The following is a 230,686-nucleotide window of genomic DNA, read 5'->3' as shown; positions in this document are numbered from 1 at the left end:
GCTCCTGGGTCTCCCGGAGAACACCATCAAGGTCGGAGTGATGGATGAAGAGCGACGGACCACGCTGAACCTCGACGCATGTATCAAGGCCGTGTCCAAGCGGCTGGCCTTCATTAACACCGGCTTTCTGGACCGCACCGGCGACGAAATCCACACCTCCATGGAGGCCGGCCCCATGATCCGCAAGGGCGAAATGAAATCCGCTCCCTGGATGCAGGGTTATGAGGACAACAATGTCGACGCTGGCATCGCCCACGGACTACCCGGCAAGGCGCAGATCGGTAAGGGAATGTGGGCAAAGACCGAGCTCATGGCTGACATGTTGGCCGAGAAGATCAGCCAGCCGGAACAGGGTGCCACCACCGCGTGGGTTCCGTCGCCCACCGCAGCAACACTGCACGCCACGCACTATCACCAGGTGGACGTGTTCACTGTCGACGAGAAACTCCGCGCTGCTGGGCGTCGTGATAACTACCGCGACCGCCTCACCGTCCCCGTATCGCCGGACGGAAAGTGGAGCGATGAAGACATTAAGGAAGAGGTAGACAACAACTGCCAGTCCATCCTGGGCTACGTCATCCGCTGGGTGGAGCAGGGCGTTGGTTGCTCCAAGATTCCGGATATTCACGACGTTGACCTCATGGAAGACCGCGCTACGCTGCGTATTTCCTCGCAGCTGCTGGCCAATTGGCTGCGTCACGGCATCATTACGAAGGATTACGTGATCGAGGCATTGAAGCGCATGGCGAAAGTCGTCGATAAGCAAAATGAGGGAGACCCGGCGTACCGCCCGATGTCGGCTGATTATGACAAGTCGATCGGTTGGCAGGCGGCGAAGGACCTGATTTTGGACGGGACGACCTCGCCCTCCGGCTACACCGAGCCGATTCTGCACCAGCGCCGTCGCGAATTCAAGGAACGCGAAGGGATCGCATAGGATCCTGCTGCGTTGGTGCTGTAACTGCTGCGTCTGTCACAGGTGATGGGTACCCTCATACGTAGACGGTGAAGGTCGAGCAGAAAGGTAACTTGTGGTGACGCAGTCAGCAGATACACCAACGCTTCAGGATCTTCTGAAATTCAAGGTCGTGCTCTTCGACCTTGATGGGGTTCTCACCCCCACGGCGACGCTCCACCAGCAGGCGTGGGCGACGATGTTCCAGGCGTTCCTGGCAGAGCGCGGCGAACGCGCCTACACCGACCAGGACTATTTCGATTACCTGGACGGGCGTCGTCGGGATGAGGCCATTCAAGCGCTCTTAGAATCGCGCGGCATCTCTCTTCCTTATGATCGTGCCGACGCAGGCCTCGATGGCGACGACAATCCCACCGATAACACCATCACAGGGTTAGGGCTGCGCAAGAACCGCGACTTCCTCGACCTCCTCAAGCGCGGGATGGATCCGTACCCTGGTTCATTGCAGCTGCTCCACGCGATGAAGGACCACAACGAGTCCCACTCGTCGGATGCCGTGCAGATGGGCGTGGTGTCGTCGTCAAAGAACACGCCGAGGGTCCTGGAATCAGCCGGGCTCACTGATTATTTCCCCCATGTTGTCGACGGGACCATCGCGGAGGAGAAAAAGCTCAAGGGGAAGCCGGCACCCGATACCTATGTGTATGGCGCCGAATTGTTTGGCCTCACCCCTGCCGACGCCGTTGTCGTTGAGGACGCCACCAGCGGTGTGGCTGCGGGGTGTGCCGGTGAATTTGGGTACGTCCTCGGTGTCAATCGCGGTGCAGGGAAAGACGCGTTGCTGAAGGCCGGGGCCGATGCCGTCGTTGACGACCTCGGCGAGCTGGTGTAAAAAAGGCCCCCTGCCAGCCAACCCACAACCTACGGATCGGTAGCCTGGTCGATAGGCTGTGACTGCAGCAGCTCATGCCGTTAACGTCACCACAAGGACCCCTAGGAGAGTGAATGAGCCCGAAAGCATCGCAAGCGACGTCGGAAGCTTTTCTTGCTGCCCGTCGCCATGGACATAAGGACCAAAAGGGCTCGATTGATGACGGCCGCCAGGATGGATTACTGGCCCGCGCCGACGGCCACCACCACGGGGTTGACCCAGAGTCCACCATCGACCGCGAAAACAATCCCGTCGACGCGTGGCGGCTCATCGAGCGCGTCCCCAACCGCATGGACCTGGGGGTATCGGAATCCATCTTCGCCCTCTCCAACGGGTACATGGGCATGCGCGCGAACCCCTCCGAGGGGCGCGATTCCGCCTACCACGGCACCTACATCAACGGCCTCCACGAAACATGGAACATCCGCCACGCGGAAGACGCCTACGGCTTAGCCCGCAAGGGGCAGACCCTGGTCTCGGCACCCGATGCCAAGCCGATGCGCCTATATATTGACGACGAACCTCTCCGCTTGGGCAGCGCCGACCTCGAAGACTACGAACGCACCCTGGACTTCCGCGAAGGTATCCTGCGCCGCAATCTCATTTGGCGCACCCCCTCAGGTAAGCGCGTCCGCGTGACCTCCGAAAGAATGATCTCCTTCCAGGAAAAGCACCTGGCCATCATGAGTTTGGAGGTCGAGTTACTGGACTCGGACGCGGCAGTGGTTATTTCGTCGCAAATCCTGAACCGACAGGACGGTGAGGACGAATATCACGGTGGCGGCAATGGTAGTAGTGCCAACAGTGCTGCAGAAAAAGACCCCCGCCAGGGTGAGACAATTGAAGCACGCGTCCTCATTCCGACATTTCGGGCCCACCCGGCACCAGAGCGCGCCACCTTGGGATACCGCTGTGCCGAGTCCGGTATGACCGTGACCTGCAGCATGGACCACAGATTAACGGTAGACATGCCGGGTGCAGAATCATTGAAAACCCGCGAAGAGGCAGGCGTCGAAGTGGATGCCCGCGTGCGTGATGATAACGCCCGCGTGGTGCACCATCTCAACGGCAAACAGGGAATGACGATACGGCTGGAAAAGTTCGTGTCCTACCATTCCTCCAGGCATGTGGCGGCTGAAGAACTAGCCTTTCGTTGTGCACGCACAATTAATCGTGCGGTGCAGGTGGGATTTCCGGCCTTGCAACAGAATCAGCGGGAATGGCTCGATGCGTTCTGGCAACGCTCCGACGTGGAAATTACCGGTCAGCCGACCATTCAGCAGGCTGTTCGGTGGAACCTGTTCCAGCTGGTGCAGGCATCGGCGCGGGCTGACGGGCACGGCATCCCCGCGAAAGGAATGACCGGGTCCGGCTATGGCGGGCACTATTTCTGGGATACGGAGATTTATGTCATGCCGTTCCTGAGTTACACGAACCCGTCCTTTGCCAGGAACGCGATGCGGTTCCGTTTCCTCATGCTTCCCGCTGCTCAGGAGCGTGCCCGGGAGCTCTCCCATGATGGAGCATTGTTCCCGTGGCGCACCATTAACGGCCTGGAATCAAGTGCGTATTACGCGGCAGGGACCGCTCAGTACCATATCGATGCTGACATCGCGTACGCCCTCATGAAGTACGTGTATGCGTCGGGAGATACGGATTTTCTGTTGCGCGAAGGCATCCACATTTTGGTGGGCACAGCTCGGTTCTGGATGTCCTTGGGCTTCTTCGACCGTGATGGCGAATTCAATATTCACTCCGTCACGGGGCCCGACGAATACACCACCGTGGTGAACAACAACCTCTACACGAACGTCATGGCGGAATATAACTTGCGTGTGGCTGCCGATGTTGTTCGCCAAATGAAGGCCGATCGCCCCAATGACTACGCTGACCTGGCGAAACAGTATGGTCTGGATGAGGAAGAAATAGAGCTGTGGGATAAAGCAGCCGAGCACATGCACATCCTGCTGGATCCGAAGCTGGGGATCCACCCGCAGGATGACCAGTTCTTGGAGCGCGAGCGCTGGAACCTCGACGATCCCGCTGTTGGCCCGAAGCGCCCGCTGTTGCTGCACTACCACCCGCTCACCATCTACCGTTACCAGATCATTAAGCAGGCCGACGTCGTGTTGGCGCTGTTCTTGCGGGGTAACCGGTTCACCCGGGAAGAGAAGCTGGCCGACTACAACTACTACGACGAGCTAACCACGGGGGATTCGACCCTGTCCGCCGTTGTTCAGTCTATTGTTGCGGCGGAGCTGGACCTGAAAGACAAGGCGATGGATTTCTTCCTCCGTGGCCTGTTCGTGGATTTGGGCAACTTGCACGGGAACACGAAAGACGGTGTGCACATTGCGTCCACCGGTGGTGTGTGGTCCGCGCTCGTGTACGGCTTCGGTGGCTTCCGTGATTATGAGGGGCGGTACAGCATCAATCCGCGGCTGCCCGACGAGTGGGAAGAGCTCATTTATCGGATCACTCTTCATGGTTGTCGCATTCGTGTCGCTATCCGACGTCACTCTGTTGAACTTGTGGTGGAGGAGGGGCTTCACGATGTCGGCCCCATTGAGGTTGGTGGCCGCGAAGTTGTCGTGACTCACGAGCCGATGACCATTGCTTTGCCTGGTGAGCGCAACCTCGACGACGACTAGATTCGGGCTAAAACCGCCAGCCCCCAACCGGGGGCAGTGAGTTGTCAGGAAATGTCTGTGTTTCTACCTCAACAGGCCTGTTGAGGCTACGCTAACGGGCTGCTTCGTGCGAAGAAAACGGCATTAACATTGCAGGTCATGGTTAAAAAAATCCACCTATTTATCCCAATGGTCAGTGGGGGTAACGAATTACGCAAAGACGTAGTTGCGAAAAACCCGTCTTGACCACTAGTGATCTGCATCACGCGGTAGCAGTGTAAGTGGAGTGCACCTCCCTCGTCGTCGTACAGTAAGGCTGACACTGGAGGTGCCATGACTGTAAAAAACGCGAACCGTGACGCTATTGTTCACGGTAAAATTACGACGGAGCCGCTCCGCGAAAAGCCGGCATTCCCGTCGTGGGCTATGAAAATGACGATGGCGATCACGGGCTTGATTTTCGGGTTGTTCGTGCTCGTCCATATGATCGGTAACCTGAAGATCTACATGGGTGCGGATCACTATAACGACTACGCAGAATTCCTGCGTACGATGTTCGAACCCCTGTTCCCCCGAGAAGGTGTTCTGTGGATCGCACGTATTGTCCTGCTTGCCTGCCTCGTTTTACACGTGTACTGCGGTTTGGCATTACACGGGCGTGCACGGCAGTCACGGGGTAAATTCCGCCGGACAGGGCTTGTGTCAGGGATGAACACCTTCGCAGCACGGTCCATGGTTGTGACGGGCCTGGTCCTACTGCTGTTCATCATCTTCCACATTTTGGACTTGACGCTGGGCGTGCGGCCGATCGGATCGAGTGAATTTGAGGAGAACACCGCCGGTCATGCGCATGCTTATGCCAACCTCATTCACAGCTTTGATCGTCCTGGGGTTGCGATTTTCTACATCCTTGCCATGGTGATTCTGTTCATCCACCTCTCGCACGGCATTTGGACGGCCATTTCTGATCTTGGAATTACTGGACACCGGTGGCGTCAAGTCATGCTATTTGTCGCTTACATAGTTCCGGCCATCATCATGATTGGCAATATTTCGATTCCCGTTGCTGTCCTGACCGGCGCGGTATCACTGTAGGCGGAGGTTACAAATATGAGTGCAGTTATTCAGAACCCCCATAATCAGGGGCCGGACTTCGACTACGACACCGCTGTAGAGAATTTCACCGCGCCTGATTCCAGCGTTCCCGGAGTGACCCTGGGCTCCAAGTTAAAGGACAACGCTCCCCACATGGCGGGATTATCGCAGGCCGACGAGTGGGATTACGCTAAGCGGCACTTTAAGCTGGTCTCCCCCCTGAACCGTAAAAAGTTCACGGTCCTCGTCGTAGGGACCGGTTTGGCCGGCGGAGCTGCTGCGGCAGCGCTGGGCGAGCTGGGATATGACGTCAAAGTTTTCACCTATCACGACGCTCCCCGTCGTGCTCACTCGATTGCCGCGCAGGGTGGTGTGAACTCGTCTCGCTCGAAGAAGCTGGACAATGACTCCACCTACAACCACACCAAAGACACGGTGAAAGGGGGCGACTACCGCTGCCGCGAGAACGACTGTTGGCGTTTGGCAGAAGAGTCTCCTCGTGTCATTGACCACATGAATGCCGTGGGTGCACCATTCTCCCGCGAGTACGGCGGAACACTGGCCACCCGTTCATTCGGTGGTGTTCAGGTTTCTCGTACGTACTACACCCGTGGTCAGACAGGTCAGCAGCTACAGCTGGCGACAACCTCGGCGTTGCAGCGTCAGATTGGTGCCGGCTCTGTAGAGATCTTCACTCACAGCGAGATGATGGATCTCATTATCGACGATGGTCGCTGCCAGGGCATCGTCACCCGTAACCTCATTACGGGCGAACTGACTGCCCACACCGGCCACGCTGTGATCCTGGGAACCGGCGGCTACGGCAACGTTTATTACATGTCCACGTTGGCGAAGAACTCCAACGCGTCGGCCATTATGCGTGCCTACGACCAAGGCGCCTACATGGCATCGCCGTCGTTTGTGCAGTTCCACCCGACGGGTATCCCGGTGAACTCGGACTGGCAGTCCAAGACGATTTTGATGTCGGAATCGTTGCGTAACGATGCCCGCGTCTGGACGCCGAAGAAGAAGGCCGACGACCGCGACCCCAACAACATTCCCGAAGACGAGCGCGACTACTTTTTGGAGCGTCGCTATCCGGCATTCGGTAACCTCGTCCCTCGTGATATCGCTTCTCGTGCGAACTCGCAGCAGATCAACGGCGGATACGGTGTTGGTCCATTGCACAACTCCGTGTACTTGGATCTGCGTGACGCCATTCAGCGTCTGGGCAAGGACGTGATCAAGGAGCGTTACGGCAACTTGATCCAGATGTATGAAGAGACGATTGGTGAATCCGCATACGAAACACCAATGCGTATCGCTCCGACCTGCCACTACGTGATGGGTGGTCTGTGGACCGACTTCAACGACATGACGAACATCCCCGGCCTCTTCGCCGCCGGTGAGGCATCCTGGATGTACCACGGTGCGAACCGCTTGGGTGCTAACTCGCTGCTGTCGGCGTCGATTGACGGTTGGTTTACCTTGCCGTTCACGATTCCGAACTACCTGGCACCGCTGCTGGGCACGAAGGTGCTCCCGGCTGATTCGCCGGCTGCTCAGGAAGCTCTGGAACGGTCCAAGAAGCGCATCGAAAAATTGATGAATATCCAGGCGAAGGACCCGCACGGGCCGGAATACTTCCACCGCAAGCTGGGAGACATCCTGTACTTCTCCTGCGGCGTGTCCCGTAACGTTGAAAACCTGGAAAAGGGTATCAAGGACATCCGTGAACTGCGCGATGAGTTCTGGCAGAACCTGCACATCCCGGGTGACGTCGATAACCTCAACCAGGTTTTGGAATACGCCAACCGTGTTGCTGACTACATGGATCTCGCCGAGCTCATGTGCGTTGACGCCATGGACCGCGACGAATCCTGTGGCGCCCACTACCGCGACGATCACCTCTCTGAAGATGGTGAGGCAGAGCGCGATGACTCCAAGTGGTGCTTCGTCTCTGCGTGGGAACACAACGGTGATGGCAAGTTCATCCGCCACGCCGAGCCTCTGTACTTCGACCGCATCCCTCTGATGACAAGGAACTACAAGTAATGAAACTGCATCTAGAGATCTGGCGTCAGGCGGGCCCGGAATCCGAAGGACACTTCGAGTCTGTCGATGTCGATGACGCCGTCGAGCAAATGTCCATCCTCGAGCTGCTAGACCACGTCAACGAAGGCTACATCGAGCAAGGCAAAGAGCCTTTCGCTTTTGCCTCTGACTGCCGTGAAGGTATTTGCGGCACCTGCGGCTTGACCATCAACGGCCGCCCGCACGGCCCGGACAAGAACAAACCGGCCTGCCAGCAGCGCCTGTTCAACTTCAAAGATGGTGACAGCATCAAGATCGAGCCGTTGCGCTCTGCGGCATACCCCGTGATTAAGGATATGGTCGTAGACCGCTCCGCACTGGATCGCGTGTTGGAACAAGGCGGGTTTATCTCCGTCATGGCTGGTACCGCCCCCGACGCGGACTTCCTGCCCATGAACCACGCGGATGCCGAGAAAGCCCTCGACTTCGCGGCATGTATCGGCTGTGGTGCCTGCGTTGCGGCGTGCCCGAACGGTGCAGCCCATCTGTTCACCGGTGCGAAGTTGGAGCATCTGAAGCTCATGCCGCTGGGTAAGCAAGAGCGCGGCAAGCGTGCCCGCAAGATGGTTGACAACCTGGAAACCACCTTCGGCCCGTGCTCGTTGTACGGTGAATGCGCCGACGTTTGCCCAGCAGGAATCCCGTTGACCGCCGTGGCAGCCGTGACGAAGGAGCGTACTCGCTCCGCACTGCGGAACAAGGACAAATAGGTCATACCTGTCACTCCTACGTTCTGTTGGCCTGCACAGACTTTGCAGGGTGGCAGTTCAGGGGTGACCCCCGCGTCGGCTTATGGGTAGTCTTTTACCCATAAGCGGCTACACTAAAGGTCACACTCTATGACCCACCCTGATTCAGGTCGTGAAAGGTAAAGTTATGTCTTCGTCTGAGCCTCAATTTGAAGGCGAGCCACACTACATAGAGGGCTATGTCCCCGTATCCCTCGCGTCACCGCATTCATCGCTGAACAGTAGCAAGACATGGTCGGGGATGGGATTCGTCCTCTCCGCACTCGCCTTCTTCGGCATCTTCATTTTTGGTTTGTCCACCGAAATCTTTGGCGGACAAGGGTGGTCCACCTACCTACTCGTCGGCGGACTCATTGGCGGGATCCTGTGCCTCGCTCTCGGCTTCGGCCTTATCCACGCTGGCCGCGCCCCCTACCGCGAGTACAAGAAGCGCACCGGACGCCTTCACTAAAAGGCGCCACGTGTGTGCACGGCTGTGCCGTTCCTGCAGCTCAGTATGGCCCCCGAAAGTTGTGCATGCGTGAACGCATCAATATCGCGCTTAGGTGAAATCAGATCCTGAGCACCTCCAGCAACGCCACCCCGTGTTCATGGGGTGGCGTTGTTTTATGTCTGCAGCTTTTGTGTACCACGTCGTGCAAAAACTCGGGTATCCAGCATCGCCCAAGCTTGAACGCAATGTTTATGCAGCACGCGTTAGCGCGTGCGTGTCGTGTCCTAGCACCCTGGCACAATAGAACTGTGACTGATTCTGGACCCCGTCATGCCCTTCCCGCGGACAATTCTCCTGCCAACGATTCACCCACTCGTGCCTCCTCAGGAGAAAAACTGCCACGCCGAACACCCACCGACACGGCTGTAGTCAGGCACGACGCAGCCTCGGCAGCTCCTGCAGCTGTGGACGACCGTGGGGACTTCTCTAACCAGGCGCCGGCACCACGCGGCACTACGTCGGCACAGTCGCCGTCGTCGGAAACCCTTCCGCCGGTCAGTGATGAGGCAGGCCGTCGTCGAGAATTGAAAAAATACAAAGCCATCGCCACAGGGCTGTTGGTTCTCGCGACGGTGATCTACCTCGTGTGTCGGTGGTTGGAGCAAGACTCCGATGCCGCCTGGATCGGTTATGTCCGCGCTGCCTCCGAAGCAGGCATGGTCGGTGCCCTCGCGGACTGGTTCGCCGTGACAGCCCTGTTCCGGCGGCCTATGCACTTGCCCATTCCTCACACGGCGATCATTCGGCGCAAAAAAGACCAGGTTGGCGAGGCATTATCGGGGTTCGTGGGGGACAATTTTCTCAATGCCGAACTCATTACCGACAAAGTTCAGAAGGCCGATATTCCCGCCAGAGTGGGGCAGTGGGCGTCAGAGCCGGCCAATGCGGCGCGGGTTTCTGAAGAGGTTGGTAACGCGACGATCGCCATCGTTGAGGGAATCGACGATGAGGAAGCCGCCGAGATGATCCGCACGATGGTGATCGACCGTATCGCGGAGCCAGACTGGGGGCCGCCCGCAGGTGCGCTCATGGAACAATTCATTGCGGAGGGAAAAGCTGAGCCAGTTGTCGACACGATTATTTCCTGGGCATATGATCGCGCCCGCGATTCCGAAGAGCTCATCACGCGGTTGCTCAACCAGCGTGCACCCTCGTGGGCACCGGGGTTCATCAACGACCTTGTCGGGGAACGCGTGTACAGGGAGATCGTCGACTTCGCGTACAAGGTGAAGACAGAGCCGGACCATGAGGCCCGCCAGGCGCTGCGTCGGGTGGTCAATCAATGGGCCTCGGACCTGCAGTACGATCCGGAGATGATCAACAGGGTCGAGGAGTTTAAACACGATGTGTTGTCCTCCGCCCCCGTGCAGGCTGCGCCTGCAACCGTCTGGCGGAATATGAAAGAACAAATTGTTCGCATGGCGTCGGACCCGCAATCACATGTTCGACGCAGAATTGTCGACGAAGTCTCTCTATATGCCACCCGACTGTTGACGGACGCGGAGCTCCGCGCGCGATGGGGAGAGCGAGTCACGGGAACCGCGCGCTATATCGCGCAAAACTTCTCGGGCGAAGTGACCAGTATTATTTCCGAAACAGTGGAGCGCTGGGATGCCGACGAAGCCAGCGACAAGATCGAGCTCATGGTGGGCAAGGACCTGCAATACATTCGCTTTAATGGCACTATTGTGGGATCCTTGGCCGGGCTGCTGATTTACACGCTTTCGCAGCTGGTGCTGAGCCTGTAGTCTGGCAGTGAGTCCGCCACCTTTGAGAACTACGTAGTGGGAGAGTCCGCGATGCATGTCATGATGACAATTTTCATGGTCCTCGGTTGGGTCATGGTGGCCATGAAATTAGCCATCACCGTCGTGGGGGTCGTGGGCGCGATCGTTGTGGCTTCTACTCGCTCCGACGCGTTTGAGGCCGGGGATCGTCGCCCCAAATGGCAGTGGTTCGGCATCCTAGTGGTATCGACGCTCCTCGTGCTGTTCACCAGGAGCTTCATCTGGCTCTTCGGCATCGTGGCTATCGGCGTGTACTGGTTTGATGTGTACCCGCAGCTCAAGAGTATTCAAAACGGCGAATACTACTGAGTACAAATACTACTGATGGGCGCCGATCCGGCCCGCGGCTGAATCACTGGTCGAGCCATCGTTGTGCGTCCCCAGAATCTGATTGGCACTATCAGACAGCGCTTTCAGATCGACGTCGTGGCCTTCCTCCGTCACGCGCATCCCCCGGCTGGTGACCTCCACATGAGTGGCCCTTAGCTCCTTATTGCTGACATTGGCGGCATCTTCAATTTGCGACGTTAAAACGTCGGCCACAGACTGCGGAAGCGACATACCGAGCAACTTCGCGTTGGTCACCTTCATGGTGAGGTCGCCGCTGTCGATAGTGGGCTTGATCTCTAGATCGGCCAAGCCACCAGATAACTCGAGGCTGAAGGTGCCTTTGGATGGGTTGGGGTTGACTGCGGTGACTTTGATAGCGCGATCAGCAATGGATTGTGCCGCAGCGGAGTAATTAGCTTGGCTGTAGGAATGGCTTCTAGCATTGTGCGAATTGGTGTTTGAACTGCTATTTCGCGTGACACCACCTTGTGCTGCGGCTTCGATGTAATCGGTGGATAGGGTGGTATCCAGCGTGAGTGTGCCCGCAGCGTGGGACTTCATGTTGAGATTGTCGATCGTGATTGTCGACGGTGGATATCCACTGACATCGGGGGTAGATGTGGCTCCATCAGGGTAGGTTACGTCGAGTGAATTCGGAATATCGACCTTCACATGGCTGAGCTTTCGCGTGATTACTGCAGGTAGAACTGGGTGTGCGCCGAATGAGATCTGTGCGGAGGAGGACGTATCATTCGCGTGCTCTGAGAGTTCCTTTTTTATATGAGAGGACACGTAGGCCCGCGCGGCAAATTCGGCGACCACGAGTACCACGATGGCTAATACGATGACGACCACCATGATTTTTCCCAAAGAAGACTTAGAGCGATTCACGCGGACAAGTAAACCGGAGATCGTGGGGCCTCGGCAAGGGAAAATGCCGTATTTAGGAATGTTGTAGAAAACTATTCAGCAAATTCACAGAGTAACGCATCATTATGTGCCAGATCGACCGGTTTCTGTGCTTCTACAGACTAGGTTTTCAATGATGAAGGTTATCGATTATGTCCGGTGGATGGGGATTGGAGCAGTTGTACAAACTGCGACACCGGAGGTAACAAACTCGAAAGGGTTCGTGACCTCCGGTTTCTTTGTTTTTGTGAACTTTGGCGGTCGAGGATTGCAAGTGTGGGGATTTACATCCGAACTCCCGCTCTCGGCTTTCGTACTTTTGTTTTCGATGGTGTCAACAAGTCATCTTGCTTGTTGTCTTGATCTGACGGCCTTGGCCAGGAAACGCTTCGCTGCGGCCACGTTCTGCTTCGGAGAGAGGTAAAAGTCCAGGGTCTGGCCACCGGCGGTGATCGCCCGATAGAGGTAGCACCACCTGCCGCCGACCCGGATATAGGTCTCGTCCACCCGCCAGGAACTGGCCTGCCAGTCAGGTATCTGTCGGTACCACCGTGTTTGCTTGTCCAGCTCAGGGGCGTATTTCTGGACCCAGCGGTAGATCGTGGTGTGATCGACCGGCACGCCCCGCTCGGTCATCATTTCCTCCAAATCGCGGTAGCTCACCCCGTAGCGGCAATACCACCGCACTGCCCACAGAATAATGTCACGGGGGAAATGACGACCGGAAAAGATACCCATGACTGTGACTATTTCACGTCACTCTTCCTACTGCCCCAACTTTGCAACAGCACCTTTCAGGGTCATATGGGGGCAGTGGAGAGAAGTGGTGGGTCAGTGGACGGCGGTGGATGCCGGAGTAGGCGTGGTGTGTTGCTCCTTCGACTCGGTCGGAGCCAGGTGAGCCGGATCCAGATCAATGCGGCGCAACAGCTGGGCGTTCAGGGCCACCACGATGGTCGAGGCAGACATCAAGATCGCGCCCACGGCCGGGGACAGCACGAACCCGATCGAGGCGAGCACTCCGGCGGCCAACGGCACGGCGAGGATGTTGTAGCCAGAGGCCCAGATCAGGTTCTGGATCATCTTGCGGTAGCTGGCCTGGGACAGCTCAATCATCGACAGCACTGCCCGCGGGTCATCACTGGCTAGGACCACCCCGGCTGATTCCATGGCCACATCCGTGCCGGCACCGATGGCGATACCGACGTCCGCGCGGGTCAGAGCGGGGGCGTCATTGACACCGTCACCGACCATGGCCACGCTCAAACCCCGGTCCTGCAGCTGCGTGACCTTGGTGTCTTTGTCCTGGGGCAGGACCTCGGCGAAGACCTCATCAATGCCTAGGTCCTGACCAACCGCCTGGGCCACCTGCTGGGCGTCGCCGGTGATCATCGCGACCTTCACCCCGCGGTCCTGCAGGGCTTTCACGGCGGCGCGGGATTCGGGGCGGATCTTGTCCTCGACGGCTACCGCACCGATGATCTGACCGTCGCGGACAATATGGAGCACACCGGCCCCACGCCCGGTCCAGGCGCTGGTGGTGTCGGTGAGCTCGGCCGGGGTGGTGAGGTTGAACTCGCGCAGCATGTTCGGCCCGCCCACGAGGATCTCAGCGCCATCGACAGTGGCCCGGACCCCCGGCCGGAGGCGGCGCTGAAACCAGTTGCACGGATTTGCCGACGGGAGGCCTCGGGATGGGCGGCCGCGGCTGCCACGATGGCGCGGGCCACGGGGTGCTCGCTGTCGGCCTCCGCGGCGGCGGCTAGGGCCAGCAGCTCGCCCTCGGTGACGCCGACAGCTGCCGCGACACCGGTGACCGCGTGCGCACCCTCGGTCAGGGTGCCGGTTTTGTCGAAGAGCACCACGTCGATGGTGCGCATCCGCTCGAGCGCCATCCGGTCCTTGATGAGCACCCCGGATTTCGCGGCCCGCTCGCTGGAGATCGCAATGACCAGCGGAATCGCCAGGCCCAGGGCGTGCGGGCAGGCGATGACCAGCACCGTGACCGTGCGCACCACGGCATCGTCCGGGCTGCCGATGATGGTCCACACCACCGCGGTGATCAGAGCGGAGATCAGCGCGAACCAGAACAACAACGCCGCCGCCCGATCCGCCAGGGCCTGGGCCCGGGAGGAGGACTCCTGGGCGTCGGCAACCATGCGTTGGATCCCGGCCAGGGCGGTGTTCCCGCCGGTAGCCTCCACCCGGATGCGGACGGTGTTGTCGGTGGCCACGGTACCGGCGACCACCTTGTCACCGGTGTCGCGGAAGACGGGACGGGATTCGCCGGTGATCATCGCCTCATCGAATTCGGCGGCTCCGTCGAGGATGGTTCCGTCGGCCGGCACCCGGGCACCGGCCCTCACCAGCACGACGTCGTCGACGACCAGCTCGGAGATGGCCACGGTGCGGGTGGTCCCGTCGATGACTTTCTCGGCCTCATCCGGCAGCAGGGCAGCCAGCGCGTCAAGCGCGGAGGACGCGGCCCCGAGAGCGCGCATCTCCAGCCAGTGGCCCAGCAGCATGATGGTCACCAGCAGGGCCAGCTCCCACCAGAAGTCCAGGTCGAAACCGCCCAGCCCCAGAGTGGTGACCCAGGAGGCGACAAACGCCACGGTGATGGCCATGGCGATCAGGAGCATCATCCCGGGTTGGCGGGATTTCAGTTCTTTCCATCCACCCTTGAGGAAAGGCGTTCCGCCGTAGACGAAGATGATCGTGCCCAGCACCGGGGGGATCCAGGTGGATCCGGGAAATGCCGGGAGGTGGTAGCCAAGCAGGTGGGCGACCATGGGACTGAAAATAACGACGGGAATGGACAAAATCAGCGACCACCAGAAGCGGTCCCGAAACATTGCGGTGCTGTGTCCGGCGTGTTCGCCGTGACCATGAACGTGGTGGTCTTCGTCCAGGGCGGAGTGCGGGTGATCGTGGGGCATCGCCTGGCCGTGGGTGTCGGGATCTGCGTGGTGTTCGTGGCTGGCATGATCCGGGTGGTGGGTGTGGTCTGTTTCCGGAGCGGGGTGATCACCATGGTGATCACCGGAATGGTGGGGAGTGCTCATGACGTTTCTTTCGCTCAACCCGGTCGGGGTCGAGATGATGGGTAAAACTGATCAGGATAAGACGGTGTAGCCGGCCTCCTCGATGGCCCGGCGAACCATCTCCGGAGGTACGACACCGGTGACCGTGACGGTGGAAACTCCACCAGCAGCGAGATCAATCTGGACGTCGTCGACCTGGGGGAGGGCCTGAAGGGCCTGGGTCACGCTTTTCGCGCAGTGCCCGCAGGTCAGACCGGTGACCTGGTAGCTAGGGGAGGACCCTCCTGCTGACGAGTCGCTGGCGGCAGGGATGGAGGCGGTGTCGGCACGTGAGGCAGGTCCGCAACAGCTGCAGCCGTGGGAGGCCATCGGCAAGAGGCGGGGCGGGGAGGTGATCATGGGAAAGCTCCTACGAGTCGGTGGGATGCGGTGATGCCACTCTAGCGTATACCCCCCGGGGGTATATTTTCAATGGGTGGAGGGCGCGGCTCTCACGCGGGGCAGGGTGTGGTCATCGAGCAGCCTCCTCACTGTCGGGAGGGGACAGCGGGAGGCGGAGGGCAAACACCGCTCCGCGACCGGGTCCGGGGGAGGTGGCGGTGAGAGTGCCGCCGTGGGCCTCGATCAATGCCTTCGAGATGGTCAGACCGATACCGGCCCCGCCGTCGTCCCGGCTGCGGGCGGCATCCCCCCGGTAGAAGCGTTCGAAGATGTATCTGAGCTGGTCAGGTGGGATGCCATCGCCATCATCGACGACGTGGATGAGCGCGGTGGACGCCCCCTGTCGGTGGACGCTGATCCGGACCTGCCCGCCGGCCGGGGTGTGCCGTAGCGCGTTCGACAGCAGATTGCTCATCACCTGGCCGAACCGTTGCCGGTCCACGAGCACCCGGGCGGTGTCCGTAATGGTCTCGACCTGTAAATCGACGCCTTTGTCAGCATAAGCTTCCCCCGCGGCAGCAGCGGCGGTATGGAGCAGATCCCCGAGCCCTTCCTCCGCCAGGTCCAAATCGATCCGGCGTTCCTGGGCCCGGGAGACATCGTCAATGTCTTCCATCAACCGGGTCAGGCGGGTGAGTTGGTCAGCCATGATCGTGTGGGTGGCATTATTCCAGTCCACGACCCCGTCCTGGAGACCATCGAGGTAGACCGTGAGCACCGATAAGGGGGTACCCATTTCGTGGGCCAGGTCAGAGAGCATCTGGCGGCGGACCTGTTCGGTGTGTTCCAGCCGATCGGCCATGGTGTTGAAGGCATGCGCCAGGGTGGTAACCTCGGGGCCTGCTTTTCCGGCGGGCACGCGGATACGGGAGTTGCCGGCCGTCAGGCTGGTAGCGGCGTGGGTGAGATCCTGCAGGGGGTGCGCAGACGACGTGATAAGCACAGGCTGGCCAGCAGGGCGCTGATTAAGGCGGTGGGCAGGGCGACGGCCAGGGTGATCAGGTTGGCGCCCCGGTAGGCCTGCTCGGCATGGAACAGCTCCAGCGAGGGGTCCTCCCGGCCGGTCATCAACATATGATCATGGAATAGGGTCGGGCCCACCATCGTGGCCACGGCCGCGGCCACCAGCAGGCTAATCACCACGACCAACACCTGGGCGGCCAGGAAGCGGAAGGTCAGGCCGGGTCCGTGATTCATGGCTGCCCCACCCGGTAGCCCACGCCACGCACGGTGTCGATAAACCCCCGGCCCCGGGTGTCGGTGCCGAGCTTGCGACGCAAGTTGCCGATGTGGACATCGACGATGCGTTCATCACCGACCCAGGTGGTGTCCCAGACCTCGGTGACCAGGTCGTGGCGGGTCAGCACCTGGCCGGGGCGCAGGGCCAGGGCAACCAGCAGCTCGAACTCCGTGCGGGTGAGCTCCACGGTCGTCTCCCCCACCCGCACCTGATGGGCGACGGGGTCAAGGATGAGGTCACCAACGATCAAGGGGGTAGTCACCTGCGGTGGGGTGGTGCTGGTGCGCGGGCGGCGCAGCACCGCATGCACCCGGGTCACCAGTTCCCGGATGCTAAAAGGTTTGGTGATGTAGTCATCCGCCCCCAGGGTCAAACCGCAGATCTTGTCGTCCTCGCTGCCACGCGCGGTGAGCATGAGGATGTAGCAGTCCGAGAAGGTGCGAATGCGTCGGCACACCTCCAGGCCGTCAAGTTCGGGCAGCCCCAGATCCAGCACCACAACATCGGGAGAAAAGCGACGGGCCTCGTCCACGGCCTGGGTGCCGGTGTGCGCCTGGCGGGTATCGAAGCCGGCCCGGATGAGGTAGGAGGCCACCATCTGAGCCAGGGGTTGTTCATCATCGACGACCAGCACCCGCCCCGGGGGCGTGGCGGTGGTCGGTATGCGGTCAGCCATAGACCCCAGTATCGCTCCGGCCAGGGGGGAATACCACCCTGGCTCAGTGCCGGGCGGGGAAATCTTCATCAAATCTTCAAACATCACCCTTCGACCGCCGTCACCCCTGTGCCCCACCCCGGGCCGGCGGCATCGTCTCCCCTGGTCGGTTCAGCAGGCGCCACCAGGAATTTCACTGCCTGCACCGCATACCCGGGGCGGGTAGAAGGCCATCGCCCACGGCTGTGGGGTGGTGTCCCGGTGGTGACCCAGGCCACCGAATTCACCCCCTTTTCGCCCTGTTATAAGGCTGTGAGCAGGGTTTTTGATTTCTAGTCCGTCAGGCACCCGTGCTAGATAAAGGTATGGCATCGACCTTGAGGCGGTGTCTTCTCACGGTCTTACCACGATCCAAGGAGATTGACGTGAAACGAGCAGCGATCGCAGCCGCCGCCCTCGCCCTCACGGGGTGTTCGGCCGCCGACCCGGAACCCACCGCCGACGGGACGGTGTCCCAGGATACATTCCTGACTACCCATGGCCTGGCCGCCATGGACGCGGTGGAGATCATTGATCGCCTCGACCGGCAGAAGGTCACTGAGCGTCCCACGGATCTGAACGCCTCAGTACGTGCCGATAAACTGCTGCTCTCGAGCGATGACCAGGAAGTCGTGGTCGATCTTCCCGACAATCAGACGTATGTCTCGATCGCACCCTATCTCACCTCCACCCACGACTGCTTCTACCACAGCCTCACGACCTGCCTGGGGGAACTCGACAATGAGGATATCCAGGTCACGATCACCGATGAGGCGACCGGTGAGGTGCTGGTGGACGAGGCGACAACCACCTTCGACAACGGGTTTATTGGCTTCTGGCTTCCCGATGATGCCACCGGCCTGATTGAGGTCAGCTACCAGGGGCGCACCGGCACCGCGGAGTTTTCCACCGCCGACGACGGTGCCACCTGTGTCACAGACCTGCACCTGACGTGATGGCTCAGCAGGGTCCTCACCTGCGCCTGTCTCCCGTGTCACTGAAATCTAACACCAAGGAAGGTTAAATCATGATGAACGGATTTTCCCGACGACAGTTTCTGCTCGGCGGGCTCGTCCTCGCCGGAACCGGGGCCGTGGCCGCCTGCACCAGCGACCCTGGACCCGCTGCCTCGGCACCAGGTTCCTCTCTTCGCCCCACTCCCACCCCCACTGCGCTCGGTGAGCCGACGGTGCGCCGGACACTGACCGCCCGGCCCCTCTCTCTGGATATCGGCGGCATCGAAGCCAAGACGTGGGGATACGTCTCTGACACCGGGGATGCGGCCATTGAGGCCACCGCCGGCGACGTCCTCCAGGTCGATATCACCAATGAACTGCCTGAGAGCACCTCCATCCACTGGCATGGCATCGCACTCCACAACGCAGCCGACGGTGTGCCCGGCATGACCCAGGACCCCATTGAACCTGGCGAGTCCTTCTCCTATGTTTTTGAAGTCCCCCACGGTGGCACCTACTTCTACCATTCCCACTCCGGCCTGCAGCTGGATCGCGGCCTCCACGCCCCACTGATCGTCCGTGACCCGCAAGACGCTGAGGACCAGGACGTCGAGTGGACCATCGTGCTCGACGACTGGGTCGATGGCATTCAGGGCACTCCCGACGATGAGCTCGACAAGCTCACCGGAATGGGTTCAGGCGACCATAACGGGAAGAAGGGAATGGGAGGTCACGGCCAGATGATGCACGGCACCCCGGACCGGGTACTGGGCGGGGATGCCGGCGATGTGATGTATCCGCACTACCTCATCAACGGACGTATCCCCCGTGCTCACCGGACCTTCGAGGCTCGCCCGGGCGACAAGGCCCGCCTGCGGTTTATCAACTCCGGCGGTGACACCATCTTCAAGGTGGCCCTCGGTGGTCACCGCATGACCGTCACCCACACCGACGGCTTCCCCGTCCAGCCCAGGGAGACCGAATCGATCTACCTGTCGATGGGCGAGCGTGTCGACGTCGAGGTCATCCTCGGCGACGGCATCTTCCCGCTCACGGCTTTGGCGGTGGGTAAGGACGACCGCGCCTTCGCCGTCATCCGCACCGCCGGCGGCCAAGCCCCCCACCCCGATGTCGACTTCCCCGAGTTGTCGTCCACCGGACTGCTTCTGTCCTCCCTGAAGCCAGCAGACCGTGCACTCCTACCCGAGGACACACCAGACCGAGAAGTCAGCATCGACCTGGGCGGGCAGATGATGCCGTACGAATGGAGCATTCTCACCGACGGCCAATCCTCCTCCGCGACCGTGCAGGAGGGCCAGCGCCTGCGGATGGTCATGCGCAACAGGACCATGATGCCCCACCCCATGCACATCCACGGCCACACGTGGGCGCTGCCCGGCAGCGGCGGACTACGCAAGGACACCGTCCTTCTCCGCCACGGTGAAACCATGATCGCCGACCTGATCGCTGACAACCCCGGTGAGTGGGCATTTCACTGCCATAACGCCTATCACATGGAAACCGGGATGCTCAGCTCGCTTCGCTACGAGTAACCCCCACAGCAGGGTTGAGTGCCGAGGTGGGCGGGGTGTCCCCCCGAGTAGTGGACACGGCTTTGGTGTCAGGGTTGAGCAATGTGTGCCAGGAGTCGACGGGATTGAAGTATGCGTCAGCGCGCACGGCAGCAAGTTCAATGATGCGGTCGTAGCGCTTGTTAAAGCCGGTGGTTTCGGTATCAATGACCGCAAAGACCGACATGCCCGCCTAAACGCTATCGAACACTGCAAACAAGGTGGATTTCTGTGGATAGCCACACTGGCCCCGTGCGGGTTGTCCACAGGGTGAGTGTGGTTGGTCTTTCGTAGCGGGCGTGGGTGTGGTTGCCTTAGTGCTATGAGCACTTCGCAGGACTATCCGAACACCACCCCAACCCCCGCTACTACGACCACTGGGGAGGGTCAGCGGCGGGGGCCGAGCTTGCGGGATAATTCCCAGCAGGAATTAAATACTGCTACCCAGTACATGAATTGATGAGCTTATGAGTCAAGACATGAGTGAGGCGGACGCCATAGAGCATTTAGACGATCTGGATAGGAAGGCTATCCCTGATGACTTCTGGGATAGCACCAACTAAGGACTAAGCCTGTTTTATTGAGCGTTGTTAGAGTTCGGCGTCCTGGCCGTCTTCGTGCTCTGCCTCTAGCTCTGGTGCCGCGTTGGGCTCGCCTTTAGTTATAAGTCTCCGAACGGGACCAGCATAAGGCGAGCCGATTTACGTGGATGGAAGCGGCGGCGAGCATCTCTCGCTGCACAATAGCTCGATGAGAAGCTTAAAGACTTTCATGGTTGTTCTGCTGAGTGAGGGTTGGTCTTGCGGCTGCGGTGTTAGCGCAGTGGCTTTCGCAATGAGCGGAAGAAAGCTATCTCTGGTGCGAGACCGGGGGTAGTTCTAGGAGAGGGCAAAACCGAAGAATGCAATACATACGCTTCACTGTAACTTATGCAAGCCAAAATGTAAGTGTTGACCAGCACTGTTTCGAAAATGCCGGATAATTAAAATTATCCTCCATTTTCGTCGTTTGACGTGGGGGTAAGCGTTTTTGGAGCCGGTTGCAACCGGCTAGTCTGGTGCTGCCAGCGAAGAAGTTGCGATCAGATGGGAAAGGCGTGATCGTGGATAAAACTGAAGACATTTGTATTCCTGCCACGCATTTTGATCGGCGTCGTGTTCGCTGGGTGCCTGAGGATTCTCATATCCGGCTGGAGGTTCGCCTCCCAGCGCCAATGGTCAGAGAGCTAACCATTTTGGCTAATTCAAGGGGTGCTTCCATTGCCCGAGTCGTAACCGATGAGCTGGAGCATTTAGTTGGTGATAATACGCATCATGGTGCTGGGGAGGAAAACTAGCTAGCGAACTTTTCATCAAAAACGAAACAAAGCGCGATCCTGCCAGATCACGCTTTGTAAATGCACAAGCTTGTGGAGCTTAGTGCCAAAAATCCATTCAAAACCTTCGAGAGAATCAAACGGAGATGTGTTTATCTTGTCATGCCTAAAATCAATTAGCAATAGCGGCAGCACTTTTGCCACCCCGATTACCGAGCAGGTGATCGGCCATGGGTAGATTCACCGCACTAGCAGCAGCACCCGCAGTCGTCGAGAAAGCAAAGCACTGGGATACTCCAGCTGTCGCGGCGATCGGTCAAGCGTCGCCGTCGAGGGTGCGCCGACTTACTCGACGCACGTTGCCTGATACAGATCGCTATTTGAGACTGAGGGAGATCGGAATCCAGCGTCCAGCGGGACCACTGCGGAGCGACGCCATTGACCGTGCAGCCCTTGTCCAAGCACACACCCGAGCTATCGACGAGGTCGCTGATGTCAAGGCGGTTCGAGTTGTAGCGCGATACCTCTACGATGAGGCGATCGTCTTCGGCTCGGTTGACGAGGAACGAGCGCTGACACGACCTGCAGTGGATAAATGGCTGTTCCGGGATGACGTCTTTTCTCGCAGGTCACAGCGCACTTATCGGACGATCCTCTATGCTGCAGGCCGGGTTTTATATCCTCACGAATTTCCTGAGCCGCATCGTCAACGAGGACCGCGCCGCAAAGCGGTCCCGGCCGCGAAAACGTCACTGGAGAATGAGTTGTATGCAATTGCTCCGAGCCTGCGACCGGTGCTGCGTGCGCAGCTGCTGACGATTTTGGATCTCACTACTGGGGCGGGCTTGTCGTCTCAGGAGATCCGTCACCTGCGGGGAAGTGACATTTCCCCTCTTGAGCTGGCAGAACGCACGGTAGTGCAAATCGCTGTGAGAAAAAGAGGCATTGTCTCTCGCGTGGTGCCGGTGGTGTGTCCCGTTCGAGGTCATCGTCTTTTGACTCGTGCACGCGAGGTCGGCCAGGGTTACGTGTTTCCTATTGTTGGGGAAACCATGCCTCGAAATGCGATTTGTCATGTCTCGGAAGAGCTCGTTGAGCAGGGTTTTCCCGGATTTAATGCGGCGGCGCTGCGGAATCGGTGGGTGGTAAAACTGGCCTCTGACCCAGGGGTTCCGGCTGCGATGCTGATGAAAATGGCAGGCATTGCTGATCTGCGGGTTTTGCATGATCTGGAAGCAGACCTGCCGAAGTTTACACCGGAAGATGAGGCAAAAGTCCTGCTGCACTGTGAGGAGGTGGACGGCTGATGACCGTTGCGGTGCAGGAGCAGAGGATGATGATCTCTCCGGACTATGTGGAGCGCTGCGCGGCTGTGATTGAAAAATCTGGTGCGCACCGGATGATTGATTTCTATTTTTCCCAGGACCGTGGCGTGGGTGGCCGCAAATCCACCGGACCACAGTATTCGATGCTGAGCGTGCTTACCGTGGGTTTGGCCTTAATCGGGATTCGGCGTGTGTCCTCGATGGCGGAGATTTGGCGCACCTTGTGGACGCTAGAGCCTGCCCAACAGGAGCGGCTTGGCTTAGATCTTTCCTGTGGCGAGGGGACCTATCGTGCTTTTGCCATGTGGCTAACGCGGCGGCTTGAACCTCTTGATTCACTGCCAGATGCCCCTGCACGCCGCGTGAAAAATGGTGATCATCGTCGAATGATGGCCGCGCGTTCTCCGGAGCAAGAGCAAGCCTCCGAGGTTGCATCTGAGAGACTTCATCAGGTTGTAAACTCGCTGGTGGCAGGCTCAATCCATGAGCAAGCCCCCAAAGGATATCGAGGCGATATCATCGCCGACGAGACCAACATCGACCTGGCGGGCCAGTCGATGGGGCTAGGCAGCCGGGACGCGAAACGCCGAGGTGCCGCGTACTCGGGTGCATACTATATCCGCGATCGCGAAGATCACTCCCTGCATTCCGAGCTGGGTACCCGGCGTAGTACCAAAGGTGGCGTGGCCGTTGGCATTACTGCGGTCTGTCGCGTCGGACCACCAAAAGCGGTTTACTCGGTAGCCCCAGTGATTACGGGGATTTCGATTGATAAACCGAGTTCGGGCTCGGTGCAGGGTTTGGCGCGTGCTATTCGTTTTCATCAAGAAAATGGGTTTGACCAGCGCATTAAGCGTGGACGTGTGCCATTGCTGACCGTCGATATGGGCTACAACGTCAAACAGCACTTTAACGATGAATTGCTGGCCGCAGGCTATGCTCCGGTGGTGCGTTATCCCAAGTCTTGGCGTACTGTTTTTGCATCTGACACCGCAGTCGGGGACGAGCCTGCAAGTGGACCACTTCAAATCGCGGGGGAGTTTTATTGTCCTGCTGCGCGTGCGATCGCAGGCGACGGGAAGATCGTTCGACGCACGATGGAACTGCTTGGAGAGGATGACGGTTTTGAGCGCCACGATGCTCGACTCGAAGCTTTATTCCCACTGATCATGGGGACTAATTCGAGGCCTTATCGTGCGCGTCAGGGCCGTGGTCGCCCTCGTAAGCAGGAAGAAAATTCGGATGAGCGACCCGTGAAAATCGATTTAGTATGCCCCGCCGTACAGGGACGCGTGCGATGCCCACTCAAACCGGCGTCGATGACGCTCGCATCCGAGGAAGCCCCGGAGATTTCACCCAGCTGGAGCGCAGATCACTATAAATGCTGTTCAAAATCCAGTATTACGCACACGTTTACCCCTGAGCAGTGGAGATGTGCCCAGTGGGGTTTGGTTCCTGGCTCCTGGGAGCACGCAACGTATTATGAGGCAGCCCGTGCGATTACGGAGCAGCGTTTTTCTATCATGAAGTCCCCGCACGTAACGGGCATGGAATCTTTCAAGCGTGGTGTGCGGCGTGAGCCGATGCTCTACATCACGCTCGCTCTGTGGGTGGCCTCGACGAACCTGGCGATTCAAGAGTCATTCGAGCGGAAAACCGCAAGCCAAGACTCGATGACACGACGACTCCGGATGGTTCGTGAAGATACCGGCCGAGACCTCGCCAAGGTGCCGCCTCGAACGTAATTGTGTACCTGAGAGTCTTCGTATCACCGATTCTGCCTGCAGAGTTTGAGCTGAGGGTACACGGCTTCAGAGGCCCGCAAATCGAACTTGATGGAGCCAGAAGTCGTGTTTTAGGTCAAAGGCTGCGGGGTACGATAGCGATATTTGGACGTGATGAATGGTAGAGGTGGAATGGAACCGAAAGAGCTTGTACCTGTAGGTATTCGTGTCTTTGTGCGTGATATGACAAGTGGCATTGTGCTTCGTGAAATTCGAAGTATGTGGGAGTCGGAGGGGTTTTCTGAGCCTTCTTCGGTAGAGCCAATCGGCGGGGAGAGGGTGTCGTTGTATGAGGCGTATATTCGTCAAGTCGATTGGACGTCTCATGGAGAGGTCGCACGTGCTCTCAGGGTTTTTTCAAGAAACTCTGTTGGAAGTTTGGAATGGATGGTCAGAAGAATACCTGGCTAACCGTGACAGAGAGTTTGACAAGCTCACGCGAAAAATTGAAGCTGCGGGTCTTGAAGTTTCGGACAAGTGGCTGATTCAATTGCCGCAGAGTCTTGAGATTTCGCCGGAAGATTTGCAAGCTTTAGCCGATCCGAGTGCTATTTTTGTCCACTTAGAACGTCTGTCTGGGGCCTTACGTGATTCGGATCCAGAATTGGTTATTGGGCAAGCGAAGGAACTTGTTGAAACCACCGCAAAGTTAATTCTCAACGAGCGAAAGGTTGAATACGATCCGAAACTCAAAATGGGACCTTTACTGAGAAAAGCCCAGCACTCCATTGGATTGTCGGACGGGAATCAACAGCTCGGGCCGGACAAACTGCAGGCTGTAAGGCAGATACTCAAAGGTGCCGGTAATGTTGCCTTGGGCCTTGCCGAACTTCGCAACAGCTATGGGACTGGGCACGGACCTGGGAGTTTAAGGTCGGGTTTAGAGCAGCGCCATGCGGAGCTGGCAGTGAATGCCGCTCGTCTTTGGTGTCACATGATGCTTACAACTTACTCCTCTGAGACCGCTCCTTGGCGTTTTGAGGAGCCTAACAAGTGAAACTGACTTTCTAGTCGTGGAACGTCGACTTGAAAAGCTCTGGACAATTCAATAAGACAAATGTTCTAAAGCTCGTCTAGTCAAGCTGGGCGAGCTTTTCCCATGTCCACAGTATGTGCTAGACCGAGGAAAGCAATCGTTAGACGGCGAATCTACGGCCTGATTCGCGGCCAGTTGAAGAGCCCTAGTCGGGGAATTAATTCTCGGGAGATTTCATATCCGCAGCTCGGGAGACACTTTTTGAAAAGCTAGGCTGAGCTGCCATCGTGAACATCACGATTGCTGCCTGGACCGGCGGGCTGGCTATTCCCCGGCACTCGCGCGGGCTGGCACTCACACCGGGGAGTTCCGCACGGCATATTTCGATCGAGAGTGCCGGAGGATGTACCCACACACTCGAGGCGATCGAACGAGAATACACGCATATTCAGTGGCTTCTCGGAGGTTCACCCCTCGACGAAACAGCGCTGGGCTATGTCTACCCGCAGGATCTGCACATAACGGGCGGTGGCCTCACGAACGGCGATTTTGCTGTCGTTGATTTCAGTGATGCTCCCCGTGATTACAGCCCGGACGCATCGCTCGCGACGGCACACGAGATCAGTACAACCACAGCTGGTTCAGTACTATCAGAGCACATCCCGCTCTGGAATCTGGCCGAACCATTGGGGCTTCTCGCCTTGGCCGTGCGTGAGTATTTCCCTGGCTCCACTATCCGGGACCTAACCCGTGACTACGCGGACCGTTGTAGTGAGGGGAATTATGAGACCGGTAGCGCGAACCATGATGGCAGCACGATGGCCTTCGGTCGTCTTGCGTATAGCGTTGCTCATCGGACTGGTATCGAACCGGCATCTTTCTTCCCTCCCATCACTTTGCACGTCCACGCCGAGGATCCAATTTTTACTGAGCGGGTATTGGAGCGGCTCATAGACCGTGCCCAGGCCTTTGCGACCGCTTTCGGAAGTACCGTCGATTGTCGAACGGTGTTTCACGATGTCCGACGCCACTCTTCTTTTCCCTCCACGGTCCACGAACCCGACGCTGAAGAAACTCCGGTCATTCTGTACAGAATTCCGCTGGACACAGGAATTCTGCCCGACGATTGCTTCCCCTCCGTTGTGAGTGAGGCTGTCACCTCTCCGTTCAGCGTAGAGTCACAGGCCATTAGGGAGCATAAGGCTGTCGTCGTGCATCGTGATCCGGAGAGCGGTGTTATTGAGGCTCGTTCGTTTACACCAGATCGGACTCTCATTGATCGTCGTATTCAATGGGGTGATTATCTTCGCTCTGCCGAGGCCATTGACCAGTTGCAGCGCGAGTGCTTGCTGGCTGATCCTGACTGTCTTGGGACACACGCCACGCCGACCGTGATGTGGGAATCTTTGGCTACGTGGGGACTGTCGGAGGATGTCCGGGCTGGAATGACCGGCATGTCTGAGCTCAACGATATTTCTGCAGATCGAGAAACACATACGTCCAGCCCGACAACCACCGTGTGGGCAGTCCACCCCAATGTTGTGTCATTAATGCGGGACTCAGTAGATCGACCACTCCTTACCATGGAGGTTGACGCTACTGCTCCGCTGGGCAGCGTGATTCACGATGTCTGCGATGTAGTGGACGAACTCGGAGTGAATCCAGCGATGGACTTTCCCGTCGAGATAGTGAGGGCGGGGACAGCGCGCTCGGAAACGCCAGTTGCTGCCCAAACTCGTACAGCGACGGATAGTGCAAGTTCGGGCGGAACTTCTCCAGGTAATCCGCGCCGGGCATCTCACTCGGCCGCCTTACCGTGCTTATGGCCATTAGCGCTCGGGGTTCGAAGCGATGCTGTCACAGATCAGGCTATTGCACTCGCTGCGGTGCGTTTGGCGTTCCGGGAATGTGTTCCCCGCGGTGCCTCGTGGGTTGGTGTGAAGCATTCGCGGGTAGCGGAGTCCGCTGCCGGGCACTGCATTACGGTAGCTATCGCGCATAGGGATGACGATGCAGAAAATCCAGAGCACGATGCACTAATTGAAGGGGTCAACGATGCAGTGAACCGGATCTGCTCCGCCCATTTCCCTGGTTCACACATTGCATGCCATGTCGTGAACGCAGACGAATGCATCGATATCCGCCAGTGGATCACAGCTATTGGGTACCATCCCGTTTTCGGACTTCTACCAGCGTATATGCAACTCGAGCGGCTGGGCTGAGCAGGACTACAGACGGCTAGCCTGGGGGATACCTCACCCTTCCGCAACAACCTCCCATGGAATGGTAATGACGTTATCTCGGATTCGTCGCCGTGGAGGAGCAACAGGAAATCCAGATCGATGCAGGTAGGTCAGCGCTTCCCGCCACCGTACGCGGGGGCCGTACACATCGAACGGTGCTGTTCTGTTCCACGCGTCGTCGAGCGTCGTAAACAAATCGTGGACAGGATCGCCCGGAACGTTGCGGTGGATCAGAACTTTGGGCAGACGTTCGGCCAGGTCAGAGGGCTTGTTAACGTCGAAGGGGTCCCATGAGAGGGTCAGTGTGCGGGGCCCGTCAGCATCGAGGAGAATCCAGGAACACCGGCGGCCTAGTTCGTCGCAGGTGCCCTCGATAATGTGCCCGCCCGGCGCGAGCCGCGATTGCATCGTGTCCCACGCGGCGTGAACATCCGCGACATCGTATTGCCGCAGCACATTGAACGCGCGGACAAGATGCGGGCGTAGCCCGGCCAGCTCAAAACCGCCCAGCGCGAAATGAACTCCATCGCGGTCGGGGAGGACGCGCTCGGGGTCGATCTCCAGCCCAGTGACGTCGATAGTAGGACGAATGGTGTGCAAACGGGCCGCCCACTCGCATGTCGTTGTCCAGCTCGCGCCGTAGCCAACATCCACGGCCAGAGGCCTATCCGCATGGAGGAGCGCGCGGCGCAGGTCCGCGTTATGAACAACCCATCGATCGCATCGCCGCAGTCGGTTAATACCCGTCGTTCCCCGCGTCACGGTCCCGACGGGCCCACTCCCGCTCCACGACGGTGTGCGGACATTATGGGCGCGGAGGTTCCGTGTCCCCGGGGTGATGTGGTGATTACCAGAATCGGGGTGGTGGTGATTTCCATGTGGGGTTGAGGGTTTGTCCATAGCAGGAGAGTGCGGTCGGAAGCGTCGATAGCGGTGGCGTGGATGGTGTACTACCCACTCGTCGATAGTGATCGTAGACTGAGGGGCCGTACTGTCACGAGTCAACCGGGGCTGAACGGCAGCCCGCCAATCCGACACTAAGGCTGAGCAGATGAGTTCTTTACCGACGAGTCAGCAGCAGGGTTCTACCGATGACCTCCTGGAGCGCCTGGACGCGACCATTGGTGTGTCTGTTGTCCGCGGGAAGTCGTTCGCGGACTTAACGACGTTGCGCATCGGTGGTACTCCGCGCGCTGTCATTGAGGTGACGACCCCCGGTGCCGTCGCTGTAGTGGTGAAAGCCGTCGTTGATGCTCAGGTGCCGTGGATTGTCGTCGGCGGTGGATCCAACTTGGTGGTCGCGGAGAGCCCGTCGGTGGAGGAGCTGATTGCCGTTCATCTGATGGTCCGGCGGCCGATTTTGGATGATCCCGACGATGACGAATCGCAGCTAGCGCCCGTCATGATGGACGTTCATGAAGGCACGGTGAGCTGTTTCGGTGGCGTCGAGTGGGATGCCCTCGTGGCTGCGACCGTGACATCGGGCTTGGGCGGATTGGAGTGCCTGTCGGGGATTCCAGGGTCTGTTGGCGCGACGCCGGTGCAGAATGTGGGAGCGTATGGCGTTGAGGTCTCCTCAGTTCTGCAGCGCGTGTTGTTGACGTATTGTGGCGATGATGAGCATGAGGCGGGTTCACAGGAGTGGGTCACCCCTGATGCCCTTGACCTGGCCTACCGCTACTCGAACATCAAGTTCACCCGGCGCGCCGTGGTGACGGCCGTGGAGTTCCAATTGATGCCTGGGGGAGTGTCGGCTCCGCTTCGCTACGGCGAGCTGGCCCGGCGCTTAGGGGTGACCCCGGAAGAATCAGCTCAGGAAGGTGGCGCCCGACGACCAGCCGCGGCGGTGCGTAAGGCGGTCCTTCAGCTGCGCCACGGTAAGCGCATGGTTCTCGACGAGAACGATCATGACACCTGGTCAGCCGGATCGTTCTTCACTAACCCCATTATCGACGCGGACGCCCTCCCCCTTATCCGCGAGGCTGTCCGCCAGCGGTGCGGTGATGACGTCGCGGAATCGATGCCGGCGTTCCCTGTCGGCGATCGTGTGAAGCTATCGGCAGCGTGGTTGATCGATAAGTCGGGGCTGACGAAGGGGTGGAAAGTCCATGCGCATGCTCCTGCGTCATTGTCTACGAAGCACACGCTGGCGTTGACCAACCGCGGCGGAGCGAGCAGCGCGGATATCGTCGAGCTCGCCCACGCGGTGCAGGATCACGTCCGGGACGTTTTCGGCGTGAGCTTGGAACCCGAGCCGGTGTGGGTGGGGTTTTAGACCGGGCGTTCTAGCTCCGCTTCGACCGCTCAATGATGTCATCGCGAACATCGCGTCGGCGGATCTTCCCCATCTGATCTCGCGGCAAATCATCAAAGTGGTAGAACGTGCGGGGCACCTTGTACCGGGCCAGAGACTTCCGGCAGTAATCCTTCAGACCCTCCGGATCCAGGGCCGCGCCGGGCTCAAGGCTGATAGCAGCGACAACGGTTTCTGACCCATCCTCGCGCGGCAGGCCGACTACGGTGGAGTCCTCCACATCGGGATGCTGGTTCAGAACGTCCTCCACCTCTTGCGGGTACACGTTAAACCCGCCGGTGATGATGATCTCCTTGGTCCGCGCGACCAACCGAATGAACCCGTCGGGCTCCATGATTCCCACGTCGCCGGTGATGTACCAGCCGTCGTGGAAGCTCTTCGCGTTGGCCTCGGGGGCATTGATGTAGCCAGAGAAAACCTGTGGGCCTTTGACCAGCAGCTCGCCGGCTTCCCCGTCGGGCATGGTGCGGTCCAAATTATCTTTGTCCGCAATCCGAATAATGGTGTCTGGGAACGGAATGCCGACGTACCCGGGGCGTCGATGGTCGGTCATGGGATTTCCGGCGATGATCGGCGAGGTCTCCGTCAGCCCGTAGCCCTCGATCAGGTGCCCCTTGGTCAGGGCTTCCCACTTTTCGACGGTGGACACGGGCAACGACGACGCCCCCGAGAACGAATTGCGCACCCCGTGGATGTCGATACCCTTCTCCGCGGCCTCCTGGGCGATGCGCCCGTACAGGGTGGGCACCCCGGGCAGCCACGTCGGCGTCTGCTTCTTCATGATCGACATGATGAGTTTCATGTCCGGCGTCGGCAGCAAGATGAGCTTGGCGCCACCAATAAACGGGCCGAACAGCATATTCATCGTGATGCCATAGGCGTGGAACATGGGCAAAGCGACAAGGAACGTTTCTTTGCCAGGGCGCAGGTCAGGCACCCACGCCTTGCCCTGGACGACATTGGCCACCAAGTTCCGGTGGCGGAGCTCAGCACCCTTCGGCGCCCCCGTCGTCCCGGACGTGTACAGAATCAGCGCGGGGTCGTCGGGATCCGCCTCATAGGGCTCGATGGTGGATCCGTCCCCACCTAAGCCGTCGGAAACCAGTGTTTCCCAGGGCACAGTCCCGTCGACGGAGGTTGTGAGCTTATTCCGCATGGTGGCCAGAGGCGGGAGCGGGATGCGGAGGGCGATGCGGTAGTGCAGGGGCATGGCCTTTGTCATGTCCACCGAGACGATGGTGTCGAGAGCGGTGTGCGGGTCCCTGCGGAGCGTTTCGACCATTTCCACCGATTTGTCCCACACGATGGCGATGCGAGCACCGTGGTCCGCGAAGGGGCCTTTGAGCTCCGGGGCGGTGTAGAGCGGGTTGTGCTCGACGGGCACCGCGCCCAACATGATGCAGGCGAAGAAAGCATGGACATGCTGGGGGCAGTTGGGCATGAGGATCGCGACGCGGTCACCCCGACGCACTCCGAGCGCGTAAAGTCCGGCCGCGGCCCGTCGTACGTCTTGATCGACATCTTTCCACGATTGTTCGGCGCCGAAGAAGGAAACGCCTGGTCGGTTGCCAAATTTAGCAAGGTTGTCGCGGTAAATGGTGGACAGTGTCATGCCCTCATAATCCAGCTGGTGGCCGGTCCAATCGGGGTAGTACTGTAGCCAGGTTTTGTCGTCGGTTGCTCCCATGTCTGTTCTTTCTGGTGTCGATATCTCGTGTGAGGACATTCAGGTAAGTTTTCACCCTAACGCGAACCACCCCCTGATAAAAATTTTTATACCCAAAAACTATCACGGGTGGGGAGAGTTTCGCAGACCAGGCCGGAGCACCCGCGTACCAGGAGGCCGAAGTGCCACGTGACGCTTGCACGGTGTGGCAATCTCATCCACCCTTGAAAGCATGAGCACTACACCTCGCGGCCGGATCGCCGTGATTTCGATGCACACCTCCCCCATTGAACAACCGGGGGTCGGTGATGCCGGAGGAATGAACGTCTACATCCGATCCACCTCATTAGAACTCGGCGCACTGGGCTACGAGGTTGACATTTTCACCCGCGCCACACGCTCCAGCCAGGGGAAAATCGTTCAGCTCGCACCGAATGTGCGGCTCATTAACATCATTGCCGGGCCCTACGAAGGGCTCAGCAAAGAGGAACTGCCCACACAAATGGTCGCGTTTACCAGCGGCATCATCGAATTCGCGCAATGTGAAAAAGTGTCCTACTCGCTCATTCATTCACACTATTGGATGAGCGGACAGGTGGGGTGGCTTCTTCGCGATCTATGGCGAGTCCCACAGGTTCACACCGCGCACACCCTGGCGCTGGTGAAGAACAGCGCGCTGGCCACGGGCGACCGCCCCGAACCCGAATCACGCCGCATCTGTGAACAACAAATCGTGGATAACGCAGATCGCCTCGTCGTCAATACCGAAGCGGGCAAAGACAACCTGGTCTTCCACTACGACGCCGACCCCGAGCACATCAACGTCGTCCTCCCCGGTGCCGATGTCACACAATTCTCACCCGGATCCGACCGTGCAACCGAACGCAGCCGACGCGAACTCGGCGTCCCCCTGCACGCCACGGTCATCGCGTTCGTCGGGCGCATGCAGCGATTGAAAGGCCCACAAGTCCTCCTGCGGGCCGTCGCCGACATGATGAAACAGCGCCCTGACCAGGAACTACGTGTGCTCATGTGTGGCGGACCATCTGGCAACGGGCTCGCGCGGCCCACCGAATTCGAAGACCTCACCCGCGATCTCGGCATCGCCCCCATCGTCCGATTCCTCGCACCCCGCCCGCCAGAGGACCTCGCCAGCGTCTACCGCGCCGCCGACATCGTCGCCATCCCCAGTTATAACGAATCGTTCGGGCTCGTCGCCGTCGAAGCCCAAGCATCCGGTACCCCCGTCGTCGCAGCTCGTGCCGGTGGACTGCCCATCACTATCGACGACGGCACCAGCGGAATCCTCGTCGACGGCCATGATCCCGCCGACTGGGCCGCAGCCTTGCAATCCCTGTGCGACGACGACGACCGCCGAATCGCGATGGGTGAAAACGCCACCGCCCACGCCTCCAGGTTCTCCTGGGCCAGCTCAGCACGCCACCTGAGCGACATCTATGAGGATGCAATCCGGAAAGGCCCCCGCGTTCGTTGCGGAAGTGACCGCGCCGGGGAGTCATAGAGGCCACAATGGGGAGTATGACCAAGAACGACCTGATCAAACTCCTCGACGAAGCCGGCATTGAGTACGACGCCCCCGAGGGCAAGGACTTTGTGGCCGTTATTCTGCCGGGCACTAGGCGGCTGAAAACTGTTGCGCTGCTGATCCCGGGGCAGAATTACCTGCGCATCGAAGCGTTTGTGTGCCGTGCCGTCGAGGAAAAACAGGCCGACGTGTACCGGTTCCTGTTGCAGAAGAACAACAAGACATTCGGTGTTGCCTACACTCTCGACGCCAATAATGACATCTATCTGGCCGGATACCTTCCGGCGAATCTGAGCCCGCAGGACCTGGATCGAGCCTTGGGGCAGCTGCTGGACCGGGCGGATAACGATTTCAACCGGATGCTTGAGATGGGGTTCGAGGAATCCATCCGCAAAGAATGGGCGTGGCGGTTAAGTCGCGGTGAATCCACCAGAAACCTGGAAGCGTTCGAGGCTCTCCGGCCTGCTGAGGAGTAGCTGTTACGTTGCCGGGGAGTAGCCGGGGAGTAGCCGGGGAGTAGTCGCCGCCCCGTGTGCTGGGTATAATCCAGGCACACTAGGCAAGGTGTTGCCATTCGTGGCACGATAGAGGGCATGAGTAACGGAAAACTTATTCTTCTTCGTCATGGCCAGAGCCAGTGGAATTCCACCAACCAGTTCACGGGTTGGGTCGATGTTGATCTCACTGAAAAAGGCGAGGCAGAAGCCAAGCGCGGTGGCGAGCTCATCAAGGAAAAGGGCCTTCACCCCGAGGTGCTCTACACCTCCCTGTTACGACGGGCTATCCGCACCGCTGATATCGCCCTCAACGCTGCCGACCGGCTGTGGATCCCGGTCATCCGCGACTGGCGCCTGAACGAGCGTCACTACGGTGCGCTGCAGGGCCTGAACAAAGCCGATACCAAGGAAAAGTACGGTAACGAAAAGTTCATGGCATGGCGTCGTTCCTACGACACCCGCCCGCCAGAGCTCGAGGACGGCGCGGAGTACTCGCAGTCCGACGACCCGCGCTACGCCAACCTTGACTCGGTCCCGAAGACGGAGTGCCTGAAGGACGTCGTCGCCCGCTTCGTCCCGTACTTCAAGGAAGAAATCCTCCCGCGCGCTCAGAAGGGGCAGACCGTCCTGATCGCCGCTCACGGTAACTCCCTGCGTGCGCTGGTCAAGCACCTGGACAACATTTCCGACGACGACATCGCCGGCCTGAACATCCCGACCGGTATTCCGCTGGTCTACGAGATCGCCGAGGACGGTTCCGTTGTGAACCCCGGCGGAACCTACTTGGATCCGGAGGCTGCTGCCGCCGGAGCTGCCGCCGTCGCTAACCAGGGCTCGAAGTAAACGCTTGAGCTCCTGAGCGCGCAGTTATAGCGAGCGCGCAGTAATACGGGGGGGATAGCAGCGACAGGAGAATGGCCCACGGTGGCGGAAGCAACTGCCAACTTCCAAGTGCCTGAGCGAACAGTGCGAAGTGCTGTTCAAGAGGCAGGGATCACGCTACCGAGGGGCCGTATAACCCCCGAAACCCACGGTGTATTTGATCTAGAAAACGCGAATCTCGGGCCCCATCGTCCGGTGGGATGTCCCGAGATTTACTTCTTCACAACACGCATGCTGTGAAGCTCCGACTTCATTATGTCACATTATGCATTATGTGAAGTTAGGCCATGCTGTGTGACATTGTGTGAATCCAACTGATTGTGTTGGTGAAGCGTATTCGTCTAGGTTTTAGCTGATAGAAGGCGATATGTGGTGATTTCGCTGGCGCAGTCGTCTACCGAGTAGGACGACCGTCAGGGCACTCTGGAGGCGCCGATGGGCGTGCGGCTTCGGATTGCAGCGTGGTTCCTGGAGGGGGTTGCAGCTAATCCGCGTGGGGTTGTGAGGCATGGGGGAGCTCGCCCCACGTGACCGACTACGCTTAATGATGTGTCCGCGACAATCGGCATCATCATCGCAGTCAGTGTGTTCGTCGGGGGAGCCATTGGTTTCACAGTGGCCAAATTGCACCGTGTTCTCTCTGGTGTGCAATTACTCCACCCGCGGCTGAAACCTCGCCCGGGTGGGGAAGCGCCCGGCCGCGAACCGACGGCCCGTGTTCAGAAACCAGCTTCGCCATCGCGCCAGGCCAAAGCTCGGCAGCCTAAAACGAAGGCGCCGAGCAAGCTGGTGACCTACGCCGACGTGCTTAATGTGGCCGTCGATAATTCACCCATCGCGGTGGTCGTCGTCGATAATCATGAAGACATTGTGCTGGCTAACGATGCCTCCCGAGTTCTGGGCATTGTGGATAAGACGCACATCAACCGGGCGGCGTGGGGCGCTGCGCTGAAGGTTTTCGCGGATGGTGAGCCGCGTGAGATTGTGTTCCGCCCGGAGCGGTCCGCCCGCCAGACCCGTGAGCGTCCTATTTTTTCGGTGAAAGCTGCCGTTCGTTTGCTGTCCGATAGCGACAATCGTTTCATCGTTATTTATGCGATTGATGATTCAGAAAATGTGCGCATGGAAACTGCGCGGAGGGATTTCGTCGCGAATGTGTCGCATGAGTTGAAATCGCCGGTCGGGGCGGTGTCGTTAATGGTGGAAGCGCTGCTTGAGGCGAAAGATGACCCCGATTCTGTCGAATATTTCGGCGGAAAAGTGATGAAAGAAACCCAAAGACTGGGTCAATTGATCACCGAACTAATTTCTTTAACCAAGCTACAAGGCGCGGAACCATTACCTGACTTCGAAGTCCTGAGCATCGACGATGTGGTTGACGAAGCAGTGGAACGATGCCGATTTGCCGCCGAAGCACACGACATCTCACTGTCCACCGACGCTCCCTGCGGGGCCACCGTGCTAGGGGACACGAACTCGCTGGTTACCGCCGTGAGCAACCTCATCATGAACGCCATCAACTACTCGCCGGAAGCAACACCGGTCACCGTCACTAGGGAAGTGCTCTCTGATCCCGACAAAGGGCGGCAGGTCGTCGATGTTCGCGTGACAGATCGCGGCATCGGCATTGCCCCCGAAGACCAGAAACGCGTCTTCGAGCGGTTCTTCCGCGTCGACAAGGCACGGTCCCGACGAACAGGGGGTACCGGTTTGGGTCTGGCAATTGTGAAGCATGTGGCAGCAAACCACGACGGCGACATTAAGCTATGGAGTAAGCCGGAAACCGGATCAACATTCACTTTGGAGCTCCCGACGCATGACTAGTGTTCTTATTGTCGAAGATCAGGAAACGTTATCCGAGCCGCTTGCATTCCTCCTGCGCAAGGAGGGATTCGATGTCATCATCGCCCCGGACGGGCCGACGGGGCTGCGCGAGTTCAGCCAGCACGAGATCAGCATTGTTCTCCTCGACCTCATGCTCCCGGGGATGTCCGGCACCGAGGTCTGTAAAAAACTGAGACAAAGCTCCAGCGTCCCCATCATTATGGTCACTGCACGAGATACGGAGATGGACAAAATTGTTGGCCTCGAATTGGGTGCCGACGATTACGTCACGAAACCGTATTCGGCCCGCGAACTCATCGCGAGAATTCGGGCAGTCCTTCGACGTGGCCGCGGGACCTCTGGGCCTGATCAGTTTGACGACGAAATTCTTGAGGTCGGGAACGTCCGGATGGACGTTGAACGCCACTCGGTATGGGTGGACGGCAAAGAAATCAACATGCCCTTGAAGGAATTTGACCTGCTGGAATACCTGATGCGGAATGAAGGGCGCGTGTTGACCCGTGGTCAGTTGATTGACCGTGTGTGGGGGCTGGACTACGTGGGGGACACGAAAACGCTGGATGTTCACGTGAAGCGGTTGCGGTCCAAGGTGGAGCACGACCCCTCACACCCGCACCACCTGATTACGGTACGGGGGCTTGGATACAAATTCGAATAAGGACGGTCGCTGGTTTTAGTTGGGCGGGTGTGTTCCGGCGATCGTCGCCGGGTGCATCGCAACAATCGGCATTCCCAACGACACAGGGCGACGTGAATTCTGTGTGGCGGGGGTTTGTTGTGTGGCGGTGGACTTTCCCTCGGCTTCCATCACGATCCGAGCCCGTTCCTCTAACGCTTCACAATGCTCCGCGATGACCGCGTAGGCACTTTCGCCGAGCATTTCGGTCAACTCATCTTTGTGAGTACGCCACAGAGATTTCCCGTGGAGAACAGGCATGGGCGTATGGCAACCTGGAGCGCCGCTGCAGTACCAGTCAAAATCCTCTCCGCCGTCGCCCCACCCGCGGCGTTCATATTCGCCAATCGTGGTGTGCAGGATCTCGTGGCCGTCGGGGCGGGTTTCCCAGTCCTCCGTGCGGTGCAGAGGTAGCTGCCAGCACACCTCGGGCTTGGCGTATTCCAGCCGCTCGCCAGTGTCCATAGCCCACTGGTGGAGAGCGCATCCCGTGCCCGTCGGCCAGCCGGGTCGGTTCGCGAAAATGCAGGCACCATCCACAATCGGCGTTTTGAGCGCTGGTTCTGGTTCGCCGTCGTCATTGTCCAGTTCATCCCACACCAGCCAGGGCTCCAACTCCGCCGGATCGCGGGTGCTCAGCCATTCGTCCGTTCCCTCGGGGCGAAGCTGCCAATACTTCGCGGGCATGCGGGACACGCAATCCGTGAGAGCGTCGTGATCGTCTTCGTCGGCAAGAAAAGCCCCGTGAACACAGCAGCCGGCATTGGGCATCGACGAATCAATCCCCGGGCATGCGTCGGTGCCGAACCGGCAGGAATAGCCGGAGAGCAGCCAGGTGAGATCGACGGTGATGAGGTGATCCTCGTCATCCGGGTTGAGGAAGGAGAACCATTCGCGGGGGAAATCTGCGGGGACTTCGACGCCGGCGCAGATGGAACGGTCCGCGAGGGTGCCCTCGGGGTAGCCGGTACGCATGGGATGGGTGCGCGCTGTGGAATGGGTGGGTTTAGGAGTGGGCATTGCGCACTCAGCATAGATGCTGACGGGGCGATCACTTAAAACGCGGAAAATCTAGCGACGGTTGAACCCAAACGTAATACGGGGTGATACGACTGAAGATAAACTCTTCCTTGAAATGAAAAACGGCCTCGAGCTGCTGCTCGAGACCAGGATTTCATTTTACTATGCAGGTGATTCCTGCTCAGTAAGTAAGACTCTACCGTCTACCTCTATAAAAAGCACGCATAGTTGCCAAGACGCGGATGGAGAGCTCACTCCTCCTGCTCATCCAGCTGCCGTCTCAACTCTTCTAGTGAGATGGCCTCAAGCTCTCCCCGGAGGTATGCCTGATATTCCGCTTCTACCACGTAGCAAAGCGCGATGTCAGCGAAAAATAGTATGAGCATTTCTCGCAGGTGAAAACCATGTTCTTTGCTGATCACAGAGCGCAGCTCGTTTAGCTGGCGCTTCGCACAAGCAATATTACGGGGATCATCGAAACCGCTCATCCAGGAACACCTCATCCAAGCCCATTAACGCCCGTGATTATAACGGTCGGCTGTGACAGAAGCGGTCCCGTCGTGATTATTTCTTGCTGACCCGTGGGCCAAAGGTTCCAGCAGGTCCTCGATGGTAAACAGCCTCGAAACTGCCACGATCGCTTCCGGTCGCGTTGATTTTCTCTCCACAAGAAAGGGTGTCCTGCGCGCTGCCGATAATGCAGACGACGGTGTATTCCTGCCCCGTCGTCGGGCTCTTTTGTGTGAAGTCAGCGCGCAATACGGAGGTCACAGTCGGGTCAGGAGCCCACTTGGAGTACGTCTGCTGCATCGCGGAGGTGAATATTGCCCCTGCAAAACCGCAGGATGTTTTCGCCCCTGCCTTGATCTCATCGCCGTCGTAGGTCGTGCCACAATATCCGCCGATTTGATTGGGATTGGGGATGTAATTGCTCGTCCCGTGCAACGTGGATGGTGCGTCTTCTTGCCGACGATGGCCACCCTCGGTGGCGTCGCCATCGGTGCTGTCACCATCTGTACGGTGATCGGCCTCTGCCTGGGAGTCGAGTGAGGGCTGAATGTTCGCGTGGTTGTTTGATGTGCCGTTGGGACTCGAAGGTGAGGTAGCCGACGGGGAAACTGCTGATGGTGAGCCTTGGGGTGTCTCGTCACCGCCCTGACCGCATCCAGACAACCAAAGACCGACCACGGGCACAACGCTGAGCTGAGGAACGTATTTTCTACTTCTCGTCATGTCACTCATCGCCTTAAGCTCACCCTATCCCCATAGATATTTCTGACATTATGCATGATTATCTTGTGGCGGGGCCTTTTATTCCGTTCCTTTGTTTCGTGTCATTTCGCGAATCTGTCGCAGTGTTTCGACGGACGTATGATGGGTAAACGCTTACTGGTCCAATGAATTTTCGGTCCAACGAAGGGCCCAACAAAGGAGCCATCATGACTAAAAAAACACTTCAGCGTCGGCTGTCTCGAGCAAAGAAGCTGTACGCAGGGCATGCGCCTAAAAAAGAGCCAGTTTCGCAGAAGGTCACGCGGCTCGCTCTCGGTGGATTTATGACGATGGCGGGTGTGTCGCACCTCGCGTGGAACCGCAAAACATTCCAGGACCAGGTCCCGTCCTGGGCGCCGTTCTCCGAGGATTCGGTCGTCGTCGGCTCTGGTTTGGCAGAAATTGGCCTTGGCCTCGGCCTGTTAGCTTTGCCCAAGGAGCGTCGCAAAGTTGGGGTTGCATTGGCCGCTTTCTACATTGCTATTTTCCCAGGCAATGTGGGGCAGTACGCCGAAAAGAACGGCGGATTTAACCTGGATACCGACGGCAAACGCCTCCTGCGACTTTTCGGGCAACCGGGCTTGATCGCTGCTGCACTGTGGGCTGGCGGATTGCCCGAGAAGGACTAAGCAACTGAGCGGGTTACGTCACTCTGCCCGCCACCCACGTTGGTTCGTTAACCGCACTGATACAGTTATGTTCCGTGCGACTCGGTGTACTAGACGTAGGAAGCAACACCGTTCATCTCGTGGTGGTTGATGCCCGTCAGGGTGGTCAACCGTCGGCGATGAGCGACTGGAAAACCACCATGCGGCTCATGGAGCACATTAATAAGCATGGCGAGTTGAACTCGAAAGGCCGCCACAAGCTCGTCAAAGGTGTCAAAGAGGCCTCTGACCTGGCGGAAACGTTCGGTTGCGATGACATGATCCCCTTCGCTACGTCCGCGGTGCGGTCCGCCACCAACTCCGACGACGTTCTGTCGGAAGTGAAAGACCAGACCGGCGTCGAGCTAAAAATTCTGTCCGGCGAGGACGAAGCCCGCTTAACATTTCTTGCTGTCCGACGGTGGTACGGATGGTCGGCCGGGCGAATCATTGACCTCGACATCGGTGGCGGATCCCTGGAGATCAGCGCTGGCCCGGATGAAGACCCGGAAGACGCGTTCTCCGTCCAGTTGGGCGCGAACCGGTTGACCCACGATTGGCTGGACCAAGACCCGCCGTCGAAGAAGAAGATCAAAGCGCTGCGCGATTACATCGATGCGGAATTGGCCGCCCCAGCAGCGACGATTAAAAACCACGGGGTTCCCGATCTTGCCGTGGGAACGTCGAAAACCTTTAGGACATTGGCCCGACTGACGGGTGCCGCCCCCAGTTCGGCTGGCCCCAGAGTGAAACGGACGTTGACGCGCGCGGGTGTTCGGCAGCTGATTGCGTTTATTTCTCGGATGACGGCGGAGGACCGCGCCGAGCTCGAGGGCGTTAGTGCGGATCGCGCGCCGCAGATTGTGGCGGGTGCGCTGGTGGCTGAGGGGGCCATGCGCGCTCTGGACCTGGAAGAGATCAGCATTTGCCCGTGGGCGCTGCGTGAAGGCGTCATTATGCGCTACACGGATTCGCCGGACTTTGTGGCCGACTACCAGTAGGCGGGGTTGTGGCCGCGTGGCCTCTTGACGCCGGCATTCGCGGCTGTTGCAGCGTCGGTAATCGTTTGATTGTCGGCACTATTTGGCTTATACACCTAAGAGTGAAACTAGTTTGTGGCCCAAAAATGTGGCCATATGTTCATTGTTGGCCTGCGCTTGGGTAGGGTTGAGGGCGTTAATGTCCGGCCCGTGAACAATGGGCCATTCTCCATTGATGGTCGAGAGGACGGTATGGCTGGCGACCAAATAACTGTGGCAGAACTTCTTACTCGCCGCGCCGCGAGCCGGAAGAATGCCGGCGTAGCTGGGGAACCGGCTGACGATGCCGATGTTGCCCCTCGACGGCACCGGAACATTGAACAGGGGGGCGTGTCTGTCGCAGAACTGACGGGGTCAATTCCGAAGGTTACCGACGAACACCTTGAAAACGGCGGATATGAAGAGCCGACGGACGTTGATGTTGATGAGGCTGATGACGTAGAGGCTGAAACTTCAGCGTCCGTGGACGACGAGTCGGTGGATAGTGAGTCGGTGGATAACGACTCAGCCGATAGTGAGTCTGTGGATAGTGACTCGTCGTGGTCTGATGAAACTTGGGCCCGAGCTGCACAGAACGATGCACATGACGATCAGAGTGCCGACGATGTCGATCTGGTTGATCAAAGTGTCGACGATGCGCGCGTAATTGACTACGAAGCTGATCTTGACGGCGGCGTTGACAGTGACGCTGATGCAGCCGACGTCGAAGCTGAGGACGCCGCGGACACCGTATGGAATGAAGATACGTGGGCTGCGGGTGCGGATGACGCTGACGATTCAGCCGCTAGCAGCGACATTGCTGAGGATGATCAGGCGCGTGACTCCGTCTCGGCGGCGACCTCGCGTACATCAACTCCGTCGACGGAAGAGACTCGCAATCTGCAACAGATTACCGACGAGGACCTCGCAGCCGCCGACGATAACGCCGACAACCAGGGATTAGTGCGCGGAGATTACCCCTCCGATGACGGCTCTGAGATCGACGATGAGCCCGCGTACCGGCACGATGAGCAGGCAGGGATCCTGCCGGAGGAAGAGTACGAGGATTCGGATCACTTGTCGGAGTACTCCGATGTGGACGATGAGTTCTCAGACCGGGACGAGGCCGCGGCCAGGGCCACGTCGTCGGGCAAGAGTGCCTCCTCAGACAAGGGCGAGTCCTCGGACAAAATGAACATTGGCTTGATGATCGTCCAGATCATCGTTGCCTTGGCCGCTGGCGTGGCCGTGTTCAAAGGGTTCACCATTCTGTGGAACAGGTTCTCGGTGCCCCTGACGGCATTGCTGGCCATCGTCATGACTCTTGTGTTCGTCGGGGTGGTTCACGCTCTTCTGCGTGAAAAAGACAAGCTCATCATGCTTCTTGCCGCGGTTGTGGGGCTCGCGCTGACCTTCGGCCCGTACCTCGTCGTCATGTAGCGAACCCGCGTCGTCGCTGTCGGTGGACGTGCATGGTTGACTCTGGCACCCTGGGTGCATGACTAAAATCGCGGTAATTGGTGGAGGAAAGATCGGCGAGGCCCTGATCGGGGGCCTACTGTCCGGCGATTACGATCCGACGGACATTGTCGTAGCTAATCGACGCCCAGAGCGCAGCGACGAACTCAAAGAGCGCTATGGAGTTACCGCTGTCGACGACGATGCCACTGCGGTAGAAAACGCGGACATCGCTTTCCTATGTGTGAAGCCCTACGACACACTCGGCGTGGTGGAAAGCATCGCAGATGTCGTTGACCACAACGACACGGATACGATCCTGGTGTCCATGGCCGCAGGAATCACATTGTCCTCGCTGGAAGGGATCGCCTCCGCGGGGACGGCCATTGTGCGCGTGATGCCCAACACCCCGATGCTCGTGGGCAAGGGTGTCAACGTGATCGCGCGGGGCCGCTTCGTCTCTGACGAGCAACTGGCAACAGTCTCTGAGCTGCTCGGGCTGTTGGGCTACACCGCGGAAGTCAAAGAATCGCAAATGGACGCGGCGACCGCTGTGTCCGGATCAGGCCCGGCCTATTTCTTCCTCGTTCTGGAAGCCATGACGGATGCCGGCGTCAATCTGGGGCTGCCCCGCGAACTAGCTAAGGAGTTGGCTTCGCAAACTGCACTGGGCGCGTCGACGATGGCCACGCAGGAAGGGGCCGACCCTGTACAGCTCCGCGCGAATGTGTCGTCGCCAGGTGGGACGACGAGTGCAGCGACCCGCGCCCTCGACGAGAACGGCTTGCGCACCGCCTTTTACCGGGCGATGGAAGCCTGCGCGAAGAAGTCTGAGGAATTGGGGAAGCCGGCGTCGAAATCGGATAATTCGGGCGATAACTAAGACGACAACTCAACGGTGAGAGTTAGGGGCGTGAAGCAATCCAGAAGTAATCCAATTGCGTTGCTTTGTTTCACACTTGTCCCATGATGCTCATGGGTTCTCATCGGTTCCATAGGTGTTCTTAACTGCACAATTAACACGTTGTGTCCCCCTATAATCGCTATGACACATCATTCACGCTAAGCTGGTCTAAGCACGTGCGTGTCACCCTGCGGGAGGGGAAGCCTGCAGCGCGGCGTGCCGAAAGGTAGAAAACTGAGTATGAGCCATGCAGAAAACGGATCGTTTCTGACGGTCGCTGAAGTTGCAGACATTATGCGAGTCTCCAAGATGACCGTGTACCGCCTGGTCCACGCCGGTGAGCTTCCGGCTGTTCGCGTAGGGCGTTCCTTCCGGGTGCACGAGTCTGCGGTGGATGAGTACCTTAAAGAGTCGCACTACAAAGCGATCTAGTCGCACGCGATCTACTCGTTGGTTGCGCGGGGTGAGGCTAGAAAAGTCTCACCCCCACCAGCGACTTTGTCTGTGACGGACACTGCGTGGCAGATACGCCCTACGTTTCACTTTTGGTTTTAGCACGTCGTGGCCGGTAGAGTGGTGGCCATTCGTGTCTGCCTCGTGCGTAGGCGAGAAACTGTTCACTATCGATAAAGGATTCCTCATGGGTTCTGTCATTAAGAAGCGCCGCAAGCGTATGTCCAAGAAGAAGCACCGCAAGCTTCTGCGCCGCACCCGCGTTCAGCGTAGGAAGCTCGGTAAGTAAACCGGGCTCCGTGAGGAGCTCTCGCCAAAGCCGACCTGTCGGGTGAGGTGGAACCGTGGCTGCACGGATCTTCGCCTCCGGGGCCGGCTTTTGTCGTATCTGAGGATAGGTGTATATGCATCAGGTTGAGCTGATGGTGAGGCAATCATGCGGATCGTGCCGACGAGTTGCGGAGCAGATTCGCCCGATCTGCCAACGCTGGGGTGCCGAGTTCGTGGTCACGGACGTTGACTCCGACACCAGCTTGGCCATGGAATTCGGGGATCGTGTTCCCGTCGTTCTTGTCGACGACGACGAAATCGCCTGTTGGGAAATCGACGACGAGGACCTCATCGACGCCCTGGAGTCGTGAGGGGTGCTGTCGGAGGTAAAGGACGTCGGGCGTGAATAACGTCGGGCGTGACCGCCGTCGGCAATGCGTAGTGCCACCTGACCGGGATCGGTTTTATGAAACTTTTGCCTGTCCTTACCGGGGTTGCCCGAATTGTTGTGGAATACCTCCAAAATCTGGTCGTTTACCCCCTCATGTGTGGCCCACACGCCGTAAATAACCGCTTTCTTTGTCATGGAAGGGGCAAAGCGGATACGGTGTTTAATCGAATATGTGGGATCAGTTGTGTTACCCCTGTTACTACAGCTGCTAGTAGAGACTCCCGGGGTGCCCCGGTTGGCCTGTCGAACGGGCCGAGTGGGGCGCTCAGCTAGCTCAGAGAGTTCCGTAAGGATGACGACCCTTCCGGTGACTTCTGCGCTGGTGGACAGTCCGGCACCCGCACAGAGAAGAGCGGGGATCCCCTGCGAGGAGGTTCTTTCGTGAGCATTGTGCTCGTAGGTATGTCGTATCGATGTGCACCTGTTTCCTTGTTGGAGCGGGCTACGGTAAGTGCGGAGGACCGCCCTAAGGTGGCGGCGGACCTTCTGACTGAGCCGTTTATTTCTGAGGCATTGATCGTTTCCACGTGCAACCGCACAGAGTTCTACGTGGTGTGTGAGGGTTTCCACCCCACGGTGGAGCACATCGTCGATACCATTTCGCGGTATTCGGGCGCGTCGGTGTCGGAACTGTTCCCGCACTTATATGTGCGGTACGCCGAGTCCGCGGTGGAGCACATGCTCCGCGTTGCTGCCGGCTTGGACTCGATGGTTGTGGGGGAACAGCAGATCATCGGCCAGATTCGCGATGCGTACGCGAGCGCCACAGAGGATGGCACTATTGGGCACGGCCTGCATGAATTGGCACATCGTGCGCTGCGCACAGGCAAGCGCGTTCATGCCGAAACCGATATTGACGACGAAGGCCCGTCGATGGTGTCCTTCGCCGTTCGTCAGGCCCTGGACGCGATGGGGGTTGACAACCTCGACGGCCGTCACGCGCTCGTAGTGGGGGCCGGTGCGATGGCCTCGTTGGCGTCGACGCATCTTGGCCGTCTCGGCGCGTCGATGACTATTGCTAACCGCACGCTCGGTCGCGCGCAAAATGTGGCGTCCCACGCCCGCGAGGTAGGCGTGTCCGCAGATGCCACTGATCTATCCGACCTTGTGACAGAGATGTCTCGCGCGGATATCGTCGTCACCGCTACCGGAGCCTTGGATCCGTTGGTTGATACTCCGATGGTCGACCAGGCACTCGCGGCTCGCGCGGAACAGCATCACGGCGCTTCCTCTGAAACCTCCGCTGACCTCGTCATTTGCGATTTGTCTCTTCCGCGCGACGTCGTGTGCGCTCCTCGCCCCGGCGTGACCGTGTTGAATATCGACACGATGCAGAAAGAGCGCCGTGCTGCCCTCGAGGACCAGAGCGACGTCGTCAAGCACAACCAGGGACTGCCAGAAAGCGCCCAGCCCAGCGCCGTCTCTGATGATGCGGCTGCACTCGCACGGTCCATCGTCGCTGAGGAACTGCGGTCGTATGTCGAGCGCATTCGTAGCCAAGATGTTGTGCCGACGGTCAAGGCGTTGCGTCGTCGCGGTGCGGAAATTTTGCGCAGTGAGCTGGACCGGATCGATTCCCGCACCCCGGACCTGAGCGAGAAGGAACGCAAAGAAGTCCACAGCGCCATGAAGCGTGTGGTGGATAAGCTCATGCACACGCCGACAGTCCAGCTCAAGAAACTGGCTGGCCACACCGATATGACCTACTCAGATGCGATCCGGGACTTGTTCGGACTGGACGATGTGGAGTACCCGTCGGCAGCCGAAGGACGGCCCGAGCCCTCTGTGCCGCAACCAGATTCTTCATTGACCAACTACGCTGTTCCTATGGCCTTGCCTGATCCGGCCGACCCTCGCGGTATGGGCGCGATCATGGGGCTTCGACATGATGGATCGGATGTGAAGAAAGGGCATTCATGATTCGTATTGGCACCAGGGGTTCCGCGCTTGCATTAACCCAAGCTGGGCACGTCCGGGACGCGCTGATTTCCGCCGGATTAGAAGCTGAACTATTCACAGTTCATACACCGGGGGACGCGTCACAGGGTGCTGGTACTCCTGTTGCACGGATCGGTGTTGGAGTGTTCACGCAGACACTCCGCACGGCACTTGCCGCGGGTGAGTGCTCGTTGGCTGTGCATTCTTTTAAAGACTTGCCGACGGCACCTGACCCGCGTTTTCGTTTGGCCGTTCCGCCCAGGGTCGACGCCCGTGACGTGGTGTTCTCCCGCGACAGAATTCCGCTGGCGGACTTGCCGGCTGGGTCGACGATTGGGACCGGTGCCCCGCGGCGCATGGGGCAGGTCCGAGCGCTGAGGCCGGACTGCACCGTCGTACCCATCCGCGGCAACGTCGATACGCGTATCGGGCGGTTAGAGAAAGACCTGGACGCGGTGATCCTGGCGCGTGCCGGTGTGGAACGTCTTGGTCGCCTGGGAGAGGCGACGGAAACGCTGGACGTGGACACGGTGCTACCTGCTCCGGCGCAGGGTGCGCTGGCGGTGGAGGCCGTCGCTGAGGGGAACGAGAATTGTTCCGAGGAAGCTCTGTATGCGATTCGTGTGCTTGATCACGAGATGTCGCACCGTCGGGCTATCGCGGAGCGTGCGGTGCTGGCCTCGTTGAACGCGGGGTGCACCGCTCCCGTGGGTGCCTACGCGACGGAGGATTCGTTCCGCGCGGGCGTGTTCGCGGTGGACGGTTCCAAGCGTGTGACGTGGAGTTCCGAAGGCGAACCAACCGAGGACATTGGCCACCAAGCAGCGGAGTATTTGCGGGCGCATGGCGCGATGGATTTGATGTGAGTGCGCCGGTGTGGGGGCCCTCCGTCGGCCGGATACTAACCCCTGTCTGTGATGTCGGAGGGTGTCGTCGTTTTGGATTGAGCACGTAGTAGGATTTATTCTCTTTTAGTCAAAATTAGCCGCGGTTCGACCCCGCTTTAAAGGATCTCCATGACCAACTCGACTCCAGGGCGCATCCTGTTCGTCGGTGCCGGCCCCGGTAACCCTGACCTCTTAACGGTGCGCGCACGAGAAGTTCTGACATCTATTGCGGACGCATGGGTGGATGACGGCGTCGGTGAATCTATTTGCCGCCTCGTGGGGCACGATGTCCCCGTCCCGCGCGAGAAAATAGAGGAAGCCGAGCAAGAGTTCGCCCGGATGGTGGAGGAAGCGAAAGCAAAAGGGTCCCGCCGACGGCCAACGCCCCCACCACCCCCGACGGCGGCGAATATTCGCAGCCCCGAGGGTGACCCGCAGGCGACGGCCGATGCCATGTTGGCTCAGGCTGCCACGGGTACCGACGTTATTCGCCTGGTCGCGGGCAACCCATTGGGTAACACTTCCGTCTTAGCAGAAATTAGTGCTGTCGCTGCTCATGATGCCGATTTCCAGGTTGTTCCGGGAATGTCCGTTCCCTCGACGGTTCCGTCATTCGCTGGAATTGCCGTTGGTTCGAGTTTTACCGAAACGGATGTGACGGGTAGCGACGATACCGCGACGTGGGATCGGCTCGCCCAGGCACCCCAGCCGCTGGTTCTTCAGGCGGAGGCGCAGGACCTTCCTGTCATCGAGTCTCGACTGGTGGATCGCGGTCTGCCCGAAAGTACGCCGGCCACCGTGACGGTAAATGGCACTACGCGTTTGCAGAAAACCTACGACGTCACCTTGGGCACGTTGACATCGTGTGAGGGTGATCTGCCAGGTCATTTGGTGGTTACCATTGGCGTTGAGGTCGGTGCGCGTAACAAGTATTCGTGGTGGGAAAACCGGGCTCTGTACGGCTGGTCGGTGTTGGTGCCCCGCGCGAAGTCGCAGGCAGGGCCGATGAGCACCCGCTTGGCTCAACATGGCGCGATCCCGTGGGAAGTGCCGACGATCTCTGTGGAGCCCCCGCGCAGCCCGGCGCAAATGGAACGTGCCATCAAAGGCTTGGTTGACGGGCGCTACCAGTGGATCGTCTTCACCTCGGTGAACGCGGTGAAAGCGGTGTGGGAAAAACTGACCGCGATCGGCCTCGACGCCCGCGCCTTCGCTGGGGTGAGCATCGCAACCGTCGGGAAGAAAACGGCCAAAGCCGTGACGGACCTGGGAATTAATCCCGAGCTCATGCCGCCGGCCAATGCCCGTTCCGCGTCGGGTCTCGTAGATGTTTTCCCGCCCTATGATGCCGACATTGACCCCGTGAACAGGGTTTTCCTTCCCCGTGCGGATATCGCCACCGACGTTCTGGTTGACGGCCTCATCGACCTGGGCTGGGACGTGGACGATGTCGTGGCTTACCGTACCGTTCGCGCGGCTCCGCCCAGCGCTGACATCCGCCACATGATTAAGTCCGGCGGGTTTGACGCGGTGTGCTTCACGTCATCGTCGACGGTGAAGAACCTTGTTGGCATTGCTGGGAAACCCCACCAGCGCACGATTATTGCGTGCATTGGCCCGATGGCGGCAGCGACTGCGAAGGAATGTGGTTTGCGCGTTGACGTCGTGCCGGAAGAGGCCGGGGTTCCTGAACTTGTGGATGCGCTGGCTGAATATGTGGCAGGTTTGCGCGCGGCGGGGCAGTTGCCGCCTCCGAGGAAAGTGCGGAAGAAGAAAAAGTCCTCGTAAGTAGCGTGTCGGGACCACGTAGTACCCTGGGGCGCATGTCACAAACTAACGAATCCTCTCAGAGCACGAACCGCCCATCCCGCGATAGCTTAGGTCTTCAACGTCGTCCCCGCCGTTTGCGGACGTCGGCGACGATGCGGGATTTCGTTGCAGAGACTCGTTTAGATCCGGCCAACCTGATCCAGGTATTATTCGTCCGCGACGGCATTGACAAGCCGGAAGAAATCCCCTCCATGCCGGGGCAGTATCAGCACACGGTGGCTTCTCTTATCGACGCCGTTCGCGAGGCCCGCGACGCCGGCGTGCGGTGCGTTGACCTGTTCGGCATCCCCCTCGAGGAGGAGAAAGACGCCCAGGGCTCCGAGGCGTGGAACCCGGACGGCGTCCTCAACCGCGGAATCGCCGCGGTGCGTAAGGAATTCGGCGACAGCATCCTGGTCATGGCCGATACCTGTCTGGACGAATTCACCGACCACGGGCACTGCGGAGTGCTGACGGAAGACAAGCACGGGACCGTCGTCGTGAATAATGACAAGACTGTGCCGCTGTATGTGAAGATGGCGGTATCGCAGGCCAAGGCGGGGGCGCATATTGTCAGCCCCTCAGGGATGATGGATGGGCAGGTCGCGGAGATCCGACGTGGGCTCGACGACGCTGGCTACGAGGATGTGTCGATCATGGCGTACTCGGCGAAGTATGCGTCGGCCTTCTTCGGGCCGTTCCGCGATGCCGTGGGATGCTCACTGCAGGGCGATCGTAAGGCCTACCAGCAGGATCCTGCGAATCGGCGTGAATCGTTGCTCGAGGTGCAGCTGGACATCGACGAGGGTGCGGACATGGTGATGGTTAAGCCGGCCATGGCGTACTTGGATGTGGTTCGCGAGGTTGCGGACTTTTCGCCGGTCCCCGTGGCTGCGTACCAGGTCAGCGGTGAGTACTCCATGATCGAGGCCGCCGCGCAGAATGGGTGGATTGATCGGCGACGCATCGTGCTTGAATCGTTGACCTCTATCCGACGGGCCGGCGCGGACATGATCTTCACGTACTATGCCACTGAAGTAGCCCACTGGTTGAAGGACAACTAAGTTACGCGGTTTGCGTGCACACCGTCACCCCATGCTCCGTCGCGGTAGTTTGCCGCCCCATATTGGAGGTATTTATGGCTTCACCTGAGCACACACATCTGTCCCCGACGCTGCGAATGGCAACCACCCCTGGCGCATCGCCCGCGCCGGGTTCTGGGCCGCAACCTGGATCGGGGCCGACTCCAGGTTCGACGCCGGGGCAGCCGAACCCCACTCCGCCGTCGACACCAGGGCAGTCGGGATCGTCGGGCTTAGGTGAACCGGCCCCGGGAGAACCAGGTGTTAGTGGTGATCCACTCCCCGGAGGCACCCCGGCTCCTGGAGGAGCACAAAACCCAGGAGACTCCAACCGCGGGTACGGTCCCGATAACGCGGCCGGCGGATACAGCCCGGACGACGCGAACCGTGGATACGGAGTGGCACCGCAGGCCGTGACCGGACCTCCGTCGTCGAACAATAATGACGACAAGAAAAAACAGCCCGAGCCACCTCAAGATGTGAAGGATGCACGGACAGCGTGGATGTGGACCGCACTCCTGCAGGCCATTCTTGGTGTGCTGACGGGGATTGAGGTCATTGCGAACCCGTCGATACTGGATACTGCCATCAAACAGGCTAAAGATATGTATGGCATGTCCACGGAAGATGTCAGCAATTCGGCTATCGCCTCGGTCAGTGGGATGATGATCGCCGTGTTCTACATTGTGGCCAGCTTGGTCGCGGTTCTCCTGATCAGGCAATTCGTGAAGGGGAAGAAGTGGACGCGATTCCTCTTGATCCTGGGATCCGCCTACCTGATTGTGAACGGCGTGAGCGGTGCCTTCGCGGTGCCGGACGTCGGGTCCAATATGTTCGTATGGGCAACGGGATCTCTGGGCATTGTTTCGGCCGTGTTGTCGGCGGTGGGAATTTGGTTTTCTACCCGGCCGCCAGCGTCGGATTATCTCCGGGGATCGTCCCCCAAGGATGGCACTGGGGACTCCGGCGATGAGAGTGCCCGGAAGTAGCGCCCGAAAATAGTACAGATACGGCGTCGGCACGTAAGGTACAAGTATGCCGATATCCAGCACCGATAGTGAATCCTCCTCCCCATCAGGAGGTCAACCACGCCCACCTGTGGTCACAGCGGCCCGGTGGGTGTTTATTATCGCTGCGGTGCTGATGGTTCTGGCCGGCCTGATTTTAGCTAGCGCCCACTACACCGGCCATGAGGACTCTGACTTCATTCACGCGTGGGAACGGAATATGCGGATAGTCGGTATTGCCAATGTTCTTCTGGGATGCGCCATTGGTTTCGCCGTCGCCCCCATGTCGGCAGGTAACCGACGTGCCCGGGTCGTTCTGATCGCATTGACGGCCGGCGGAATTGCTCTTAATATCATGGCTTTCGTTATCCACGTCGGCGGGTTTGTCCTTGCCCTCATCGCTGTTCTTCTGGCCATCGCTGTGATGTGTATGGTCCAGCCGTCCGCACGATCGTATTTCGGAGTTCGCTCGCTATGGCAGTAAAAAAATCGGCTGTCGACGACCACACGCCAGATAGCTCACCCAAGAAGCCTGCATCGGGCGAACCCCCGACAGATTTCCCGCGACACCGTCGCCCCTATGGTTCCTACTCGGGGAAGTACTCGCCCCGTAATAATCGACGCGCCGCGGATGGTTCGCTACTTCCCGCCGACCCGGAGTCCCTGGAGAAGTCTGAAACCGCCATCAAGGCGGCCGTCGACGCCGCCCGAGACCTGGGCGTTGAGCGTCGTCACGCGGGTTTGCTGAATGACGAGGACGAAGAAAAGTCGTACCACTCGTTCACCCTGGAGTTGGACGGGCTTGAGGACGCTGTCCACGCGGGCGATATCGAAAAGATGCTGTCCGATGTTGAGGGCGTGACCGCACGCATTGTTTACGGAAAACCGTCGACGGCGTGGGTGTCGGCGCCGAGTTCGATGTCGGTGGACCACATTATTTCGGTCCTCCAGGCCAGTGGCGTGAGTGCCGTCAAGAAGCTGGGGTCGGTGTACCGTCAGGTTATTGAATCCGAGGCTGAGCAGGAAAGAAAAGAGCGGAGGCGACGCCGGCACCGTCGGCACAACGAGTCGTTTTTGTCCCGGCACCCGTTCCGGGTGAGCAAGCCGGACAACATGGAGGCATTGTTCACAGCGCGCGCGTTGATTACCAAGCTGCGGCTCATCGTGGCGGTGACGTTATCTGTGCCGGTGGTTGCCATCGCCCTGTTCCCGCGGCTGCAGTTCCCGTACTGGCAGTGGGTGTCTGCGGGTTTGGCGTTGCCTGTTGTGTCCTATTGTGCGTGGCCGTTCCACCGAGCAGCTGTCGGCGGTCTCCGTCGGAAGATGGCCGCGCTCGACTCCGCAACATCACTGGCCGTGGCCGTGGCTTATGTATGGTCCGTAGGCACCGTCGTTTTTATGCGGCCGCAGGGTGACTGGACATCGCCACCCAAATGGTTTGTCTTCCAGCATCAACCACAAGTCTTTTTCGACGTTGCCTGTGGAGCAACCACCCTGGTTCTTCTGGGGAGGCTACTATCACGACGCAACCGCCTGCACAGCATGGAGTTACTGTCCACACACAACGTGGATTCGGGAATGATGGTTACCGTTATTCGCCGGACTGCCGATGGGCCACGGAAACAATCCGTCAGCGCAGCAGAACTCCACCCTGGCGAGGACATCTTGGTCGCTCCCGGGGACATCATTCCCGTCGACGGGGTCGTCGTCGGTGGGTCATCGTTAATTAGTCCAGGGCCGGTGTCGGGGCATAGTAACCGGACCGTCGTTAAGGTGAATTCCCATATTTATGCTGGTGGGCGAAATATGGGGGATACTCTCAAGATCCGTGTCGATAGGTCTGGGCACACGACACGTCTAGCGGCCATGCACCGCTGGGTTGAAGAATGCGATCATGCCGAGCATATGGCAACGCGCACGGCGACCCGATCAGCTTCGCTCCTCGTCCCGTGGGCGATAGTGCTGGCAGTGATGTGTTTCCTGAACTGGTTCCTCATTATGAAGGACGCGGCGGGTGCTTTGGCGACAAGTTTGGCAGTGCTCACAGGTGTGGGGCCGGTGTCATTAGCTATTTCCACAACGCTGGCATCACGGTTGGGATTGGCGCGCGCCATCAGCCGTGGCATCTTATTCCGCGACGAGCAAGTGATGTGGGATCTGGGTGAATGTGACATGCTCCTTTTCAACCGCGTGGGCACGCTGACCACCGGAAATATGAAAGTGGAGAGCGTGACCGCGGCGGAAGGGGAAAACGCCGACTTGATCCTCCGCGTGGCGGGCGCCCTGGCCATGGAGAGCGAACATGGTGTGTCCCGTGCGCTGGTGAAAGCCGCCCGTGAATCGCGTGATCTGGGAGCCGGCGGGAGCAGCGTCCCCCACTGGATTGAGGTGACGGGCGAGCAGATCACTGACAACGGGTCCTTCATCGGCACCGTGGATATTCCGATCCGCGGCGAGATGAGTTCGGTGAAAGCCGCGCTGTGGCGGCCGCGCGATCTGTCTGAGCTGAAAGATGATCGCCTCGCGATGGCGGCGATCTCCGGCGGGACCCCCTTGGTGGTGTCCTGGAAGAACAAGAACCGCGGCGTTATCACCGTGATCGACGCGACGAAGGACGACGCGGCGGAAGCCATTGAGCAGCTGGAAGATATGGGCATTGAGACGGGAATGCTCTCTCGTGATACGTATCCCGTGGCCAAGAAATCGGCGGACAGTTTGGGTATGAGCCTGGTTTTGGCCGGGATCGCGCCATCGCGTAAAGGAGCGGCGGTGCGGTCCATGCACCGCGAAGGCTACAGCGTCGCCCTCGTTGGTGACCGTGACTTGATGAAGTACCTGGCGGTGGCCGACGTCGGAATCCTCGTGGGTGCTGCTGATTGCCTGGACACGGTTGATGCGTCGGTTGTTATTCTTCGCGACGAGGTGCGTGCCGTTCCCGACGCGGTGAACTTGGCGACGAAGGTGCGGCGCGTGGGTAAAGGCAACATGAACTTCTCGCGTGCGTATAACACGTTTGCCCTGGTGGGTGGCGCGTTGTCGATCATTAACCCCTTGATATCCACACTGTTGATGCTGTTGGGGTCGACCGTGATTGAGATGCGCACGTTGACGTTGCGACGGGCGTAATGCTGGGGTTGGCGCGTGGGGGCGCGGAGTGGTGTGCAACCCGCGGCGTCGCGTCGGCAGTGAATAACGGCGTGTTAGCCGTGGTTAACGGCGCTTATGGTCGCGTGTCCTAGATGCCGTTTACACTGAGCGTCATGACAATTACGGCTGCGGTTGACGGATCAGCAATTGGAAATCCAGGCCCTTCGGGGTGGGCTTGGTACATTGACGACGCCCATTGGGCTGCTGGGGGATGGTCACAGGGGACGAATAACAAGGGCGAGCTTGAGGCTGTCCGGCAATTGTTGCGTGTTACCGAACATGTGTGCGATAGTGATGGTTGTCCGGACGACTTGGAGGTTTTCTGCGACTCCCAATACGTCATTAACTCGGTCACTAAGTGGGTTCATGGGTGGAAGAAAAAGGGCTGGAAGAAGTCGAACGGGAAACCCGTCCTGAACGTAGAGCAGATCAAGGAGATCGACGAACTGCTCACGCGTCGTCGGAAGAGCGGGGCTGCGGTGACATTCCGGTGGGTCAAGGGGCACGCCGGGCATGAGCTCAACGAGGCTGCTGATAGTCGCGCGAATGCTGCGGCGATGGCGTATAAGCGTCGGCAAGAACCGAACCGGGGGCCGGGGTATTCGCGTGAGTCGGCGTCGCCCGCGGACGAGTGTGGGCAGTTAGCAGCGGAGTTCCCTACCATGAAAACTATGACTCGTAGTAGTGATTTGTTCTCACAAGCTCGTGAATTGATCCCGGGTGGTGTGAATTCCCCGGTGCGCGCGTTCGGTTCGGTGGGGGGCACGCCGCTGTTCATCGACTCCGCGAAGGGCAGCCACCTGCGCGATGTCGATGGAAACGAGTACGTGGATTTAGTGTCATCCTGGGGACCGATGCTGCACGGCAACGCCCATCCCGCGATTGTGGAGGCAGTCCAGGAAGCAGCGACGAAGGGCCTGTCGTTCGGTGCGCCCACTGCTGCGGAAAACAGCCTGGCCAAGGAGATCATTGGCCGCACCGCGGTGGACGAAGTGCGCATGGTCAACTCCGGTACCGAGGCCACCATGTCAGCGGTCCGGTTGGCGCGCGGTTTCACCGGCCGGTCAACGGTCGTGAAGTTCGCGGGGTGCTACCACGGACACGTCGATTCCCTCCTGGTCTCAGCGGGTAGTGGTGTGGCGACCTTCGGTTTGCCGGACTCACCAGGTGTGACCCAAAGCGACACGATCGTGGTGCCCTACAACGATCTCGACGCGGTTCGTGACGTTTTCGAAAAGCACCCCGACGACATCGCCTGCGTGATTGCCGAGGCCGCGGCGGGGAACATGGGGACCGTCGCACCCCACGAGGGGTTCAATGCCGGGCTCAAGGAAATCGCCCACAAGTATGGTGCTCTTCTTATTCTCGACGAGGTCATGACGGGTTTCCGCACCTCGCATAAGGGCTGGTACGGCGTTGACGGCGTGGCGGGTGACCTTGTCACCTTCGGCAAAGTTGTCTCGGGCGGGCTGCCGGCTGCCGCATTCGGTGGCCGACGCGACATCATGTCCTACCTTGCGCCGGAGGGGCCTGTGTACCAGGCGGGGACGCTGTCGGGTAACCCAGTGGCGATGGCCGCTGGTTTAGCGTCGTTACGCCTGGCAGATGAGAAGTGCTATGAGACGATCCGCGCGAATGCCGACCGGTTGGAAAACCTGCTGCACGAGGCTCTGGAACGTGAGGGCGTTGCCCATCACATCCAGCGTGCGTCCACGTTCTTGTCGGTGCGCTTTGCCGAGGGTGAGGGGCATAACTTCGCGGATATGCAAGCCGCGGACACGTTCCGTTACGCCCCGTTCTTCCACGAGCTGTTGGACAACGGTGTGTACACGGCGCCTTCGCCATTTGAGACCTGGTTTGTATCTACGGCGTTGACCGACGAAGATTTCTCTCGCATTGAATCTGCATTGCGTCCTGCCGCGAAGGCGGCCGCAGCGGCCACCAAGGAGGGCTAAGTACGTGTCCACGATTGTCCACCTCGTCCGTCATGGCGAGGTCTTCAACCCGGATCGCATTCTGTATGGCCGCCTACCCGGCTATCACTTGAGCGACCGTGGACGCGTCATGGCGTCGATGTGTGCTCGTGCTTTCACAGATCACGATGTGGCAGTGGTGAAAGCATCGCCATTGGTGCGCGCTCAGGAAACCGCCGAGCCCTTCCAGAAGGTGACCGGTGTGGACATCGCGATCGACGATGACCTCATCGAAGCCGGAAATGAGCTCGAAGGGCATCGGATTAAAGGGTGGCGCTCCCAGCTGTGGAACCCCAAACTGTGGCACCACCTGACAGAGCCCATGCAGCCCAGTTGGGGCGAGCCCTACCAGGACATTTGCGACCGTATGTGGATCGCAGTGGGCCGAGCGCGTGAAGAGGCGCGTGGTCACGAGGCTGTGCTGGTGTCTCACCAGCTTCCTATCGTGATGGTGCAGCGCGATTATGCGGGCAAAGCGTTGGCCCACAATCCGGCGGTTCGCCAGTGTTCATTGGCCAGTGTGACCAGCCTCATTTTCGACGACGATGGTGCTGGGGTTGGTGCTGGCGTGGAGGTTGACGGCCCTGCACAGGATGGCTCGGCCTCGAGTGTTCGTGCTCAGGTCAGCGATCTGGTCTATAGCGAGCCGGCACAAGGCGTTTAAGTCTGGCACGTGGCGTATAAGTGGTGACGGTACTGACGATACGGGCCGGAGTCATTGTGAGGTGGTGTGAGTGGTGAAGAAGACGACATCCGCTAGCCCAAAGGTGGCTGCGCACGGCGGCGCATCGGTGGATACATCGGCGCGTGCGCACGGTGATACTTCGGCGCGTGTCCGCAAAGTGACGCATCGCCATGGTTGGGCGCTGTCCGTGCGTCACTCGGTAGCGTCGACACTTGTGGCCTGCGTCGTCGCGGCGGTGGGTGCTACCACACTGATTGCCTGCGGTTCCGACGAGACGGCTGGCAAAGATGCGGTCGCTGTCGGCGGGAATTTCAGCTTCGTGTCCCCAGGTGGCCAGTTGGTCATTAAGTACGACCAGAAGGATCGTAAGCCGGTCAAAGACCTGTCCGGGCCGTCGCTAATGGAGTCTGATAAGACGATTAGGTTGTCGGATTTCGACAACCAGATCGTGGTGCTGAACGCTTGGGGCCAGTGGTGTGCCCCGTGCCGCACCGAGGTTGATGACCTACAAGAAATCCAGGATGACCTGCAAAAAGGTCCGGGGAACGGGGCGGACGGTTCGGATGATTCCGGCACGTCGAAAGGCGGACCAGCTGGCACGGTTCTCGGGATCAACGTCCGCGATTTCAACAAGCAGGCCGCGCAGGATTTCGTCAAGGATAACGACATCACCTACCCGAGCATCTACGACCCCTCCTTCAAATCCGCTATTTCTCTAGGCGGAATCCCCGCATCCGTCGTGCCGACGACAATTGTGCTCGATAAACAGCACCGGCCAGCGGCGGTATTCCTTCGCGAGGTCAATGCGAAGGAAATCATGGACGTTGTGAACAACCTGGAGAAGGAATAATGATCCCCGCCCAGGTTCATACTCTCCAGCTTCATGCTGATGTCGGGGCCGCCTTTGCGGACACTGCGGCGTCGGGTCCGCTACTCCTTGCGTTAGGTGCTGCGGCGCTGGCGGGCCTTGTTTCCTTCGCGAGCCCATGCGTTATCCCGCTCGTGCCCGGCTATATCTCCTACCTCGCCGGCGTCGTCGGCGCGGAAAGCGACATCACAGCTGAGGGGACAAAAGTTCGCTCACACCGTGGTCGCGTTGCCGGGGCTGCGCTGCTGTTCGTTGCGGGCTTCACCGTGGTCTTCGTCTTAGCGACGGCGTCAATCTTCGGCGCCATCTCCGCCCTCCAGATGAACAACGAGTTGCTGCAACGCGTCGGCGGCGTCGTCACCATTGTGATGGGTGTCGTGTTCCTGGGGTTCATACCGTTCCTGCAGAACGAGCGTCGCATGGCTCCGAAGCATTGGTCCACGTTGATGGGGGCTCCGCTTCTGGGCGCGGTGTTCGCCCTCGGGTGGACGCCCTGTTTGGGTCCCACCCTCGCGGGGATCATTAGCATCGCTGCCGGAACGGAGGGGACGACGGCCCTGCGCGGAGTCATCCTGATCATTTTCTACTGCTTGGGGCTGGGGCTGCCCTTCGTCGTGGTGGCGTTGGGGTCCTCCAAAGCATTAGCGAGCGTATCGTGGTTGCGCCGTCACAGTCGCGGGGTTCAAATCGCCGGCGGTGTCGCCTTGATCGTCGTCGGGATTGCCCTGGTCACAGGCCAATGGGCGGTATTCGTGTCGTGGATCCGGCAGTGGGCAGTGACCAGCACGGTGACGCCGATCTAGACCTTTTCACCCTTGATCTGCCGCATAGACCATAATCGGATAGCAAAAGAAAGGCAGACGATTTGGCGCGCAAACAATTCTCATCACTGTGGCGCATCCCCTGGCGCTGGCTAACCAGCATGCGGACCGCGCTGATTTTGCTATTCCTCCTTGCCCTCGGCGCAATCCCCGGGGCCATCCTCCCGCAGCGCTCCCTGAACCAAGAGAAAGTCGACACCTACATCGCCGACAACGGCAAGCTCGGGCAGATCTACGACAAGCTCCAGCTTTTCGACGTCTTCTCCTCCACGTGGTTCACCGCCATCTACGTCCTGCTGTTTATCTCGCTAGTCGGCTGCATCATCCCCCGCACGTGGGAGCACTACAAAGCGATGCGCTCCCAGCCCGTGCGCGCGCCCAAAAACCTCAACCGGCTGCCCCACTACCGCGCCCGCACCCTCCCGGCCAGCGATTTTTCCGACACCGACACCTACGCGCGCGACCACATCACCCCGCTGTTCAAGAGATGGCACACGCGTGAAACGTCGGCAAGCGAGGACCGCGCCGGGCAATGGTCGTTTAGCGCGGAACGTGGATACGCCCGCGAATTCTGCAACCTCGTGTTTCACATCGGTCTCACCGTCATGCTGGTCTTCATCGCGGCCGGGCGCCTGATGTACTACGAAGGCCAGGTCATCGTTATCGCCGGCAACGAGAACTCGCAGTTCTGCAACTCAGCCGTCGCTAATTTTGACTCGTTCCGACACAGTGCTCTTGTCGACGGAACGCGCCTGTCCCCGTACTGCCTGCAGATCGAGGACTTCAAAGCGGACTACTTGTCCAACGGGCAGGCGAAGATGTTCACCTCCGACATTCGGTATGCGACGAAGGACGACGTCGATAAGCCCACGTCAGAGTGGACAAAGTACACGCTGAAGGTCAACCACCCGCTGCGGATCGCGGGCGACCGCGTGTACCTGCAGGGGCATGGTTATGCGCCGTCGTTTACGGTCAAGTGGCCCGACGGTGAGACGCGCACGGGAGAGATCCAGTGGCAGCCGACTGACATGACGAACTTCCTGTCGGCCGGCGCGATGCGGTTCGACCCGCCCGCCGGGATGTACCCTGACCTGCAAGAACGACGGAAAAATCAGTTGGCGATCCAGGGCATGTACGCGCCGACGGCTGTGTTCACCGGCGAGAACAACAATGTGCTGTCTGCGTCGCGGTTCCCCACCCAGGACGATGAGGCCGTTGCGATCGACGTGTTCCGCGGCGACGCCGGGCTGGACACCGGCGTGGGCCAGAGTATTTTCACCCTGGACACGAGTCTGATCCACCAGGGGCTGTTGTCGAAAATCGACCGCGTGAATCTGCGGAAGGGCGAGAAAACCACCCTTAACGACGGGACGGAAATCACGTTTAACGGCGCGAAGCCTTTCGTGAACCTGCAGGTCAGCCACGATCCAACGCAGGGGTACCTGTTGGGGATTACGCTCATCATGCTCGCCGGGTTGGTGGGGTCTGTGTCGATTAAGCGGCGACGCATGTGGGTGCGCGTCACCCCGCAAGACGACGGCACCGCGCTTGTCGAAACCGCCGGGCTTGCGCGCACCGATAGGGCCGGGTGGGGCCGCGAGTTCAATAAGTACGCGCGGTCTATCCTGCAGGAACCGGACGACGATGAATATGACGACGACGAGGATTGATGGCGTCGGCAGTGATCTAAATGTCGGACGCAGTGTTGCTGTAGGCAGTGACGAGTGGTGCCGTGCGTGCTGGGAGTATGGGGTGTTTATTGCTCCAAAGTGTGACGTGGAATAGCCTGGGCACAGATCAAGAGGAGAACTATGCCGGTTAATAAGACTCTCGCCTCGTTTTCGGACTTTTCGTTCAAAGTGGCGTTCGCCGTGTACGTCATCGGGCTGATCGTGATGTTGGCCTATTACGTGCGCGAGCGGATGCTTCAAGAGGCATACGAGGACGCCAGTCGTCGTGAGGAAAGCCAGCCCGGAGGTCAGGGAGCCCAGGCTGCCTCGGACAAAGAGCTGGTCGGAGCTAGCGCGACGAAATCTGGCGTTGCGTCGGAGGCGTCGGAATCCGGTGTCGCGCAGGGGGCATCGGCGTCAAAAACGGGTGTTGCATCGGTAAGTGTGGGTGCAGGTACTGGCACAGATGATGCTGCCTCCACAACCTCTGCTGATTCGTCGAGCCGCGGAGGCTCGCGGGCCCGCTCATTGTGGGGGCGCGTTGCCCACGACCGCCCGGTGATGAGCCAAGCTGAGCTCGACGCTCGCCAAGACAGCGTGGACCGCTTGGGTACGTTCGGCCAGGGGGTCGTTTTCCTCGGACTGCTGTTCCACGCGGCGTGCGTCATTCTGCGTGGACTGTCGGCGCACCGTTTCCCCTGGGGCAATCTGTACGAATATGTCGCCCTGGTGTCGCTGGTCGCGATGATCGTCGCCACGGTGGTCCTGACCAAGCGCGAAAACCGCATCATGTGGCCCTGGGTGCTGACCCCCGTGGTCGCGCTGCTGTTCTACGGCGGGATGAAACTGTACGCGGCGTCGGCACCGGTGGTACCCGCGCTGCAGTCATACTGGTTCCCCATTCACGTATCGACGGTGTCCATCGGTGCTGGTTTCGGGCTGATATCCGGAATGTGTAGCTTGGCGTACATCGTGAGAATGTTTCAGCCGGTGGGGGAAGAGCACGGCATCGTCGGGAAGATCGCGGGGCCACTGCCGAGCGCTAAGCGGCTCGACCGGCTGGCATACCGCACGGCCGTCGTGGCGTTTCCGATTTTCGGGCTCGGCGTGATTTTTGGCGCGATCTGGGCCGAATCCGCGTGGGGCCGCTTCTGGAACTGGGACCCCAAGGAGACCATGTCTTTCGTCACGTGGATCCTCTACGCAGCTTACCTACACGCCCGAGCCACGACGGGGTGGAAAGACCAGCGTGCAGCATGGATCAACGTGGTTGCCTTCGGGATCATGGTGTTCAACCTGTTCTTCATCAACCTCGTGGTGTCGGGGCTGCACTCGTACGCCGGGTTGAATTAGTGCCGCATGGATTAGAACCGCGGATTTATTTAGGACGTCCCCAGCCGAATATGCCGGGCTTACATACGTCCGGGAGGACCGGTGGCTCGGTGTGAACTAAAAGTGTGGGGGTATATCGGACCCGGTGGCGAAAAGTGCGGGGGAATATGGCCATTTTTCGCCCATATACCCCCGCAGTTTGAACTGCTCCCCATATACCCTCGCAAAATTCGAGTAATCGATCGACGTAAGCGTCGCCAGGAATTAGTTATCCTCATTTTCCGCGGGCCGTGTGCGCTGAACGAACCTTGTGCGCCAAACGGGCCGGGGAACCAAACGGACTCTGGATTCCAAACGACCCGGGCCTCCGAACAGAACTGGCACCAACCAACACCTTCGATTATTTCCGGCAGGTTAAATCACGGGCGAGGCTTTGGAAAAGGGGCCGACCGCCTAATAATCTCATTGGGGATAAAAGGTCACATGAAGAGGAAGATCCCCTATGCCCAAGTCGGTCCCACCTGAGCAGCCAGCGAACGAACCCTCTATGGAGGGATCGGCGGCACATAGTTCCCGCCCAGCCAGCACAGCTCAATCATCTGCGACAACGGGCGCGTCGCACACCGAAACCAACGGAACCACGGGGACCGGCGCGGCCAAGGGGACCAACAAGACCGATAAAGCAGCGTCCAACAAACCCAGCACCTCAGAGGACACCACCCAGCCCAAAAGGTCCATCGGCCAGCGCATCCGCGGCAACCTTTTGTGGCAGATCATTATCGCGATCATCGCGGGCATTGTCTGTTCGTTGTTCTTCCCGGATTGGCTTGCGCGCGTGTTCGTCACGTACAACAGCCTGTTCAGCAACTTCCTGAGCTTCTTCATCCCGGTGCTCATCTTCGCCCTGATCACGCCGGCGATCTCCGGCCTGGGCCGCGGCGCCGGCAAGTGGTTAGCAATCACAACGGGCGTCGCGTACGGCTCGACCATCTTCTCGGGCCTGATCGCCTTTGGCACGGCGTCGATAGTGTATCCGTGGTTGCTGAAAGGCGATGACCTTTTCAAAGCAAAGACTGTCGACGACGGCGCGCTCAAGCCGTTCTTCGAAATTGAGATGAAGCCGCCGTTTGAGGTGATGACGGCCCTGCTGCTGGCGTTCACTATCGGCGTGGCCATGACGGCGGTGAAGAGCGACACGCTGTACGCGGGCGCGAAGGACCTCGAGCGCGTGATCATGCGCGTGATCAGCAAGTTCGTGATCCCGTTGCTGCCGCCGTTCATTTTCGGCATGTTCTTGTCGATGGGTATGAACGGCAATTTGACGAACACGCTGGTGTCGTTCTCGAAGGTCATCGTGCTGGCCATCCTCATGACGGGCGTCCTGCTGGTGCTGCAGTTTTCGGTGACCGGGGGGATCGCGAAGGTCAACCCGTGGCGCGCGTTCAAGAACATGATCCCGGCGTATCTCACCGCTCTGGGAACCTCCTCGTCGGCCGCGACCATTCCGGTCACGTACGAGTGCTCGAAGAAGAATGGAGTCGATCCGACGGTCGCCGGGTTCACGGTCCCGTTGTGCGCGACGATTCACCTGGCCGGGTCGATGATGAAGATTTCGCTGTTCGCGTTCGCAATTGTGCAGATGGCGGACATCGACACGACACCGGCGAAGATGATCGGCTTCGTGCTGATGCTGGGCATCACGATGATCGCCGCGCCGGGCGTGCCGGGTGGCGCGATCATGGCGGCGTCGGGGTTGCTCTCGTCGATGCTGGGCTTTTCTGATTCCGAGGTTGCGATCATGATCGCGGCGTATATCGCGATCGACTCGTTTGGCACGGCGTGCAATGTTACTGGCGACGGTGCCATCGCTCTGATTATCGCCCGCATGGTGGGGGATAAGGGCATTAGCCGTAAGGAGCTCGAGGACACGCCGACGTATGAGGACGCGATTGCGGAAGCGGAGGCCCGCGACGCTGCGATGCAGTAGCCGCGCCGGGCGCTGAGGTACGGTGTTTGCCATGCGCACTGTCTTGGTTACCGGCGGAGCTGGTTTCATCGGCTCGAATTTCGTTCATTACACCCGGGCGCACTATCCCGGCGTGAAAGTCGTCGTCCTCGACGCGTTGACTTACGCCGGTAATCCGGAGAGCTTAAAGCCCGACGGCAACTTCGCTGGTGCAGGATCCGCCACATCGCCTGACTCCGACCTTTGCGAACTGGTCGTCGGCGACGTGTGCGACCAGCCTCTCGTCGACAAGCTGGTGAAGTCGGCCGATCAAGTTGTGCATTTCGCCGCGGAGAGCCACAACGATAACTCTCTGCGGGATCCGGCGCCGTTCCTCAAAACCAATATCGAGGGCACGGTGACGGTGGCGTCGGCGTGCGTGAAGTACGACGTTCCCCTCCACCACATCTCAACGGACGAGGTGTTCGGGGATCTCCCGATCGGTTCGGATGAGCGCTTCACGGAGCGGTCGCCGTATCGCCCGTCGTCGCCGTATTCCGCGTCGAAGGCGTCGGCGGATCATATGGTCCGCGCGTGGGTGCGCAGTTTTGGACTGAAGGCCACGACCTCGAATTGTTCGAATAACTACGGGCCCCGGCAGCACCCGGAGAAACTCATCCCGCGACAGATCATCGGGCTCATCGGTGGACGGCGGCCGCGCGTGTACGGCACGGGCGAGAATGTGCGCGATTGGATCCATGTGGACGATCACAACAGCGCCGTCTGGACCATTATCGACGCTGCCCGGCGCGATCCAGCGCTGTACGGCCGCACGTTCCTCATCGGCGCTGATGGGGAGCGCTCCAACCTGGAGATCGTGGGGGATCTTCTCGAGGCATTTGGCCAGCCGCGCGACGATTTCGTGCATGTCACGGATCGGCCGGGGCATGACCGTCGGTATGCGATAGACCCGACGCGGCTCCGCACTGAGCTGGGGTGGGAGCCGACTCATTCTCTTGCCGACGGTCTGCGCGAGACTATTGAGTGGTATCGGAGCAATCGCACGTGGTGGGAGGTTGCGGCCAAGGCTGCTGAGGAAAAGTATGCGCTCACTGAGAGGGAGATCGGGTAGGCCCGGACCTGACCAGGTATTTCGTGGCACGCTGTCCTGTGCGGGGAGTACGAGGGTAATTAACAACTCTAATTAGTGTGATATTTTGTTAATACTTTGTTTCCTTCGTTTAGGTAGCTGATCGTTCATGCTAAAAGTATTAATACCATTCTTGTGAGGGGCAAGGAGTTCAACGGTCACCACAAAGCTGAGTTTTTTAACAATGAGGTGAGCATATTGCTATCTAATTTTTTTATGAGCCTTTGTGCTTTGTAAACAGCTTTGTGGAAGATCCGTGCTCAGCCTGCTAAGTAGCGTGTACTCGTACTTGTTTTAGTGAGGTAACCACTTAATGAGCTTATTTTTTGGCAGTTTGGATTCGAATAAGGACTGCTGTCCACCCCCGTATTCAATGAGAATTATGGAGCGTGATGAATAAACTATCGTTTAAATCGATTTTATCGCTCCTCTTTTTAGCCGCATTAATCTCTGGAATAGGCGACGGGCTAATTCCTATTGCTTTTGCACTTCAGGCCCACCGAGTAGATTCTTCCGGTCGAGGCTTGACAATGGTGCTCATCGCTTTATGGTCAGGCCGATTTATCAGTTCCGTGGTAGTGCGCAAACTGCCGCCACCAATTCGTCCTGTGGGTTGGATGTTAAGTAGCGACTTTGTCCGCTTGCTGGCCCAGTAGGGATTAGTTGCCTGGGTACTCGTCCAGGGTGATTCGATTGCCTCGTTCGCCGTCTCAAGTTTCGTGTACGGATGCGCCTCTTCGTTCTTCACGCCGGCTCGCTTCGGGTTGCTGGCGCTGTTGTTCACGGATTCGCAGCGCACACGCGTTAACGGGACCGTGTCGATCCTCGGTGATGTTTTATATATTGCCGGCCCACTAATCGGCACTGCAGCGGTGATCACATTAGGGTTCCGTACTGTATTACTTATCGACGGAGCTACGTTTCTGATAGCAATGCTGTTCGTATTGCCATTCTTTAAAGTGCGCAGAAATTCGGCGACCGACGATGCTCCCGGAACCCATGAAGCTGAGGAAGCTACACCCGCTTCTGATGCTGATCCCGCTAACCACGCCAACGACGCCGATTCCGCAAACACCGACGCAGCCTCTGCTCAAACCAAGGTAAACAGCGCAAAGAAGCCCACCGCGGTGTTGCCCCGCTGGGTGCAGGTGGGGCTGGGCACATGGCTGGTGGCCTCCCTTGTCAACGGTTTTCTCGGAAGCGCTGGTCCGACGTGGATCATGAACTCGTTCGACGAGAAGACGTGGGGCTTCATGGCCACCGCCCTGGCTATCGGTTCACTGCTAGGCTCAGCCGCCACGATTTTAAGGAAACTGGATCGAGTCCGTTTCACAACTTTGCAATTCCTGATGCTGCTGTTCTTGGCGGGGCAGCTATTGGCGCTGACGTTCTCTCCAGTGTTTATTGTCATTGCCCTGGTCGGCGCTGTGGCATCCTTGCTCATGACTTCCGCAGGCGTCTCTTGGGATTCGTTGGGGCAGTCCCTAGGAAAAGACGAACTCGTGCATCAGTTTGCTACTAAAGACCAGCTGGTTTTCACTGCTGGGACCCCGCTTGGTATGGTCTTGTTCGCCACATTTTCTGGCCACCCACACATGTCCGCCCTCATCCTGTCTGTCCTCTTGGTAGCAGCGGCGATTGTCAGTTGCTTGCCGATAGCACGCTCGCCGCGCGTGGCGGACGTGACGGATGACCCATCTGCACTGGGAACATAAAATCGGCGCCCAATCCACCAAGCCGCCACCCGGCACCCAATCCACCCCACCCCACGTCGGCACGCCACTAGGCTGGTGAGCATGACGTCCCGACTCGAAGTTCAGGAACCCGACCAGCACGCAACGTACGTCGCCACCCCGATCCCGGGAGTGTTTATCTTCTATCCCACTGTTCACGTTGATCAGAGGGGTAGTTTCCACGAGTGGTACAAGGCGGATGACTTCGCCGAGGCCCTGGGCTACCCGTTTTTCCCGGAGCAGGCGAACATGAGTGTGTCGGCCCGCGGCGTGGTACGGGGTATCCACCTGGCCGAGGTTCCCCCAGGTCAGGCGAAAATGGTGACCTGTCCCGCCGGGGCCCTCAGCGACATCATTGTGGACCTGCGCAAGGGCTCCAGCACCTATGGCAAGCACATCGTTGTCCCCCTTAACCAGGACAATCACGCCGTGGTGTATCTCCCCGTGGGCATCGGGCACGGGTTCGTCGCCCACGGGGACAACACGGTCGCCACCTATCTGACCAGCACCGCGTACGACCCTGAGCGCGAGTTCGGTGTGCGGATAACGGACCCCGCCCTCGGCATTGATTGCCAGGCACTGCTTAACTCCGAAGAGTCCTCAGATCAGCACTCCGCCACAGTCGACCCGATTTTCTCAGAGAAGGATCGTGTAGCTCCTCTTCTTGCCGACGTTGACGACCGGCTCCCCACCTGGGAGGACTGTAAACATTTCGAGGACGAATTACGCAACGGGTGGGCGTTAGCAAACAGCGAAGCCGGCGTCGACGCGAATTAAACGACGATTAATTGCCGACGGTAACCGCGGAAACTGCGCGACGAACCTCGCCAAGTCGAGTCCAGTTGACCTCGCGCTGGGCTGAACCGCTAATCTGGCATACGTGAATGAGGACACGACGCAGCCAACCGAGAAACCGACCCGCCCGTGGAAGGACATTCTGCTGTATGGGCTGGCCCGGCTGTTATTGTTCTTCGTCCTGACGGTGGTGATCGCGTATGGCGCGTACCTGGTGGGCGCGCCGATGCCCCTTATGATTAGCGCCCTTCTGGCTCTGATCGTGGCGCTGCCACTGTCCATGTTCTTGTTTAAGGGGCTGCGTAGGCGCGTCACCACGGAAATGGCCACGTGGAATGAGCAACGCCGCGCCCACAAGGAATACATCAAGAGTCAGCTCGAAGACCGGGAATAGGGAATAGCGCACCTACCCCAACCAGAGCGCGAGCATGGTGACAAGGGCCCACACCACCATGGCACGCCCAGTCATCCCCAGCACAGGAATGAGGTCTTTCCCCTCCGCGCGGGAAACAATCGGTCGCGCAGCCAGCCCCAAAACCGGCGCTGCCACCAGCCCAATCAGGGCCCAGGGCGTCGCAATAAAGGCCAGCAGTACCGACGCCACAACAGGCAAGGTCGCGAGTATGCACCACAACGTCCGGCTCCCGCGGTCACCCAGGCGCACCGCGAGGGTGATCTTGCCCGTGGCTGCGTCGCTAGGTATGTCGCGCAGATTATTCGCCAGGTTCACCGCCGCTGAAACCGAGCCAATCGCGACCGCAATCGCCACCCCCGCCCAATTCACGTGATCGGCCTGCGTGTATTGCGTACCCAGCACTGCGACCAACCCGAAGAACACAAAGACGGCCACTTCGCCCAAACCACGGTAGCCATAGGGGTGCTTGCCGCCCGTGTAGAACCATGCGGCCACCACGCAGGCAGCGCCCACCAGGATCAGCCACCAGTGCCCACTGATCGCGCACAAAATCAGGCCCGCCAGCGCCGCCACGCCGAACGCCACAAACGCCGCGTGCTTGACGCCGTAGGGCTGCACCAAGCCCGATGCGGTCAACCGGAACGGCCCGGAGCGGTCGTCGTCGGTACCCCGGATGCCGTCCGAGTAGTCATTGGCATAATTCACCCCGATAACCAGGAACCAGCCAACGATCGCCGCAAGGATCGCTCGTATTATCGACGCTTGCCCCGTGAGTGCTGCGGCGCCCGTACCTGCGATGACGGGGGCGAAACCGTTGGCCCAGGTGTGCGGGCGGGCGGCCTCGAGCCAATCGTGGGCGGTCACCGTGCGTGAAGGCGTGCGCGGAGGTGTGCGTCGTGATGACGTGTGTGCGTCGAACTCGGAGCTGTTGTCGGAGGACGATGAGTCCGGTGTGCTGGGCTGGTCGGGAGTGTGGGGCATGGTTCTATTGTGACGCATCGCGGGCTTGAGGAGGAGAGCCGGGTAGGCTCGTGTGTCGGGAATTTTTCGTTTCATTCCACCACGGAAGGATTATGCGTGCAGCAGGTCAGTTATTTTTTAGGCCAAGTGGTCAGTTTTTTCCTGACGCTCGCCCGGCTGATTCCGCTGCGCGTCCACAATGAGTTCGACGGCAAGCCGATTCCGCAGTCCGGCCCGGTGACTATTTCCGTGACGACGCATGGCCCGCGGGTGAACAAGGTGTGGTACACCCTGGAGTCGCTGGCCCGTGGTACAGTATCGGCCCCCATCGTGTTGTGGCTTGATAAGGAAGACTACGAGCGGCCGTTGCCGGAGCGGCTTCAAAGGCTGGTGGACCGCGGCCTACAAATCCGCTGTTCAGACGGCAGTTTTGGGCCCCACACGAAGTATTGGCCGCTGTTCCGCGAGCGTGTTGCGTCGGCACGGGAGCGTGTGGCGCACGACCCGGATAGTGTGGCGTCGGCACGCGATTCGGACGTGCCGGACTTGGCCAAAGAGGATTTGCTGACGCTGCGTGTCGCCACGGCCGATGACGACATTATTTACCCAGAATGGTGGCTGGAGCGCTTGCTGGAGTGCGCCGACGTGAGCCCCCATGATGTGATCGCTTATCGGGCGCACCGGGTCTGCGTGAAGAAGGGGGCTCTGGCGCCGTATGCGCGCTGGCCTGCGGTGAAGTCCTGCCGGGCGTCGATTGCGAATATGGCGACGGGCGTGTCCGGGGTGCTCTACCCGCTGCCTTTTATGGCGTTCGTGGTGGATCAGGGCGATTCTTTCCGACGCCTCGCGCCGAAGGCTGACGACATTTGGCTGCACGCCTGCGCGGTGCGGTCGGGTACCAAGGTGAGGCAAGTTTTCGGCCAGCAGCGGAATTTCGCGGTTGTCCCGACGACGCAGTTCAACGCGGCACTCGTTGTTCGCAATGTGTGGATGGGTGGCAATGATGTGCAGGCCAGCCGTGTGTACACCGACGACGACATCGCGGCGCTGAAGCAGGCCAGCGCGTTCTGAGGCTTTATGACGCGTTAGTGTTCCGTGGCGCTCAGCCGTGTTCCGTGGCGCTAAGTAACTCCCGCAGTGCGTGTCGGTCTGTTTTCCCTGGTCCGCGCAGTGGAATCTGCTTAACAACCGCGATCGACGTGGGTAGGGCGTATGAGGGGAGGTCGAGCTGCTCGCGAATGTGTCGCGTTTCCTCGCGGTCGAGGAAGTACGGCGTGTTCTCCCGCGGTTCTTCGATCACTAAACACACGCTTTCTCCCCACTCCGCCGAGGGAATGCCCAGCACAGCGCAGTCAGCATACCCCGCCCGCCGGGCTGCGGATTCGACGACTTCTGGCAGAACTTTCAGGCCTCCCGTGTTGATGGCCTGGTCGTACCGGCCCAGAATCTCTAGCTTTCCATTGCGGATGGTCCCGATGTCATCGGTCACAAACCACCCATCGACGAACGGATTGGAGTTCCCATTACGCTCGCCCGATGGTTCAGCGTGAGCCGAGGATCCGAAAAGGTCCTCGGCGTTGCGATACCCCGTGGCCAGTGTCGGCCCGCCGAGAAGCACCCGACCCTCGTCGCCAGTCCCGAGGGGCTGGATCTTCACCGACGTACCCGGTAGAGGTGTCCCGTCGTACACCATCCCGCCAGCGGTTTCCGAGGATCCGTAGGTGGTGATTATCGTCCACCCCACGTCTGCGCATTTTTTCCGCAGAGCGGGACTCAGGGGTGCTCCGCCGACGAGGATGCCGTCCAGACTTCCGACCGTTTCAATAAGCGTCGCCGGGGAATATCCGCCCGTGACGCCTGTGCTGCCCGTGACGCCCGTAGTGTCTTCAGGTTCGAGCGCCTGGATTAACCGTCTGACCTGCGTCGGAACCAGAGAACAGTATCGTCGTGGTCCGGTCATGCGGTGGATCGCGTCGACAAGAGCACCCGGTGTAAACGGTTGGGTGACGTCCATGAGCACCGGTTCGTAGCCCGCTGCTAGGGACCGTAGGAGGACTTGTAGTCCGGCGACGTGGTCGGGAGGTAGGGCGAGTAGCCATTGGCCGGGTCCGCCGAGGACTTTTTCGGTTGCCGATGCCGACGCGGCAAGCGCAGCCGCGCTGAGTTGGGCTCCTTTGGGAAGACCGGTCGATCCTGACGTGGACAGGATGAATGCGATGGTGGCGTCGATGGGTTTGTCGGCCCGCATGACGTCGTGCAGGAGGGCGGCCCGTTGTAGGTCTTTCACAGGGAGTGGCAGCAGGGAGGCCTCACCGCGTAAAGCTTGTTCTAGCTGGGGGTATAGGTCGGCAACTGTGGTGTTTGCTGGGATGGGCAGTGGTACCAGTGGCCGAGTGTTCACGGTGAGGCAGTGTAGTGAGGGGCAAGAGAAAACCCAGCCACCGGGGTGAGCCAGTGGCTGGGTGAAGTGTTAGTCGGCGATGAAGCCGAGGCTATCAAGCGTGACGAAGATGGTGTGAATCTCTTCGCGGGTGGCTTTGCGCTGGTGAACAGCGTAGAAAGCTTGTGCCGCGTCTGCAGCCGTTGATGGAATGTGCCCTTCGGTGACGAGGAGATTAACCACGTCGGCAGTCTTCGTCTTGGTAACGGGCTCAGCAAGTGCAACCGCTGAACGGCCGTCATGCTCCGAATGTACACGGCCAACGACGTCCACAGGGGTGAATTGTTGGTCGCTGATGCGAAGCCAGTTGATGAAACGCATGATGCTGCTTGCCATTTTCTTCCCCTCCTTTATGAGGTCGTATGCGGGTTCCCAAAAGCGTGGTACGCGAGCCTCTTTATCCGGCGTTACCGGCCCAAACGCTGCTTGGTGCGTCTGCCGAAAACGTCGCTTGAAGGTATCAAGTGAAGCCGTCAGCTAAGACTTCCGGTTGGAACCGTCGGGTGAAGGTGCCCTACGTGTGAAATTAGATAAAAAGCACTCTAGATGAAATTGTTGGGCTAGTCAAGCATTGACTACACCCTCAAATTTCGTAGGAAATCCTGTCACTCTGATAGACAAAACGACCTTCAGTCACATGCGTCCCTGGATTCGCGCCTTACGCGCCAGCGACGTCGAAACCGCCATCATGGAGTTTTGCCTTCACGCGGGCAAGATCGTCCTCCGTCGGCGTTTGAGACATCGTTGTCTCAATGTAGCGGTGAATTTCCTGCTCGGTAATAGGTTTTCCCTGGTCACGGTGGGCATCCTGCTTAGCGACGATGGTCGCAGCTATCCGGTCAATGTCTTCTTCGCGTAGATCTTGCTTGAGGACGTACATGATCGCACCGGCGTCGCCGTCGGGAACAGCTGCTGGATACCCAACCCGTAACCACTCAATGAAACGTAGCAGCCAGTGTTTATGTTCCAGCTCTCGTTGTTCGTCGATGGCTCGTTGGGTGGCCGCTGAAAAAGTCCCAGTTGGAGTGGGGTCTTTCTTGCTGGCACCGCTGTCGGTGGCGCTTCTGTCGGATGCGTCGGGGTTGGAGGTGGATCTTCGGTTCGGGGTGGATTCTGAGGTGGGGTGTGAACCAGTGCTCATCTCTAGGGGTCCTTTAGTGTCCGCCGGACGTGCCGTAAATGTTGATACCTGTGTAGTGAGCGATCGTTGCGTTGGTGATCCACAGAACACCGGCGATGATGACTGCCAGGCAGAGCGCGTAGATCACCCACGCCAAAATGTGGCTTATTCCCTTGGTGTGCTGTCCTTCCGCGGAGCCGGCAGCATCTAGGCGTACACCCAGGGAGAACAGTGTCGGAAGTCCAGCCCCTAAAACCAGCGCGACGACGAGGACAGTGAGGAGTGAATGGAGGGTAGACATTACCGGGCGACCTTTCGCTCTTCAGCGGGAATAACGGAGTTGGAGTGCTCGTCCCACTCTGCGTTGACGTTGTGGGAGGACACTTTGTTCTTGCGGGACTGGTGGTAGATGTAGCCAGCCAAGGTCACCAGGATGGCGAAGGCTGCCACGACGCCGATGAAGTCGGTGGTGGCCAGGCCGACAAGGTGGGCAACCAACCAGGTCAGGGCGCCGACGATGGCCGCGCAGGGGAGTGTGATCACCCAGGCGGTCGCCATGCGGCCCGCAACTCCCCAGCGCACTTCAGCGCCTCGACGTCCCAGGCCCGTGCCCAGGATCGATCCGGTCGCGACGTGCGTCGTCGACAAGGCCATACCGGCGTGCGAAGAAGTAAGAATAATTGCAGCTGAGGAGGCTTCTGCCGCCATCCCCTGAGGGGAATCGATTTCGACGAGTCCTTTGCCCAGGGTGCGGATCACGCGCCACCCGCCGGTGTAGGTGCCCAACGCGATGGCGGAGGCACATGCCGCGATGATCCACAGAGGCATGTGGGTGTCGGCATCGATTTCGCCGTATGCGACCAGGGCCAAGAAAATGACGCCCATCGTTTTCTGAGCGTCACCAGTGCCGTGAGCAAGCGAAACAAGCGAGGCTGTGGCGATCTGCCCGATGCGGAAGTGGTCGTTCTTGTTGTGTTCCTCGACGCTATCGGTGATGCGGTAAATCAACCAGGTGCCGCATGCGGATACCACGCCGGCGACGAAGGGTGCGGCCAATGCGGGGATGATGATCTTGCCGAGGATGTTTCCCCAGGCCACACCACCGATGCCCAAGGAGACGAATGCAGCTCCGATCAAACCGCCGAAGAGGGCGTGAGAGGAGCTGGAGGGGATGCCGAGCAGCCAGGTCAGTAGGTTCCAGACAATTCCACCAATGAGGCCGGCAAAGACGACAAGAAGAAGCTTGTGCGCGTCAGCGTCACTGTTGAGGTTGAACTGATCGAGATTAACGATCCCTTTACCGACTGTTTTTGCCACCTCGACGGACAGGAATGCGCCGATGAGGTTGAGGATCGCTGACAATGTGACTGCAACTTTTGGTGTGAGAGCGCCGGTGGCAATGGACGTCGCCATTGCATTCGCGGTGTCGTGAAAACCATTTGTGAAGTCGAACGCGAGCGCGGTAGCGATCACTATGACGAGGATGATCAGTTCGGTCACAGCGAAAGTATCCTCCCCGGACTATGTAGCAGCCAAACTGTGGTGGCGCCGTTAAGATTCCGTTAACTTTCCGGGGGTAGCAAATGGGGGAGGTTTGGTTAGTAATAGTAAGGGAACTCGTCCCAGTGCGGAGGTCGTTTCTCCAGGAAGGAGTTCCTGCCCTCCAGCGCTTCGTCGGTCATATAGGCCAGACGCGTGGCCTCGCCGGCGAACACCTGCTGCCCCATGAGGCCATCGTCGGCAAGATTGAAGGCAAATTTCAGCATCCGCTGTGCGGTCGGGGACTTGGAATTGATCGCGCGCGCCCACTCGATGGCAACATTCTCCAGCTCAGCATGGTCGACGACCTCATTCACCGCGCCCATCCGGTGCATTGTCTCGGCATCGTAGGTCCGGCCGAGGAAGAAGATCTCGCGCGCGAACTTTTGCCCGACCTGCTGGGCCAAGTACGCGGAGCCGTACCCCGCATCAAAGGACCCCACGTCGGCGTCGGTTTGCTTGAATAACCCGTGTTCGCGCGAGGCCAACGTGAGGTCGCACACCACGTGCAAGGAATGCCCGCCCCCGGCTGCCCAACCATTGACCAGCGCGATAACAACCTTCGGCATCGTGCGGATAAGCCGCTGAACCTCAAGGATGTGGAGCCGACCGCCCTCTGCTTTGGCACGTGCAGTGTCGACGCCCGACGCGTCGGCGTGCTCGACATCAGAATTGTGCTCAGTAGCGTATTGGTACCCTGAGCGGCCGCGAATACGCTGATCACCGCCCGAACAGAAAGCCCACCCGCCGTCCTTAGGCGACGGACCATTGCCTGTTAAAAGAACAGTTCCCACGTCGGGAGTGCGGCGGGCATGGTCGAGCGTCCGATAAAGCTCATCGACAGTGTGAGGGCGAAACGCATTGCGCACTTCCGGCCGATCGAAAGCGATGCGGACGATGCCGTCGGCGCGCTCGGTCCCGACGTGGCGGTGATACGTAGTGTCCGTGAGGTCCTCGAACCCGGGAACCGGTTTCCACAGCTCGGGGTTGAAGGGCTGGTCAGTATCGGAATGGGTGGCGGAGTGTTCGTCTGACATACCGATGAGGATACTGACAATCAGCGCGCGGGTGGTTATGTCCGGCCGGCCGTTAGGGTAGAAGTCATGTCTCGCATGGACCTGCCCAATAGTGAATCCCGGCCTGCACCGTCGAATGAAGTCCCTCGCCAGAGTGGGCCTGTGTGTGTACCCGCATATGGGCCCTCGACGTGGCCGGATGGTGTATCGGCCCCGTCGCTCGACGACGTCTGGGAGCGCGCCCATGTTGTCCAGTTGCCGATGAACATTCGGTTCCGCGGGATCATGCAGCGCGAAGTCATGCTTATCGACGGCCCCCACGGCTGGTCCGAGTGGGGCGCTTTCCTGGAATACGGTCCGGCGGAGTCCGCGATGTGGTTGGCGTCGGCCCTCGAGATGGGTTGGGTGGGGCCGCCCGCATTGTCGCGCGGATGGGTGCCGGTCAACGGGACGATCCCCGCGTGCGACCCCGCTCGCGTGCCCGAACTCCTTGATCGATATGCGGGCATTTCGACGGTCAAAGTGAAGGTGGCGGAAAAGGGACAGACTCTCGGCGACGACTGCGCCCGGGTTCGCGCTGTTCGCGAGGCTCGCCCTGACATCAATATCCGCGTCGACGCGAATGGTGGGTGGACCGTGGCGGAGGCCCATGAGGCCGTCCGCCGATTCCTCCACGATGGGCCCTTGGATTACGTGGAACAGCCGTGTCCCCACCTCGAGGACCTTGCTGATTTGCGGAACATGCTTGCCGACGAGGGGCTGAGTGCCCGCATCGCCGCCGACGAGTCCATACGTAAAGCATTGGATCCGTACCGCGCTATACGCATGGGGGCCATCGACGTTGCCGTGGTGAAGGCCGCGCCGCTCGGCGGTCCGCGCAATGTGATCGCGGTGGCAGAGGAGGCGCGGAAGCATGGTGTGGCCGTGACGGTGTCGTCGGCAATTGATTCGGTGGTGGGAATGTATGCGGGTCTGTGCGCGGCGTCGGCGGTGGATAGTCAGCCGGCTGGCCTTGCGACGGGTGCGCTGATGGCCGGTGATGTGGGCGATCCGCGGCCCATTGTCGACGGGATGATGGCTGTGGAGCCGCGGACTCCGGATCCGGATGTGCTCGCGAGGTATCGCGCCCCGGAGGATAGGGTGCAGTGGTGGAAAGAGCGCCTGGCGGCGGCGTGGAAACACGTGCCGGGCGTTTCGGGCGAATCTCGCGCACCGGGTGCGTCGGACATGCCGGGACATGCGGCCGATTAAGGCTGATGGTTAAGGCTGAGTAACAAGGTGGAAAGATCGTTCTCTATGAGTAGTTCCGGTGGTGCTCCTGCCTCCATCATGACAGCAGCGATTATTGTCGACGAGCTGATCCGTTGCGGCGTGCAGGACGTGGTCGTGTGCCCGGGTTCCCGTTCGGCACCGTTGGCGCTGGCCTTCTCCGAAGCCGCGGCACGTGGGGAGATCACTCTTCACATTCGTACCGACGAGCGAACCGCGGCGTTCTTGGCGTTGGGCTTAGCTCAGGCCGAGGGCGGTCCGCGGCGGAACCGCCCGGGTATCCCCGGCGGCCACCATGTCGTCCCGGTGGTGATGACATCGGGGAGTGCGGTGGCGCATTGTGTGCCCGCGATGGTGGAAGCGCAGATGTCGCACCTTCCGCTCATGGTGTTGTCGGCGAATCGTCCCTGGTCATTGTGGGGGACGGGCGCGAACCAGACGGTGGATCAGCGGTCGGCTTTCCGGGATACCGCCGTGCGGACGGAGGGGATTGATACTGCTACTCGACGCAGTGACGCTTGGCACGTGATGCATCGTGAGGTCCGCGCTGCCGTCGATAGGGCGGTGGTCGCGGCGACGGCTGCGGGCGTGCGTATGCAGGTGCGGGCTGCCACCCCCGAAGATGCTCGCCCCGCCAATGCTGTGGAGCTGCCCTTCCGTGGCCCGGTGCACATTGATGTGCCCTTCGATAACCCATTAGTGCCGACGGATGACGACCAGCTCCGTGAGGCTGCCCAGTCTGCGCACCGGTTGGGCCGTCCGGATGGAGGGAGTTGGACGCGATTCGTTGGTCGGGCGAAGGTGTCCTCGCCGCGAGTTCTTCACATTGCTGGCCATAATGCGCCGCATGTTGACGCGCTCCGCGGGGTACCGACGATCGCTGAGCCCACCGCCGCAGTGCCTGATGTGCCTATCCATCCTTTGGCGTTGTCGCTGTTGTCACCCGATCACGTGGTGGTGACGGGCCGGCCGACCCTGCACCGGGATGTCTCAAAACTCGTGGCCAGGCCTGATATCCCGATCACGGTCATCGCGGATAACCCCGGCGATTACCCGGATGTTGCTCACATGGCTGGGGAGGTCGCGACGACGATCGACCTTGCGCCACAAAGCCGGCAATGGGTGGATCACTGCCGGTCGGCGGATCAGGCCGCTGCCGACGCCGTGCGCGAGGTGATCCTCCTGGACGACCTCGCTGTGTCTTCTGAGGTTTCTGAACCTGTGGAGGATTCGTCCGCGCAGCCGTCCACTCTCCATCGGATGACCGGGCTGACGGTCGCCGCCGCCGTCGCAGACTCTGTCCACGTCGGCGATGCGCTCGTGGTGGGAGCATCGAATCCGGTGCGCGATCTGTCGTTCGTCGGCGCTCCGTTTGATGGGGTCGAGATGTACTCCAACCGTGGAGCGTCGGGAATTGATGGTTTCTTATCGACGGCTATCGGCGTCGCGCTCTCTCGACAAGCAGCCGAACCCGACAGTGTGAGTGCACCGCGAACCGTGGCGCTGGCCGGAGACCTGACCTTCCTTCACGACGCGACCGGCCTGAACGTGGCGGCGTCGGAACCGCGGCCGTCGAACCTTCTGATTGTCGTGGCGAATGACCAGGGTGGAGGCATTTTCGAGGCCTTGGAGCCGGGGAAGCCGGAACTCCGCAACCATTTCGAGCGCGTTATGGCGACTCACCACGAGGTGGATATTAAGTCGATTTGCGACGCTTTCGGGATGGCGTATCGGAGGGCTGACACTGCGGAAGAGCTGGTTACCTTGCTGGAGAGTCATGCCGAGGGGATGCAGCTCAACGATGATGGGGCCACCAGTTCGGGCAGTGGGGATCAACGCGATCAAGCACGCCAGGAATATGAACCGTACGAGGGCATTACGGTGATTGAAGCCGTATGCGACCGTGCGCATCGACGTCAGACCGTAGAATCCCTGGAAGGACGCGTTGCTGTTCTCCACAGGCGTCAAGCGCAGTAACGCGCAGCAACGATGCCAAGCACGGCGGTGGAACAGCACACGATGACCATACGAAAGCGGATAATGATCAGGGCACGACGGCGGGGAGGTGAGTATCGGAGTGAACGCGACCAGAACTCACGACATGAACGCGGGTAACGAACCCACACCTCACGGGGATCAGACTCCTCACGGCGACAAGCCGCGGAATCCCCGTCGGACATTGTCTCGCGATGATGCTGAAGTACGGATCGATACCTTCGCTCGCCGGTGCCGCCAGGTCGTCGCATTGATCGCATTACTAATGACTCTGGTGTGCGCCACGCTCGTCGCCGGGCCAGTCTATAACGACATTAAACTGCACAAAGATAAAGAAACCGCCATCGCCACGGTGAACCACGTCGGCCTGTTGCGCACAGCAATTTCATTTCGGGATAGCTCCGGAGAATTCCATTCCCCCAACACGGGAGTTTTATATCCCGGCGGATTGCACGATGGTCAGAAAGTGTGGGTGGAGTATTCCCGCAGCCACCCCGACATTGTCCGAGTCCAAGGAAGAACCTGGACATTATCCCTTCTACCAGCGGTTTCAACATTTATCGTGACGGTCGCCCTATCGATGGGAGCAATAGCGTTGATTAACCGACGCGCCGAACGGAAGAAAAATTTATACAATGGCCACCGAGATAGATGATCGGCAGCATAAAACAGCATTTCTTATCGGCAAAAATAACCGCATTATCGCGGGGAATTGAGGAAGAGAAGAAGTCGTATGCGCATTGCAATTGTTGCAGAATCATTTCTTCCAAACATCAACGGTGTCACTAACTCAATTCTCCGGGTATTGGAATACTGCGACCGTCACGGCCACGACGCACTAGTCATCGCGCCGGGTGCTCGCGAGGTTCAAGATGAATGCCCGGACTATGCGGGTTTCCCCATCGCCCGCGTTCCCACCGTTCAGGTTCCGCTGATCGACTCGCTCCCCATCGGGGTGCCGACGCCGACCGTGAAGCGGGCCTTACGTAAATACAAACCCGACGTGGTTCACGCGGCGAGCCCGTTCGTGTTGGGTGCCGCGGGTGCGTTCGGTGCAGGGCAGTTGGGGATTCCGACGGTCGCTGTTTATCAGACGGACGTGGCTGGGTTTGCGAATAATTACCACATGAAACCGCTGGCCTCGGCCGCGTGGCAGTGGACACGAACGGTACATAACGCCTGCTCACGAACGCTTGCTCCGTCGTCGGTGACCATTCAGGAACTCCGCCATCACAAAATCAGAGACGTGTACCACTGGGCGCGCGGCGTCGATATTGAGCTTTTCTCCCCGACGAAGAGATCGGACGCGCTGCGTCGGCAATGGGCCCCCAACGGGCAGAAAATCGTGGGCTACGTGGGGCGCTTAGCGGCGGAAAAGTCCGTGTACCGATTGGCTGCCCTGCAGGACCGCGACGACATCCAACTCGTGATCACCGGGGACGGGCCGGACAGCCAGGAATTGCGCGAGTTGCTGCCACGCGCGATCTTCACCGGCGCGAAATACGGGGAGGACCTGGCGGAGGTGTATGCTTCCTTGGACCTCTTTGTCCACCCAGGCGAATATGAGACGTTCTGCCAGGCTGTCCAAGAGTCGCTGGCGTCGGGGGTGCCTACCATCGGGCCGAGAGCCGGTGGACCCATTGATCTCATTGACGACGGCGTCGATGGTGAATTATTGCCTGTGGAGTCCTTTGAGCAGGACCTCCCTGCGGCGGTTGATCGTCTGCTCGAGCCGGATGGCTATCACGACCGATGCGTCGCTGCTCGAAACTCCGTGAAAAATCGAACATGGGAGCGCCTAGGTGACGAACTGATCGGGCACTATGAGGCAGCGATCGAATCCCCGACGGGGCAAGAACTCCGTCCGACGCTGCTGGAAAGGTGGCGTGCGGAGCGTGAGCATCGGTACGCGTAGCCACATTTCGTTGGGTGCGATGAGATGAACGCGGATCGGGTGCACACCGACGCCCTGTCCTAAGGTGCCTATCCCGTCGGGGGGGGAGTGCAGCTGCCGCCATATCGAGCTCACCGGGTAGTCTGGGGCCTCGTGGCTAGAGCGACGTTGGAAAAGAAACCCCGTGAAGTGGCGCGCATGTTCGATGCCGTCGGCAAGAAATATGACCTAACTAACACGGTGCTGACGGGCGGGATCGACACGCTGTGGCGAAAGGCAACGCGGAAGCGGCTAGATCCGAAGCCCGGCGAGAAAATAGTGGACCTCGCTGCTGGGACCGGTGTATCGACGGCGGAACTATCCAAGTCTGGAGCCCTCGTGGTGGGCTGTGATTTCTCTCTGGGCATGCTGAAAGCAGGACGTCATCGGGACGTGCCCTTAGTTGCAGGTGATGGCCTTAACCTTCCTTTCGCCGATAACACCTTCGATGCTGCCACCATTTCTTTCGGTCTGAGGAACTTCGGGGATACTGTCGCTGGGCTCCGAGAAATGGCCCGTGTCGTGAAGCCAGGCGGACGTTTAACGGTGTGTGAGTTTTCAACGCCAGTTATCCCCGTGTTCTCGACGATCTATACGGAATACTTGATGCGGGCGCTGCCTGCGGTGGCGAAAATCGTGTCCTCGGATCCGGAGTCATACGTGTACCTGGCGGAGTCAATCCGAGTATGGCCTGACCAGGAGACTTTAGCTCGGATCATCCAATCTGCGGGGTGGAAAGACGTCGGCTGGAGGAACTTGACTGGCGGCATCGTGGCGCTCCACAGCGCGACAAAACCGTAAGGCGCTGACGGCCCATATCTGTGGGTTTGTTTTTGTGCGATAGGCTAGGCACGTTGTTTTAGACGGTCGCGAGCCACCATCGCGCTCGTGCGTGCTGCGTCGTACCCGCTTGCGGGGTTGTATATACGACGCGTGCTCGTGACCATCTACCCATGCCCAACGAACGAGGATCGTGCGATGACCAGCGGACAGAGCAGTGCTGTGGAATCCAGCGTCGACGCCGTGAGTGGCGAGTTTACCGGCCTGGATTCCCGTAGTGTGGAGTCCAGTATTGACCTCGGCGACGACGAATTGAATTCCTTTGTGGCCGACGGGATGGAAAAATGCGAGAAATTGCTTATCCATGAACTGGATCAGGGCGCATCGTTCGTCACTGACAAGGTCAAGCATTTGGCGTTGGCTGGAGGTAAGCGCATTCGCCCCATGTTTGCCCTGCTTGCGTCCCGTTATGGTGAGAGGCCCGGGTGTGACGACGTTATTAAAGCTGCCATCGTCGTAGAGATGACCCATTTGGCTACGCTGTATCACGATGACGTGATGGATGAGGCCGAGAAACGTCGTGGCGCTGATAGTGCAAATTTTCGGTGGAATAATTCGGTAGCCATCTTGGCAGGGGATTTTATCCTGTCGACAGCTTCGCGATTAATGGCGACGCTGGGTGTATCGACGGTGAAGCATTTCTCGGAGGCCTTTGGTGATCTCGTCACCGGTCAGATGCGCGAAACAATTGGTGCGAACTCGGGCGATGAGATTGAGCATTACCTCAATGTGATCCACGAGAAGACTGCGGTACTCATCCGGTCTGCGGGCTTTTTAGGGGCAATGCACGCCGGGACACCAGCCCCTATTCAGCAGGCATTGGCGACATTCGGGGAGCACTTGGGCATGGTGTTCCAAATTGTCGACGATATGATCGACATTTTCTCTGACAGCAGTGAATCGGGGAAGACACCGGGGACGGACTTGCGCGAGGGTGTGCATACCCTGCCTATGCTCTACGCGATGGAAGGCGACAGGAAAGAGAACCAGCGCCTTCGAGAGATGCTGCGTTCCCCCTTGTCGACAGATGCCGACGTTGAAGAAGCACTCGCCTTGATTGCTGCGACGGATGCACGAGCGCGGACGGTCGCGAAAGTTGAGGAACACGCCGACGCTGCCTTGAGGGCGCTGGAGGCGCTCCCGGATAATTCGACGACGAATGCTTTGCGCGCATTGCTGGGCTTCACCATGGCGCGTGTGGGGTAATTGATCGCGGGCTTGACATGAACGCTTTGCAAAAGCCCTGCGTGAGGTGATGATTTGCTGTCTGGGGCTGTGTTCGTAGTAGAGTATGCAGCGCGTTCAACTGCTGAGCGCTTGCCAGATTGCCCGAGCGGCCAAAGGGAGCGGATTGTAAATCCGTCGGCTTTGCCTACGTTGGTTCGAATCCATCATCTGGCACCCCATGAACCCGCCGGGTTGCAAACGTGTTGCAGCCCAGCGGGTTTTGTCGTGGTCAGTGCATTTTCGTAAGTGGATTCCTCTGAGCGGAACTCCCGTTAAGGGGGCTCCATAAGCGAACTGCCTTTGACGGCGACTCGGTATCGGTCCGCCGTACGCTCTGACCTGGTGATTTGTGAGTTCCATTCTGGTCGGTTACATTGTGTGAGGCTTCGCAAGATCACGTTTGCGCTGTTATCCGTGATTCCAGCGAGTTGTTGCCCCCTTAGCTCAGTCGGCAGAGCGTTTCCATGGTAAGGAAAAGGTCGACAGTTCGATTCTGTCAGGGGGCTCCGTTACACCAATTCCCGGTGGACTGACGGTGCTCCGGTAGGTCCACCGGGATTATGTGTTGTAACTGTGGCGATGTAGCTCAGATGGTGAGAGCGCACGACTCATAATCGTGAGGTCGAGGGTTCGAGTCCCTCCATCGCTACTGGGAGATAGATGCGGGGTCGCCCTGACGGGTGGCCCTTTTTCTCCCACTACGCACCGCCGTCGAAAGTGGAGCCCACTATCGCTTGGTTTAGGCGTGAGGCTTCTCTGCTATGGTTGGTGTGTTGCCTGACCGGTGCAGGTACAGAGATGAGTTCACATCAGTGATGGTGTGGATCCGTTGCTGTACGGTAGCGGTAGGAAACCATAGGGGCGTGGCTCAATTGGCAGAGCAGCGGTCTCCAAAACCGCAGGTTGCAGGTTCAAGTCCTGTCGCCCCTGCAAAAGCGTATTAAGCCAGTTTCCCGCGGAACTGGCGTGTGTACATTTTCATCTCAGTCGAGGAGAGTGCGCGTGAGCGAGGAACGAAGCTCTACGGGAGCATTGCGTCCGTCCGGTAAACGCCAGATCACAGGATCCTCCACTGTGTCAAAATCCCGCGCTCGTAGTGCCCAATCGGGCCCAGAGACAGTGGGTGGCCGTGGAAATATCTTCACTCAGATCGTCGATTATTTCCGCGGGGTTATTGCCGAAATGCGGAAAGTCATTTGGCCGACGTGGCGTCAGATGGGTGTCTACACCGGCGTTGTCTTGCTCTTCCTGATCGTTGTGATCGGCATTGTTTCGGGCGTCGATTTCCTCGCCGGTAAAGGCGTCGAGTGGACTCTTACTCACTAAATACGCATTAACAACTCACGTCGGCCGAGGTTCCGAGCAGCGCAAAGTGTAGTTGGGAATAGCCCGGTCAGCTGTGTATAATCGCTCCCATATTGTCCCGCCAACCCGAGAGGGGAGGCGGGATTTTCCTTTGGAAACACCGCAGAGAAGGACTGACATTATTCATGAGTGCTACAACGAATTCATCCACCGAGTCCGACAAGCCGCAGAGTGCCGCGGATTTAGCAGCACAGGCAGCCGCTGATGTCCAAGAGGCTGCTCGTAAGGCACAGCAGCCCCAGTTCTCCGCGGGCGCAGCACAGAGCTCGTCCGACGCAGGTAATAAGGCCGACGCTGCTGGCTCACAGGACAATGAGGCCGATCAAGCTCGCGATATGGACGCCGAGGGTACCGTCGCCACGGAAACGGCGTCGGAAAGCGATAACACTGCGGCGTCGCCCTCTGCGACCACAGGAAGCGACGCGGACGGGTCAGCGTCGGCACGTGGAGCGTCGGCAAGTGAAGGAGCCGCCGATCAGCCCTCTGCTGCGGACGAGGCGGAGCAGGACCCCGAGGCGGCCGCGATGCAGGCCTACAAGGTGCGTCTGCGCAAGTTCATGCGTGAGCTGAAGAAACTTCCGGGTGAGTGGTACATCGTCCAGTGCTACTCAGGTTACGAAAACAAAGTGAAGACCGACCTGGAGGTTCGCTCGCAGACCCTGGGTGTCGACGAGCAGATCCACGAAGTCGTCGTCCCTATTGAGGAAGAAGTCGAGGTCAAGGACGGGAAGCGGAAGGTTGTCAAGCACAAGCTGCTTCCGGGGTACGTGTTGATGCGTATTGAGCTTGACGACGCATCCTGGTCGGTCATTCGTGACACGCCCGGGATCACGAGCTTCGTCGGGAATGAGGGACACCCCACGCCGGTGAAGATTCGTGAGGTCGCGAAGTTCCTGTTGCCGCCGGAGACCGCAACGCAGAAGGCCGAGCAGGAAGGCGAGGAACCCGCTGCTGTGGACGTGTCCAGCACTGGTGTGGCTGCACCTCCGCGTCCTGCTGCGGACAAGGTCAAGGTGGACTACGAAGTCGGCGAGGCCGTGACGGTTCTGTCTGGTCCGTTTGCGTCGGTGTCCGCGACGATTTCCGAGATCGATGCCGAGAACAGCAAGTTGAAGGCTCTGGTGTCTATCTTCGGGCGTGAGACCCCTGTGGAATTGGACTTTGACCAGGTGGAGAAGATCAACTAAGCGCCACCTAGGTGGATTTGGGCTAAGGCGCCGAGCTCCGGTATCTTGATTCTTCGTGTGTGGCTGAGCCTTGGTGGTGGACATCGTGACGGTGAAATACCGCAACGGTGGATGCCGCTGAGTGGACGCACGAATGTCACTGTCATCTTTCCGGTGGCCTGGGAATTCAGGCATCCGGTCGAATGATGTGGTTCTCGCTCCCGGGTGGAAGTTCACCGTGGAGGCCAGGGTCGCGTTGTTTGGTAACAGAAAGAGGTTGTAACAATGGCTCCGAAGAAGAAGGTTTCGGGCTTCATTAAGCTGCAGATTCAGGCTGGTCAGGCTAACCCGGCTCCGCCGGTTGGTCCTGCGTTGGGTGCTCATGGTGTCAACATCATGGAGTTCTGCAAGGCCTACAACGCTGCGACGGAAGACCAGCGCGGAAACGTCGTTCCGGTTGAGATCACCGTGTACGAGGACCGCTCGTTCACGTTCAAGCTGAAGACCCCGCCGGCTGCGAAGCTGCTGCTGAAGGCTGCGAACCTGCAGAAGGGTTCGGGTGAGCCGAACACCAACAAGGTCGGGTCCGTCACGTGGGATCAGTGCAAGGAGATTGCACAGACCAAGATGGAAGACCTGAACGCGAATGACCTGGACATGGGGGCACGCATCATCGCTGGTACCGCACGTTCTATGGGTATCGAGGTCAAGGGCGCGACCGCGTAACTCCACTTAGTGCGGGTTTCGTGCCCGCGTTTCGCGTAATTCACTTTTCAGTGGGAGGGCCTCTTGCTGGCCCGCGACCACTACTCCAAACGCTTAAGGATTGGATTTTTATGAGCAAGAACTCGAAGGCTTACAAGGCTGCGTTGGAGAAGATCGACGCTGGCCGTATCTACGCTCCTATCGACGCGATGAAGACCGTCAAGGAGACCGCATACTCCTCATACGACCCGACGGTGGACGTTGCTATCCGCCTGGGGGTTGACCCGCGCAAGGCTGACCAGCTGGTTCGTGGCACTGTGTCCTTGCCGAACGGCACGGGTAAAGAGGTCCGCGTTGTGGTCTTCGCTGAAGGTCCGAACGCTACCGCCGCTGAGGAAGCTGGCGCCGACGTCGTCGGTACCGCAGAACTGGTTGAGCGGATCCAGGGTGGCTGGACCGACTTCGACGCTGCTATCGCGACGCCGGACCAGATGGCCAAGGTTGGTCGCGTTGCACGTGTCCTGGGTCCTCGTGGCCTGATGCCTAACCCGAAGACCGGCACGGTGACCACCGACGTCACCAAGGCTGTGAAGGAAATTAAGGGCGGTAAGATTTCGTTCCGCGTGGACAAGGCCGCCAACCTGCACGCTGTGCTGGGCAAGGCTTCCTTCTCTGCCGAGCAGCTTGCCGAGAACTACGGCGCGCTGATCGACGAACTGCTTCGCGTGAAGCCGTCTGCTGCGAAGGGCCGTTACCTGAAGAAGGTTACTGTGTCCTGCACCAACGGTCCGGCTGTGCCCGTCGACAACACCGTGGTGAAGAACTACACCGGCGAGGCTGAGTAGTTTTCTGTAGCCGCATTACAGCGGTTAGCTCGGCTAGCCCGGTTGGTTGCATCTAGCCCGGTTGGGTTAGCCAAAAGATAGGCAGATTCGCATCCTGTGGATCTGCCTTTTTGTGTATGGGATGGCACATTCCCGGGATAAGTAGCGAGGTAAGTAGCAAAAAGTGTCCGCACCGACTCTTCGCTGCTTACCCCTGCTGTTGTGTTGGTTTTTGGGGAGGTTCGGGTCGCGCGTGGCTCCTGTGCAGCCCGTGCGCGGGGGCTTCTGATCGTCTTGCGTGAGATTTGTCCGGGGTTCGGGGGTTGTGCCCGGGTGGCGGAAAACTGCGGGGGAATATGGCCAATTTTTGGCGATTTTTCGCCCATACACCCCCGCACTTTTATCCGGCTTCCATATCCAACCGCAGTTCTCGAGCCAAGATGTAGAAAAACCGCGACGTCCCCCGCTAACTTTTCTCTTTCACCGTCTCCGGTGAACTTGGCCCCAAACCCCTAAACACCCGCCCTTTATCCCCTATCTTTCTTTGGATAATGATTAGTTATTTGAATTAATGGACAAGATGGTTGCGAATATCAGTTTCTTTTGGGATAGTCCTTTACCTAAGAGGAGGTTAATTTTACCCATTGCTCTCCGAGAGGATATTTTTATGAACTGGAAGAAGAAATTGGCAATTTTGTTATCTTCCTCGATTTCCCCTAGTTTCGGTCCCAGCCGTCTCGGCTAGCGCTGCTCCTACTTCACAAGAACAGGGTTGTGTAGCAGCTCACCAGGGGGTTTCTGCCTCGAACGCTGATCGACAAACCGTTTCGAAAGATGATCTTGCTCAACTTAATAAAAAATATTGAGTTGGCAGGTGGGTATCCGTTGCCTGAAGGAACGGTTGAGTACGGTTTTACTGATAATGGTGATGCTATAGCCACTGATGCCAGCGGCCAAGAAACAACTTTGCTTTCGGCGACGGAAATGAATTCTGAGCTAGATAAAGGAATAATCCAATATAGCGCTGAGAGCGAAGAGGATGAGGATGATGACAAGGGAGTCGTTTCTGGGATTGCCCGCTCCCTTGCTGGTTGCGTCGGCGGTGCAGTCGGATATGACCAAATAATGGATATTCTTGAAAAGAGGGTTTCCTATTGGACCTTGGTCAAGTTTCTCGGTAAAAAAGTTGGTCCACGTCTTGCAATCAGCTGTATTGCAGGTGCGGGGGGGGCGCTCTCGCTGACTATATGGGGTGGTAGACCATGCGCTTACTAGTAACGATCTTGGGTTTTGTGGTGGCCTTACTTGTGTTCCGCTTTTTCATTGAAGAGGCTTGGCCCTCTGTCATATACCTTGGGGTTATGTGTGGGCTTATTGCCGGAGCCGTCTTGACTCCTTCTGGTTGGCGATCGCTCCGACGGATCGCTCGTAACCTTAAAAAAGGTTGGTCTTAGCTGGTGACAGGATAATACCTACCTGAGGGCTTCTAAACAGCTCTCTAAGCTGTTTAGAAGCCATCTCGAAGTTGTCGTCCATTCTCGATGAGCTATTGGATCTGATTCCTAACCTCGGTCCGACGGGTTGATTGAGACGCTTCTGCTGTTCAGCGGACGTTTCTCGATCAACTCTTTGGCGCAGCTGCCTCCGGGCCAGCTCTGCCAGTGAGAACAGGCGCGCGTTACCTCAAATGACTTGGCCTTCAATCAGGCCGGGGAAGACCGGGGTGTGGGTCATGTAGCCGGTGTAGCCGATAACCGCGCCGATGGACCTGACCAGGCCTTTTCCACCCGAGCGGTGTATCACGGTGGTTTTGTCTCGTGGCGTCTGTGTGGTACCGACGCTTTCAAGGCCCAGGAGACGGGATTGCCGTGATTAGTTCCAACGATGGTGCTCGGGTCCGGACATGCCTGCCACCGCGCACGCCCGCCACGTCGGATAGCACCATGAACATCGGACAGCACCAACGCAACCACGAAACCACCAAACCAAGCCTAAAAGGCATGTGGCAGACCTCACTCAGGGGGTCAACAACACACTGTTTTCGCCGCGAGTGTTGTCGCCGGGGGTAGGAGCCACCCCTGACTGCACTTGTCGGACATCTGACAGGTCGGTAGGGTGGGGTTCGACCCGCACGGCGGTGAGTCACAGTGAGCGGGTTGTTGACAACACGTTAGGAGCGATCCTCCATGCATCAGCAATTTGGCACACTGAACTGGCTAGCCATTGCGGTCTATATCGTCGCCATGTTGGCAGTGGGCATCTATTTCTCGAAACGCGCCGGTGCCAGCAGCGATGATTACTTCAAAGCTGGTGGGCGCATTCCCGCATGGGCCGCGGGCTTCTCCATCTACGCCACCACGCTGTCCGCCATCACCTTCATGTCCATCCCGGAAAAGGCGTACTTGACGGACTGGGCATACTCCGCGGGGAACATCGCGATCTTCGCCATCGTCCCCATCCTCGTCTATTATTACGTCCCCTTCTTCCGCAAGCTGGACGTGACGACGGCTTATGAATACCTGGAAGAACGCTTTGACGTGGTTCTTCGCGTATTCGGTTCCTTATTCTTCGTCCTGTTCCACATCGGACGTATTGCCATCGTCATTTACTTGCCGACGCTGGCTCTCACCGCCGTCAGTGATATCAACCCTTATCTGATCGCTGGTCTGGTGGGAATTGCGTGTGTGATTTACACATTCCTCGGCGGTATGGAGGGCGTGATCTGGTCCGATGTTATTCAGGGCATCATCCTCCTGTCGGGCGCGTTAGTGGTGATTATCGTCGCCATGGTGAATAGTCCGGGTTCGATTTCCCATACTTTGTCCGAAGCCGCGTCGGAAGGGAAGTTCTATTCTGCTGACAACTTCACCTTCAGCGATTTGTCACTGTCGATTCCGATTATTTTCTTAGGCAGTGTGCTCAATAATTTGCAGTCCTACACGGCCAGCCAGGATGTGGTTCAGCGCTACCAGACCACGCCATCTGTCCAGGCGACGAAGGGCTCCCTGTATGTGAATGGGTGCCTCGCGCTGATCACCATCCCGATTTTCTACGGCATGGGAACCGCCCTGTACACCTACTACCAGGGCAATGGCGGTTTCCCGGATGACGTGAACACGTCGGCGATCGTGCCTTACTACATCCTGACCGAGCTCCCGGGTGGCGTCGCCGGTTTGATCATCGGTGGCATTTTGGCCGCTGCGCAATCGACCATTTCTTCCTCGTTAAACTCCATCTCTGCGTGCATTACGGTTGATATCCGTAACCGTCTCATGCCGAACCGTGGCGAGGCATCAGTCCTGTTCAGCCGCATGGTTATTGTTATTACCGGCCTATTTTCGACGAGCGTCGCATTGTGGCTCATCGCCTCGGAGAAAGGCGAGCTGTGGGATCTGTTCCTCACGCTCACCGGCCTGTTTGGTATCCCGATTGCCGCGGTCTTTGCGTTGGGGATTTTCACCGTGCGCGCGAACCGGTTTGGTGTGCTGGCTGGGCTTCTTCTGGGAGCGGTATCCGGCTACTTCATGAACCAAACTGATTTGGGACCGTTTATGATTTCCATCGTTGCGTTCGCCGTAACCCTGGTGGCTGGTTATGTGCTGTCCCTCCCGCTCGCAGGTGTCGCGAAGGCCACTCGGGCCGAGACTCTGCCGCTGACAATCCACGGTAAAGACTTGAGCTACGAACGGAAGTCCGCTCGGCGCGAGGCGCTGAAGAACGAAGCAGCCGCTGTTATTCCCGATACTGATGATCCCACTGAACCCAAGTCTGTGGCTCAGGTTTAACGACGCTGGACGAGGGGTGCCCTGAGTACGTGGGGCACTGCCTCAAGCTACGTGGGAAACCTACGAATGAAAATTGAGAATGTGAAGGGCCCGAGGGCCCTTCATTTTTGTGGGTTATACGACAAAGGTGTGTCTCCACGGCGTGTTACCCCGAGGTTAGACCTGGCCCTTTTGGGCGCCGATTGAGTGTGTGTGTACTCGGTTAGGATAGCGTTGTCGTAGAGAGCTGGTCGTCCTATTTGGTGGTCGGCTTGGTTCTCGTTACAGGTCAGGCCGGATACTTTGGCGAGTTGATCTTGGCCGAAATTGCACTGCCTGGCGATCTCGAGTGGATCGTCAGGCAGGTGCGTTTTCAGTTACAACAACCAGTCGAGCATGCGGCGTGGTGGACTGAGATTGGGCTGGGTGGGCGCTACGAGCCTCTCAATAGCAGTCGGGGAATTCAGTCTGAGCCGACGGTTGGTTCTCGAATAGCGGATAAGAACCTCTGGTCCGGTGCGGTCTCAATGGAGAGGGGAGCGGGCGAACGATCTTCCCTGCACAGGGGATAAAAGAGGGCACCGACGTGGGTAATACCATCGACGTTGAACTGGCGACTGCTGAGTGACATTGGCCGGTGGCTGCGCCCATTTCCCTCTTTCCAGGGATTTAATAAGCCGCCACTTCCCCCACGTGACGTCACCTCCACGCCGGGCTTATGCGATTCAGACAAACTCCCCGCCCCCAATGAAACCCCCAGATGATCCCCCGACGGGGCCTCCCCAGGAGGCCCCAGCCCAAGCGATTAGCTATTCAGCGCTCCATGTTCTCTGAGCACTGCGTCTTCGTGAGGCACTGCTTATCCCCCGGGCGCCGCGTCGTAAATGTTCTTGAGCATCGCAACGCGTTCGTTGAGAGACGATTCGCTCGGTACACACACTTTGGCGCCCAGATAAACGCCGGGCGTGTGAAGCGCTGCGTGGGCGCACTCGCGGATCCGGTCGGGCGTCATCCATGACGTCGGCTCGTCGGGATAAGCAGGCAGGTGGCCATCGACCCACGGGTAGCCGTACTGAGTATCTTTATCGCCCGCACCGCTAAACATGACGCCAGCCAGCACGCCTTTGTCGCGGGCCGTCGTGATGTGCTGTAGAGGAGTGGTCGCGTCGCGATCTTCCAGGCAGCTCCGGCCCCAATTGATATGCACTTTCACGTCATGTTCCGCGGCGATGGTACATTCGTCGGCCAATTCAAAGAAACCTTTTTCGGGTTCATGATCCTCGCGAGGTGCGTCGCAATGCTCGATGACGATGCGCGCGCCGGACCAATCCCACGTGGCGATCTCGTCGAGACTACGTGCGAAGGCATCCGAGTGGGCCCCCCGCGTCGGGGCGGAATGGAGCTGGACGTATTTAATGACGCTGCGGCTGGTTCGACTAGCCAGTTCCTGGACGGCTGTGCAGATTCGATTGGTGAATTCGAGGGCGGCAGCTCGGCCATCCTCATCGGCACTAGCCAGGCCGAATTTAGGATTCTTGCCGACGTTGACCATCGTGCCCGGAATAGCGGTGATGGTGCTGGAATTCCAGTGGTCCGCGATCTGGCGGCTGAGCCACGGGAGGCTTTCGGTGAGGTCGCCGGGGAAGGGGATCTCTAGCCCGTTGATCCAGTTCTGCTCGGCGAGGAGCGAGTAGTACGTTTCCTGGTCGCGCCGGTCGAAAGGGAGGCTGGCGTAGGCGCCGACGATGAAGTCAGGTGAAGTCGTTTTCGGGGTGTTCATGTTTACATTCCTTGCGTTTTCGGTGCGGGTGAGGAGATGTTGGTGGTGTCGTTGGCGTCGGATATGGAGTCGCTGGACGTGGAGTCGCTGGGATGCTCCTCGCCAGCTGCGATGGCCGCGATGGTTTCGTCGTCACCATCTTCGGGTCGAACAGCGTCGGGATTAACCGCCTTTTGCAGCACCTTCGGCAGGTTCAGCCCAATCGAGACGACAACGATGAGTGCGAAGCCCACGGACATGATCGCCAGCGCCACGCCCAACGACGTTTTCGCCGCGATCGAGGCGCCCAACACAGGCCCGACGGCACCGCCCAGCGCGCCGACGTTGTAGCAAAAGCCCAGGCCAGCGGCACGTTTCTCGACGGGGAAGTAGGACGACACCCACTTGGGCAGCAAGCCGGAGACACCCTGACCGAACATCTGCTGGAAGAACAACAGCGCGGCAACCAGCACAACGATTCCGCTCGTCTGTACAAACAACGGGATCACGATGATCTGCGAGAGAATGATGCTGATCGCGTACCACCGACGCATCCCCATCGCGTCACCAGCAAATCCGGCGAGGATATAACCGCACGCGTTCCCCACCGCCGCGAACGAAACGACGTTGGCCACCACGCCGGGGTCCATGCCAATCCCGTGGAGGTACGTCGGCAATAAACCTTGAATCGGCCAGGTGTACATGAATGACGCGAAGATCGTGATCATGATGAGGATCCCGATCACCCAGCGGCTCGGATCGAACTGGACGATGAAGGTGATGAACACGGCAGCTGCTGCAACACCGCAGAGTATGAGGATCGCGGCGTTCGATGTTGCCTCGGTGAAGATCACCATCAGGGCGACGAAGGCGACCACGACGGCGAGGATGTTCGGAATGCGACGCTGGCTGCCGAAGAGAATGTCGAGCATGTCGTCGTCGCGCTGATCGTCTTTTTGAGTTTCTTTCCAGTCGCTGGCTTCGGGGAGGCGGCGTCGCATGTAGACGGCGACGAAGACGGGGACGATGCCGGTGAGGAACAGCGCGCGCCAACCCCACCCCGGGTGCCAGGATTCCACCCAGCTGACCAGGTATTTATCGACCTGCGCGGCGAGGAGGACGCCGAAAGCGTAGCCGGAGAGGAGGAAGCCGGATGCTTTGTTCCGCATGTGGACCGGCCACGATTCGATGACGTAGGCCGCGGAGGCCGAGTATTCGCCGGCCATGGCGAACCCGATGATGAGGCGGAAGAGGAAGAGGAACCAGTACCCCGGTGCGAATGCGCAGGCGATGGATCCGAACGCGAACATGAGGATCGAGAGGACCATTGCGGGTTTGCGTCCCCATTTGTCGCCGGCCGCGCCGAGGAGCAACCCGCCGAGCCACCGCGAGACGAAGGCCGCGGAAATGAGGGCGGCAGATTCAACCAAGGTGAGGTCGAAAGATTTGGTTATCAGGGGTAGGGCGAAGGCAATGAGGACGAAATCGTAGCCGTCGAGGAGGACGCCGATCCACGCCGCAAAGAAGGCTTTCCAATCTTCTTTGGTGAGGTATGTCCACCACCGTTGTGCGGGAGGGTGACTGGTGGGTGACGTGCTAGTGACCATAGTGGCCTCCTCGTGTGCCTGAGGTGTGGGTGAGAGTGTGGGAGTTGGGACCGTGTTTGTGTCTCCAGCGTATCAGACATCAGACATCCGACATGTGGTATGATCGGGGCCGTTACGAAAAGTTGCCCACAGTCCGGCCCGTGATGAGCCCGGGCTGACGGTTATCTCATGTGCATCGTGCGAGCTTCCGGACGAATGGTAATTCGCATGGCAAACAGGAGCGCATATGTCTACGCTACGGACCACCCCATATCATGCAGGTTCGATACTCGCCCGCGTTCGGACCACCATTGACGGCCCGCTCATCGAGGCCCACACCTCCACGGGGGAGCTGTCGATCAGGATTGAAGATGATTATCCTCACATCACAACGCATACCCCCGATCGGGTGCAGGATCTCGACGTTGAAGACGCCACCACCATCACCGACGGCCAATGGCACAGCATTGCCCTGACCGTCGGCCCCGAAGGTACCAAGTTTTATCTCGATGGGTACCAGGCCTTTTGCGGCACGGCGACAGCATTTCTTGCCGACGTTCAGGCGGACGAATTTACCATCGCCGACGCGCCCGTCGACGTTGCCGACGTTGTCTGCACCGGGACCGTCTTGTCCGATAATGACGTCCTTGCGCACGCGGCGCCACCCCAACCCATGGTGCAGTTCGCGGCCAATCACCTGGCTGACTATGACACGCGCCGGGTCGCGCGGCTCGGAGCGGGAACGACCTTGACACGATTCCGCGTGCGTGGCGTCGGCCAGGGCGGGACGATCTTGTCGGCGGGGTACGTTGAGGCAGCGGGCGGGGAGGACGTCGAAAGATTGCGCCTGTCGGTCTCGGATACGGGTCTCACCTACGAGGTCCTGACCAGCGAAGACGAGTGGCGCACCTTCGCGATTGGTGGGCACTGGGCGGACGGTACATGGCATGATGTCGTCATCCGCGCGGGGGAAGGCGCCGTCGATCTCTACGTCGACGGATTCCGCGAAGCCCGGATCCCCGGGCAGGCATTCTTCGCCGACGCCAGCCCGGTAAACACTATTACGATTGGGCAGGATATTCACGGCCGACGGTTATTTGGCGAAGTTGCACGCGCTGCAATTTACCCCACCCCGCTCACCGACGGGGCGATTAAGCGGCTATCGCATGTCGACCCCGTTCACACACAGGCATTATTCGACCGTGGAATGCACGGGGCAGTGAGCTACCGAATCCCGTCGCTCTTGACGCTGCCGAGCGGGACGGTGATTGCCGGCGCGGATCAGCGGACGACCATCGCGAACGATGCGCCCAATGACATTAACTTTGTCATTCGTAGGTCCCGTGACGGCGGCGACCACTGGGAAGATATGCAAACCATCCTGACGTATCCAGGGGCGGGCGCCACCGGGGCAAGCGTGATCGACTCGTGCACCGTGTACGACGAGGACACCGGCACAGTCCACCTGCTGATAGACCACTTCCCGGGTGGGATCGGCCAGCCCAACAACGTTCACGGCGTGGGGCAGGATCCCGAAGGCCGGCTGATTCTGACCGACACTAGCGCTGGTGGTGCGTCGGACGCGGAGCCCTCGCCCGGGGCATCCTCACCCCCGGAGTCTTCGCCCACGACGTACGTGCTCAATCCCGATGGTTCCGTCGTTACTGAAGATGGAAAGGCCACCGAGTTCAGCGTCGACAAGGAAGGTTGGGTAACCCGCGCCGGGCAACCAGCGGGGAATATTTACTTGGCCGATGGCGAGGATTCGAATCAGACGCTGCTGACCCTCCGGACCTCGTACATTGTGCACGTGACCAGCGACGATGAGGGTGAGACGTGGTCCGCGCCCGAGTTGATCAACCACCAGGTCAAAGAGGAGTGGATGGCGTTCCTCGGGACGTCGCCCGGCACCGGTGTGCAGCTCCACCACGGCGAGCACGCGGGCCGGCTCGTGATCCCGGTGTACTACTCCGGCGACAACCCGAAGCACTTTTCCTGCGCGGTGATCTACTCCGATGACCATGGCGAGACGTGGCACCGGGGTGCTTCGCCGAATGATGGTCGGCGTTTCAAAGGGGCGACGATCGATTCGCGCACACTTGCCGACGACGAAGCGTCCACGCATGAGTCTACATTGGTGGAGCTCAAGGACGGAAGGCTCATGGTTCTCATGCGGAACCAGCACCCGTCCGGGCGCGTGGCCACGGCGATATCCGAGGATGGTGGGGAAACCTGGGGAGAGGTTACCTACCACCCGGATATCCCGGAGATTTTCTCGCAGCCTAATGCGATCGCGATCCATGATCAGCCTGGGGCTGGAGCGTCACCCGAGGTTGACGCCTCGTCCGAAGCCAATGCGCCACTGTATGTGTTTGCCAATGCGTCCCAATTGATGCCTTACCGTGGCAACGGGGTGCTCCGCGTCTCGACGGACGAGGGCAGGACATGGACGATAGCGCGCACATTCAATCCAGGCCATTACGTGTATCAATCCATGACGTACCTTCCCAGTGGGAAGATCGGGTTGCTGTGGGAAAACGAGTGGCAGGGGTTGTATCTGACACAGATTCCGCTCAGCTGGTTTGGGCCCGAGCTACAGAAGTGCGGTGGTCGTGCACATGTCGAGTAGCTAGGTGAGTGGGCGCTATGGCCCTGCTCGTAGCTCGCCTGGAGTAGTTCGCGCGCCGTCCCCCACGCCACAGTCACTGAATATTCATCGAATCTAAAAATACGTGTAAGGAGTTTCCACATGAGTTCGACATTTCGCGGAGTTATCCCACCGGTCGTTACACCCCTGACCGAGGACCGCACATTCGATCGCCCCAGCTTCAACCGCAACATCGAGCGCCTCATCGACGCCGGCGTCAACGGCCTATTTTTCCTCGGTTCCTCCGGCGAGGTTGCCTTCTCCACCGACGAGCGTCGGGACGAGATTGTCAAAGCCGCGATCGAGCAGGTCGCCGGCCGTGTCCCTGTCCTTGTTGGCTGCATCGATACGGAGACCGAGCGCGTCATCGAGCACGCCCGTCGTGCCCAAAAACTCGGCGCGGATGCCATCGTCGCTACTGCCCCGTTTTACGCGCTGGGTGGGATGGCCGAAGTTGAGCAGCACTTCCGACTCATCCACGAGGCCGTTGACCTGCCGCTATTTGCTTACGACATCCCGGTGTGCGTCCACACCAAACTCCCCGTCGATATGCTGGTCCGACTGGGCAAGGCTGGTGTGCTGGCCGGGGTGAAGGATTCGTCGGGTGACGACGTCAGCTTCCGGTTCCTCATCCAAGACAACGAAGATGCGGGACATCCCCTCCAGCTACTCACTGGACACGAAGTGGTTGTCGACGGCGCCTATCTTGCGGGTGCCGACGGCTCAGTCCCCGGACTGGCCAACGTTAATCCCGAGGTCTACGTGCGGCAATGGAAAGCGTTCCAGAACGACGACTGGAAGGGCGTTCGCGAGGCACAGGAAGAAGCTGCACGGTTGATGCGCATTGTCATGGTGACCAACGGTGTGAGCGGATTCGGGGCTGGGGTCGGTGCCTTCAAGACGGCGATGAAGCTGCTCGGCGTGTTTGAGAGCAACCAGATGCCGAACCCTGTCGCGGCGCTTGAGGGCGACAATGTGAAAGCCATCGAAAAAGTGCTGAAAGACGTGGGGATGCTGTAAGGAGTGGTGTTTTGTGGGGGGCACTGCTTTTGTCGTGGACCGGCTTTCCCCAGTGATCTGGCGTGGACCGGCTTTCCCCAGTGATCTGGCGTGGACCGGCTTTCCCCAGTGATCTGGCGTGCTCCCGTGACCTGGGGTTTTGTCACGGTAGGACACGCTCGGGGGCTATCTCGACGGCGCGACCGTGCTACCTAAGAAAAGTGTGGGGGTATATCGCGGCCCTTTGGTAAAAGTGTGGGGGGATATGGTCAATTTTTGGCCATTTCTCGCCCATATACCCCCACAGTTTTCTACGGGACCCATATACCCCCACAGTTTTCCGGAGCAGGACTCACACATGGCCATTTATTATCGGTCGTGCTGCCCCGTGTGCGACCCGCCTACTTTTGGTCGGCGCCCGAATTTATCCGGGTCCCCCCCGAATCTGTCCTAATCCGCCCGATCCCTTCAGGGCACCTAACTTCCACACATGGAAGGAACCATCCACACTCGCCCCACCTATCTACGCTCGCTTCAGGTGAGGGCCTATTCCCCGGGTCGGAGGATCAACCCCCAGCCCTAGTAACGCTGCCACTCAGGCTTATTCTTCTCCGCGAAGATGTAGTACTCCTTGTGCTCGAGGCAGGTAGCGGCCGCTTCGTCGATAATGACGGTCGCGTGCGGGTGAAGCTGCAGAACACTCGCGGGGCACGATGCGCTCACCGGCCCCTCCGCCAGCGCTTGAACTGCCGCGGCTTTGTTTTTGCCCGTGGCCAGAAGCAGCAGGTGGCGGGCGTGTTGGATCGTCCCGAGCCCCTGGGTGAGCACGTGCCGCGGCACGTCGTCCTCGCTGTCGAAGAATCGCGCGTTGTCGCTCACGGTTTGCGGGTGCAGCGTTTTCAACCTCGTTGGGGAGTTAAGCGAACTGCCGGGTTCGTTGAATCCGATGTGCCCGTCGGTCCCGATCCCGAGAATTTGAATGTCGACACCGCCCGCGTTGCGAATGCGCTCGTCGTACGCGCGCCCGGCTTCGTCGATGTTGTCGGCCAGACCGTCGGGCGAGGACACGGCTTCATCTTTGATGTCGATATGCTCGGTGAATTCGCGACGAATTGTCCGGTAGTACGACTGTTCGTGGTCGCGGGGGAGGCCCACGTATTCGTCGAGAAGGAAAGCTTGGTTGTTAGCAAAAGATAGCCCGGATTCGTTATGCCGACGAATCAATTCTTGGTACGTGCCTAGTGGCGTCGATCCCGTTGCCAGCCCGAGTGTGGCACCTTCCGAGACGTAGGGTTCGAGGATATCGGCGGCTTGAAGGCTTACTCGCTCGGGTGTTTTGCGAATGACAATTTCCATGACTCTTTGCTGTCCCTTTCTCGTTGGTTGTTTTCTTAACGATGTGAATGGTTTTCCCGTTTTATTTTCTTACCGACGTTTGACGCCGGGTTTTCTTGCCGACGTCTGACGCCCACCGCCTGACCGAGGAAGCCGCCCGCACGGAAACACTCTCGCGCGGAGGGGTGGGTTAGCGAACTAGCGCGCCGACCCGGTTTCACCCTCTCGCACATGTAGCGCTTGCCCAGCGGCGTAGACCTCTTGAAGCTCGAAGTTCGGATCCACGACGACAAAATCGGCGGGAGCCCCAACCGATAAGTGGCCAGCTCTGGTGCCGGCGGCCGAGGAGGAGACAGCGCTGCCCGGATCACCAGAAGCATCACGCCCAAACCCGAGCACGCGCCCAGCTGTCGCGCTCGTGGACCTCACCGCATCCACCGGGTCGAACCCGCGCCGAACAGCCCGAACGAACTGGTCGAACAGCGTCGAAGTTCCGCCGGCGATCGACCCCACCGACCCGTCAGTCGTCGTTAATCGAGCCACACCATCGGCCACGGTGACAGCCAACGCCCCCAGCACGTATGACCCGTCGGCCTTCCCGGCGGCTTCCATTGCGTCGGTAATGAAGAACGCCGAGTCGGGGAGCGACTCTGTGACCATGTCGACGGTCCCGTTGTGGAGGTGGACGCCGTCGGCAATGAGCTCGACAAACACCCGCCCGGGGAAATTTTTCGCCGCGGTGATCATGGCGGCTGCCGCGCCGGGTGTCCGATGGTGCAGGGGCGGCATCGCGTTGAACAGGTGCGTGGCGGTTACCATGATGCCCCGGTCTACAGCTTTGCTGACGAAGTTCATAGTGGTGTCGTAGTCCGCATCGGTGTGCCCGAGCGACAAGATGATCCCCTCGCGCGCGCACACGTCCAGGCAAGCCTCGGCACCCGGGCTTTCGGGGGCCAGTGTGATCTGCCGGATCAGGCCGGGGTAGCGGGAGGCGGCGCGCGCGAACATGTCGGCGTCGGCGGGTACGATCCGGTCGGGGTTCTGCGCGCCGCACTTGTGCGCGTTCACAAACGGCCCCTCCAGGTGTACCCCCGCGATCAGCCCCTCGTCGGCCAGCGGCTTCAGAATGTCCAGCTGCCGAACAATCTCCTGCTCATTCGCGCTAACAAGGCTGGCCAGCAGGGTCGTCGTTCCGTGCCGACGATGGAACTCCGCGGCTCGGCGGCAGCTCTCCTCATCGCCGGTCGGGAACGCCCCGCCATCGCCACCGTGATTATGGAGATCGACAAACCCCGGAATGATTGTCGGCATATCGGATGCACTCCACATTGCCGACGAGCCACTAGCCGACGGAGCCTGGCCCGAGACCTCATCCGACGCCTCGTTCGACGCATGTGTAGTTTCGCTATCCAATGGAATGACCGACGAAATGCGCGACCCCGTGACCTCGATGCGCGCATGCTCCGTGATGCCCGCAGCGTCAATGACTCGCCCCTCCACCGTGAAATCCGGATGGCTCATAGCCTTACGTGCTCCTAACTATGGTCGTGTGACTGTGCTGCCATGAAGAATACGATCGCCCGCAACTGCTGGCTCGCCGCGACGCAACTGCGCGCTCGCCACAACTATTGTGACTGCTAGTATAGGTTGTAAGACGTCTGACGTCCACGGCTCATGACAATTACCGGCGACAGCGCAGAAGGGTAGAACCACTGTGGCACTCACACTCGCACTAGACATTGGCGGCACCAAGATCGCCTGGGGGCTTATCGACGACGACGCCCCCCGCACAGTAATCGCCCACGGGCGCGTACCCAGCCAACCCGCTGGCGGGAACACCGCCGACCAGCTGGAAGTCGCCGTCACCGAAGCGCTAGCAGCGCCAGCACTATCATCGCCGGAGTTAGCAGCCGGCAGCGCAGCATCAGCCCGGACATCGTCGTCGACAAGTGAAAATACGATCGCGCGAGTCGGGGTGGCAGCCGCCGGGGTCATCGACCCCAACACCGCGACGGTCACCCGTGCCGGGGCCACGATGCCGGGCTGGGAGGGCACCGACATTGCTGCCCGCATCGCCCGCCACATCGACGCCCCCGTGTTCGCGCACAACGACGTCCGCGTGTGGGCCTTCGGCGAGCACACGCTGTGTTGGCGCGACGAGTACCCGCACTCCCGCCTGCTCTACGTCAGCCTGGGTACGGGGGTTGGGGCAGCGTTCGTTATTAACGACGATCTCGCCGCTGGTAATCGCGGCACGGCCGGTGAGATTTCCGAACTTTATTGCCCTCATTACGGCAGCGGCGTTGCTCGGTGCGAAGACGTGGCGTCCGGTCCGGGGCTCGTTGCGACGTATCACGAAGCGATTTCGGAGCGCGACGGTCAGTCCGGTTCACGCCGCGACGCTGCCCTTGCGTCCCCGTCGACAGTGACTGACCTAATGGAAATGGAACAACAAGGGGACTCCTTATCGACAGACGTCCTCGACCGGAATCTGCACGGTTTTGGCCAGATGCTGGGAACGCTCGCGATGGGGCTCGACCTCGATGCGATCATCCTCGGTGGGGGAGTGTCGGGGTTGGGTGAGGCCATCACGCGGCGAATTCGCGATGGCGTGCGCAGCCATCTGGCTTACAGTGTTCGGCCGTGCGATATTCGCGATAGTGCCCTGCGCGAAGGCCCTCTTGTCGCTGCCGCCGTTTACGCTCGAGCGCGGCATAAGCGCTCGTAACCACCCTCCCCACGCACCAACCGAACAAAGGAGATCTCATGCCCTTCTCATTTTCCGCCTCCACCCCCGCTGAAAAGCGCCAGGAGCTGCGTTCGATCGTCGCGGGCGACATCATCGTGTCCGCCCAAGCTCCCGACGGCCACCCGCTCCGCGACACTCACGCGTTAACGCTGAGCGCGAAGGCCTGCGTCGATGCAGGCACGCCCGCGATTCGCTGCGGTGGCTATGGGGGAATCGCCGACATCACGTCCATCGGCGACGCCGTCGATGTCCCCATCTTCGGATTAACCAAGGAAGGTGACTCCGGCGTGTACATCACGCCGACGGTCGCGTCGGTCAAGGCGGTTGCCGACGCAGGTGCCGCGGTGGTCTGCGCCGACGCCACCGGCCGACCACGTCCCGACGGATCCTCCACCGAAGACCTGGTGAAAGCGGCTCACGAGTCCGGCGCGCTGTTCATGGCGGATTGTGACACCGCGGCTAACGGGATAGCTGCGTACGAGGCTGGGGCGGACATCGTGTCCTCAACATTGTCGGGATACACCCCGGCGACGGAACACCTTGATGGCCCTGACCTGGACTTCATCTCCACTGTTCGGGACGAGGCGGGGGAGGAGCCGCTGCTCATCGCGGAAGGGCATTATCATTCCCCCGACGCGGTGAAGGACGCGCTCCAGCGTGGAGCCAACGCTGTCATCATTGGATCCGCCATCACCGATCCGAGGTGGCTCACGGGGTTCTATCGCACCGAAATCGGGAAGTAGTTCGTCGGCAAGCGCCCGCCTAATAACAAGGGGCGCGGGCCTCTCAGCACCGCGCCTCAGCACCGCCCCCCAGCAGCTCTACCTACTTAACCCCAAGCGCTTCGCGAAGCGGTTCGTAATGGTCGACGACGGCTTGCCGGTAAGCGTCCTCATCTCCCGCGACAATGGCGTCGACAATCTTTTGGTGAGCATCCACGGTCTGCTCCAGGTTATCTTTCGTGGTCAGATGCAGCTTCGGCACCGCCACCATATGCACCCGCCACAGCGCCTTGGACAGCTCCTGGATGAGCCCGTTGCTGGTCACCGACAGAATGTGATCGTGGAACATGGAATCAGATTCCATGAACGGCTCGTTCCGCATGACCGCGGATTTCATCTGGTTAATAAGGCGCCCCAGGAACACCCCGTCAATGTCGTCGCGATGCTCAATCACGTCGCGCGAGATCTGCAAATCTAACGCCTGCCGCGTATCGACCACATCGATCAGCCGCGACCGTGCGTGGTCGTCGTCGAGAGTAATGCGCAGGGTAAGGCCATTGACCAGGGGCTCAAGAGACATATCGGCGACGAATGTGCCGAAGCCGCGTCGGACCTCGAGGATGTCCAGGCTCACGAGGGTTCGGATCGCTTCCCTCACCGACGACCGCGACAGTTTCAGCGATTCCACAATCGTGAGCTCGCTAGGCAGCGGGTCGCCGACTTTGAGGTGGTTGTCCCGGATGTAGGCAACAATCGACTGCATGGCCACATCAGTTGCCGAGCGGGCCTCAGAACCGAAGAGCCCCGTATTGCTGCTCCGATAGGTGTTCCCATAGCTGCGGCCGGTGGCAGTGGAATGCGATTTGGTGTTGTCTTGGCCACTCACAGTGAAGCTGACCGCTCCTTCATTGCCGGATTCGTGTCGTGTACAAGGGTTCGTACGAGGACTATTTTTACAGGAATTATTGTCCTGTACGAAGACGGAATATGTATGGGAATTGCGTATTCGGGGGTATCGGGGGTTTAGTGCCGACGTGTGTTTCGTGGGGCCGTAAAACATTCGGTCAACGAAGCTCCCGATCCGCGCCGACGGCCTACGGAATGACGGCCCGCGCCGACGCACCCGAAAGTGCGCCCCGCGAAATCACGCAACCATGAAACGACGGGACCACCGTCGGAAATTAACAGTGATCCCGAATTCGTTCGCATCAGCCATAAAGCGGAACTACATCTAGTTCCGCACGGGCTCCTTATCCAGCGCTGGACGAGCCCCTATGGCCGAGGTTTACAGCCCCTGGCTGACCTGATCAATCAGGTTCTGGGTGAAATCCTTGGGCTGCGGCTTCACGAAGAAGGTGCCGTCGGTGGCCTTAGCGACCGTGTCGCCCGCACTCACTGTTTCCCCGTCGGGAAGCTGGAACTGTACGTTGTCGCGAGTCTCAAAGGTCGGCTTGACGTAGTCGCCACCCTCAATCCACTGCTTCAGTGCAGCTTCGCTGGTGCTGGAACCGCTGTGGACGTGCGATTCGACGATGTCGACATTGGACATATCAGCGGGTGGGGGAAGAACGATCATTGATAACTCCTTCAATGAGGCGGTAAAACTTCAAATGTGCATCACACGGGGTCACATGCATCAAGCATGGTCATGTGGTGCAGGCACAACCGCGCACAAAGAACGCGCACCAATTTTGCGCAGGTAAAACGCACGCCGAAAATTGTGCCGATTATGCTTTTCTACTATAGACGCACATGTATGACAATCCTTCTTTTTGTAAATCGAAGCATTTGGAGGTCGACGGCAAGCCGGCGGCAGGCCTAATTGCCGACGACGGGGCTGCGATGTTCAAGCGCCGACTCGAACGTCGGAACTGCGCCGACGTAAACGCGGCCCCAAACGTCGTCGATTTTGAAAATGTGCACTTGGTGTGTAGTCTCCACCGAGGAACTTTAGGATAGTTCACGTTTCACCACAGACCGTCGGTCCTCAGGGAAATCTGAGCGAAGTGTTGCTCATCCGAGTGACGGCCCACGCAGGAGACAACGCGAACGCAAAGTATTCATCACCACGCTCCAGGTTCGAACCGGATACAAGGTTTCAGCCGGAGAGTGCGAAGTTCAGAGCATTATCGACGCGAACGTCGTAAGGCCTTGACACGAAATAGAGAGTGATGAACGAATTGTGCGCCCCGCCTCCTGTGCGGGGCGTTACTCATTGGGTCTCCCCGACGGTGAAACTTACCGAAGGAAGGAGGCGAGAGTACATGGCCAACCCGAAGAACACTGCAGCTGTCAAGGAGCTCACTGCGCGTTTCCAGAACGCAAGCAGTGCAATCCTGACGGAATACCGTGGTCTGTCCGTTACTGAGATGACAGAGCTGCGCAAGGAACTTGGCGCTGAGGTTGAATACTCCGTCGCCAAGAACACCATGATCAAGCTCGCCGCACGCGAAGCTGGCGTCGAAGGTCTTGACGAAGAACTTCTTAACGGCCCTACCGCTATTGCATTTGTCAATGGCGAAGCGGTCGATGCCGCGAAGGCAATGAAGAAGTTCGGCGCAGACCACGACGCTTTCGTGGTTAAAGGCGGAACAATGGATGGTTCGGCTCTGACGGCCGAGCAGATCCAGCAGCTCGCGGACATGGATAACCGCGAGACCACACTGTCCAAGATCGCCGGTGGATTCAACGGCGTTCTGGCAAATGTTGCGTCCTTGCTGGGCGCACCGCATTCCGAGATGGCACGCCTGGCCGCGGCCCTCGAGGAGAAGAAGTAAACACTGTCGGTTCGCCGCCGACAGGCGGGTACGGAACCTCCCACACGAAGACGCGTAGAAAGGAAGCCATATCATGGCTAAGTACACCAACGAAGAGCTCATCGAAGCTTTCAAGGAAATGACCCTCGTTGAGCTCACCGAGTTCAAGAACCTCTTCGAAGAGACCTTCGACGTCACCGCTGCTGCTCCGGTTGCTGTTGCTGCTGCAGGCGCTGCCGGTGGCGAAGCTGCTGCTGAGGAAGAGAAGGATGAGTTCGACGTCGTGCTCGAGGACGCTGGCGCCAAGAAGATCGGCGTTATTAAGGTCGTCCGCGAGGTCGTCTCCGGCCTGGGCCTGAAGGAAGCTAAGGACCTCGTTGAGTCCGCTCCGAAGGCTATCCTCGAAGGTGCCTCCAAGGACGACGCTGAGGCTGCCAAGACCAAGCTCGAAGAGGCTGGTGCAAAGGTTTCCCTCAAGTAAGACAGGGATATGCGCAATTAATCCAGCGCAACGCGCAGCTCACCCGATTCCGGCCCATACGGTGCAGGAACGGTGTGCAGCGTAAATACCGCAAACAGGGGCTTCCCAGAACGGGAGGCCCCTGTTTTGTCATATGTATTAGGGTGTTGGCGGTAGGGTAGTGGTGCAGGCGCTTAGTTTGTTCGCGCGACGTTCCGCCGCGCCCACCGCGCCCACCGCGGAGCTGTACGCTAAGTTCCGCGCCCCCGCCACAGAGTGATAAAAAACCATTAGACATGGCGCCATAAGTAGTATAAGATAGTCCGTTGCGCTGGATCCCCGTGCACAGATTTCTCGTTAGGCCTTGTACCAATTCCTTCAAAAACAGGATTTGACAAGGTCCTTTAGTGATATCCAACCACGGATGATCCGCTTTTTGGAAGAAGACACTCACTCTTTTCACGCAGGCAAACCACAGCGAGCACGGTCACCCCGCGTGAGGTGCTGGAAGGACCCATCTTGGCAGTCTCCCGCCAGACCAGTTTAACGTCCGGAATCCCCGGCGCGACGAAACGCTACTCGTTCGCGAAGATTAAAGAGCCGATCGAGGTCCCTGGCCTCCTCGATCTGCAGCGCGACTCGTTCGCGTGGCTTATTGGCGCACCCGAATGGCGCGCTAAGAAGCAGGCTGAGTCCGAAGAAGGCGCGCGTATTACCAGCGGCCTGGAGGACATTCTAGAGGAGTTGTCTCCCATTGAGGACTACTCCGGCAACATGTCCCTCACCCTATCCGAGCCCCGCTTCGACGACGTCAAGAACACGATCGATGAAGCCAAGGATAAGGACATTAACTACTCCGCCCCGCTCTATGTGACGGCGGAATTCACCAACGCCATGTCTGGCGAAATTAAAAGCCAGACCGTATTCATTGGCGATTTCCCAATGATGACGGACAAAGGCACGTTCATCATCAACGGTACCGAGCGTGTCATCGTGTCCCAGTTGGTTCGCTCCCCTGGCGTCTACTTCGACGAGTCCATCGACAAGTCGACCGAGCGCCCGCTGCACTCCGTCAAGGTCATCCCTTCCCGCGGTGCATGGTTGGAGTTCGACATCGACAAGCGCGACACCGTCGGCGTTCGCATCGACCGTAAACGTCGTCAGCCCGTCACCGTGCTGTTGAAGGCTTTGGGTTTGTCGACGCAGGACATCACGGATCGTTTCGGTTTCTCCGAACTCATGATGTCCACCCTCGAGCACGATGGCGTCGCTAATACCGACGAAGCTCTCCTGGAGATTTACCGCAAGCAGCGCCCGGGTGAATCACCCACGCGCGATTCCGCTCAGGCTTTGCTGGACAACAGCTTCTTCAACCCGAAGCGGTATGACCTGGCGAAGGTTGGCCGCTACAAGGTGAACCGCAAGCTCGGTTTGGGCGGCGGCTCCACCACGGGCGAGCACACGCTGACCGAAGAAGACATCCTGACCACCATTGAGTACTTGGTGCGTCTGCACGCCGGTGAGCGGACGATGGAATCGCCCGACGGCACCGAGCTGATGATCACCACCGACGATATCGACCACTTCGGTAACCGACGCCTCCGCACCGTCGGCGAGCTGGTCCAGAACCAGGTTCGCGTCGGCCTGTCGCGTATGGAGCGTGTTGTGCGTGAGCGCATGACCACGCAGGACGCGGAATCCATCACGCCGACCTCGCTGATCAACGTGCGTCCTGTGTCGGCAGCGATCCGCGAGTTCTTCGGAACGTCGCAGTTGTCGCAGTTCATGGACCAGAACAACTCCCTGTCTGGCCTGACTCACAAGCGTCGTCTGTCCGCCCTCGGACCTGGCGGTTTGTCTCGTGAGCGCGCAGGTCTGGACGTTCGTGACGTCCACGCCTCGCACTACGGCCGCATGTGCCCCATTGAGACGCCTGAGGGTCCGAATATTGGTTTGATCGGCTCCCTCGCGTCCTACGCACGCGTTAACCCGTTCGGGTTCATCGAGACGCCGTACCGTCGCGTCGAAAATGGGCAGGCTACCGACGTTGTCGACTACCTCACCGCTGATGAGGAAGACCGGCACATCGTCGCCCAGGCCAACACGAAGATGGACTCCGAGGGCCGCTTCGTTGAGGACACCGTCGAGGTCCGCATGAAAGGCGGAAACGTCGAGGTTGTCCCGGCGAGCGAAGTGGACTACATGGATGTGTCCCCGCGCCAGATGGTGTCCGTGGCTACCGCCATGATTCCGTTCCTGGAGCACGACGACGCCAACCGTGCCCTCATGGGCGCGAACATGCAGCGCCAGGCTGTGCCGCTGCTGCGCAACGAAGCGCCGTTCGTCGGCACCGGTATGGAACTGCGCGCCGCCCACGACGCCGGCGACGTTGTGATCGCCCGCCGTTCGGGTGTCGTCGAAACCGTGTGTGCAGACTTCATCACCACCCTTGGCGACGACGGCCAGCGCGACACCTTCCTGCTGCGCAAGTTCGAGCGCACCAACCAGGGGACCTGCTACAACCAGAAGCCCCTCGTTGAGGCCGGCGACCGCATCGAAGAGGGACAAGCCCTCGCCGACGGCCCCGGCACCGAGAACGGTGAAATGGCCCTCGGCCGTAACCTCCTCGTGGCGTTCATGCCATGGGAAGGCCACAACTACGAGGACGCCATCATCCTCAACCAGCGGATTGTCGAGGAAGATGTCCTCACCTCAATCCACATTGAGGAACACGAAATCGACGCCCGCGACACCAAGCTCGGGCCAGAGGAAATCACCCGCGATATCCCGAACGCATCGGAAGATATCCTCGCTGACCTCGACGAACGCGGCATTGTCCGCATCGGTGCCGACGTTCGCGACGGCGATATCCTCGTCGGTAAGGTCACCCCGAAGGGTGAAACCGAGCTGACGCCGGAAGAGCGCCTCCTCCGCGCGATCTTCGGCGAGAAGGCCCGCGAAGTTCGCGACACCTCCATGAAGGTTCCGCACGGTGAAACAGGCAAGGTCATCGGCGTTCGCGTGTTCTCCCGCGAAGACGACGACGACCTCGCGCCCGGTGTTAACCAGATGGTTCGCGTGTACGTCGCCCAGAAGCGCAAGATCCAGGATGGAGATAAGCTCTCCGGCCGCCACGGCAACAAGGGTGTAGTCGGCAAGATCTTGCCTGCTGAGGACATGCCGTTCCTGCCTGACGGAACGCCGGTCGACATCATTCTGAACACGCACGGTGTGCCGCGTCGTATGAACATTGGACAGGTGCTGGAAGTTCACCTCGGTATGCTCGCGAAATCTGGATGGAAGGTCGACCCCGAGTCCCAAGACCCCGCGGTCAAGGCCATGCTGGAAACGCTTCCCGAGGACCTCTACGACGTCCCCGCCGATTCTCGCGTTGCCACCCCGGTGTTCGACGGCACGACCAACGAAGAGCTGTCCGGACTGATGCGCTCCTCGCGGCCCAACCGCGACGGCGACCAAATGGTCAACGAATTCGGCAAGTCCACCCTGATCGACGGCCGGACGGGCGAGCCCTTCCAGCAGCCGATCTCCGTGGGCTACATGTACATGCTGAAACTGCACCACCTGGTCGACGAGAAGATCCACGCGCGCTCCACCGGCCCGTACTCCATGATCACCCAGCAGCCGCTCGGTGGTAAGGCACAGTTCGGTGGTCAGCGCTTCGGTGAGATGGAAGTGTGGGCCATGCAGGCCTACGGTGCCGCCTACACGCTGCAGGAACTCCTGACCATCAAATCCGACGACGTCATCGGCCGTGTCAAGGTGTACGAAGCCATCGTGAAGGGCGACAACATCCCCGACCCGGGAATTCCGGAGTCCTTCAAGGTGTTGCTCAAAGAGCTGCAGTCTCTGTGCCTCAACGTTGAGGTCCTCTCCGCCGACGGAACCCCGGTTGACCTGGGTGCCGACGATGACGATCTCGACCAAGCCAACGCATCCTTGGGTATTAACCTCTCCCGCGACGAGCGCTTCGACGCTGACGCGGTGTAGAGACCTCCCAACTAGTAACCAGTACTCATCCGAACAACCCTCGTGAACGAGGGGAAAGGACGTTACGTGCTCGACGTCAATCTTTTCGACGAGCTCCGCATCGGTCTCGCCACGGCCGATGACATCCGTCGCTGGTCACACGGCGAGGTCAAGAAGCCCGAGACCATCAACTACCGCACCCTCAAACCCGAGAAGGACGGCCTGTTCTGCGAACGCATCTTCGGGCCAACCCGCGACTGGGAATGTGCCTGCGGTAAATACAAGCGAGTCCGCTACAAGGGCATCGTCTGTGAACGCTGTGGCGTGGAAGTGACCAAGTCCAAGGTCCGCCGTGAGCGCATGGGCCACATCGAGCTGGCCGCGCCCGTCACCCACATCTGGTACTTCAAGGGCGTGCCCTCACGCCTGGGGTACCTGCTGGACCTCGCACCGAAAGATCTGGAAAAGATCATCTACTTCGCCGCGAACATCATCACCTCGGTGGACGAGGAGGCCCGTCACACGGACCAAGAAACCCTCGAAGCCGACATGTTCATGGAGAAGAAAGAGGTCGAGGCTGACCGCGACGAAGAACTAGCGGAGCGCCAGCAGAAGCTGGAAGAAGACCTCAAAGAGCTCGAATCCAACGGTGCGAAAGCCGATGCCAAGCGCAAGGTTCAGAACGCCGCTGAGCGCGAAATGCGCCACATCCGTGAGCGTGCCGAGCGTGAGATCGACCGGCTCGACGAGATCTGGAACACGTTCATCAAGCTTGCTCCCAAGCAGATGATCGTCGACGAAACCATCTACTCCGAGCTTGTTGACCGCTACGAGGACTACTTCACCGGCGGCATGGGTGCAGAAGCCATCCAGACGCTGATTAAGAACTTCGACCTCGAAGCTGAAGCGGAGAAACTCAGCGAGGTTATCCGCGACGGCAAGGGACAAAAGCAGGTCCGCGCGCTCAAGCGTCTGCGTGTTGTCGCCGCCTTCCTGCGCTCCGGTAACGATCCGGCAGCGATGGTCCTGGACGCCATCCCGGTGATCCCGCCCGAGCTTCGCCCGATGGTTCAGCTCGATGGTGGCCGCTTCGCGACGTCGGACCTCAACGACCTGTACCGTCGCGTCATCAACCGCAACAACCGTCTGAAGCGCATGATCGACCTCGGCGCGCCCGAGATCATCGTGAACAACGAGAAGCGCATGCTTCAGGAATCCGTCGACGCGCTCTTCGACAACGGACGTCGCGGACGCCCCGTCACGGGCCCCGGCAACCGTCCGCTGAAGTCGCTCTCTGATTTGCTGAAAGGTAAGCAGGGTCGCTTCCGTCAGAACCTGCTGGGTAAGCGTGTCGACTACTCCGGCCGTTCGGTGATTATCGTCGGCCCGCAGTTGAAACTGCACCAGTGCGGTCTGCCGAAGCTCATGGCGTTGGAGCTGTTCAAGCCATTCGTCATGAAGCGCCTGGTGGAGAAGTCCTACGCGCAGAACATTCGCTCCGCGAAGCGGATGGTGGAGCGGCAGCGTCCCGAAGTGTGGGACGTCCTCGAAGAAGCCATCGCGGAACACCCCGTCATGCTTAACCGTGCGCCGACGCTGCACCGCCTGGGTATTCAGGCGTTCGAGCCGGTCCTCGTCGAGGGTAAAGCTATCCAGCTGCACCCCTTGGCATGTGAGGCGTTCAACGCCGACTTCGACGGTGACCAGATGGCTGTCCACCTGCCGCTGTCTGCGGAGGCCCAGGCTGAGGCCCGCGTGCTGATGCTCGCCTCCAACAACATCCTGTCCCCGGCATCCGGTAAACCACTGGCCATGCCGCGTCTGGACATGGTGACCGGCTTGTACTTCCTCACCCTGGAAAAGAGCGAGGATCAGCTCGGTGGCGAAGGCGCCTACCACGAAGCCGACGAGAACGGCCCGAAGCGTGGCACATACTCGTCCTTCGCCGAGGCCCTCATGGCGCGCGACCGCGGAGTGCTTGGCCTCCAGGCGCCCATCGAGGTTCGCATCAGCCACCTCCGCCCGCCGGAGGATATCGAGGCAGAACTGTTCCCCGACGGATGGCAGCGCGGCCAAAAGTGGACCGCCCACACCACCCTAGGTCGCATCATGTTCAACGAACTGCTGCCGTGGAACTACCCGTTCGTCAACGGTGTCATGGCGAAGAAGGCGCAGGCCGTCATCATCAACGACCTCGCCGCACGGTACCCCATGATCACCGTCGCGCAGACCGTCGACAAGATGAAGGACGCCGGTTTCTACTGGGCAACCCGGTCCTGTGTCACCATCTCCATGGACGACGTGCTCGTTCTTCCCAACAAGGAAGAAATCCTGCAGCGGTACGAGAAGCAGGCTGCGACCATCGAGAAGAAGCTCGCCCGAGGCAAGATCAACAACGAAGAGCGCTACCGCTCCCTCGTTGACCTGTGGAAGGAATGCACCGACTTCGTTGGTGAATCCGTCGAGAAGATCTACCCCGACGACAACCCAATCCCGATGATCGTGAAGTCCGGTGCTGCCGGTAACATGCGCCAGATCTGGACGCTAGCCGGCATGAAGGGCATGGTCACGAACTCGCGTGGTGACTACATCACCCGCCCGATTAAGACCTCCTTCCGCGAGGGCTTGTCGGTCTTGGAGTACTTCAACAACTCGCACGGTTCGCGTAAGGGCCTGGCCGACACCGCTCTGCGTACCGCCGACTCCGGTTACCTCACGCGTCGTCTTGTCGACGTCGCTCAGGACGTTATCGTTCGCGAAGACGACTGTGGGACTCTTAAGGGTCTGGAGGTCGACGTCGCGAAGCCGGTACTGGACGCCGAGGGCAACGAAACGGGAGAATTCACCCGCGCTGACTTCTTGGAGACCGCGCTGACCGGCCGTTACCTGGCCAAGGATGCTGTCAACGACAAGGGCGACGTTATCTACGAGCGTGGCGCTTTCGTCGGCGATGCCGAAGCCAAGAAGATGGTTGCCGAGGGCGTGCGGACCGCTACTGTCCGGACCGTCATGATGTGTGAAACCGCCACCGGTGTGTGCGCGACCTGCTACGGACGCTCCATGGCCACCGGCCAAAAGGTGGACATCGGAGAAGCCGTCGGTATCGTTGCCGCGCAGTCCATTGGTGAGCCTGGTACGCAGCTGACCATGCGTACGTTCCACCAAGGTGGTGTCGGTGGCGATATTACCGGTGGTCTGCCTCGTGTGCAGGAGCTCTTCGAAGCTCGTGTGCCCAAGAACCAGGCGCCGATTGCGTCCACTGAGGGAACGATCGAGCTCGAGGACGACGGCAACTTCTACACGCTGACCATCACGCCTGACAACGGCGAGGACGAGGTCGTGTACGAGAAGCTGTCGAAGCGCCAGGGTCTGGCAGTGACGCAGGAACCCGGCGGATTCGAACACCAGCTGCGTACCGGCGACCATGTTGTCACAGGCCAGCCACTGCTGCGCGGTGCTCCCGATCCGCACGAAGTGCTTCGCGTTGAAGGCGTGACGGGTGTGCAGAAGCACCTCATTGAACAGGTCCAGAAGGTCTACCGTGACCAGGGCGTGGCGATCCATGACAAGCACATCGAGATCATTGTCCGGCAGATGCTGCGACGCCTGACTGTCGTCGATTCGGGATCCACCGAATTGCTGCCGGGTAGCCTGATTGATCGGAACGAAGCGCGAGCTATTAACAAGGCCGTCGCGACGAATGGTGGCGAGGGTGCCGCCTTCCGTCAGGAGATCATGGGTATTACCAAGGCGTCGTTGGCCACGGAATCCTGGTTGTCCGCGGCGTCGTTCCAGGAGACCACTCGTGTCCTGACCGATGCGGCGATCAACAAGCGGTCCGATAAGCTCATCGGTCTGAAGGAGAACGTGATCATCGGTAAGCTCATTCCGGCTGGTACGGGCATCTCCCGCTACCGGAACATCTCGGTTGAGCCGACCGAGGAGGCCCGTGCGCAGGCGTTCTCCATGAACACCAGCTACGGCGATGGCTTCTATGGCGAAGACGGTGCGTACGGCGAATTCACCGGCGCGGCTGTTCGCCTGGATGACCAGGGGTTTGATGGAGGCTTCGGCGACATTAGCTAGGTGAGCCTTTGAGGGGTGGCGCGTTGCTGGCGGGCCGGTTAGCCGGCCAGGGTGCCATCAGCGTGCTGCCTCTCAAAAATGATTTATCGGCAAATTCCCGGGTGCGAGTTATCTCGCACCCGGGAATTTTCTATTTTTAATTGGCTTTTCTCGTCGCTTGTTAGGTGTTCGTGGCTGAGAGAGGTATGTGGGGTGGGGCGTTTAGGTTTTCATGCGAGTTGTGTAGTGCGAACGCGTGTGCCCGCGGGTTAGCGCGGGCCCAAGTCGGCGTTGCCGCTCAAAACTGCGCCGGTATATCTCACTTTGCCCGGGCTCCAGGAAAACTGCGGGGGTATATGGTCAATTTTTGGCCATTTTTCGCCCTTATACCCCCGCACTTTTCAGTTGAGCACCCGACATACCCCCGCACTTTTCTCCCTAGGAGAGAAAAGACCGATTTCTGAGTGCATCGAATGCGTCAAAGGGGGAAAGGTTCGTTTCGTATGCTATTTATATCAGTCCTACATGAGAGACCACGCCCATCATGCGCGGTAAGCCTCGCAGCTCGTACCGGGTAAGCTCCGCGCTCATACGCAACCACCCACCTAACCTCACCAGATCTCTAAATAACCTATGAAAAGCAATCCAGACCTCTCGAACGTCAAAGAAATCCTCACATCCGTCGTCTCTTCCCCGGGGAAAGTCACTGTAGTCGGCTCACTCAACGTCGATCTAACTGCGCGGGTCGAGGAATTCCCAGCTCCCGGGGAAACAGTCCCGGCCGCTGACCTGACGTATGGGCCCGGCGGTAAGTCCTCGAATCAGGCGGTCGCGTCGTCGAAAATTGGGGCGGATGTCGCGATGGTGGGCGTGGTTGGCCATGATGCTTATGGGAGTTTTGTGCAGCGAAGTTTGGAGGATGCGGGGGTTGATACGTCGCGAGTTGTGGCCCACGATCTGCCCACCGGGACCGCGCTGATTACGGTGAATGCGGCCGGTGAGAATACGATTGTGTACTCGGCGGGCGCGAATCGGAGCGTGTCGCGGGCGGACCTGCAAGCGGCCGCGGATGTTCTGCAGTCCGCGGATGTTGTCGCGCTCGGCTTTGAATCTCCTGCAAGTGTGGTGGCGGCCGCGATCGATGTGGCTCGCTCTGCTTCCGACGCAAATACTGAAACAAGCGCGCACACGAATGTCGGGCCCATTGTGCACGCCGACCAAAACAACCAGCCCCGTAACCACCGGAATAATAGTGGCGAAGCTCGGAAAACTCGCCGATCACCGCGGATTATTTTGAATTATTCTCCAATTATTGACGTTGACCCGGCGCTGTTGAATGGGGTCGATATCGTGGTTGTGAATGAGATTGAGCTGCGATCTTTGGGGGAGCGGTATGGATCCGCCCAATTGCCGACGCAGGAACGAGGTGGATTGGCTAACGTAGCCGGATCCAAGGTCGACGAACATGTCGGCGCAAAGCTCGAGGACGCTCCTACTGTTCGCGACTCCGCAAGCAGCATGGCTAAAGAAGATGGTGCGGATGAAAATGGCCGGTTCACTACGGCGACGCGGCTAGTCGCCGTGATGAGCCTCGGAGGTTTGATTGTGACGCTCGGCCCGGAGGGCTGTTTTGTCGTGGAGTCTGAGGATTCCTCAGAAAGCGGTGACGTTAATCCGACGAGGGACGGAGACCGAAGCGATCGCGCCAACCCAACCGACACCGTCCCCACTACTAACGCAGTGTATGTGGAGGGATATCCAGTCGATGCAGTCGATTCAACCGGGTGCGGCGATTGCTTTATGGGGACGGTCGCCGCATCGATAGCCTCCGGACAAAGTCTGCTGGATTCCGCCAGGTTGGCAACCTTCGTTGCATCTCGCGCCGCGACCAAGCAGGGCGCTCAAAGTTCATATTCCTCCGCCGAGGAACTCGCGGACCAGCTCAAACACGACCAAGCGAACCAGCAAATACGGAGCTGATCGATCGGACTGCGGAACTGATCGACAGGTTGATAGAGGGGCGGGCTCGAGGTTCACGTGCCACCCACCCCCGTCGGGAATTCTTCGTATCAGGGAACATTTCGGGCTTCAGCGGAACACATCAAATAGAGGCCGAGAGCGAGCGTCGACAAGCCGAATAAGAACGGCAACAACGACAAGAACGCCACGTCCACGAACGAGCCGCACAACAACGGTCCGCACATGAACGTTTCGCATAACAACGTTCCGTCACGGACACCGCGCTCGGCCACCGAACTAAAACCGTCCCGAAGACCCCGAAGGAATCGCCATGACTTACCCCAACAACAACCCGAGCAGCCCATATCAGGGATCCAGCGACCCTTACTCGGGATCGTCCACCGGTTTCGGCGTGCCCGGTTCCGGGGAGGGCGGAATGCCGGCCACCTATGAAAGCGGCCAGGTCGACTCGGCATTCGGCGGCGGTCAGTATGGAAACGCGGGGCAGTATGCGCAACGCAACCAGTGGAATCAGGGTGCGCCGCAGTTTGGCAACGGCATGAACGGCATGGGCTCGATCCCGCAGGGTCGGCAGAAGAGCAAAGTGGTCGCTGCCGTGCTTGCGTTTTTCCTGGGCGGTTTCGGCGCTCACAATTTCTACCTCGGGTATATCGGGGTCGCCTGCGCCCAGCTCGCCATTCTGTTGATTAGCGTTCCTTTGATGTTCGTTGTTGTCGGTTTTATTACCGACGCAGCCCTCTCCATCTGGGTTTTGGTCGAATTCATCATGATCCTCGCTGGTTCGGCGCGCTTCGCTACCGACGCCAACGGCGTGCCTGTTCGTTAAAACCGGAGTGTTAGGGAGGCAGCATTTCAATATGTGTGCCGACGAAAACGGCGTGCTGCTGGGAACGCGAAAACGCCATCAACCGGAGCGCGTAAAACGCAACCGAACGGAGGTGCGGTGAGTCTGTGATGCACGCAGTGGTCGATTAGAATAATTACCTGGAATGCGATCAACCTAACAGGTAAGGCTCACCATGACTCCCGACGACAACTCCTGGAAGCGTTCAAGCAACGACCCCTCTGACGGCGGCGGGGGCAGTGACGGCTCGGGTGACCCTATGCGTAATAATTCGCCCGACGACACAAATCGCCAGAACCATAATCAAAGTGCCGACGACGGCACCGCCAACGAAAACCAACACGACGGTGGCCAAGGCAACGACGCTGCTGGTGGGGACGCTCACACCTCTGGAGGCAGTGAATCGTCGGCAGGAACGTCCGACGCTCAATCCGCCGGGAGTCACTCGTCGGAAGAGGATTTTGAAACCCGCGAATGGCAGCCAGTCCAAGCGTGGAGTGAAGTCCGGAACCCCGACGGGAGCGTGTCTCCTCGGTCGGGCGGGCCGTGGGGTAATTTCCAGCAATGGAACAACGCCGGCAACGGTGGGGGAAGTGGCTGGAACAACGCCGGCAATACCGGGTGGAACAACGGGGGTGGCCAGCAGTGGAACGGGGGCGCACCAGGCGGTTGGAACGGCCAGCCGGGCCAGGGGCAATACGGTGGCCAGTACGGTGCTGCTCAGAATGGGGCTGGTCAGTGGAACAATCCCCAGGGCCAGCCGGGACAGTACGGACAGCAGGCGCAATACGGACAGGGTCAGTACAACCAGCAGCCCCAGTACGGACAGTACAACCAGCAACCTCAGTACAGTCAAAACGCTCGGTATGGTCAGGGGCAGTCGGGCGGTTCGAGTGCCGTCGGGTCGCAGGGGGAGGCGGGCCAGTCGGGCTCGTCGATATGGAAGGTTCTGCTTCCGATCATTCTCATCCTTGTCGTGGTCGCGGCGCTGATTGGAGCACTGATGTGGAAGCCGTGGGGAAAGCTGAGTAACGACGGTGGCGCCTCGAACAGTGAATCGTCGGCAATCCCGGAAGAACCGAGCAACGAGCCCACAGAGGAAACGACGACGGAGCCCGAGGACACCGAGACCACCACGGAAAACACCATCACCGAACGGAGAACCACGACAACTACGACAACGTCGAGCAACCACACGGGCACTGACATCCCAGGGTTGGGGCGCCAAGGATTTACGGATAACAGCGCTGCAACCTGTAATGCCGACGACGAATGGGTGTACGCGGGCATTAATGAGGACGGCGACAAAGTGGTCATCTGCCAGGTAGGGGACACCGACGGGTTCTACTACCGCGGTTGGTATCACGGCGGCGCGCTCGAACGTGACGTGACGAGCCGCGGCTCCGATGGGCGGTCGTACTCGATGAAGAGCGGTGGAACCGTGATCAACATCGACGGCTCCACCCTGAATGTTGTGCAGAACGGTAAGACGGTTTCTTCTTCCGTGTTTGACGGAGTGGCCACGCGGGAGCCGGATTGGGGCTAATCGCGTTCCTCGAACATCCGGCCACCTAATAGCCGACGCCCGACGGGCGCCTGGATAGCGAACGCGCGCCCGCCCAAGCCCAAATCCCACCGGTTTCTCACCATAAGTTTGGGAAAAATCCAGGTTATCGCTTAAACTGGAGCGCTGTGTCCGCCACGTGCGGGCGGGACAAACGTCCACCGTAGGCCAGCGAGAGCGGCTGACTCGTTCACGTACGCTCAAAAAACGCTGGTCACGGCGTTAAAAATTTCTTCCGAAAAGTTGCCCAGCGCAACGTCGAAAAGAAGTTTTTAGCACCACGGAATGAGCTTGCAAAGGCAGGTGCGAGCGGCAAGTAAGCACCCCGCCTGCACGGGCACTATGCCAGTGAGCGAGTGAAAAACCCGGTTTTGTTGTAATTTCCATCACACTTCGCGTGGGTCATCTGAGGGTAGGTCCCTCCGGATCGGCTCCGCCAGGATCGGAAAACAGCACCCCGGGAATGAACCGCAAACGCGTCAAAGAAACATAGAAAGTCGGTACATGCCTACTATTCAGCAGCTGGTCCGCAAGGGCCGCAAGGACAAGAAGGCCAAGGTGAAGACCGCGGCCCTCAAGGGATCACCGCAGCGCCGCGGTGTGTGCACCCGTGTCTACACCACGACCCCGAAGAAGCCGAACTCCGCTCTCCGTAAGGTTGCGCGTGTTCGTCTGACCTCTGGTATTGAGGTTTCCGCTTACATTCCCGGTGAGGGCCACAACCTGCAGGAGCACTCCATGGTGCTCGTTCGCGGTGGCCGTGTGAAGGACCTCCCAGGTGTCCGCTACCGCATCATCCGCGGCTCCCTCGACACCCAGGGAGTTAAGGATCGTAAGCAGGCACGTTCTCGCTACGGCGCGAAGAAGGAGAAGTAATTCATGCCACGTAAAGGTCCAGCACCCGCACGTCAGCTTCCGAAAGACCCGGTATACGGCGATACCATCGTCTCGCAGCTGATCAACAAGGTCCTCGTCGATGGCAAGAAGTCCACCGCCGAGCGCATCGTCTACGGAGCCCTCGAATCCTGCCGTGAGAAGACCGGCACCGACCCGGTTCTCACCCTGAAGAAGGCTCTTGACAACGTCAAACCCACCCTCGAAGTGCGTTCACGCCGCGTTGGTGGCGCAACCTACCAGGTCCCGGTCGAGGTTCGCCCTGGCCGTGCAACCACCCTGGCACTGCGTTGGCTGGTTATGTTCACCCGCCAGCGTCGCGAAAACACCATGACCGAGCGTCTCGCCGCAGAGATCCTGGACGCATCCAACGGCCTCGGCGCATCCGTGAAGCGTCGTGAAGACACTCACAAGATGGCCGAAGCCAACCGCGCATTCGCGCACTACCGCTGGTAATCACCTCTCCGGCGTAGCCAGACCAAGAATTACACGCAGGCCCGCCACCATCGGATCGCAACGAAGATCGCCACGATCAACTGGTTCCGGTGAGTGGGCCACCAAACTACGAGTTGGGGTACACAGTGGCACAAAAAGTGCTTTCTGACCTTCATAAGGTCCGCAACATCGGCATCATGGCCCACATCGATGCCGGAAAGACCACCGTAACCGAACGAATCCTCTACTACACGGGTATCAACCGCAAAGTCGGTGAGACCCACGATGGTGCTTCCACCACGGACTGGATGGACCAGGAGAAAGAGCGCGGCATCACGATTACGTCCGCCGCGGTCACCTGTTTCTGGAAAGACAACCAGATCAACATCATCGACACCCCCGGCCACGTCGACTTCACCGTCGAGGTTGAGCGTTCACTGCGCGTCCTCGACGGAGCCGTCGCCGTGTTCGACGGTAAGGAAGGTGTCGAGCCGCAGTCCGAGCAGGTGTGGCGCCAGGCCGCTAAGTACGACGTCCCACGCATTTGCTTCGTCAACAAGATGGACAAGCTGGGTGCGGACTTCTACTACACCGTCGACACCATCGTCGACCGCCTGCACGCAAAGCCGCTGGTCATGCAGCTCCCCATCGGTGCTGAAGATGACTTCGACGGCGTCGTTGACCTGATCAACATGAACGCCATCACCTGGCGCGGCAAGGTCGACGTCGGAGCAGAGCCCACCATCGAGGAAATCCCGGACGACCTCAAAGACAAGGCCGACGAGTATCACGAGAAGCTCCTCGAGGCCGTCGCCGAGTCCGACGAAGAGCTCATGGAGAAGTACTTCGCCGGTGAGGAACTCACCACCGACGAGATCCACGAGGCCATCCGCAAGATGGTTGTGAACTCCGAGATCTTCCCCGTGTTCTGTGGTTCCGCCTACAAGAACAAGGGTGTCCAGCCGCTGCTCGACGCCATTAACTGGTACTTGCCGACGCCTCTCGATGTCGGAGAGGTCCACGGCCACAAGGTCGGCGACGAGTCCGTTGAGCTGACACGCCACCCCTCCGTGGACGCACCGTTCTCGGCGTTGGCGTTCAAGATCGCCGCCCACCCGTTCTTCGGTAAGCTGACGTTCGTTCGCGTGTACTCCGGTTCCGTCGAGCCTGGCCAGCAGGTCATGAACTCGACCAAGGGCCACAAGGAGCGCATCGGCAAGCTGTTCCAGATGCACGCCAACAAAGAGAACCCGATGGACGTCGCCAAGGCCGGAAATATCTACGCTTTCATCGGTCTGAAAGACACCACCACCGGTGACACCCTGTGTGACGCCAATGACCAGATCATCCTGGAGTCCATGGACTTCCCGGATCCGGTTATTGAGGTGGCCATCGAGCCGAAGTCGAAGGCTGACCAGGAGAAGCTTGGCATCGCTATTCAGCGCCTCGCTGAAGAGGACCCGACATTCACTGTCAAGCTCGACGAAGAGACCGGCCAGACCGTCATCGGCGGTATGGGTGAGCTCCACCTCGACGTCCTTGTGGACCGCATGAAGCGCGAATTCAAGGTCGAGGCTAACGTGGGTGCCCCGCAGGTTGCGTACCGCGAGACCATCCGCAAGCCCGTCGAGAAGTACGAATACACGCACAAGAAGCAGACCGGTGGTTCGGGTCAGTTCGCGAAGGTCATCATCTCGCTGGAGCCCTACGCCCCCAACCCGGACGAGTTGGAAGAGGGCGAGTCCGCGACCTACAAGTTCGAGAACGCCGTTACCGGTGGCCGCGTGCCGAAGGAATACATTCCTTCTGTCGACGCCGGTATCCAGGATGCCATGCAGTACGGTACGCTGGCCGGATTCCCGCTGGTCAACATCAAGGCCACGCTGGTCGACGGCCAGTACCACGAGGTTGACTCCTCTGAAATGGCCTTCAAGATCGCCGGTGCTCAGGCACTCAAGGAAGCCGTTCAGAAGGCGAAGCCGGTTCTGCTGGAGCCGATGATGGCTGTGGACGTCATCACTCCTGAGGAGTACATGGGCGAGGTCATCGGCGACGTCAACGCACGTCGTGGCCAGGTCCACTCCATGGAGGACCGTTCCGGTGCCAAGGTCGTCAAGGCCACGGTTCCGCTGTCGTCCATGTTCGGCTACGTTGGTGACCTCCGCTCGAAGACTCAGGGTCGTGCAAACTACACCATGATCTTCGATTCCTACGCGGAAGTTCCGACGAACGTCGCGCAGGAGATCATCGCGGAGCGCACGGGTAACAAGTAATCCGCGCACCCTCACCATTACAGCCCCTCGTCGATTGGGTTACAGGGTCGACGAAGGGCAACGCATGGTAAGGGCCAGCCAGGCACGATCCACAAAATGCTGTGAAAAGTTGCTGTTAATACGCAGCACATCACAGGAGTGTGTGATGTGAATAGTGTGTGGTGGCCGTTACCATAGAATCAAGGTCGGAGGCAGCTTGAAATACGTTGCCTTACCCCTTTATTATGCTGTAACTGGCAATATTTAAATCACCTCTCGTAGAGTCACCTTCTATTGATCCTGACCAGTGTCGACACCAATTTATGATCGACGATGACCAGGGTTGACAAGGTGAAAGTGTTTCTGCGAAAGGTAACACCACCCGTGGCTGCGAACGTCGTAGCCACCGAGAAGTCCAGGAGGACAAACAGTGGCGAAGGCTAAGTTCGATCGGAGCAAGCCGCACGTAAACATCGGTACCATCGGTCACGTTGACCACGGTAAGACCACCACTACCGCTGCTATCACCAAGGTTCTGTCGGAGAAGTACCCCGAAGAGAACCAGGCTTTCGCTTTCGACGCCATCGACAAGGCGCCGGAGGAGAAAGAGCGCGGTATTACCATTAACATCGCTCACGTCGAGTACTCCACCCCGAAGCGTCACTACGCTCACGTGGATGCTCCGGGCCACGCCGACTACATCAAGAACATGATCACCGGTGCTGCCCAGATGGACGGCGCAATCCTCGTCGTCGCTGCTACCGACGGCCCGATGCCTCAGACCCGCGAGCACGTTCTTCTTGCTCGCCAGGTGGGCGTTCCTTACATCCTCGTTGCTCTGAACAAGTGCGACATGGTTGATGATGAGGACCTCATCGAGCTCGTCGAAATGGAAGTTCGCGAACTTCTCGCGGAGCAGGACTTCGACGAAGATGCACCTATCGTTCACATCTCCGCTCTGAAGGCTCTTGAGGGCGACGAGAAGTGGGAGCAGTCCATCCTCGACCTCATGGACGCCTGCGACGAGTCCATCCCGGATCCGGTTCGTGAAACCGACAAGCCCTTCCTCATGCCGATTGAGGACATCTTCACCATTACCGGTCGTGGCACCGTCGTCACCGGTCGTGTGGAGCGCGGCAAGCTGAACATCAACGATGACGTTGAGATTCTGGGCATCAAGGAGAAGAGCCAGAACACCACCGTCACCGGTATCGAGATGTTCCGCAAGCAGCTCGACTACGCAGAGGCTGGCGACAACTGTGGTCTGCTTCTCCGTGGTACCAAGCGTGAGGACGTTGAGCGTGGCCAGATCGTGGCTAAGCCCGGCGCATACACCCCTCACACCGAGTTCGAGGGTTCCGTATACGTCCTGTCCAAGGACGAGGGCGGCCGTCACACCCCGTTCTTCGACAACTACCGCCCGCAGTTCTACTTCCGTACCACCGACGTTACCGGTGTTGTGAAGCTCCCTGAGGGTACCGAGATGGTTATGCCTGGCGACAACGTCGACATGTCCGTAACCTTGATCCAGCCGGTCGCCATGGACGAAGGCCTCCGCTTCGCTATCCGCGAAGGTGGCCGCACCGTTGGCGCTGGTCGTGTGACCAAGATCAACAAGTAAGAATCTCTGACAAGCCTGCCCGGTTTTTAGCCGGGAGCTAAGAGGTCGCCCCGCTGCTCCGCGCAGCGGGGCTTTCTTTATGCACAGCCGGGCGGTGGATTCTAGTGGTCGTGGAAACGGGGATAAGTAGCAACAGGCGGTGCGGACAGAACCCTGGAGCCCAAAAGTTTGGGGGGATACGCGCCCTCAAATAAAAGTGCGGGGGAATATGGTCAATTTTCGGCCATTTTTCGCCCATATTCCCCCGCAGTTGTCACAAGAGACCCCTATATACCCACGCAGTTTTCCGGCACGCGGACACACTTTTGTCGTATAACCCTAAATCGCGGGGCCTAGCCGGCGAGCAGCCACTCCACCCCATTCGCGTGTGCCCTGAAACAGATGAGAAACAGTAATATAAGGCACTAGGGATATATAAAGTAGACCTAGATAATTCCCTCATTTCCCTAAGGATTCCCATGACCATTGTTTCCCAATATCTGCACACTGGCCGTCACCGGGCGACTCCGACAAGGACCCGCCGGATCCGCGTTCTCTCCGGCGCCGTCATTGCAGCTGCGGCGTTGTTCGCGCCGACGGTCGCGTCGCCAAGTAATGCGTCCGCAGCACCGATGCCTAACGTCGACCAAAATGGAAATATCGCCGCTCCGGGGCGGACCCAGATTTCCTTCCAGAGCACGTTGACAGGTCACCACGTGGGAACCGCCAATGAGCACGAGTCGCGCCCCGGTTTGTCGCTGGTGAAGATGTATATCGCCGACTATGTTTTCGAGCACGGCGCACCCGAGGACCAGGCCAAAGCCACTCAGATGCTCCGCTTCTCGGACGACAATATTGCTAGTGAGCTGTACGCCAAGTACCCGAATAGCATCAATGACCGTGCGGCGAAGTACCACCTGGCGGATACCCACGGTGCTCCTCATTGGGGAAATAGCACGACGTCAACGGCGGACTCGGTCGCTTATCTGGAAGCGAAAAAGCGCGAGAACCCGTTCGGTCCGGTTCTCTCTGCCTTAGCGACGGCATCTCCGGTGGCTGCCGACGGCTACAAGCAGGACTATGGCACCGCAACGCTGCCCGGCGTGTTGGGCACCAAGTGGGGATGGTCAGATGATCGCAGCTCAGTGAACGCGTCGGCGTCGTTTGGCCCGTTCTTCTCTGTCTCCGCGAGCACATACGGCCCGTCGCAGCAGTTGACCGACGATGTGCAGGGTGCGTTCACCAACCAGCCGTGGAATCCCTTAGCGCTGGACAGTGTGGGCATCCCCGCATCCGGAGCTCCGGCCCCCGCAGCCAACGAATCTGCACCCGCCGCGTTGACCTCCTATCCCGCCCGCACGGTCGCGCAATCCGCGTTCGACACGTATAGGAACGCCGCTTTTAAGGACTTCCAGGATCGCTATGCTCCGAACACCTTTGGCCCTATAGGCAATTCTTCGCCTTTCTGGCCCACGGTTAATGTCATGCGCGATGAGGCCCTAGCAAACATCGGCCAGCCGATCGTCAACGCCGTACCGGAGAGCGTCCCGGTCCCGAGCGCGGTCGTGCCGTTCCTCCCTCCGGCCCCGGCCGCCCAGTAAATCCCTACTTCTTCTTGGCGACGATGGCGATAGCGGTCAATTCGTTCTCGTATTTCTGGAACGTCTGCCGCATCCCCATCACGCGCTTGCGCACGTTCGGCTTCGTCGCAATGTTAAACGCGATCTTGAGGGTGCGCAGGATCCCCTCGTCGCTAATGATCCGCTTGGGCTCCAGCAAGGCCATGGGGGCGAAGTGCGTCGTCTCAACCTCGAAGCCGTGCGAGGTCAGGAGATCCTGCCACTCGTGCTCGGTGAGCGGACGGGCGTTGACCTTGATCGACCGGGCCAGCGCCTTACGCACTTCGGTCTTCGTGTCATCTGAGAGGTCATTGGGCTGGAGCCCGAGCTCGTGAATGGCGTACCGCCCGCCGGGCCGCAGAATGCGGTGGGCCTCCTCAATGATGGCCGCTTTACCCTTATCACCCTGCATAGTCAGCATCGCTTCGCCGACAGCAACATCGACGGACTCGTCGTCCAAGGTGGTGTCGTTCGCCCGGCCTTGGAGAACTCGAATCGCGTTGGCGGGCATATGTCCCGACGCCGCCTGGTGCGCAGCCGCCGCCGCCAGGTGAGCCGCATCCGGGTCTTCGTCGACTCCCGTGTAGGAGGACGGCTCTTCCGCCACGATCTTCTCGGCAGTTTTCCCAAGCCCAGGGGCCAGCTCCACGACGTCATGGTTGTGAATGGGCAATGCGCTGAGCATCTTTTCGGTCAACTCGCGCCCGCCGGGCCGGAGGACCTTCTTACCCACTTGCGCCAGGAGCCAGTGTCCAGACTGGTTTTCGACGGGACGATCACTCATAGGAAGCCGTGGCATTTCTTCTCCTTGTGCTGGCCGTATGTTTTGTCTGTGTACGCTCAGGTCACGCTTCAGGCCACGCTAAGGAAGGCGACCTTGACTTTATTGTTCCACGCTGGTGAGGAAAACCCGGGGTAGCGGGAAGAGAAATAACTCACATATTAAATGCGCATTTATTGCCGACGCTGGTGCCGACGGCGCACTTATTGCCGACACCGGTCTCGCGCTGTTTCCCCCGACGCTGATAGCGACGGTCAACGCCGACGCTTGTACCGTGCGGTTGTCGTCGATCCATTCGCGCACATGAAAAAACCGGCTGATCAACTACCGAGTAAGTGATCAGCCGGCGTTACGTCGAAAACCCGTGTGCCCGGGGCCGAAAAAGCCCGAGAAGCACTTCAGGCGACGCTAGCTCGCTTTATCCAGATGGATGAGGAATCGCGTATCCACATCTTCCTGGGGGAGCGCAGAAACGATATCCGACGCTGCTTGGCGGCACTCGCCCCGCACATGATCCAGATCGGCATGCGAGTCGCACCGCAACGTCATCGTCAGCACCTTCTGGCCACGGTCCACCTCAGAGCGGTATTTACAGTCCGCAATACCGTCGTAACGGGTGAGATCCTGCGACACAGCGGACGCGATATCGTCCAGCCGAACGGTGACTCGTCCGTTGTCGGCAGATTCTTTTGCTTCCACCTTGGTGACGCGACGGCGATCGATAATCAACCACCAGAACCAGAGACCAAGAAGAATCAGGATTGCCGACGCCACACCAAGCACCGTCGGGTACCAGGACTTATCCGTCAACGTGCCCCAGAAGCTGGTGTCAGCGTACTCACCGAGCTTTTCGGCCGGGGTGAGGTGCAAGGCTAGGCCGATGCCCCATAGACCGCCTGCGATGAGGATGGCGGCGACCAGGATCATAATGATCCGGAGGAATATTGACTTTCCGTGGCTCATTGATCACTCCTTGGTCGGGCAAGCCGAACCTTGAGATCCGGCTGTGAAGACACCGCTTGAACGACGGGGCGACATGCCTTGTGTACGCGGTCGGACAAACCGGGGTCGTCCGGGTCGCCGGTGACAGTGACAGTGACGCGCTTCGCAGTTGCCACGGTGGTGGCGTTGAGCACGCCACGCTGGTCTTTCGCACGAGCGCTGCAGGCACGGGCGATGTCCACAGGGCGCATCCACAAGGAGGCTTCGTTGTCGATCAAGATGTGCGTCTTGGTGCGAGGACGAAGGCTAGCAATGAGAATGATGAGGCCCAGGATCAGCGCAATAACGGCGATGATCAGGAACATCTGAACCCAGTGAGCATGGCTGAGCCAATCGATGATCGGTTGGAGCCACGACGGTCCACTGATCGTGTCGGTTTCCAGGAGGAGTTCCCGGATTCCGACGGCACCACCGGCGAGGAAGACCAGCCCAAGGATAAACATCCAGCCACGCGCCCTCGGCGACTTCCGAGGTTCCTTAGCCGGGCGGAAGCTCAGCTTCTTCCAGCTAGGAGTGGTGCTCTGTGTGGGGGCGTCCGCCTTCTTTGCGTCAGCCGGTGCGGCCTTCGTGCTGTCAGCCTTCTTCGTGCTAGCCGGCGTTGCGCCAGCTTTCGAATCAGCCTTCTTGGCCTCGGTCTTCGCATCAGCGTTCTTCGCGTCCGCCTTCGTCTCAGCCACCTTGCTGTCAGCCTTCGTTTCGGCCTTCCCGGACGTAGTGCCCTTCCCGTTCGCGGACTTCGCCGCTTTTCCGGCAGGGTTGTCGGCCCGGGATTGCCCAATTCCAGCCTGAGCGTTGCCGGATGTCGGTTCGTGTTCGGGTTTCAGTTGGTGTTTAGCCATTACTTCTGTCCCTTCCTCGAACCATCATTAGCGTCGCGTCGTAACACAGGAATGCTGCGGTCTGAGCTGGGGGTTTTGCCCCCTGGGGTACCGACTGTCGACGGATACACCGTCCCGGGAGACACAACCGTCCGGATCTTCCGCGCGTCGCGCTCACGACGGCGCTGCGCCCGGGCAGCACGCTCGGCTTCCTTGGCCTTCCGCTTCTTCGTCGCATCGGACTCCGCGAAGGGCTGCGGCCAGCCTGCACGAGCATGGGCAACAGCCTGCTTCTCGTCGTCCTCCAACGCCTGCATGACCTTGTGCTGGTCAACAGGGGTTTCGGGGGCCTTCGGGTGGGTGACCTCGGTCTTATCGACGGTGATCGGGGACGGCTTCAGCGGGTACGCACGAACCGACTCGACGGGCATGGACTCCACCACGATGGGGTCGGTGCGTCGAGGCCCGATCTCTCCCACCAAGTGCGTGACCGGAATGCGCTTCGCGGTCGGCATGATGCTCGGCGTGATCGGCGTCGGAGTCAGCGGAGGCTCCACCGGGCGCGAATGCGTAACAATGCGCTCGGTCTTCCGTGGTTTAGCGGAGGTATCCACATGTACGACGGGCGTGCGATCAACCGACGGATAGATAGTGGGCCTAATCGGCTCAGGTGTCACCGGAGACTGAACATCGGTGCTGTTCACCGAGATCGGAGTCAGTTCCTTCCGCGTGTGCACCGGCGGCACCGGCATGACCGGCGTGCGATGCGCAACGACGTCCTTGAACGGTTCGATCCGCGTGTGCTGCGGATGGATGAGCTCGGTAGCAGTCCGGTTGACGTGCACGGGCGTGAGGGTGACATCTCCAAACGGCTTCGGGTGTAGAAGCGACGTCACTTGCCTGTTCGTCGTGACTTCCCGCGTCTCTAGTGGCGACGCCGTCACGGCCTCAATGCTGGGCTCGTGTTGGCGTGCCGCAATGTCCTCAGAGGTCACGCGCGTCGGCTGGGAGTTATCGACGTCACCCGGAACAACCGCTGCGACGGCCACGTCGGCCTTGATAACGGGAATGTCCGTGTATCGCTCGACCCAGGCGTGCAGCGCTTGCCGCGCGGTGGCGGCAACTTCCGTGACCGGCGACGGCCACCGAACGGCGATCTGCGCCACGATGGACATGGCGCGGTTCTCGGAGTCGAGGTCGATCTCCCAGCGGGGGAGTTCGCGCCCCGTGACTTTGTCCAGTCCACTTGCGTGACGAATGCACCCGGGAACGGATGCTAGTGCTTGCTCAACAATCCGGCCCACGGCTTTCTCGGAGATAACTGTGGAGGGTTGAGGCATATTTAGCCCCTGCCTCGTCCGCCGCTACGAAGCAGCGAACGCAGGTCTATGAGACCGTCATATTGTGCTCCGGCTAGGCCTCCGATAGCGCAGAATACGAGCACAAGGAGGAAGCCGGAAAATCCCTGGAGCATGATGGCGAGCGCCAGCATGAAGCCGACGACGACACCAATGGGAGTTGCGTATTTCATGATTTCACCTTCCTGGTGAAGATCCTTCCATGAAGGATAGGAGGGTTGGGTGGACTCGCAATCTGCGCCTTCTGTGGAGTGCTACCGGAGCGCCGACGTTGTTACCGGGGCCGCGTACTAGTCGAGGCGTACCTCACTGCGCCCGGCATACCTTTCGGCAAGTGGGTCCGTACCGCGCGTGTCGTCCGTCGAGTCACTCGACGTATGCGCTTGACCACGCGTCGAGCGGTGGGTGCGGAGACCGCCACAGCCGCTGCGGCTGCAGCTCCAGCATCAAGATGGCCGTCGGCATCGGTGTGTCGACGGGCGATATCTTGTGCTCGATCCCAGTTCGCCCCCATCGACGTCGTAGGACGAGGAGTGGGAGCGTACCGATCCGCCCATTCGCGGTCGAGTTCGTCGAGTTTACGGATGAACACTTGTGCATCTCCGCCGCGATCGGGGTGATAGCGACGGATCAGTGTGCGACGTTGCGATATGTAGGCGGGGTCCTGCGTGTAATCCTTGCCCTCGCGTGAGCCAGCGGACGTGCGGTGGCCTTGTTGTGAGGAGCGGGAAGTGCTCACAGGATCCTTTCCATTGCTATGTCTGCACTGTTATGGCTGCACTATTTTGCCTGCGCGTGTACGGCTGCTGCCGGATAAGGCTACTTATACCGGAGCATCCATAAAAGGTCAGTAGCGATTCCTACTGGACGCGGGGCTGCTCTTGCTCGTCGTCGTCCTCGTCGTCGTCATCGATGTCCAGGTGGACGTCGTGAACGGTGACGTTGACTTCGGTGACCTCGAGGCCGGTCATGGCTTCGACGGAAACGATGATGTTCTTGCGGATGGCCTCTGCGAGCTCGTGGATGGCAACACCGTACTCAGCGACGATGGAGATGTCGACGGCTGCCTGGCGGTCACCGACCTCTACCGAAATACCCTGCTGGACGTTGACGCGGCCACCCGGGATGCGCTCACGCAGTGCGCCGACCATGCGAGCGGTGCCACCACCGAGGTCGTGAACGCCAGAAACTTCGCGGGCTGCCATGCCGGCGATCTTGGAGACAACTGTGTCTGCAACGACGGTCTGACCGTGCTCGGTCTGGAGGGCGGAGGAGTTGTCGCTCTGAGCCACGGATGAGGACTGTGACTTAGCGAGATCCTTGGAGCCCTTGCTGCCGTTGTTCTGTTTGTTGGACGAGTCGCTCACGAAAATCTCCTTAAAGGATGGTTAGCTTCTAACAAGATGGGATGATCGGCCGAAAAGTACCGACAAAGTACTAAGCCTTAGTTTGCCTATTGAGATCATCTCAACGTTGTTAGTATAAATATGTTTTTGGGCCGTGTCCAGCCAAAACGTAGATTTTCTAGCGAAGCTCGGCCCCGCGGAACGACAAAATAGCTTCGAACCTGCAGTTGTAATCGGAGCGTTATTTAATTTCTTTCCCAACTTTTGCAGCACTCGTGCTGATCCCGCGCTGATCCCCTTATTGATAATACCTTCCCAATGCCCTCCCACGGACATAGCGAGATTATTGCCGACGTTGGTCTGGGTGGTTTTGGCCGACGAATATGGTCGGCGAATATGGCCGAAGTTGAGCCGCGTTCTTATTGTCGACGCTTGACGCCCGCGAGTGGTGTGTGCCGTCGCTGACATGGGTAATGCGCGGCTAATACGACAGAAGGCGGTGCGGACAGAATCCTGGGGTGCGAAGCACCGACGCGCGGATGAAGGAGCCGGTAGACGGAAAACTGCAGGGAAACTACACCTAGAGCCCAAAACTGCGGGCGAATATGCGCCCAAAAATAAAAGTGTGGGGGTATATGGTCCATTTTCGGCCATTTTTCGCCCATATTCCCCGGCAGTTTTCACAAAAGACACCGATATACCCCCACAGTTTTCCGGCACGCGGACACGTTTTGGCGTATAACCCGTTTGTCGTATACCCCGCTGACAACGGTGCGCGCGGAAGGCGTCGCCACGCCCGGATTATCTGACGTCGATTGTCAGCTAACCGCACAGAGCTCTACCTGTGATTATGTTTTCCCCTCCTGGGAAAAGAGAGTTTGCGCATGGTCCGTAAACGTGTTTTAATACTCGGGTTGCTTTAACACGATGCACCCCGCAACACCGGAAAGTTCATCGTCTGCAGTGAAAACCACGCAATAACCTGTTCATACGAACTATCGACGTATGTCAGCCAGCGTGCGTTACGGCGCAGAGCGAAGGAAACTACCGATGACCGGTAAGGCATCGCTGGTGAAGTGAGCATGATCCACGGTGGTCAAACTCCTCCGTAGTGCGCTCGGATTCGCATGGGTCTCATGGCCCGTTACTACGACAACATGTGATGTCGTAGAGAATCTGAGGAAGCGTAACCGGCGGGATAAGACCGCGGTGCTGACTGGATGAGAAGGCGACACGCCCTCCACAGAACCAAGCCGGGAGCATGGCAAATACACAGCGGCAGTAGGAAAAAGACCGCAGCCCATTCGTCGACAATATTGATGAAAAGCGGGTAGCGGAGCCTCTTTCCCTGCATTGATCCGATCCTGATCCTCACGCGGTCACGGCATAGAGACATGTCGGTTAGCGTGAATAGCGACGGAGCGAGCCACGTGTAGCCGTGCGTTCGCACCGCTCAATGGGGGGATCGTCATCACATGCACATACTGGCACTGTGCCGGCTTCCAAGCGGGCGTCAGCGCTGACGGACAATGTAAGTAAAGACAAGCAGATCCGGAATGACGCAGTACACGCTGCACCAGGAAGGATTGATGCTAGGAATGAGGACAAGCGTGGCGGGACAAAAAATCCGCATTAGGCTCAAGGCCTACGACCACGAGGCAATCGACGCCTCGGCGCGCAAGATCGTGGAGACGGTCACTCGTACCGGCGCAACTGTAGTTGGCCCGGTACCGCTGCCGACAGAAAAGAACGTTTACTGTGTTATTCGTTCTCCGCACAAATATAAGGACTCGCGTGAGCACTTCGAGATGCGCACGCACAAGCGCCTGATCGACATCATCGACCCTACCCCGAAGACCGTTGACGCACTTATGCGCATCGACCTTCCGGCAAGCGTCGACGTGAACATTCAGTGAGCCTGGACCGTAGCGGAGAAGAATCAATGAGTGAAAATCAGATCAAGGGCATTCTGGGCACCAAGCTCGGCATGACCCAGGTCTTCGACGAAGACAACCGCGTTGTGCCGGTCACCGTCGTCGAAGCAGGGCCGTGCGTCGTGACCCAGATTCGCACCGAAGAAAAGGATGGCTACAGCGCCATCCAGATCGCCTATGGCGATATTGACCCCCGTAAAGTAAACAAGCCACAAAGCGGCCACTTCGCAAAAGCCGGAGTGACGCCACGTCGCTACGTCACCGAAATCCGCATGGATGACGTCTCCGACTACGAAGTCGGACAGGACGTCACCGTCGAGCTTTTCGGCGATGTCAAGTTTGTCGACGTCACCGGCACCACCCGCGGCCACGGCTTCGCCGGCGCAATGAAGCGCCACGGCTTCGCCGGCCAGGGCGCTGCCCACGGTAACCAGGCTGCCCACCGCCGCGTCGGTGGCATCGGCGCCTGCGCCACCCCGGGCCGCGTCTTCAAGGGCACCCGTATGGCTGGCCGCATGGGTAATAACCGCGTCACCACACAGAACCTCAAGCTGTTCAAGGTGGATGCTGACTCGAACCTGCTGCTTATCAAGGGCGCAGTCCCCGGCATCCGTGGTGGCCTCGTTACCGTCAAGACCGCAGTGAAGGGCGGTGCACACGCATGAGCAATCTAACGCTAGATGTCCACACCGCTGACGGATCGACCAACGGCACCGTTGAGCTGCCGTCGTCCGTGTTCGACGTCGAGGTCAGCACCCCGCTGCTGCACCAAGTTGTCACCGCACAGTTGGCATCACGTCGGCAGGGCACCCACGCCACCAAGACCCGCGGCCAGGTCCGCGGTGGTGGCCGCAAGCCTTACCGTCAGAAGGGAACGGGTCGTGCCCGCCAAGGGTCCATCCGTGCACCCCAGTTCACCGGCGGTGGCACTGTTCACGGTCCGCAGCCGCGTGACTACGACCAGCGCACGCCTAAGAAAATGAAGGCAGCCGCACTGCGCGGCGCTCTGTCCGACCGGGCACGTCACGACCGCATTCACGTGGTCGAGGACCTCGTCCCAGGACAGACCCCCTCAACGAAAGCCGCTCGTACTTTCATCGAGCGCCTCACAGACCGCAAGTCGGTACTCGTTGTGCTCGGTCGCGAGGACGTCAACTCCATCAAGAGTGCACGTAACCTCCCGAACGTTCACATCCTGCCGAGCGACCAGCTGAACACCTACGACGTCCTCAACTCGGACGATCTCGTGTTCTCTGTCGAGGCCCTCAACGCCTTCATTGAGCGCGCTACCGGCGCCGAGACGAAGGAGGAGAGCAAGTGAGCGACTTAAATAACCCCCGCGACATCATCATCGCACCGGTTGTCTCCGAGAAGTCCTACGGCCTGATGGAGCAAGGCACTTACACCTTCCTCGTCCGCCCGGACTCCAACAAGACACAAATCAAGATCGCCGTGGAAAAGATCTTCGGCGTGAAGGTTTCCAGCGTCAACACCCTCAACCGTGAGGGCAAGACCAAGCGCACCCGCTTCGGCTACGGCCGTCGCAAGTCAACCAAGCGCGCAATGGTGACGCTGGCAGCCGGTAGTGATCCCATCGACATCTTCGGCGGTTCTGCCTCTTAAGGCGGACAGTTAGGACTAAGTCATGGCTATTCGTAAATACAAGCCGACTACGCCGGGTCGCCGCCAGAGCTCTGTCTCCGGGTTCGATGAGCTCACTCGCTCTACCCCTGAGAAGTCTCTGCTGCGCCCGCTGCACAAGACCGGTGGCCGCAACGTACACGGCCACATCACCACACGCCACAAGGGCGGTGGACACAAACGCCAGTACCGTCTGATCGACTTCCGTCGTAACGACAAAGACGGTGTGCCGGCCAAGGTCGCTCACATCGAGTACGACCCGAACCGCACGGCCAACATCGCGCTGCTGCACTACTTCGATGGCGAGAAGCGCTACATCATCGCGCCTCGCAACCTGAAGCAGGGCACCGTTGTTGAGTCCGGCGCCAACGCTGACATCAAGGTGGGTAACAACCTGCCGCTGCGCAACATCCCGACCGGTACAACCATCCATGCTGTGGAGCTCAAGCCGGGTGGCGGCGCCAAGCTCGCCCGCTCCGCTGGTTCCTCCATTCAGCTGCTGGGTAAGGAAGGCAAGTACGCCATCCTGCGTATGCCGTCCTCCGAAATCCGTCGCGTTGACGGGCGTTGCCGCGCCACCGTCGGTGAGGTCGGAAACGCTGACCAGATCAACATCCGCTGGGGCAAGGCCGGCCGTATGCGCTGGAAGGGCGTCCGCCCGACCGTCCGCGGTGTCGTCATGAACCCCGTCGACCACCCGCACGGTGGTGGCGAGGGCAAGTCCTCCGGTGGACGCCACCCGGTTTCCCCGTGGGGCCAGCCAGAGGGACGTACCCGCAAGCCAAACCGCCCGAGCGATGGCCTGATTGTGCGCCGCCGCCGCAGCAACAAGAACAAGAAGCGCTAAAAGGAGGTAGTTGAGAATGCCACGTAGCCTCAAGAAAGGCCCCTTCGTCGACGAACACCTCCTTTCGAAGGTGGACGCACAGAACGACAAGGGCACCAAACAAGTCATCAAGACATGGTCTCGCCGTTCCACCATCCTTCCCGATTTCATCGGCCACACCTTCGCCGTCCACGACGGACGCAAGCACGTGCCGGTGTTCATCGACGACTCAATGGTGGGCCACAAGCTCGGCGAGTTCGCCCCAACCAAGACCTTCAAGGGTCACGTCAAGGACGATAAGAAGGGACGTCGATAAGCAATGGCTGATACCGTAACGTCAGCACGCGCCACCGCCCGCTACGTCCGCGTCACCCCGATGAAGGCCCGCCGCGTTATCGACACCGTCCGCGGAAAGTCCGTCGAGGAAGCACTTGACATCCTCAAGTACGCTCCCCAGTCGGCATCCGAACCGGTGTACAAAGTTGTGGCCTCCGCCGCAGCGAACGCGGAAAACAACTTCGGCCTGGACCGGAACAGCCTCGTCATCTCGCAGGCTTGGGCCGACGAAGGACCGACCATGCGGCGTTTCCGCCCACGCGCACAAGGACGCGCATTCCATGTCCGCAAGCGCACCAGCCACATCACCGTGGTCGTCGAAAGCCAGAAGGGAAGTGCTCAGTAGTGGGACAGAAAATTCACCCCTACGGCCTCCGGCTGGGAATCACCTCTGAGTGGCGCTCACGCTGGTACGCCGACAAGCAGTACGCCGATTACCTCGCTGAAGACATCAAGATCCGCGACTTCCTGTCCAAGGGACTCGAGCGCGCCGGTATCGCCGATGTTGTCATCGAGCGCACCCGCGACCGCGTCCGTGTAGACATCCACACCGCGCGCCCCGGTATCGTGATCGGCCGCCGTGGAGCCGAAGCGGACCGCATCCGCGGAAAACTGGAAAAGCTCACCGGTAAGCAGGTTCAGCTGAACATTCTTGAAGTCAAGAATGTGGACGCCTCCGCACAGTTGGTTGCGCAGTCCATCGCTGAGCAGCTGTCCAACCGTGTCGCGTTCCGTCGCGCCATGCGTAAAGCCATCCAGGGCGCAATGCGCCAGCCGCAGGTCAAGGGCATCAAGGTTGTGTGCTCCGGCCGCCTGGGTGGTGCCGAAATGGGCCGCACCGAGCGCTACCACGAGGGACGCGTTCCGCTGCACACCCTGCGCGCCGAGATCGACTACGGAACCTTCGAAGCCCACACCACCTTCGGACGCATCGGCGTCAAGGTGTGGATCTACAAGGGTGACGTTGTCGGTGGGCGCCGTGAAAGCTTGATCAACGCTCGCGACGATCGTGGCAGCCGCCGTGGCCGCAACGACCGCCCGCGTCGTGGTGGCGGACGTCGTCGCCGCGCCGCAGAGCAGAAGCAGGAGGGCTAAACATGCTTATCCCTAAGCGCGTTAAGTACCGCCGCCAGCACCGGCCCACTCGACGTGGTGTGTCGAAAGGTGGCAACCGCGTGACCTTCGGTGATTACGGTGTTCAGGCCCTCGAGCCCGCCTACATCACCAACCGCCAGATCGAGGCAGCCCGTATCGCTATCAACCGCCACGTCAAGCGTGGTGGCAAGGTATGGATCAACATTTTCCCGGACCGCCCCCTGACCCAGAAGCCACTCGGTGTGCGCATGGGTTCCGGTAAAGGCCCCGTCGAAAAGTGGATTGCCAACGTCAAGCCAGGCCGCATCTTGTTCGAAATGAGCTACCCCAGCGAAGAGGTTGCCCTTGAGGCACTCCGTCGCGCAGGTGCGAAGCTCCCGTGCAAGGTACGCATCGTCAAGAAGGAGGACCAGTTCTAATGGCTACCGGAACACCGGCCCATGAGCTCCGTGAGCTCTCTGCTGAAGAACTCACCACGCGCCTCCACGAGGCGAAGGAAGAGCTGTTCAACCTTCGCTTCCAGAACGCAACTGGCCAGCTGACCAACAACCGCCGCCTCGGAACGGTGAAGCGCGACATCGCTCGCATCCACACCGTCATCCGCGAACGCGAACTGGGCCTGTCCAGCGCTCCGGGAGATGAGGCGTAATGAGTGAGGCAACCGTGAACGACAAGAAGAAAAAGGGCATCCAGAAGGTCCGCATCGGCTACGTCGTCTCTGACAAAATGCAGAAGACCATCGTGGTTGAGCTCGAAGACCGCAACCAGCACGCCCTTTACGGCAAGACCATCCGCACCACCTCCAAGGTGAAGGTGCACGACGAAAACGAGACCGCTGGCGTGGGCGACCGCGTCCGCATCGAAGAGTGCCGCCCGCTGTCGGCGAACAAGCACTTCCGTCTCGTCGAAATCCTGGAGAAGGCCAAGTAGTCTTCCCACAAGGGCACATTGCCCTGGGTATCACCGCGTCTGTGTTATGCAGGCGCGGTTTTTCGCGTTTTGGGGCCCGGTTGGGGTTTCGGCGGCGACCCAGCCTGCGGCTCCAATTCGTGGCCCCGATTCCCCCGACAACCCGACTGCGGTTTCCGGCCTAGCATGGACTCGTAGACAAGTTGTTAGTTCAACCACGCTGTCACATCAACAAGGAGAATTAGTCAACAACTCATGCATTTCAGCATCGCAACCGTTAGCCTTCCCGGAACCCTCGACGCCAAACTTCGCGCCGCCGCCACAGCCGGCTTCGATGGAGTCGAACTTTTCGTCCCGGATATCGAAGAAACCCCAATGACCCTGAACGACATCACGTCGTTGATGGACGAATTGGACCTCTCATGTGACCTCTACCAGCCGGTCAAGAACCTCCTGAGCGTCAAGGATAAGGAGTTCCAGCACGGGCTCCGACGGTGCGAAACAGCACTCGCCCACGCTAAGCAGCTCGGCACGAACACGATCCTGGTGTGTTCCAACACGGACTCCGCGTCGGTCGATAGCGACGAGGTTCGCGTGGACCAGCTCCGCCAGATCGGGAAACTCGCGGCAGACCAGGGCATGCGCGTTGCCTTCGAGGCCCTTGCATGGGGCCGGTTCGTCTCCACGTTCGCCCACGCCTACGACATCGTTCGCCATGTGGATTTGCCCAATGTTGGCGTCTGCCTGGACAGCTTCCACATGCTGGCTCTCGGCGAGGATCCGTCGGTGATCGACTCAGTGGATCCCTCCAAACTGTTCTTTGTTCAGCTTGCCGACGCCCCACGCCTGGATATGCCGGTCAAGGAGCTGTCACGCCACCATCGCCTGTGGCCAGGGCATGGCGATCTGCCCGTGAAAGAATGCCTGGCTAAGGCTCTCAACGCTGGGTACAGCGGGCCGGTGTCGTTGGAGATATTCAACGACTCGCTCGACCATGACGATCCGGAAGCGGTGGCTGTCGACGCGTACCAAGCGCTTGTCAGCGTGGCGCGGAACTAGAGTGCGGAACTAGAGCGTTGCACCGACATAGAGCCGCGAACTATAACGCCGCTGCCCGGAGGCGCCTGATCTGAACCCGCCACCGTTGCGTGGACAATTCTCCTCGTTACGCGGTATTTCGGGAGTGCCGGGTTGTTGCGAATACGGCGAGTAGTCCTGCCACCACCATCACGCCGATGAACCATATCCCCGACATTGTCATCGCGGAGGTGGCGTCGGTAAGCGAAAGATTGTTGGCCAGCGCACCTCCATTGAGCGCTATTTCGGCCTCGATGACGTGGGTCACCGGGTTGTTTCGCGCGAACCATTGCAGGCCCGAGACGAATGCGGTGGCGGGGACGAATCCGGCGGAGAGAAACAGCGCGACCATGAAGAGGGGTGTGACGATCATGGTGGCGTCGGGGCTGGCCGCTCCGAACCCGAGCGCGAGGACCAGCGTCGCTGTGAATATGGACCCGCCGATCACGGCGACGACAAGCCAGAGCGCCGCTGAACAGGTGTGAATCCGCATACCAAACACGAAGGAGGCCACAAGGGCGGGGATGCTGGCGAGGATGGTGCGCAGGAAACTGAATAACCACTCGCCGGCGATAAGCGGCCGAATTCCGCTGGTGCTGGTGGACACTCGCGCGACGATTCCGGATTGGCGTTCGCGCACGATCTCTGCGCTATTGGCGGGGATGTAGAGCCACTGCGACCCCAGGATGAGCATGAGGCACAGGGGCAGCAGGTCGATCTTCTCGAGTCCCTGGACTTTGGCGATGAGGTCGCCGAACAGCGCCCACTGGAACACAATCATCAGCATGGGGGTGAAGATGGTGCTCAGCAGGGATGCGCGGGTGCGGACGAAGCGTCGGAAGAGGCGCATGGTGTGGGCCCAGCTGGCGTGCGCTCGTCGCGGGGACGGTTTCGTGGCCGTCGAGGTGAGCCGTGCGGTAGACGGTGCCGGTTCGATAGACGGTGCCGGCGAGTAGGTGGTGGCGGGTGTGTTAGACATGGGACTTCCTCGATATTGCTGCGAGAAAACCGTATATTCCCGCGACTAAGAAGACGATGATCCAGCAGAGAGCCTCGATACCGGTAGAGCCGGGGGAGTCACCGTTGATGAGTAGCCGAGCCGTGTCGACCATGGTCGAGAGCGGTAGGTGCTCGATGACCGGGCGGACGCCGCTGGGCAGCGCCACTGCCGGCACAAACGCGGTGGATAGCATCACGATCGGAATTGTTAGCCCCTGGAACATCAGCGATGTGCTCACCGGCTGGTGCGCCAGAAGGCAGAGACCGTCGGCAATCGCACTGATGGAGACCGCGGCGCCGAAAGTCAGGAGGATAAGAAGCAGCAGGTCGACGGTACTTCCGTGGAATCGGGCGCCGATCAGGACGGTGAGCACGATGACGGGGACGATGGAGATCGCGCCGCGGGTGAGGTCCGCAAGCAGCCGGCCGGCGACGAGCGACCAGTTGGGCGCGGGCATAGTGCGGATTCGTGCATGTATTCCGTCTTCGGCGTCTTGGGCGACGGCTAGCGACGAACCCCCGGCGGTGAAGATGAGCCCTTGGAGGACACCAGCCGGAAGGAGGAATGTGGCGTAGCTGATGCCGAATCCGTCGGTGGCCCGAGAGAATGCGCCGTAGAAGATGGCTATGAAGATCGTGGGGATCACAAAAATTGAGGGGAGCACCGATTTATTGCGGATCACGCGTTTGAAGTCGCGGGACCACACCGACGTGATGGCCGCTGAGCTGCTCATCGACGGGCTTGTGTTTACACTGCTCATTGTTGGCCGCCTCCCGGGGTGTGGGCGTCGGACCGTGCGTCTCTCTGGGTCGTGCCGCTCACTGAAGCCGCCTTGTCCTCCCGCGCATCGGTACGCGCCACGTCGCCGGAGTCCGCGACAGCCATGTACACGTCCTCGAGCGTCGGCGGGATGAGCGCCGCGTCGGTAATGTCGTCCTCGGACCCGTCCCAGAGGGATAGCGCGCGCACGAGCGACCGGTGTCCGTCGGGCGCGTCGAGCCGGACGATGGTGTTCTCGCGGGCGGCGGCGAACCCGTTGTCGGTGGCGATCTCGGCAAAGTGTTCGGCCAGCTCAGGGGCACGGAATGTCACGGTCACGGCGGATGACCCGTAGCGCAACTTGAGCTCGGCGGAGGTCCCTTCGTCCAGAACTCGCCCGCCTCCCAGCACGACAATCCGGTCGGCCAGGTGGTCGGCTTCGTCGAGGTATTGGGTGGTCAGCAGGATAGAGGTGCCGTCGGCTTGCAGGTGGTGGACCATGTCCCACACGTCGTTGCGGCTGGCGGGGTCGAGTCCGGTGGTGGGTTCGTCGAGGAAGAGTAGCGGTGGTTGCACGGTCAGTGACGACGCAATATCTAATCGACGACGCATACCGCCGGAGTAGTCAGCGACGCGGCTGTCGGCGGCTCGCTCGAGGCCGAACCGGGTGAGCAGTTCCGTGGCCCTGGCTTTGGCTTTGCGCGTGGAAAGACCCGCGAGGGTTCCGAAGAACGTGAGGTTTTCGTGTCCGGTGAGCATATTGTCGACGGCGGCGTATTGGCCGGTCAGCGAGATGGAGGCTCGCACTCCGGCCGGGTCTGAGGTGACGTCGTGGCCGTTGATCGTGGCGCTGCCACCGCTGATCGGGATGAGGGTGGATAGCGCGTTGATAAGTGTGGTTTTACCTGCGCCATTGGCTCCGAGTACGGCGAGTACCTTCCCGCGCGGAATAGAGAGTGTGATGCCTTTGAGAATTTCTTTCTTGTTCTTGCCGCTGCCGAGGTGGCAGTGGAGGTCCCGTACGTCTAAAGCAAGGTCGCTGCTGTTGGCGTGTGGGGAGGGGTCGCCCTGTGACTGGGCGGTGCCCTCAGGTGCGGCTGTTTTTGGGGGGAGAGAACGCGATGGTGACATAGGTTGGCCTGTCTGGTGAAGTATTACCTGTTAAGTCAATGCTAGCCCACACAATCCAATAATTAAATCCCTTAAGAAATTCAACAAAAACAGGGGAGGGGGCGCCGTTGGGTGGTGGTTGCACCAGCCTTTCAGCTCGCCCCGTGCCAGCGCCGCTCCCTTCAGCCCCCTTAGCCCCTACTCCTTGCCCGCCAGCACTCGCTCCCGAGCCTCATCCGTTTTCGCGTACCCCAGCAAATGAACACGCCGGTCAGCGCGCTGTTGCCGCTCACCGCCATCAACCCATCCATTCATGAGCGCGATCCGCGGCAGCCGCTCGTTGCGGTAATCGGGCTCCACGACAATAAGGTCACTCGGCGGATTCGCGGCAATCAGCTCATCGCACAGATTCATCAGGAGCGGTGGGAACACCCCGTGCCCGGTCCTCGCCACATCTCCGACCGCCACATGAAACCCCAGGTCATGAGGCCGCGAATCGTACACATGCCCAATCTCATCCCGGTGCGGCCGGTAGATCTCCATATAGCCGCACTCCTCCCCGTCGAGAAGCATGATCAAAGGCACCGAATACGTGCCAGAAAGCTTCGCTTCCCAATCCCGTTTCCACCGGTCAGCAGGCCACGGCTGCTCCCACGTTTCGACGAGGTGTGGCCGGTTCATCCACCGCGACACCGTCTCTGGATCGTCGGTCGTGGGGTCCGCCGTCCGCAGGGTTAGCCGTCCGGTTAGATCGGGGATGCGTGGGGGTTCGTCGAGAATTACCGATGACGGTACGTCGCGACGCAGCCGATGCAGACGCTCGTAAATCTCCTGCTCGGAGAGGTTGAACGGGCCGTGGCCGGCGGAATCTCCGCGTACGTCGTCGTTACTGTGAGTGGAGGTGGTGTTAGTCGGTCTGTTGGGTTGACTTTCGGGAGTGTTGGTCATCCTCGGGTGGTTCTCCAGTGTTTCGCGCGATCGTTACTAAAAGGTAGGCTAACCGTAACACAACGTACTCGAGCAGGAAGAACATCATCGACAGTGAAAACGCTGGTTATCCTGGGTGCAGGGCCGAAAGCTGTGGCCGTGGCGGCGAAGGCATACGTGCTGAAATCGTTGGGGTACGAGGTCCCCACGATTGTCACGGTGGACCCATTGGGGGTGGGAGGAAATTGGGTGTCCGGCGGCGGTTGGACGAACGGCCATCACCTGCTGGGAACTCCGCCGGATAAGGACGTCGGATTCCCGTATCGGACCCGGATCGCCAACGAGTCGGCGCAGGACAACACGCGTGTCGACGCCGCGCTCATGGAATTTAGCTGGATGAGTTACCTGGTTTCCCGGGACAAGTACGCTCAGTGGATCGATCGCGGGCATCCGTGTCCGACGCATGAGGAGTGGGCCGAGTATTTGCGCTGGGTTGCTCGCACGGTGGATATGCGGGTGATGGCCGGCCGGATCACGGCGATTCGCGCCGTCGATAAGAACGACGCCGATAAGAATGCCGGGGGCCAAAACAACGACGGAGACACCAGCGCCGAGGACTACAACTGGGAATGGCAATGCGACGTCGAACTCAACGACGGCGGATCCACGGTCCTGAGTTCCGACGGTGTCATGATTACCGGCCCGGGCCCCTCGACGCGCCGACTTGCCGACGTCCCCGGTGTGCTCTCTATTGCCGAGCTGTGGGAACAGGTGGAAAACGGCACGTTCCCGCTGCGCAAACGGGTGGCGGTCATCGGCGGCGGCGAGTCCGCGGCCAGCGTCGTTGATCAGCTGGCGCACATGCCCTGCGAGTCCATCGCGATCTTCTCACCCTCCCCGACGGTGTATTCGCGCGGCGAGAGCGTGTTTGAAAATAGCCTCTACACCGATCCGGAAAAGTGGTTCATGCTCAGTATGGAGGAGCGGCAGGACTTCATTCGCCGGACCGACCGCGGCGTGTTTTCCCAGCGTGTGCAGCAAACCGTGAAGAATTATGGGCACATCACCCATGAGCGGGGCCGCGTGGTCGACATCGTTCCTCGCGACGGTGCCCTGGATCTCTACGTGTCGCATGAAGGCGTCCCGGATGCGGTGTCCACAGCCGATGTGGTGGTTGATGCTCGCGGCGGCAACCCGTTGTGGTTCAGGGATCTGTTCCCGCACACGGATTCCGATTTTTATGCAGAAAAAATCGTGACGACGTGCTCTGAAGCGGACGTTGCACGCAATATTGGTATCTTCTTGCAGCTCAAACCCCATTTGCCGTCGCCCGACCGGTCGGCGACGATCCCCGCAGAGTGGACCTTGGCAGTCGACAAGGGGCCGTGGTTATTCTTGCCTACGCTGTCCGCGCTGGCTCAGGGTCCGGGGTTCGCGAATCTGAGCTGCTTGGGTGAGGTGTCGGACCGGATTCTCGCGTGCTACATCGATAACGGGCCTGCGGATAATGGGCCTACTGATACCGACCCCGGAAGTGCGCAGCAGACCGGGGGAGAAGTGAGGGATGAGATTCATGTCGGCTAGTTCACCTTGGGCGTTCGGTCCGTCAGTAGAGATCGATCCCTCGACGGTCGATGTGATGATTGACCAGACCATTCACCACCACCGCGAGCAGCCCGCCGTTCACGGTTTCCGCGACGACGGCAGCGAGCTGACTTTGAGCTACGACGACGTCGATAGCCACGCGAATGTGGTGGCGTGGGAACTTCGCCATCGAGGTGTGGGCCCCGGCGATCGCGTCGTGGTGCTTTCTGGCCGGAGCCCCTGGCTCCCCAGCGTCATGGTGGGTGTTCTCCGCGCGGGGGCCGCCTACGTGCCAGTAGACGCGAGCTACCCGGCTGAGCGCATTAGCTACATCGTGAATGATTGCCAGCCCGACGTCGTGATTGGGCTTGGTGAAGTATCCGTGCCGACGAGTAATGCGCAGACGAATAATGTGTCAACGAGTAACCCTCCGACCTGGGAACTTCGTCGTCCGGATGAGTACTTTTCGTCCGATGGCACCCGCCACAGGGAAGAATTTCGCGCTAGTGATCGCACTCGCGAACTCTTGCCAGACGATCCGTGCTACCTGATTTACACGTCTGGCACGACGGGCAATCCGAAGGGGGCGGTGAACCCTCACCGGGCGGTGGCCTCGCACTTGCAGTGGGTGGTCCGCACGCTGGGACAAGATGCGAAGCTCGGGCAGGACGCAGATTCGTCGGCCAGCGCTGGTGAACTGCGGATGCTGCACAAAGCGCCGATCGGTTTCGACGTCGGCGTCGCAGAGCTGCTGTGCCCGCTGGCCTGCGCCGGCCGGATCGTCATCCCCGGCCAGGGCTGGTTCCCCGGTGATCCCTTCGCCCTGGGCGACATGATCGAAACGTATTCCGTGACGACGCTGTCGATGGTCCCGAGCATGCTCAGGGTCATGTTCGATGTCCTTGACGACGTCGGCCTGGGTTACGAACAGTTCGCCAGCCTGCGGCACGTGTTGTTAGGTGGCGAGGCCGTCCCGAATGACCTGGTGGAACGTGCGCAGGCGGTGCTCCCGAGTCGGCTGTTGGGGCTCTACGGCCCGTCGGAAACCGCAATGGACGTGGCGTGGGTGGACTTCTCCCGCCCGTATTCGGGCGCTGCTACCGACAGCGCGGGGACTCCCGACAGCGAGCCCACCGCTGATAGCGACCACGCTCGAGTCCTTTCGGCTGCCGAAGCATGGGCGGATCCAAGCACACACGACGATAATTCCCGCGCCGGGATAGACCAGTCCGCGACGGATAACCCGACGAATGAAGAATCCTCCACAGGCGGAACTCTGGTCGGCTGGCCGGAGGATAACGTCGTGTTTTACGTCGTCGATGAGAACATGAACGAGGTCCCCGATAGTCAGTCCGGCGAGCTCTGCATCGCGGGTGCCCAAGTGGGCGCGGGGTACTTCAACAATCCGGAGGTGACGGCGGAGGCGTTCGTGCCCAGCCCGCATCCGGACCGCGACGGCGGGACCATGTACCGCACGGGCGACGTCATGTCGCGCGATAAGCGCGGGATGCTTCGTTTTGAAGGCCGCATCGGTGACCAGGTGAAAATTCGTGGCAACCGAGTCGAGCTGGGCGATGTGGAAACTCATTTGCGACGCCTCGACATGGTGAGTGATGCCGCGGTGGCTGTGGATCGCACCGGGGGAGAGGCCACGCTTGTCGGCGGGATCGTTGTTTCAGAGGGCGCGACCGCCAGTGACGGTGGTGACACCGCTGGTCACACGACTATTTCGCAACGGGTGAAAGCCGAATTGGCAACGCTGGTGCCTGAGTACATGGTGCCCAGCGTCCTCGTCGTCATGACGGAACTTCCGCACAATGATCATGGGAAGATCGACAGACGGGCGCTTATTGCCCGCGTGAATGCGGTGAGCTCGGCGAATTCGGGCGGGGCGTAGAAAGTGGCACGTCATCCACGACGGGGTGTAGAAAACCCCTAGCTATCCAGCGTCGCTCCGCCGTCGACACGAAGATCGTGCATGACAATGTGGCGGGCGCTGTCGGAGGCGAGATACAGACAGGCCCCGGCGATGTCCTCCGGTTGCGCTAGCCGCTGCAGGGGGATCCCGAGCCGATACTGGTCGGGCGTGCCAGCGATAACGTCGGCGGAGCGGTCCTCCCCGGCAGGCCACATTCCCCGCAGCATGGGGGTATTAGTGGAACCGGGGGAGACGACATTCACGCGCACGCCGTGTGGTGCGCACTCCAGGCCGAGGTTGCGGGCCCACGCGGTGATCGCTGCTTTCGACGCACCGTAGGACCCCATGGCCGCGCGCGGAGTCGTCCCCGCGTTGGAGGAGACAACAACAATGGCGCCGCGTTTCCTCTCGCACATGCGCTGGGCAACGGGTGCGCACACGTGGGCAGCGCCGAACATGTTGACCTCGAAACTCGCGCGCATGGCGTCGGTGTCGCCGTCGAGCGCGGCGTCGGCACGCAAAATCCCGGCCGTGTGAATCAGCACATCGATGGGTCCCCGGTCGGCCTCGATGCGGTCGATCGTGGTGCGCGCGGCCTCCGCGTCGGTGACGTCGAGGACATAATCAATGTGCAGGTCAGCGGGTTTATTATCGACGCCGGCCATGTCACCATCCGCACCCGCGCCGTGTCCGTGAGGCACCTGGTCCACTGCGGTCACGCGATACCCTGCGTTCTTCGCGGCGGTAACAACGGCAGCACCGATGCCGCCCAGCGCCCCCGTGACCACACAATGGCGGGGAGTGCCTTCGCCGGTAGCGTCTCCGCCGGCACCCTGATCAGACGTACTCATCCCCGCCATCATTCGTCGCTCTCTTCGAAAGCGTCCACCCACGCGTCGAGAGTGGGATCCTCGATAAGGTCGGCAAACTCGGCATCCCACCCTTGGCGCCGCGCCCACTCGACGATGTCGATAATGCGCACCGAATCCAGCCCCAGGTCGGTGAGGTCGGCGTCGGTTTCCAGCGTGTCAGCGGGGATTCCGATCGCCGAGGCAACGCGGGTGTGGAGTTCGTCGGCAAAGATTTGGGGACTCAGCGGTGGGTTAGCTGCACTCATGGTTGGCTCCTCATTTTCTTCTCTCTAGCTGCTTGTTTGTTTATCTTTTGAGCAGTGTAGCCTAACGCTATGACCTTTGATTCGGTGCGTTCGAGTGACCCTGATAATCCGACCTCTCCGGACTGGTTCCCTCTGACCGCAGCGCAGATGGGGATTTGGAACGCGCAGTCACTGGATCCGAGTTCGCCGTATTACGTCGTTGGCGAGGTGATGGAGCTCGACCCGACGGATTCTCAGCCGGATATTTCGGTTGCCGACGTTGTTCAGGCGTTGCATCAGACGATCGCGGAGGCTGAAACGCTGCGTCTCCAGTTCCGACGAGGGGAGAGCAGCCTAGGGGAGAGCGCGACGGACGTTCGTGCCGACGATTCGGCGGGAAAGGACGCTGGCGCTGTTCCTGCCGACGACTCCCCACGTCAAAGGGTGATCGACGCCGCGCCCGGGCAATACATCACTATCCCCGTTCACGACCTGCGCGCTCACCCCTCACCCGAGCCCGCCGCGAACGCCTATGTTGACGCCGCGAAAGCCCGGTGCGCCGAGGCGTGGGCGGGCCTCGTCGATCGCCCGCTGTGCCATTTCGAGGTCCTTCGCCTGGATCGCCGTCGCGTGTGGATCATCCAGCTGTATCACCACCTCATTGTCGACGGTTACGCGTCCATGACCCTGGCCCGACGCACCGCTGCCCACTACACCGAGCTCACGGGCGGTAAAAAAGCACGGCAGGCGAAATTTAGCGCGTTGACCAGCGTCGTTAAGGAAGATCGTGAATACCATGAGTCGGACAACCGGGACCGCGATGCACAGTGGTGGCAGGACTCGCTCGCGGGGGTTGGCAGCACGCAGTGGCGGGACGAGCTCATCGGGGGGTCGGAGAGTTCCAGCCGAACAACGGTGCTCACCGTGGACGCCGACGAACTAGACGCGTGGAAAGCGGCGTCCCAGCGGCACGGAACCACGTGGGTGGACTCCCTGTTGGCGGCATACGGCGTGTACTTGCGGCGCGTGCAGGGAATAGAGGCCGACGAACTGGTGGTGGCCATGCCGTTCGCAGCACGAAAAACCGCAGCTCAGCGGCGTACTCCGGCGATGATGGTCAACATGCTGCCCGTGCGGTTGCCCATCGACCTTGCAGCGACGCTCCCCGAAAACGCGCACGCCGTCGAGGAAACAATGCGGACCGTGCGCGAACACCAGCGGTTCCCGGGATCCGAGGTGGCGACGGCGTACGGAGATTCCTCGATCCTGCGCGGGATCGGCGCCAACCTGAAGGTTTTCGACGCCGCCCTCAAGTTCGGGAAGACGCGAGGATACCTCCGCAATGTGGCGGGTGGCCCGCCGGAAAACTTCGTGATGGTGGCCGCGCCGGGCCGGTCTGGTGGCGTGGATCTGAGTTTTGAGACGGTCGCAGATGTCCCGCCGGAGGTTGTTCATCAGCGCTTATCCGATATTCGGGCAGTGGTGAATGTGGGGTTAGGTTTGGACCGACGGTCGGAGGCTGAGACTGCCTTGCCCGCTTCGTCCGAGATACGTATCCGCCCTGAACGGATTCCGACTGCTCTTCGTGATCAGTGGGATGGAGAGTCGCTGTCCGACGTTTCATCCGACGATCCCTCTAGCGGCTCGATTGAGCCATTGGATAGTCTGATCGATTTGCTTGCGCGGCGGTGGGGTGATCATGTTGTGCTAGCCGACGGCGTGCCGGAGTCGTCGGAAACCTCGCCCAGTTCCCCAGGAGCCACTTACACTGGCTCTGAACTGGTAAAACAGTGTGATCAGCTGGCGGATTCCATCGCGTCGGCGTGCCCCGAGAGTGGCGTCGTCGCCATTGATATGCCGAAGAGCGCAGCCCAGGCAATTGCGGTTCTGGCTTCGTTGCGTGCGCACCGCCCGTTTGTCGTCATCGACGACGACGCTCCGCAGGACCGGCGTTCGTTCATCATGAAAGATAGTGCCGCCGCAGCTGTGGTGACCAGGCTCGATGACGTTCAGCCTGTAGAGCACCACGATGGTAAACAGGTCACGGACCAGGATGTTTCACCACACAACCCCGCGAACGAATCCGGTGAGGCCGAATCCTCCGACGACTTGGCCTACATCGTGTACACCTCCGGCACGACGGGGCTGCCGAAGGGCGTGAACGTCAGCAGGCACGCTGTGGAGCACTTGATCGCGGGCCACCGCGCGCAGCTATTCCCAGAGACGCTGGACCATGTCGCGAACACCCAGCCTCAGGCGTCCGCCGCGCTCGCTCACACGGCATCGTTCGCGTTCGATGCTGCCATCGATCAGCTCTCGTGGATCTTCGCCGGCGTGCGCGTCGTGATCTACAACCGCTCCACCGTCGCCGATGGGGAGGCTTTCCACCGCTGCCTCCGTCGTGACGACATCACGATGATCGACGCCACCCCCTCGCTCTTCGGAGCGTTGCTCGCCTCGGGCGTTCCCCTGCTCGACGCACGAAAGTCGCAGATCAGGGCCATTGTGCTCGGCGGAGAACCCATGCCGCAGCAGCTGTGGGACCAGGTGGCCGCAGCCAAGCACGTCGTCGGCTGGAACATGTACGGTCCGTCGGAAGCGACCGTCGACGCGTTGTGCGCACGAATCACACCCGGCGCGGTGACGGTGGGCTGGCCCGTGCCCGGCATGTCGCTTCGCATTTGCGACGCCTCAGGCGAGATCGTTCCCCCTGGCGAAGAAGGCGAATTGTGGCTGATGGGGGAGCAGATCGCGCAGGGATACAGGAATAATCCGGACGCGACGGCCCACGCATTTTTCCGTGCCGACGCGACCACCAGCCGTCCTCGTGCCGACGTCACAGCCGACGGCTCCGACGGCCACGTGCTCGTTCCCGCGTACCGGACCGGCGACCGGGTCCGCTGGGTGCCGGGCCGTGGGGTGGCGTTTATCGGCCGCGCGGATAACCAAATCGAGGTGCGTGGGCATCGCGTAGAACTTGAGGAAATCGACGGCGCACTCGCTGGTCTCCCGGGTGTTCACGCAGCTGGCACGGTCGCGGTTACCCGTGGCGCCGGCGATGCGCCTCGGCCCGACGAGAAAAACTACACGTCAACCGGGGATGGCCACGCTCATGTGGGTGCGGCGTCGGTGAATATCCGGGCAGGAGTTGTTCTCGAGGGAGTTGCCGGGAACACTCCCGCGTCCAATGACAATTCCGATGATCCCCAAGCGAACACTGATGACATCACGCAGCGTCTTTCCGAGTTGCGCCAGCACCTCTCGCGGATTCTTCCGGACTATATGGTTCCGTCAACTCTTGTTGCGGTGCCGCAAATTCCGCGAACGTCAACCGAAAAGATTGACCGTCGAGCACTGCGCGAACTGATTGACCAGTCCGCTATGTCGAATGATCGCGCGGCCGAGCACCAGGGCAGTGGGGACCACCAGGGTTCGGACGCGGACCTCCGGGCTCCCGAAACACCGCGTGAACTTGCTGTTTCTCGCGTGATCCAGGACGTCATGGGCCAGTCCGCCGACCTTGACGTGGATTTCATCAATCAGGGGGGAGATTCCATTACCGCGCTGGTGGTGGCCGGTCGGTTGCAGAAGCAAGGCTTTGAGATCCGCCCGGCAGATATTTTGTCCGGACGTCCCCTGGGCGAGATCGCTGCGTCGTTGCGTCGGTCGTCGTCAGGTGAGCCGAATAGCGCAGCCTCGCCAGCTACCTCCCAGACCCCCGCGACCAGCACAAATACCCACAGTGCTCCGGAGTTGCAATCGAATATCCTGACAGACTTTGGTGTGGTGGACGCCCCGTCGGGAATGGATCGATCGGCTTTCACTGGTCCCAATCAGCCGGTTATGTCGGTCGTAATTCCGTGTGCCCTGGACATGGAGGCCGACGAGTGTCGCGCATGTGCGACGAAGCTGGCTGAGGATGTCCCGGCTCTTCGTAGCATTGCGACGTGGGACGCGGATACGGCCGGTTCCGAGCAGTTCATTATCCGACGCCACCCTGCCGAGGACGACGATTTTTGCGCGCCTGTCGATCTTGCCGAGGGACGGCCGTTCGCTCTTGAGCCTGTCGACGGTGGTGTGCGCCTGAGCGTACACAGTGCGGTTGTTGATGCCGACGGGTTTGCGCAGCTCATCGGCATTGTTGAGGCGCTCGTGCAGCGGGCTGGCTGCGGTGACGGTAGCCAGCGCCGCCATGCCTCGTGGCGTGGGCACTCCGCCCCAGCACTCCCGTGGGCGAGCAGCCGCGCCCGGGCAACAGCGACGATCGAGCCGTCACTCGCGGAGGCTCTACTCAATAACCTTGGAACGAAATTTGGCCTGTCTGACCAGGACATTCTCACCGCAGCTGCTCTGATAGCGTCGGCGGGCGATCGCGATGAGTTTCTCACCGCGATGGTATTGAGCCGCGCGCTACGTCAACCGTCCGCTCCCGCCTCTGGCCAAACCATGAATTCCGGAAACCTGGTCGCGCGTGATGTTGTTGGCCGGTTCGCCGCGCCGGGCTATGTCACTGCTTCGCTGTCGGATTCGCGGACAGAGATGGAAGCGCTCCTGCTTAGTGTTAAAGAGCAACGAGCCAACTTCCGTGCCGCTTATTCCGACAACGCCTCAGCAGGTATTCCAGCAATCACGCTAGAAATCGGCCACATACCTGGCCCCATCGCAAGTAAGCACAACACACTCATCCCAGCTCACCACACTCTCCGCCCCGGTTTCCCCCACGTCCCGCACATCACCGCGTGGATCACGGGCACGGACTCAGACACAAACACCCCCGACCCCCACACAGCACCCGTCGGCAATGACCGCGGCACACCGTCGCTCAGCATCACCGTCGATGCAGAAACGGACGATCGCGCGCAACAGCTCGTGGATGGCGTCGTCAAGGCTCTGACAGATCTCGCCGTCTTCGGGCTGAGCGCGGAGGGTAGCGCGTCGCCCTCGGATTGCTTAGCACCCGTGACCAGTGCGGATATCGAGCACTGGCAGCGCCGGTTCGGGCCGCTCCAGAACGTGTACGGGCTCTCCCCGCTGCAAGAGGGGCTGCTGTACCAGGCGCTGGATTCCCGCGAGCGCGACCATTATGTGATCGCCGCGTCCATGGCCGTCGAAGGCCCGGTGGAGCCGGAGCTCCTGCGAGCCACCTTCGAAGCCGTGATGGACCGCCAGGACGTGCTCAAGGCGGCGTTCGATTACGAAACACTCGACCGCCCGGTACACGTCATTCCACGCACCCCGCGGTGGCAATGGTCGGTGATCGACGCTCGCTGGCTTCCGTCGCGCGTGCAATCGTCGCTTATCGACGACGTTCTGGACCGGATGGCTTCCCGCCAGCTCGACGTGACGCGCGGGAATATGGTCGCGGCGACCCTGGTGAGGCTCGGCAATCGGCGCAGTCAGCTGGTGTTGGGGAACCACCATATTCTTACCGACGGGTGGTCCACGACGATCCTCTTGCGCGAGTTAATGCACGTGTATAACCGCGCTGCCGAGCTTCTGGCCAGCGGAAATGACGGTGATGGAGAGGATACGCTTTCACGCGCCATCGCAACTGCCATCGCTGAGCTGCCCCTGCGATACCCGTATGGCCAATTTGCTGAGGACATGCAGCCCCGAGTGAAGGCTGATACCGAGCTGTGGATCGACCACGTGGCAGGTCTTGACCATGCAAGCCGAGTCATGGATGCACTCACGCCCACCGCCGAACCGGACGCGCCTGAATCCGCGACCACCGACGAGGATTCCGGCGAGGAACATTGCATCGTACAGCTCTCTGACCAACAGAAAGCTGACCTTTCTCGCTGTGCCCGTACTGTCGGTGTCACCCCCAACACCCTCATTCAGACGGCGTGGGCGTGTGTCGTTGCGGCCCTGACCGGTCACGACGACGCCGTGTTCGGCGTGGTCACTTCGGGCCGGCCGAGCGAGCTCGATGGCATCGACAACACGATCGGCCTCTTCATCAACACACTTCCGGTGAGGGTGGACCTGCGCGGGAATTCGCTGGCCTCGGTCTTGCGGTCCCACGCGCGCGCCCAGGCCGAGTTGGCGGACCACACCTCTGCCTCCCTGGCCGACATCGAGCGCCGGGTGGGCGAGTCTCGCGGTGAGGCTCCGCAGTCGGGCCCGCTCTTCGACTCATTGGTGGTGTACGACAATTTCCCCGATGAGTTCTCGGAGATAGACACGCAGTCCGGCGCTCTCCCTGATTCCGACGATCGCGTCGCCGCGTCTCGCGGTATACGCATCGCGGGCCTGACCACTCGCGGCGAAACCCAGTACCCGTTGACGGTGATCCACCCGCCGGGAGGCCCCTTCGATCTGGCCCTGGCCTACCAGCCTGGAGTAGTTTCGCAGCAGGTTGCTCAGACTCTTGCCGACGCTCTTCGCGCCACCTTTTCATGGTGCGCCTCTATTGCCGACGTCGGATCGCCCGAGTCGTTGCGTGCTATTCGCGATGAGATTGCCCCGATGCTTGACAACATTCGACGTCGGCCAGGGCAGAACGCGGACGACCGCTCCATACAAGATCACGACGACGAGCCGACGTCGGACCTTCCAACGTCGGAACCCACCACGTCGAACCAGCCCAACGCTGAAACTGAACGCCCCGATCAGGACAGCCAACTGCTGCGCGATATCTGCGAAGACATCGCCGGTTTGCTCAACCGCCCGGAGGTGGACCCCGATGTCGCGTTTGAGGATTTGGGAGTTCACTCGCTCATGGCCGTCCGCCTCATGGGTAAGCTCCGGAAACGTGGCCACAAGCTGGACATTCAGACGATTGTGGAGGCGGGTTCGCCGCGGGGCATTGTCCGCGCGATCGAGGGCGATTCGCCCCAGCCGTCAGCATCCCGACCCGCTGCTTCTCAGGAAACCCAGCCTCAGACAACCCAGCCCACCGACACGCGCGATCACGATTCCCGCCCTCCGTGGATGGTCACTCTGAAGGAAGGCAAAGGCCGACCCCTATTCTGCTTCCACGCGATTGACGGTTCGGTGTTCTCCTACCAGGGGCTTGCCGAATACCTCACAACCGACCGTCCCGTCATCGGCATTCAATTCCCGGCGAACATCACTGGTCCGATCAGCTGGGACAAGGCAGTCGACCTCTACGCGTCCGCTATCCGCGACTATCAGCCCGAGGGGCCATACACCTTCGTCGGGTTTTCTTTCGGCGCGACGATTGCGCATGCCGTCAGCGCACGCCTAAGCCAGCAGCGCAGCACCGCCACCGGCTCCGTCGTCGATCTCCTCGTTGTCCTGGATGCCTATCCGGCTCGCGCCGGGATGACCCCGCCTCCGATTCCGGACGATCTCAACATTGACCTTCTTTCCGATATCACCGGGTTCAGTGCTCACGAACTGCGTGCCGACGACGCCCTCCGCGACCGGTCGGAATGCTCCGTTCGGGCGTGCGCCCGATGGATGGGCGAGGTCAGTGAGACTCCTGTGCGTGGCGTCGTGAAGAAAGTTGTTCTTATTACGGCGGAGAACGCGCCGATTGTGCGCAACACATCGGGAGTAGTTGAGCGACCGAAGCCTGACCAACAAACCAAATGGAACCCGGTAGAGGCCTGGGAAAACACCGGCGTCGAGTTACGTACGCACTCGTTGCCCCTCGACCACGGTGGGCTGGCCTCATTGGCAGGGTGGAAGCAGAGCGCTCCCACCCTCGGGGAGGAATTGGAGTAAACGCCGACGGGAAACCACGCGAACAGCACAGCACGGCAACACTGAACCACACCACACACACCAAAGCACCACGAAGGATGATGGTTATGACACAAGCAACAATTCCGTCGCCGAACGCGAAGGAATACGCCCAGCGTGAGGGAGGTGCGGCCAACGGTTGCCCGTGGGAGGACGTTCAGCGGTACCGGGAGCTGGGGATTTATACGGGTGACACGCATTGGGCGTTATTTGAGCGTGCCCGGGACCTCTACGACGATGCGCCCTTCGCAGTGGATCGCTACCGCTCACTGACCTGGAGCGATGTTCGCGACTCGGCCCATAAGGTCGGCAACCTGTTGCGCGGTCTCGGCATCGCAGAGGGCGACGCCGTCATCGTCCAACTGCCCAATGCCGCGGTCCACATGGAAGCGATTTTTGGCATCTGGAGCATCGGCGCCGTTCCCGTCTTCGCCCTCCCCGCCCACGGTGCGGACGACATCGCCCACTTCGCCCGGACCGCGCCCGCGGGGGTTCGGATCGCCGCAGTTCCGCGCGATAAGCACGCCAAACGGGTTGAAAAAGGCCTGCTTGAGGAGATCCCAGAACTCACCACCATTCAGATCGACCCTCGTGCCGACGAGCCGTGGGATACACCCGTCATCAATGGCGCCGAAATCGACGGCACAGAAGTCAGCGCCGAAGTAAGTGGCGAGAACTCCGCCACCAACGCCAACTCAGACGCCGACGCAGACTCCACCCCCTGGCCTTCACCCGAACGCGACCCGCAAGCTCTCGCCTTCCTCCAGCTTTCTGGGGGAACGACGGGCACGCCCAAGCTGATCCCTCGCAGCCACGACGACTACCTGTATTCCGTGCGCCGCTCCGACGAGGTGTGCGATATGCATCGCGGCGATGTGTTTCTCGTGGTCATGCCAGCGTCGCACAACTTCACGATGAGCTCTCCCGGCATCTTGGGCGCGCTCCACACTGGTGCCACGGTGGTGTACGTTCCCGACCCGTCGCCCACCACCATCCGCCGCTACATTCACGCGCACCGCGGCACGCACATGGCGTTGGTCCCGCCGCTGCTCATTAGCCTCCTCAACAGCCGCGACGAGGCCCAAAACCCCGACCCCACGATGGAAACCATGAAAACGGTGTGGGTTGGTGGCGCGAAACTCAGCGCCTCTGCCGCGGAGCGCGTCGCCCCGGAGCTGGGGATTAACCTCCAGCAGGTCTTCGGAATGGCCGAGGGCCTCGTGAATTACACCAAACTGGGCGGCAACATCGATGAGATCGTCAACACCCAGGGCGTTCCCATGAGTCGTGCCGACGAGGTTCGCGTTGTCAACGACGAAGGCGCTCCGGTTGATCGTGGCACACCAGGCCACCTGCATACCCGCGGGCCGTACACTATCCGCCGCTATCACCGGAATCCGACGGCGAATGCGTCGTCATTCACCGACGACGGTTTCTACATCACGGGCGATATTGTCACGGTCTCTGCCGACGGTGCGATCACGGTGACCGGCCGCGCTAAAGACCAGATCAACCGTGGTGGGGAGAAGATCGCGCCCGAGTCGGTGGAGAATTGCTTGCTCAAACACCCCGCTATTCACGACGTATCAGTCGTAGGTATTCCCGACGATGTGATGGGCGAGAAGATCCGTGCGCTCATTATTCTTCGTGACGGTTACAAACCGTCTGGCACGGATGCGTCGAGAGACCGGGGTACCGAGGGTTCTCACTCGACGGCAGCGTCCTATCAGCCACTAACGGCCACGCAGATCAAGAAGTTCGTCCGTGAATCAGGATTATCACGTTTCGCCGTTCCCGATATTGTGGAATTTGTTGATGAGTTTCCATTGACAGGGGTAGGCAAGGTGAGCAAAAAAGACCAGTGAGGGCTTTAGTGGCCTTATTGTGTTTCGTCCGGGAATCAACTTTACATCGGTGCTCTTGAGGGGTTTGCCGAAAGACAGATTGTAGGCAAGGGCTGCCCTAAAAATAGCTCTAAATTTTGCCGGCGCTATATTTCATCACTACCCCATATTTGGTGTATCTAAAATGTTCTTCCTCATATATTGAAGCCGTACCTAAATTAATTAGGTTAAGATTTGTTTATGCGTCTTTCAGGTATTTTTCAGAAACAGTGTGCCCGTTCTTCTGCGGGTGTGACCTTAGCTTGTGGTGTCACTATGGCCACGCTTCTTTCTCCGTTCGGGGGACAAGCCTTCGCTGGTGATGCACAACCTCCAGTAGTGTCAGATAGTCCATCGCAGTCTCCACAGGATGATGATTTCAAAGAAAAGCTTCCGGTCGTTTATATTTCGGGATCGAACGAACTCCGGCCAACTGCTGATTTGTTTGCCTCCATGATGAGTAAACGGGGTTTCGATGTTCATCCCTTCATGGTGTGGGAGCCAACCCGTCCCGAAACAAGCCCGTATGTCACGGTCAAGGGAAATTCAGCGCGAATTCCGGAGTTTATCGAAAAGGTGAAGAAAGAGACCGGCTCAGACAAGGTCGACGTTGTTACTTATTCGCAGGGTGGTCTCGTCACCCGGTATTGGTTAAAGGACTTTGACGGAGCAAAAGACGTGCGCACTGTCGTGTCCTTGTCTGGGTTGATAAAGGGATCGCCATATCAGACGCAAGCTTTGGAAAAGGGGGAGTGCCCTCCAGCTAGTGCGGATGCGTTAGTTCCACCTGGGTTTAAGAAGAATCCCACCGACGCGTGTCTTGAAATGGCTGAGGGTGGGGAAGAAGTTACTCGTTTGAATACTCCAGCCGAGGCTTTGCCGGGTATCCGCTATGTCAACATCACAACGCGTCAGGAATATGATGCTGCGCCGTACCAGATCAACCTCATGGATGGACCTGGTGATTATCAGAACGTTATCACTCAGGACTTGTGCCCCAACGATGTAGTACCCCATCTCGGAATGACGTTGCTGCCCTCGGTTCAGAGCCTGGTGGCTTCTGCTCTTGATGGAGGGCCCCTGAAGATGGAGTGTTCTATTCCCGCTCCAGAGGGATTGCCTACTGTCGATAGCTTGGTTCCTCCGCTCACCGAAGCGCCACAAATGTAACGAGCAGTAGGACAAGGCGTTGATGGCGGGTGCTGAACGAGGGGCGGAGCTTAAGCGACGCCAGTTCCAGGTCCTGAACCCTCCATTGCGTTCACCACCTCGTCGGTATCAATCACTCGCCCGCAGCGTCGGGCAACCCAGTTGATCGTCGTTGTGTGGTCGTCGCGGGTGAAGTCGGCAATGGCATCGCGAACAAGGAATGGCTGGATGTCATTCATGAACGCGTCGACCGCGCTGACCCCGCACCCCATGTGGCCGTAAACCCCGGTGATGATCAGCTGGTCGCGTTTCGCGAATGCCAGGGATTCGCGAAGGTCTGTTCGGGCGAAGGCCGAGTACCTCCACTTGGTGATGACATGGTGCTGTTTCTGCGGCGTCAACTCCGGGATAATGTCCGCTTCTGCGTCGGTCTGAATACCTTGGCCCCATAATTCGCGGAGCAGCCCTCGGCGGTATTCTTTTTGCTCCGGCGGCTGGGCTGTGTAGAAGACGGGGATGTTGGCCTTATCGGCGCGGGTGATGAGTTGCTTGATGTTGGCCACCATAGTTGACGCTGGTTCGTCGGTGGGAGTGTACGCGGAGATGAAGTAGTTTTGCATATCGTGGACCAACAGAGCCGCGCGATCAGTATAAAGTGGCCAGTTGACAGCGGGTTTCACCGTTAGGGTGGGGATCGTGTACGGCGCGATGGATGGAATTGTCACTGGTTAGTTCTCCTTGGGGGTGAATTGTGGGGGCATTCCCTTACAAGTGTTGTCTAAGAGAATTCCGGACACTATCGTGTCAATAAATTAGGCTAGCCATACTGAATGATAGATGCGTTGTGGATCGGTGGGCATCCTGGCCCAAACAGATGACATTGTGCATCTGTCATAATTCTGTGGCCTGCATTGTTCACACTTTTGAATTGGAGTTTCCGTGAAGCGTTCACTTGTCCGCCCTATGCCCTTGATCGCCCTGACGTTGGCTGGTTCCTTGGTTTTGGGTGCGTGTTCGAATGATGACGACAGTTCCAGGGATTCCACTGCCGCAGATTCAACTAGCCAGAGTGCGTCTGAGGGTGCGAAGGATTCGTCGGATGCCAAGGAAGTCACAATTAAGCATGCGTGGGGTGAAGATACATACCCGGTGAAGCCGAAGAAGGTTGTAGCGATGGGTACATCGGTTGATAACCTCCTTGCACTGGGCATTACCCCTGACGTTGTTGTTCAGAGCCCTGATGATGCTCAGAACGCCAAGTGGAAGAACGACAAGCTGAAGGACGTCAAGAAGATTGACGCTGATCCTCGCGAGTTGCCGGTAGAGAAGATCGCGGCGGAGAAGCCCGATTTCATTGTTGGTGATTTCTACCGCATTAATGAGGACGCCTACAACAAGTTGAAGGAAGTTGCGCCGACTCTTCCGGGTATGGGCCAGGATCCGCAGCTGATCGGTTGGAAGCCGCAGCTGGAGGCCTTGGGCAAGATCTACCAGGATGAGGACAAGGTCAAGGACATCGAGAAGAAGGACACGGAAGCCTTCGAGAACGCCAAGAAGGACCTTAAGGGTCTGGACGGTAAGACGGCGCTGGTGGTTCAGCACCGCAGCGGTAACTTCGGTGTGATTACCGACGAGGCCAACCCCGCCAACCAGTTCTTCACTGACCTGGGGATGAAGCTGCCCGCCGGGTACACGGATGGTTCGATCCCGACGCAGCAGGGCCGCGCCATGATTTCCCCGGAGAACATTGACAAGTTGACTGCGGACTTCATGGTTCTGTTCGCTGCCGACGGGATGGACGCGGTCCGCGCTGTTCCGGGCTACAACGACCTGAAGCAGGTTAAGAGCGGTGCCACGGTTGAGGACAACAAGGCTGTGTCCTCGGCGCTGTATGTTCCGTCCTCCCTGTCCCGCGAGTGGGCTCTGAAGGAAATCAAGCCGGAGCTGAAGAAGGTCTCGGACGAGAAGTCTGACTCGAAGGATGACTCCAATAAGTAAGGCTGTTCATCTACTTCATTGCCGACGCTTCCCTGCGGCTGTGGGGTGGCGTATCGGATGAGGGTTTCCCGGGTGTGCCGTGTGGCATACCCGGGTTTTCTTGTACCGTACGGGCGTGACCGGGACATGAAAGGTGCCCGTGCCCGTAGAACGTTAAAGCCAATTTATAAAGCCGACGTTTGCGACATATTAAAAGGAATGATCATATGAAACGCAATAGCCGTCACCACGACATTTACCCGATTTCTTTACGCGAGATCACGGTGAGCCGCGTGGAAGACATCACCCCAGGGATGCGGCGCATCACTTTCACCAGTGAGCAATTCGACGCCCACCAGCAGGGCGACGTGCACGTCCCCGAAATGATCAGCACAGGTTTCGACGACGACGTGCGTTTGATTTTCCCTCACCCGGAGACAGGGGAGCGGCCAGCCCCCAGGGCGTTAGGCGATGGCCGCCTGGAGTGGACCGCGGAGATCAACGAGCTATTCCGCACGTACACGGTGCGCCGATGGGATGCCGACGCCGGCGAGGTGGATATCGATTTCGCCCGCCACGGGTCAGGCTTGGCCGAGGCATGGTCGGAGTCCGTCGCGCCGGGTGACAGTATTTATATGGCCGGCCCGAAGAATTGTGGCGCCCTCCCCGAGGGGGTGGACTGGATGCTCCTGGCCGGGGACGAAACCGCGCTGCCGGCCATCGGCCGTTGCGTAGAGAGCTACCCCGCGTTAAAAGCGGTTGCGGTTATTGAGGTCACCACGCCGGACCGAATCCAGAAACTGAACATTCCATCCCCCGACGTGGAACTGCACTGGGTAGTGAGGTCCCAGGGACAGTCGCTCGGCAGTGCGCTCGAGTCCCTGGACTGGCCCGAGGGCACGCCCTACGTCTGGTGTGCAGGTGAGGCCGGCCAGCTCCGCGGCATCCGCAAGCTGGTCAAGGAACGCGGCGTCAAGCCCGAAAACACGCAGATCGTGGGCTATTGGCGCGACGGCAACGCCTCCGCCAGCAAGGCCACCAGCACCATCGCCGCTTACAACCGTCTTTCCGAGATGGCCGATATCGCCCCGGCCTTCGCCGTCCGCGCCGCCGCCGAAGCCGGCATTTTCACCGCGATCGACGCCGGCTTCACCACCCCCGGACCCCTCGCCGAGGAGACCGGCATTGCCTCTGATCGCTTGGTGAGGTTCATGCGGTACCTTGCCGCCCTGGAGCTGGTCACCATCGAGCACGAAGAAAGTCCCTCCGTAGATCAGCCGTCCACAGACCAATCCTCCACCGCTCAGCCCTCCAGCGACGCGGTGACCTATGGCCTCACTCCCGTGGGCATGGAGCTAGCCGATCCGACCTCGCCAGCGGGCGGCTACCTATCTGGCTTCGGCTCCATGCCTGCGATGTCCTTCATCCACGTGGGCCAGGGTTTGCGTACCGGCACCCCCGTCCAGTTGGGCACCTCCGGCCGCACGATGTCCGAGTGGCAGGACGCCAAGCCGGAGCTGGGCAGCCGCTTGGCGGTGGGTGCGAACCTCCGCATGGGGTGGGTAGCCCCCGCCGTGGTCGCGGGCTTGGACCTGGGCGGCGCGTCCTCGGCGCTGACGCTCGGCCCCGGCGCTGCCGTCCTCGCCGATGAACTCACCCGCACGAACCCGTCCCTCACGGTCACGATTGTGGATCGCCCCGAGCACGAGGGCCTCAACATGGCGGAGGTCAACGATTCCAGACGCTCCCGGGTCTCCCACACGACCGTGACGGGCACCGCGTCCGCCGCGACCGCGCCCTCCATACCGGATCAGCTCGACATCCCTCGCGCCGATGTTGCCGTTATTCATGATCCGTGGGGTTCCAATAGTCCAATAAATGGCCCTGGTGTTATAGCCAATCTTTCAGACACTGTGTCGTTAATCGTTGTGGTTACCCAAGTTCTTGCCGACGACGGCTCAGGCGATGAAGAAGACTACGAGGCCGACATTCAACGCATGTTGGTATCGGGCGCCTCGATCCCCACGGGGCGGGAAGTTCGGGCTGCGCTACGCGACGCCGGCTTCGAAGTAGAGAGCCGCCAGCCGGTGGGATGGGGGCCGATCCGTTTTGTCGCCCGCAGGGTTGGATGATTGCCCCGATGTATGCAATACTGTTCGGGTTGTCTGAGGCAGGTGGTTAACCTGCCCGAATGTGGTAACGTCGCCATCCCTTTTCGCGATATAGCAAGCGGAAGGCGTGATTCTCACCTGGTCAGTGCGTTAATAGCGTGCGACAGGGTGCAGTTACCACCAGCTGTTTGGTACTTATGTCGCTCTTATGTGGGCGATGGTAAGGGCTGAAGAATCGGGCTAACCATCTCAAAACAGACAAGACCAGGTGCGTTCGGGTCGGAAATCCGGCGCACGAAGCAACAACCCCAGGTCTAGGAGACTCTAGTGATTCAGCAGGAATCGCGTTTGCGAGTCGCCGATAACACGGGTGCACGGGAAATCCTGTGCATCCGTGTGCTCGGTGGTTCCACACGCCGCTTCGCTGGTATTGGTGATGTCATCGTTGCCACCGTGAAGGAAGCAACCCCCGGCGGAAACGTCAAGGCTGGCGACATCGTCAAGGCCGTTATTGTCCGCGCGAAAAAGGAAACTCGCCGCCCGGACGGCTCTTACATTCGTTTCGACGAGAACGCTGCCGTTCTTATCCGTAACGACAATGAGCCACGTGGTACGCGTATTTTCGGGCCAGTTGCCCGCGAGTTGCGCGACAAGAAATTCATGAAGATTGTCTCGCTCGCCCCGGAGGTGCTCTAAATGAAGATCCATAAGGGCGATACCGTCATCGTCATCTCTGGCCCGGACAAAGGTGCGAAGGGTAAGGTCATTGAGGCTTACCCGAAGCGTGACAAGGTCCTGGTTGAGGGGGTTAACCGCATCAAGAAGCACGTTGCTAATTCAGCACCGGAGCGCGGTGCGGAGTCGGGTGGAATTGTCACCCAGGAAGCTCCTATCCACGTCTCTAACGTGATGATCATCGATGCTGACGGTAATCCGACACGTGTTGGTTACCGTTTCGACGAGAACGGCAAGAAGGTCCGTATCTCCCGACGTACCGGGAAGGACATTTAACCATGAGCGAGAACTACACCCCCCGTTTGAAGACTCGGTACCGCAGCGAGATTCGTGAAACTTTGAACAAAGAGTTCGAGTACGCGAATGTCATGCAGATCCCGGGTGTCACCAAGGTCGTTGTCAACATGGGTGTTGGCGACGCTGCTCGTGACTCCAAGTTGATCAACGGCGCACTGAACGACCTCACCCTGATCACCGGTCAGAAGCCGCAGATCCGCCGCGCGAAGAAGGCTATCGCTAACTTCAAGCTGCGTGAGGGCATGCCGATCGGTGCTCGCGTCACCCTCCGTGGCGACCGTATGTGGGAATTCCTTGACCGCCTTCTGACGGTTGCTCTCCCGCGTATTCGTGACTTCCGCGGTCTGTCGGATAAGCAGTTCGACGGACATGGTAACTACACCTTCGGTCTGTCCGAGCAGTCCATGTTCTACGAGTTGGATGTGGACAAGATTGATCGACCCCGTGGTATGAACATCACGGTGGTGACTTCTGCGACAAACAATGAAGAGGGTCGTGCTCTGCTGCGCGAGCTGGGCTTCCCATTTAAGAAGTAAAGATCTGTAAGTAGAATCTTTTCCTGGCTTTATATAGGGGCGAGGGATGGTTGATAACCATCCCTCGCCCCTATTTGTGTGCCCTATGGAAATTATTTGTATAACAATCTGTTAACAGTTAGAACTAAATGGGGGTGGACTGTTCGTATCTAAAAACTCAACTTTGAAGCAACGTTAGCGAAAGCTGCAAACTTTATGTGCAGCGTATGTGCGTATTTGTGGGTGTCTGACTTCCGCTAATGGGGGTAACCCGATGCGGGAGTGGTCAAAAAAGAAACGCTGCAGGCCTGAATTAATACCGAATACGTAGGTAATTTTGTACCGCCTGCAGCATTTGGTTTACGGAGCAGTAGCCGCTATTTTCGGTGAACATGTCACTTATGTTGTAGAAGTTTCTCTACGTTTAGGAAGCTTTCACCGGAGTGTGGCGACGGGTGGATACGTCACCGCTGCTCCGCAACATAGGGGCCATAGGTACTGTTGTTTTACCTCTATGGAGTTTTGAGATGCATAACCACAGGCGTGGGCGCCGTAATAACCGGGGGAGGTGAGTCGCGCGCACGCGTGGTCTACGCCATCATCGGCGCAATGGCCCTGCTGTTGGGCGTCGCACGGTTTGCACCGTCCGACATGGCACCAACTGCCTACGGAGCGTCAGATATCGGCGATCCCAGTGCAAGCGCGACTGGCCAGGTCGACCCCAAGGCCGTCGGGGAGTTAACCGCTCCCACTAAAGCAAGCCAAAATCATGTACCCATTCGGGGAACGAAGTTTTACGTATCCGATGAGCTTCCCGAAACTTCTAGGGATAAATATGTCGACGGGAACGTTTACGGAAGTTTCACGATTGCTGGTGACACTCCTGCGGTCTGTGTAGACCTTGCAGGAGCAGATCCGAAGTATGCCAGCGCCTACGTAGTTGCTGACAGCAACACGACACCTTCGCACGAGCGCGACAACCGGACCTTTAACGTAGATACCGATCTCGCGCGAAAGTTCGCAGCAAAGTGGGGCGATGCCCTCGCTTCGCACGATTGGCAGACAATCGCTAGCCAGTCGGGCGTCGCAGGTGCAGATGCTACGAATGCCCAATTAGCTGCGTCTATGGCAGTGTGGAGCCTTCAAGGTCGTCCTATCGACCGTCAGGTAGTCCGCTGGCACGTAAACGGAACTCACATTTCGAATGTTGACGATAAGAGGACCCAAGAGGTTCGCAAGATCGCTCAAGCCTTGGTCTCTCAAGCGGAAAACTACTCCGCTCCTTCAGACGAAGCTGAGCCGGCAACTGTGAAGATTTCTCAGGGTGACCGTACTGAAAACGGTGACGGAACAGTCATTCCGATTTCCGTGTCTGGCAGCTCTGACGACGATAAGGCGACTCTCAAAGTAGAGGGCCTTCCTTCCGGTGCGAAGCTCACGGACGCTAATGGCAAGACTGTTAATAACGGTGACGAAGTCGCTGTTCCGTCCGAGCTGAAGTTGACGATTCCGAGCGGAACTGATCCTGGACAGGCCAAGATTTCCGCTACGACCACGAAGACGTCAAAGCTTCCGGCAGGTACTCTGCTCAAACCAGTTGGGTACCAGGATTCGCAGTGGATTATCACTTTGAAGCCGGGCAAGGACGTTCCTTCGAACGCGACCGCTGGCATTAACGTCAAGTGGGACAAGGAGACCCCGTCCTCGAGCTCTTCTTCTTCGTCGCCCTCGCCTTCTTCGTCTAGCCCTGCTACGAGCTCTACCCCGAAGCCGGTCGTGCCGAGTTCGACCAGTAGTGAGTCAACGACGTCATCCTCCCGCGTGACCTCGTCATCGACGACTCCGGCTCCGTCGAGCACGTCTTCGTCGGTGAAGCCGTCGTCGACGAGCCCGTCTGATTCCTCGACGACCAGTACGTCTTCGTCGACTCCGGTTGTTCCGAAGAACGATAACCCGAAGATTTCGACCACGGTTGATGTTGATGGGAAGAAGTCTGCTGAGGGTAACCCGGTTAAGGTTGATGCGTCCAAGCTGCATGAAGGCATTAACGTTAAGGACCACATTGACTACGAAGGTCTGGCTCCTGATACGAAGTACGAGTTCACCGGTACCTTGATGAAGGTGGAAAACGGTAAGGCCTCGCCAGTTTCTGGGGTGAAGCCTGCGTCGACCATTGAGACCATTGGTAAGGATGGTAAGGGTACGGCGACGGTTGACTTCGGCAAGATCACTGATCTGAAGCCTGACACGCAGTACGTTGTGTTCGAAAAGGCTGTTCCGGTTGACAAGAGTGAAAACCCGACTGTCGATAACAACGGAACTCCGAAGAACCCCAGTGAGGATAAGCGGGAGACCGTTACTCACGAGGATGCCGATGATGATTCTCAGACCTTCGTTTCTGGTGGTGAGTCTTCGTCATCGACGACTCCAGCTCCGTCGAGCACGTCGTCCTCAGTGAAGCCGTCGTCGAGCGAGGTTACGTCGACGTCGAATCCTGCGCCGGCTGACTTTAAGCAGCCGTCGTCGTCTACGTCGTCGACGAGCCCGTCTGATTCCTCGACGACCAGCACGTCTTCGTCGACTCCGAAGCCTTCTAAGGGCAAGATTTCGACCACGGTTGATGTTGACGGCAAGCGTGCAACCGACGAAGAGCCTGTGATGGTTGAGGCCGCTAAGGCTAAGGAAGGTATTAACGTTAAGGACCACATTGATTATGAGGGTCTGAAGCCTGGTACCTATCGGTTCACCGGTACGTTGATGAAGATTGAGGATGGTCAGGCTAAGCCTGTTTCGGGTGTTGAGCCTGCTTCGGTCTATGAGACTGTTGGTGATAGTGGTAAGGGTACAGCGACTGTTGACTTTGGTAAGTTGACTCGCTTGAAGGCTGATACGCAGTACGTTGTGTTCGAGAAGGCCATTCCGGTTGATAGCAGTAAGAACCCGACTGTGAACAATGATGGGACTCCGAAGAATCCGAGCAAGGATGATCGTGAGACTGTCAAGCACGAGGATTCGAATGACACTGCCCAGACGTTCGTGACGCAGCCGGAAGATGAGGTTACGTCGACGTCGAATCCTGCGCCGGCTGACTTTAAGCAGCCGTCGCCATCTACGTCCGAGACCACACCCTCTCCGTCGACCACGTCGAAGCAGTCGCCATCTCCGTCGACAACCAGCCAGCAACCGCCGGCAGAGATAACCGAGGGCAACCCGAAGATCTCGACCACGGTTGACGTTGACGGTAAGCGTGCCTCCGAAGACGGCCCCGTCTTCGTGGACTCCGCTAAGGCTAAGGAAGGTATCAACGTTAAGGACCACATCGATTACGAGGGTCTGAAGCCTGGTACCTATCGGTTCACCGGTACGTTGATGAAGATTGAGGATGGTCAGGCTAAGCCTGTTTCGGGTGTTGAGCCGTCCTCCATCTACGAGACTGTTGACGACAGCGGTAAGGGCACGGCAACCGTTGACTTCGGTAAGCTGACCCGCTTGAAGGCTGACACGCAGTACGTCGTCTTCGAGAAGGCTGTCCCGGTTAACGGACTCCACATCCCGACCGTGAAGAACGACGGAACCCCGCGTAACCCGAACAAGGATGACCGCGAGACCGTCAAGCACGAGGATTCCAACGACGCTGCCCAGACGTTCGTGACCACGCCTGAAGGCGAGACTGTCCCGCCGACAAGCAGCACGACCCCGCCGAGCAGCGACAAGCCAGAAACGCCTGGTAGCGAGTCCCCGACGCCGGACACCTCCAAGCCGGAAACCCCCGGTAGCGAGTCCCCGACGCCGGATACGGACAAGCCTGGTAAGCCTGAGGACAACAAGACTCCGGGCAAGCCTGTTCCGGGTAAGCCGAGCGAGACCCCGGACAAGCCTGGTGCTCCGAAGGAAACCACTCCGGAGAAGCCTTCGGACTCGACCGACAACGGCAAGTCCGAGACACCTGGCAAGCCTGGTCAGCCCAGCAAGCCTGGTCAGCCTGGTAAGCCGTCCTCCGAGGCGCCTGCTCAGCCTGGCGAGTCTGGTACCCCGTCCTCCGAGACCCCGGCTCCGTCGGATAACAACGGAAACTCCGGACACTCGGACGGGTCGGATAACGGAACCAATGGCTCGGATAACGGTGGCTCCGATAATGGTTCCAACGGTTCGAACGGTTCGAGCAACGGCTCAGGCAGCGGTAGCGGCTCGGGTAGCGGATCCGGCAGCAGCTCCAGTCACGGAGTCGGTGGAGCCTTGGCTTCCACCGGTGCGAACGTGATCTGGTTGGCACTGCTGGCCATGATCCTGATCGGTGCAGGTGCAGGGGTTGTCCTCTGGAACCGCCGCCGTTCCCACGAGGGATAAAACAAAGTGAGTGAACCTCGGTGAGCGCCCCACATTGGGACGCCCCCGGGTGTTAATTGCCAATCACTACCAAAGGTAAACATCAGCGTCGGTTGTGCGTGGTGCCCATCGCCGTGATTCATACGCGGTGGAGCCGCCCACATGCCGTCGACAATGACGACCCTTTGCTACGCCCTCCACACCGGAGTGACGTAGCCCCCTTACACCCCCGGCCAGAGAAGCGGATTCAGCGCAGGCCTGGTGGCACAGCCAGCGTTGCGCCATGAGGCTGTGCGAGAATCCGCCATACTGTGGCCACCACGAACAGGAGAACACAATGCGACTGACCAAGAGAATCGGTGCCGTGGCACTCAGTGGCGCGATGGCTTTTGGCCTCGCAACTGTTACGGCAGCTACCGCTCCTACAGCAAGTGCGAAGCCAGCATGTGAAGGACAGACAGCGTTAACGAGCACGGCTGCCCCGCTTGACCATGTCATTACCCCTGATGGTAAAACCATCACCATCGAGAACAAGCGCAACGTTCAGCAGTTTGTCTACTTGAGCAGTTGTGACGCCGAAAAGCTTGCCAAGCTTATCGGTACCCTGGAAAAGGGTGATGATGTCAAGAAAGAGGTTGTGAAAGCAATACCCGGCATTGAGCAATTTGCTAACTCGGTAGCTAAGGGTATTAAGGATAAGAAGGTATTAACGTCCCAGAACCTCAAGGACCAGTCCAGCGACTTCACCAGCGGCGTCATTCTTGTCATCAGGAATGGCTCGATTGCGTTGATCGCTAAACAGGTATAACAACGACGAGATGATGAGGATCTACCCCTCTGAATAAGGCGCTGTGCCATAGCGCGCTAAGCAGTGTTTCGGCGTTGTGCTGTGCCTCAGTGCTGCGCCGTGGAGGGTCGTCGTCTCCGCCTCACAGGTGGCAGCGGTACCATAGGTCATCGCTGTCGCGAGTGCTTTTATAGTCACCTCGGGTGGCGTTGTGTATGTGCACCGCCTACCGAGGCGATTTTTATATTCGGACTTGTATAGATTCATGTCCGTACAGGGGAGGGGGCTGAGTAGGAAGAGAAACTCCGCTGGATAAGCGAACTCCACGTGAACTACCGAGACAGAAAGTAGCCCGCATGCAGTTTTCCTCTCAGACGAGAGTATCCCAATCTCCCGCACAATCATCTCTCCACCAAGGTCGACAACGACGTCGACTCGGTGCAGTAGTCGTGTCTGCCGTCGCCTCTGGTGCGATGCTTCTATCACCCGGACCCGCACCGGATGCGCGTGCTACCGATAAAAATGGTGAAGATAACACGCCCGCGCAATGTGCGGACGCGCATGACGCGGTCAACAATGGAAAGCCACTCCCGCAGTTGGAGTTGTTCCGAAAAGGCCACGGGGCCGTGCATGACGGGAAAGTCGTCATTTTTAACAACAGCGAACGGTACTCCGACGAGATTCAGGCTGCGGCTGACTCGTGGACCGAGGCGACTGGTGGGGAGATCACGTTCGACGTAAGCGATAAAGAGACGTCGAATTCTGTGCGCGTTTTTGATGTCCACCGCGACGATGCCACGTGGGTGGGGTGGACGCGTCATGAACCCTATCGGGTGCTCCTCAATGTGTCGTACCTCGATGAAATGTCGCAGAGTGCGCGTCAGGGCACCATTGCGCATGAGTTTGGCCACGTGCTGGGGTTAAAGCATGGCTGCCCAGGGGACTTGATGCACGCGACGTCAGATCAGCAGCAGCCGAAGATACCCCAGCAGACGGATGTACAAGCCGCTCTTCAGGGTGACAATGAGAAGACCGCTGTTGGTACAACGCGGTCATTCCCGGATTTTCTTGGCTAAATTTTCTACTTCTTTTGCTATCACTATTAAATTTTTTGGATATATAGGGTATAAATGTAGGCAGAGTGTAACACTCTGTCGCGATCTAGCGATTATATAAATGTCACAACGCGCAAAGTGGGCTTGTATAAGCTAGGGCACAGCTTCTTGGTCACTTCGAGCGGCGTGATGAGAGATGAAAGCGCGGGTGCACAATACACCCGCGCTTTCTTATGTGCCCGAAAAACTGACGGCGTGATGATTATCACATCAAATATTACAAACTCGTCAAGATTGTGTATCGAGTGGGTAATTGTAGCGTTGTCTGACAATATGGTGTGTATTGTCTAAACGATGCCTGTGCTGCATAGATGAAGGGCGTTTTCTCCGTCCCTCGTGGCGCAGACCGGGGGGATTAAATGGGGCATGGGGGCAGATGAGGATCGGACGTACCCTCTAGAACGCAATAATGAAGCCCCCTTGGGGTTGTTTTCTTGTGAATTCCAGTAGCCAGACCTTGGAGTTCTCTGTAAGCTTCACGACTGGTTATTTCGACAATGGAATTGCGAGTTCTAGCAACGAGTGCATCCCCTCGATTGGCTCTAGTTTTTCGGGGGAAGTCAACGTGATTCCGTCGCGTACGTGTGCCCTTTTTGTACGCGGTGGGGGAGTTGTCAAGGCTGTCCGATTGATCAGGCAGCAGGGTGTTCTCAAGCTGGGGACTTTTTCCTATGTCTGACCCGTGCCCCATCTCTCATCACGCTCTGCCAGGAGTGATTTTTCATGATTACCTTTGCCGCGCTTGCAGGAACGGCTGGGATCGCCGGAATGTACGCGTTCCGGCGCAAAGAAAATGCGCACCGTTCGCGCATGTCCAAACTTGACTACAACATTCACGTCAACGGTATCCGCGGTAAATCTACCATCACACGCATGCTGGGTAGTGTCCTCCGCGAAGCCGGGGTATCCACCGTGTCAAAAACCACGGGTACCTACGCGTGCGTCATCGACCCGGAAGCGGGCGAACACCCCATTCAGCGCACCGGCCCGGCGAACATCAACGAGCAGTACGACTTCTTGAAAGAATGGCTCGATGGCTCCGTCAACGGCCTCGTCGTCGAGTGCATGGCGGTGAAGCCCAAGTACCAGAACCTGTGCCAGAACGTCATTCTCCGTTCGCCCATTTCCGTGATCACGAACGTCCGCCTGGACCACCAGGAAGAGATGGGCGACACGGTCGAGGAAATCGCAGACTCGCTGTGCAACACCGTCCCCGAACACGGCCTGGTCATCACCGGTGAGCGCAACGAAAGCGTCCTCAAACTCATCCGGAAGAACTGCGAGGCACGGAACTCCCGGTTGATCGTCGCTGAAGAGAGTGAGCTCTCCCGCAGCCTCGTCGACAAGTTCGCGTACCAGCAGTTCGAAGAGAACGTTGCTGTTGTGTTGGCGCTGGCTGAGGCCCTCGACATCGACACCGACGTCGCTGTGCGCGGCATGCTCAAGGCAGAGCCCGACCCGGGCACAACCAAGGTCATCAAGGTCGAGGAAGAAAACAACTCCCTCTACTGGGTCCCCATGTTCGCCGTCAACGACTGGGAATCCACCACCAAGGTCTACAACTCCGTTCACGACGGCCGCCTGCCGGAGGACACCAAGCACGTCATCGCGATGAACAACCGTGCCGACCGCACCGACCGCGCGTCCATGTTCGTCGACGTCATCACCAAGGACCTCAAGGGGCAGTTCGACAAGATCGTGCTCTACGGAGATATCCAAGACGTCGTGTACCAAAAGCTGATTGCCGGCGGGGTGGCCGAAAGCAACATCCTGACCACCACCGACATCGAGGAAACCGACGGCAAGGCGCTGGTGGCGCGTGCCCGCGAGTCCTTCGACGATGACACCGAAGTTGCCGTCTACGGTATGGTCAACATCCACACGCAGCACGTTCAGTCCATGGAGAAATACATCTCCACGCTGAAGTCTGAGAACGCGCTTGCTCCCGTGGAAGAGCTGACCGGCTCGGTGGAGGTTACCGCCCCCGAAGAAGCCGTGACGACGACCAACACGGACGCGGCTGCGCGTGGCAAAGATGTGGCTGACGACGCGGAGATCGCCGACGTCGCTGCCGAGGTTGCGGCGGATGTTTCGGACGATGCCGACGTTGCAGCTAAGGTTGCAGCCGACGTCGCTGCTCACGACAAAGACGCCGATATCGACACCGAAATCGGCGCAGTATCACGTAAAGACGAGCACGTAGAGGTCATGGCGTAGTGAACCTACTGGAATCTCAGGGATATAGTTTCCTGTGCGACTACATTCACCTCACCTTCCTCATTGGGGTGATGGTCAGCTATCTGTACTTCCGCAAGTATCGCGTATCGATCGGCGGAACGCTGGCCGTGGGATATTTGGCAGCATCCCTCTATGCGCCATTGAACTCCCTGGTCACGGTCCTGGTGTCCATGTTCGCCTTCGTGCTCATCAGGTTCGTCGTCCTCAAACTTTTCCTCCCACGCCCGCGGCAGATTTTCGCCATCGGCCTGGCTATCGGTGTGATCTGCGGGTTGGCTTGGCTGGGGCTCTCCGAATTCCTGTTCTACCGGACCAAGGAACAATACGGCCTGGCCCTCGTCGGCGTGATTGTCCCCGGTATGATCACGAACTCGCTGAATAAGCAGGGGCTCAAGAAGACCCTCCTGCCCATGCTGTGGATGGTGCCCCTGGCAGGCGCCGTCGGGTGGGCCTTGACGTACGTGACCGTCAAGTGGCTGAACATCTCGATTTCTGACCAGCTTTTCGACGCGTCCATCGAGCGTCTCCCCCTCGTGTTCGCCCTATCGGCCACCTCGGTGTTGATGGCGCTGATCATTCAGGAACAAACCGTTCGTACGTTCAAACTCCGTACCGGCGGCTACGTGACCGTCGGATTCCTGTGGGCGGCGGCAGTGGCGAACACCTGGTACCTGCTGATCCTCGGCCTGTCCGTGGCAGCCGTGTACCTCATCTACCACGCGTACGAAGCGCGTGTGCCGCTCTTCGGTAAAGACCGCTTCGTGGTGTTGATCTTCACGTCGTTCGCGGTCACAATCACGATCGAATACATCTTCTCGCTGGTCGAAGGCGCGAAACTTGCGGGGCCGCAGAACATTGTTCTTTGCGTCCTGCCCGCGATTATCGCCAACGACCTCATCCAGTACGGGTTCAAACGTACCGGCGGGGGCATGGGGATTTCGCTGGTCGGCACCAGCTTGGTGGCCGCGCCCCCTCGTCGCGTTCCTGTAAAGGGGCGGCGAGACAGAGGCGGCCGTTAGGGGGCTCGGCCTTGTAGAGCGGCTCGTCGGGAAATGTCGCCCTACACAGAGGCGCCCTAGTCGTCGTCGGAGGAGCGCCGCTTGGGCTCCCGATCAGAGTTCGCCCGATCCGACGTGCGCGAACTCTTCGCCTTCTTCTTCGTCGACGTTGACGACCGTCGCGACGACTTCGACTTCGACCGCTTCGACGACGAGCTCGTCGGCTCAGGCTCCAAGCTCGTCGAATTCTTCTTACTCGACGGCTTCTTCTTCTCAGACTCACGAATCTTGTCGATATTCGGCGCCGGCGCGCCCTGTTCACGAGTCGGCTTCGTGTCCAGCGTCGGCAAGTCAGTCAATGCCTCGCGGAAAGCCGTCGACAACCGGGCAATGGTCGTCGGGGTCTGGCCCTGTTTAGGGTCCCGAATCGCGTGGTTCATCTCAATCTGCATCGCGGAATGCCCCCGCTTCTGCATAAAGTCAGTCACCGTGTAGGAAGCCTGAGCATTAAACCCGGCATCAATATCCACCTGTCCGTGGAGAGTCTCAGACAAACGGCGGACGATATCGTCGGTCATGGGGGAGGGGCTATCACCCGTGCCGATGGAAACGGGCTCTTCAGACGACGAATCATCCATGCCATGCAGCTCGACGACGATCGCGTTATCCGGCAGACCCTTGAGGACGCGCGTGAACTTGTCATCACGCGTTTTCCAATTATCGTGCCAATCCGACACCTTCCCCGTGGTGGTGAGCGCGGACGCGTTGAGCTTATCGGCCACCATCTCCGTGATCCCGCCGGTGTATAGATCGGCAACCTTAGGGCGACCCTTGCGGTGGTGGTTTGTCGCGTGCGGGGCCACGAGCACTAGGGGAGAAGTCTTCGTGCGATCGACCCATCGAATGGAATCATTGGGGCCGGAACCGTCATTGTCATTCGCGGAATACTTGGCATTGCGCTTGTTGAACTCTGAGATCTGCTTCTCCGACTCCGACTGCTTGTCCTCATGATGAGAAATCGTGCAGCCTTGCAAGAAAACGACGCCGGACATCGTGACGGCTACCCACGTGCCGAGCCGACGCATACGTAGACGTGTCTTTTTTATCGGCCTCGGTGTGGTCGTGGGATGTGATTCGGCTGACGTAGAGCCTGTTCCGCGTGAGGTGGTGGCAGTGGCTGCGGTGGTGATGGTGGTAGCGCGATGGGGCGTGCGCGTCGAAGAAAGCACTCGTGTTGTACTCCAATACTCGCTCGACTGAAGGCTTGTGGCCTCGTGTCACGTGAACCGTGTGGGCTGACCTGCAGGTTTCGAGCCGTGAGGGTTTCTCCGGCCGACCTGTAGGTCGTGGATCGATTTGTTGGTTGTGGGTTTGTGGCCTTGTCGGTCTTTTCGGCCGACCGAATTTTATAGACGACGGCCACCCACGTGCATATTGAAAAGTATAACCACGGAAAGCTAACCGTGCTTTCTAGAGTTTTTGGTGACGGGGAGAAAGGCCGCGCGGCGACGGTAAACCGAGCTACGCCCTCGCTTTAGCTACGCCCTATCCGACGAGCTCGTGAGCGTCACACACCCCACGATGGCGATAATCGAGCACACCAACATGCACAACGCCATGGACAGCGAAGGATCCGAGCCGATCCCCACCAGTGGCGACACAATCCCGGCCGCCAGGAACTGCAGCGCACCCATCGCGCCAGAGCCGGCACCCGCGCCGATATCACGGACAGCTTCAACGCCCAGGGCAGTCGCATTCCCCAGTAGCAACCCCGTCGCCGATGTCATCACGAAGAGACAAATGAGCGTCGGCCAGAGCCAAGGCCCCAGCAGAGCGTCGATAAGCAAAATTGCCGACGTTGCGACGTAGAGGATCAGCCCGAAGATCAGCACAGACCGCACCTCGAAACGGTTCACAAGTTTGCCGTTCAGGGCGGACATCCCTGCGATGGCCAGCGAGTTGATGGCGAAGGTGATCGAGTAGACGTGTGTCGGTAGGCCCAGTTGGTCTTGGAGAACGAACGGTGAGGCCGAGATGTAGGAGAAAAACGCGCCGAACCCGACCGCGAAAGCGAAGCAGTAACCGATGAACGCCGGGCGGCCGAAACAGCGGAAAATCGTGGGCAAAAGGTTGCGGATGGCGCCCGGAGTGCGATGATCAGCCGGCAGGCTTTCCGGCACCACGAAGCGCGAGACCACGACCATAATCACGTTGAACGCGGCGATCACCCAGAAAATACCGCGCCACCCGATGATCGGCGAGAGAAAACCACCGAGCAGCGGAGCGATTGCCGGCGCGAGCCCCTGGATCGCCATCAGTGCGGAGAAAGCAGAGGCCGCAGCTCTGCCATGCGCGACGTCGGGAATGACGGAACGAGCGACGACGACGGTGGTCCCGCCCGCGATGCCTTGGAGCAGGCGGAAGGCGATCAGCAAACCGATTGACGGAGTGAGCGCGCACCCGGCGGAGAAGAGGAAGAACAGTAACGAGCCGATCACCAGGGGCCGACGCCGTCCCACTCCGTCAGAGATTGGCCCCGCGAACAACTGGCCGACAGCTAGGCCGATCATGAAAGCAGAGAGCGTGAGCTGCACCGACGAGGCCGTCGTCGACAGATCTTTCGCAATGTCGATGAACGTGGGCAGGTACATGTCCGTGCCCAGCGGGCCCGCCGCGGACAGCAGGGCGAGCGACGTCAGAACAGCCGCGGTGAGCTGGTTCTTCTTCGGGACCTTGGGGGATGTGCCTGTGGATTTCGGGTCTGCGGAGTGGACGTCGACACGTTCGACCTTGCCCACGGACGACGAACGCCCCCGGTCAGGGGACGAAGATGGCGAAGGATTCGAGGATGATGAGTTCGGATCAGTGCTCACTCGATGTACCTACAGGGTGACCTTTCTGTGCGACAACGACTGTGCGACAACAATGCACTCCATCGTATTACGTGCTGGTTGCGCACTTGTGATGTGTCCACGAATGGGCGCGGATGGGCCATGAATGGGTTTCGGCGGCGGGTCGATTTACCCAAAGTTCACGCAGTGTTGGTGTGTGCGACACCTTAGCGTCGACACTATGTCGCTATGGTCCCGCACCATAGATGCAGTTACCAGTGACTCCGACCTGCGTCATTGGCCCACCGAGCGCTTACCACACGTTTTGAAAGGTACGCCTGGATGTCCCAGCCTGAACTGTTCCCCGCCCGCCCGAAATCGCGTCCCTCGCTGCAGAAACCGTCACGGCAGAAACCACTGCTGCAGAAACCATCACGCGGACGCGCAATAACCTCGCGACGATTCTCACGTGTCGCCGTCGCCTCGCTTGTCCTCGGGGCGACCGTCGCCACCGGCGGAATTGCGCCGTCGGCCACGACCCCGCGGGCCGCAGCCGCCACGGACATTACCGCCAACATTCCGTACCTGCACCCGCCTGTTCAGCACGACGGAGCCCCCATACCCCAGGCGTTCCCGCCCGAGGAATACAACTGGTACCTCTCTGACCTCAGCTCACACCCCTTCGGCATCTACGCGGATGTCGTCGGCTCGTATCCGGACCTCAAAGCCCACCATCCCGAGGTCCAAGACACGAACTTGGCGACGCTCACCCGCATTAATCACGACGCCGCGACGAACCCGACCGCGATCTCGCGAGCACAAAGCGACGCGCGCGCCGACAAAGAGGGCGTCCTTCAGCTTTTCTCTGACGCATTCGGTGGCCGGCTGGGCGACGAATTCCGGCAGGCCCTCAACGAGAATCGCCTCCCCAAGACGGTGATGCTCTTCGGTGGGATCACCGCGCGGGCGGGTGGCCTCGCGAGCAGCACCATCGTCGAAAAGATCGGTTTCAATGAGACCCGCCCCTACGACGACCACCCCAACCAGATCAACAAGTACGAGGTTCCCGGCGAGGATCTGTACGGGCATTCCAAAGCATTCCCGTCCGGTCACACGAACCAAGCAACATGGACGACGACGCTGCTCGCGGCAATGCTGCCCGAGCTCTCGGACCAGCTGCTCGCCCGCGGATCCGAGGCCGGATACAACCGCGTGGTCCTCGGTGTTCACTATCCGCTCGACGTGATGGGTGGCCGGATGACCGGGCTGGCCGCGGCGGCGGACCGGTGGAACGACCCGCGCATGAGGAACAACCTCATGGCGGCAGCGCAGGAAATCCGCGCTGAGCTGGAGTGGAGGTGCGGCGACACTCTGGCCAACTGTGTGGCCGCGGATAGCAAATACGACGACAACGCGCTCGGCAATTACGCCTACCGAATGAACTACGACTTCGCGCCGGTCAGTGACCCCAATGCCGCGATGATAGTGCCTCAGGCTGCTCCCGACCTCCTGATCAACGCCTTCCCCAACCTCACGTATGAGCAGCGCGCCCAAGTGATCGAACAAACCGCAGGTCCCGCGGGGATGCCGCTGGATGACCAATCACCACGCGGATCCTGGGAGCGCATCAACCTTGCAGCCGCCATGAACGCCGACGTGACCGTCAACGACGACGGCAGCGTGCATGTGAATTAGGTGCGGGTGACGCCGGGCGCGCACCGGAATGGTCGCGCCGGGCGCGTGATAGCGGCCGACGAGGATGACCACCTCATGACATGGCCGAGCGAAGGCAAAAACGGCACGAAAACAAAAGCACGGTGGAGGAGAGGATCGTTATGACGAACAAGGAACGCAACAACAACCGGCGGCCATCGGCAACGTCGTCCGAATCGACGACGCCGGGAGGCGCTTCCCACTCAGGCGAACAGCCGACCGGACGTCCTTCGTACACGCGTCGCAGTTTCTTGCGCTCATCATTAGCGGCGGGCGGAACCATCGCTGCTGGTAGCGCGCTCATTGGGCGGTATCCTCGGGCCTACGCAGGTGACGCGCAGGGGCCAAACACTGCCCCGCAGAACGATGCCGTCGATACTGACCTCTTCCGCCACTCCGTCGCGTCGGGCGATCCCCAACCTGACAGCGTCATCATCTGGACGCGGGTGACTCCTTCGCCCGAGGCCACACCGGGGTCGGAAAAGGGCGCAGACACGCGGGTCAACTGGGAGGTATCCACGTCGCCGGATTTCACGAAAATCGTTCGGAGTGGTTACGAAACTTCGTCGGCAAGCAAAGATCACACGATCAAAGTTGATGTGAAAGATCTGCAGCCCGACACTCAATACTTCTATCGGTTCGCTGTCGAACGCGACGGGAAACCGCACTATTCGCGCGTTGGCCGAACCCGGACCGCGTTGGGTAGTGGTGGCGAGCGCACGGTCAATTTCGGTGTGGTCTCATGCAGTAATTACGAGGCCGGATACTTCCGTTCTTACCGGGACATTGCCGGGCGGGACGACCTCGAATTCGTCCTCCACCTGGGCGATTACACCTACGAATATGAGACGGGCGGGTACAACGGCGCTTATGATTCGCAAGTCCGCGTGGTGCAGCCGGCGGAGCGCACCACAACTTTGCAGGACTACCGCATCCGCCAGGGGTGCTACCACGAAGACCCTGACCTGGCCGATTGTCACGCAGCCAAGCCGTTCATTTGTATTTGGGATGATCACGAATTTGCCGACAACAACTGGCGGGACGGGGCGGCCGGGAGTTCAGCCGAACCGGATGACAACTATCAGGCCATCAAAGCTGCGGCGATGGAGGCGTATTTTGAGTGGTTGCCGGTGCGGGTGAGTGCGCGGAACCAAGGCTCGCACCTCTACCGCAAGCTGCAATACGGCAATCTGATGGAATTCATCATTCCGGATTTGCGCACGTACCGCGATTATGAACTGGTTTATACTAATAAAAAGATGTTCCTCAAGACGGATCCGGATTTCGTTCGGGCCGCCGGCAAGGACGACCGCTCCATGATGGGGCAAACCCAGTTCGAATGGTTCGGGAATGTGCTCTCCAGCTCACCGACCACATGGCAGATGGTTGCCAACGAAGTGATGTTTGCACCCATGACCCTTCCCGACGGCCTTGACCAGCGCACTCACGACTGGTTGGTTACACAAATCGGCCTGCCCGACCAGGGGATCCCTCTGAATACTGACCAGTGGGATGGTTATATGGCTGAACGGCAAAAGATTATTGACCTAATCGCCAACACTAAGAAAAACGTGGTGTTCTTGACCGGGGATATTCACTCGTCGTGGGCCAATGACATTCCGCGAGACATTCAAAAGTATCGCATCGGAGCATCCACAGATGTCGTCGCGACGGAGTTTGTGACACCGTCTATTACGGCTAACGGGCTTTTCGATACTGTCGCGAAATCGCGTGCACTAGACCAGGCAGCACGGCAAGTTTCTACTACAGCTGCCGACGTTCTACAGAAGGCTAATGCGTGGTTTAAGTGGATAGATTTTATTCACCACGGATATATGGCAGTGAGCGTGTCTCCCGACGCTGTGTCGTGCGAGTGGTTGCACGTCGATAATGTTCTTTCTCCGAACACGCCGTTTAGGTCTGCGCGAAAATGTACGGCATATAAAGGTAAGCCCGGCGTACATACTGATGCCTAGGTTCTGAAAATTATCAGTGTGTGTAACTGCAGACGGATATCCCTGGACTCCCACTGTAAGGCTTAGCTAAAGTGATACGTGTTCTTTGACCGAGACCTACGTATGCGGTCAACACAATGCGCCGATGAGGCCCACGTGGGATTTCGACCGCCTCATCCCGCAGCGAAAGGGGTATCCGTGCCAACCAGCCGTCGTAGTTTTTTGAAATCGTCCCTCGCCATTGCTGCATTGGCCACCACGGCCGGCGTCGTCAGCGCCTGTAGCAACGACGATGATGATAAGAGCAGCGATAATTCAAACAAGAACGACCGCATCGCCGCTATCGGATGGGGAGACTACTGCACGCTCCTGGCGATGAACATCACGCCGACCTTCATCTTGACCCCGATGGGAATGGATGAGAAGAAAGACAACGGCGTCGGCCCCTGGGCGAGCGACAAAGTCCAGGGCAAAGACATCACCGTCATGGAGGCGACGTCCCAGGAAATCGGCAACGACGTTCTGGAGAAAATTGCCGCCGCAAAGCCGTCGAAGATCATTGCCGTGAACTCCGGCCTAAAAGATGATGAAAAGAAGCGGCTCAACGATATTGCGCCGACCACTGTTCACTCGGATAAGTACCCCGACTACCAAGTGCCGTGGGACGCTCAGGTCAAAGAAATTGCCAAGGCGGTAGGCAAGGAATCTGACGGCGATAAACTCGTCAGCGACACTAAGAAGAAATTTGATGAGTTTTCATCATCTCACCCGGATCTAAAAGGTAAGAAAGCCGCCACAGTTATTGCCATGCAAGGCCAATTCGCGGTCTATACCAGTGGCGATGGCCGCGGGCAGTTTATTAAGGACCTGGGATTCGTCATTCCGGACGACCTTAATAAGGGAGATAACGGACAGTTCTATAAATATCTCTCGTCCGAGAACCTCTCACAGCTCGACGAACTCGACTACCTCTTCCTGCTTGATTACGCCGGAAGTAATGAGGAAGCCAAGAAAAACCCGCTGTTCCAGAACATTAAAGCTGTGAAAGAAGGGAACATGCGGGAGATTTCTCAGGACACCGCAACAGCCATGAGCCTTCCCAACCCGCTGACCATTCCGTGGGCTATTGAGCAGTTCGACAAGGCTATCTAGCAGGGGAGTGGTGCACCCCGGCGTAGCCCAGCGCTACTTTTCGAACGGGAGCTTCTCGGGCTTCCCGGAGTGCCCCTGATACCCCTCATGGTCGCCGGTGTGCAGCGTGAGCTGCATGATCGCCCCATCCTTCGACGTCACATGGTGAACCACGAATGCCGGAACATATTGCACCATCCCCGGCGTCAACGTGGTCGCCGTGAACTCACTTTCATCGACTTCCGACGGATCAGAGGCCTTCCTGGCGACGGCGAACTCGACCTCCCCTTCGATCACCTGGACGGAAATCGGGTGCGGTGCATGATGCGAATCCAGGCGCTGACCTGGTGCAAAGCGGAACGCCACGATCGTCGCCCCGTCGGCAGTAGCTAAGCGTTGCGCGGCGGGGAAATCGCCCTCCTTCGCGGCCGGGGCCTCGTCGTTAATATTGAGAACAAATGGAGCATGTGGTGTGAAGGGCATGACCTGGCTCTTCCTTCTATCCGATGATGATCTGGTGACCTCATCGTAACTCTGAGCGTGCTGGAGGGGCAGCCCCTTCTGGGGTGCATAAAACAGCGCGACGCGCAGCCGAAAGCACCGCGTTGACCGCCGTCGGCAAGCGATTTTGAAAGAAATACCCTGGTTGTTAGAATGCTTGAGTCTTTGTACATCTACTTTGTTGTAGGCCCACCCGCCTCACAGCGTCCCTCGAAGACAAGCAGCGAGCCGATCAGTTACTGAGCTGGTTCGGCGCCCCTGAGTGGTTCACCTGAACCCTCGGCAATAATCCTGTCAAAACCCAGCTAGAAGGGCTATTTACGCGCACGACAGCGCGAAGTGGCTAGCTCGCAGGCGGAGACAGTGACATTGCCGGGGGATTTTCTGCGGTAACCCATCAGTCGCTTGCCCGAAACGGGGATAACGCGTGGTGGAAGGGAACCGCAGCGAGAAAGGCACTAGGTCACATCCATGACCATGACAGATCCTATCGCCGACATGCTGTCGCGCGTGCGCAACGCAAGTAATGCGTACCACGACACTGTCTCGATGCCTTCGTCGAACCTCAAGGTCCACATCGCAGAGATCTTGAAGCAAGAAGGCTACATTGCTGACTTCACCGTTGAGGACGCCAAAGTCGGTAAGACCCTGACCATCGAGCTGAAGTACGGCTCCACCCGCCAGCGTTCGCTGTCCGGTGTGCGCCGCGTGTCCAGCCCTGGTCTGCGCGTCTATGCAAAGTCCACCAACCTGCCTCAGGTCCTGGGTGGCCTGGGCGTGGCTATCATTTCCACGTCCCAGGGTCTGCTCACTGACCGTCAGGCTTCTGAGAAGGGCGTAGGCGGAGAAGTTCTCGCCTACGTCTGGTAGGGGAGGAGTGAACACACATGTCGCGTATTGGTAACTCACCAGTGGCGGTCCCATCCAACGTCACCGTCACCATCAACGGGCAAAACGTTGAGGTCAAGGGCCCTAAGGGAACCCTGGCCATCGACGTTCCGGAGCCCATCACCATCGCTCAGGAAGGCGACGAAATCGTCGTCTCCCGTCCGGACGATCACCGCAAGAGCCGCTCTTTGCACGGCCTGTCACGCTCACTGATCAACAACATGGTCGTCGGCGTGACCGAGGGCTACACCATCAAGATGGAAATCTTCGGTGTTGGCTACCGTGTGCTGGCTAAAGGCAGCGACTTGGAATTCTCCCTCGGCTACAGCCACCCGATCCTGATCAAGGCACCGGAAGGCATCACCTTCGCCGTGGACGGACAGACCAAGTTCTCTATCAGTGGTATCGACAAACAGCAGGTGGGACAGCTCGCCGCGAATATCCGTCGTCTGCGCAAGGACGACCCCTACAAGGGCAAGGGTATCCGCTACGAAGGTGAGCAGATCCGCCGCAAGGTCGGAAAGACGGGTAAGTAATGAGCAACGACAACAAGCGTCTCCCTATCGGTAAAGACATTGCCACTCGCCGTCGCGTGGCTCGTAAGGCTCGCCACTTCCGTATTCGCAAGAACCTTCGTGGCACCGCTGAGATCCCGCGCCTCGTCGTGCACCGGACCTCTCGGCACATGCACGTCCAGGTTATCGACGACACCATCGGCCACACCCTGGCTGCTGCGTCATCCATCGAGCCTGAAGTCCGCGCTATGGAGGGCGACAAGAAAGCCCGCGGCGCCAAGGTCGGCGAGTTGATCGCTGAGCGCGCCAAGGCGAAGGGCATTGAGACTGTCAAGTTTGACCGCGGTGGCTACAAGTACCACGGTCGCGTCGCCGCACTGGCCGACGCCGCACGTGAAGGTGGTCTGAAATTCTAATGGCCACGCATAGCACCGCACTCAACAACGGAAGGATCGCGTAATGCCGGGACGTGAACGGCGTGACGGCGGACGCTCCGCCGACAAGAACGACAACAACAAGGGCCGCAACGACCGCGGCCGCAATGATCGCAACAACCGCCGCGGACGCGGCCGCGACGACGACCGCAACCAGTACATCGAGCGCGTCGTCACCATCAACCGCGTCTCCAAGGTTGTGAAAGGTGGTCGTCGCTTCAGCTTCACCGCCCTCGTCATCGTCGGTGACGGACAGGGCATGGTTGGCGTCGGCTACGGCAAAGCCAAAGAAGTTCCCGCCGCAATCCAGAAGGGTGCCGAAGAGGCTCGCAAGAACTTCTTCCGCGTGCCCATGATTGCCGGAACCATCACCCACCCGGTCCAGGGCGAGGCTGCCGCGGGCATCGTGATGCTCCGTCCGGCCGCCCCCGGTACCGGTGTGATCGCTGGTGGCGCCACCCGTCCGGTTCTCGAATGCGCGGGAATCCAGGACGTCCTGTCGAAGTCCCTCGGCTCCGACAACGCCATCAACGTTGTCCATGCAACCGTGGATGCCCTCAAGCAGCTCGTGCGCCCCGAAGAGGTCGCCGCCCGTCGTGGCAAGTCTGTCGAAGAGGTCACCCCGACTCGTATGCTGCGCGCTCGCGCAGGGCAGGGGGCGTAACCCATGGCACTGAAAATCACACAGGTTAAAGGCACTGTCGGTACCAGAAAGAAGCAGAAGGACAATCTTCGGTCCCTCGGCCTCAAGCGCATTCGTCACTCAGTCGTCCAGCCCGACACCCCTCAGGTGCGCGGGATGATCAACGTGGTTCGCCACTTGGTCACGGTCGAAGAAGTGGCGGGGGAGTAGGAAAATATGAGCGAACCCATCAAGCTTCATGACCTGCGCCCAGCGAAGGGCGCGAACAAGCCTAAGACCCGCGTCGGCCGCGGTGAGGCATCGAAAGGTAAGACCGCTGGTCGCGGTACGAAGGGCACCAAGGCTCGCAAGCAGGTCCCTGCTGCGTTCGAAGGTGGCCAGATGCCGATCCACATGCGCCTGCCTAAGTTGAAGGGCTTCAAGAACCCCAACAAGGTCACCTACCAGGTGGTCAACGTTGCGGACCTCCAGAAGCACTTCGAAAACGGTGGCGACGTCACCATCGCCGACCTCGCCTCTGCCGGCCTGGTCCGCGCAAAGCAGCCGGTCAAGGTTCTTGGCGACGGCGAGATCACTGCGTCGGTCAACGTGACCGCAACGAAGTTCTCGGCCTCTGCTAAGCAGAAGATCGAGGCTGCCGGTGGATCCGTCACCGAAACCAAGTAATTAAGCGATCATCATTGCTGGGCTCCGGCTCGTGACTGTTCATGACTGTGAGAGTGACCCCACATGTGGCGTCGTAACGGAAATCACAGTCAACGCGGCCGGACAAGCCTGAACTGATAGGAAAAGAGGGCGGCCTTCACCTGAGTAGGTGAAAGGGTCGCCCCTTTTCTCTCGAACAGGCCTTTTCCTAGTCCGAACGGATAGGCCTTCACCCGCCGGTGCTGCTAGAGTGTGTTAGTCGTTGGCCTGCGCCTAAAAATTTATGCCTTACTGTCTCAGGAGGATATGTGTCCGCTTTCCTCTCGGTATTCCGGGACCCTGACCTTCGCAAGAAGATCTTGTTCACCGTAACAATGATCATCTTGTATAGGATCGGTTCCCAAATTCCCACACCAGGAGTCGATTATTCGAGTATTAGTGATCGCTTACATGATCTGAACCAAGATCAAAGCTCCGTGTACTCGATGATCAACCTGTTCTCGGGCGGGGCGCTCCTTCAACTATCTATCTTCGCCATCGGCATCATGCCGTACATTACGGCTTCGATTATCGTTCAGCTGCTCACCGTGGTGATCCCCAAGTTCGAGCAGTTGAAGAAGGAAGGCCAGTCCGGTCAGGCCAAAATGACCGAATACACCCGCTATCTGACAGTAGGGTTGGCCCTCCTCCAGTCCGCCGGCATCGTTGCCCTGGCCGACCGCCAGCAACTGCTGGGCGAAGGCGTCCAGGTCCTGGACTCCAACGTCGGAACCTTCGGCGTCACCATGATGGTTCTCGTCATGACGGCCGGTGCGGTCCTGGTCATGTGGCTTGGTGAACTCATCACGGATAAAGGGATCGGCAACGGCATGTCACTGCTCATTTTCGCCGGTATCGCCACCAGGCTCCCTGCCGACGGTGCCGCCATCCTCCGTGGCTCCGGCGGACTGGCTTTCGCCCTCGTCGTCGTGGGTGTCCTCATCCTGGTCATCGGCGTGATCTTCATCGAGCAGGGGCAGCGACGCATCCCCGTGCAGTACGCCAAGCGCATGGTGGGGCGTCGGCAGTATGGTGAGACATCCACCTACCTGCCGCTGAAGGTGAACCAGGCAGGTGTTATCCCGGTCATCTTCGCGTCGTCACTGATTTATGTTCCGGTTCTAATAACGCAGATCGTGAACTCGTCGCAGACGAACGTCAAAAACAACTGGTGGCAGCGAGATGTCATTCAGTATCTGCAGAACCCAGCCAGCTGGCAGTACATCGTTCTGTACTTCGCTCTCATCATTTTCTTCAGCTTCTTCTACGTGTCCATCCAGTATGACCCGTATGAGCAAGCGGACAACATGAAGAAATACGGTGGCTTCATTCCTGGCGTTCGCCCCGGGCGGCCGACAGCGGAGTATCTTGGGTACGTAATGAATCGTCTGCTGTTCGTCGGTTCACTCTACCTCGGTGTCATCGCTGTTTTGCCGAATATTTTGATCGATATGGGTATTTCCTCTTCTGGAGGAACCCATGGTTCGCTCCCATTCGGCGGTACTGCGATCCTGATTTTGGTGAGCGTCGGCCTGACAACAGTTCAGCAGATCGAATCACAATTGATGCAGAGCAACTACGAAGGGTTCTTGAAGTAATATGCGCCTCGTTCTACTTGGCCCTCCCGGTGCTGGTAAAGGTACCCAGGCAGCCATTCTCTCCGACAAACTCGGCGTCCCCCACGTGTCCACCGGTGACTTGTTCCGGGAAAACATCGGTAACAACACCGAATTAGGCCAGGAAGCAAAAAGCTACATCGACGCCGGAAAGCTCGTGCCGACGTCCGTCACCGTCAACATGGTGAAGGACCGGCTCAGCCAGGACGACGCTGCCGACGGATTCCTCCTCGACGGATTCCCGCGGACAGTGGAGCAGGGCGATGAGCTCAAGAACATTCTTGACGGCTTCGGCACCAAGCTCGACGCCGTTGTCCAGTTCGACGTTTCCGAAGACGTCGTTGTGGAGCGCATGCTGGCCCGTGGCCGCGCCGACGACACCGAAGAAGTGATTCGGACGCGTCTGAAGGTGTACCACGACCAAACCGCGCCACTACTGGAATACTACAAAGACTCCATTATCCGTATCGTGGCCGAAGGATCCGTTGAAGACATTAACCAGCGGACCATGGAAGCCCTCAAGGCTTTGGATTCGTAATTTGTTCGACTCCCCGACGGTTTAACTGCCTGGAGCAGTAGACCACGGGGAGTTTTGTTATATCTGCACCCACCACCGTAAAGGCATCAATATGGCTTTTCGTCGCCGGAAGAAGAAAATCGCCGCAAAAACACCAGATGAACTCGATCAGATGGAACGCGCCGGCGCAATCGTCGGCAATGCTCTCGTCGCAGTGAAGAACGCGGCCGCACCGGGAGTGAGTCTGCTCGAACTTAATGCGGTTGCCGAAAGCGTTATCAGGGACGCGGGAGCCACACCCACCTTCCTGGGATATGGGGGTTTCCCCGCGTCCATTTGCGCGTCCCGCAACGACGTCGTTGTTCACGGAATCCCCACTTCTGAAGAGGTACTGGAAGAAGGGGATTACATCTCCATTGACTGTGGTGCCACGCTCAATGGTTGGGTCGGAGACAGTGCTTGGTCATTCGGCATCGGTACAGACGGTGCGCTGCAAGGTGACGAGTTGCCGGACGATCCCGAATCCCCCGCGGGAGGCTCGTTACGTTCCCTGGATAAAGCCACCCAGGACGTACTTGCTGCGGGCATACGCGCCATGGTGCCGGGAGCCCACCTAACAGACGTATCCCATGCCCTGGAAATGGCGACGCGCGAGGCTAGAAAGAAATACGCGGTGTCACTGGGCATTGTCGATGGTTATGGTGGGCACGGAATTGGGCACGAAATGCATGAGGACCCTTATCTGGCAAATGAGGGGCCAGCAGGCCGAGGCCCATTGATCCAAGAGGGATCCGTGTTGGCTATCGAACCGATGCTGACTTTAGGTACCTATGACACTGCCGTTCTTGACGACGACTGGACAGTGATCACCACCGATGGAACATGGTCCTCACACTGGGAACACACAGTGGCAGCTACGGCGGACGGCCCACGGATCCTAACACCGCGCCCGGAGTAAATCGCGGCGCACCCATACACGCGGGCACACTAATGGACGTCGAAGGGTGACACCCCTTGCATAGCCTTTGCTCCTCGGACATCGGCTGTGCCCGCAGAGGAGGAACCTCTATGTCCTCGTATTTTTCATCCCCTGAAGAGGCCAGTCGTGGCCGTCATCATGATGTCGATCGCGCGAACCCCGCCATGACTAATGGTGCCGCTGCAACAGAACCCCGCACGGAGGGAACACCAACAATCGGTGCATGGTCGGAAATCGGCAGGCTCCGTGAAGTACTCGTGTGTGCGCCGGGACTTGCCCATCAACGGCTGACACCACGAAATTGCCACGACCTCCTTTTCGACGAGATGCTGTGGGTTGACCGCGCTCGCCACGACCACCACGATTTTGTCCAACAGATGCAAGACCGTGGCGTCACCGTCTTGGAACTCCACGATTTGCTGCGTGAAACTGTGGAGATCGATGAGGCCAGGGAGTGGATTCTGGAGCGCTGGTTGACGCCGAACTCGGTGGGCCTGGGGCTGGCGGAGGAACTCCGCGGGTGGTTTTCGTCGTTACCCGCGGAGAGACTGGCCACCCTATTGATCGGCGGGCTTGCGTTCACGGACCTGCCGAAGGAATTTAACCGGTCGGTGACCAGCGCGTTGTTTGGGCACCGTGGTGAGCTGGAGTTTATTCTGCCGCCGCTGCCGAATACCCAGTTCACGCGGGATACGACGGCCTGGATTTATGGTGGCGTGTCGATCAACCCGATGCATTGGGCGGTGCGTGAGCGCGAGACGATCCTGTTGACCGCGATTTATCGCTTCCATCCGCGCTTTGTCTCACGGGATTTCACGGTGTGGTACGGCGATCCGGATGAGAAAAACGCCTTGGCCACCCTGGAAGGCGGAGACATTATGCCGTTGGGGTCGGGCATCGTTCTTATCGGTATGGGAGAGCGATCGTCATGGCAAGCGATTTCGCAGCTCGCGCGGAGTTTATTCCTCCACGGCGCCGCGGAGCGGATCATTGTGGCGGAGATGGCCCCGGCCCGCGCCAGCATGCACTTGGATACAGTCTTTACCTTTTGTGACCGCGATGTTGCGACCGCGTTCATGAATGTGGTGGAGGCGATTCGGCCGTTCACCCTGTTGCCGTCGGATAAGCCTCGTGGCTTTCAGATTTACCGCGAGGAGCGGTCATTCATCGACACAGTGACCAGCGCTTTAGGACTGGATGATCTCCGCATCGTACCGACAGGCGGCGAGGCATTTGCCGCCGAGCGGGAACAGTGGGACGACGGCAATAACGTGGTGGCGCTGGAGCCGGGTGTTGTCATGGGGTACGACCGGAACGTGCATACCAACGCCCTCTTGCGCGAAGCAGGCGTAGAAGTGTTGACGATCAACTCCGCGGAGCTAGGCAGAGGACGGGGTGGAGGGCATTGCATGACCTGCCCGATTCTCCGTGATCCTGTGGAGTACTAGATCTGTAGATATCCCTAAATTTGGCGTTGTACACGAGCCGGATTCCCCGCCGCGAACGTATGCGCAGGGATATCCCGCGTTACGACGGAACCCGCACCGATAACGACATTATCGCCGATAGTGACGTTGGGACAGATGATGACGCCGCCGCCGAGCCAGACGTTGTTTCCAATCGTGATGGGGCCAGCGCTTTCGACGCCGGCTTTGCGTGCTTCATGATCCTCCATGGGGTGAAGAGGAGTGAGTAATTGGCACCGTGGCCCGATTTGGACGTGATCGCCTAGCGTGATGGGGGCAGAGTCAAGAAATACGGCGTCGAAGTTGATGAAGCACCGGTCACCGATGGTGATATTGAAGCCATAATCGCACCAAAATGGGTGCTGGATAAATGATTTTCCGAAGCTCTTAAAAAGGTTGCTGTAGAGCGTGTGCCGCTGGTGTATGTCGAGGAGATTTTGGTCATTAATCTCTGCGAGTCTGTGTAAACAGTCCAGGTGGGCCTGGACTAGTTCAGGATCGCTGGCATCATAATCATATCCGGCAATCATTTTTTCGCGGTTGGTCGTCATGTGTCTTCGCCTCATCTTTTCATCTGGCTGCGATGTTTCCGTGGTCGCGTTTCCGCGTACGGTGTTGTAGTCAAGACCGTGCGATGCTTGCGGTATGGTTGTTCCTCACTAGTGGGGCCAGTGTAGCCCGAAACCCCGATCAGCAATGCCGGTCAGTGGCTCAATGCCCTGTGTAAAGCGATGTAAATGTGTCGGTGAAGGGCATGGCCTCGCTTAATCGTTGGGCCTGTTTAACGGTTAATTTCTGCACTGAGCCGAGCGACGTGGAGTCCGAGGTACGCGCGTTCATCGTCGGTGAGCTCTGTGTCTAGGCGCAGTTCCAGGACGTTGGCCAGCCGGCTAGCACACAGCACCGCGTCGGGCTGCGATTGTTCCAGGCTTTCGCGAAGAATTGACATCCCCTCGTTGAGTTGGTTGCCGTTGCGGACGCGGACGAAGAAATATCGCATGTGGGTAATGAACCGAGCTGCGTTGACGGAGGTCCGATCCATCGTTATCCCTAGCGACGAGTCAACGATGTCGAAAAGTTGAGAAAACAGTCCCGTCATGGTGTAGGTATCGCTGAGGTCATCGGTATGGAAAGCCGCATTAACCAAATGCAACGCTAGTGCGGTGACCTCGGCGTGGGGGAGTGGAGGTTGGTGGCGGCGGGCTAACCATCCATTAGTTTCCGTGAGCATTCGCTCGGCGACATGGTATTCGTCGGTGTACAAGTTCCGAACTTCGGCTTCCAGTGGGTGTCCACCATTCGTGTGTTCAGCTGCTAAGCCCTGCCGTTTGACTGACATCTGAATGTGATCCGCCAGAGCAATAACCGTGGCTGATTCCGGATGCGGAACGAGGGAGCCCGCCACACTATCAACTAGATGCGTAGCGAGATCCACATAGTCCAGATTCAGGGACGCTAGGAGGCGACCCATGTTGTCGACGTTTCGGCCGTGTTCAGGAACGAAGACCTGCTTCACCTTCGACTTATCGACGGGTTGCCCGGCTTTCTTCCCGAAGCCCAAGCCCCACCCGGTGAGAACAACCTCCCCGCCATCGTCGCGCGTGGCTAGCACGACATTGTTGTTCAGTACCCTTACGATTTTCACGGTAGCTCCTGCACCTGGCGTGCCTCATCTCCTTAACAGCGCTGTCGATTTATCGTTTGAGGCTCTCACCGTTGGTTGCAATGACATTTTTATACCAGTCAAAGGAATCTTTGCGGTATCGCTGTAGTGAGCCGGAACCATCCGAATTGAGATCGACATAAATAAACCCATACCGTTTACGGATTTCAGCAGTGGAGGCAGAGATCAAGTCAATACAGCCCCAGGATGTATATCCCATAACGGGAATGTCATCTTTGATCGCTTCTTCGACTTGCACGAGGTGGTCGTTCATATAGTCAATCCGGTATTGATCATGAACTGTTTTCCCGTCGGGTGCGGAAGCCTCGTCGACGAGTTCATCGGCGGCGCCAAGCCCGTTTTCCACGATGAACAGTGGTTTGTGCCACCGGTCCCACATGAAGTTCAGGGCATAGCGCAGGCCTTCGGGATCAATAGCCCACCCCCAGTCGGTGACCTCTAGCTCGGGATTGACGACGCCACCCATGATGTTGCCTTCGCCGCGTTCAGCTCCTGGATCAGCGCTTTCCGCTACCGACATGTAGTAAGAAAACGACACGAAATCGACCGTGTTATTTTTCATGACGGTGAAATCGTCGTCGGTGGTGGTAAGCGTGATGTTGTTTTCCCTGAACAGCCGCGTGAGTGTGTGCGGGTATTCGCCGAAGACGTGGATGTCGCCGAAACAGGCATCAAGTTGTGTTTCGTACTGGGCCTTTAAGGCGTCGGTAGGTTTCGGTGTCAGCGGATAGCGGGGAATGCTGAGCACCATGCAGCCGATCTGATTATCTGGATCGATCTCGTGCCCGGCTTTCGTGGCTCGTGCGGACGCAACCAAGATATTGTGAACAGCCTGGTAAATATCGGTATCGGGAATATCATCACGGGGTGCTTCGATGGCTCCGCCGATGAATGGCTGGTGCAGGATGGAATTGACCTCATTAAAGGTGAGCCAGTATTTCACACGGCCCTTGTATCGGTTAAAAACAGTCCGCGCATACTTTTCGTAGAAGCCAATGAGTTGGCGATTCTTCCACCCACCATATGATCGCGCCAGGTTGAGTGGCGTTTCGTAATGGGAAAGCGTGATTAGCGGCTCAATTCCGTGCTTTTCTAATTCGTCCAGGACCTTGTCGTAGAAAGCAAGGCCTTCCTCGTTTGGCGTATCGTCATCGCCGTTGGGAAAAATACGAGACCATGCGATAGAGAAACGAAATACTTTAAATCCCATTTCAGCGAACAGAGCAATATCGTCGGCGTAGCGATGATAAAAATCGATCGCAGTGAGTTTGAGATTATCGTCGGTAGGTTCCGCGGTGGGAGGGGCCATCAGACCCCGCGGTAGAACATCCTGGATGGAAAGTCCTTTGCCACCTTCGTTATACGCCCCCTCAATTTGGTTGGCCGCTGTGGCTCCTCCCCATAAGAAATCTTTGGGAAAAGCGGATTGTTTTTCATGGGATAGAGACATGCGTTGTCCTTTCGATGGTGTGCCTCATTGCTGTGGGGTGACGTAGTTATTACTGCTGCGGTTGTTTTGTCATCGTCCTACGGAGTGACGGTGAATAACACATCATGGCTTACAGAACGGCCAGCGGAGACGTCCAGTGAAACGTCGGCAAGCTTCCGTGAATTGGTGACCACGACCACCGTGGTGTCGTCGTACCCGGATTGCGCAATGGCTCCAAGGTCCGCCGTTCCCAAAGGTTGTCCGGTTGTCACATGGTCCCCCCTTGACACGGATGTAGTGAAACCTTCACCGTTCATTCTTACCGTATCCACGCCGACGTGAATAAGAATCTCAATGCCCGAGGCGGATCGGATGCCGTACGCGTGGCCTGAACGTGGAGCCGCAATAACGGTGCCTTCTATCGGAGAAGTGATAACCCCTGAAGATGGTCTGATACCAACGCCTGTTCCCATCGCGCCCGAGGCGAATACTTTGTCCGGAACATTTTTAAGATCAACGACAGTGCCCTCTATAGGGGATACCACTGCTGCCGACATTGCAATATCAGCGGTGGAGCGCTCTGCGGACGCTACAGGAGAAACCATGGGGCCCGGGTGTTCCGTCGGCTCCGCTTCGTGCACATCCGCGTGAGTGGGTTGCGCAGCAAGCTCCTGGCTGGCCGGTTGTGTTTCGTGTGCCGGGGTAGCGATTGTCTGATCAAATTTCTTCTCGGCGTACGGAACAAGGAACCAGCTGGTAACGAATGCAATCACGATTGCCGTTCCAGAACCTATGAGCTGGGCGGCGAAGGAACCGATACTCGTCGTGGCAGGTAAAGCCAACAGGGACGGGAACACATACGTGCTCAGTGCGTTCTTTCCCTGCGCAATGATGGCTCCACCGATGGCACCGCCCACACAACCGGCATAGAAGGGATATTTCAACGGCAGGTTCACGCCGTAGATAATTGGTTCAGTTACCCCCGCGAGGAAACCGGAGATAGTTCCGGCTCCGGCCACTTTTCTTCGCGCGGAGTTTTTAGAACGAACCCATACTGCGGCTGCTGCAGCTGCTTGGGCGAGTACTGCTGCCATGAGCGGTGCGGCCATGACTATCCGCCCATCGACCGCGAGTTCGTTGAGGAAAATCGGTTGAAAAGCCCAATGTAGGCCGAAGATAACGAGAACCTGCCAGAATGCGCCCATGATGGCTCCGCCGAGCCACGGGGCAACGCGGAATACACCATTCACACCATCGGCGATGGCCTCTGACAGCCACGTCATTGCAGGCCCAATAGTGAGTAGTGTCAATGGCACCATGATGCCAACAACAAGGAGCGGGGTAAAGAAGTTACGAATCGCGCCGGGAAGTATTCTCTCTAACCAGTGCTGAAGATATGCTGCTATCCATACCGCCACGATGGGAGCCAAGACAGACGACGTGTACGTCGCCGTTTTCAGTGGAATACCCAAGAAATGCACGTCATTCCGACTCCCAATTTCTACGATGGCTGGATAAACCAGCGGGGCAACCGTGGCCATCGCGATGAATATATCTGCTTTGAATTTTCGGGCTGCTGTGACAGCCAGGAACAGTGGGAGGAAGTAGAAGAAGCCGTCGAATGCGGCGTTGAACACGCGGTAGGTATCAGAGCTCTCTGAGAGCACACCTAAGGTTGTAAACAAGGTCAAAAAGGCCTTGCCAAGACCTAAACCTGCTAGGCACCAGACGATGGGGCTAAATAACGCAGAGATGAGATCCATGAAGGCATTGACCGGGTTTTTCTTTCCTGAATCATCATCGTCGAGCTCCGTGGTAGAGCCGTCGGTGTCAACCGGGTCAGTATCCCCCTTGATGCCTTTTATCTGCATGTGAGGTTGTGCAATGACTGCTTGGTATGCAAGTGGAACTTCATTGCCGACGACAACCTGATGCTGACCACCGGCGACAACTAATGTCACCACATCAGGTGCGTTTTCGACGGCGTGTTTGTTCACTTTCTCTGCATCGCGGATCGCGAACCGTAGCCGTGTCGCACAGTGCGTAACGCTTCGGATGTTCTCGGGCCCGCCGAGGGCTGGAATAACGTGCTCGGCGAGAGGCACAAAATCAGTTTTTGTGACCATAACTGTCCTATTTCCTCTTTCGCGCATAAAAAAAGACCCAAGACGGGCCACAACGCGTACACATCGCGCCCGTCTCAGGTCTTGCCCCCATATCCTCTGGGGTAACAATCCTTAGGATCTATATTTCTAGAGTGCCACATAACTCACATCGCCACAAGCATTGTGTTGTAGAACACATAATGTGGTAACTCAGTATAACCGAAAGATACGTCCGTTGAGCGGGGGGTCGGCAGACTTATGGATGAGATGGTGTCGAACGTTGCTGAATTAGACGTTTTCGCAGGTTATGTGTATTATTTCTGAACGGTGTCTTTCAACGAGAACAAAGGCACCGAAATCTGCCTAGTCAGCCGGTTATAAAAGGCCTGACAAGGTGGTTTTACCTGCATAAACGTAGTCAACCAGATGCTTGCCGAAGCATCGGGAAACGTGGAGGATATGGCCAAGAAGGAAGGCGCCATCGAGGTTGAAGGCCGCATCGTTGAGCCTTTGCCTAATGCGATGTTCCGTGTAGAGCTGGACAACGGGCACAAGGTGCTCGCCCATATTTCCGGCAAAATGCGGCAACACTACATCCGTATTCTTCCCGAGGACCGCGTCGTGGTGGAGCTCTCTCCCTATGACCTGTCCCGTGGACGTATCGTCTACCGCTACAAGTAAGCAGATTTAGACCTATCAGCCTCCTCATCTCCGTAGGACGGTAGAGCTTCCGCGGTACGCAATTCAGCGGCCACCGCACGGTTCGAAAGACAATTGCCTGGTTAGCAGCGTGTTTAACCAGCTTGTTTCCGTCCCACGAAACAGCCTCTGGCCACGGTGGCCGGAGCCTTGTCACAAGCTTCAATGCGCTACTCGGCGCCGACCGAGCACCATTGACCAATCGTCAAGGACGAATGGGGAGAAAACCACCGTGACAACCGGAAGGATTTTGCCATATGGCACGCCTTGCAGGAGTTGACCTCCCGCGCAACAAGCGCATGGAAGTCGCTCTTACTTACATCTATGGCATTGGACCAACCAGTGCTAAGCAGCTTCTTGAGAAGACAGAAATCTCTCCTGACCTGCGTACCGACGCTCTGACCGACGATCAGGTCGCGAAGCTTCGTGATGCTATTGAGGCCGAGTACACCGTCGAAGGTGACCTCCGCCGCCAGGTTCAAGCTGACATTCGTCGGAAGATTGAAATCGGCAGCTACCAGGGTCTCCGCCACCGTCGTGGCCTGCCCGTTCGCGGTCAGCGCACCAAGACGAACGCTCGTACCCGTAAAGGCCCGAAGAAGACGATCGCAGGAAAGAAGAAGTAATTTATGCCTCCGAAGACTCGTTCCGGCGCACGCCGTTCTGGCCGTCGCGTCGTCAAGAAGAATGTGGCCAACGGCCACGCCTACATCAAGTCCACTTTCAACAACACCATCGTGTCCATCACGGACCCCAACGGTGCTGTTATCTCTTGGGCTTCCTCCGGACACGTCGGGTTCAAAGGATCCCGTAAGTCCACCCCCTTCGCCGCACAGATGGCCGCAGAATCCGCAGCTCGCAAGGCTCAGGAGCACGGCCTGAAGAAGGTTGAAGTTTTCGTCAAGGGCCCGGGGTCAGGTCGTGAGACCGCCATCCGTTCCCTGCAAGCAGCCGGCTTGGAAGTCAATTCCATCTCCGACGTCACGCCTCAGCCGCACAACGGCTGCCGTCCGCCGAAGCGTCGCCGCGTTTAAGGGAAGAGGAGAGATAAACAATGGCCCGTTATACCGGTCCCGCAACACGTAAATCCCGCCGTCTCCGCGTCGACCTCGTCGGTGGAGACGCCAACTTCGAGCGCCGCCCCTACCCTCCGGGACAGGCTGGCCGCGCTCGGATCAAAGAATCCGAATACCTGCTCCAGCTGCAGGAGAAGCAGAAAGCACGCTTCACCTACGGCATCATGGAAAAGCAGTTCCGCCGTTACTACGCCGAAGCGCACCGTCGCCCCGGCAAAACCGGTGACAACCTGATGGTCCTCCTGGAGTCCCGCCTGGACAACGTCGTCTACCGTGCTGGCCTTGCCCGCACGCGTCGCCAGGCACGCCAGCTGGTTTCCCACGGTCACTTCACCGTTAACGGCAAGAAGGTCAACGTTCCGTCCTTCCAGGTTTCTCAGTACGACATCATCGACGTGCGTGAGAAGTCCCGGAAGATGGTCTGGTTCGACGAAGCACAAGAAGCTCTTGCCGACGCCGTTGTGCCCGCATGGCTTCAGGTTGTTCCGTCAACCCTGCGCATCCTCGTGCACCAGCTGCCCGAGCGCGCTCAGATCGAGGTTCCGATCCAGGAACAGCTGATCGTCGAGTTCTACTCGAAGTAACAGCATCGCCGCTGTCGGCAATGCTGCTGTGGCCTGTATCGGGCACAGCGTTCATCGTCGCCACGGTTTATTCCACTTGTCCCTTCCAGGCGTCATATAGCGGTCGCCACCAGGAGGAATTACATTCATGCTCATTTCACAGCGCCCACAGTTGACTGAGGAATACATTGATTCCTCGCGCTCACGGTTCGTCATCGAGCCGCTCGAGCCAGGTTTTGGTTACACCCTTGGCAACTCGCTGCGTCGTACGCTGCTGTCATCCATCCCGGGTGCAGCGGTCACTAGCGTCCGCATCGAGGGCGTCCTTCACGAATTCACGACGGTTCCCGGCGTGACCGAAGATGTCTCCGACATCATTCTGAACATCAAGGGTTTGGTTCTTTCGTCGGATTCCGACGACCCCGTAACCATGTACATTCGCAAAGAAGGACCGGGCGAGGTCACCGCGGGTGACATCATGCCTCCGGCCGGTGTGGAAATCCACAACCCGGACATGCACATCGCCACGCTGAATGAGCAGGGCAAACTCGACATCGAACTCGTCGTTGAGCGTGGGCGCGGATATGTTCCCGCTGCCCAGGCGACCGGCGAGATCGGACGTATTCCCGTCGACCAGATTTACTCACCTGTTCTCAAGGTGAGCTACAAGGTCGAAGCAACGCGTGTTGAACAGCGCACCGACTTCGACCGCCTGGTTATCGACGTCGAGACCAAGAATTCCATCACTGCCCGCGATGCAATGGCATCCGCTGGTGGAACCCTGGTTGAGCTCTTCGGACTCGCCCGCGAACTGAACACCGCTGCTGAAGGCATCGAGATTGGCCCCTCCCCGCAGGAGAGCGAGCACATCCAGGCCTACGGCATGCCCATTGAGGACCTGAACTTCTCCGTGCGCAGCTACAACTGTTTGAAGCGCGAAGAAATCCACACGGTCGGTGAATTGGCATCGCGCACCGAGTCCGATCTTCTGGACATCCGCAACTTCGGACAGAAATCCATCAACGAAGTCAAGGTCAAACTTGCTGGCCTGGGCCTCGCGCTGAAGGATGCGCCCGAAGGCTACGATGTGTCGGAAATCGAAGGCTATGACGCCGAAACGGGCGAGTGGATAGACACCGAAGGCGAAGACATCGCCGAGTAACTAGTGGTATCGCCTACTCTGACCTCCGCAGCATTGGCAAACGGTTATTCCGGGTTGGCCCCGGAAGGGCTTTTGCCTGAGGCGGACGAGTAGAAAAGTCGCTCACAATTTATCGTCACGAGGAGAATATTCCATGCCTACCCCTAAGAAGGGAGCCCGGCTCGGAGGATCCCCATCCCACCAGCGGAAGATCCTCTCCAACCTGGCAGCCCAACTTTTCGAACACGGCGCTATCCGCACGACAGACGCCAAAGCTAAGTTGCTGCGGCCGTACGCCGAGAAGCTCATCACCAAGGCGAAGTCCGGCACCCTCGCTGATCGTCGCAACGTCGCGAAGTTGATCCCGAACAAAGAGATCATCTCTGTACTTTTCGACGACATCGCGCCGAAGGTTGCCGACCGCAACGGTGGCTACACCCGCATCATCAAGCTGGAGAACCGCAAGGGCGACAACGCCCCCATGTCGCAGATCTCCCTGGTCACCGAGGAACTCGCCTCCAGCGAAGCCAGCCGCGCAACCCGCGCCGCAGCTTCCAAGAAGGCTGAAGAAGAAGCAGCTTCCGAGGCGGAGTAAAGCGCAAAGAGCTCGCCGTGACGTGTTTGCGGTGAGTCTAATATAGCGCTTTATACAACAGTGACCTGCATGGATACGATTCCACGCAGGTCATTTTGCTATGTCTAGGGTGCCTGGTTTTGTGGACTACTGTGGCGGGTCGAACTCAGCCTATTGTTGCGGATGGTGCCGTGCCGGTTGGCTTCGATCTGCGGCGTTCATTGTGGCGTGGTGTTCTGGATTTTCCGTTTCCATTGCTCGCTGCCGACCTATCTTTGTCGTCGGCCGTTAAACAATAATTCTTGCCACCAATTAATACGGTGCCGATAAGCAAGACGAGCCACGAGAGCATAGTCCACGAAAAAAGAATCACTCCCACCACATGACTAGGTGAAGAAATAAAGGGATTCATGGGAAGAATTGATGCAAAGCCTGCACCGAGGACCGCGCCATCAACCCAACCCCAATACTTGATCGTAGCTAAAACGGGGACGAAGAATAGGGTGTAATACTGCTGTCCTAAACTTCCGGCCAAGATAGTAGCGAGGAGTAGCGCGGTTGATGCTATCGGTACAAACACCTGGGGCTTCGATGCGTAATACTTCCGAGCTAGATAAACGGCGAGAAGCCCCGCAATGACAACTATCGTGCGAAGGAGAAACACCGCGATCCCCGGCCAGTGCTGAGCTAAACCTACGCCCACGATAGATAAGTTTGCATACTCCCGGGGCGTTCTTATGTACGGCATTAATGTCGTGCGGTAAACGTCAGCGTCTTTAACAAGGATATAGCCGAGAATGTTAAAGACTATGGGCACCGCCACTGCGATTCCGAGCGACTTCCACATTCGTTGCACGACCACAAGGAGGAGTAGGACAAAGAAAAATGGTTTGATCAAACCGAGGAATCCGATAGCAAGACCTGCGTGAATTGTTTTTTCTTTAATAAGGCCGCTTAGGGCGACAGCAAGAACAAGAAAACAGATCCCGTTAACGTTGGAAAATGTCAGAGTATTCGTAACGTTTTCAGTGAAGTATGCCGCCGTCACCGCTGCTGGAAACAGAAAATCACCTAATGTGTGTTCCGCAACACGGAAAAGAAGAGCTATTCCGACGATGATGGCGGCGGAGTTTGCCAGAATAAACCACCAGCGGGATGTTTCTACATCACTTGATATCAACCCCACGGGCGAAAGAAGAACCGTGGCGCCAGGAGAATACAAGTAATGAGGGGCCCGTGTCGATAAGTCTTCGATGTACACCGGATGCCCGTGGACGAAGTTAACTAACGCTCTGTGGAGGTTGGAGAAATCGTCCACTCGGTCCGGAGTGTTGAATGGCTTGATAAAACTCCGCCACAGTACTGTTACCAGGCAAAACGCCCAGGCTGCGACCGTCGGACCATGGATATTCTGAAGTGGGCTATGGGCGTGGGGCCGAGGTTTACTCTTCCAGTCATAGTTGGACTGGTGTTTGCGACGGGGTTGTTGCACGGAGTGTCGGTGGTTCGCGCCGTTATCAACGTCTGTTTTGTGGGACGCATGTCTAGCATGAGTTGACGTGCGGGACGTCGCTTTCGTTGGGGCACACCGGGGCATTGTGCAGTCTCCTCACTCCGGACAGCGCCGGATATCCACACATCAGTCGTCGAGTATTAACGGCGAATTATTATTCTCCTATTCTTTATATTCTTTACTGACGGTCTAGTATTACGGCAGATTGGGCCCGCCTTATTTATGTTCGCTACACTTACCTGCGGTTATGCTCCACATTCAGTCCGATCACTGTGCGTTGCCTTATATGCGGGCGAGTCATAGTCGCAGACCGCCGTCTTGATCACTGAATCGGTTGCCACGCCGTCCTCGACGGTGAACGTGATCGGCGTCCCGGGCTTCAACATGCCATCGTATTTATTCCCTTGGGGCTCGATGCTCTTCACCGTCGCCATGATGGTCCCGTTGGACGCGTCGCCATTTACCGAGTCCACCGTGACCGTTGCGTCGTAATCCTTACCCATCGCTCCGTAGTAACCGACGAACTTCCCTGTCCCATCAGGCTGAATCTTTAGGCTACGGCCATGTCCAGACCAATCGCCGGCAGCCCATCCGGCGGGTCCATCGGCCGCCTTATCCCCGACCTGAGAATCCTGTGCGCCCGGAGTTGCGGCTTTGTCGTCGGAAGTGGGATCGGAGCTGGTTGACGTCGTCGATGATGATGTTTCTGAGCTGGACTCAGCGGATGAAGACCCGTCGCTCGAACATGCTGCCAGGCTAAAGCCCGCGGCAGCGATAACGCCGATGGCGGCACAACGCGTGAAGCCTGAACGACGGCGATGAGTATTGTGCATGAAGAAGTGTCCCCCTTGGTAGGAATAGCAGTGATGGGATAGGGCACCACATAGGCCTGATAGCCAGGGCTATCTGGCCCGCTTTTTGGTGATGCCTTTGGAGTTCAGTACTGTCCCGCGTCAATTATGGCATCGTGGAGGGGGATCCAGGGTCACAATCCGATCACAATGAGATCGGGCGCAATGAGGTCGGGCAGAATGAGAGCGGGACGAGGGCTGAGCGCATGATTGAACGTGCGCATCAGCCGTCAGAAGTACGTTCGCCTATGCTCCGCATTCACTCTGATCACTGTGTGTGGACGTATATGCGGGCGAATCGTAGTTGCAGACTGTCGTCTGGATCACGGAATCTGTCGCAACGCCGTCCTTCACCGTGAACGTGATCGGCGTCCCGGGCTTGAGCATGTCGTCGTATCGAGTTCCTTGAGGTTCACTGCTATCCACTGTGGCAGTGATGGTGCCGTTCGACGGATCACCTGTCGCCGAATTCACGGTCACGGTTGCGTCGAAATCCTTCGCGACAGCACCGTCGCGACCGATAAACTGGCCAGTCCCATCCGGCTGAATCTTTAGGGTTCGACCATGCCCAACCCAACTGCCAACAGCCCATCCGATTCCTTGGCCGGTAGCAGCAGCTGCTCCACCAGCGCCACCTCCTGCCTCATTCGCAACAGGAGGTTGCTGTCTTTGTGGATTGTCGGCCCGGTCGTCGGGCGTTGGCTCCGCGCTTGTCGACGTCGCCGTCGATGATGACGACGGAGTGCTGGACGAGGAACTCGATGGAGATGATGACGACGAGCTACTAGATGATGAGACAGAGCTGGAGTCAGTGGACGACGACCCGTCATCTGAACATGCTGCCAGGCTAAAACCAGCGGCAGCGATGACGCTGATGACGGTAAAACGTTTGAACCCTGATATGTGGCGATGAGCGGTGTGCATGGACCTGTGTCCTCCTTGGAAGACCTAGCGGAGATGGGACAAGACACCACGCAGCCACATAGCCACGGCTATCGGTTTAGCCTGGGTGATGTCCATGGCAAGTTGAATACTATGCTGTATTAATTATTGCATCGTGGCGGGTTCTTCGAGGTCACAATCCGATCACAAATGGGGAGCAGGGGGAGGGGCGATTGATTGAACGGCCGCGGGGCCTCATGGACACATGAGTGGATGAGTAAATGCCGTGTCGTCTTACGTCGTCAGGCACCACACATGGGCATTGTCCCGTATTCGGCCTTATATTCAGGCAGTTTCGAGTTGCAGAAGGGTTCAGACCCTCGGTCACTCGCTATACCGTTTTCTACTTCGAAAGGGTAGATAGTTCCGGTAGTATCCCCGCTGGCATTCTGGCTACTAACCACCTTGACAGTTATGGTCCCTTTTCCACCGTCTCCGGAGGAATCTATGAGTTGAAGAGTTTCCTTAGTAGCTCCCACTCCTGTGGGGGGATCGGCTACTAGTTTCCCAGAGCCATCCGGATTTATTTCGAGGAGTCGTCGGTGTCCCTCCCAACGACCAACCACCCATGAGGGGACATCAACGGCAGCCTGATTCTCAGTGTCCGCGTTGTTTTCTTCTGCCTCCGAGTCAGCGTCTGAGCTTTCAACATCGGGGTTGGATTGGTTGTTCTCCGAACCGTCAAGAGTCGGGTTCATCGAATTGCCCGCGGTGCTGCTGTGGGTACTCGATGGAGCAGAAGTTGTCTTTGTCGATGTGGTTATCGAGGTCGTTGTTGATGAGCTGTTGTCGTCATCGTTCGAGTTACAGCCGACGAGTACTGTGCCCAGGGCAGCACTCAAACAGAGCGTAGCGACCCGTTTACGCGCGCCGAACGGTTTACGAGCAGGGGGCTTTGATTCGGGGAGCAATGAGGGGAAATTCATAGTTTTATCATTACTCACTAAATCAGCAGATGTGAAGGATTAGAAAATATGGGTTCGGGCACCAAGATTCATCGCCGAGTCCCATCAGTGCTGCTTTATGAAGTGTCTAACAGATTGCAGCCTCTAACAGCTACAGTGTCAGCGTGATTCCGAATGACAACGTCACCGCACAACCGGGACCGGAGCATACCGACACCACGAACGACCTGGTGCGCCTCCGCCTTGACATCGCGTATGACGGCACCGACTTTCACGGGTGGGCCCGTCAAAATGATGTTCGCTCGGTTCAGGGTGATATTGAGCAGGCTTTCGAGACGGTAGTGCGCCAGCCGGTCCAGCTCGTTGTAGCTGGTCGGACGGATGCGGGGGTTCACGCCTCGGGCCAGGTGGCACATGTTGATATTCCACGCGACATCCTGAACACACGGAGTATTCACAACGATCCGTCGACATTGGTTTCACGCTTCGCCCGATTGCTGCGCCCCGATGTCCGCATTCGCGCGTGTTCCTTTGCGCCCGACGGTTTCGACGCCCGTTTTTCCGCCCTCTGTCGCCATTACGTGTATCGAGTGACGACGAATCGCGCCGGGGCCTTGCCGACGCGGGCTCGTGACACCGCTGTGTGGGGCCGGCCAGTGGACCTTGATGCGATGAACAACGCGGCTGAGGTTCTCGTCGGCCTCCACGATTTTGCTGCGTTCTGTCGCGCACGTCCCCATGCCACCACCATCCGTGATCTGCAGCATTTCTCATGGCATGAGGTGTCCACGGCAGCGGAGCCGGACGTCTATGAGGCACACGTGACGGCCGACGCGTTTTGCTGGAACATGGTGCGTTCCATCGTCGGCGCGTCTCTAGCTGTGGGGGAGGGGAAGCGGCCGGATGGGTTCATGGAGGACATGCTGGCCCATGATTCGCGACATCCCATGGTTCCTGTCGCTCCGGCGGACGGACTGACGCTAACGGGCGTCGATTACCCTGCTGAAGATGAGTTAGCTGCCCGTGCGGAGCAAACTCGGGGTATCCGGTCGCTCGATTAACCGCAGAAGGTCGGACGCATCCATGACGGTGTGGGCCTCCCGCCACCGCTGCGAATCGGGCCGTCGGACAATATCGATAATCGTCTCCGCCGAACCGTGCGTGATCGCCCACGTGATAGAGGCGTCGCTGCAGTCCCAAATCTCCAGGTCAGCGTCGCTTTTTGGATGAAGTGAACTAGTTCGTGGCGACGATTGACGCTGCGCTGCGTCGAAAATCGAATTGTGATCGCATTCCCCGCCCTGGCTATCGGACGTTGTTCCACCTTCAGGAGGAACGACGATCGTGAATTTGGTTGATACCCACTCGCCGGGCGAATCAGTGATGACAGTAACGCGACGACCAGCTGCTCGAACGCAATCGGCCAAACGTTCGGCAGCCCTATACTGCAAAGAGCGATCGCCGGCCTGTTCGGCGCTGCTCGAGACGATGGCGATCCGGCCAGATGAATCGTGAAGGGCCACCGAACCAGTCGCAACGCTAGCCCGACTATGCAGAGCCTGGCTGTCTGGACTGTTCTGACCATCCTCAGCCAGTGCGCGGACGTCGCGAAGGTAGCCATCCCATCCAGGTTCTTGGCCAGCGTCGGGAGAAACCCAGGCTTGCCACCCGCAACTGTGAATATATGAGATGACCTGGGACGGATCTGCGGTGGGTAGCTCCACAAAGAGTCGCCACGTGTTGGTTGGCCGAACGGAAGAACGGCTGTCCCAGCCAGCGATAACGTCGGTACCAGTATGTGGCGTCGAGCTCAGCATGATCGGGCAACGGACAACACGGTGGAGGACTGCGAGCATCACGGGAGCGGAATACGCATGAGTGAGGGGATAGAGCTCGATGATCGCTGAGCTCTGGCCGGCAGCGTTAGATGTGCCGTAGCCTGCACGAGTCGATCCTGTGGTTGAGCCCCACGGCCATCGCCAGAATAATCCGATAAATATCGGGCCGACGCAGGCGATGACGACGAAAAAATCCCCCATAGATACCCCTTAAAAAATAAGAAAGGTGGCCGCCGTTGAGTGGCCAGAGCAATCTTATAAGAGATTCTGGAAAGCGGAAAGGCTATAAGAATTTCCGGACTTTCGCGAAAATCTCGGGATAGTGCGAATCAATTCGCTTTGCGGACAGGGCAATGGAGCCAGCGAGCATCGCGAGGCCCACAATCAGGGAATATGCCGCCGCAAACCAAGCACCGGTGAGGCCAATAAGTGGAACAGCAACCGCCGGACCAAGAATAATGGTGAATGCGGCCAGTGCAATAAGCATTGCCACGAAGGCAGGGCCAGATTGACGTCCGTTGTTCCTCATTGTATTAACGCCGGGTTTGACAGCGGGGAAGGGGTTATAGGCGGAGAGAAATAAGCCGACCGCGGGACCTGCAAAAACTCCACCGAGGCACGCGCCCGCAATAATCGCTTTCTGGTTGGGGGTGAAATCCGCGAAAATCACCATGATGACCAGGCAGGGAACCAGCAACAGGACATCGAAAATAATGACTGCAATAGCGCGAGCAGTAACGATATCTTTTCCGCGTGTTCCAGCTGCCATATGAACCCAGTTAGCTGGACCATCCATACCGATATCATTCGAAGCGAAGTTAGAGCTACCGACAATCGCAATATACAGGGAACCGACGATTAAACCATTGTTTCCCGTGGCAATCCCCATAATCAAGAAAATGAGCGCCATGATTGGGAAACTCAAAATGGCGTATTTAAACCGGTTATCTCTCACCCAATACTTCAACTGACGTGAGAATAGCGCGCCGACGACAGTGTGGGGAACTCCACGGAGGTAAAAAGAGTCTCGAGGGGAAACATCTTCAGATTCTCCCGACGTATTGGCGGCGGATGCGAAATCACGATCGACTGATCGCGACCACAGATATAGGCCGGCAATAATGAAAACAACTGTGAGGACGGTCCGGACAACGAGGCTAATCCACGCGTGCTGAGCGGCGTCGTCTATCATCGCCGGGCCTGAAGCTAGAGGTGTCCAGCCTGCAATGCGAATAACCCACTTCAGAATAGTGTCGGTTACCGAGGAGGCGAAGCCCGAAGCGAAAACCTGAATAACAATAAAAACAAAGAGGAACAGAAATGTGCCAATGAAATAGAGCCAGTTCCGGCGTGAACGGTTACCTCCACTAGAATTCGACGTCACAATCAGTGCTTGATTAATAACGAGGAGACACGAAATACCCAAAATTAATCCGACGATCCCAATGGTCGCCGTGAACCATTGACCAGTCGCATTACCTGACATAATGACAGCGACCATCGTGGCTATAGTGACACCAATAGCAATAATCGCACGACTTTGAACAACGATGGTGGGCAGTAACGCTCTCACCAGCGACGAAGGTTTAAGAGGGAATTGCGCTAACTTAGCTGGCAGAACCGTATTTTCCCCAGCTGGCCATATAAAAGCCAACACAAGGAGGGTAGTGGCTCCGAGTGCCGCGAAGGCGGTCCACGGATTGTCGGCGATAGGCCCACTCATATCGCTCGCCGGGTGCGCTCCGACCGCAGCCGCTGAAAACCGGCCCGTTTTACGGGCAATATCGACGCAATAGCTGGCCGTAAACGCGACTCCCCCTATTGCGTACAGCGTCGTCATAATCACAAGAATCCATTGACTCGCTCCCTCGTACCAGGACTTCTTCCATAAGCGCATATGCAAGCGGAAAACCGCAGAACGGATTTCCTTATCGCTAGCGTGAAATGGCTGAGACGGGGACGCGGATTGAGCACGTGTCGTGGGAGAACCCGCTACAGGCTCCGCTTTATTCGGATTAATCGGCTGGCTCATGATGCTAACCACCCCAAACTTCCTTCAGCGAGTCGCCCGCCACCGACGAGGTTGAGGAATGTATCGGTCAAACTCGATCCATTGCGCACCTCATCGGTTGTTCCGCTAGCCAAAACCCTGCCATTTTGCATAATCGCAACGTGATCGCACAGCCCCTCAACAACTTCCATCACATGCGAGCTCATAATGACAGTTCCCCCGGCTTTGACATACGTCGTCAAAATCGATCGGATAACTTGAGCCGATACGGGGTCAACAGCTTCCAGCGGCTCGTCGAGAATAAGAAGTTCGGGGCGGTGAATAAGTGCCTGAGCCAGAAGAATCTTCTTTGTCATGCCGGCCGAATAATCAGCGACAATTTTATTTGCGGATTCTTTGAGATCGAGAACATCGAGTAATTCATTAGCGCGTTTCTCGATGATTCCCTCATCCATTCCGCGCAGAGCACCAGAAAATTGGAGAAGTTCTTTTCCTGACAAACGATCAAAGGTGGGTAAACCATCAGCCAAGAGCCCGAATGTTGCTTTTGCGGCTGCGGGCTTATCCCACACATTAATTCCATTGACCCATACGGAACCCTGGTCCGGGCGGAGAAGACCGGTGGACATCGTGATCGCTGTGGTCTTTCCCGCACCATTAGGGCCGACGAGACCATAAAAACTCCCGCGAGGAATGTCCAAGTTCAATTGATTAACAGCTGGTTTTCCGCGGAAAGCTTTGTAGAGGTTACGGAATGCCATAGCGCACGATGTCGGATCATCCGAGAGCGGCGCGACATGGGGTGATGGGGTAGGGGTATCGGAAGCGGTGTCGTTATCCGGTAGGTTCTCCATGCCAGCCACATTAGCTGAAGATGAAGTTCTGTCCTGTCAATGATGTAGGTTATGGAGTGCGTAGCGAAGCCTGCCGACTATGCAGGATCTGCAGAATATGGGGGATTACGGGGGAATCATGCCAAGTTCGAACCACGATGGACCGGGTCACGACGACCACCAGCGGGGACGTGCATCTGCCGGTGGCGGTAAGGACTATCAGCAGCCGACGTCCAGTGCGCAGTTAGCCGGATACCGATTTGTTCGTAAGCAGCTGGAACAGGCCCTGGTTTGTGCAGATACCCGCATGGTTCACGACGTTCCCGGGAGCCGACGCCGAGCCCTGGCGATCGGTGTTGTACTGAGCGTTCTCGGTATCGCAGGTGCTGGGATTATGGCCATGATGCGGCCAGACCCCGCGATTGGAGACCACACGATCCTCATCGCAGCAGATACCGGCCAAATGTTCGTGCGCGTTAATGACACGCTCCACCCGGTGACGGATTTGGCATCGGCGCGGCTCGTGGTGGGCAAAGCGGAAGAAGCCCACCGAGTATCGAGCAAAAACCTAGCGTCCCTGTCGCGCGGGGAGTTTATCGGGCTCCGGGGGCCATCGGATTTGCCACCGCAGGGCAATTCGGAATCGACGGAGGGATCGTGGGGAGTATGCCATTCGCCGGACAACCCACGGTCATCGAATAAATCTCGGTCGGCAGATGGCCTTCGGTCCGCGAATAAGTCTGGTGCTCAGAAGATGCCGTCGCGCGCTCCCGGCGCATCGTCCTTGGTGAAGAAAGCTGCCTACAACGAGGCCGAAGGGGCCGAGGGTGAGGGGGCCGACGACGTCGAGAATGACGTCAAGCCCGGTCAGAATAGTCGTGGCACGTTATCGGTGGCGGTGGCTGAGTCCATGCCACTCGATGCTCGCTCGGCTATCCTCCGGGCAGAGAGTGGGATGTGGTTGATCAGCCCGGATTCGTCCGATGGACATCCGTATCGGCGCTCACTTCTTGCTAAGCGTGGTTCCATCCCGGAGCCGGCAGTTTCGCGGGCATTGGGCATTTCGTCGTCAATCATTCGGGATGTTCCGGACTCCTTTGTCGAAGCGATCCCCCGCGTCGATGATGTTCGTACTGTTCGATCATCCATGCCGGCCGGTGGCGAGTCTGGCTTACGGCGCCCCTTCGACACCATCGGTACCGTCATCATCGCTGACCAGCATGGTTCGTCCGCGGGGCGCGCGGCAGACTCTTCATCTACGCACCGACAGACCGTCGATAATCGCCCATCCCATGAATCTGGAGCCACTACACGCGACGATGCAGCCGCCGACGACGGTGACGTCTACGTTGTGCGTGACCACGGAATTGCTCCGTTAGCCCCTGTGCATGCCCGATTGTTGCTTTCGCGACCAGGCGTGGTGGTAGAGCGGGTAAGCCCGGCGGACATATCAGACATACCGACGGCCGACGAACTGAACTGGGGAACCATACCGGGGGAGAAGCCTGAGTGGGCTCCGCGAGAGGGGCGGCTCTGTGCGGGGACGGTAACAAGCCCACGCGAGAAGCAGCGACCCGCAACCGATGCCGAATCCGCAGAGGTGGGCGACGCCGACATTCTCACATGGTCGGAATCGACAACCTTCCCGCACGGCGCAGTGCCTGTCGTTCAGGCGGAGCAGGCGGTGGCCGTCGGCAAGAAAGAAGAGGAGAGGCTCACGCCACGAACTGCCGATTATTACTCCGGGCCGGCCCACGCGGTGGCCGTTGATACCGGATCTGGATATGCCATCGTGAGCTCCGACGGTCGACGCTTTGCGGTGGATTCGTTGGAAACACTGCAGATCCTGGGATTTCGTACTCCTACGGTGGCACCGTGGTCGGTAGTCCGGCATCTCGCTGAGGGGGAAATCCTATCCCGCGATCGAGCATCAAAAATTATTGTCGCCGCCGAGCAACCATGACCGCGGCACCCACCGCACACAGAATCGTGAACGGGATCGCAATCACCGTCATCACCATGCGGCGGTGGGAGTGGGGAGTAGCAGCAGCGGGCATGGTGATGTCAGGATCGGACGCTTCCCGGGACTCCGTGGGGATCACACCGCCGGACTCTGCGTGCCGACGCGCCATCCCCACCGCCCGAGCAGGATGAACCATCCCCGCCTGAGACCCAGCCCCCGGCGTTGCCGTTGCTGCAAGAATCTGACGAACATCAGAAGGACTCAAATGCGGTGCAACCTCCAGCATCAAGGCCACGGTGCCCGACACGAGCGGTGCAGAAAAGCTCGTCCCGACAAAAGGCTGAGGGGTTGGTTCCTCCGCCATGGCAGGATTCCGCTGAATCTCCGCAGGATCAGTGGCCGCCATAATCGGCGATGACCCCAGCTCAGGCCCCATTACCGGACCACCCGGGGCCGTAATATCACCGCCGGCAAGGGCATAATCCGCCCGCCGATGATGATCACCACCAACGGCCCCCACCGAGATCACCGTCGGTTCATGGGCAGGATAAGCATTCATTCCATCATGACACGGACCAGTGGAATTCCCCGCAGCCGCGACCACCGTCACCCCGGCACTCTCGGCACGATCCAGCGAAGCGCGAAGATGCTCGATCCCCTCGGGCTCCATCCGTGGATCCGTGCAGGCAGCGACCGAAATATTGATCACGCGTGCGTGCGCGTCGACGCTCTTATTAATTGAGTCCGCAACGCCGGTTAAGGTGCCCGTTTTTGGGGACCCGGTTGAAGGGGACGCAGGCTGCCCGCCTTCGCCTTCGCCAGAGCGCGGACGTGGTTGGGCATGAGCGCTCGTCTGTCGTATCGACAACAATTCAACATCCGGAGCAATCCCACGTGCACGCCCGTGACCAGCAATAATCGTGCCGACGATCGTTCCGTGCAGATCGCAATCCTCAGTGCCATCGGTGTCGCCCAAAAGATCCCCGCCGCCGACCAGCGTCGGGAGGTCAACATGACGATTCACACCCGTATCAATGACGGCCACCGTGATTCCCCGACCCGTTGCCAAACGCTGAGCCTCGGCCAACGAAGGTAAGGAATCCACAGGGGTGAGCATATCGGTGGCGAAACCGCGCCGGGATAACTCGATCTCCGTCAAACCACGTGAACATTGGTTCTCACGAGTGTCGACGTCGGCAGCGTATGACCGCGGAGGTCCGACTGACCAGGGAGAATCGATGATCGTCGACGATAAAACCCCGATCATGACGCATACGGACGCGAGGACTCGTCGTGAAGTAGGACTAACTTTCTGGCTGGTAGATGGAGCGGAGATATAGGAAAAACGGGCCGAGTTGGCGGCCTTCACAGAGTGCGGCATGACGATTACCCCAGCCCACGAATGACGGTGAAAATCCCAGCCACCCACAACGCGAGAGGTATCGCCGCAGCCGTCATGATGGCTTCCATAATCTCAATCGCCTTCTGAATCGTGGGGTCCGTTACTCTCCATTGCGGCAGGACCGGGATAACCAACAGCAAGGCGAAAACAGACGTTCCTGCTGCTAGAGCCACCGTGTGCATCGTCCCAACGGGATAATCCGCCAAAAACAGAGTCAGCGATGTAACGGCGAGGCACACGAGCGACGTTGCTCGGGCCAATGCCTGAACGGAATGCCGGGCTTGCAGGCGCGCGCGAAGCCCCTCGGCGATGGCAATGACCAGGATGAGCGACGCTGTTCCGGCCGACGGAGAGGACCACGCGAGGCATAGAGCAGAAAGAACGATGACGGCCGCGCAGCCCGTGGACATGCCCGTATGAATGTCGTGTGCCAGGTGGACACGGTGCGGGCGATCGGGCAGAGGTGGGCTATCGGCCTCATCGAGCTCACTCCCTGTCGACGGGACAGGGTCCGGACGAACCCCAGCGCACCGGAGTGCGAGCATCCCGGTCCACGAATGGATGAAAAGTGCGAGCAGCAGCCAGACGCAAAAAACGACTTGAGGGGTCACTAAGGAGAAGAAAGTTAGCCCCAGCGGGAGAGCCATGATCCCGGAAAACATGAGGAGAGCGATGGCGGGAATGATGTCCGATGATTTATTAATCGCGCCGGGAATTCTCCCTATTGAATTGCCCACCACTGTTGTGGAATTTTTCTTAAAAACGCTGAGATGAAAGAAAGTTACTGCTCCGCATACCAATGCTGTGCAGAGACAGCCGAGGGATACCGCCATCCAGGGAGATGACCAGCTCAGAGTGCCCAGCGCCCATGCAGCCGCCCACCACAATCCTGTTGACTCAAGGACGTAGGAACTATGCGGGGGAGAATTCCGAGTCCACAAGGATGCGTATTGCACATCAGGTTGTGATGGATAGTTTGTATCCTTTTCTCCGCTCCCATTGATACCCGAGGGCTTTATTGTGTGGTGAGTCTTAATATAAGCAAGAAATACGCAAAAAGAAGAGGAGAGTAAAGCAATAGCGACGAGACACCACCACGGAAATAGTGACGAATAAGCGAAGAGAGATAAGAAGTACCCATGCTCATCGGGGGAGTCCAAGGGAGGATTATGTCGGGTGATCGACGTAATTTCGTCCCAGAGTCCCCAATTCTTGGAAATCACATTGACCAGTTGGGGAATAAGTGACAATGCCACCAACGTCATAATCGTGATGGGTAAGATTCCGCGGTTAATGATGTGACCGAAAAAGTGATTATCGCGGGATTGAGATAGAGCTTCCGCAGTGGTGATGTGAATATCGTGGCCGGACCACGGACGCGTGGTTAGCAAGAGTGTATCGCCAGGTTGAACCTCGTAATCTGCCAATGATGCGTCATACTGAATAGCGTGTCCGCTACTGGTTATGAGCCGCCACGGTGTTGGTGGGGCGGCGGTGTCAAGAACTCGCCGTTCTCGGAGAGAATCCACCAGGTCACTAATTAATTCTGTTGCCGGTTGGTGCGTAAGCACCGTGACATCGAGACACTGTCGGTGGAGAGGTTCGCGGATATCGTCGTTGATTAAAAGGTTACTGAATAAAGAGTTATGTGCTGAAAAGTCAGTAGGGTAAACAGATAATTCACGGTCATCGTTGCTTGCCGGTTCATTTATTTCACCGCTATCGTTTTGCTGAAATCCCAAACTGGCGAATGATTCATCGGGCAGCTCAAGAATGATGCGTATTCGTGTTCGCGTTAGATCGATCCGTGGGCTCATCGTGAATTCGTTGTCTTCCCCCGTTTTATATGCGTTTGACCTGCGAAAATCGCGCGTGTTCGTGTATGGCATGTATCCCCCATTTCCCCCAAATGCTATGCCGGATAACAAGTTTCGCATATACTACCCACATTGCACAGTCTGAGGGGATCCATGCTGTGTTGATCGTTATCAGCCGCAGGTGGCTAGGGGGCATTCAGTGGGGAATTCATCCGCGCAGTCGGTGGTGTGTCGTTCACCTGAGTGTGCCGACGGGAAAGATGAATCTTCCACAGCGACGTTGAAGCAGACAGTCGTTCCTTACGCCGACAGATGGTGCCCGGAGCTTCCGGAACCTCGTGAGATCCCTGTCGATCAGCCGCCAGAGGCTCCGCGTTCCCCTCAGCAGCCGCTTTTTCGTCGGCTTTTGCCTTTGGTGATGGTGGTCGCGGTGCTGGGGATGGTTGCCATCATGGTTGTTTCCGGAAACGCGGCTAACCCTATGACCTACCTCTTTCCGCTGATCATGGTCGCGTCCATGGTGGGGATGGTGACGGGGAATCAGGCTCAGTCTGTCGACGAACGACGCCGCGTGTATCTGAGGCACATTGACCGATGTCGCCGAGAATCCAGGGAAGACGCTGAACAGCAGCGCTCCATGATGGAATTTGTGGATCCCGATCCCCATGCCTTGATGCTTTTTGTGGGAAGTGCCCGCATGTGGGAGCGGGGTTGGTACGACGACGATTTTACCCATGTGCGCATCGGAACAGCGTCCCAACGCGCGCGAACCCACGTGAGCATTGGGGAAACTAATGCGGTGGAAGATATTGATCCGATTTGTGCCCTGGCTTTGCGCCGCGCGCTCAGAGAATCATTGGTGCTCTCGGATGTCCCAGTGTGTCTGGCATTGGGTGACTTTTCGACGGTGTATATCGGTGGGGCCGACGGTCGGAAAGTCGTTCGCGCGCTGCTGGCTCAGTTAGTCACTCTGCATGGTCCGGAGGCTGTTCGGATTATGGTGTGCGGCCATCCGCGATCGTGGCCATGGCTGCCCTGGGTTCCACATTCGGACGGTCAGGAGGCGTTCTCCGATCCCGAGGAAGTCGTGAAGGCTTTGGACGAATTGTGGTCGGATAGGTCTGGCGCCTCTGTCTCTCGCGATGACTCTGGGCCTCAAGTTGTTCTCATTATCGACGGTGCTGCGCCTCTCACCGTTGCACATCACCCGGCGGTGACCAGCGTGATTGTCGTCGGCACGCCTGACGAGGATGTGATGCCGGAAACCCAGCGCCAGCAGCGTCGGCATGTGATGGAACAGTGGGAAGCTCACGCTGCGGACGAGGGCATCGCGCTTCGAGCTGATCATGGAATGATTTCTGCATTAACGACGTCGGGCCTGGATACTTTTGCCCAGGCCGATATGCTTTCTGAGCAGGAACTTGATGTTCTCGCCCGCTCGATGGCACGGTACACGCGGCCGACGGCTGACGTGCTCGCTGAGCACTCCTCGGAAGGAATCGACGAAGTAGAACTTGTGCTCGGTGTGGCGACACCTCTTCTGGTCTCACCGTCGTCGGCATGGATTGAAAAGCGGGGAGCGGAGCGTCTTCGCATCCCATTGGGCCTCAACAGTGACGGAGACCCCTTCTACCTGGACATCAAAGAATCCGCGGAGGGTGGATCGGGGCCGCATGGTTTATGCGTCGGCGCGACCGGCTCGGGCAATAAGGAATGTGGGTTTGGGGTACAATAGGGCATATGACAGCGACTACATCACAGCGTGCGGCGATTTACGCACGTATTTCGTTGGATAAGCAGGAAGAAGCCGGTGTGAAACGGCAAATTCACCTCGCCACTAAGCAGGCTGAGGCTGACGAGGCTAAGGTGGTCGCCACCTACGTGGACAACAACATCTCCGCCTTCTCTGGCGACCCTCGCCCTGATTACAACAAGCTTATTCACGCCATCGAGAACCACGAGATTGACGTTGTTTACGTCTACGCACTCGATAGGCTGACCCGTCGCACCAAAGACACATTGGCGCTCTTTGAGTTGTGCGAGAAGTACAACGTCACCGTCAAAGCGAACCGTGGCTACAACATTGACCCTTCAGACCCTGCATCGCGGCTCACTATCGTGATTCTTGGTCTGATTGCTGAGCAGGAGTCTATTGATCGTGCTGCACGTATCCGAGCTGCCTACGAAGACCGGGCCCGGACAGGGCGGCCTAAGACAGGCGGGCGGCGTATGTTCGGCTACGAGGCTGACGCTGAGACCATCATCGACGAAGAGGCCAAGGCTATTCTCGACGCCGCCGCGATGGTCATTGCTGGAAAGACTCTGCGCGAAACCGTGCGCGAGGTCTTTCATGCACGCAGTCTTACTGCGACTTCAGGCAGGCCTATGTCGGCGCCAACGCTGCGAGACATTTTACTCAACCCACGCGTGCGCGGCTTGAGTACGTTCAACCCAACTGACCCGGATACGGGGAAACGTCTTGTTAAAGATCGCAAAATCATTGGTAAAGGCAACTGGTCTGCGATTATCGACGAGGTTACAGGTGAAAAGCTCGATGCAATCTTGCGCGACCCGTCGCGGCGGCTCTCACATAGCGGTAACGCACCGCGCTATTTCCTCGCTTCTGTCCTGACCTGCACCTGCGGAGAACCGATGTATTCGCGTAGTCGGCGGAACACGGATGGTAAACCTCGTCGTTTCTATACCTGCAAGCGCTCTGAGCCGGGCGGTACCCATGTCTCTATCGGTGCTGAGGTTGATGATCTTATCGAAGCTGTCATTCTTAAACGCATGGAGCAACCTGACGCCGTGGATGCGTTGCGTAAGGCCTTGGCACCAGAGAACAACACCCTTACCGAACGACTCCAAGAACTTTCAGGACGGCGAAACGCGCTGTTGGCCAAGCGTGAGCAGATTGAAAATTCTGCTATCGATGAAGAGATTGACATGCCAACATTCGTGCGAATGTCAAAGAAAATTGAAGCTCAGATTGCAGGTCTTGATGGAAAAATGCGTGAACTAACGACCAGTCATGCTGCTGACCCCCTTGCTGTAGAACTTGTCGACGTGCCGGACTTTGCCAAGTGGTGGGGCGGTGCCTCTGTTGAGGATAAGCGACGGCTGACTCGGCTGCTAATGGAAATTCGCATTCTGCCTGGCAAGCCTGGCGCTAAGAAATTCGACCCGCACCGCGTGAAGATCACCTGGCTACAGTAGCTGTCTGTGAAGCGCTTCTCCGAGGGAGTGCTGCGAGAGCTGGCAACCAATCTGTCCACGTTCCTCGGGGGCGACACCGCTCAACCGTAGCGTTTGGGAAAAATTAGACACGACTCTCGCAGCCTCGCATGTCGAGCGCTGGAAAGAATATCTTAACTGTCTGATATCGTTAATTTTTTAATTGGGTTACACTTCTCCGCTACAGTGGAGTTACATTCTCGACCTCCTGCCAACAGCGATGGCGGGAAGATTGGCGGTAGTAAATTGCGCACTTCCATCAAAGGCGGAGAAAGATGCGGATTTGTACATGAACAAATTCGGAAAATGTGCATAAAAGACACTGCTACCCTCAGCCTAGGTATGCAAATTCTGGAGCTTTCACAGTAAAAGGTGATCCGATTTAATATGTTGGGCGAAACTCTTCTTTTTACAACTTACTTCCTCGCTCGAGAGTCTGACCTTGAACAATTCCATAAACAGTATTTAAAAAGAGTGGATAAGGCTCGAGATATCACAGAGATACTCTATGTAACTGACGAAATTACACGTGGGGGAGACGGAGTAATTCGCGAAGTCATGATGCAAGATTTCCGTAGGGATATGCGAGACTTTGGCACTTACCCATTTGATGAATCTGAATGGGGTTTGTATAGCCTTTCATGTGTGGCTAAAGACGTTGACGAACCCGCGATGGAAGGGGCTGGTGTCTCTCGGCTATGGCGTGATTTGGCATTAGGTGAAGAGACAGTACCTAGGGAATTTACCAGTCATGTAAAAGCCGTTAATGTGTCGAGCGATGGCAGAGGGTTCCCTCTGGGATCTATTTGTGCTTGATTGTGATCCGGAAATTCAACGGAATATCCATATGATAAATGCCGTCACCTCTTGATTAAGGCAGAGGGTGTATCAGTGTGGTACACCCTATTAATAAAACGGAAGACTCCGTACTAAATAAGACTTACTGCACCTTATTGAGACGAGAACTGGATTCTTATTCCAGGGTTATTGCGTTCACATTGAGTAGTTAATAGGGAATGCCTCAAAACACAAGACATCATTAGTGGACATTAGGGTACAGCGCGACAAACTGAAAACCGCCAGTAAGAAACGCGCAAAAGCTGCGAGGAGTGTCCGGCTGACTATCGCGGGTTGGTTTATTCAAGCAGAAGCGGAGATAGGTGGGTGGCTGACTATTCAGAGCGAGATGAAAGAGTTTGGAGTCTTGAGGCAGACTATTAATCGCGCGTTAAAGGCAGCGGGGATCTCCCCTAGGGGACGCAGGCGAAAACCGGATTAAACGTATCAGGACGTTATTCGAGGAGCTTGCTGTAGTGCGGGCGAGCTTTCATCACATGGATTAATAGTTCGTCCCCATCGGAGGCAACAACAACGACGGTTTCCAGCAGTCGAGCATGGGTATCAAAACCGAGGCGGAGTTCCCTCCACTGGCCAGGGTTATCATCAAGAGGCTCTATCCACAGCGGATAGGAAGCTGCATGGATTCCATCGGCTTCTGCGATACCGTGCTTAGTGGCAGATTTGGCTGCTTTCATGCCGCCGTGAGCGTGCTGATTGCTTGGCGAACAAGCTCAGATCGGGTGAGATTCTTTTTCGTAGCTAGGCGATCTAGAGCGCTAAGTTCATCGACAGTGAGGCGTACAGCAACGACCTGAGCAGGCTCCGCCCCGCGACCGGGGCGTCCGCGTCCGCGCTTTTTCAACACTTCTGGATCGTAGCCTTCTTCTGCTTCGGAAACCCACGTGTCGAGCTGATCTTGAGTGATGTTCACAGGCATGAAAATATCGTATAACGAAAATTGTTTACTGTCGATACATTCCGTATTAACACTCGGCGGAAGTCAAACTCCCACAGGAGTGACGTAAGGGGCGATCCCGGAGTAGGGGGTCATGCCATAAGCAATATACGGTTCTTCTTCCGTTAGGCAGTTAGGTAACCTCTCACTTGAAGAAGACTGGTCAGTGAGGGTTTCTTATAGGCTTTGGGAGTTTTGGCGGTATTTGTTTATCGATGTGCTGTTTCATTTCCGAACCTAAACTTCTGTTAATGGGGAATACTGCCAGCTACACGGATGTGTGTGGCCTGACAGTTTCGTTGAATTCGTCGTAGACTGAGCAGGCCTCATACGTCTCATCAATACCTAATTAAGTAGGAGCAAAATGAGTTCTTATAAAGACATCACGACTTTCTCCACTCCCATGCTCGTCAAGTCTCTGGATACGTTGGAGATTTCTGCGGGAGAGGACAACGGCAAGTGGGGCTCCCAATTTCCGCAAGGTGTTGCCATCTTCGTTCCCGACGGTGAGTATTTTACTGTTCGCATTGAGTCTTTTGGAACGATCCCGTCGGACAAGAAGCTGGTGGCAATGAACGCTATTAATGCGACGAATGACAACCTGGCTTTCGGCAAAGTGGTTCCTAATCTCATCGAGGGACGCCGGACGATTGTCTTCCGCAATCACTTCAACTTCACCCAAGGTGTGTCCCAATTCCAGCTGGATACGCTCATCGACGCCAGCTTGCATGTCGGGTTCAACGCGCTGGGAAAGATTGAAGAACTTTTTGAAGGAACGGAGTAAGACCATGGGACTGTTTGGAAAGAAGAAGCCAGCGTTGCGTGAAGCATCCGTCGCGTCTATTGGGGAGGCGCTTTCTACCCAGGGGCTTAGCTGTTCGCAGTTGTCGACTGGTGGGTTGTTGACTCAGGTCAATGGGGTTCCTATCTACATCGTTGATCAGGGCACGAATATTGGTATTGGTGGGATGATCCAGGCGCGTCAGCCTGAAGCAGAGGATCTTAATTGGATTAGCGACTTTAATAATCGTGCGTTTTGGCCGGTTGTCTTCCGTGCGGACCAGCAGACTGCGAGTGTTATCCACGCTGAGCATCGAATCATTAAGTACCTTGAGTACTCCGAAGCACAGTTGCGTGACGAAGCTCTGCTTGGAGCCCAGCTTGTTGCGGAAACCTTGCTGCGCTATAGCGAAGAGCATCCGCAGTAGATCGCCAGCTAATAAAACTTTTGACATGAGCACACAAGTGCGATGAGTTTTTGAAGACCGGATGCGGCGATTAATCCGTTGCGTATAGTTCTAGGTTTGGGGCTGCTGCGGAAGTCGCGGGGCGTGACTTCCTTGCCCGTGTGATTGTCACGTCCTGGTGCTCGTTTGCGCGTGAGCGCTTTTTTGTTACGCATACTGATACGCGAATGCGCCGGCGAATTGCCTTACACAAGCGCCCTGCTATCTGCTCACCAGTGTTCACGCCCCTGACCACTATCCATGGTCGCTGGCGTGCCCAGATTCATGGTACAAGGGTTCAGTAATAAGCAATATACGGTTCCTCTGCCGCCAGGCAGTTAGATAGAACCTCACGTGAAGGAAACCTTTCCTTAATTACCGAGCTTTGACACCAGCAGGGGACCTCCGGTAGCCCGTATCGTTACAGGAAATGTTGAAGTACTGGGGATTTTCCTTTATTGAACGCCTTCCAGCCGCTCTTTGAGGCTGGTGGCTAAGCCTAGAAGTTCATCTAGGCTATCTGCGGGTCGCCGTTGGTGACAGATTTCGTTGCGCCGCGCGCCAGTGGGGAAGTAGCGGGCAGTTCTGCCAGTATTGCTTGCAGGTGTTTGGCTGCGCTGTTGGCGGCGTCTAGCGCGTACTCGTAGTCTCCATCTTCGCCGTGGGCCTTGATGAATAGGGCGCACAGGTACTCCTGGGTTTCATGAACAATGCCAGCCACCGCTTCACCCACCTAAGTGCATCGTTGACGTGCAATGTGTACACTGCCCAGACTGAATGTGCAGTGTAAATGTTTAGTTTAGAGTTATATACCCCTTATATAGGTTATTTTGACCGCCTTTCGCGAGACGCGAAAATCGAGTCTGTACATGTGTCTATCTGGCGTTTTAGCAAATTATTTAGTTTTAGAGAAGGTGCATATCCTCAACAGCATTGGATTGCGCAAGGCACCCAATCCTTTGGATGTTAAAAAGCGCACAGTTGGCCTAACGCCAGCACAAAATCAGTTTGCCCAAACTCAAGCGATCTTGGCAAAGGGAAGAGACGGCTTAATAGCACGTATTAACCAACGTGATGCCGACTACTTCCTTGATTCAGAAACGGGGCAAAAGGCGCTAAAGACAACAAGCCGTGGACGCCCGGATCTTAATATTCCCTACGAGGATGGTGTGTCAATTAAAACTGAGTTCGACCGTCCACCTGCGTCTAGGGCGCCGCATCATGCACAGCAGCAGTTGGATGCGAATCCGGATGCGGTTATTTGGTTGCTTACACTAGACAAGCTTGAAGAGTCCTCTGAACTTTGGAAAGTCATCAAAGCCAATCGAGACGGAGTAGACAACTATGTCGCTTCGCTCAGGGAAGGGATCTAAAGATGAGAGTGTACCTGCGGCGAGATATTGACTATCTGCTAGCCCCTTATTCTTATGATCAGTTATTTTTGAAGCTACCTTATGATTATGCGGTTGAGGCTGCCGCACAGTCCCGTGCTTTCTTTACACTTCAGGATGCTGCTAATAGTTACTGGTCACAGCAATACGTGAACATTGATACCACCGTCGATGATCTTCCCCATGCGCTACGCCTTGGGGTGCACGATCCGAAGTTTCCTCGTCGTTGGGCAGCAGTCTTAGAAACCACGAATCCCGATTGGGTGTGGTTTATCAGCGATGATACGAGCAACAATCACGACTTTTTCGCAACCGTTAGGTATAACGGTTCTATTCCTTTTGTTCCCGGTATGACACAGCTACGTATCGTGGATGAGCCAGATGAACGCAAAATCGTCAAAGGGTGGAATTACCGCTCAGGCAACAAGTGCCTCATCATCGACACCTACGATATGGATGCTGCTATCGGCAAACGCGCCCCTGTCGCTGAAATCCGAGGAAAAAATACCTTTATTGTAGGGATCGGGGAAGGAGAATCCCGGTTTCAGGCTTTTACTGACTGGCCTGACGGCGAAGAATTTGCTTTCCCCAGACTAGAACGACTCAAAACCAAAAAAGGTCCACTACGCAAGCGGTTTACTACCGAAGATCTCTTCGAATGCGCACAGCTTTTTGGGCTCGATCCCTTCAACAGACAGTTCCTCACTGGGCGTGCAACACTTATCAATAGTGGATACCCTTTGCCTAAAAAGTACGGGCCATGCGCTTTATTTGAACGTCGCGAACACACCTGGGACCGCGAACACGAGGGGAACTAAAAACAATGACGCAGTATTTCTACACCAATTCCATCGCACCGGTATCCCATGCTGTGGCACTTCTTCGGTTTCCACTATCTACCGTGGTTGAAGAATTTCAGCAGTGGGCATCAGGGATAGAAAGTCGGTATACAAAGCCTTATTTTTATCTTCAAAGCCAGACAATCGAATGTATGGTTCATACGAACAAGGTATCTGCTGGCAGGAATCAGCTTGCAGAGCTACTTAAACCGCAAAATCACATTACGCAGTTTGTATTCGTCCCCACCGAGTCAGAATGGACTGCAGTGTTTAGCCCTTGCTGCTTTACCAAAGCGCCAAAGATGCCGTGGATTGATGAATTCGCCTACCTTTTGGCGCGCAAGAAAGAAATTGAGTCACAAGTTCCTTACTACATCGAAATTAAGCATACGCCGTGGGTAGATACCGACGATGTAGCCTTCTTCCATCGGGCAAGCTATGGAGAAATAGATTTTATGATGTGCGCGCTTCCCTCCGAATTGCCCGATGACCCTTTAGGCCGATTTGATTGCTGCTTCTACAGATCTTTTAGCAGCCACAAACAGTTAAAAGCTGATGGTACGCTGCATCGTTCCATGTCGTACCTTGAGGATCAAAGTGAACCTTTCAAGGATTACGGTTTTAATTTTGACTCCCTGCCAAAGGTCACTGAGTTTCCGCAAGAATCGTTTACACAAGAACACGCGCAGATTATGTGGTCTCAGTTTGGGGAGAAACAGATAGAAGCCATCCTCGCACCACTAGGTGTGTCACCATATGATGACGCTTTCTATGGGACGGACGGCTATTTGGCACGTCTAACACCAGCATGCGTTGTCGACCCACACACTAATGAGTTAACGGCAGCTCCCGACTTCGATCCCCCTGCGCGTATCCCGCTAGAAAAATACCAGTTTTTCCAAGGGCTCCACGACGGCCCCCTCCGCTCCTGGTCCTCAACACCTATTACAGAATAGAAGTCAGCCGAAACATAAACTGAGGTGCCTCAAGTTGGCATTGTTAGATTCCAGACGCACCGAAGCGTCACCGTAACAAGCCCTCAATCAGCTTATTTAGGTGCACTGAAGAAACAACAGGTCTGGTGCATCATCCCGACCGCGGATCGCAGTATGCCGGCGTTGCGGGCCATTGGGGAAGTAGCGGGCAGTTCTGCTTGTATTGCTTGCAGGTGTCTGGCGGCGCTGTTGGCGGCGTCTCCTGCCCGCCACCGGTGCCCGGGGAGCGGGGCGGGCATGACCCGCGGTGTGTTATCGCTGGCGGATTTTCTCGGCCTGCGCCTGGACCATGCGGGTGAAATCTTCGAGTGCGACTTCGGGGGAGCCGGAGACGGTGTAGGTGGCCCCATCGATCTCGACGTAGGCGATGCGACTGACGGAGCCGTTGTCACCGGAAAGGGGAGAGGAGGACTGCGTCAGGGTCACCTCGGCAGCGGTGACAGAGTCGGCGCCGTCGACGCGCAGCTCCATGGGTGCCGCAGTATAGGACGTGGATCCGCCGGCGTGGGTCCTAGTGATCGACTCGCATACCGACACGTCACGGGGGTGGTTCAACAGCTGCGGGTCGGATGAGACGGCGACGCTGAGTGTCGCGTCAGTGGACTCGTTGGTGAAGTCGCGGGCCGCGATGGCGTCGGGGTTCTGAACGATTTTGGAGATGTAGGTCACGCCGGTGGGGATTAAGGCGGCGCATTCGGCCGGGTCGGCGGTGATTTCCTGGGCCATGGAGACCATGTCCTGGTTGATGCCGGAGCTTTCTTGGCTCCCGCCCCAAGTTGCAACAGCACCACTTTAACTAAAGAGAGTCACTTCAAAGTAGAGAGAAAATAAAGGGTACACCCAGTGCGACAGATGTGTCGCAAAAATGGCGAGACCGAGCCTATTGGCAACAGCAAACTACTGCGCCGTAACTGTCCCGCTGGGGTGCCCCTGTATGGCACTGACTCGACGAGGCCGCGAACGAGCAGCCTCTTGAGAAGGCGAAAGGCAGCGGCAGCGAACCTGGATCGGTTCAGATCTGCGAGATGGATGCGCTCATCGGATCGCCGCGTTGCCCGAGGTTCCGGCTGCGTCCGCAACGGAGTGGGCGAGGTGCTCTGCCAGCGCGGCGCGCAGTTCGGGCGGAAGGGGGGCGGCTCCGACGGATTCGCTAAGCCAGAGTCCGTCGGCGGCAAGGTACGCGACCATCTTCTGCAGCGCCCGAGGGTCAGTCGGGTCAATCTCGGCAGGGTCGGGTATCCATCGGGAGATGACCCTTCTCCACGGCTTGTTGAGCTCGCTGTCGGTGCTCGCCTCGAGCATGAACAGCAGCTCGGGGCCAGTGGCGCTGCGAGCGCTCACGCGGGCGTAGGCGGCGACGCGCTCGTCCTGCGTTGCCTCGTCTGGGTCCTTGCCCAGGACGTTGATCATCTCGTGGTCCCAGCGCTCGGCAAGATGCTCGTGCAGCGCGAGCACCAGGGCGTCCTTCGAGGGGAAGTGGTAGAGCAGCCCACCTTTGGTGAGTCCGGAGGCGGCGGCCACCGATTCGTACGTGACGGCCGTGACGCCGTCGGTTTCGACAACGTGGAGGGCGGCTTGGAGGATGGAGTCTCGTTTGCTGGTCCGCATGAGCGGTCCTTTCGTGGTCAGTGCTCGGAGTGCAGCTGCGACTGCGTGCCAGGCAGGTACCGACGCAGCAGCACTCCCGTGATGACAGCGGCCGCTGCCAGGACGCCGGCAACGACTAGCATCACGACGAGGTACGCGGAGTCGAAGGCCGTGGAGGCCGCCTGAATGATGGCGGCGTCTCCCTGCGCCGCCTCCAGTGCCTCAGCGATACCGTCACCAGCCGCCGCCGGTGCGCCGTTGGGGAGGACAACACTGGCGGTATAGATGGCCGTGAGCAGGCTTCCGAGCACGGACACGGCGATGAGGCTGCCGAACTCGTAGGAGACCTCTTCGAGGGAAGCGGCCATGCCTGCACGGCGCACCGGCACGTTCCCGATGATGGCGGTGGAGGCGACCGACATGGCAGCTCCGAGACCGGCACCCGTCACCAGAAGGCCGAGAACCAGCACGCCGAAGGATGATTGGAACCCGACTACCGTCACCACGACGCCGCCGGTGGCGACGGCGAGACCACCGGTGATCAGCGCGAGCAGCCCGACACGGTGCAAGAAGGCACCACCCAGGAGCGCTGTCGGCAACGAGCCCACGGCAATCACGGCAACCAAAAGCCCAGCCTCCAGCGGACTGAAGCCGACGACCTGCTGGAACCGTTGCGTGGTGACAAGCTGGATGCCACCGATGGCGAACATCGCGAACGCCGCGGCGAGCACGCCAGCACTGAACGCCGGGTTGAGGAAGATGGAGAACTCCAGCAGCGGATTCTCCAGGCGCCGCTGACGGCGCACGAAGAGCCAGAACCCGATGGCAGCAACGAGCAGCGCAACAACAATGGTCGCGACAGACGGGGGCGCGTGGCCGATCTCCTTGATGGCCACCACCGTTCCGACGAGCCCGATCATCACCAGTATCGAAGACACGGCATCCCAGCGCTTCGAAGGATCCGGGTCATTGGCCGGGCGGATCAACCAGGTAGCAACCAGCGCCAGCGCCACTACGGGCACGTTCACCAGGAACACCGAGCCCCACCAGAAGTTCTCGAGCAAAGTTCCGCCGAGGATGGGGCCCAGCGCGGCACCCACCACGGAGAGGCTGCCCCAGATCGCGATCGCGAGGTTCCGCTCGCGCTCGACCGTGAAGTACGTGCGGATCAGTGCCAGGGTTGCCGGCATCATCGCTGCCGCACCGACAGCGAGCACAGCGCGTGCACCGATCAGCACCTCGGGCGACGGCGCCAACGCTGCGAGCAGGGACGCCAACCCGAAGATCACCAGGCCGACGACGAACATCCGCGTGTGGCCGATGCGATCACCGAGGGTCCCGCTACCGAGCAGCAGGCCCGCCATCACCAGGGGGTAGGCGTTGATGATCCACAGGCTCTGGGTGCTTGATGCCTGAAGGTCCTCGGTCAGTGTCGGCAATGCCGTGTACAGGATCGAGTTGTCGAGGGTGATCAGTAGGAGCCCCGCTCCGACAGTCACCAGCAGCGACCAGCGTCGCCGTTTCGTCATCGTGGACATGCGCGTCTCCTTAATCGTTTAATCGTGAACAACGTAAGTGTACCGGATGGATGGTGTAGTTATGTCTACTGCGAGAGAGATCCGCGTCACTCCCTGTTCACGGCGCCTAAGGCCAGTGACTACGAGCGTGGCGCTCATTTGGGTACACCCTATTGTTACGCCGGTGTGCGGCAGAATGTTTCCTGTAAAATAGGGCCGTTCCTAGCATTGTTTTACACGTGTCTAGCGGGGTCTAAGCCTTATGTTTACAGAAAGTGGTGAGTGTGATGTTATCGTCTGACGGTTTCCATATTGAAAGTCATATTGACTCTGTACCCGCGTTGGCGCGGGTGAAAGATCTGCATGGTGGACTCTCGTCGGGGCAGCAGGCGTTGGGCAGGATTGTACAATCCTTGCTTGCTGACGCTGATGGCCTCGACGGTGTTCAGCTTTATGCCCTCTCGGATGCAATCGAGTCGTATCGTGATGCAGTCATAGAACAAGAGAATGCCGCCTTTAAACCTTCGCGGAGCGAAGACTAATGGTCAATGACTCTGGTTCGCATGGGCAGCGGGTGGGCTATATCCGTGTCTCCACGGTGGAGCAGAATAATCAGCGCCAGAAAGAACTACTCAATGCTTCCGGCAGGATTGACCGGTTTTTTGAAGATAGGATTTCCGGCCGCACCAAGACTGCCCGCCCTGGACTTGTCGAGTGTATGGCGTACGTGCGAGACGGTGACGAACTTGTCGTGTCGTCGATTGACCGTCTCGCCCGATCGCTGACAGATCTGCGCGGTATTGTTGATGAACTTACCGGCAAGGGTGTGACTGTTACTTTCCTGCATGAGAATCTCGCGTTTGCGAAAGACACGTCCGATCCGCGCGCGGATTTAATGCTCGGAATTCTCGGTAGCTTCGCGGAGTTTGAGCGGGCCATTATCCGCGAGCGCCAGGCGGAGGGGATTGCGTTGGCGAAAAAGGCCGGAAAGTACAAAGGCCGCAAACCCGCTCTTAGCCCGCAGCAAGTAGCGGAGATTAAACGGCGCATATTGGCAGGGGAGTCAAAGGCAGCACTAGCGCGGGAATTTGGGGTAACCCGTCCTACGGTGTATCGAGCATTGAAAAACACCTAGGGTAGTGCAGCCGTGATGGTAGATCAGCGCGCCCATGAGCCCCGTCATATGTCTTGCCATATGGCGGGACATATGTTTAGGCATATGCTAAAGCATATGTCGGCAGTTATGTAGCACTGCCAGCATTTTCGTGCGTCTAGATAGGGTGACAGGCAGAGAAATTAGCGGTGTTGAGTGCAGCTGCAAGTAGCACTGTACGGGTTTCCCCTCATGGGCGGCTTTTATAAAGGCAGGGGTGAAATCATGCTTCTAGGTCTCGTCAGGGGTGGCTGCTAACGTTAGTGCCGGTTCACAATCATGCCCCGCCACCTGTGGTGGGGCGTGGGCGTGACTTCCTCGTCGGTGCGCGGTAAGGCCCGCGCGTGACGTGGGCTGTCCCGCGCGCCTTTTTCAGGCGAGCGGACAACCCTACGACGTAAAGGGAGGTAGACAATGGGTAAACACTCATTGGATACACCCGGTCGCAAAAGAAAAGACCTTGATGCCACCAAGCTTGACTGGCTAGATGTGGCTACCAAGGTCATAGTTCTTGTGACCGTAATCGTGAAGCTCGTTACCGCGATGCTTCACGTGGGTCTTTAGGCCCGAGGGTCTCAACGAGCTGGCACTCGTTGGGGCCCTTTTTATTGTGCAGCCGCAATTCAGGGATGAACTGTGCTGTCACTTTTTAGGCTAATGGGCGCGCGAAGGTTTCGCAATACTCCCACACTGAGCCCGTAGCCCTCCTTTTCTCTACTGCGGGCGGGAATCTGCGTATTCGTGCGCCCGCGAGTCCTGCCATATGGCGGAACATATGTTTAGGCATATGTTATAGCGTATGTTCCGCCATATGCTAAAGCATATGTTCTGTGTTATGCAGGTTTACCTGCTAGTTCTTGCGTTTAGGCGGAGTCCGAAAATGGTAATCCACAAGGCTAGTAGGCCGAAGGAGATGAGCAGTGCGGCCAGTTCTCGCGAGAGACCGGCCTGGGTGAAAAGGAAGGAGGGGACAAGGATCATTGCTGCGCTTATGCTGCCTCCAAGCGCGGCGTAATACATACGGTCTTCTGGCCGTTCGCGGCGGATGGTCTGGATGATTAAGACGAAAAGTACTGCGAGTGCGGCGAGGGTGATGGTCGTGTACATTCCTTCTCCTTTCGGGACTGGTGCCCATTTTATCGGTGAGGGTGTGCACGGTCTGTGTGCTGCGTTTTCCAAGAGTCAGGGTGTGTTAGTGTTATCCCCCGTAAGATCCTGATGAGCAGTTGAACAAACTGCACCACCGGAAGTAACAAACTCGAAAGGGTATGTTACCTCCGGTTTCTTTCATTTTTCAATCTTTGAGGTGCGAAGATTGCACGCGTGGGGATTGAGGGTGTGAATCCCACTGTCGTGGGTTTGATGAGGTAGTCGATGTTGCGGAAGCTTTGGCATCGGCGTGCGTTGTGCTCCGTACGTTGTTTCAAAAACGGGTTTCATCAAACGGAACAAAACCTGGGACACTTCATATCCCACCCCAGGCCTAATGACTTGGGTGCAGCGGCAACGCTCATCCGATTTAGGCAGAGTCGTTGCAGGATCCAGTGGGTCACCTGGTCCGTGGTCTTTGAATTGTCGGGCGCGCAGGCAAGGCCAGCACGGAAGATCTTCTGCAAGCAACGCTTGTTGGTGCACCGGTAGCGTGGAAGGCGCACATGAAGTTGTTGGGTGGCCGACGATGGGCAGATCGACCAGGCTGCGGATGACGTGGTCGCGGAATACTCCAGGCTGCCCGCAGGTAGGGCATTCATTGATCGGCTCGACGGGTTCGGCTTCAATAACAGTGACGTCACCGTTTTCTGTGGCACCGGTGATAGTAGTTCCTAGTTTTGCGGTGCGGCAGATGGTATCGACGATGACATTTCCGTTAGGCTGCACAGTAGGTCCTTAGTTTTGTACGGATGGATTAGATACCTTTTTCCTACAAAGCCAAGGCCCTAGGTGGCAGGCTGGTTGTGGGCCAGAACCCGAAGGAGGTCCGCACCCATGTCCCCACACGATATTCCCCCGCTGATCCCCAAGCCACCAGAGAAGGATTGGGCCGATTACAACACCAACCCCGACCCCGGCAGGACTCGTAAACGTCGGCGTGCAAGCATGCTTTCTGCACGCGATGTGCTGGCGTTGCCGACTGTCACCCTTGCACCCGGTGCCACGCTTTCCGATAGTGAGTTGGTCATGCCGGATGCTGCGGCAGTCGTGTTTATCCCCAACACTGAATGCTCATGTACGGTAAAGAAGCAAGCAACCGAAAACAATAGATAGACCGCCAGCACTACACTATTCCGAACCAAAGACCAAAAGATAAGCATTTTGAGAAAATCTAAACTTTTGGATTTTCCTACAATGCCGACTACGGCGGAATCCCTCCCACTCCTTATATATTTCTTTCTGTATACATTGAATTTGTATTTAGTAAAATGCAGACAACACCACGGATCGGCTTTTGGCTGGACAATTCCAACCAAACACCGCAGCAGACAGTAGAAACCATTCTGAACGTTAGGAAGCCGGTATGATTGTTACATATAAGGGGAAGAAAAATTTCTTTTAGATACTTGTTTTCCTAAAACTGATGTGATATAATAATTCAATTCCAGAAAAGGAGTAAAAAATATGCGGCAAGGTATTCTTAAATAAAACTATAATCAAATAGTGGGAACAAAGGATTATGATAGTCCCTTTTGTAGGGGCTTAGTTTTTTGTACCCAATTTAAGAATACTTTTGCCTTATCAATTTTGACATATCCCCAAAAACAGCACTCACAAACAGGTGTATGCTGTATATGTGTATGTCCGCAAATTATCATCCCCAGTGGTAAAAGTATTTTACTGCTGGGGATTTTTATGCCCTTCGGGGCAGTAAAGGGAGGACAATCACATGAAAATAATCAATATTGGAATTCTTGCCCATGTAGACGCTGGAAAGACGACCTTGACGGAGAGCCTGCTATATGCCAGCGGAGCCATTTCAGAACCGGGGAGCGTCGAAAAAGGGACAACGAGGACGGACACCATGTTTTTGGAGCGGCAGCGTGGGATTACCATTCAAGCGGCAGTCACTTCCTTCCAGTGGCACAGATGTAAAGTCAACATTGTGGATACGCCCGGCCACATGGATTTTTTGGCGGAGGTGTACCGCTCTTTGGCTGTTTTAGATGGGGCCATCTTGGTGATCTCCGCTAAAGATGGCGTGCAGGCCCAGACCCGTATTCTGTTCCATGCCCTGCGGAAAATGAACATTCCCACCGTTATCTTTATCAACAAGATCGACCAGGCTGGCGTTGATTTGCAGAGCGTGGTTCAGTCTGTTCGGGATAAGCTCTCCGCCGATATTATCATCAAGCAGACGGTGTCGCTGTCCCCGGAAATAGTCCTGGAGGAAAATACCGACATAGAAGCATGGGATGCGGTCATCGAAAATAACGATAAATTATTGGAAAAGTATATCGCAGGAGAACCAATCAGCCGGGAAAAACTTGTGCGGGAGGAACAGCGGCGGGTTCAAGACGCCTCCCTGTTCCCGGTCTATTATGGCAGCGCCAAAAAGGGCCTTGGCATTCAACCGTTGATGGATGCGGTGACAGGGCTGTTCCAACCGATTGGGGAACAGGGGAGCGCCGCCCTATGCGGCAGCGTTTTCAAGGTGGAGTATACAGATTGCGGCCAGCGGCGTGTCTATCTACGGCTATACAGCGGAACGCTGCGCCTGCGGGATACGGTGGCCCTGGCCGGGAGAGAAAAGCTGAAAATCACAGAGATGCGTATTCCATCCAAAGGGGAAATTGTTCGGACAGACACCGCTTATCCGGGTGAAATTGTTATCCTTCCCAGCGACAGCGTGAGGTTAAACGATGTATTAGGGGACCCAACCCGGCTCCCTCGTAAAAGGTGGCGTGAGGACCCCCTCCCCATGCTGCGGACGTCGATTGCGCCGAAAACGGCAGCGCAAAGAGAACGGCTGCTGGACGCTCTTACGCAACTTGCGGATACTGACCCGCTTTTGCGCTGCGAGGTGGATTCCATCACCCATGAGATCATTCTTTCTTTTTTGGGCCGGGTGCAGTTGGAGGTTGTTTCCGCTTTGCTGTCGGAAAAATACAAGCTTGAAACAGTGGTAAAGGAACCCACCGTCATTTATATGGAGCGGCCGCTCAAAGCAGCCAGCCACACCATCCATATCGAGGTGCCGCCCAACCCGTTTTGGGCATCCATCGGACTGTCTGTTACACCACTCCCGCTTGGCTCCGGTGTACAATACGAGAGCCGGGTTTCGCTGGGATACTTGAACCAGAGTTTTCAAAACGCTGTCAGGGATGGTATCCGTTACGGGCTGGAGCAGGGCTTGTTCGGCTGGAACGTAACGGACTGTAAGATTTGCTTTGAATACGGGCTTTATTACAGTCCGGTCAGCACGCCGGCGGACTTCCGCTCATTGGCCCCGATTGTATTGGAACAGGCATTGAAGGAATCAGGGACGCAACTGCTGGAACCTTATCTCTCCTTCACCCTCTATGCGCCCCGGGAATATCTTTCCAGGGCTTATCATGATGCACCGAAATACTGTGCCACCATCGAAACGGTCCAGGTAAAAAAGGATGAAGTTGTCTTTACTGGCGAGATTCCCGCCCGCTGTATACAGGCATACCGTACTGATCTGGCCTTTTACACCAACGGGCAGAGCGTATGCCTTACAGAACTGAAAGGGTATCAGGCCGCTGTCGGCAAGCCAGTCATCCAGCCCCGCCGTCCAAACAGCCGCCTGGACAAGGTGCGCTATATGTTTCAGAAGATAATGTAACGTCTTGCGCAATGCAAGCGTTCATTGCTGGCTATTGCGAAATATCATTGAGCGAGGACCCCAATATCTTGTGCCACGCCCGAACCCCCGGCGAACTAATCAATGCACTCTAAAACCGGAAGAGCCCTTTTAGTACTACTGGTGGATTTCGGTTTTGGTGGGGATTAACGCCGCCGGCTTCGGTTTTTCCGTTGAGGAGGTCGTTGACTACTTCCCGATGGTGAAATGGGTCGATGGTGAGGTAGAGAGGAACCAGTCACCTGGAAGAGATCGATCCAGTCGTTGGTGTGCAATCTGGGAGGTAGGGTCGCGGGGTCGATTCCTCGCGAGCGCAACCATGATTGTGTTTCTGAACGTGATGAAAACAACCCTGCCCTTCGGAGAATTTCCCCTATCCCGCGTCCCCGGGCAGTGAAAACGGTGTGCACCATCGCCTGAAAGGCTTTGCGCTGCTCTATCGGAATCTTCGGGTCACCCACCCGGCGGATCACTAAGATCCCCCCGTCAACGTTTGGCTGTGGCCGGAAAGCAGGCCTTGGTACCCGAGAACCCAGGTGAAATGTGAACCATGGGGACCACTGAGCCGTCATCATCGTGCTTGCGCCTACCCCGGCCCGGCGGCGAGCGACTTCCCACTGCATGAGGAGTACAGCGTCAGTCCATGCTGGCGCATGCAGCAACTTTCGAAGAATGGCAGTGGTGAGGTGAAAGGGAATGTTTCCCACAATGACGCAGGGAGTGGCGGGTAACCGGAAGTTAAGGAAATCATCATGGACCACTTCGACCGCCGCCGAGGAGGTTTCTTGTGTGATTTTGGCAGCTAGTTTTGCGTCCACTTCAACTGCCGTTATCGCCCTCCCCAAGTGGGCCATCGGGTGAGTGAGGGCACCGCTTCCTGGTCCGATCTCAATGATGGGGCCGGAGGTTTGTTTCACAAGGTCGATGATGGAGTTGATGATCTTGTGGTTGGTGAGAAAATTTTGGCCATGCTCGTGACGGCCGTGTCCGTATGCAGACATCAGGTGTGCTCCTTGGATTTGAAAGGGAGCCGGGCATGACAAATAGCCGCCCGGCTAAAGGACCGGAGTGGTTTTTAACCTACGGGGTAGGAAACCGCCTTAGCGGTTGGTGCGCAACCGCAAGAAAGCGGTACCTGAAATCAACATGGGTCTAATTATATCCATTTAAATTCGCGGGTGTGAAGTGCCCCGGGTTTTGTGAAGTGCCCCGGGTTTTGTTCCTAGGCATTTGCCTTGATTTCTATTATTGCTTGCGGCGGGTGCTGGTCCCAAAATTCGGTTTCCACTTCGACCGGGGTTCGGTATCCCAAGCTTTGGTGAAGCCTCGTCTCGTTCCACCATGACACCCACTCAAACGTCGCGATTTCCACCTCGACAACCTCATCCCACCTGCGAGTATGGATCAGCTCGTTTTTGTAGGAACCATTAACGT

200 protein-coding genes, 4 tRNA genes and 7 pseudogenes (1 of these 211 cut by a window edge) are annotated in these 230,686 nt (G+C 58.5%); 143 read left to right on the top strand and 68 right to left on the bottom strand.

Going from position 1 to position 230,686, the window contains the following annotated elements; all coding sequences use genetic code 11:
- From JMN36_RS03990 to JMN36_RS03950, 9 genes are all read left to right on the top strand, one after another.
- Positions 1 to 937: the 3' portion of a malate synthase G gene (locus JMN36_RS03990; protein WP_221923890.1), read on the top strand. The gene continues 1,265 nt to the left of window position 1, outside the view; the window shows 937 of its 2,202 coding nt (coding positions 1,266-2,202); the start codon falls outside the window, past its left edge; it ends in the stop codon at positions 935 to 937.
- 94 nt (positions 938 to 1,031) lie between these two features.
- Positions 1,032 to 1,808, top strand: coding sequence for an HAD family hydrolase (locus JMN36_RS03985; protein WP_012732552.1), 777 nt, complete (start codon positions 1,032 to 1,034; stop codon positions 1,806 to 1,808).
- Positions 1,809 to 1,921: 113 nt separating this feature from the next.
- A complete protein-coding gene (locus JMN36_RS03980) occupies positions 1,922 to 4,498 on the top strand; it encodes a glycoside hydrolase family 65 protein (RefSeq protein WP_221923889.1) in 2,577 nt (858 codons plus the stop codon).
- Between the two features lie 312 nt (positions 4,499 to 4,810).
- Complete coding sequence (locus JMN36_RS03975) at positions 4,811 to 5,572, top strand: succinate dehydrogenase cytochrome b subunit (protein ID WP_204087629.1); 762 nt, start codon at positions 4,811 to 4,813, stop codon at positions 5,570 to 5,572.
- 15 nt (positions 5,573 to 5,587) lie between these two features.
- Positions 5,588 to 7,627: a fumarate reductase/succinate dehydrogenase flavoprotein subunit gene (locus JMN36_RS03970; protein ID WP_221923888.1), complete on the top strand. Its 2,040-nt coding sequence runs from the start codon at positions 5,588 to 5,590 to the stop codon at positions 7,625 to 7,627.
- Complete coding sequence (locus tag JMN36_RS03965; protein ID WP_204087627.1) at positions 7,627 to 8,376, top strand: succinate dehydrogenase/fumarate reductase iron-sulfur subunit; 750 nt, start codon at positions 7,627 to 7,629, stop codon at positions 8,374 to 8,376. Before JMN36_RS03970 ends, JMN36_RS03965 begins: the two co-directional genes overlap by 1 nt.
- Positions 8,377 to 8,542: 166 nt before the next feature.
- Positions 8,543 to 8,866, top strand: a complete 324-nt coding sequence (locus JMN36_RS03960) for a hypothetical protein (RefSeq protein WP_012732547.1) — start codon at positions 8,543 to 8,545, stop codon at positions 8,864 to 8,866.
- Positions 8,867 to 9,099: 233 nt separating this feature from the next.
- Positions 9,100 to 10,656, top strand: coding sequence for a DUF445 domain-containing protein (locus JMN36_RS03955; RefSeq protein WP_204087626.1), 1,557 nt, complete (start codon positions 9,100 to 9,102; stop codon positions 10,654 to 10,656).
- A 60-nt stretch (positions 10,657 to 10,716) separates the two neighbouring features.
- Positions 10,717 to 11,004: a DUF2516 family protein gene (locus JMN36_RS03950; protein ID WP_041629636.1), complete on the top strand. Its 288-nt coding sequence runs from the start codon at positions 10,717 to 10,719 to the stop codon at positions 11,002 to 11,004.
- 9 nt (positions 11,005 to 11,013) lie between these two features.
- Here the strand turns inward: JMN36_RS03950 and JMN36_RS03945 are convergent, their stop codons facing one another.
- The 6 genes and pseudogenes from JMN36_RS03945 to JMN36_RS03920 form a co-directional block, all read right to left on the bottom strand.
- Positions 11,014 to 11,916, bottom strand: a complete 903-nt coding sequence (locus JMN36_RS03945) for an LmeA family phospholipid-binding protein (RefSeq protein ID WP_204087625.1) — start codon at positions 11,914 to 11,916, stop codon at positions 11,014 to 11,016.
- 378 nt (positions 11,917 to 12,294) lie between these two features.
- A pseudogene (locus JMN36_RS03940) lies at positions 12,295 to 12,672 on the bottom strand (IS6 family transposase); the annotation flags it as partial.
- Positions 12,673 to 12,765: 93 nt separating this feature from the next.
- Positions 12,766 to 14,999 (bottom strand): annotated as a pseudogene (locus JMN36_RS10870) (copper-translocating P-type ATPase).
- Positions 15,000 to 15,050: 51 nt separating this feature from the next.
- Positions 15,051 to 15,377 carry a heavy-metal-associated domain-containing protein gene (locus JMN36_RS03930; protein ID WP_005276120.1) on the bottom strand — a complete coding sequence of 109 codons (327 nt, stop codon included), beginning with the start codon at positions 15,375 to 15,377 and terminating at the stop codon, positions 15,051 to 15,053.
- 112 nt (positions 15,378 to 15,489) lie between these two features.
- Positions 15,490 to 16,616: pseudogene (locus tag JMN36_RS03925) on the bottom strand (sensor histidine kinase).
- On the bottom strand, positions 16,613 to 17,335 hold the full coding sequence (locus JMN36_RS03920; protein WP_148209687.1) for a response regulator transcription factor: 723 nt from the start codon (positions 17,333 to 17,335) through the stop codon (positions 16,613 to 16,615). Before JMN36_RS03920 ends, JMN36_RS03925 begins: the two are co-directional and overlap by 4 nt.
- Before the next feature lie 404 nt (positions 17,336 to 17,739).
- On the opposite strand from JMN36_RS03920, the gene JMN36_RS03915 reads away from it, so the two are divergent.
- A complete protein-coding gene (locus JMN36_RS03915; protein WP_204087623.1) occupies positions 17,740 to 18,309 on the top strand; it encodes a CueP family metal-binding protein in 570 nt (189 codons plus the stop codon).
- Positions 18,310 to 18,380: 71 nt separating this feature from the next.
- Positions 18,381 to 19,862 (top strand): multicopper oxidase family protein, encoded by a 1,482-nt coding sequence (locus JMN36_RS03910; protein WP_204087622.1) that lies wholly within the window; start codon positions 18,381 to 18,383, stop codon positions 19,860 to 19,862.
- On the opposite strand, the gene JMN36_RS03905 is transcribed toward JMN36_RS03910, so the two are convergent.
- On the bottom strand, positions 19,840 to 20,067 hold the full coding sequence (locus JMN36_RS03905; protein WP_052292422.1) for a 3'-5' exonuclease: 228 nt from the start codon (positions 20,065 to 20,067) through the stop codon (positions 19,840 to 19,842). The two genes, JMN36_RS03910 and JMN36_RS03905, sit on opposite strands and share 23 nt — an antisense overlap.
- A gap of 915 nt (positions 20,068 to 20,982) precedes the next feature.
- On the opposite strand from JMN36_RS03905, the gene JMN36_RS03900 reads away from it, so the two are divergent.
- From JMN36_RS03900 to JMN36_RS03880, 5 genes are all read left to right on the top strand, one after another.
- Entirely contained in the window at positions 20,983 to 21,216 is a 234-nt protein-coding gene (locus JMN36_RS03900) for a hypothetical protein (RefSeq protein WP_204087621.1), read from the top strand.
- 209 nt (positions 21,217 to 21,425) lie between these two features.
- The gene (locus JMN36_RS03895) at positions 21,426 to 22,502 is read left to right on the top strand and encodes a hypothetical protein (RefSeq protein ID WP_012732535.1); all 1,077 of its coding nucleotides are present in this window, start codon (positions 21,426 to 21,428) and stop codon (positions 22,500 to 22,502) included.
- Complete coding sequence (locus tag JMN36_RS03890; protein ID WP_204087620.1) at positions 22,502 to 24,265, top strand: hypothetical protein; 1,764 nt, start codon at positions 22,502 to 22,504, stop codon at positions 24,263 to 24,265. The genes JMN36_RS03895 and JMN36_RS03890 overlap by 1 nt, the downstream gene beginning before the upstream one ends.
- Before the next feature lie 379 nt (positions 24,266 to 24,644).
- A complete protein-coding gene (locus JMN36_RS10980; protein WP_204087619.1) occupies positions 24,645 to 25,301 on the top strand; it encodes an abortive infection family protein in 657 nt (218 codons plus the stop codon).
- Between the two features lie 266 nt (positions 25,302 to 25,567).
- On the top strand, positions 25,568 to 27,502 hold the full coding sequence (locus JMN36_RS03880) for a hypothetical protein (protein ID WP_221923887.1): 1,935 nt from the start codon (positions 25,568 to 25,570) through the stop codon (positions 27,500 to 27,502).
- A gap of 33 nt (positions 27,503 to 27,535) precedes the next feature.
- Here the strand turns inward: JMN36_RS03880 and JMN36_RS03875 are convergent, their stop codons facing one another.
- Positions 27,536 to 28,423 (bottom strand): class I SAM-dependent methyltransferase, encoded by an 888-nt coding sequence (locus JMN36_RS03875; protein ID WP_236881707.1) that lies wholly within the window; start codon positions 28,421 to 28,423, stop codon positions 27,536 to 27,538.
- 151 nt (positions 28,424 to 28,574) lie between these two features.
- On the opposite strand from JMN36_RS03875, the gene JMN36_RS03870 reads away from it, so the two are divergent.
- Entirely contained in the window at positions 28,575 to 29,798 is a 1,224-nt protein-coding gene (locus JMN36_RS03870; RefSeq protein WP_204087617.1) for a UDP-N-acetylmuramate dehydrogenase, read from the top strand.
- 10 nt (positions 29,799 to 29,808) lie between these two features.
- Here JMN36_RS03870 and JMN36_RS03865 read toward each other — a convergent pair whose 3' ends face one another.
- The gene (locus JMN36_RS03865) at positions 29,809 to 31,524 is read right to left on the bottom strand and encodes a long-chain-fatty-acid--CoA ligase (protein WP_204088803.1); all 1,716 of its coding nucleotides are present in this window, start codon (positions 31,522 to 31,524) and stop codon (positions 29,809 to 29,811) included.
- Positions 31,525 to 31,735: 211 nt separating this feature from the next.
- On the opposite strand from JMN36_RS03865, the gene mshA reads away from it, so the two are divergent.
- The 5 genes from mshA (at position 31,736) to JMN36_RS03840 (ending at position 36,931) form a co-directional block, all read left to right on the top strand.
- Positions 31,736 to 33,025, top strand: coding sequence for a D-inositol-3-phosphate glycosyltransferase (gene mshA / locus JMN36_RS03860; RefSeq protein WP_204087616.1), 1,290 nt, complete (start codon positions 31,736 to 31,738; stop codon positions 33,023 to 33,025).
- Positions 33,026 to 33,042: 17 nt separating this feature from the next.
- On the top strand, positions 33,043 to 33,525 hold the full coding sequence (locus JMN36_RS03855) for a type III secretion system chaperone family protein (protein WP_236881708.1): 483 nt from the start codon (positions 33,043 to 33,045) through the stop codon (positions 33,523 to 33,525).
- A gap of 117 nt (positions 33,526 to 33,642) precedes the next feature.
- The gene (locus JMN36_RS03850) at positions 33,643 to 34,389 is read left to right on the top strand and encodes a phosphoglyceromutase (protein ID WP_012732526.1); all 747 of its coding nucleotides are present in this window, start codon (positions 33,643 to 33,645) and stop codon (positions 34,387 to 34,389) included.
- Positions 34,390 to 34,977: 588 nt separating this feature from the next.
- On the top strand, positions 34,978 to 36,252 hold the full coding sequence (locus JMN36_RS03845) for a sensor histidine kinase (protein ID WP_328145772.1): 1,275 nt from the start codon (positions 34,978 to 34,980) through the stop codon (positions 36,250 to 36,252).
- The gene (locus JMN36_RS03840; protein ID WP_204087614.1) at positions 36,245 to 36,931 is read left to right on the top strand and encodes a response regulator transcription factor; all 687 of its coding nucleotides are present in this window, start codon (positions 36,245 to 36,247) and stop codon (positions 36,929 to 36,931) included. The genes JMN36_RS03845 and JMN36_RS03840 overlap by 8 nt, the downstream gene beginning before the upstream one ends.
- A gap of 15 nt (positions 36,932 to 36,946) precedes the next feature.
- Here the strand turns inward: JMN36_RS03840 and JMN36_RS03835 are convergent, their stop codons facing one another.
- From JMN36_RS03835 to JMN36_RS03825, 3 genes are all read right to left on the bottom strand, one after another.
- Positions 36,947 to 37,969: a DUF3109 family protein gene (locus tag JMN36_RS03835; protein ID WP_221923886.1), complete on the bottom strand. Its 1,023-nt coding sequence runs from the start codon at positions 37,967 to 37,969 to the stop codon at positions 36,947 to 36,949.
- Between the two features lie 251 nt (positions 37,970 to 38,220).
- Positions 38,221 to 38,457, bottom strand: coding sequence for a hypothetical protein (locus JMN36_RS03830; protein WP_221923885.1), 237 nt, complete (start codon positions 38,455 to 38,457; stop codon positions 38,221 to 38,223).
- A gap of 76 nt (positions 38,458 to 38,533) precedes the next feature.
- Positions 38,534 to 39,202 carry a hypothetical protein gene (locus JMN36_RS03825; protein WP_221923884.1) on the bottom strand — a complete coding sequence of 223 codons (669 nt, stop codon included), beginning with the start codon at positions 39,200 to 39,202 and terminating at the stop codon, positions 38,534 to 38,536.
- Positions 39,203 to 39,408: 206 nt separating this feature from the next.
- Here JMN36_RS03825 and JMN36_RS03820 point away from each other — a divergent pair, with 206 nt between their 5' ends.
- The 26 genes and pseudogenes from JMN36_RS03820 to JMN36_RS03700 all read left to right on the top strand — a co-directional run bounded on the left by JMN36_RS03820 (position 39,409) and on the right by JMN36_RS03700 (position 67,679).
- Positions 39,409 to 39,870: a DoxX family protein gene (locus JMN36_RS03820; RefSeq protein WP_221923883.1), complete on the top strand. Its 462-nt coding sequence runs from the start codon at positions 39,409 to 39,411 to the stop codon at positions 39,868 to 39,870.
- A gap of 74 nt (positions 39,871 to 39,944) precedes the next feature.
- A complete protein-coding gene (locus tag JMN36_RS03815; RefSeq protein WP_221923882.1) occupies positions 39,945 to 40,889 on the top strand; it encodes a Ppx/GppA family phosphatase in 945 nt (314 codons plus the stop codon).
- A 135-nt stretch (positions 40,890 to 41,024) separates the two neighbouring features.
- Positions 41,025 to 42,347 carry a hypothetical protein gene (locus JMN36_RS03810; RefSeq protein ID WP_204087608.1) on the top strand — a complete coding sequence of 441 codons (1,323 nt, stop codon included), beginning with the start codon at positions 41,025 to 41,027 and terminating at the stop codon, positions 42,345 to 42,347.
- A gap of 58 nt (positions 42,348 to 42,405) precedes the next feature.
- Entirely contained in the window at positions 42,406 to 43,248 is an 843-nt protein-coding gene (gene proC / locus JMN36_RS03805) for a pyrroline-5-carboxylate reductase (RefSeq protein WP_204087607.1), read from the top strand.
- Positions 43,249 to 43,509: 261 nt separating this feature from the next.
- Positions 43,510 to 43,701, top strand: coding sequence for a helix-turn-helix domain-containing protein (locus JMN36_RS03800; protein WP_012732517.1), 192 nt, complete (start codon positions 43,510 to 43,512; stop codon positions 43,699 to 43,701).
- 208 nt (positions 43,702 to 43,909) lie between these two features.
- Positions 43,910 to 44,011, top strand: a complete 102-nt coding sequence (locus tag JMN36_RS03795; RefSeq protein WP_003402602.1) for a 30S ribosomal protein bS22 — start codon at positions 43,910 to 43,912, stop codon at positions 44,009 to 44,011.
- A 115-nt stretch (positions 44,012 to 44,126) separates the two neighbouring features.
- Positions 44,127 to 44,363: a glutaredoxin family protein gene (locus JMN36_RS03790; protein WP_204087606.1), complete on the top strand. Its 237-nt coding sequence runs from the start codon at positions 44,127 to 44,129 to the stop codon at positions 44,361 to 44,363.
- 461 nt (positions 44,364 to 44,824) lie between these two features.
- Positions 44,825 to 46,363, top strand: coding sequence for a glutamyl-tRNA reductase (locus tag JMN36_RS03785; RefSeq protein ID WP_204087605.1), 1,539 nt, complete (start codon positions 44,825 to 44,827; stop codon positions 46,361 to 46,363).
- The gene (gene hemC, locus JMN36_RS03780) at positions 46,360 to 47,247 is read left to right on the top strand and encodes a hydroxymethylbilane synthase (protein WP_204087604.1); all 888 of its coding nucleotides are present in this window, start codon (positions 46,360 to 46,362) and stop codon (positions 47,245 to 47,247) included. The genes JMN36_RS03785 and hemC overlap by 4 nt, the downstream gene beginning before the upstream one ends.
- Positions 47,248 to 47,397: 150 nt before the next feature.
- Entirely contained in the window at positions 47,398 to 49,056 is a 1,659-nt protein-coding gene (locus JMN36_RS03775) for a bifunctional uroporphyrinogen-III C-methyltransferase/uroporphyrinogen-III synthase (RefSeq protein WP_204087603.1), read from the top strand.
- Positions 49,057 to 49,091: 35 nt separating this feature from the next.
- Complete coding sequence (hemB, locus tag JMN36_RS03770) at positions 49,092 to 50,141, top strand: porphobilinogen synthase (protein WP_221923881.1); 1,050 nt, start codon at positions 49,092 to 49,094, stop codon at positions 50,139 to 50,141.
- A 74-nt stretch (positions 50,142 to 50,215) separates the two neighbouring features.
- Positions 50,216 to 51,148, top strand: a complete 933-nt coding sequence (locus JMN36_RS03765) for a hypothetical protein (RefSeq protein ID WP_204087601.1) — start codon at positions 50,216 to 50,218, stop codon at positions 51,146 to 51,148.
- Between the two features lie 46 nt (positions 51,149 to 51,194).
- The gene (locus JMN36_RS03760) at positions 51,195 to 51,650 is read left to right on the top strand and encodes a hypothetical protein (protein WP_204087600.1); all 456 of its coding nucleotides are present in this window, start codon (positions 51,195 to 51,197) and stop codon (positions 51,648 to 51,650) included.
- A complete protein-coding gene (locus tag JMN36_RS03755) occupies positions 51,641 to 54,292 on the top strand; it encodes a heavy metal translocating P-type ATPase (RefSeq protein WP_221923880.1) in 2,652 nt (883 codons plus the stop codon). Before JMN36_RS03760 ends, JMN36_RS03755 begins: the two co-directional genes overlap by 10 nt.
- 113 nt (positions 54,293 to 54,405) lie before the next feature.
- A pseudogene (locus JMN36_RS10660) lies at positions 54,406 to 54,858 on the top strand (RNase H family protein); the annotation flags it as partial.
- A 117-nt stretch (positions 54,859 to 54,975) separates the two neighbouring features.
- On the top strand, positions 54,976 to 56,268 hold the full coding sequence (gene hemL / locus JMN36_RS03750; protein ID WP_236881733.1) for a glutamate-1-semialdehyde 2,1-aminomutase: 1,293 nt from the start codon (positions 54,976 to 54,978) through the stop codon (positions 56,266 to 56,268).
- A gap of 4 nt (positions 56,269 to 56,272) precedes the next feature.
- On the top strand, positions 56,273 to 56,950 hold the full coding sequence (locus JMN36_RS03745; protein ID WP_221923878.1) for a histidine phosphatase family protein: 678 nt from the start codon (positions 56,273 to 56,275) through the stop codon (positions 56,948 to 56,950).
- A gap of 208 nt (positions 56,951 to 57,158) precedes the next feature.
- Positions 57,159 to 57,821, top strand: a complete 663-nt coding sequence (locus tag JMN36_RS03740) for a TlpA disulfide reductase family protein (protein WP_221923975.1) — start codon at positions 57,159 to 57,161, stop codon at positions 57,819 to 57,821.
- Positions 57,821 to 58,642 (top strand): cytochrome c biogenesis CcdA family protein, encoded by an 822-nt coding sequence (locus JMN36_RS03735; RefSeq protein ID WP_221923877.1) that lies wholly within the window; start codon positions 57,821 to 57,823, stop codon positions 58,640 to 58,642. Before JMN36_RS03740 ends, JMN36_RS03735 begins: the two co-directional genes overlap by 1 nt.
- 119 nt (positions 58,643 to 58,761) lie before the next feature.
- On the top strand, positions 58,762 to 60,330 hold the full coding sequence (locus tag JMN36_RS03730; protein WP_221923974.1) for a cytochrome c biogenesis protein ResB: 1,569 nt from the start codon (positions 58,762 to 58,764) through the stop codon (positions 60,328 to 60,330).
- A gap of 141 nt (positions 60,331 to 60,471) precedes the next feature.
- Positions 60,472 to 61,683: a c-type cytochrome biogenesis protein CcsB gene (gene ccsB, locus JMN36_RS03725; protein ID WP_221923876.1), complete on the top strand. Its 1,212-nt coding sequence runs from the start codon at positions 60,472 to 60,474 to the stop codon at positions 61,681 to 61,683.
- Positions 61,684 to 62,164: 481 nt separating this feature from the next.
- The gene (locus JMN36_RS03720; protein ID WP_236881709.1) at positions 62,165 to 63,649 is read left to right on the top strand and encodes a dicarboxylate/amino acid:cation symporter; all 1,485 of its coding nucleotides are present in this window, start codon (positions 62,165 to 62,167) and stop codon (positions 63,647 to 63,649) included.
- A gap of 31 nt (positions 63,650 to 63,680) precedes the next feature.
- The gene (gene rfbB, locus JMN36_RS03715) at positions 63,681 to 64,739 is read left to right on the top strand and encodes a dTDP-glucose 4,6-dehydratase (RefSeq protein WP_221923875.1); all 1,059 of its coding nucleotides are present in this window, start codon (positions 63,681 to 63,683) and stop codon (positions 64,737 to 64,739) included.
- Between the two features lie 707 nt (positions 64,740 to 65,446).
- Positions 65,447 to 66,472 (top strand): annotated as a pseudogene (locus JMN36_RS03710) (MFS transporter); the annotation flags it as partial.
- 81 nt (positions 66,473 to 66,553) lie between these two features.
- A complete protein-coding gene (locus JMN36_RS03705) occupies positions 66,554 to 67,267 on the top strand; it encodes a dTDP-4-dehydrorhamnose 3,5-epimerase family protein (RefSeq protein WP_221923874.1) in 714 nt (237 codons plus the stop codon).
- Between the two features lie 103 nt (positions 67,268 to 67,370).
- Positions 67,371 to 67,679, top strand: a complete 309-nt coding sequence (locus tag JMN36_RS03700) for a DUF4229 domain-containing protein (protein WP_204087591.1) — start codon at positions 67,371 to 67,373, stop codon at positions 67,677 to 67,679.
- A 12-nt stretch (positions 67,680 to 67,691) separates the two neighbouring features.
- On the opposite strand, the gene JMN36_RS03695 is transcribed toward JMN36_RS03700, so the two are convergent.
- Positions 67,692 to 68,681, bottom strand: a complete 990-nt coding sequence (locus tag JMN36_RS03695) for a 1,4-dihydroxy-2-naphthoate polyprenyltransferase (protein ID WP_236881711.1) — start codon at positions 68,679 to 68,681, stop codon at positions 67,692 to 67,694.
- Between the two features lie 96 nt (positions 68,682 to 68,777).
- Between JMN36_RS03695 and JMN36_RS03690 the strand changes: the two genes are divergently transcribed.
- Positions 68,778 to 69,731, top strand: coding sequence for a glycosyltransferase (locus JMN36_RS03690; protein WP_221923873.1), 954 nt, complete (start codon positions 68,778 to 68,780; stop codon positions 69,729 to 69,731).
- 31 nt (positions 69,732 to 69,762) lie between these two features.
- Here the strand turns inward: JMN36_RS03690 and menE are convergent, their stop codons facing one another.
- The 6 genes from menE to JMN36_RS03660 form a co-directional block, all read right to left on the bottom strand.
- The gene (gene menE, locus JMN36_RS03685; RefSeq protein WP_236881712.1) at positions 69,763 to 71,061 is read right to left on the bottom strand and encodes an o-succinylbenzoate--CoA ligase; all 1,299 of its coding nucleotides are present in this window, start codon (positions 71,059 to 71,061) and stop codon (positions 69,763 to 69,765) included.
- A 69-nt stretch (positions 71,062 to 71,130) separates the two neighbouring features.
- A complete protein-coding gene (locus JMN36_RS03680; protein ID WP_012732494.1) occupies positions 71,131 to 71,436 on the bottom strand; it encodes a hypothetical protein in 306 nt (101 codons plus the stop codon).
- A 322-nt stretch (positions 71,437 to 71,758) separates the two neighbouring features.
- Positions 71,759 to 72,241, bottom strand: a complete 483-nt coding sequence (locus tag JMN36_RS03675; RefSeq protein ID WP_221923872.1) for a DUF3349 domain-containing protein — start codon at positions 72,239 to 72,241, stop codon at positions 71,759 to 71,761.
- Between the two features lie 13 nt (positions 72,242 to 72,254).
- Positions 72,255 to 72,521 carry a hypothetical protein gene (locus JMN36_RS03670; RefSeq protein ID WP_221913234.1) on the bottom strand — a complete coding sequence of 89 codons (267 nt, stop codon included), beginning with the start codon at positions 72,519 to 72,521 and terminating at the stop codon, positions 72,255 to 72,257.
- Complete coding sequence (locus JMN36_RS03665; RefSeq protein ID WP_221923871.1) at positions 72,521 to 73,720, bottom strand: inorganic phosphate transporter; 1,200 nt, start codon at positions 73,718 to 73,720, stop codon at positions 72,521 to 72,523. The genes JMN36_RS03670 and JMN36_RS03665 overlap by 1 nt, the downstream gene beginning before the upstream one ends.
- A 98-nt stretch (positions 73,721 to 73,818) precedes the next feature.
- The gene (locus tag JMN36_RS03660) at positions 73,819 to 74,796 is read right to left on the bottom strand and encodes a 1,4-dihydroxy-2-naphthoyl-CoA synthase (protein ID WP_221923870.1); all 978 of its coding nucleotides are present in this window, start codon (positions 74,794 to 74,796) and stop codon (positions 73,819 to 73,821) included.
- Between the two features lie 66 nt (positions 74,797 to 74,862).
- Between JMN36_RS03660 and JMN36_RS03655 the strand changes: the two genes are divergently transcribed.
- The 16 genes from JMN36_RS03655 to JMN36_RS03580 all read left to right on the top strand — a co-directional run bounded on the left by JMN36_RS03655 (position 74,863) and on the right by JMN36_RS03580 (position 89,884).
- The gene (locus tag JMN36_RS03655) at positions 74,863 to 76,026 is read left to right on the top strand and encodes an o-succinylbenzoate synthase (RefSeq protein ID WP_236881713.1); all 1,164 of its coding nucleotides are present in this window, start codon (positions 74,863 to 74,865) and stop codon (positions 76,024 to 76,026) included.
- 45 nt (positions 76,027 to 76,071) lie between these two features.
- On the top strand, positions 76,072 to 78,021 hold the full coding sequence (gene menD / locus JMN36_RS03650; protein WP_221923869.1) for a 2-succinyl-5-enolpyruvyl-6-hydroxy-3-cyclohexene-1-carboxylic-acid synthase: 1,950 nt from the start codon (positions 76,072 to 76,074) through the stop codon (positions 78,019 to 78,021).
- A gap of 100 nt (positions 78,022 to 78,121) precedes the next feature.
- Positions 78,122 to 78,694 (top strand): DUF3592 domain-containing protein, encoded by a 573-nt coding sequence (locus JMN36_RS03645; protein ID WP_221923868.1) that lies wholly within the window; start codon positions 78,122 to 78,124, stop codon positions 78,692 to 78,694.
- A 78-nt stretch (positions 78,695 to 78,772) separates the two neighbouring features.
- The gene (locus JMN36_RS03640) at positions 78,773 to 79,954 is read left to right on the top strand and encodes a glycosyltransferase family 4 protein (RefSeq protein WP_221923867.1); all 1,182 of its coding nucleotides are present in this window, start codon (positions 78,773 to 78,775) and stop codon (positions 79,952 to 79,954) included.
- Between the two features lie 132 nt (positions 79,955 to 80,086).
- A complete protein-coding gene (locus JMN36_RS03635) occupies positions 80,087 to 80,773 on the top strand; it encodes a demethylmenaquinone methyltransferase (protein ID WP_221923866.1) in 687 nt (228 codons plus the stop codon).
- Between the two features lie 222 nt (positions 80,774 to 80,995).
- Positions 80,996 to 82,018 carry a polyprenyl synthetase family protein gene (locus tag JMN36_RS03630; RefSeq protein WP_221923968.1) on the top strand — a complete coding sequence of 341 codons (1,023 nt, stop codon included), beginning with the start codon at positions 80,996 to 80,998 and terminating at the stop codon, positions 82,016 to 82,018.
- 113 nt (positions 82,019 to 82,131) lie between these two features.
- Positions 82,132 to 82,213: transfer RNA gene (locus tag JMN36_RS03625), tRNA-Tyr, on the top strand.
- A gap of 259 nt (positions 82,214 to 82,472) precedes the next feature.
- Positions 82,473 to 82,545, top strand: a tRNA-Thr gene (locus JMN36_RS03620).
- Positions 82,546 to 82,614: 69 nt separating this feature from the next.
- Positions 82,615 to 82,688, top strand: a tRNA-Met gene (locus tag JMN36_RS03615).
- Between the two features lie 208 nt (positions 82,689 to 82,896).
- A tRNA-Trp gene (locus tag JMN36_RS03610) sits at positions 82,897 to 82,969 on the top strand.
- Positions 82,970 to 83,041: 72 nt separating this feature from the next.
- Positions 83,042 to 83,365 carry a preprotein translocase subunit SecE gene (gene secE / locus JMN36_RS03605; protein ID WP_012732483.1) on the top strand — a complete coding sequence of 108 codons (324 nt, stop codon included), beginning with the start codon at positions 83,042 to 83,044 and terminating at the stop codon, positions 83,363 to 83,365.
- A 164-nt stretch (positions 83,366 to 83,529) separates the two neighbouring features.
- Entirely contained in the window at positions 83,530 to 84,591 is a 1,062-nt protein-coding gene (gene nusG / locus JMN36_RS03600) for a transcription termination/antitermination protein NusG (RefSeq protein WP_221923865.1), read from the top strand.
- Positions 84,592 to 84,855: 264 nt separating this feature from the next.
- Entirely contained in the window at positions 84,856 to 85,296 is a 441-nt protein-coding gene (rplK, locus tag JMN36_RS03595; RefSeq protein ID WP_012732481.1) for a 50S ribosomal protein L11, read from the top strand.
- Positions 85,297 to 85,406: 110 nt separating this feature from the next.
- Entirely contained in the window at positions 85,407 to 86,120 is a 714-nt protein-coding gene (rplA, locus tag JMN36_RS03590; protein ID WP_012732480.1) for a 50S ribosomal protein L1, read from the top strand.
- Between the two features lie 813 nt (positions 86,121 to 86,933).
- Positions 86,934 to 87,374 (top strand): hypothetical protein, encoded by a 441-nt coding sequence (locus JMN36_RS03585; RefSeq protein ID WP_221923864.1) that lies wholly within the window; start codon positions 86,934 to 86,936, stop codon positions 87,372 to 87,374.
- 911 nt (positions 87,375 to 88,285) lie between these two features.
- A complete protein-coding gene (locus JMN36_RS03580) occupies positions 88,286 to 89,884 on the top strand; it encodes a sodium:solute symporter family protein (protein ID WP_221923863.1) in 1,599 nt (532 codons plus the stop codon).
- 156 nt (positions 89,885 to 90,040) lie between these two features.
- Here the strand turns inward: JMN36_RS03580 and JMN36_RS03575 are convergent.
- From JMN36_RS03575 to JMN36_RS03565, 3 genes and pseudogenes are all read right to left on the bottom strand, one after another.
- Positions 90,041 to 90,267: pseudogene (locus JMN36_RS03575) on the bottom strand (IS1249 family transposase); the annotation flags it as partial.
- Between the two features lie 455 nt (positions 90,268 to 90,722).
- Positions 90,723 to 91,643 carry a DUF4862 family protein gene (locus tag JMN36_RS03570; protein WP_221923862.1) on the bottom strand — a complete coding sequence of 307 codons (921 nt, stop codon included), beginning with the start codon at positions 91,641 to 91,643 and terminating at the stop codon, positions 90,723 to 90,725.
- 2 nt (positions 91,644 to 91,645) lie between these two features.
- Positions 91,646 to 93,229, bottom strand: a complete 1,584-nt coding sequence (locus JMN36_RS03565) for an MFS transporter (protein ID WP_221923861.1) — start codon at positions 93,227 to 93,229, stop codon at positions 91,646 to 91,648.
- A gap of 226 nt (positions 93,230 to 93,455) precedes the next feature.
- Here JMN36_RS03565 and JMN36_RS03560 point away from each other — a divergent pair, with 226 nt between their 5' ends.
- Both JMN36_RS03560 and JMN36_RS03555 read left to right on the top strand, forming a co-directional pair.
- Positions 93,456 to 95,837, top strand: coding sequence for a sialidase family protein (locus tag JMN36_RS03560; RefSeq protein ID WP_221923860.1), 2,382 nt, complete (start codon positions 93,456 to 93,458; stop codon positions 95,835 to 95,837).
- A 120-nt stretch (positions 95,838 to 95,957) separates the two neighbouring features.
- Positions 95,958 to 96,875, top strand: coding sequence for a dihydrodipicolinate synthase family protein (locus JMN36_RS03555; RefSeq protein WP_221923859.1), 918 nt, complete (start codon positions 95,958 to 95,960; stop codon positions 96,873 to 96,875).
- 558 nt (positions 96,876 to 97,433) lie between these two features.
- Here JMN36_RS03555 and nagB read toward each other — a convergent pair.
- On the bottom strand, positions 97,434 to 98,210 hold the full coding sequence (gene nagB / locus JMN36_RS03550) for a glucosamine-6-phosphate deaminase (protein ID WP_221923858.1): 777 nt from the start codon (positions 98,208 to 98,210) through the stop codon (positions 97,434 to 97,436).
- A 177-nt stretch (positions 98,211 to 98,387) separates the two neighbouring features.
- A complete protein-coding gene (locus tag JMN36_RS03545; protein WP_236881714.1) occupies positions 98,388 to 99,710 on the bottom strand; it encodes an N-acetylglucosamine-6-phosphate deacetylase in 1,323 nt (440 codons plus the stop codon).
- Positions 99,711 to 99,903: 193 nt separating this feature from the next.
- Between JMN36_RS03545 and JMN36_RS03540 the strand changes: the two genes are divergently transcribed.
- Both JMN36_RS03540 and JMN36_RS03535 read left to right on the top strand, forming a co-directional pair.
- A complete protein-coding gene (locus JMN36_RS03540) occupies positions 99,904 to 100,917 on the top strand; it encodes an ROK family protein (RefSeq protein WP_221923857.1) in 1,014 nt (337 codons plus the stop codon).
- Positions 100,918 to 100,955: 38 nt separating this feature from the next.
- A complete protein-coding gene (locus JMN36_RS03535; RefSeq protein ID WP_221923856.1) occupies positions 100,956 to 101,681 on the top strand; it encodes an N-acetylmannosamine-6-phosphate 2-epimerase in 726 nt (241 codons plus the stop codon).
- Between the two features lie 82 nt (positions 101,682 to 101,763).
- Here the strand turns inward: JMN36_RS03535 and JMN36_RS03530 are convergent, their stop codons facing one another.
- On the bottom strand, positions 101,764 to 102,546 hold the full coding sequence (locus JMN36_RS03530; RefSeq protein ID WP_221923855.1) for a FadR/GntR family transcriptional regulator: 783 nt from the start codon (positions 102,544 to 102,546) through the stop codon (positions 101,764 to 101,766).
- Between the two features lie 399 nt (positions 102,547 to 102,945).
- On the bottom strand, positions 102,946 to 103,236 hold the full coding sequence (locus tag JMN36_RS03525) for a hypothetical protein (protein ID WP_052722123.1): 291 nt from the start codon (positions 103,234 to 103,236) through the stop codon (positions 102,946 to 102,948).
- A 688-nt stretch (positions 103,237 to 103,924) separates the two neighbouring features.
- Between JMN36_RS03525 and rplJ the strand changes: the two genes are divergently transcribed.
- From rplJ to JMN36_RS03500, 5 genes are all read left to right on the top strand, one after another.
- On the top strand, positions 103,925 to 104,437 hold the full coding sequence (gene rplJ, locus JMN36_RS03520; RefSeq protein ID WP_204582725.1) for a 50S ribosomal protein L10: 513 nt from the start codon (positions 103,925 to 103,927) through the stop codon (positions 104,435 to 104,437).
- A 73-nt stretch (positions 104,438 to 104,510) separates the two neighbouring features.
- Positions 104,511 to 104,897: a 50S ribosomal protein L7/L12 gene (gene rplL, locus JMN36_RS03515; protein WP_012732464.1), complete on the top strand. Its 387-nt coding sequence runs from the start codon at positions 104,511 to 104,513 to the stop codon at positions 104,895 to 104,897.
- 480 nt (positions 104,898 to 105,377) lie between these two features.
- The gene (rpoB, locus tag JMN36_RS03510) at positions 105,378 to 108,884 is read left to right on the top strand and encodes a DNA-directed RNA polymerase subunit beta (RefSeq protein ID WP_221923854.1); all 3,507 of its coding nucleotides are present in this window, start codon (positions 105,378 to 105,380) and stop codon (positions 108,882 to 108,884) included.
- Between the two features lie 66 nt (positions 108,885 to 108,950).
- A complete protein-coding gene (locus JMN36_RS03505; RefSeq protein WP_221923853.1) occupies positions 108,951 to 112,949 on the top strand; it encodes a DNA-directed RNA polymerase subunit beta' in 3,999 nt (1,332 codons plus the stop codon).
- Between the two features lie 612 nt (positions 112,950 to 113,561).
- Positions 113,562 to 114,908, top strand: coding sequence for a ribokinase (locus tag JMN36_RS03500; RefSeq protein WP_221923852.1), 1,347 nt, complete (start codon positions 113,562 to 113,564; stop codon positions 114,906 to 114,908).
- A 108-nt stretch (positions 114,909 to 115,016) separates the two neighbouring features.
- On the opposite strand, the gene JMN36_RS10865 is transcribed toward JMN36_RS03500, so the two are convergent.
- Complete coding sequence (locus JMN36_RS10865; protein ID WP_269091283.1) at positions 115,017 to 115,145, bottom strand: hypothetical protein; 129 nt, start codon at positions 115,143 to 115,145, stop codon at positions 115,017 to 115,019.
- Positions 115,146 to 115,218: 73 nt separating this feature from the next.
- Here JMN36_RS10865 and JMN36_RS03495 point away from each other — a divergent pair, with 73 nt between their 5' ends.
- The 7 genes from JMN36_RS03495 to JMN36_RS03465 all read left to right on the top strand — a co-directional run bounded on the left by JMN36_RS03495 (position 115,219) and on the right by JMN36_RS03465 (position 124,098).
- Positions 115,219 to 115,734, top strand: coding sequence for a TM2 domain-containing protein (locus JMN36_RS03495; RefSeq protein ID WP_221923851.1), 516 nt, complete (start codon positions 115,219 to 115,221; stop codon positions 115,732 to 115,734).
- A gap of 193 nt (positions 115,735 to 115,927) precedes the next feature.
- On the top strand, positions 115,928 to 117,298 hold the full coding sequence (locus JMN36_RS03490) for a hypothetical protein (RefSeq protein WP_221923850.1): 1,371 nt from the start codon (positions 115,928 to 115,930) through the stop codon (positions 117,296 to 117,298).
- Positions 117,299 to 117,820: 522 nt separating this feature from the next.
- The gene (gene rpsL, locus JMN36_RS03485; protein ID WP_012732458.1) at positions 117,821 to 118,192 is read left to right on the top strand and encodes a 30S ribosomal protein S12; all 372 of its coding nucleotides are present in this window, start codon (positions 117,821 to 117,823) and stop codon (positions 118,190 to 118,192) included.
- A 3-nt stretch (positions 118,193 to 118,195) separates the two neighbouring features.
- On the top strand, positions 118,196 to 118,666 hold the full coding sequence (rpsG, locus tag JMN36_RS03480; protein ID WP_012732457.1) for a 30S ribosomal protein S7: 471 nt from the start codon (positions 118,196 to 118,198) through the stop codon (positions 118,664 to 118,666).
- 125 nt (positions 118,667 to 118,791) lie between these two features.
- Positions 118,792 to 120,918: an elongation factor G gene (fusA, locus tag JMN36_RS03475; RefSeq protein WP_221923966.1), complete on the top strand. Its 2,127-nt coding sequence runs from the start codon at positions 118,792 to 118,794 to the stop codon at positions 120,916 to 120,918.
- A gap of 409 nt (positions 120,919 to 121,327) precedes the next feature.
- The gene (tuf, locus tag JMN36_RS03470) at positions 121,328 to 122,518 is read left to right on the top strand and encodes an elongation factor Tu (protein WP_012732455.1); all 1,191 of its coding nucleotides are present in this window, start codon (positions 121,328 to 121,330) and stop codon (positions 122,516 to 122,518) included.
- A gap of 458 nt (positions 122,519 to 122,976) precedes the next feature.
- The gene (locus tag JMN36_RS03465) at positions 122,977 to 124,098 is read left to right on the top strand and encodes a hypothetical protein (RefSeq protein WP_236882979.1); all 1,122 of its coding nucleotides are present in this window, start codon (positions 122,977 to 122,979) and stop codon (positions 124,096 to 124,098) included.
- 4 nt (positions 124,099 to 124,102) lie between these two features.
- Here JMN36_RS03465 and JMN36_RS03460 read toward each other — a convergent pair whose 3' ends face one another.
- Positions 124,103 to 124,915: a class I SAM-dependent methyltransferase gene (locus JMN36_RS03460; protein ID WP_204087570.1), complete on the bottom strand. Its 813-nt coding sequence runs from the start codon at positions 124,913 to 124,915 to the stop codon at positions 124,103 to 124,105.
- Between the two features lie 100 nt (positions 124,916 to 125,015).
- Between JMN36_RS03460 and JMN36_RS03455 the strand changes: the two genes are divergently transcribed.
- A complete protein-coding gene (locus JMN36_RS03455) occupies positions 125,016 to 125,204 on the top strand; it encodes a hypothetical protein (RefSeq protein ID WP_221923849.1) in 189 nt (62 codons plus the stop codon).
- A 101-nt stretch (positions 125,205 to 125,305) separates the two neighbouring features.
- On the opposite strand, the gene JMN36_RS03450 is transcribed toward JMN36_RS03455, so the two are convergent.
- The 6 genes from JMN36_RS03450 to JMN36_RS03425 all read right to left on the bottom strand — a co-directional run bounded on the left by JMN36_RS03450 (position 125,306) and on the right by JMN36_RS03425 (position 129,367).
- On the bottom strand, positions 125,306 to 125,860 hold the full coding sequence (locus JMN36_RS03450) for an Asp23/Gls24 family envelope stress response protein (protein ID WP_204087568.1): 555 nt from the start codon (positions 125,858 to 125,860) through the stop codon (positions 125,306 to 125,308).
- Positions 125,857 to 126,738, bottom strand: a complete 882-nt coding sequence (locus JMN36_RS03445; RefSeq protein ID WP_204087567.1) for a DUF6286 domain-containing protein — start codon at positions 126,736 to 126,738, stop codon at positions 125,857 to 125,859. The genes JMN36_RS03450 and JMN36_RS03445 overlap by 4 nt, the downstream gene beginning before the upstream one ends.
- Entirely contained in the window at positions 126,738 to 128,057 is a 1,320-nt protein-coding gene (locus JMN36_RS03440; protein ID WP_221923848.1) for an Asp23/Gls24 family envelope stress response protein, read from the bottom strand. Before JMN36_RS03440 ends, JMN36_RS03445 begins: the two co-directional genes overlap by 1 nt.
- Positions 128,058 to 128,059: 2 nt before the next feature.
- Positions 128,060 to 128,248, bottom strand: a complete 189-nt coding sequence (locus JMN36_RS03435; protein ID WP_012732449.1) for a DUF2273 domain-containing protein — start codon at positions 128,246 to 128,248, stop codon at positions 128,060 to 128,062.
- Between the two features lie 101 nt (positions 128,249 to 128,349).
- Complete coding sequence (locus tag JMN36_RS03430; protein WP_204087565.1) at positions 128,350 to 128,814, bottom strand: hypothetical protein; 465 nt, start codon at positions 128,812 to 128,814, stop codon at positions 128,350 to 128,352.
- Between the two features lie 121 nt (positions 128,815 to 128,935).
- The gene (locus tag JMN36_RS03425; RefSeq protein ID WP_041629601.1) at positions 128,936 to 129,367 is read right to left on the bottom strand and encodes an Asp23/Gls24 family envelope stress response protein; all 432 of its coding nucleotides are present in this window, start codon (positions 129,365 to 129,367) and stop codon (positions 128,936 to 128,938) included.
- 1,664 nt (positions 129,368 to 131,031) lie between these two features.
- Here JMN36_RS03425 and rpsJ point away from each other — a divergent pair.
- From rpsJ to JMN36_RS03365, 12 genes are all read left to right on the top strand, one after another.
- Entirely contained in the window at positions 131,032 to 131,337 is a 306-nt protein-coding gene (gene rpsJ / locus JMN36_RS03420; protein ID WP_046202865.1) for a 30S ribosomal protein S10, read from the top strand.
- 26 nt (positions 131,338 to 131,363) lie between these two features.
- A complete protein-coding gene (rplC, locus tag JMN36_RS03415; protein WP_046202866.1) occupies positions 131,364 to 132,020 on the top strand; it encodes a 50S ribosomal protein L3 in 657 nt (218 codons plus the stop codon).
- A complete protein-coding gene (gene rplD, locus JMN36_RS03410; protein WP_204087564.1) occupies positions 132,017 to 132,676 on the top strand; it encodes a 50S ribosomal protein L4 in 660 nt (219 codons plus the stop codon). The genes rplC and rplD overlap by 4 nt, the downstream gene beginning before the upstream one ends.
- A complete protein-coding gene (gene rplW, locus JMN36_RS03405; RefSeq protein WP_012732442.1) occupies positions 132,673 to 132,978 on the top strand; it encodes a 50S ribosomal protein L23 in 306 nt (101 codons plus the stop codon). Before rplD ends, rplW begins: the two co-directional genes overlap by 4 nt.
- Positions 132,979 to 133,000: 22 nt before the next feature.
- Entirely contained in the window at positions 133,001 to 133,843 is an 843-nt protein-coding gene (gene rplB / locus JMN36_RS03400) for a 50S ribosomal protein L2 (RefSeq protein WP_204087563.1), read from the top strand.
- Positions 133,844 to 133,859: 16 nt separating this feature from the next.
- Positions 133,860 to 134,138 carry a 30S ribosomal protein S19 gene (gene rpsS / locus JMN36_RS03395; protein ID WP_012732440.1) on the top strand — a complete coding sequence of 93 codons (279 nt, stop codon included), beginning with the start codon at positions 133,860 to 133,862 and terminating at the stop codon, positions 134,136 to 134,138.
- A gap of 3 nt (positions 134,139 to 134,141) precedes the next feature.
- On the top strand, positions 134,142 to 134,504 hold the full coding sequence (gene rplV / locus JMN36_RS03390) for a 50S ribosomal protein L22 (RefSeq protein WP_204087562.1): 363 nt from the start codon (positions 134,142 to 134,144) through the stop codon (positions 134,502 to 134,504).
- The gene (gene rpsC / locus JMN36_RS03385) at positions 134,504 to 135,253 is read left to right on the top strand and encodes a 30S ribosomal protein S3 (RefSeq protein ID WP_012732438.1); all 750 of its coding nucleotides are present in this window, start codon (positions 134,504 to 134,506) and stop codon (positions 135,251 to 135,253) included. The genes rplV and rpsC overlap by 1 nt, the downstream gene beginning before the upstream one ends.
- A gap of 2 nt (positions 135,254 to 135,255) precedes the next feature.
- Positions 135,256 to 135,672 (top strand): 50S ribosomal protein L16, encoded by a 417-nt coding sequence (gene rplP, locus JMN36_RS03380; protein ID WP_012732437.1) that lies wholly within the window; start codon positions 135,256 to 135,258, stop codon positions 135,670 to 135,672.
- Entirely contained in the window at positions 135,672 to 135,902 is a 231-nt protein-coding gene (rpmC, locus tag JMN36_RS03375; RefSeq protein WP_012732436.1) for a 50S ribosomal protein L29, read from the top strand. Before rplP ends, rpmC begins: the two co-directional genes overlap by 1 nt.
- Positions 135,902 to 136,183 carry a 30S ribosomal protein S17 gene (gene rpsQ / locus JMN36_RS03370; protein ID WP_012732435.1) on the top strand — a complete coding sequence of 94 codons (282 nt, stop codon included), beginning with the start codon at positions 135,902 to 135,904 and terminating at the stop codon, positions 136,181 to 136,183. The genes rpmC and rpsQ overlap by 1 nt, the downstream gene beginning before the upstream one ends.
- A gap of 234 nt (positions 136,184 to 136,417) precedes the next feature.
- Positions 136,418 to 137,221 (top strand): sugar phosphate isomerase/epimerase family protein, encoded by an 804-nt coding sequence (locus JMN36_RS03365; RefSeq protein ID WP_204087561.1) that lies wholly within the window; start codon positions 136,418 to 136,420, stop codon positions 137,219 to 137,221.
- Positions 137,222 to 137,327: 106 nt separating this feature from the next.
- On the opposite strand, the gene JMN36_RS03360 is transcribed toward JMN36_RS03365, so the two are convergent.
- The 4 genes from JMN36_RS03360 to JMN36_RS03345 all read right to left on the bottom strand — a co-directional run bounded on the left by JMN36_RS03360 (position 137,328) and on the right by JMN36_RS03345 (position 141,056).
- Positions 137,328 to 138,218 (bottom strand): ABC transporter permease, encoded by an 891-nt coding sequence (locus tag JMN36_RS03360; RefSeq protein WP_204087560.1) that lies wholly within the window; start codon positions 138,216 to 138,218, stop codon positions 137,328 to 137,330.
- Positions 138,211 to 138,999 (bottom strand): ABC transporter permease, encoded by a 789-nt coding sequence (locus JMN36_RS03355; protein WP_236881717.1) that lies wholly within the window; start codon positions 138,997 to 138,999, stop codon positions 138,211 to 138,213. The genes JMN36_RS03360 and JMN36_RS03355 overlap by 8 nt, the downstream gene beginning before the upstream one ends.
- A complete protein-coding gene (locus tag JMN36_RS03350) occupies positions 138,996 to 140,129 on the bottom strand; it encodes an ATP-binding cassette domain-containing protein (protein WP_221923847.1) in 1,134 nt (377 codons plus the stop codon). The genes JMN36_RS03355 and JMN36_RS03350 overlap by 4 nt, the downstream gene beginning before the upstream one ends.
- Positions 140,130 to 140,306: 177 nt before the next feature.
- Positions 140,307 to 141,056, bottom strand: a complete 750-nt coding sequence (locus tag JMN36_RS03345; protein ID WP_221923846.1) for a GNAT family N-acetyltransferase — start codon at positions 141,054 to 141,056, stop codon at positions 140,307 to 140,309.
- A gap of 93 nt (positions 141,057 to 141,149) precedes the next feature.
- Here JMN36_RS03345 and JMN36_RS03340 point away from each other — a divergent pair, with 93 nt between their 5' ends.
- Positions 141,150 to 142,619: a SidA/IucD/PvdA family monooxygenase gene (locus tag JMN36_RS03340; protein ID WP_204087557.1), complete on the top strand. Its 1,470-nt coding sequence runs from the start codon at positions 141,150 to 141,152 to the stop codon at positions 142,617 to 142,619.
- Entirely contained in the window at positions 142,609 to 144,516 is a 1,908-nt protein-coding gene (locus JMN36_RS03335) for an amino acid adenylation domain-containing protein (RefSeq protein WP_221923845.1), read from the top strand. The genes JMN36_RS03340 and JMN36_RS03335 overlap by 11 nt, the downstream gene beginning before the upstream one ends.
- Before the next feature lie 38 nt (positions 144,517 to 144,554).
- Here the strand turns inward: JMN36_RS03335 and JMN36_RS03330 are convergent, their stop codons facing one another.
- Both JMN36_RS03330 and JMN36_RS03325 read right to left on the bottom strand, forming a co-directional pair.
- Positions 144,555 to 145,388 carry an SDR family oxidoreductase gene (locus tag JMN36_RS03330; protein ID WP_221923844.1) on the bottom strand — a complete coding sequence of 278 codons (834 nt, stop codon included), beginning with the start codon at positions 145,386 to 145,388 and terminating at the stop codon, positions 144,555 to 144,557.
- Positions 145,389 to 145,396: 8 nt separating this feature from the next.
- Positions 145,397 to 145,654, bottom strand: a complete 258-nt coding sequence (locus JMN36_RS03325) for a phosphopantetheine-binding protein (protein ID WP_204087554.1) — start codon at positions 145,652 to 145,654, stop codon at positions 145,397 to 145,399.
- Between the two features lie 69 nt (positions 145,655 to 145,723).
- On the opposite strand from JMN36_RS03325, the gene JMN36_RS03320 reads away from it, so the two are divergent.
- The 3 genes from JMN36_RS03320 (at position 145,724) to JMN36_RS03310 (ending at position 156,399) form a co-directional block, all read left to right on the top strand.
- The gene (locus JMN36_RS03320) at positions 145,724 to 153,328 is read left to right on the top strand and encodes a condensation domain-containing protein (RefSeq protein WP_204087553.1); all 7,605 of its coding nucleotides are present in this window, start codon (positions 145,724 to 145,726) and stop codon (positions 153,326 to 153,328) included.
- 86 nt (positions 153,329 to 153,414) lie between these two features.
- A complete protein-coding gene (locus tag JMN36_RS03315) occupies positions 153,415 to 155,211 on the top strand; it encodes a (2,3-dihydroxybenzoyl)adenylate synthase (protein ID WP_204087552.1) in 1,797 nt (598 codons plus the stop codon).
- Positions 155,212 to 155,505: 294 nt separating this feature from the next.
- Positions 155,506 to 156,399 carry an esterase/lipase family protein gene (locus tag JMN36_RS03310; RefSeq protein WP_236881718.1) on the top strand — a complete coding sequence of 298 codons (894 nt, stop codon included), beginning with the start codon at positions 155,506 to 155,508 and terminating at the stop codon, positions 156,397 to 156,399.
- A gap of 50 nt (positions 156,400 to 156,449) precedes the next feature.
- Here JMN36_RS03310 and JMN36_RS03305 read toward each other — a convergent pair whose 3' ends face one another.
- Positions 156,450 to 157,103 (bottom strand): isochorismatase family protein, encoded by a 654-nt coding sequence (locus JMN36_RS03305; protein WP_204087550.1) that lies wholly within the window; start codon positions 157,101 to 157,103, stop codon positions 156,450 to 156,452.
- Between the two features lie 214 nt (positions 157,104 to 157,317).
- Here JMN36_RS03305 and JMN36_RS03300 point away from each other — a divergent pair, with 214 nt between their 5' ends.
- The 10 genes from JMN36_RS03300 (at position 157,318) to JMN36_RS03255 (ending at position 171,498) form a co-directional block, all read left to right on the top strand.
- Positions 157,318 to 158,376: an ABC transporter substrate-binding protein gene (locus tag JMN36_RS03300; protein WP_204087549.1), complete on the top strand. Its 1,059-nt coding sequence runs from the start codon at positions 157,318 to 157,320 to the stop codon at positions 158,374 to 158,376.
- A gap of 206 nt (positions 158,377 to 158,582) precedes the next feature.
- Positions 158,583 to 160,487 (top strand): siderophore-interacting protein, encoded by a 1,905-nt coding sequence (locus JMN36_RS03295; RefSeq protein WP_204087548.1) that lies wholly within the window; start codon positions 158,583 to 158,585, stop codon positions 160,485 to 160,487.
- Positions 160,488 to 160,793: 306 nt separating this feature from the next.
- The gene (gene rplN / locus JMN36_RS03290; RefSeq protein WP_012732418.1) at positions 160,794 to 161,162 is read left to right on the top strand and encodes a 50S ribosomal protein L14; all 369 of its coding nucleotides are present in this window, start codon (positions 160,794 to 160,796) and stop codon (positions 161,160 to 161,162) included.
- Positions 161,163 to 161,477 carry a 50S ribosomal protein L24 gene (gene rplX, locus JMN36_RS03285; RefSeq protein ID WP_012732417.1) on the top strand — a complete coding sequence of 105 codons (315 nt, stop codon included), beginning with the start codon at positions 161,163 to 161,165 and terminating at the stop codon, positions 161,475 to 161,477.
- Positions 161,478 to 161,479: 2 nt separating this feature from the next.
- The gene (rplE, locus tag JMN36_RS03280) at positions 161,480 to 162,034 is read left to right on the top strand and encodes a 50S ribosomal protein L5 (protein WP_012732416.1); all 555 of its coding nucleotides are present in this window, start codon (positions 161,480 to 161,482) and stop codon (positions 162,032 to 162,034) included.
- 522 nt (positions 162,035 to 162,556) lie between these two features.
- Positions 162,557 to 166,360: a VaFE repeat-containing surface-anchored protein gene (locus JMN36_RS03275; protein WP_204087547.1), complete on the top strand. Its 3,804-nt coding sequence runs from the start codon at positions 162,557 to 162,559 to the stop codon at positions 166,358 to 166,360.
- Positions 166,361 to 166,676: 316 nt separating this feature from the next.
- Positions 166,677 to 167,147, top strand: a complete 471-nt coding sequence (locus JMN36_RS03270; RefSeq protein ID WP_204087546.1) for a hypothetical protein — start codon at positions 166,677 to 166,679, stop codon at positions 167,145 to 167,147.
- 335 nt (positions 167,148 to 167,482) lie between these two features.
- A complete protein-coding gene (locus JMN36_RS03265) occupies positions 167,483 to 168,202 on the top strand; it encodes a M43 family zinc metalloprotease (RefSeq protein WP_204087545.1) in 720 nt (239 codons plus the stop codon).
- Positions 168,203 to 168,964: 762 nt separating this feature from the next.
- A complete protein-coding gene (gene pgsB / locus JMN36_RS03260; protein ID WP_236881719.1) occupies positions 168,965 to 170,458 on the top strand; it encodes a poly-gamma-glutamate synthase PgsB in 1,494 nt (497 codons plus the stop codon).
- Complete coding sequence (locus JMN36_RS03255; protein ID WP_236881720.1) at positions 170,458 to 171,498, top strand: poly-gamma-glutamate biosynthesis protein PgsC/CapC; 1,041 nt, start codon at positions 170,458 to 170,460, stop codon at positions 171,496 to 171,498. The genes pgsB and JMN36_RS03255 overlap by 1 nt, the downstream gene beginning before the upstream one ends.
- Positions 171,499 to 171,554: 56 nt before the next feature.
- On the opposite strand, the gene JMN36_RS03250 is transcribed toward JMN36_RS03255, so the two are convergent.
- Complete coding sequence (locus JMN36_RS03250) at positions 171,555 to 172,706, bottom strand: hypothetical protein (protein WP_221923843.1); 1,152 nt, start codon at positions 172,704 to 172,706, stop codon at positions 171,555 to 171,557.
- A gap of 309 nt (positions 172,707 to 173,015) precedes the next feature.
- A complete protein-coding gene (locus JMN36_RS03245; RefSeq protein ID WP_221923842.1) occupies positions 173,016 to 174,350 on the bottom strand; it encodes a multidrug effflux MFS transporter in 1,335 nt (444 codons plus the stop codon).
- A gap of 300 nt (positions 174,351 to 174,650) precedes the next feature.
- Between JMN36_RS03245 and JMN36_RS03240 the strand changes: the two genes are divergently transcribed.
- From JMN36_RS03240 to JMN36_RS03230, 3 genes are all read left to right on the top strand, one after another.
- Positions 174,651 to 176,003: an acid phosphatase gene (locus JMN36_RS03240; protein ID WP_204087541.1), complete on the top strand. Its 1,353-nt coding sequence runs from the start codon at positions 174,651 to 174,653 to the stop codon at positions 176,001 to 176,003.
- A 140-nt stretch (positions 176,004 to 176,143) separates the two neighbouring features.
- Complete coding sequence (locus JMN36_RS03235) at positions 176,144 to 177,997, top strand: alkaline phosphatase D family protein (RefSeq protein WP_204087540.1); 1,854 nt, start codon at positions 176,144 to 176,146, stop codon at positions 177,995 to 177,997.
- 177 nt (positions 177,998 to 178,174) lie between these two features.
- On the top strand, positions 178,175 to 179,128 hold the full coding sequence (locus JMN36_RS03230; protein WP_236881722.1) for an ABC transporter substrate-binding protein: 954 nt from the start codon (positions 178,175 to 178,177) through the stop codon (positions 179,126 to 179,128).
- Between the two features lie 33 nt (positions 179,129 to 179,161).
- Here JMN36_RS03230 and JMN36_RS03225 read toward each other — a convergent pair whose 3' ends face one another.
- Positions 179,162 to 179,590, bottom strand: a complete 429-nt coding sequence (locus tag JMN36_RS03225) for a cupin domain-containing protein (RefSeq protein WP_204087539.1) — start codon at positions 179,588 to 179,590, stop codon at positions 179,162 to 179,164.
- A gap of 489 nt (positions 179,591 to 180,079) precedes the next feature.
- Here JMN36_RS03225 and rpsH point away from each other — a divergent pair, with 489 nt between their 5' ends.
- The 10 genes from rpsH to arcA all read left to right on the top strand — a co-directional run bounded on the left by rpsH (position 180,080) and on the right by arcA (position 187,332).
- Complete coding sequence (gene rpsH / locus JMN36_RS03220) at positions 180,080 to 180,478, top strand: 30S ribosomal protein S8 (protein WP_012732404.1); 399 nt, start codon at positions 180,080 to 180,082, stop codon at positions 180,476 to 180,478.
- Positions 180,479 to 180,495: 17 nt separating this feature from the next.
- Positions 180,496 to 181,032 (top strand): 50S ribosomal protein L6, encoded by a 537-nt coding sequence (gene rplF, locus JMN36_RS03215; protein ID WP_012732403.1) that lies wholly within the window; start codon positions 180,496 to 180,498, stop codon positions 181,030 to 181,032.
- Positions 181,032 to 181,427: a 50S ribosomal protein L18 gene (gene rplR / locus JMN36_RS03210; protein ID WP_012732402.1), complete on the top strand. Its 396-nt coding sequence runs from the start codon at positions 181,032 to 181,034 to the stop codon at positions 181,425 to 181,427. Before rplF ends, rplR begins: the two co-directional genes overlap by 1 nt.
- A 43-nt stretch (positions 181,428 to 181,470) precedes the next feature.
- A complete protein-coding gene (gene rpsE / locus JMN36_RS03205; RefSeq protein WP_012732401.1) occupies positions 181,471 to 182,109 on the top strand; it encodes a 30S ribosomal protein S5 in 639 nt (212 codons plus the stop codon).
- 3 nt (positions 182,110 to 182,112) lie between these two features.
- Entirely contained in the window at positions 182,113 to 182,298 is a 186-nt protein-coding gene (gene rpmD / locus JMN36_RS03200) for a 50S ribosomal protein L30 (RefSeq protein WP_012732400.1), read from the top strand.
- A 6-nt stretch (positions 182,299 to 182,304) separates the two neighbouring features.
- The gene (gene rplO / locus JMN36_RS03195) at positions 182,305 to 182,754 is read left to right on the top strand and encodes a 50S ribosomal protein L15 (RefSeq protein WP_204087538.1); all 450 of its coding nucleotides are present in this window, start codon (positions 182,305 to 182,307) and stop codon (positions 182,752 to 182,754) included.
- Positions 182,755 to 183,041: 287 nt separating this feature from the next.
- A complete protein-coding gene (secY, locus tag JMN36_RS03190) occupies positions 183,042 to 184,370 on the top strand; it encodes a preprotein translocase subunit SecY (RefSeq protein ID WP_204087537.1) in 1,329 nt (442 codons plus the stop codon).
- Between the two features lies 1 nt (position 184,371).
- Positions 184,372 to 184,926, top strand: coding sequence for an adenylate kinase (locus tag JMN36_RS03185; protein ID WP_204087536.1), 555 nt, complete (start codon positions 184,372 to 184,374; stop codon positions 184,924 to 184,926).
- 91 nt (positions 184,927 to 185,017) lie between these two features.
- Complete coding sequence (gene map / locus JMN36_RS03180) at positions 185,018 to 185,863, top strand: type I methionyl aminopeptidase (protein ID WP_204087535.1); 846 nt, start codon at positions 185,018 to 185,020, stop codon at positions 185,861 to 185,863.
- A gap of 185 nt (positions 185,864 to 186,048) precedes the next feature.
- Positions 186,049 to 187,332, top strand: coding sequence for an arginine deiminase (gene arcA, locus JMN36_RS03175; RefSeq protein ID WP_204088791.1), 1,284 nt, complete (start codon positions 186,049 to 186,051; stop codon positions 187,330 to 187,332).
- Between the two features lie 14 nt (positions 187,333 to 187,346).
- Here the strand turns inward: arcA and JMN36_RS03170 are convergent, their stop codons facing one another.
- The 4 genes from JMN36_RS03170 to JMN36_RS03155 all read right to left on the bottom strand — a co-directional run bounded on the left by JMN36_RS03170 (position 187,347) and on the right by JMN36_RS03155 (position 192,589).
- Positions 187,347 to 187,901 (bottom strand): sugar O-acetyltransferase, encoded by a 555-nt coding sequence (locus JMN36_RS03170; protein WP_221923841.1) that lies wholly within the window; start codon positions 187,899 to 187,901, stop codon positions 187,347 to 187,349.
- 230 nt (positions 187,902 to 188,131) lie between these two features.
- Positions 188,132 to 188,995: a CAT RNA binding domain-containing protein gene (locus JMN36_RS10975; RefSeq protein ID WP_204087533.1), complete on the bottom strand. Its 864-nt coding sequence runs from the start codon at positions 188,993 to 188,995 to the stop codon at positions 188,132 to 188,134.
- Positions 188,996 to 189,044: 49 nt separating this feature from the next.
- The gene (locus JMN36_RS03160) at positions 189,045 to 190,484 is read right to left on the bottom strand and encodes a glycoside hydrolase family 1 protein (RefSeq protein ID WP_204087532.1); all 1,440 of its coding nucleotides are present in this window, start codon (positions 190,482 to 190,484) and stop codon (positions 189,045 to 189,047) included.
- A gap of 77 nt (positions 190,485 to 190,561) precedes the next feature.
- Positions 190,562 to 192,589 carry a beta-glucoside-specific PTS transporter subunit IIABC gene (locus tag JMN36_RS03155; RefSeq protein ID WP_204087531.1) on the bottom strand — a complete coding sequence of 676 codons (2,028 nt, stop codon included), beginning with the start codon at positions 192,587 to 192,589 and terminating at the stop codon, positions 190,562 to 190,564.
- 438 nt (positions 192,590 to 193,027) lie between these two features.
- On the opposite strand from JMN36_RS03155, the gene infA reads away from it, so the two are divergent.
- The 6 genes from infA to rplQ all read left to right on the top strand — a co-directional run bounded on the left by infA (position 193,028) and on the right by rplQ (position 196,642).
- Positions 193,028 to 193,249 (top strand): translation initiation factor IF-1, encoded by a 222-nt coding sequence (gene infA / locus JMN36_RS03150; RefSeq protein ID WP_012732387.1) that lies wholly within the window; start codon positions 193,028 to 193,030, stop codon positions 193,247 to 193,249.
- 275 nt (positions 193,250 to 193,524) lie between these two features.
- Positions 193,525 to 193,893: a 30S ribosomal protein S13 gene (rpsM, locus tag JMN36_RS03145; protein ID WP_012732386.1), complete on the top strand. Its 369-nt coding sequence runs from the start codon at positions 193,525 to 193,527 to the stop codon at positions 193,891 to 193,893.
- A 3-nt stretch (positions 193,894 to 193,896) separates the two neighbouring features.
- Entirely contained in the window at positions 193,897 to 194,301 is a 405-nt protein-coding gene (gene rpsK / locus JMN36_RS03140; RefSeq protein WP_012732385.1) for a 30S ribosomal protein S11, read from the top strand.
- Between the two features lie 20 nt (positions 194,302 to 194,321).
- The gene (gene rpsD / locus JMN36_RS03135) at positions 194,322 to 194,927 is read left to right on the top strand and encodes a 30S ribosomal protein S4 (RefSeq protein ID WP_012732384.1); all 606 of its coding nucleotides are present in this window, start codon (positions 194,322 to 194,324) and stop codon (positions 194,925 to 194,927) included.
- 127 nt (positions 194,928 to 195,054) lie between these two features.
- Positions 195,055 to 196,068, top strand: a complete 1,014-nt coding sequence (locus tag JMN36_RS03130) for a DNA-directed RNA polymerase subunit alpha (protein ID WP_012732383.1) — start codon at positions 195,055 to 195,057, stop codon at positions 196,066 to 196,068.
- A gap of 133 nt (positions 196,069 to 196,201) precedes the next feature.
- Positions 196,202 to 196,642, top strand: coding sequence for a 50S ribosomal protein L17 (gene rplQ, locus JMN36_RS03125; protein ID WP_046202896.1), 441 nt, complete (start codon positions 196,202 to 196,204; stop codon positions 196,640 to 196,642).
- Positions 196,643 to 196,787: 145 nt separating this feature from the next.
- Here the strand turns inward: rplQ and JMN36_RS03120 are convergent, their stop codons facing one another.
- From JMN36_RS03120 to JMN36_RS03105, 4 genes are all read right to left on the bottom strand, one after another.
- Positions 196,788 to 197,939 (bottom strand): glycosyltransferase family 87 protein, encoded by a 1,152-nt coding sequence (locus JMN36_RS03120; protein ID WP_204087530.1) that lies wholly within the window; start codon positions 197,937 to 197,939, stop codon positions 196,788 to 196,790.
- A 440-nt stretch (positions 197,940 to 198,379) separates the two neighbouring features.
- Positions 198,380 to 198,967, bottom strand: a complete 588-nt coding sequence (locus JMN36_RS03115; protein ID WP_204087529.1) for a hypothetical protein — start codon at positions 198,965 to 198,967, stop codon at positions 198,380 to 198,382.
- A 264-nt stretch (positions 198,968 to 199,231) separates the two neighbouring features.
- Positions 199,232 to 199,909, bottom strand: coding sequence for a hypothetical protein (locus JMN36_RS03110; RefSeq protein WP_204087528.1), 678 nt, complete (start codon positions 199,907 to 199,909; stop codon positions 199,232 to 199,234).
- Between the two features lie 260 nt (positions 199,910 to 200,169).
- On the bottom strand, positions 200,170 to 200,853 hold the full coding sequence (locus tag JMN36_RS03105) for a hypothetical protein (protein WP_221923840.1): 684 nt from the start codon (positions 200,851 to 200,853) through the stop codon (positions 200,170 to 200,172).
- A gap of 143 nt (positions 200,854 to 200,996) precedes the next feature.
- Between JMN36_RS03105 and truA the strand changes: the two genes are divergently transcribed.
- Positions 200,997 to 201,893, top strand: coding sequence for a tRNA pseudouridine(38-40) synthase TruA (truA, locus tag JMN36_RS03100; protein ID WP_412728554.1), 897 nt, complete (start codon positions 200,997 to 200,999; stop codon positions 201,891 to 201,893).
- On the opposite strand, the gene JMN36_RS03095 is transcribed toward truA, so the two are convergent.
- The 3 genes from JMN36_RS03095 to JMN36_RS03085 all read right to left on the bottom strand — a co-directional run bounded on the left by JMN36_RS03095 (position 201,846) and on the right by JMN36_RS03085 (position 205,535).
- On the bottom strand, positions 201,846 to 202,871 hold the full coding sequence (locus tag JMN36_RS03095) for a hypothetical protein (protein ID WP_221923839.1): 1,026 nt from the start codon (positions 202,869 to 202,871) through the stop codon (positions 201,846 to 201,848). The genes truA and JMN36_RS03095 overlap by 48 nt on opposite strands.
- 82 nt (positions 202,872 to 202,953) lie before the next feature.
- Positions 202,954 to 204,702 carry a hypothetical protein gene (locus JMN36_RS03090; RefSeq protein ID WP_204087525.1) on the bottom strand — a complete coding sequence of 583 codons (1,749 nt, stop codon included), beginning with the start codon at positions 204,700 to 204,702 and terminating at the stop codon, positions 202,954 to 202,956.
- Positions 204,699 to 205,535, bottom strand: a complete 837-nt coding sequence (locus tag JMN36_RS03085) for an ABC transporter ATP-binding protein (RefSeq protein ID WP_221923838.1) — start codon at positions 205,533 to 205,535, stop codon at positions 204,699 to 204,701. Before JMN36_RS03085 ends, JMN36_RS03090 begins: the two co-directional genes overlap by 4 nt.
- Positions 205,536 to 205,653: 118 nt before the next feature.
- Between JMN36_RS03085 and JMN36_RS03080 the strand changes: the two genes are divergently transcribed.
- On the top strand, positions 205,654 to 207,477 hold the full coding sequence (locus JMN36_RS03080; protein WP_204087523.1) for a type VII secretion protein EccB: 1,824 nt from the start codon (positions 205,654 to 205,656) through the stop codon (positions 207,475 to 207,477).
- Here the strand turns inward: JMN36_RS03080 and JMN36_RS03075 are convergent.
- Positions 207,452 to 208,858 (bottom strand): S8 family serine peptidase, encoded by a 1,407-nt coding sequence (locus tag JMN36_RS03075; RefSeq protein ID WP_204087522.1) that lies wholly within the window; start codon positions 208,856 to 208,858, stop codon positions 207,452 to 207,454. The two genes, JMN36_RS03080 and JMN36_RS03075, sit on opposite strands and share 26 nt — an antisense overlap.
- Before the next feature lie 5 nt (positions 208,859 to 208,863).
- Positions 208,864 to 210,768: an EsaB/YukD family protein gene (locus JMN36_RS03070; RefSeq protein ID WP_204087521.1), complete on the bottom strand. Its 1,905-nt coding sequence runs from the start codon at positions 210,766 to 210,768 to the stop codon at positions 208,864 to 208,866.
- Positions 210,769 to 210,895: 127 nt separating this feature from the next.
- Between JMN36_RS03070 and JMN36_RS03065 the strand changes: the two genes are divergently transcribed.
- The 3 genes from JMN36_RS03065 to JMN36_RS03055 all read left to right on the top strand — a co-directional run bounded on the left by JMN36_RS03065 (position 210,896) and on the right by JMN36_RS03055 (position 214,746).
- The gene (locus tag JMN36_RS03065) at positions 210,896 to 212,431 is read left to right on the top strand and encodes a hypothetical protein (protein WP_221923837.1); all 1,536 of its coding nucleotides are present in this window, start codon (positions 210,896 to 210,898) and stop codon (positions 212,429 to 212,431) included.
- Complete coding sequence (locus JMN36_RS03060) at positions 212,410 to 213,912, top strand: recombinase family protein (RefSeq protein ID WP_046202906.1); 1,503 nt, start codon at positions 212,410 to 212,412, stop codon at positions 213,910 to 213,912. Before JMN36_RS03065 ends, JMN36_RS03060 begins: the two co-directional genes overlap by 22 nt.
- Positions 213,913 to 214,317: 405 nt before the next feature.
- Positions 214,318 to 214,746: a hypothetical protein gene (locus JMN36_RS03055; RefSeq protein WP_046202907.1), complete on the top strand. Its 429-nt coding sequence runs from the start codon at positions 214,318 to 214,320 to the stop codon at positions 214,744 to 214,746.
- A gap of 476 nt (positions 214,747 to 215,222) precedes the next feature.
- Here the strand turns inward: JMN36_RS03055 and JMN36_RS03050 are convergent, their stop codons facing one another.
- Both JMN36_RS03050 and JMN36_RS03045 read right to left on the bottom strand, forming a co-directional pair.
- Positions 215,223 to 215,465, bottom strand: a complete 243-nt coding sequence (locus tag JMN36_RS03050) for a hypothetical protein (RefSeq protein ID WP_046202909.1) — start codon at positions 215,463 to 215,465, stop codon at positions 215,223 to 215,225.
- A complete protein-coding gene (locus JMN36_RS03045) occupies positions 215,462 to 215,707 on the bottom strand; it encodes a ribbon-helix-helix domain-containing protein (RefSeq protein WP_046202910.1) in 246 nt (81 codons plus the stop codon). The genes JMN36_RS03050 and JMN36_RS03045 overlap by 4 nt, the downstream gene beginning before the upstream one ends.
- A gap of 382 nt (positions 215,708 to 216,089) precedes the next feature.
- Here JMN36_RS03045 and JMN36_RS03040 point away from each other — a divergent pair, with 382 nt between their 5' ends.
- Together JMN36_RS03040 and JMN36_RS03035 are read left to right on the top strand one after the other, a co-directional pair.
- Positions 216,090 to 216,509 (top strand): hypothetical protein, encoded by a 420-nt coding sequence (locus JMN36_RS03040; RefSeq protein ID WP_049377187.1) that lies wholly within the window; start codon positions 216,090 to 216,092, stop codon positions 216,507 to 216,509.
- A 4-nt stretch (positions 216,510 to 216,513) separates the two neighbouring features.
- The gene (locus JMN36_RS03035) at positions 216,514 to 216,933 is read left to right on the top strand and encodes a hypothetical protein (protein ID WP_046203743.1); all 420 of its coding nucleotides are present in this window, start codon (positions 216,514 to 216,516) and stop codon (positions 216,931 to 216,933) included.
- Positions 216,934 to 217,462: 529 nt separating this feature from the next.
- On the opposite strand, the gene JMN36_RS03030 is transcribed toward JMN36_RS03035, so the two are convergent.
- A complete protein-coding gene (locus tag JMN36_RS03030) occupies positions 217,463 to 217,672 on the bottom strand; it encodes a hypothetical protein (protein WP_235429017.1) in 210 nt (69 codons plus the stop codon).
- A 148-nt stretch (positions 217,673 to 217,820) separates the two neighbouring features.
- On the opposite strand from JMN36_RS03030, the gene JMN36_RS10655 reads away from it, so the two are divergent.
- The 3 genes from JMN36_RS10655 to JMN36_RS10650 are packed head-to-tail and all read left to right on the top strand — an operon-like array spanning position 217,821 to position 220,137.
- The gene (locus tag JMN36_RS10655) at positions 217,821 to 218,324 is read left to right on the top strand and encodes a hypothetical protein (RefSeq protein WP_235429018.1); all 504 of its coding nucleotides are present in this window, start codon (positions 217,821 to 217,823) and stop codon (positions 218,322 to 218,324) included.
- 2 nt (positions 218,325 to 218,326) lie between these two features.
- Entirely contained in the window at positions 218,327 to 219,160 is an 834-nt protein-coding gene (locus tag JMN36_RS03020; RefSeq protein WP_046203744.1) for a hypothetical protein, read from the top strand.
- A 5-nt stretch (positions 219,161 to 219,165) separates the two neighbouring features.
- Positions 219,166 to 220,137: a hypothetical protein gene (locus tag JMN36_RS10650; RefSeq protein WP_235429019.1), complete on the top strand. Its 972-nt coding sequence runs from the start codon at positions 219,166 to 219,168 to the stop codon at positions 220,135 to 220,137.
- A 291-nt stretch (positions 220,138 to 220,428) separates the two neighbouring features.
- Here JMN36_RS10650 and JMN36_RS03010 read toward each other — a convergent pair whose 3' ends face one another.
- From JMN36_RS03010 to JMN36_RS03000, 3 genes are all read right to left on the bottom strand, one after another.
- Positions 220,429 to 220,845 carry a hypothetical protein gene (locus JMN36_RS03010; protein WP_152647017.1) on the bottom strand — a complete coding sequence of 139 codons (417 nt, stop codon included), beginning with the start codon at positions 220,843 to 220,845 and terminating at the stop codon, positions 220,429 to 220,431.
- A gap of 366 nt (positions 220,846 to 221,211) precedes the next feature.
- Positions 221,212 to 221,784: a TetR/AcrR family transcriptional regulator gene (locus JMN36_RS03005; RefSeq protein WP_046203753.1), complete on the bottom strand. Its 573-nt coding sequence runs from the start codon at positions 221,782 to 221,784 to the stop codon at positions 221,212 to 221,214.
- Between the two features lie 17 nt (positions 221,785 to 221,801).
- A complete protein-coding gene (locus tag JMN36_RS03000) occupies positions 221,802 to 223,301 on the bottom strand; it encodes an MFS transporter (protein WP_046203754.1) in 1,500 nt (499 codons plus the stop codon).
- 266 nt (positions 223,302 to 223,567) lie between these two features.
- Here JMN36_RS03000 and JMN36_RS02995 point away from each other — a divergent pair, with 266 nt between their 5' ends.
- The 3 genes from JMN36_RS02995 to JMN36_RS02985 all read left to right on the top strand — a co-directional run bounded on the left by JMN36_RS02995 (position 223,568) and on the right by JMN36_RS02985 (position 224,997).
- On the top strand, positions 223,568 to 223,822 hold the full coding sequence (locus JMN36_RS02995) for a hypothetical protein (protein WP_034659529.1): 255 nt from the start codon (positions 223,568 to 223,570) through the stop codon (positions 223,820 to 223,822).
- Positions 223,822 to 224,415, top strand: a complete 594-nt coding sequence (locus JMN36_RS02990) for a recombinase family protein (protein ID WP_011117489.1) — start codon at positions 223,822 to 223,824, stop codon at positions 224,413 to 224,415. Before JMN36_RS02995 ends, JMN36_RS02990 begins: the two co-directional genes overlap by 1 nt.
- A 432-nt stretch (positions 224,416 to 224,847) precedes the next feature.
- A complete protein-coding gene (locus JMN36_RS02985) occupies positions 224,848 to 224,997 on the top strand; it encodes a hypothetical protein (RefSeq protein WP_011117478.1) in 150 nt (49 codons plus the stop codon).
- A gap of 279 nt (positions 224,998 to 225,276) precedes the next feature.
- Here JMN36_RS02985 and JMN36_RS02980 read toward each other — a convergent pair whose 3' ends face one another.
- Together JMN36_RS02980 and JMN36_RS02975 are read right to left on the bottom strand one after the other, a co-directional pair.
- Entirely contained in the window at positions 225,277 to 225,540 is a 264-nt protein-coding gene (locus JMN36_RS02980; protein WP_011117479.1) for a hypothetical protein, read from the bottom strand.
- A 353-nt stretch (positions 225,541 to 225,893) separates the two neighbouring features.
- Positions 225,894 to 226,311, bottom strand: a pseudogene (locus JMN36_RS02975) (transposase family protein); the annotation flags it as partial.
- 108 nt (positions 226,312 to 226,419) lie between these two features.
- Here JMN36_RS02975 and JMN36_RS02970 point away from each other — a divergent pair.
- Together JMN36_RS02970 and tet(W) are read left to right on the top strand one after the other, a co-directional pair.
- Complete coding sequence (locus JMN36_RS02970; protein ID WP_005391230.1) at positions 226,420 to 226,698, top strand: hypothetical protein; 279 nt, start codon at positions 226,420 to 226,422, stop codon at positions 226,696 to 226,698.
- 616 nt (positions 226,699 to 227,314) lie between these two features.
- Positions 227,315 to 229,234, top strand: a complete 1,920-nt coding sequence (gene tet(W), locus JMN36_RS02965; protein ID WP_000691721.1) for a tetracycline resistance ribosomal protection protein Tet(W) — start codon at positions 227,315 to 227,317, stop codon at positions 229,232 to 229,234.
- Between the two features lie 164 nt (positions 229,235 to 229,398).
- Here the strand turns inward: tet(W) and erm are convergent, their stop codons facing one another.
- The 3 genes from erm to JMN36_RS02950 form a co-directional block, all read right to left on the bottom strand.
- Positions 229,399 to 230,253 carry a 23S ribosomal RNA methyltransferase Erm gene (gene erm, locus JMN36_RS02960; protein WP_016459102.1) on the bottom strand — a complete coding sequence of 285 codons (855 nt, stop codon included), beginning with the start codon at positions 230,251 to 230,253 and terminating at the stop codon, positions 229,399 to 229,401.
- A gap of 99 nt (positions 230,254 to 230,352) precedes the next feature.
- Positions 230,353 to 230,400 carry an erythromycin resistance leader peptide gene (locus JMN36_RS11065; RefSeq protein ID WP_011116968.1) on the bottom strand — a complete coding sequence of 16 codons (48 nt, stop codon included), beginning with the start codon at positions 230,398 to 230,400 and terminating at the stop codon, positions 230,353 to 230,355.
- A gap of 74 nt (positions 230,401 to 230,474) precedes the next feature.
- A partial coding sequence (locus JMN36_RS02950) for an integrase core domain-containing protein (RefSeq protein ID WP_221923836.1) occupies positions 230,475 to 230,686 on the bottom strand: 212 nt, incomplete at its 5' end.

The sequence above is a fragment of the Corynebacterium pseudokroppenstedtii genome (assembly GCF_019754945.1).
Classification (GTDB): domain Bacteria; phylum Actinomycetota; class Actinomycetes; order Mycobacteriales; family Mycobacteriaceae; genus Corynebacterium; species Corynebacterium pseudokroppenstedtii.
Note: the sequence above shows the minus strand (reverse complement) of the source record. Positions and strands in the feature narration are given on the sequence as shown.

What these genes read in the sequence shown, in the direction of transcription:
- JMN36_RS03980 (WP_221923889.1), top strand. Translation starts at nt 1,922, where the DNA reads ATGAGCCCGAAAGCATCGCAAGCGACGTCGGAAGCTTTTCTTGCTGCC.
- JMN36_RS03975 (WP_204087629.1), top strand. Translation starts at nt 4,811, where the DNA reads ATGACTGTAAAAAACGCGAACCGTGACGCTATTGTTCACGGTAAAATT.
- JMN36_RS03970 (WP_221923888.1), top strand. Translation starts at nt 5,588, where the DNA reads ATGAGTGCAGTTATTCAGAACCCCCATAATCAGGGGCCGGACTTCGAC.
- JMN36_RS03965 (WP_204087627.1), top strand. Translation starts at nt 7,627, where the DNA reads ATGAAACTGCATCTAGAGATCTGGCGTCAGGCGGGCCCGGAATCCGAA.
- JMN36_RS03960 (WP_012732547.1), top strand. Translation starts at nt 8,543, where the DNA reads ATGTCTTCGTCTGAGCCTCAATTTGAAGGCGAGCCACACTACATAGAG.
- JMN36_RS03955 (WP_204087626.1), top strand. Translation starts at nt 9,100, where the DNA reads ATGCAGCACGCGTTAGCGCGTGCGTGTCGTGTCCTAGCACCCTGGCAC.
- JMN36_RS03950 (WP_041629636.1), top strand. Translation starts at nt 10,717, where the DNA reads ATGATGACAATTTTCATGGTCCTCGGTTGGGTCATGGTGGCCATGAAA.
- JMN36_RS03930 (WP_005276120.1), bottom strand. Translation starts at nt 15,377, where the DNA reads ATGATCACCTCCCCGCCCCGCCTCTTGCCGATGGCCTCCCACGGCTGC.
- JMN36_RS03920 (WP_148209687.1), bottom strand. Translation starts at nt 17,335, where the DNA reads ATGGCTGACCGCATACCGACCACCGCCACGCCCCCGGGGCGGGTGCTG.
- JMN36_RS03910 (WP_204087622.1), top strand. Translation starts at nt 18,381, where the DNA reads ATGATGAACGGATTTTCCCGACGACAGTTTCTGCTCGGCGGGCTCGTC.
- JMN36_RS03905 (WP_052292422.1), bottom strand. Translation starts at nt 20,067, where the DNA reads ATGTCGGTCTTTGCGGTCATTGATACCGAAACCACCGGCTTTAACAAG.
- JMN36_RS03895 (WP_012732535.1), top strand. Translation starts at nt 21,426, where the DNA reads ATGGGTAGATTCACCGCACTAGCAGCAGCACCCGCAGTCGTCGAGAAA.
- JMN36_RS03890 (WP_204087620.1), top strand. Translation starts at nt 22,502, where the DNA reads ATGACCGTTGCGGTGCAGGAGCAGAGGATGATGATCTCTCCGGACTAT.
- JMN36_RS03875 (WP_236881707.1), bottom strand. Translation starts at nt 28,423, where the DNA reads ATGGACAAACCCTCAACCCCACATGGAAATCACCACCACCCCGATTCT.
- JMN36_RS03870 (WP_204087617.1), top strand. Translation starts at nt 28,575, where the DNA reads ATGAGTTCTTTACCGACGAGTCAGCAGCAGGGTTCTACCGATGACCTC.
- JMN36_RS03865 (WP_204088803.1), bottom strand. Translation starts at nt 31,524, where the DNA reads ATGGGAGCAACCGACGACAAAACCTGGCTACAGTACTACCCCGATTGG.
- mshA (WP_204087616.1), top strand. Translation starts at nt 31,736, where the DNA reads ATGAGCACTACACCTCGCGGCCGGATCGCCGTGATTTCGATGCACACC.
- JMN36_RS03855 (WP_236881708.1), top strand. Translation starts at nt 33,043, where the DNA reads ATGACCAAGAACGACCTGATCAAACTCCTCGACGAAGCCGGCATTGAG.
- JMN36_RS03850 (WP_012732526.1), top strand. Translation starts at nt 33,643, where the DNA reads ATGAGTAACGGAAAACTTATTCTTCTTCGTCATGGCCAGAGCCAGTGG.
- JMN36_RS03840 (WP_204087614.1), top strand. Translation starts at nt 36,245, where the DNA reads ATGACTAGTGTTCTTATTGTCGAAGATCAGGAAACGTTATCCGAGCCG.
- JMN36_RS03835 (WP_221923886.1), bottom strand. Translation starts at nt 37,969, where the DNA reads ATGCCCACTCCTAAACCCACCCATTCCACAGCGCGCACCCATCCCATG.
- JMN36_RS03830 (WP_221923885.1), bottom strand. Translation starts at nt 38,457, where the DNA reads ATGAGCGGTTTCGATGATCCCCGTAATATTGCTTGTGCGAAGCGCCAG.
- JMN36_RS03825 (WP_221923884.1), bottom strand. Translation starts at nt 39,202, where the DNA reads ATGACGAGAAGTAGAAAATACGTTCCTCAGCTCAGCGTTGTGCCCGTG.
- JMN36_RS03820 (WP_221923883.1), top strand. Translation starts at nt 39,409, where the DNA reads ATGACTAAAAAAACACTTCAGCGTCGGCTGTCTCGAGCAAAGAAGCTG.
- JMN36_RS03810 (WP_204087608.1), top strand. Translation starts at nt 41,025, where the DNA reads ATGTTCATTGTTGGCCTGCGCTTGGGTAGGGTTGAGGGCGTTAATGTC.
- proC (WP_204087607.1), top strand. Translation starts at nt 42,406, where the DNA reads ATGACTAAAATCGCGGTAATTGGTGGAGGAAAGATCGGCGAGGCCCTG.
- JMN36_RS03800 (WP_012732517.1), top strand. Translation starts at nt 43,510, where the DNA reads ATGAGCCATGCAGAAAACGGATCGTTTCTGACGGTCGCTGAAGTTGCA.
- JMN36_RS03795 (WP_003402602.1), top strand. Translation starts at nt 43,910, where the DNA reads ATGGGTTCTGTCATTAAGAAGCGCCGCAAGCGTATGTCCAAGAAGAAG.
- JMN36_RS03790 (WP_204087606.1), top strand. Translation starts at nt 44,127, where the DNA reads ATGCATCAGGTTGAGCTGATGGTGAGGCAATCATGCGGATCGTGCCGA.
- hemC (WP_204087604.1), top strand. Translation starts at nt 46,360, where the DNA reads ATGATTCGTATTGGCACCAGGGGTTCCGCGCTTGCATTAACCCAAGCT.
- JMN36_RS03775 (WP_204087603.1), top strand. Translation starts at nt 47,398, where the DNA reads ATGACCAACTCGACTCCAGGGCGCATCCTGTTCGTCGGTGCCGGCCCC.
- hemB (WP_221923881.1), top strand. Translation starts at nt 49,092, where the DNA reads ATGTCACAAACTAACGAATCCTCTCAGAGCACGAACCGCCCATCCCGC.
- JMN36_RS03765 (WP_204087601.1), top strand. Translation starts at nt 50,216, where the DNA reads ATGGCTTCACCTGAGCACACACATCTGTCCCCGACGCTGCGAATGGCA.
- JMN36_RS03760 (WP_204087600.1), top strand. Translation starts at nt 51,195, where the DNA reads ATGCCGATATCCAGCACCGATAGTGAATCCTCCTCCCCATCAGGAGGT.
- JMN36_RS03755 (WP_221923880.1), top strand. Translation starts at nt 51,641, where the DNA reads ATGGCAGTAAAAAAATCGGCTGTCGACGACCACACGCCAGATAGCTCA.
- hemL (WP_236881733.1), top strand. Translation starts at nt 54,976, where the DNA reads ATGAAAACTATGACTCGTAGTAGTGATTTGTTCTCACAAGCTCGTGAA.
- JMN36_RS03735 (WP_221923877.1), top strand. Translation starts at nt 57,821, where the DNA reads ATGATCCCCGCCCAGGTTCATACTCTCCAGCTTCATGCTGATGTCGGG.
- JMN36_RS03730 (WP_221923974.1), top strand. Translation starts at nt 58,762, where the DNA reads ATGCGGACCGCGCTGATTTTGCTATTCCTCCTTGCCCTCGGCGCAATC.
- ccsB (WP_221923876.1), top strand. Translation starts at nt 60,472, where the DNA reads ATGCCGGTTAATAAGACTCTCGCCTCGTTTTCGGACTTTTCGTTCAAA.
- JMN36_RS03720 (WP_236881709.1), top strand. Translation starts at nt 62,165, where the DNA reads ATGCCCAAGTCGGTCCCACCTGAGCAGCCAGCGAACGAACCCTCTATG.
- rfbB (WP_221923875.1), top strand. Translation starts at nt 63,681, where the DNA reads ATGCGCACTGTCTTGGTTACCGGCGGAGCTGGTTTCATCGGCTCGAAT.
- JMN36_RS03705 (WP_221923874.1), top strand. Translation starts at nt 66,554, where the DNA reads ATGACGTCCCGACTCGAAGTTCAGGAACCCGACCAGCACGCAACGTAC.
- JMN36_RS03695 (WP_236881711.1), bottom strand. Translation starts at nt 68,681, where the DNA reads ATGCCCCACACTCCCGACCAGCCCAGCACACCGGACTCATCGTCCTCC.
- JMN36_RS03680 (WP_012732494.1), bottom strand. Translation starts at nt 71,436, where the DNA reads ATGGCAAGCAGCATCATGCGTTTCATCAACTGGCTTCGCATCAGCGAC.
- JMN36_RS03675 (WP_221923872.1), bottom strand. Translation starts at nt 72,241, where the DNA reads ATGAGCACTGGTTCACACCCCACCTCAGAATCCACCCCGAACCGAAGA.
- JMN36_RS03670 (WP_221913234.1), bottom strand. Translation starts at nt 72,521, where the DNA reads ATGTCTACCCTCCATTCACTCCTCACTGTCCTCGTCGTCGCGCTGGTT.
- JMN36_RS03660 (WP_221923870.1), bottom strand. Translation starts at nt 74,796, where the DNA reads ATGTCAGACGAACACTCCGCCACCCATTCCGATACTGACCAGCCCTTC.
- JMN36_RS03655 (WP_236881713.1), top strand. Translation starts at nt 74,863, where the DNA reads ATGTCTCGCATGGACCTGCCCAATAGTGAATCCCGGCCTGCACCGTCG.
- menD (WP_221923869.1), top strand. Translation starts at nt 76,072, where the DNA reads ATGAGTAGTTCCGGTGGTGCTCCTGCCTCCATCATGACAGCAGCGATT.
- JMN36_RS03640 (WP_221923867.1), top strand. Translation starts at nt 78,773, where the DNA reads ATGCGCATTGCAATTGTTGCAGAATCATTTCTTCCAAACATCAACGGT.
- nusG (WP_221923865.1), top strand. Translation starts at nt 83,530, where the DNA reads ATGAGTGCTACAACGAATTCATCCACCGAGTCCGACAAGCCGCAGAGT.
- rplK (WP_012732481.1), top strand. Translation starts at nt 84,856, where the DNA reads ATGGCTCCGAAGAAGAAGGTTTCGGGCTTCATTAAGCTGCAGATTCAG.
- rplA (WP_012732480.1), top strand. Translation starts at nt 85,407, where the DNA reads ATGAGCAAGAACTCGAAGGCTTACAAGGCTGCGTTGGAGAAGATCGAC.
- JMN36_RS03585 (WP_221923864.1), top strand. Translation starts at nt 86,934, where the DNA reads ATGATCTTGCTCAACTTAATAAAAAATATTGAGTTGGCAGGTGGGTAT.
- JMN36_RS03580 (WP_221923863.1), top strand. Translation starts at nt 88,286, where the DNA reads ATGCATCAGCAATTTGGCACACTGAACTGGCTAGCCATTGCGGTCTAT.
- JMN36_RS03570 (WP_221923862.1), bottom strand. Translation starts at nt 91,643, where the DNA reads ATGAACACCCCGAAAACGACTTCACCTGACTTCATCGTCGGCGCCTAC.
- JMN36_RS03565 (WP_221923861.1), bottom strand. Translation starts at nt 93,229, where the DNA reads ATGGTCACTAGCACGTCACCCACCAGTCACCCTCCCGCACAACGGTGG.
- JMN36_RS03560 (WP_221923860.1), top strand. Translation starts at nt 93,456, where the DNA reads ATGTCTACGCTACGGACCACCCCATATCATGCAGGTTCGATACTCGCC.
- JMN36_RS03555 (WP_221923859.1), top strand. Translation starts at nt 95,958, where the DNA reads ATGAGTTCGACATTTCGCGGAGTTATCCCACCGGTCGTTACACCCCTG.
- nagB (WP_221923858.1), bottom strand. Translation starts at nt 98,210, where the DNA reads ATGGAAATTGTCATTCGCAAAACACCCGAGCGAGTAAGCCTTCAAGCC.
- JMN36_RS03545 (WP_236881714.1), bottom strand. Translation starts at nt 99,710, where the DNA reads ATGAGCCATCCGGATTTCACGGTGGAGGGGCGAGTCATTGACGCTGCG.
- JMN36_RS03535 (WP_221923856.1), top strand. Translation starts at nt 100,956, where the DNA reads ATGCCCTTCTCATTTTCCGCCTCCACCCCCGCTGAAAAGCGCCAGGAG.
- JMN36_RS03525 (WP_052722123.1), bottom strand. Translation starts at nt 103,236, where the DNA reads ATGATCGTTCTTCCCCCACCCGCTGATATGTCCAATGTCGACATCGTC.
- rplJ (WP_204582725.1), top strand. Translation starts at nt 103,925, where the DNA reads ATGGCCAACCCGAAGAACACTGCAGCTGTCAAGGAGCTCACTGCGCGT.
- rplL (WP_012732464.1), top strand. Translation starts at nt 104,511, where the DNA reads ATGGCTAAGTACACCAACGAAGAGCTCATCGAAGCTTTCAAGGAAATG.
- JMN36_RS03500 (WP_221923852.1), top strand. Translation starts at nt 113,562, where the DNA reads ATGAAAAGCAATCCAGACCTCTCGAACGTCAAAGAAATCCTCACATCC.
- JMN36_RS10865 (WP_269091283.1), bottom strand. Translation starts at nt 115,145, where the DNA reads ATGCGAAACGTTCATGTGCGGACCGTTGTTGTGCGGCTCGTTCGTGGA.
- JMN36_RS03495 (WP_221923851.1), top strand. Translation starts at nt 115,219, where the DNA reads ATGACTTACCCCAACAACAACCCGAGCAGCCCATATCAGGGATCCAGC.
- JMN36_RS03490 (WP_221923850.1), top strand. Translation starts at nt 115,928, where the DNA reads ATGACTCCCGACGACAACTCCTGGAAGCGTTCAAGCAACGACCCCTCT.
- rpsL (WP_012732458.1), top strand. Translation starts at nt 117,821, where the DNA reads ATGCCTACTATTCAGCAGCTGGTCCGCAAGGGCCGCAAGGACAAGAAG.
- rpsG (WP_012732457.1), top strand. Translation starts at nt 118,196, where the DNA reads ATGCCACGTAAAGGTCCAGCACCCGCACGTCAGCTTCCGAAAGACCCG.
- JMN36_RS03465 (WP_236882979.1), top strand. Translation starts at nt 122,977, where the DNA reads ATGACCATTGTTTCCCAATATCTGCACACTGGCCGTCACCGGGCGACT.
- JMN36_RS03460 (WP_204087570.1), bottom strand. Translation starts at nt 124,915, where the DNA reads ATGCCACGGCTTCCTATGAGTGATCGTCCCGTCGAAAACCAGTCTGGA.
- JMN36_RS03450 (WP_204087568.1), bottom strand. Translation starts at nt 125,860, where the DNA reads ATGAGCCACGGAAAGTCAATATTCCTCCGGATCATTATGATCCTGGTC.
- JMN36_RS03445 (WP_204087567.1), bottom strand. Translation starts at nt 126,738, where the DNA reads ATGGCTAAACACCAACTGAAACCCGAACACGAACCGACATCCGGCAAC.
- JMN36_RS03440 (WP_221923848.1), bottom strand. Translation starts at nt 128,057, where the DNA reads ATGCCTCAACCCTCCACAGTTATCTCCGAGAAAGCCGTGGGCCGGATT.
- JMN36_RS03435 (WP_012732449.1), bottom strand. Translation starts at nt 128,248, where the DNA reads ATGAAATACGCAACTCCCATTGGTGTCGTCGTCGGCTTCATGCTGGCG.
- rplC (WP_046202866.1), top strand. Translation starts at nt 131,364, where the DNA reads ATGAGTGAAAATCAGATCAAGGGCATTCTGGGCACCAAGCTCGGCATG.
- rplD (WP_204087564.1), top strand. Translation starts at nt 132,017, where the DNA reads ATGAGCAATCTAACGCTAGATGTCCACACCGCTGACGGATCGACCAAC.
- rplB (WP_204087563.1), top strand. Translation starts at nt 133,001, where the DNA reads ATGGCTATTCGTAAATACAAGCCGACTACGCCGGGTCGCCGCCAGAGC.
- rpsS (WP_012732440.1), top strand. Translation starts at nt 133,860, where the DNA reads ATGCCACGTAGCCTCAAGAAAGGCCCCTTCGTCGACGAACACCTCCTT.
- rplV (WP_204087562.1), top strand. Translation starts at nt 134,142, where the DNA reads ATGGCTGATACCGTAACGTCAGCACGCGCCACCGCCCGCTACGTCCGC.
- rplP (WP_012732437.1), top strand. Translation starts at nt 135,256, where the DNA reads ATGCTTATCCCTAAGCGCGTTAAGTACCGCCGCCAGCACCGGCCCACT.
- rpmC (WP_012732436.1), top strand. Translation starts at nt 135,672, where the DNA reads ATGGCTACCGGAACACCGGCCCATGAGCTCCGTGAGCTCTCTGCTGAA.
- rpsQ (WP_012732435.1), top strand. Translation starts at nt 135,902, where the DNA reads ATGAGTGAGGCAACCGTGAACGACAAGAAGAAAAAGGGCATCCAGAAG.
- JMN36_RS03365 (WP_204087561.1), top strand. Translation starts at nt 136,418, where the DNA reads ATGCATTTCAGCATCGCAACCGTTAGCCTTCCCGGAACCCTCGACGCC.
- JMN36_RS03360 (WP_204087560.1), bottom strand. Translation starts at nt 138,218, where the DNA reads ATGTCTAACACACCCGCCACCACCTACTCGCCGGCACCGTCTATCGAA.
- JMN36_RS03355 (WP_236881717.1), bottom strand. Translation starts at nt 138,999, where the DNA reads ATGAGCAGTGTAAACACAAGCCCGTCGATGAGCAGCTCAGCGGCCATC.
- JMN36_RS03350 (WP_221923847.1), bottom strand. Translation starts at nt 140,129, where the DNA reads ATGTCACCATCGCGTTCTCTCCCCCCAAAAACAGCCGCACCTGAGGGC.
- JMN36_RS03345 (WP_221923846.1), bottom strand. Translation starts at nt 141,056, where the DNA reads ATGACCAACACTCCCGAAAGTCAACCCAACAGACCGACTAACACCACC.
- JMN36_RS03335 (WP_221923845.1), top strand. Translation starts at nt 142,609, where the DNA reads ATGTCGGCTAGTTCACCTTGGGCGTTCGGTCCGTCAGTAGAGATCGAT.
- JMN36_RS03330 (WP_221923844.1), bottom strand. Translation starts at nt 145,388, where the DNA reads ATGAGTACGTCTGATCAGGGTGCCGGCGGAGACGCTACCGGCGAAGGC.
- JMN36_RS03325 (WP_204087554.1), bottom strand. Translation starts at nt 145,654, where the DNA reads ATGAGTGCAGCTAACCCACCGCTGAGTCCCCAAATCTTTGCCGACGAA.
- JMN36_RS03320 (WP_204087553.1), top strand. Translation starts at nt 145,724, where the DNA reads ATGACCTTTGATTCGGTGCGTTCGAGTGACCCTGATAATCCGACCTCT.
- JMN36_RS03315 (WP_204087552.1), top strand. Translation starts at nt 153,415, where the DNA reads ATGACACAAGCAACAATTCCGTCGCCGAACGCGAAGGAATACGCCCAG.
- JMN36_RS03310 (WP_236881718.1), top strand. Translation starts at nt 155,506, where the DNA reads ATGGCCACGCTTCTTTCTCCGTTCGGGGGACAAGCCTTCGCTGGTGAT.
- JMN36_RS03295 (WP_204087548.1), top strand. Translation starts at nt 158,583, where the DNA reads ATGAAACGCAATAGCCGTCACCACGACATTTACCCGATTTCTTTACGC.
- rplX (WP_012732417.1), top strand. Translation starts at nt 161,163, where the DNA reads ATGAAGATCCATAAGGGCGATACCGTCATCGTCATCTCTGGCCCGGAC.
- rplE (WP_012732416.1), top strand. Translation starts at nt 161,480, where the DNA reads ATGAGCGAGAACTACACCCCCCGTTTGAAGACTCGGTACCGCAGCGAG.
- JMN36_RS03270 (WP_204087546.1), top strand. Translation starts at nt 166,677, where the DNA reads ATGCGACTGACCAAGAGAATCGGTGCCGTGGCACTCAGTGGCGCGATG.
- JMN36_RS03265 (WP_204087545.1), top strand. Translation starts at nt 167,483, where the DNA reads ATGCAGTTTTCCTCTCAGACGAGAGTATCCCAATCTCCCGCACAATCA.
- pgsB (WP_236881719.1), top strand. Translation starts at nt 168,965, where the DNA reads ATGATTACCTTTGCCGCGCTTGCAGGAACGGCTGGGATCGCCGGAATG.
- JMN36_RS03240 (WP_204087541.1), top strand. Translation starts at nt 174,651, where the DNA reads ATGTCCCAGCCTGAACTGTTCCCCGCCCGCCCGAAATCGCGTCCCTCG.
- JMN36_RS03235 (WP_204087540.1), top strand. Translation starts at nt 176,144, where the DNA reads ATGACGAACAAGGAACGCAACAACAACCGGCGGCCATCGGCAACGTCG.
- JMN36_RS03225 (WP_204087539.1), bottom strand. Translation starts at nt 179,590, where the DNA reads ATGCCCTTCACACCACATGCTCCATTTGTTCTCAATATTAACGACGAG.
- rpsH (WP_012732404.1), top strand. Translation starts at nt 180,080, where the DNA reads ATGACCATGACAGATCCTATCGCCGACATGCTGTCGCGCGTGCGCAAC.
- rplF (WP_012732403.1), top strand. Translation starts at nt 180,496, where the DNA reads ATGTCGCGTATTGGTAACTCACCAGTGGCGGTCCCATCCAACGTCACC.
- rplR (WP_012732402.1), top strand. Translation starts at nt 181,032, where the DNA reads ATGAGCAACGACAACAAGCGTCTCCCTATCGGTAAAGACATTGCCACT.
- rpsE (WP_012732401.1), top strand. Translation starts at nt 181,471, where the DNA reads ATGCCGGGACGTGAACGGCGTGACGGCGGACGCTCCGCCGACAAGAAC.
- rpmD (WP_012732400.1), top strand. Translation starts at nt 182,113, where the DNA reads ATGGCACTGAAAATCACACAGGTTAAAGGCACTGTCGGTACCAGAAAG.
- rplO (WP_204087538.1), top strand. Translation starts at nt 182,305, where the DNA reads ATGAGCGAACCCATCAAGCTTCATGACCTGCGCCCAGCGAAGGGCGCG.
- JMN36_RS03185 (WP_204087536.1), top strand. Translation starts at nt 184,372, where the DNA reads ATGCGCCTCGTTCTACTTGGCCCTCCCGGTGCTGGTAAAGGTACCCAG.
- map (WP_204087535.1), top strand. Translation starts at nt 185,018, where the DNA reads ATGGCTTTTCGTCGCCGGAAGAAGAAAATCGCCGCAAAAACACCAGAT.
- arcA (WP_204088791.1), top strand. Translation starts at nt 186,049, where the DNA reads ATGACTAATGGTGCCGCTGCAACAGAACCCCGCACGGAGGGAACACCA.
- JMN36_RS03170 (WP_221923841.1), bottom strand. Translation starts at nt 187,901, where the DNA reads ATGACGACCAACCGCGAAAAAATGATTGCCGGATATGATTATGATGCC.
- JMN36_RS03160 (WP_204087532.1), bottom strand. Translation starts at nt 190,484, where the DNA reads ATGTCTCTATCCCATGAAAAACAATCCGCTTTTCCCAAAGATTTCTTA.
- JMN36_RS03155 (WP_204087531.1), bottom strand. Translation starts at nt 192,589, where the DNA reads ATGGTCACAAAAACTGATTTTGTGCCTCTCGCCGAGCACGTTATTCCA.
- infA (WP_012732387.1), top strand. Translation starts at nt 193,028, where the DNA reads ATGGCCAAGAAGGAAGGCGCCATCGAGGTTGAAGGCCGCATCGTTGAG.
- rpsM (WP_012732386.1), top strand. Translation starts at nt 193,525, where the DNA reads ATGGCACGCCTTGCAGGAGTTGACCTCCCGCGCAACAAGCGCATGGAA.
- rpsK (WP_012732385.1), top strand. Translation starts at nt 193,897, where the DNA reads ATGCCTCCGAAGACTCGTTCCGGCGCACGCCGTTCTGGCCGTCGCGTC.
- rpsD (WP_012732384.1), top strand. Translation starts at nt 194,322, where the DNA reads ATGGCCCGTTATACCGGTCCCGCAACACGTAAATCCCGCCGTCTCCGC.
- JMN36_RS03130 (WP_012732383.1), top strand. Translation starts at nt 195,055, where the DNA reads ATGCTCATTTCACAGCGCCCACAGTTGACTGAGGAATACATTGATTCC.
- rplQ (WP_046202896.1), top strand. Translation starts at nt 196,202, where the DNA reads ATGCCTACCCCTAAGAAGGGAGCCCGGCTCGGAGGATCCCCATCCCAC.
- JMN36_RS03115 (WP_204087529.1), bottom strand. Translation starts at nt 198,967, where the DNA reads ATGCACAATACTCATCGCCGTCGTTCAGGCTTCACGCGTTGTGCCGCC.
- JMN36_RS03110 (WP_204087528.1), bottom strand. Translation starts at nt 199,909, where the DNA reads ATGCACACCGCTCATCGCCACATATCAGGGTTCAAACGTTTTACCGTC.
- JMN36_RS03105 (WP_221923840.1), bottom strand. Translation starts at nt 200,853, where the DNA reads ATGAATTTCCCCTCATTGCTCCCCGAATCAAAGCCCCCTGCTCGTAAA.
- JMN36_RS03095 (WP_221923839.1), bottom strand. Translation starts at nt 202,871, where the DNA reads ATGGGGGATTTTTTCGTCGTCATCGCCTGCGTCGGCCCGATATTTATC.
- JMN36_RS03090 (WP_204087525.1), bottom strand. Translation starts at nt 204,702, where the DNA reads ATGAGCCAGCCGATTAATCCGAATAAAGCGGAGCCTGTAGCGGGTTCT.
- JMN36_RS03085 (WP_221923838.1), bottom strand. Translation starts at nt 205,535, where the DNA reads ATGGAGAACCTACCGGATAACGACACCGCTTCCGATACCCCTACCCCA.
- JMN36_RS03080 (WP_204087523.1), top strand. Translation starts at nt 205,654, where the DNA reads ATGCCAAGTTCGAACCACGATGGACCGGGTCACGACGACCACCAGCGG.
- JMN36_RS03075 (WP_204087522.1), bottom strand. Translation starts at nt 208,858, where the DNA reads ATGCCGCACTCTGTGAAGGCCGCCAACTCGGCCCGTTTTTCCTATATC.
- JMN36_RS03070 (WP_204087521.1), bottom strand. Translation starts at nt 210,768, where the DNA reads ATGCCATACACGAACACGCGCGATTTTCGCAGGTCAAACGCATATAAA.
- JMN36_RS03060 (WP_046202906.1), top strand. Translation starts at nt 212,410, where the DNA reads ATGTGGGTTTGGGGTACAATAGGGCATATGACAGCGACTACATCACAG.
- JMN36_RS03055 (WP_046202907.1), top strand. Translation starts at nt 214,318, where the DNA reads ATGTTGGGCGAAACTCTTCTTTTTACAACTTACTTCCTCGCTCGAGAG.
- JMN36_RS03050 (WP_046202909.1), bottom strand. Translation starts at nt 215,465, where the DNA reads ATGAAAGCAGCCAAATCTGCCACTAAGCACGGTATCGCAGAAGCCGAT.
- JMN36_RS03045 (WP_046202910.1), bottom strand. Translation starts at nt 215,707, where the DNA reads ATGCCTGTGAACATCACTCAAGATCAGCTCGACACGTGGGTTTCCGAA.
- JMN36_RS03040 (WP_049377187.1), top strand. Translation starts at nt 216,090, where the DNA reads ATGAGTTCTTATAAAGACATCACGACTTTCTCCACTCCCATGCTCGTC.
- JMN36_RS03035 (WP_046203743.1), top strand. Translation starts at nt 216,514, where the DNA reads ATGGGACTGTTTGGAAAGAAGAAGCCAGCGTTGCGTGAAGCATCCGTC.
- JMN36_RS10655 (WP_235429018.1), top strand. Translation starts at nt 217,821, where the DNA reads ATGTGTCTATCTGGCGTTTTAGCAAATTATTTAGTTTTAGAGAAGGTG.
- JMN36_RS03020 (WP_046203744.1), top strand. Translation starts at nt 218,327, where the DNA reads ATGAGAGTGTACCTGCGGCGAGATATTGACTATCTGCTAGCCCCTTAT.
- JMN36_RS10650 (WP_235429019.1), top strand. Translation starts at nt 219,166, where the DNA reads ATGACGCAGTATTTCTACACCAATTCCATCGCACCGGTATCCCATGCT.
- JMN36_RS03005 (WP_046203753.1), bottom strand. Translation starts at nt 221,784, where the DNA reads ATGCGGACCAGCAAACGAGACTCCATCCTCCAAGCCGCCCTCCACGTT.
- JMN36_RS03000 (WP_046203754.1), bottom strand. Translation starts at nt 223,301, where the DNA reads ATGTCCACGATGACGAAACGGCGACGCTGGTCGCTGCTGGTGACTGTC.
- JMN36_RS02995 (WP_034659529.1), top strand. Translation starts at nt 223,568, where the DNA reads ATGTTATCGTCTGACGGTTTCCATATTGAAAGTCATATTGACTCTGTA.
- JMN36_RS02990 (WP_011117489.1), top strand. Translation starts at nt 223,822, where the DNA reads ATGGTCAATGACTCTGGTTCGCATGGGCAGCGGGTGGGCTATATCCGT.
- JMN36_RS02985 (WP_011117478.1), top strand. Translation starts at nt 224,848, where the DNA reads ATGGGTAAACACTCATTGGATACACCCGGTCGCAAAAGAAAAGACCTT.
- JMN36_RS02980 (WP_011117479.1), bottom strand. Translation starts at nt 225,540, where the DNA reads ATGTACACGACCATCACCCTCGCCGCACTCGCAGTACTTTTCGTCTTA.
- JMN36_RS02970 (WP_005391230.1), top strand. Translation starts at nt 226,420, where the DNA reads ATGTCCCCACACGATATTCCCCCGCTGATCCCCAAGCCACCAGAGAAG.
- erm (WP_016459102.1), bottom strand. Translation starts at nt 230,253, where the DNA reads ATGTCTGCATACGGACACGGCCGTCACGAGCATGGCCAAAATTTTCTC.